General features: G+C 64.8%; 215 protein-coding genes, 2 tRNA genes, 4 pseudogenes and 1 riboswitch (1 of these 222 running past the window's edge). Of the genes and pseudogenes, 111 read left to right on the top strand and 110 right to left on the bottom strand.

Annotated elements, in window-relative coordinates; translation table 11 throughout:
• The first annotated feature begins 166 nt into the window (after positions 1-166).
• Positions 167-1,123 carry an alpha/beta hydrolase gene (locus IVA92_RS24345; RefSeq protein ID WP_247277621.1) on the top strand — a complete coding sequence of 319 codons (957 nt, stop codon included), beginning with the start codon at positions 167-169 and terminating at the stop codon, positions 1,121-1,123.
• An 18-nt stretch (positions 1,124-1,141) separates the two neighbouring features.
• Here the strand turns inward: IVA92_RS24345 and cycA are convergent, their stop codons facing one another.
• Positions 1,142-1,537, bottom strand: coding sequence for a cytochrome c-550 CycA (cycA, locus tag IVA92_RS24340; protein WP_247277620.1), 396 nt, complete (start codon positions 1,535-1,537; stop codon positions 1,142-1,144).
• Positions 1,538-1,813: 276 nt separating this feature from the next.
• Between cycA and IVA92_RS24335 the strand changes: the two genes are divergently transcribed.
• Positions 1,814-3,307, top strand: a complete 1,494-nt coding sequence (locus IVA92_RS24335; protein ID WP_247277619.1) for an FAD-linked oxidase C-terminal domain-containing protein — start codon at positions 1,814-1,816, stop codon at positions 3,305-3,307.
• 211 nt (positions 3,308-3,518) lie between these two features.
• On the opposite strand, the gene IVA92_RS24330 is transcribed toward IVA92_RS24335, so the two are convergent.
• The 3 genes from IVA92_RS24330 to IVA92_RS24320 all read right to left on the bottom strand — a co-directional run bounded on the left by IVA92_RS24330 (position 3,519) and on the right by IVA92_RS24320 (position 5,748).
• Complete coding sequence (locus tag IVA92_RS24330; RefSeq protein ID WP_247277618.1) at positions 3,519-3,857, bottom strand: antibiotic biosynthesis monooxygenase family protein; 339 nt, start codon at positions 3,855-3,857, stop codon at positions 3,519-3,521.
• Between the two features lie 361 nt (positions 3,858-4,218).
• Positions 4,219-4,533, bottom strand: coding sequence for a hypothetical protein (locus tag IVA92_RS24325; RefSeq protein WP_247277617.1), 315 nt, complete (start codon positions 4,531-4,533; stop codon positions 4,219-4,221).
• 309 nt (positions 4,534-4,842) lie between these two features.
• Complete coding sequence (locus IVA92_RS24320) at positions 4,843-5,748, bottom strand: ferritin-like domain-containing protein (RefSeq protein ID WP_256464547.1); 906 nt, start codon at positions 5,746-5,748, stop codon at positions 4,843-4,845.
• 332 nt (positions 5,749-6,080) lie between these two features.
• Here IVA92_RS24320 and IVA92_RS24315 point away from each other — a divergent pair, with 332 nt between their 5' ends.
• From IVA92_RS24315 to IVA92_RS24300, 4 genes are all read left to right on the top strand, one after another.
• Positions 6,081-7,319, top strand: a complete 1,239-nt coding sequence (locus tag IVA92_RS24315) for an FAD-binding protein (RefSeq protein WP_247277616.1) — start codon at positions 6,081-6,083, stop codon at positions 7,317-7,319.
• A complete protein-coding gene (glcF, locus tag IVA92_RS24310; protein WP_247277615.1) occupies positions 7,316-8,638 on the top strand; it encodes a glycolate oxidase subunit GlcF in 1,323 nt (440 codons plus the stop codon). Before IVA92_RS24315 ends, glcF begins: the two co-directional genes overlap by 4 nt.
• Positions 8,639-8,722: 84 nt before the next feature.
• Positions 8,723-9,082 carry a histone gene (locus IVA92_RS24305; RefSeq protein WP_247277614.1) on the top strand — a complete coding sequence of 120 codons (360 nt, stop codon included), beginning with the start codon at positions 8,723-8,725 and terminating at the stop codon, positions 9,080-9,082.
• Between the two features lie 386 nt (positions 9,083-9,468).
• Entirely contained in the window at positions 9,469-10,482 is a 1,014-nt protein-coding gene (locus IVA92_RS24300; protein WP_247277757.1) for a TorF family putative porin, read from the top strand.
• A 249-nt stretch (positions 10,483-10,731) separates the two neighbouring features.
• Here the strand turns inward: IVA92_RS24300 and IVA92_RS24295 are convergent, their stop codons facing one another.
• Complete coding sequence (locus IVA92_RS24295) at positions 10,732-12,486, bottom strand: ABC transporter ATP-binding protein/permease (protein ID WP_247277613.1); 1,755 nt, start codon at positions 12,484-12,486, stop codon at positions 10,732-10,734.
• 313 nt (positions 12,487-12,799) lie between these two features.
• On the opposite strand from IVA92_RS24295, the gene IVA92_RS24290 reads away from it, so the two are divergent.
• A complete protein-coding gene (locus IVA92_RS24290) occupies positions 12,800-14,464 on the top strand; it encodes an L-lactate permease (protein WP_247277612.1) in 1,665 nt (554 codons plus the stop codon).
• Between the two features lie 142 nt (positions 14,465-14,606).
• A complete protein-coding gene (locus tag IVA92_RS24285; protein ID WP_247277611.1) occupies positions 14,607-15,005 on the top strand; it encodes an META domain-containing protein in 399 nt (132 codons plus the stop codon).
• 109 nt (positions 15,006-15,114) lie between these two features.
• Here IVA92_RS24285 and IVA92_RS24280 read toward each other — a convergent pair whose 3' ends face one another.
• From IVA92_RS24280 to IVA92_RS24270, 3 genes are all read right to left on the bottom strand, one after another.
• Positions 15,115-16,326, bottom strand: a complete 1,212-nt coding sequence (locus IVA92_RS24280) for a hypothetical protein (protein WP_247277610.1) — start codon at positions 16,324-16,326, stop codon at positions 15,115-15,117.
• A 144-nt stretch (positions 16,327-16,470) separates the two neighbouring features.
• A complete protein-coding gene (groL, locus tag IVA92_RS24275) occupies positions 16,471-18,102 on the bottom strand; it encodes a chaperonin GroEL (protein ID WP_247277609.1) in 1,632 nt (543 codons plus the stop codon).
• 157 nt (positions 18,103-18,259) lie between these two features.
• Positions 18,260-18,556 (bottom strand): co-chaperone GroES, encoded by a 297-nt coding sequence (locus IVA92_RS24270; protein WP_247277608.1) that lies wholly within the window; start codon positions 18,554-18,556, stop codon positions 18,260-18,262.
• A 315-nt stretch (positions 18,557-18,871) separates the two neighbouring features.
• Here IVA92_RS24270 and IVA92_RS24265 point away from each other — a divergent pair, with 315 nt between their 5' ends.
• Positions 18,872-19,393: a hypothetical protein gene (locus IVA92_RS24265; protein ID WP_247277607.1), complete on the top strand. Its 522-nt coding sequence runs from the start codon at positions 18,872-18,874 to the stop codon at positions 19,391-19,393.
• Between the two features lie 245 nt (positions 19,394-19,638).
• Here the strand turns inward: IVA92_RS24265 and IVA92_RS24260 are convergent, their stop codons facing one another.
• Positions 19,639-20,418, bottom strand: coding sequence for a protein phosphatase CheZ (locus tag IVA92_RS24260; RefSeq protein WP_247277606.1), 780 nt, complete (start codon positions 20,416-20,418; stop codon positions 19,639-19,641).
• Positions 20,419-20,730: 312 nt separating this feature from the next.
• On the opposite strand from IVA92_RS24260, the gene IVA92_RS24255 reads away from it, so the two are divergent.
• Entirely contained in the window at positions 20,731-21,543 is an 813-nt protein-coding gene (locus IVA92_RS24255; RefSeq protein ID WP_247277605.1) for a L,D-transpeptidase, read from the top strand.
• 652 nt (positions 21,544-22,195) lie between these two features.
• Here the strand turns inward: IVA92_RS24255 and IVA92_RS24250 are convergent.
• From IVA92_RS24250 to IVA92_RS24225, 6 genes are all read right to left on the bottom strand, one after another.
• Positions 22,196-23,008, bottom strand: coding sequence for a DUF2076 domain-containing protein (locus IVA92_RS24250; RefSeq protein WP_247277604.1), 813 nt, complete (start codon positions 23,006-23,008; stop codon positions 22,196-22,198).
• Between the two features lie 125 nt (positions 23,009-23,133).
• Positions 23,134-23,979 carry a ChbG/HpnK family deacetylase gene (locus tag IVA92_RS24245; RefSeq protein ID WP_247277603.1) on the bottom strand — a complete coding sequence of 282 codons (846 nt, stop codon included), beginning with the start codon at positions 23,977-23,979 and terminating at the stop codon, positions 23,134-23,136.
• Positions 23,976-25,022 (bottom strand): glycosyltransferase family 2 protein, encoded by a 1,047-nt coding sequence (locus IVA92_RS24240; RefSeq protein WP_247277602.1) that lies wholly within the window; start codon positions 25,020-25,022, stop codon positions 23,976-23,978. The genes IVA92_RS24245 and IVA92_RS24240 overlap by 4 nt, the downstream gene beginning before the upstream one ends.
• Positions 25,023-25,106: 84 nt before the next feature.
• Positions 25,107-26,084 carry an ATP phosphoribosyltransferase gene (gene hisG / locus IVA92_RS24235; protein ID WP_247277601.1) on the bottom strand — a complete coding sequence of 326 codons (978 nt, stop codon included), beginning with the start codon at positions 26,082-26,084 and terminating at the stop codon, positions 25,107-25,109.
• A 3-nt stretch (positions 26,085-26,087) separates the two neighbouring features.
• Positions 26,088-27,239 carry an ATP phosphoribosyltransferase regulatory subunit gene (locus IVA92_RS24230; RefSeq protein WP_247277600.1) on the bottom strand — a complete coding sequence of 384 codons (1,152 nt, stop codon included), beginning with the start codon at positions 27,237-27,239 and terminating at the stop codon, positions 26,088-26,090.
• Between the two features lie 134 nt (positions 27,240-27,373).
• Positions 27,374-28,126 (bottom strand): 16S rRNA (uracil(1498)-N(3))-methyltransferase, encoded by a 753-nt coding sequence (locus tag IVA92_RS24225; protein WP_247277599.1) that lies wholly within the window; start codon positions 28,124-28,126, stop codon positions 27,374-27,376.
• Between the two features lie 209 nt (positions 28,127-28,335).
• On the opposite strand from IVA92_RS24225, the gene IVA92_RS24220 reads away from it, so the two are divergent.
• Positions 28,336-29,001: a hypothetical protein gene (locus IVA92_RS24220; RefSeq protein WP_247277598.1), complete on the top strand. Its 666-nt coding sequence runs from the start codon at positions 28,336-28,338 to the stop codon at positions 28,999-29,001.
• The gene (ubiA, locus tag IVA92_RS24215) at positions 28,998-29,930 is read left to right on the top strand and encodes a 4-hydroxybenzoate octaprenyltransferase (RefSeq protein ID WP_247277597.1); all 933 of its coding nucleotides are present in this window, start codon (positions 28,998-29,000) and stop codon (positions 29,928-29,930) included. Before IVA92_RS24220 ends, ubiA begins: the two co-directional genes overlap by 4 nt.
• A gap of 7 nt (positions 29,931-29,937) precedes the next feature.
• Here ubiA and IVA92_RS24210 read toward each other — a convergent pair whose 3' ends face one another.
• Positions 29,938-30,456, bottom strand: coding sequence for a DUF6101 family protein (locus IVA92_RS24210; protein ID WP_247277596.1), 519 nt, complete (start codon positions 30,454-30,456; stop codon positions 29,938-29,940).
• Positions 30,457-30,761: 305 nt separating this feature from the next.
• Here IVA92_RS24210 and IVA92_RS24205 point away from each other — a divergent pair, with 305 nt between their 5' ends.
• The 7 genes from IVA92_RS24205 (at position 30,762) to IVA92_RS24175 (ending at position 36,865) form a co-directional block, all read left to right on the top strand.
• A complete protein-coding gene (locus tag IVA92_RS24205) occupies positions 30,762-32,129 on the top strand; it encodes a TldD/PmbA family protein (RefSeq protein WP_247277756.1) in 1,368 nt (455 codons plus the stop codon).
• Positions 32,116-32,934, top strand: coding sequence for a 3'(2'),5'-bisphosphate nucleotidase CysQ (locus IVA92_RS24200; protein WP_247277595.1), 819 nt, complete (start codon positions 32,116-32,118; stop codon positions 32,932-32,934). The genes IVA92_RS24205 and IVA92_RS24200 overlap by 14 nt, the downstream gene beginning before the upstream one ends.
• A 59-nt stretch (positions 32,935-32,993) precedes the next feature.
• A complete protein-coding gene (locus IVA92_RS24195) occupies positions 32,994-33,236 on the top strand; it encodes a DUF4170 domain-containing protein (RefSeq protein WP_027575891.1) in 243 nt (80 codons plus the stop codon).
• Complete coding sequence (locus tag IVA92_RS24190) at positions 33,233-33,946, top strand: lysophospholipid acyltransferase family protein (protein ID WP_247277594.1); 714 nt, start codon at positions 33,233-33,235, stop codon at positions 33,944-33,946. Before IVA92_RS24195 ends, IVA92_RS24190 begins: the two co-directional genes overlap by 4 nt.
• Entirely contained in the window at positions 33,939-35,243 is a 1,305-nt protein-coding gene (locus IVA92_RS24185; RefSeq protein WP_247277593.1) for a 3-deoxy-D-manno-octulosonic acid transferase, read from the top strand. The genes IVA92_RS24190 and IVA92_RS24185 overlap by 8 nt, the downstream gene beginning before the upstream one ends.
• Positions 35,236-36,252: a tetraacyldisaccharide 4'-kinase gene (gene lpxK / locus IVA92_RS24180; protein ID WP_247277592.1), complete on the top strand. Its 1,017-nt coding sequence runs from the start codon at positions 35,236-35,238 to the stop codon at positions 36,250-36,252. Before IVA92_RS24185 ends, lpxK begins: the two co-directional genes overlap by 8 nt.
• 277 nt (positions 36,253-36,529) lie before the next feature.
• Positions 36,530-36,865, top strand: coding sequence for a GYD domain-containing protein (locus IVA92_RS24175; protein ID WP_247277591.1), 336 nt, complete (start codon positions 36,530-36,532; stop codon positions 36,863-36,865).
• A 967-nt stretch (positions 36,866-37,832) separates the two neighbouring features.
• Here the strand turns inward: IVA92_RS24175 and IVA92_RS24170 are convergent.
• The 3 genes from IVA92_RS24170 to IVA92_RS24160 are packed head-to-tail and all read right to left on the bottom strand — an operon-like array spanning position 37,833 to position 40,044.
• A complete protein-coding gene (locus IVA92_RS24170; RefSeq protein WP_247277590.1) occupies positions 37,833-38,210 on the bottom strand; it encodes a TadE/TadG family type IV pilus assembly protein in 378 nt (125 codons plus the stop codon).
• Positions 38,207-38,710 (bottom strand): TadE/TadG family type IV pilus assembly protein, encoded by a 504-nt coding sequence (locus IVA92_RS24165; RefSeq protein WP_247277589.1) that lies wholly within the window; start codon positions 38,708-38,710, stop codon positions 38,207-38,209. The genes IVA92_RS24170 and IVA92_RS24165 overlap by 4 nt, the downstream gene beginning before the upstream one ends.
• An 11-nt stretch (positions 38,711-38,721) precedes the next feature.
• The gene (locus tag IVA92_RS24160) at positions 38,722-40,044 is read right to left on the bottom strand and encodes a pilus assembly protein TadG-related protein (RefSeq protein WP_256464546.1); all 1,323 of its coding nucleotides are present in this window, start codon (positions 40,042-40,044) and stop codon (positions 38,722-38,724) included.
• A gap of 156 nt (positions 40,045-40,200) precedes the next feature.
• On the opposite strand from IVA92_RS24160, the gene IVA92_RS24155 reads away from it, so the two are divergent.
• A complete protein-coding gene (locus IVA92_RS24155) occupies positions 40,201-40,524 on the top strand; it encodes a hypothetical protein (RefSeq protein WP_247277755.1) in 324 nt (107 codons plus the stop codon).
• A gap of 16 nt (positions 40,525-40,540) precedes the next feature.
• Here the strand turns inward: IVA92_RS24155 and IVA92_RS24150 are convergent, their stop codons facing one another.
• Complete coding sequence (locus tag IVA92_RS24150) at positions 40,541-40,768, bottom strand: DUF2093 domain-containing protein (protein WP_247277587.1); 228 nt, start codon at positions 40,766-40,768, stop codon at positions 40,541-40,543.
• A gap of 176 nt (positions 40,769-40,944) precedes the next feature.
• Between IVA92_RS24150 and IVA92_RS24145 the strand changes: the two genes are divergently transcribed.
• Both IVA92_RS24145 and IVA92_RS24140 read left to right on the top strand, forming a co-directional pair.
• Positions 40,945-41,769, top strand: coding sequence for a dienelactone hydrolase family protein (locus tag IVA92_RS24145; protein WP_247277586.1), 825 nt, complete (start codon positions 40,945-40,947; stop codon positions 41,767-41,769).
• Between the two features lie 252 nt (positions 41,770-42,021).
• Positions 42,022-42,171: a hypothetical protein gene (locus IVA92_RS24140; RefSeq protein WP_247277585.1), complete on the top strand. Its 150-nt coding sequence runs from the start codon at positions 42,022-42,024 to the stop codon at positions 42,169-42,171.
• 253 nt (positions 42,172-42,424) lie between these two features.
• Here the strand turns inward: IVA92_RS24140 and xseA are convergent, their stop codons facing one another.
• Positions 42,425-44,047, bottom strand: coding sequence for an exodeoxyribonuclease VII large subunit (gene xseA / locus IVA92_RS24135; RefSeq protein WP_247277584.1), 1,623 nt, complete (start codon positions 44,045-44,047; stop codon positions 42,425-42,427).
• A 138-nt stretch (positions 44,048-44,185) separates the two neighbouring features.
• Between xseA and IVA92_RS24130 the strand changes: the two genes are divergently transcribed.
• The 5 genes from IVA92_RS24130 (at position 44,186) to IVA92_RS24110 (ending at position 48,607) form a co-directional block, all read left to right on the top strand.
• The gene (locus IVA92_RS24130) at positions 44,186-45,196 is read left to right on the top strand and encodes an alpha/beta hydrolase (RefSeq protein ID WP_247277583.1); all 1,011 of its coding nucleotides are present in this window, start codon (positions 44,186-44,188) and stop codon (positions 45,194-45,196) included.
• Positions 45,193-45,747 (top strand): hypothetical protein, encoded by a 555-nt coding sequence (locus tag IVA92_RS24125; protein WP_247277582.1) that lies wholly within the window; start codon positions 45,193-45,195, stop codon positions 45,745-45,747. Before IVA92_RS24130 ends, IVA92_RS24125 begins: the two co-directional genes overlap by 4 nt.
• Before the next feature lie 2 nt (positions 45,748-45,749).
• A complete protein-coding gene (locus tag IVA92_RS24120; protein WP_247277581.1) occupies positions 45,750-46,049 on the top strand; it encodes a transcriptional regulator in 300 nt (99 codons plus the stop codon).
• A 174-nt stretch (positions 46,050-46,223) separates the two neighbouring features.
• On the top strand, positions 46,224-47,516 hold the full coding sequence (gene purD / locus IVA92_RS24115) for a phosphoribosylamine--glycine ligase (protein ID WP_247277580.1): 1,293 nt from the start codon (positions 46,224-46,226) through the stop codon (positions 47,514-47,516).
• Positions 47,517-47,701: 185 nt separating this feature from the next.
• The gene (locus tag IVA92_RS24110) at positions 47,702-48,607 is read left to right on the top strand and encodes an alpha/beta hydrolase (protein WP_247277579.1); all 906 of its coding nucleotides are present in this window, start codon (positions 47,702-47,704) and stop codon (positions 48,605-48,607) included.
• On the opposite strand, the gene IVA92_RS24105 is transcribed toward IVA92_RS24110, so the two are convergent.
• A complete protein-coding gene (locus IVA92_RS24105; protein ID WP_247277578.1) occupies positions 48,604-49,062 on the bottom strand; it encodes a nucleoside deaminase in 459 nt (152 codons plus the stop codon). The two genes, IVA92_RS24110 and IVA92_RS24105, sit on opposite strands and share 4 nt — an antisense overlap.
• 118 nt (positions 49,063-49,180) lie before the next feature.
• On the opposite strand from IVA92_RS24105, the gene IVA92_RS24100 reads away from it, so the two are divergent.
• Both IVA92_RS24100 and rsmD read left to right on the top strand, forming a co-directional pair.
• Positions 49,181-51,226: a pseudouridine synthase gene (locus tag IVA92_RS24100; protein WP_247277577.1), complete on the top strand. Its 2,046-nt coding sequence runs from the start codon at positions 49,181-49,183 to the stop codon at positions 51,224-51,226.
• Complete coding sequence (rsmD, locus tag IVA92_RS24095) at positions 51,227-51,781, top strand: 16S rRNA (guanine(966)-N(2))-methyltransferase RsmD (RefSeq protein ID WP_247277576.1); 555 nt, start codon at positions 51,227-51,229, stop codon at positions 51,779-51,781.
• Positions 51,782-51,893: 112 nt separating this feature from the next.
• On the opposite strand, the gene mutL is transcribed toward rsmD, so the two are convergent.
• Complete coding sequence (gene mutL, locus IVA92_RS24090; protein WP_247277575.1) at positions 51,894-53,705, bottom strand: DNA mismatch repair endonuclease MutL; 1,812 nt, start codon at positions 53,703-53,705, stop codon at positions 51,894-51,896.
• A 316-nt stretch (positions 53,706-54,021) separates the two neighbouring features.
• Here mutL and IVA92_RS24085 point away from each other — a divergent pair, with 316 nt between their 5' ends.
• The gene (locus tag IVA92_RS24085) at positions 54,022-54,330 is read left to right on the top strand and encodes a hypothetical protein (protein WP_247277574.1); all 309 of its coding nucleotides are present in this window, start codon (positions 54,022-54,024) and stop codon (positions 54,328-54,330) included.
• 163 nt (positions 54,331-54,493) lie between these two features.
• Here IVA92_RS24085 and arfB read toward each other — a convergent pair whose 3' ends face one another.
• The 7 genes from arfB to IVA92_RS24050 all read right to left on the bottom strand — a co-directional run bounded on the left by arfB (position 54,494) and on the right by IVA92_RS24050 (position 63,518).
• Positions 54,494-54,910, bottom strand: coding sequence for an alternative ribosome rescue aminoacyl-tRNA hydrolase ArfB (arfB, locus tag IVA92_RS24080; protein WP_247277573.1), 417 nt, complete (start codon positions 54,908-54,910; stop codon positions 54,494-54,496).
• Positions 54,911-55,028: 118 nt separating this feature from the next.
• Positions 55,029-56,498 carry a pitrilysin family protein gene (locus IVA92_RS24075; protein WP_247277572.1) on the bottom strand — a complete coding sequence of 490 codons (1,470 nt, stop codon included), beginning with the start codon at positions 56,496-56,498 and terminating at the stop codon, positions 55,029-55,031.
• A complete protein-coding gene (locus tag IVA92_RS24070; RefSeq protein ID WP_247277754.1) occupies positions 56,417-57,808 on the bottom strand; it encodes a pitrilysin family protein in 1,392 nt (463 codons plus the stop codon). Before IVA92_RS24070 ends, IVA92_RS24075 begins: the two co-directional genes overlap by 82 nt.
• Positions 57,809-58,013: 205 nt before the next feature.
• A complete protein-coding gene (locus tag IVA92_RS24065; RefSeq protein WP_247277753.1) occupies positions 58,014-58,736 on the bottom strand; it encodes a hypothetical protein in 723 nt (240 codons plus the stop codon).
• Between the two features lie 94 nt (positions 58,737-58,830).
• Complete coding sequence (lspA, locus tag IVA92_RS24060) at positions 58,831-59,325, bottom strand: signal peptidase II (protein ID WP_247277571.1); 495 nt, start codon at positions 59,323-59,325, stop codon at positions 58,831-58,833.
• 10 nt (positions 59,326-59,335) lie between these two features.
• A complete protein-coding gene (ileS, locus tag IVA92_RS24055) occupies positions 59,336-62,344 on the bottom strand; it encodes an isoleucine--tRNA ligase (protein ID WP_247277570.1) in 3,009 nt (1,002 codons plus the stop codon).
• 202 nt (positions 62,345-62,546) lie between these two features.
• Complete coding sequence (locus tag IVA92_RS24050; RefSeq protein ID WP_247277569.1) at positions 62,547-63,518, bottom strand: bifunctional riboflavin kinase/FAD synthetase; 972 nt, start codon at positions 63,516-63,518, stop codon at positions 62,547-62,549.
• Positions 63,519-63,746: 228 nt separating this feature from the next.
• Here IVA92_RS24050 and IVA92_RS24045 point away from each other — a divergent pair, with 228 nt between their 5' ends.
• A complete protein-coding gene (locus tag IVA92_RS24045; RefSeq protein ID WP_008567674.1) occupies positions 63,747-64,142 on the top strand; it encodes a response regulator in 396 nt (131 codons plus the stop codon).
• 172 nt (positions 64,143-64,314) lie between these two features.
• Here IVA92_RS24045 and IVA92_RS24040 read toward each other — a convergent pair whose 3' ends face one another.
• The 9 genes from IVA92_RS24040 to uvrC all read right to left on the bottom strand — a co-directional run bounded on the left by IVA92_RS24040 (position 64,315) and on the right by uvrC (position 73,239).
• A complete protein-coding gene (locus IVA92_RS24040) occupies positions 64,315-65,169 on the bottom strand; it encodes a TIGR01459 family HAD-type hydrolase (RefSeq protein WP_247277568.1) in 855 nt (284 codons plus the stop codon).
• A 15-nt stretch (positions 65,170-65,184) separates the two neighbouring features.
• Positions 65,185-66,648 carry an EAL domain-containing protein gene (locus tag IVA92_RS24035; RefSeq protein ID WP_247277567.1) on the bottom strand — a complete coding sequence of 488 codons (1,464 nt, stop codon included), beginning with the start codon at positions 66,646-66,648 and terminating at the stop codon, positions 65,185-65,187.
• 206 nt (positions 66,649-66,854) lie between these two features.
• On the bottom strand, positions 66,855-67,985 hold the full coding sequence (locus tag IVA92_RS24030) for a YihY/virulence factor BrkB family protein (RefSeq protein WP_247277566.1): 1,131 nt from the start codon (positions 67,983-67,985) through the stop codon (positions 66,855-66,857).
• Positions 67,986-68,573, bottom strand: coding sequence for a phage holin family protein (locus tag IVA92_RS24025; protein WP_247277565.1), 588 nt, complete (start codon positions 68,571-68,573; stop codon positions 67,986-67,988).
• A gap of 89 nt (positions 68,574-68,662) precedes the next feature.
• Positions 68,663-69,652 carry a 50S ribosomal protein L3 N(5)-glutamine methyltransferase gene (gene prmB, locus IVA92_RS24020; RefSeq protein ID WP_247277564.1) on the bottom strand — a complete coding sequence of 330 codons (990 nt, stop codon included), beginning with the start codon at positions 69,650-69,652 and terminating at the stop codon, positions 68,663-68,665.
• On the bottom strand, positions 69,652-70,119 hold the full coding sequence (locus IVA92_RS24015) for a molybdenum cofactor biosynthesis protein MoaE (RefSeq protein ID WP_247277563.1): 468 nt from the start codon (positions 70,117-70,119) through the stop codon (positions 69,652-69,654). The genes prmB and IVA92_RS24015 overlap by 1 nt, the downstream gene beginning before the upstream one ends.
• Before the next feature lie 87 nt (positions 70,120-70,206).
• Entirely contained in the window at positions 70,207-70,458 is a 252-nt protein-coding gene (gene moaD, locus IVA92_RS24010; protein ID WP_247277562.1) for a molybdopterin converting factor subunit 1, read from the bottom strand.
• The gene (pgsA, locus tag IVA92_RS24005; RefSeq protein ID WP_247277561.1) at positions 70,455-71,072 is read right to left on the bottom strand and encodes a CDP-diacylglycerol--glycerol-3-phosphate 3-phosphatidyltransferase; all 618 of its coding nucleotides are present in this window, start codon (positions 71,070-71,072) and stop codon (positions 70,455-70,457) included. Before pgsA ends, moaD begins: the two co-directional genes overlap by 4 nt.
• Positions 71,073-71,169: 97 nt before the next feature.
• Complete coding sequence (gene uvrC / locus IVA92_RS24000) at positions 71,170-73,239, bottom strand: excinuclease ABC subunit UvrC (RefSeq protein ID WP_247277560.1); 2,070 nt, start codon at positions 73,237-73,239, stop codon at positions 71,170-71,172.
• A gap of 249 nt (positions 73,240-73,488) precedes the next feature.
• Between uvrC and IVA92_RS23995 the strand changes: the two genes are divergently transcribed.
• Positions 73,489-74,112 (top strand): outer membrane protein, encoded by a 624-nt coding sequence (locus IVA92_RS23995; RefSeq protein ID WP_247277559.1) that lies wholly within the window; start codon positions 73,489-73,491, stop codon positions 74,110-74,112.
• A gap of 69 nt (positions 74,113-74,181) precedes the next feature.
• On the opposite strand, the gene IVA92_RS23990 is transcribed toward IVA92_RS23995, so the two are convergent.
• From IVA92_RS23990 to IVA92_RS23975, 4 genes are all read right to left on the bottom strand, one after another.
• On the bottom strand, positions 74,182-74,397 hold the full coding sequence (locus tag IVA92_RS23990) for a cold-shock protein (RefSeq protein ID WP_008544396.1): 216 nt from the start codon (positions 74,395-74,397) through the stop codon (positions 74,182-74,184).
• 251 nt (positions 74,398-74,648) lie between these two features.
• Complete coding sequence (gene rlmJ / locus IVA92_RS23985) at positions 74,649-75,509, bottom strand: 23S rRNA (adenine(2030)-N(6))-methyltransferase RlmJ (RefSeq protein WP_247277558.1); 861 nt, start codon at positions 75,507-75,509, stop codon at positions 74,649-74,651.
• Between the two features lie 189 nt (positions 75,510-75,698).
• Positions 75,699-76,403 carry a ribonuclease T2 gene (locus IVA92_RS23980; RefSeq protein WP_247277557.1) on the bottom strand — a complete coding sequence of 235 codons (705 nt, stop codon included), beginning with the start codon at positions 76,401-76,403 and terminating at the stop codon, positions 75,699-75,701.
• A gap of 119 nt (positions 76,404-76,522) precedes the next feature.
• On the bottom strand, positions 76,523-76,984 hold the full coding sequence (locus tag IVA92_RS23975) for a hypothetical protein (RefSeq protein WP_247277556.1): 462 nt from the start codon (positions 76,982-76,984) through the stop codon (positions 76,523-76,525).
• Positions 76,985-77,167: 183 nt separating this feature from the next.
• Here IVA92_RS23975 and IVA92_RS23970 point away from each other — a divergent pair, with 183 nt between their 5' ends.
• Together IVA92_RS23970 and IVA92_RS23965 are read left to right on the top strand one after the other, a co-directional pair.
• The gene (locus tag IVA92_RS23970; RefSeq protein ID WP_247277555.1) at positions 77,168-77,473 is read left to right on the top strand and encodes a hypothetical protein; all 306 of its coding nucleotides are present in this window, start codon (positions 77,168-77,170) and stop codon (positions 77,471-77,473) included.
• 44 nt (positions 77,474-77,517) lie between these two features.
• Positions 77,518-78,048: a DUF3617 family protein gene (locus IVA92_RS23965; protein ID WP_247277554.1), complete on the top strand. Its 531-nt coding sequence runs from the start codon at positions 77,518-77,520 to the stop codon at positions 78,046-78,048.
• 65 nt (positions 78,049-78,113) lie between these two features.
• Here IVA92_RS23965 and IVA92_RS23960 read toward each other — a convergent pair whose 3' ends face one another.
• The 3 genes from IVA92_RS23960 to IVA92_RS23950 are packed head-to-tail and all read right to left on the bottom strand — an operon-like array spanning position 78,114 to position 80,800.
• Positions 78,114-79,502, bottom strand: coding sequence for an ATP-binding protein (locus IVA92_RS23960; protein ID WP_128946364.1), 1,389 nt, complete (start codon positions 79,500-79,502; stop codon positions 78,114-78,116).
• 27 nt (positions 79,503-79,529) lie between these two features.
• The gene (locus IVA92_RS23955; protein WP_247277553.1) at positions 79,530-80,261 is read right to left on the bottom strand and encodes a response regulator transcription factor; all 732 of its coding nucleotides are present in this window, start codon (positions 80,259-80,261) and stop codon (positions 79,530-79,532) included.
• Positions 80,258-80,800: a MarR family transcriptional regulator gene (locus IVA92_RS23950; protein WP_247277552.1), complete on the bottom strand. Its 543-nt coding sequence runs from the start codon at positions 80,798-80,800 to the stop codon at positions 80,258-80,260. Before IVA92_RS23950 ends, IVA92_RS23955 begins: the two co-directional genes overlap by 4 nt.
• A 340-nt stretch (positions 80,801-81,140) precedes the next feature.
• Between IVA92_RS23950 and IVA92_RS23945 the strand changes: the two genes are divergently transcribed.
• The 4 genes from IVA92_RS23945 to IVA92_RS23930 all read left to right on the top strand — a co-directional run bounded on the left by IVA92_RS23945 (position 81,141) and on the right by IVA92_RS23930 (position 84,747).
• Positions 81,141-82,223: a branched-chain amino acid aminotransferase gene (locus tag IVA92_RS23945; RefSeq protein WP_247277551.1), complete on the top strand. Its 1,083-nt coding sequence runs from the start codon at positions 81,141-81,143 to the stop codon at positions 82,221-82,223.
• Positions 82,224-82,429: 206 nt separating this feature from the next.
• The gene (hisS, locus tag IVA92_RS23940; RefSeq protein WP_247277550.1) at positions 82,430-83,944 is read left to right on the top strand and encodes a histidine--tRNA ligase; all 1,515 of its coding nucleotides are present in this window, start codon (positions 82,430-82,432) and stop codon (positions 83,942-83,944) included.
• Between the two features lie 119 nt (positions 83,945-84,063).
• On the top strand, positions 84,064-84,267 hold the full coding sequence (locus IVA92_RS23935) for a tautomerase family protein (RefSeq protein WP_025033847.1): 204 nt from the start codon (positions 84,064-84,066) through the stop codon (positions 84,265-84,267).
• A gap of 87 nt (positions 84,268-84,354) precedes the next feature.
• Positions 84,355-84,747, top strand: a complete 393-nt coding sequence (locus IVA92_RS23930; protein ID WP_247277549.1) for a hotdog domain-containing protein — start codon at positions 84,355-84,357, stop codon at positions 84,745-84,747.
• Between the two features lie 15 nt (positions 84,748-84,762).
• Here IVA92_RS23930 and proC read toward each other — a convergent pair whose 3' ends face one another.
• Positions 84,763-85,587, bottom strand: a complete 825-nt coding sequence (proC, locus tag IVA92_RS23925) for a pyrroline-5-carboxylate reductase (RefSeq protein WP_247277548.1) — start codon at positions 85,585-85,587, stop codon at positions 84,763-84,765.
• A gap of 217 nt (positions 85,588-85,804) precedes the next feature.
• Positions 85,805-86,305 carry a YbjN domain-containing protein gene (locus tag IVA92_RS23920; protein ID WP_247277547.1) on the bottom strand — a complete coding sequence of 167 codons (501 nt, stop codon included), beginning with the start codon at positions 86,303-86,305 and terminating at the stop codon, positions 85,805-85,807.
• A gap of 431 nt (positions 86,306-86,736) precedes the next feature.
• Positions 86,737-86,911: riboswitch (FMN riboswitch) on the top strand.
• 77 nt (positions 86,912-86,988) lie between these two features.
• Here IVA92_RS23920 and IVA92_RS23915 point away from each other — a divergent pair.
• Entirely contained in the window at positions 86,989-87,561 is a 573-nt protein-coding gene (locus tag IVA92_RS23915; RefSeq protein ID WP_247277546.1) for a 6,7-dimethyl-8-ribityllumazine synthase, read from the top strand.
• Positions 87,562-87,777: 216 nt separating this feature from the next.
• On the opposite strand, the gene IVA92_RS23910 is transcribed toward IVA92_RS23915, so the two are convergent.
• The 5 genes from IVA92_RS23910 to lgt all read right to left on the bottom strand — a co-directional run bounded on the left by IVA92_RS23910 (position 87,778) and on the right by lgt (position 92,390).
• Positions 87,778-88,731: a ribose-phosphate pyrophosphokinase gene (locus IVA92_RS23910; RefSeq protein WP_247277545.1), complete on the bottom strand. Its 954-nt coding sequence runs from the start codon at positions 88,729-88,731 to the stop codon at positions 87,778-87,780.
• Positions 88,732-88,926: 195 nt separating this feature from the next.
• Positions 88,927-89,541, bottom strand: a complete 615-nt coding sequence (locus IVA92_RS23905) for a hypothetical protein (protein ID WP_247277544.1) — start codon at positions 89,539-89,541, stop codon at positions 88,927-88,929.
• A 99-nt stretch (positions 89,542-89,640) separates the two neighbouring features.
• Complete coding sequence (gene pgeF / locus IVA92_RS23900; RefSeq protein WP_247277543.1) at positions 89,641-90,408, bottom strand: peptidoglycan editing factor PgeF; 768 nt, start codon at positions 90,406-90,408, stop codon at positions 89,641-89,643.
• Complete coding sequence (locus IVA92_RS23895; protein ID WP_247277542.1) at positions 90,405-91,523, bottom strand: SAM-dependent methyltransferase; 1,119 nt, start codon at positions 91,521-91,523, stop codon at positions 90,405-90,407. The genes pgeF and IVA92_RS23895 overlap by 4 nt, the downstream gene beginning before the upstream one ends.
• A gap of 21 nt (positions 91,524-91,544) precedes the next feature.
• Positions 91,545-92,390 (bottom strand): prolipoprotein diacylglyceryl transferase, encoded by an 846-nt coding sequence (lgt, locus tag IVA92_RS23890; RefSeq protein WP_247277541.1) that lies wholly within the window; start codon positions 92,388-92,390, stop codon positions 91,545-91,547.
• A gap of 198 nt (positions 92,391-92,588) precedes the next feature.
• Here lgt and IVA92_RS23885 point away from each other — a divergent pair, with 198 nt between their 5' ends.
• From IVA92_RS23885 to ychF, 4 genes are all read left to right on the top strand, one after another.
• A complete protein-coding gene (locus IVA92_RS23885; protein ID WP_247277540.1) occupies positions 92,589-92,849 on the top strand; it encodes an accessory factor UbiK family protein in 261 nt (86 codons plus the stop codon).
• 310 nt (positions 92,850-93,159) lie between these two features.
• Positions 93,160-93,882 carry a 50S ribosomal protein L25/general stress protein Ctc gene (locus tag IVA92_RS23880; protein WP_247277539.1) on the top strand — a complete coding sequence of 241 codons (723 nt, stop codon included), beginning with the start codon at positions 93,160-93,162 and terminating at the stop codon, positions 93,880-93,882.
• A gap of 60 nt (positions 93,883-93,942) precedes the next feature.
• On the top strand, positions 93,943-94,548 hold the full coding sequence (gene pth / locus IVA92_RS23875; RefSeq protein ID WP_247277538.1) for an aminoacyl-tRNA hydrolase: 606 nt from the start codon (positions 93,943-93,945) through the stop codon (positions 94,546-94,548).
• A 5-nt stretch (positions 94,549-94,553) separates the two neighbouring features.
• Positions 94,554-95,651, top strand: coding sequence for a redox-regulated ATPase YchF (gene ychF, locus IVA92_RS23870; RefSeq protein WP_247277537.1), 1,098 nt, complete (start codon positions 94,554-94,556; stop codon positions 95,649-95,651).
• 53 nt (positions 95,652-95,704) lie between these two features.
• On the opposite strand, the gene IVA92_RS23865 is transcribed toward ychF, so the two are convergent.
• Entirely contained in the window at positions 95,705-96,001 is a 297-nt protein-coding gene (locus IVA92_RS23865) for a DUF4282 domain-containing protein (RefSeq protein ID WP_247277536.1), read from the bottom strand.
• A 183-nt stretch (positions 96,002-96,184) separates the two neighbouring features.
• Here IVA92_RS23865 and IVA92_RS23860 point away from each other — a divergent pair, with 183 nt between their 5' ends.
• The 3 genes from IVA92_RS23860 to IVA92_RS23850 all read left to right on the top strand — a co-directional run bounded on the left by IVA92_RS23860 (position 96,185) and on the right by IVA92_RS23850 (position 97,464).
• Positions 96,185-96,637, top strand: coding sequence for a MaoC family dehydratase (locus IVA92_RS23860; protein ID WP_247277535.1), 453 nt, complete (start codon positions 96,185-96,187; stop codon positions 96,635-96,637).
• Positions 96,637-97,119, top strand: coding sequence for a MaoC family dehydratase (locus IVA92_RS23855; protein ID WP_247277534.1), 483 nt, complete (start codon positions 96,637-96,639; stop codon positions 97,117-97,119). Before IVA92_RS23860 ends, IVA92_RS23855 begins: the two co-directional genes overlap by 1 nt.
• Before the next feature lie 198 nt (positions 97,120-97,317).
• On the top strand, positions 97,318-97,464 hold the full coding sequence (locus tag IVA92_RS23850; RefSeq protein WP_027545961.1) for a hypothetical protein: 147 nt from the start codon (positions 97,318-97,320) through the stop codon (positions 97,462-97,464).
• Positions 97,465-97,494: 30 nt separating this feature from the next.
• Here the strand turns inward: IVA92_RS23850 and IVA92_RS23845 are convergent, their stop codons facing one another.
• From IVA92_RS23845 to IVA92_RS23830, 4 genes are all read right to left on the bottom strand, one after another.
• A complete protein-coding gene (locus IVA92_RS23845) occupies positions 97,495-97,632 on the bottom strand; it encodes a hypothetical protein (protein ID WP_247277533.1) in 138 nt (45 codons plus the stop codon).
• 316 nt (positions 97,633-97,948) lie between these two features.
• The gene (locus IVA92_RS23840; protein WP_247277532.1) at positions 97,949-98,371 is read right to left on the bottom strand and encodes a hypothetical protein; all 423 of its coding nucleotides are present in this window, start codon (positions 98,369-98,371) and stop codon (positions 97,949-97,951) included.
• Between the two features lie 319 nt (positions 98,372-98,690).
• Positions 98,691-99,602, bottom strand: a complete 912-nt coding sequence (locus tag IVA92_RS23835; RefSeq protein WP_247277531.1) for a hypothetical protein — start codon at positions 99,600-99,602, stop codon at positions 98,691-98,693.
• A gap of 258 nt (positions 99,603-99,860) precedes the next feature.
• Complete coding sequence (locus tag IVA92_RS23830; protein WP_247277530.1) at positions 99,861-100,280, bottom strand: nuclear transport factor 2 family protein; 420 nt, start codon at positions 100,278-100,280, stop codon at positions 99,861-99,863.
• A 320-nt stretch (positions 100,281-100,600) separates the two neighbouring features.
• Between IVA92_RS23830 and IVA92_RS23825 the strand changes: the two genes are divergently transcribed.
• Positions 100,601-100,987, top strand: a complete 387-nt coding sequence (locus tag IVA92_RS23825; RefSeq protein ID WP_247277529.1) for a hypothetical protein — start codon at positions 100,601-100,603, stop codon at positions 100,985-100,987.
• Between the two features lie 85 nt (positions 100,988-101,072).
• On the opposite strand, the gene uvrB is transcribed toward IVA92_RS23825, so the two are convergent.
• The 4 genes from uvrB to IVA92_RS23805 all read right to left on the bottom strand — a co-directional run bounded on the left by uvrB (position 101,073) and on the right by IVA92_RS23805 (position 105,662).
• The gene (uvrB, locus tag IVA92_RS23820; RefSeq protein WP_247277528.1) at positions 101,073-104,051 is read right to left on the bottom strand and encodes an excinuclease ABC subunit UvrB; all 2,979 of its coding nucleotides are present in this window, start codon (positions 104,049-104,051) and stop codon (positions 101,073-101,075) included.
• Positions 104,052-104,143: 92 nt separating this feature from the next.
• A complete protein-coding gene (locus tag IVA92_RS23815; RefSeq protein ID WP_247277527.1) occupies positions 104,144-104,371 on the bottom strand; it encodes a hypothetical protein in 228 nt (75 codons plus the stop codon).
• Positions 104,372-104,418: 47 nt separating this feature from the next.
• The gene (locus tag IVA92_RS23810) at positions 104,419-104,643 is read right to left on the bottom strand and encodes a hypothetical protein (RefSeq protein ID WP_247277526.1); all 225 of its coding nucleotides are present in this window, start codon (positions 104,641-104,643) and stop codon (positions 104,419-104,421) included.
• A gap of 104 nt (positions 104,644-104,747) precedes the next feature.
• Complete coding sequence (locus tag IVA92_RS23805) at positions 104,748-105,662, bottom strand: LysR substrate-binding domain-containing protein (RefSeq protein ID WP_247277525.1); 915 nt, start codon at positions 105,660-105,662, stop codon at positions 104,748-104,750.
• Positions 105,663-105,856: 194 nt separating this feature from the next.
• Here IVA92_RS23805 and IVA92_RS23800 point away from each other — a divergent pair, with 194 nt between their 5' ends.
• The 3 genes from IVA92_RS23800 to IVA92_RS23790 all read left to right on the top strand — a co-directional run bounded on the left by IVA92_RS23800 (position 105,857) and on the right by IVA92_RS23790 (position 107,718).
• Positions 105,857-106,636 (top strand): sulfite exporter TauE/SafE family protein, encoded by a 780-nt coding sequence (locus IVA92_RS23800; RefSeq protein WP_247277524.1) that lies wholly within the window; start codon positions 105,857-105,859, stop codon positions 106,634-106,636.
• Positions 106,633-106,863, top strand: coding sequence for a hypothetical protein (locus tag IVA92_RS23795; RefSeq protein ID WP_247277523.1), 231 nt, complete (start codon positions 106,633-106,635; stop codon positions 106,861-106,863). The genes IVA92_RS23800 and IVA92_RS23795 overlap by 4 nt, the downstream gene beginning before the upstream one ends.
• 156 nt (positions 106,864-107,019) lie before the next feature.
• Positions 107,020-107,718, top strand: a complete 699-nt coding sequence (locus IVA92_RS23790) for a glutathione S-transferase family protein (protein WP_247277522.1) — start codon at positions 107,020-107,022, stop codon at positions 107,716-107,718.
• A gap of 162 nt (positions 107,719-107,880) precedes the next feature.
• On the opposite strand, the gene IVA92_RS23785 is transcribed toward IVA92_RS23790, so the two are convergent.
• Positions 107,881-108,078 (bottom strand): cysteine-rich CWC family protein, encoded by a 198-nt coding sequence (locus tag IVA92_RS23785; RefSeq protein ID WP_247277521.1) that lies wholly within the window; start codon positions 108,076-108,078, stop codon positions 107,881-107,883.
• Positions 108,079-108,192: 114 nt separating this feature from the next.
• Between IVA92_RS23785 and IVA92_RS23780 the strand changes: the two genes are divergently transcribed.
• From IVA92_RS23780 to IVA92_RS23770, 3 genes are all read left to right on the top strand, one after another.
• Positions 108,193-109,749: a DUF1800 family protein gene (locus IVA92_RS23780; RefSeq protein WP_247534453.1), complete on the top strand. Its 1,557-nt coding sequence runs from the start codon at positions 108,193-108,195 to the stop codon at positions 109,747-109,749.
• Positions 109,746-110,969 (top strand): DUF1501 domain-containing protein, encoded by a 1,224-nt coding sequence (locus IVA92_RS23775; protein ID WP_247277519.1) that lies wholly within the window; start codon positions 109,746-109,748, stop codon positions 110,967-110,969. The genes IVA92_RS23780 and IVA92_RS23775 overlap by 4 nt, the downstream gene beginning before the upstream one ends.
• A gap of 124 nt (positions 110,970-111,093) precedes the next feature.
• Positions 111,094-111,417 (top strand): antibiotic biosynthesis monooxygenase, encoded by a 324-nt coding sequence (locus tag IVA92_RS23770; RefSeq protein WP_247277752.1) that lies wholly within the window; start codon positions 111,094-111,096, stop codon positions 111,415-111,417.
• 164 nt (positions 111,418-111,581) lie between these two features.
• On the opposite strand, the gene IVA92_RS23765 is transcribed toward IVA92_RS23770, so the two are convergent.
• From IVA92_RS23765 to IVA92_RS23745, 5 genes are all read right to left on the bottom strand, one after another.
• Positions 111,582-112,037, bottom strand: a complete 456-nt coding sequence (locus tag IVA92_RS23765) for a GNAT family N-acetyltransferase (protein ID WP_247277518.1) — start codon at positions 112,035-112,037, stop codon at positions 111,582-111,584.
• 89 nt (positions 112,038-112,126) lie between these two features.
• Complete coding sequence (locus IVA92_RS23760) at positions 112,127-112,939, bottom strand: PAS-domain containing protein (protein ID WP_247277517.1); 813 nt, start codon at positions 112,937-112,939, stop codon at positions 112,127-112,129.
• 128 nt (positions 112,940-113,067) lie between these two features.
• Positions 113,068-113,226 carry a hypothetical protein gene (locus tag IVA92_RS23755; RefSeq protein ID WP_247277516.1) on the bottom strand — a complete coding sequence of 53 codons (159 nt, stop codon included), beginning with the start codon at positions 113,224-113,226 and terminating at the stop codon, positions 113,068-113,070.
• A gap of 73 nt (positions 113,227-113,299) precedes the next feature.
• On the bottom strand, positions 113,300-113,476 hold the full coding sequence (locus IVA92_RS23750) for a hypothetical protein (RefSeq protein ID WP_247277515.1): 177 nt from the start codon (positions 113,474-113,476) through the stop codon (positions 113,300-113,302).
• A 156-nt stretch (positions 113,477-113,632) separates the two neighbouring features.
• Positions 113,633-114,283, bottom strand: a complete 651-nt coding sequence (locus IVA92_RS23745) for a glutathione S-transferase family protein (RefSeq protein ID WP_247277514.1) — start codon at positions 114,281-114,283, stop codon at positions 113,633-113,635.
• 632 nt (positions 114,284-114,915) lie between these two features.
• Here IVA92_RS23745 and IVA92_RS23740 point away from each other — a divergent pair.
• The 7 genes from IVA92_RS23740 (at position 114,916) to IVA92_RS23710 (ending at position 122,955) form a co-directional block, all read left to right on the top strand.
• Positions 114,916-116,118 (top strand): pyridoxal phosphate-dependent aminotransferase, encoded by a 1,203-nt coding sequence (locus IVA92_RS23740; protein ID WP_247277513.1) that lies wholly within the window; start codon positions 114,916-114,918, stop codon positions 116,116-116,118.
• A 160-nt stretch (positions 116,119-116,278) separates the two neighbouring features.
• Positions 116,279-116,758, top strand: coding sequence for a DUF992 domain-containing protein (locus IVA92_RS23735; protein ID WP_247277512.1), 480 nt, complete (start codon positions 116,279-116,281; stop codon positions 116,756-116,758).
• Positions 116,759-116,981: 223 nt separating this feature from the next.
• Complete coding sequence (locus tag IVA92_RS23730; protein WP_247277511.1) at positions 116,982-119,030, top strand: elongation factor G; 2,049 nt, start codon at positions 116,982-116,984, stop codon at positions 119,028-119,030.
• Between the two features lie 207 nt (positions 119,031-119,237).
• Positions 119,238-119,510 carry a helix-turn-helix transcriptional regulator gene (locus IVA92_RS23725; RefSeq protein WP_247277510.1) on the top strand — a complete coding sequence of 91 codons (273 nt, stop codon included), beginning with the start codon at positions 119,238-119,240 and terminating at the stop codon, positions 119,508-119,510.
• Positions 119,511-119,603: 93 nt separating this feature from the next.
• Positions 119,604-121,346 carry a SulP family inorganic anion transporter gene (locus tag IVA92_RS23720; RefSeq protein ID WP_247277509.1) on the top strand — a complete coding sequence of 581 codons (1,743 nt, stop codon included), beginning with the start codon at positions 119,604-119,606 and terminating at the stop codon, positions 121,344-121,346.
• Positions 121,347-121,438: 92 nt separating this feature from the next.
• Complete coding sequence (locus IVA92_RS23715; protein ID WP_247277508.1) at positions 121,439-122,272, top strand: shikimate dehydrogenase; 834 nt, start codon at positions 121,439-121,441, stop codon at positions 122,270-122,272.
• Between the two features lie 56 nt (positions 122,273-122,328).
• Positions 122,329-122,955: a hypothetical protein gene (locus IVA92_RS23710; protein WP_247277507.1), complete on the top strand. Its 627-nt coding sequence runs from the start codon at positions 122,329-122,331 to the stop codon at positions 122,953-122,955.
• Positions 122,956-123,134: 179 nt separating this feature from the next.
• Here IVA92_RS23710 and IVA92_RS23705 read toward each other — a convergent pair whose 3' ends face one another.
• Positions 123,135-124,277 (bottom strand): alpha-hydroxy acid oxidase, encoded by a 1,143-nt coding sequence (locus IVA92_RS23705; RefSeq protein WP_247277506.1) that lies wholly within the window; start codon positions 124,275-124,277, stop codon positions 123,135-123,137.
• A 103-nt stretch (positions 124,278-124,380) separates the two neighbouring features.
• Between IVA92_RS23705 and IVA92_RS23700 the strand changes: the two genes are divergently transcribed.
• The 12 genes and pseudogenes from IVA92_RS23700 to IVA92_RS23645 all read left to right on the top strand — a co-directional run.
• Positions 124,381-124,548 (top strand): hypothetical protein, encoded by a 168-nt coding sequence (locus tag IVA92_RS23700; protein ID WP_247277505.1) that lies wholly within the window; start codon positions 124,381-124,383, stop codon positions 124,546-124,548.
• A 221-nt stretch (positions 124,549-124,769) separates the two neighbouring features.
• Complete coding sequence (gene glmM / locus IVA92_RS23695; protein ID WP_247277504.1) at positions 124,770-126,113, top strand: phosphoglucosamine mutase; 1,344 nt, start codon at positions 124,770-124,772, stop codon at positions 126,111-126,113.
• A 259-nt stretch (positions 126,114-126,372) separates the two neighbouring features.
• A complete protein-coding gene (locus IVA92_RS23690) occupies positions 126,373-127,617 on the top strand; it encodes an MFS transporter (RefSeq protein WP_247277503.1) in 1,245 nt (414 codons plus the stop codon).
• 238 nt (positions 127,618-127,855) lie between these two features.
• The gene (locus IVA92_RS23685; protein ID WP_247277502.1) at positions 127,856-128,695 is read left to right on the top strand and encodes an outer membrane beta-barrel protein; all 840 of its coding nucleotides are present in this window, start codon (positions 127,856-127,858) and stop codon (positions 128,693-128,695) included.
• A gap of 167 nt (positions 128,696-128,862) precedes the next feature.
• Positions 128,863-129,672 carry an outer membrane beta-barrel protein gene (locus IVA92_RS23680; protein ID WP_247277501.1) on the top strand — a complete coding sequence of 270 codons (810 nt, stop codon included), beginning with the start codon at positions 128,863-128,865 and terminating at the stop codon, positions 129,670-129,672.
• A 72-nt stretch (positions 129,673-129,744) separates the two neighbouring features.
• Positions 129,745-130,335, top strand: coding sequence for a glutathione S-transferase family protein (locus tag IVA92_RS23675; RefSeq protein ID WP_247277500.1), 591 nt, complete (start codon positions 129,745-129,747; stop codon positions 130,333-130,335).
• A 16-nt stretch (positions 130,336-130,351) separates the two neighbouring features.
• A complete protein-coding gene (locus tag IVA92_RS23670; protein ID WP_247277499.1) occupies positions 130,352-130,816 on the top strand; it encodes a GNAT family N-acetyltransferase in 465 nt (154 codons plus the stop codon).
• A gap of 158 nt (positions 130,817-130,974) precedes the next feature.
• Complete coding sequence (locus tag IVA92_RS23665) at positions 130,975-131,181, top strand: hypothetical protein (RefSeq protein ID WP_247277498.1); 207 nt, start codon at positions 130,975-130,977, stop codon at positions 131,179-131,181.
• A 79-nt stretch (positions 131,182-131,260) separates the two neighbouring features.
• On the top strand, positions 131,261-132,433 hold the full coding sequence (locus IVA92_RS23660) for a phosphoserine transaminase (protein ID WP_247277497.1): 1,173 nt from the start codon (positions 131,261-131,263) through the stop codon (positions 132,431-132,433).
• Positions 132,434-132,573: 140 nt separating this feature from the next.
• Positions 132,574-134,163 (top strand): phosphoglycerate dehydrogenase, encoded by a 1,590-nt coding sequence (gene serA, locus IVA92_RS23655; RefSeq protein ID WP_247277496.1) that lies wholly within the window; start codon positions 132,574-132,576, stop codon positions 134,161-134,163.
• A 347-nt stretch (positions 134,164-134,510) separates the two neighbouring features.
• Positions 134,511-135,683 carry a thiolase family protein gene (locus IVA92_RS23650; RefSeq protein WP_247277495.1) on the top strand — a complete coding sequence of 391 codons (1,173 nt, stop codon included), beginning with the start codon at positions 134,511-134,513 and terminating at the stop codon, positions 135,681-135,683.
• Between the two features lie 397 nt (positions 135,684-136,080).
• Positions 136,081-136,263: pseudogene (locus tag IVA92_RS23645) on the top strand (hypothetical protein); the annotation flags it as partial.
• 55 nt (positions 136,264-136,318) lie between these two features.
• Here IVA92_RS23645 and IVA92_RS23640 read toward each other — a convergent pair.
• The gene (locus IVA92_RS23640) at positions 136,319-139,681 is read right to left on the bottom strand and encodes a PAS domain S-box protein (protein WP_247277494.1); all 3,363 of its coding nucleotides are present in this window, start codon (positions 139,679-139,681) and stop codon (positions 136,319-136,321) included.
• A gap of 686 nt (positions 139,682-140,367) precedes the next feature.
• On the opposite strand from IVA92_RS23640, the gene IVA92_RS23635 reads away from it, so the two are divergent.
• Together IVA92_RS23635 and IVA92_RS23630 are read left to right on the top strand one after the other, a co-directional pair.
• Positions 140,368-140,802 carry a phasin gene (locus IVA92_RS23635; RefSeq protein ID WP_247277493.1) on the top strand — a complete coding sequence of 145 codons (435 nt, stop codon included), beginning with the start codon at positions 140,368-140,370 and terminating at the stop codon, positions 140,800-140,802.
• Positions 140,803-141,227: 425 nt separating this feature from the next.
• A tRNA-His gene (locus tag IVA92_RS23630) sits at positions 141,228-141,304 on the top strand.
• A gap of 173 nt (positions 141,305-141,477) precedes the next feature.
• Here the strand turns inward: IVA92_RS23630 and IVA92_RS23625 are convergent.
• The 4 genes from IVA92_RS23625 to IVA92_RS23610 form a co-directional block, all read right to left on the bottom strand.
• Positions 141,478-142,695, bottom strand: coding sequence for an FAD-binding oxidoreductase (locus IVA92_RS23625; protein WP_247277492.1), 1,218 nt, complete (start codon positions 142,693-142,695; stop codon positions 141,478-141,480).
• 295 nt (positions 142,696-142,990) lie between these two features.
• Complete coding sequence (locus IVA92_RS23620) at positions 142,991-143,254, bottom strand: hypothetical protein (RefSeq protein ID WP_247277491.1); 264 nt, start codon at positions 143,252-143,254, stop codon at positions 142,991-142,993.
• A gap of 187 nt (positions 143,255-143,441) precedes the next feature.
• Positions 143,442-144,365, bottom strand: a complete 924-nt coding sequence (locus IVA92_RS23615; protein ID WP_247277490.1) for a CoA ester lyase — start codon at positions 144,363-144,365, stop codon at positions 143,442-143,444.
• Positions 144,366-144,367: 2 nt separating this feature from the next.
• Entirely contained in the window at positions 144,368-145,534 is a 1,167-nt protein-coding gene (locus IVA92_RS23610; RefSeq protein WP_247277489.1) for a CaiB/BaiF CoA-transferase family protein, read from the bottom strand.
• A gap of 368 nt (positions 145,535-145,902) precedes the next feature.
• Between IVA92_RS23610 and IVA92_RS23605 the strand changes: the two genes are divergently transcribed.
• The gene (locus tag IVA92_RS23605; protein ID WP_247277488.1) at positions 145,903-146,265 is read left to right on the top strand and encodes a hypothetical protein; all 363 of its coding nucleotides are present in this window, start codon (positions 145,903-145,905) and stop codon (positions 146,263-146,265) included.
• Positions 146,266-146,635: 370 nt separating this feature from the next.
• Positions 146,636-147,313, top strand: a complete 678-nt coding sequence (locus tag IVA92_RS23600; RefSeq protein ID WP_247277487.1) for a ParA family protein — start codon at positions 146,636-146,638, stop codon at positions 147,311-147,313.
• Positions 147,314-147,471: 158 nt separating this feature from the next.
• Here IVA92_RS23600 and IVA92_RS35815 read toward each other — a convergent pair whose 3' ends face one another.
• The 5 genes from IVA92_RS35815 to trxB form a co-directional block, all read right to left on the bottom strand.
• Positions 147,472-147,597 carry a hypothetical protein gene (locus IVA92_RS35815; protein ID WP_256464544.1) on the bottom strand — a complete coding sequence of 42 codons (126 nt, stop codon included), beginning with the start codon at positions 147,595-147,597 and terminating at the stop codon, positions 147,472-147,474.
• A 146-nt stretch (positions 147,598-147,743) separates the two neighbouring features.
• Positions 147,744-147,893, bottom strand: coding sequence for a hypothetical protein (locus IVA92_RS23595; RefSeq protein WP_247277486.1), 150 nt, complete (start codon positions 147,891-147,893; stop codon positions 147,744-147,746).
• 151 nt (positions 147,894-148,044) lie between these two features.
• Complete coding sequence (locus tag IVA92_RS23590; RefSeq protein ID WP_247277485.1) at positions 148,045-148,953, bottom strand: 4-hydroxy-tetrahydrodipicolinate synthase; 909 nt, start codon at positions 148,951-148,953, stop codon at positions 148,045-148,047.
• Between the two features lie 447 nt (positions 148,954-149,400).
• Positions 149,401-150,324 carry a LysR family transcriptional regulator gene (locus IVA92_RS23585; RefSeq protein ID WP_247277484.1) on the bottom strand — a complete coding sequence of 308 codons (924 nt, stop codon included), beginning with the start codon at positions 150,322-150,324 and terminating at the stop codon, positions 149,401-149,403.
• A 4-nt stretch (positions 150,325-150,328) separates the two neighbouring features.
• A complete protein-coding gene (gene trxB, locus IVA92_RS23580; protein ID WP_247277483.1) occupies positions 150,329-151,294 on the bottom strand; it encodes a thioredoxin-disulfide reductase in 966 nt (321 codons plus the stop codon).
• A gap of 265 nt (positions 151,295-151,559) precedes the next feature.
• Between trxB and IVA92_RS23575 the strand changes: the two genes are divergently transcribed.
• The gene (locus IVA92_RS23575; protein ID WP_183246374.1) at positions 151,560-152,039 is read left to right on the top strand and encodes an Lrp/AsnC family transcriptional regulator; all 480 of its coding nucleotides are present in this window, start codon (positions 151,560-151,562) and stop codon (positions 152,037-152,039) included.
• 115 nt (positions 152,040-152,154) lie between these two features.
• Here IVA92_RS23575 and greA read toward each other — a convergent pair whose 3' ends face one another.
• The 3 genes and pseudogenes from greA to IVA92_RS23560 all read right to left on the bottom strand — a co-directional run bounded on the left by greA (position 152,155) and on the right by IVA92_RS23560 (position 157,625).
• Positions 152,155-152,628, bottom strand: a complete 474-nt coding sequence (gene greA, locus IVA92_RS23570; protein ID WP_247277482.1) for a transcription elongation factor GreA — start codon at positions 152,626-152,628, stop codon at positions 152,155-152,157.
• A gap of 219 nt (positions 152,629-152,847) precedes the next feature.
• Positions 152,848-156,312, bottom strand: a complete 3,465-nt coding sequence (gene carB, locus IVA92_RS23565; RefSeq protein ID WP_247277481.1) for a carbamoyl-phosphate synthase large subunit — start codon at positions 156,310-156,312, stop codon at positions 152,848-152,850.
• 141 nt (positions 156,313-156,453) lie between these two features.
• A pseudogene (locus IVA92_RS23560) lies at positions 156,454-157,625 on the bottom strand (MFS transporter).
• 109 nt (positions 157,626-157,734) lie between these two features.
• Between IVA92_RS23560 and IVA92_RS23555 the strand changes: the two are divergent.
• A complete protein-coding gene (locus tag IVA92_RS23555; RefSeq protein ID WP_247277479.1) occupies positions 157,735-158,112 on the top strand; it encodes a transcriptional regulator in 378 nt (125 codons plus the stop codon).
• A gap of 243 nt (positions 158,113-158,355) precedes the next feature.
• On the opposite strand, the gene IVA92_RS23550 is transcribed toward IVA92_RS23555, so the two are convergent.
• Positions 158,356-159,057, bottom strand: a complete 702-nt coding sequence (locus IVA92_RS23550; protein ID WP_247277478.1) for a class I SAM-dependent methyltransferase — start codon at positions 159,055-159,057, stop codon at positions 158,356-158,358.
• A gap of 114 nt (positions 159,058-159,171) precedes the next feature.
• Here IVA92_RS23550 and IVA92_RS23545 point away from each other — a divergent pair, with 114 nt between their 5' ends.
• Positions 159,172-159,696, top strand: coding sequence for a DNA starvation/stationary phase protection protein (locus IVA92_RS23545; protein ID WP_247277477.1), 525 nt, complete (start codon positions 159,172-159,174; stop codon positions 159,694-159,696).
• A gap of 189 nt (positions 159,697-159,885) precedes the next feature.
• On the opposite strand, the gene IVA92_RS23540 is transcribed toward IVA92_RS23545, so the two are convergent.
• A complete protein-coding gene (locus tag IVA92_RS23540; protein WP_247277476.1) occupies positions 159,886-160,410 on the bottom strand; it encodes a cupin domain-containing protein in 525 nt (174 codons plus the stop codon).
• Positions 160,411-160,594: 184 nt separating this feature from the next.
• Entirely contained in the window at positions 160,595-161,785 is a 1,191-nt protein-coding gene (gene carA / locus IVA92_RS23535) for a glutamine-hydrolyzing carbamoyl-phosphate synthase small subunit (RefSeq protein WP_247277475.1), read from the bottom strand.
• Between the two features lie 227 nt (positions 161,786-162,012).
• On the opposite strand from carA, the gene IVA92_RS23530 reads away from it, so the two are divergent.
• The 3 genes from IVA92_RS23530 to IVA92_RS23520 all read left to right on the top strand — a co-directional run bounded on the left by IVA92_RS23530 (position 162,013) and on the right by IVA92_RS23520 (position 165,526).
• Complete coding sequence (locus IVA92_RS23530) at positions 162,013-162,468, top strand: GatB/YqeY domain-containing protein (protein ID WP_247277474.1); 456 nt, start codon at positions 162,013-162,015, stop codon at positions 162,466-162,468.
• A 93-nt stretch (positions 162,469-162,561) separates the two neighbouring features.
• Positions 162,562-163,701, top strand: a complete 1,140-nt coding sequence (locus IVA92_RS23525; RefSeq protein ID WP_247277751.1) for an epoxide hydrolase family protein — start codon at positions 162,562-162,564, stop codon at positions 163,699-163,701.
• 214 nt (positions 163,702-163,915) lie between these two features.
• On the top strand, positions 163,916-165,526 hold the full coding sequence (locus tag IVA92_RS23520; RefSeq protein ID WP_247277473.1) for an acyl-CoA synthetase: 1,611 nt from the start codon (positions 163,916-163,918) through the stop codon (positions 165,524-165,526).
• 176 nt (positions 165,527-165,702) lie between these two features.
• Here IVA92_RS23520 and IVA92_RS23515 read toward each other — a convergent pair whose 3' ends face one another.
• From IVA92_RS23515 to IVA92_RS23505, 3 genes are read right to left on the bottom strand one after another with little or no spacing between them, the layout of a single operon-like run.
• Entirely contained in the window at positions 165,703-166,215 is a 513-nt protein-coding gene (locus tag IVA92_RS23515) for an SRPBCC family protein (RefSeq protein ID WP_247277472.1), read from the bottom strand.
• Complete coding sequence (locus IVA92_RS23510) at positions 166,212-166,682, bottom strand: SRPBCC family protein (protein WP_247277471.1); 471 nt, start codon at positions 166,680-166,682, stop codon at positions 166,212-166,214. Before IVA92_RS23510 ends, IVA92_RS23515 begins: the two co-directional genes overlap by 4 nt.
• Positions 166,675-166,989: a helix-turn-helix domain-containing protein gene (locus tag IVA92_RS23505; RefSeq protein WP_247277470.1), complete on the bottom strand. Its 315-nt coding sequence runs from the start codon at positions 166,987-166,989 to the stop codon at positions 166,675-166,677. The genes IVA92_RS23510 and IVA92_RS23505 overlap by 8 nt, the downstream gene beginning before the upstream one ends.
• 191 nt (positions 166,990-167,180) lie before the next feature.
• Between IVA92_RS23505 and IVA92_RS23500 the strand changes: the two genes are divergently transcribed.
• Positions 167,181-167,801, top strand: a complete 621-nt coding sequence (locus IVA92_RS23500; RefSeq protein WP_247277469.1) for a LysE family translocator — start codon at positions 167,181-167,183, stop codon at positions 167,799-167,801.
• Positions 167,802-167,804: 3 nt separating this feature from the next.
• On the opposite strand, the pseudogene IVA92_RS23495 reads toward IVA92_RS23500, so the two are convergent.
• Positions 167,805-168,608 (bottom strand): annotated as a pseudogene (locus IVA92_RS23495) (N-formylglutamate amidohydrolase).
• A 197-nt stretch (positions 168,609-168,805) separates the two neighbouring features.
• Here IVA92_RS23495 and IVA92_RS23490 point away from each other — a divergent pair.
• Positions 168,806-169,204, top strand: coding sequence for a gamma-glutamylcyclotransferase family protein (locus tag IVA92_RS23490; protein ID WP_247277750.1), 399 nt, complete (start codon positions 168,806-168,808; stop codon positions 169,202-169,204).
• Here the strand turns inward: IVA92_RS23490 and IVA92_RS23485 are convergent.
• A complete protein-coding gene (locus IVA92_RS23485; RefSeq protein ID WP_247277468.1) occupies positions 169,201-169,764 on the bottom strand; it encodes a chlorite dismutase family protein in 564 nt (187 codons plus the stop codon). The two genes, IVA92_RS23490 and IVA92_RS23485, sit on opposite strands and share 4 nt — an antisense overlap.
• 263 nt (positions 169,765-170,027) lie before the next feature.
• On the opposite strand from IVA92_RS23485, the gene dnaG reads away from it, so the two are divergent.
• Together dnaG and rpoD are read left to right on the top strand one after the other, a co-directional pair.
• Positions 170,028-172,040: a DNA primase gene (dnaG, locus tag IVA92_RS23480; protein ID WP_247277467.1), complete on the top strand. Its 2,013-nt coding sequence runs from the start codon at positions 170,028-170,030 to the stop codon at positions 172,038-172,040.
• Between the two features lie 376 nt (positions 172,041-172,416).
• Complete coding sequence (gene rpoD / locus IVA92_RS23475; RefSeq protein WP_247277466.1) at positions 172,417-174,549, top strand: RNA polymerase sigma factor RpoD; 2,133 nt, start codon at positions 172,417-172,419, stop codon at positions 174,547-174,549.
• 177 nt (positions 174,550-174,726) lie between these two features.
• On the opposite strand, the gene IVA92_RS23470 is transcribed toward rpoD, so the two are convergent.
• Entirely contained in the window at positions 174,727-174,963 is a 237-nt protein-coding gene (locus IVA92_RS23470; RefSeq protein ID WP_247277465.1) for a hypothetical protein, read from the bottom strand.
• 742 nt (positions 174,964-175,705) lie between these two features.
• On the opposite strand from IVA92_RS23470, the gene IVA92_RS23465 reads away from it, so the two are divergent.
• Entirely contained in the window at positions 175,706-176,512 is an 807-nt protein-coding gene (locus IVA92_RS23465; protein WP_247277464.1) for a lytic murein transglycosylase, read from the top strand.
• Between the two features lie 64 nt (positions 176,513-176,576).
• On the opposite strand, the pseudogene IVA92_RS23460 reads toward IVA92_RS23465, so the two are convergent.
• Positions 176,577-176,702: pseudogene (locus tag IVA92_RS23460) on the bottom strand (acetoin dehydrogenase); the annotation flags it as partial.
• A 154-nt stretch (positions 176,703-176,856) separates the two neighbouring features.
• Between IVA92_RS23460 and IVA92_RS23455 the strand changes: the two are divergent.
• From IVA92_RS23455 to IVA92_RS23440, 4 genes are all read left to right on the top strand, one after another.
• The gene (locus IVA92_RS23455) at positions 176,857-177,231 is read left to right on the top strand and encodes a response regulator (protein WP_247277463.1); all 375 of its coding nucleotides are present in this window, start codon (positions 176,857-176,859) and stop codon (positions 177,229-177,231) included.
• Between the two features lie 55 nt (positions 177,232-177,286).
• Positions 177,287-177,898 carry a LysE family translocator gene (locus IVA92_RS23450; RefSeq protein WP_247277462.1) on the top strand — a complete coding sequence of 204 codons (612 nt, stop codon included), beginning with the start codon at positions 177,287-177,289 and terminating at the stop codon, positions 177,896-177,898.
• A gap of 589 nt (positions 177,899-178,487) precedes the next feature.
• Positions 178,488-179,696 carry a GGDEF domain-containing protein gene (locus IVA92_RS23445; protein ID WP_247277749.1) on the top strand — a complete coding sequence of 403 codons (1,209 nt, stop codon included), beginning with the start codon at positions 178,488-178,490 and terminating at the stop codon, positions 179,694-179,696.
• A gap of 34 nt (positions 179,697-179,730) precedes the next feature.
• On the top strand, positions 179,731-180,357 hold the full coding sequence (locus IVA92_RS23440) for a peptidoglycan recognition family protein (RefSeq protein WP_247277748.1): 627 nt from the start codon (positions 179,731-179,733) through the stop codon (positions 180,355-180,357).
• Between the two features lie 55 nt (positions 180,358-180,412).
• On the opposite strand, the gene IVA92_RS23435 is transcribed toward IVA92_RS23440, so the two are convergent.
• From IVA92_RS23435 to IVA92_RS23420, 4 genes are all read right to left on the bottom strand, one after another.
• On the bottom strand, positions 180,413-180,754 hold the full coding sequence (locus IVA92_RS23435) for a hypothetical protein (protein ID WP_247277461.1): 342 nt from the start codon (positions 180,752-180,754) through the stop codon (positions 180,413-180,415).
• Positions 180,755-180,881: 127 nt separating this feature from the next.
• Positions 180,882-181,232, bottom strand: coding sequence for a hypothetical protein (locus IVA92_RS23430; RefSeq protein ID WP_247277460.1), 351 nt, complete (start codon positions 181,230-181,232; stop codon positions 180,882-180,884).
• A gap of 21 nt (positions 181,233-181,253) precedes the next feature.
• Positions 181,254-182,153 carry an RNA polymerase sigma factor RpoH gene (gene rpoH / locus IVA92_RS23425; protein WP_157328162.1) on the bottom strand — a complete coding sequence of 300 codons (900 nt, stop codon included), beginning with the start codon at positions 182,151-182,153 and terminating at the stop codon, positions 181,254-181,256.
• Positions 182,154-182,371: 218 nt separating this feature from the next.
• Positions 182,372-183,379 carry an RluA family pseudouridine synthase gene (locus IVA92_RS23420; RefSeq protein ID WP_247277459.1) on the bottom strand — a complete coding sequence of 336 codons (1,008 nt, stop codon included), beginning with the start codon at positions 183,377-183,379 and terminating at the stop codon, positions 182,372-182,374.
• Here IVA92_RS23420 and IVA92_RS23415 point away from each other — a divergent pair.
• Positions 183,378-183,719 (top strand): hypothetical protein, encoded by a 342-nt coding sequence (locus IVA92_RS23415; RefSeq protein WP_247277458.1) that lies wholly within the window; start codon positions 183,378-183,380, stop codon positions 183,717-183,719. The genes IVA92_RS23420 and IVA92_RS23415 overlap by 2 nt on opposite strands.
• Before the next feature lie 56 nt (positions 183,720-183,775).
• Positions 183,776-183,850 (top strand) — tRNA-Glu (locus IVA92_RS23410).
• A gap of 100 nt (positions 183,851-183,950) precedes the next feature.
• Here IVA92_RS23410 and IVA92_RS23405 read toward each other — a convergent pair.
• Positions 183,951-184,976: an alpha/beta fold hydrolase gene (locus IVA92_RS23405; protein WP_247277457.1), complete on the bottom strand. Its 1,026-nt coding sequence runs from the start codon at positions 184,974-184,976 to the stop codon at positions 183,951-183,953.
• Between the two features lie 1,024 nt (positions 184,977-186,000).
• Between IVA92_RS23405 and IVA92_RS23400 the strand changes: the two genes are divergently transcribed.
• Together IVA92_RS23400 and IVA92_RS23395 are read left to right on the top strand one after the other, a co-directional pair.
• A complete protein-coding gene (locus tag IVA92_RS23400) occupies positions 186,001-187,491 on the top strand; it encodes an amidohydrolase family protein (RefSeq protein WP_247277456.1) in 1,491 nt (496 codons plus the stop codon).
• Positions 187,492-187,494: 3 nt separating this feature from the next.
• Complete coding sequence (locus IVA92_RS23395) at positions 187,495-188,421, top strand: GTP-binding protein (RefSeq protein WP_247277455.1); 927 nt, start codon at positions 187,495-187,497, stop codon at positions 188,419-188,421.
• 18 nt (positions 188,422-188,439) lie between these two features.
• Here IVA92_RS23395 and IVA92_RS23390 read toward each other — a convergent pair whose 3' ends face one another.
• A complete protein-coding gene (locus IVA92_RS23390) occupies positions 188,440-188,817 on the bottom strand; it encodes a tautomerase family protein (protein ID WP_247277454.1) in 378 nt (125 codons plus the stop codon).
• Positions 188,818-188,983: 166 nt separating this feature from the next.
• Here IVA92_RS23390 and IVA92_RS23385 point away from each other — a divergent pair, with 166 nt between their 5' ends.
• Positions 188,984-189,583, top strand: a complete 600-nt coding sequence (locus IVA92_RS23385; protein WP_247277453.1) for a TetR/AcrR family transcriptional regulator — start codon at positions 188,984-188,986, stop codon at positions 189,581-189,583.
• 154 nt (positions 189,584-189,737) lie between these two features.
• Here the strand turns inward: IVA92_RS23385 and IVA92_RS23380 are convergent, their stop codons facing one another.
• Positions 189,738-190,238: a hypothetical protein gene (locus IVA92_RS23380; RefSeq protein WP_247277452.1), complete on the bottom strand. Its 501-nt coding sequence runs from the start codon at positions 190,236-190,238 to the stop codon at positions 189,738-189,740.
• Between the two features lie 297 nt (positions 190,239-190,535).
• Between IVA92_RS23380 and IVA92_RS23375 the strand changes: the two genes are divergently transcribed.
• From IVA92_RS23375 to IVA92_RS23365, 3 genes are all read left to right on the top strand, one after another.
• On the top strand, positions 190,536-192,218 hold the full coding sequence (locus IVA92_RS23375; RefSeq protein WP_247277451.1) for a cache domain-containing protein: 1,683 nt from the start codon (positions 190,536-190,538) through the stop codon (positions 192,216-192,218).
• 194 nt (positions 192,219-192,412) lie between these two features.
• Positions 192,413-195,718, top strand: a complete 3,306-nt coding sequence (locus IVA92_RS23370) for a carboxyl transferase domain-containing protein (protein ID WP_247277450.1) — start codon at positions 192,413-192,415, stop codon at positions 195,716-195,718.
• A gap of 108 nt (positions 195,719-195,826) precedes the next feature.
• A complete protein-coding gene (locus IVA92_RS23365) occupies positions 195,827-197,683 on the top strand; it encodes a sigma-54-dependent Fis family transcriptional regulator (RefSeq protein ID WP_247277449.1) in 1,857 nt (618 codons plus the stop codon).
• A 60-nt stretch (positions 197,684-197,743) separates the two neighbouring features.
• Here IVA92_RS23365 and IVA92_RS23360 read toward each other — a convergent pair whose 3' ends face one another.
• Together IVA92_RS23360 and IVA92_RS23355 are read right to left on the bottom strand one after the other, a co-directional pair.
• The gene (locus IVA92_RS23360; RefSeq protein ID WP_247277448.1) at positions 197,744-198,298 is read right to left on the bottom strand and encodes a flavin reductase family protein; all 555 of its coding nucleotides are present in this window, start codon (positions 198,296-198,298) and stop codon (positions 197,744-197,746) included.
• A 56-nt stretch (positions 198,299-198,354) separates the two neighbouring features.
• Entirely contained in the window at positions 198,355-199,452 is a 1,098-nt protein-coding gene (locus tag IVA92_RS23355) for an LLM class flavin-dependent oxidoreductase (RefSeq protein ID WP_247277447.1), read from the bottom strand.
• Positions 199,453-199,666: 214 nt separating this feature from the next.
• Here IVA92_RS23355 and IVA92_RS23350 point away from each other — a divergent pair, with 214 nt between their 5' ends.
• The 3 genes from IVA92_RS23350 to poxB all read left to right on the top strand — a co-directional run bounded on the left by IVA92_RS23350 (position 199,667) and on the right by poxB (position 203,044).
• Positions 199,667-200,581, top strand: a complete 915-nt coding sequence (locus IVA92_RS23350; protein ID WP_247277446.1) for a 2-dehydro-3-deoxygalactonokinase — start codon at positions 199,667-199,669, stop codon at positions 200,579-200,581.
• 13 nt (positions 200,582-200,594) lie between these two features.
• Positions 200,595-201,227 (top strand): 2-dehydro-3-deoxy-6-phosphogalactonate aldolase, encoded by a 633-nt coding sequence (locus IVA92_RS23345; RefSeq protein ID WP_247277445.1) that lies wholly within the window; start codon positions 200,595-200,597, stop codon positions 201,225-201,227.
• A gap of 80 nt (positions 201,228-201,307) precedes the next feature.
• A complete protein-coding gene (gene poxB, locus IVA92_RS23340) occupies positions 201,308-203,044 on the top strand; it encodes a ubiquinone-dependent pyruvate dehydrogenase (RefSeq protein WP_247277444.1) in 1,737 nt (578 codons plus the stop codon).
• On the opposite strand, the gene IVA92_RS23335 is transcribed toward poxB, so the two are convergent.
• Both IVA92_RS23335 and IVA92_RS23330 read right to left on the bottom strand, forming a co-directional pair.
• Positions 203,041-203,406: a hypothetical protein gene (locus IVA92_RS23335; protein ID WP_247277443.1), complete on the bottom strand. Its 366-nt coding sequence runs from the start codon at positions 203,404-203,406 to the stop codon at positions 203,041-203,043. The two genes, poxB and IVA92_RS23335, sit on opposite strands and share 4 nt — an antisense overlap.
• A gap of 66 nt (positions 203,407-203,472) precedes the next feature.
• Entirely contained in the window at positions 203,473-204,381 is a 909-nt protein-coding gene (locus tag IVA92_RS23330; RefSeq protein WP_247277442.1) for a PaaI family thioesterase, read from the bottom strand.
• Positions 204,382-204,530: 149 nt separating this feature from the next.
• Here IVA92_RS23330 and IVA92_RS23325 point away from each other — a divergent pair, with 149 nt between their 5' ends.
• Positions 204,531-204,848: a hypothetical protein gene (locus tag IVA92_RS23325; RefSeq protein ID WP_247277441.1), complete on the top strand. Its 318-nt coding sequence runs from the start codon at positions 204,531-204,533 to the stop codon at positions 204,846-204,848.
• A gap of 190 nt (positions 204,849-205,038) precedes the next feature.
• On the opposite strand, the gene IVA92_RS23320 is transcribed toward IVA92_RS23325, so the two are convergent.
• Positions 205,039-206,508 (bottom strand): amidase, encoded by a 1,470-nt coding sequence (locus IVA92_RS23320; protein ID WP_247277440.1) that lies wholly within the window; start codon positions 206,506-206,508, stop codon positions 205,039-205,041.
• Between the two features lie 127 nt (positions 206,509-206,635).
• Complete coding sequence (locus IVA92_RS23315; protein ID WP_247277439.1) at positions 206,636-207,748, bottom strand: ring-opening amidohydrolase; 1,113 nt, start codon at positions 207,746-207,748, stop codon at positions 206,636-206,638.
• A gap of 379 nt (positions 207,749-208,127) precedes the next feature.
• On the opposite strand from IVA92_RS23315, the gene IVA92_RS23310 reads away from it, so the two are divergent.
• From IVA92_RS23310 to IVA92_RS23295, 4 genes are all read left to right on the top strand, one after another.
• The gene (locus IVA92_RS23310; RefSeq protein ID WP_247277438.1) at positions 208,128-210,464 is read left to right on the top strand and encodes a Tex family protein; all 2,337 of its coding nucleotides are present in this window, start codon (positions 208,128-208,130) and stop codon (positions 210,462-210,464) included.
• A 287-nt stretch (positions 210,465-210,751) separates the two neighbouring features.
• Positions 210,752-211,258: a hypothetical protein gene (locus IVA92_RS23305; RefSeq protein ID WP_247277437.1), complete on the top strand. Its 507-nt coding sequence runs from the start codon at positions 210,752-210,754 to the stop codon at positions 211,256-211,258.
• A 97-nt stretch (positions 211,259-211,355) separates the two neighbouring features.
• Positions 211,356-212,048 carry a response regulator transcription factor gene (locus IVA92_RS23300; RefSeq protein ID WP_247277436.1) on the top strand — a complete coding sequence of 231 codons (693 nt, stop codon included), beginning with the start codon at positions 211,356-211,358 and terminating at the stop codon, positions 212,046-212,048.
• Entirely contained in the window at positions 212,035-213,111 is a 1,077-nt protein-coding gene (locus tag IVA92_RS23295) for a HAMP domain-containing sensor histidine kinase (RefSeq protein ID WP_247277435.1), read from the top strand. The genes IVA92_RS23300 and IVA92_RS23295 overlap by 14 nt, the downstream gene beginning before the upstream one ends.
• A 10-nt stretch (positions 213,112-213,121) precedes the next feature.
• On the opposite strand, the gene IVA92_RS23290 is transcribed toward IVA92_RS23295, so the two are convergent.
• Both IVA92_RS23290 and IVA92_RS23285 read right to left on the bottom strand, forming a co-directional pair.
• Positions 213,122-213,493: a helix-turn-helix transcriptional regulator gene (locus IVA92_RS23290; protein ID WP_247277434.1), complete on the bottom strand. Its 372-nt coding sequence runs from the start codon at positions 213,491-213,493 to the stop codon at positions 213,122-213,124.
• Positions 213,490-214,356 (bottom strand): S1C family serine protease, encoded by an 867-nt coding sequence (locus IVA92_RS23285; protein ID WP_247277433.1) that lies wholly within the window; start codon positions 214,354-214,356, stop codon positions 213,490-213,492. Before IVA92_RS23285 ends, IVA92_RS23290 begins: the two co-directional genes overlap by 4 nt.
• 184 nt (positions 214,357-214,540) lie before the next feature.
• Between IVA92_RS23285 and IVA92_RS23280 the strand changes: the two genes are divergently transcribed.
• The 4 genes from IVA92_RS23280 (at position 214,541) to IVA92_RS23265 (ending at position 220,155) form a co-directional block, all read left to right on the top strand.
• Positions 214,541-215,506: a VOC family protein gene (locus tag IVA92_RS23280; protein ID WP_247277432.1), complete on the top strand. Its 966-nt coding sequence runs from the start codon at positions 214,541-214,543 to the stop codon at positions 215,504-215,506.
• A gap of 65 nt (positions 215,507-215,571) precedes the next feature.
• Positions 215,572-216,447: a dihydrodipicolinate synthase family protein gene (locus IVA92_RS23275; protein WP_247277431.1), complete on the top strand. Its 876-nt coding sequence runs from the start codon at positions 215,572-215,574 to the stop codon at positions 216,445-216,447.
• Positions 216,448-216,618: 171 nt separating this feature from the next.
• Positions 216,619-217,704 carry a trypsin-like peptidase domain-containing protein gene (locus IVA92_RS23270; RefSeq protein WP_247277430.1) on the top strand — a complete coding sequence of 362 codons (1,086 nt, stop codon included), beginning with the start codon at positions 216,619-216,621 and terminating at the stop codon, positions 217,702-217,704.
• 126 nt (positions 217,705-217,830) lie between these two features.
• Positions 217,831-220,155, top strand: coding sequence for a xanthine dehydrogenase family protein molybdopterin-binding subunit (locus tag IVA92_RS23265; protein WP_247277429.1), 2,325 nt, complete (start codon positions 217,831-217,833; stop codon positions 220,153-220,155).
• Positions 220,156-220,307: 152 nt separating this feature from the next.
• On the opposite strand, the gene IVA92_RS23260 is transcribed toward IVA92_RS23265, so the two are convergent.
• The 3 genes in view from IVA92_RS23260 to IVA92_RS23250 are tightly spaced (at most 15 nt apart) and all read right to left on the bottom strand, a layout consistent with a single transcriptional unit that may run on beyond the window.
• Positions 220,308-221,504, bottom strand: coding sequence for an acyl-CoA dehydrogenase family protein (locus tag IVA92_RS23260; RefSeq protein WP_247277428.1), 1,197 nt, complete (start codon positions 221,502-221,504; stop codon positions 220,308-220,310).
• Between the two features lie 15 nt (positions 221,505-221,519).
• The gene (locus tag IVA92_RS23255; RefSeq protein WP_247277427.1) at positions 221,520-222,668 is read right to left on the bottom strand and encodes an acyl-CoA dehydrogenase; all 1,149 of its coding nucleotides are present in this window, start codon (positions 222,666-222,668) and stop codon (positions 221,520-221,522) included.
• A 4-nt stretch (positions 222,669-222,672) separates the two neighbouring features.
• A protein-coding gene (locus tag IVA92_RS23250) for an enoyl-CoA hydratase (protein ID WP_247277426.1) crosses the window boundary here: on the bottom strand, positions 222,673-223,048 show its 3' portion. It continues 476 nt past the right edge of the window; 376 of the gene's 852 nt are visible here — the last part of the coding sequence; the start codon falls outside the window, past its right edge; it ends in the stop codon at positions 222,673-222,675.

Below are 223,048 nucleotides of genomic sequence, written 5' to 3'. Positions count from 1 at the left end.
GTGTCGCCAAGGAATATTGTTGATTCCATTGAGTTTTTACGCTCCCCAATTGTGCACATATCCACAGCCCACCATTTCCGGTGGAAGCCTTGATGCCGGCTGAGCGAAACTGCCGTGTGCCAAGACTCGTAACTGCCCTGTGCCCAGGATCGCCCGGATTCTCTCGATGATCGTGATGTCAATCGTGACGGCGCTGGTTCTGCTGGCGCTCGTCACGCAGGCTGGAATCGTCGTCGTGCAGCGCGCCTTTCCGGCGCAGGGCCGGATGATCGAGGTCGACGGCGCTGTGCTTCACGTCCTCGATCTCGGCCCGCGCGACGCTGGCCTGCCGATCGTGATGCTGCACGGCGCGAGCTCCAATCTCGAAGCGATGCGACGGCCGCTCGGCGATCTCCTCGCCAGGGATCATCGCGTCATTCTGATCGATCGCCCCGGCCACGGCTGGAGCACGCGCCTGCGGCGGCAGGATTCGACGCCGCAGATCCAGGCGCGGATGATCGATGAAGCGCTTCATAGGCTCGGGATCGATCGCGCGGTGTTCGTGGTGCATTCCTGGAGCGGCGCCCTCGGCGCGCGGATCGCGCTCGATCACCCCCACCGCGTTGCCGGCCTCGTGATGCTCGCGCCCGTCACTCATCCCTGGCGCGGCGGCGTCGGCCGCTACAACGAGATCATCGCAACGCCCGTGGTCGGTCCGCTGCTCGCCTACACGATCACGCTGCCGCTCGGCTACGTCCTCACCGAATCCGGTGCGCGCAACGTCTTCCTGCCCCAAGTCATGCCGGACGGCTTCGTCAAGGATTCCGCGACGCCGCTGCTGCTGCGTCCGCGCGAGTTCATCGCCAATGCCTTTGACCTGGTGACGCTGAAGGAAGCAGTGGCCGGGCAAGTCGCGCGTTACGGCGAGATATCGGCGCCGGTCACGATCATCGCCGGCGAGCCCGACAAGACCGTCTCGACCGGCATCCACGCGCGCCCGCTCGCTGCCACCGTGCCGAATGCGAAGTTGATCGTGCTGCCCGATCTCGGCCACATGGTGCAGAACGCCGTGCCGGATCTCGTGAAGGCGGAGATCGAGGCGATGATCGGCAAGATCGTGCCGGCGCAGGCGGCCGCCGATTAGCGGCCGCCTTTTCCGCGTTTACTGCTTGATCTTCCCGTCCTTGTCGAATTGGGAAATGAAGGCCCAGAGATTGTTGATCTCGGTCTCGTTCTTGATGCCGGCGAAGGCCATCTTGGTGCCGGGGATCTTGGCCTTGGGATCCTTGATGTATTCCTTGAACGTCGCCTCGTCCCAGGTGATGCCGGAATTCTTGTTCGCATCCGTGTAGTTATAATCGGGAGCGGTGCCCGACTTGCGGCCGTTGAGGCCGTTGAGCTCGGGGCCGACCTTGTTCTTGGCGCCTTCGCCGATCGCGTGGCAGGCCAGGCATTTGTTGAACGACGTCTTGCCGGCCGCGACATCCTGCGCCATCGCGGCGGGTGCGGTGGCAATCACGGTGAGGGTCGTCAGTGCGCCAAAGGTCAGTTTTGTCATCGGGTGCTCTTCGTCTCTTCCCTGGTGGGTCTAGTCAGTCTCTTGCCTGAGCGGCAATGGTCGGACGTGCCGGTTTTGGCAGGCCTGCCCGGCTTGGACAAGCCGCCAGACCATGACAGGTTTCACGATTTCCTACTTGTCCCAGAGCGAAGTCGCGGAAAGATCGTTGTCCGACTTTCGGATGGCCTACCCAAACATCCGCGGACGTGGTTGATTTGCCGCAACAAATTGATCAGGCGGCCTGGGCCGGAAAGGAAATGCCATGAAGGATTTGATATGGCTATCATGATGCCTGCGAGCGACCAGGCCGTGCTCGCGCGCCGCGCGGACATCGTTGCCGCGCTGCGCGCAATCGTGCCTGGCGAGGGTGTGATCGACAGCGCCGCCGAGATGCGAGCCTATGAATCCGACGGATTGACGGCCTATCGGCAGCCGCCGATGGTCGTGGTGCTGCCCGACACCACCGAGCAGGTCTCGCTGGTCCTGAAGTATTGTGCAGGGCAGGGCATCAAGGTCGTGCCGCGGGGGTCCGGTACCTCGCTATCCGGCGGCGCCCTGCCGCTCGAGGATGGCGTGCTGCTCGGGCTCGGCAAGTTCAAGCGCATCCGCGAGATCGATTTCGAGAACCGCGTCGTCGTGACCGAGCCCGGCGTCACCAATCTCGCCATCAGTCAGGCGGTCGCGCATGCCGGATTCTATTACGCGCCCGACCCGTCCTCGCAGATCGCCTGCTCGATCGGCGGCAACGTCGCGGAAAATTCCGGCGGCGTGCATTGCCTGAAATACGGCATGACCACCAACAACGTGCTCGGTTGCGAGATCGTGCTGATGAGCGGCGAGATCCTGCGCATCGGCGGCAAGTCGGCGGAGAACCCCGGCTACGACTTGATGGGAGTCATCACCGGTTCCGAGGGCCTGCTCGGGGTCATCACCGAGATCACCGTGCGCATCCTGCAAAAGCCGGAGACCGCGCGCGCGCTGATGGTCGGCTTCGCAGAAGTCGAAGCCGCCGGCGAATGCGTGGCACGCATCATCGGCGCCGGCATCATCCCTGGGGGCATGGAGATGATGGACAAGCCCGCGATCCACGCGGCCGAAGCCTTCGTCCACGCCGGCTATCCGCTCGACGTCGAGGCGCTGCTCATCATCGAACTCGACGGTCCCAAGATCGAGGTCGACGAGCTGATCACGCGCGTCGAGGCGATCGCGAATGGCTGCGGCTCCACCACCTGCCAGATCTCCAATTCCGAGGCCGAGCGCAATCTGTTCTGGGCGGGCCGGAAAGCCGCGTTCCCCGCGGTCGGGCGCATCTCGCCCGATTATCTCTGCATGGACGGCACCATCCCGCGCGGTGCGCTGCCGAAGGCGCTGGCGCGCATCCGCGAACTCTCGGAAAAATACCAGCTCGGCTGCGCCAATGTGTTCCATGCCGGCGATGGCAATCTGCATCCGCTGATCCTCTACGACGCCAATAAGCCTGGCGAGATCGAGCGTGCGGAGGCGTTCGGTGCGGACATCCTGCGCGCCTGCGTCGAATTCGGCGGCGTGCTCACCGGCGAGCACGGCGTCGGCATCGAGAAGCGCGATCTGATGCCCGACATGTTCAGCGAGATCGACCTCAACCAGCAGCAGCGCCTCAAATGCGCCTTCGACGCCCAGGGCCTGCTCAATCCCGGAAAGATGTTTCCGACCCTGCATCGCTGCGCCGAGCTCGGTCGCATGCATGTCCACGCAGGCAAGCTGGCGTTTCCGGATATCCCGCGGTTCTAGGCTCGCAATGTCGGATATTCCTCATCCTGGGCTGTCTATGTCGACGCTATCGGGAGAAGTCCTCGCCGCAATTCACACCCGAAGATCGGTCACGTTTCAGCTCGATCGCGCGAGTGGCGGCGATTGGCAGGGGACGCATGACGGGGCGTGACGCGGCGCCGAACGGCGCAGCGAGGCTACACCATTCGGCTTTCCTGATGCTGCCGCGGGTCTACATCAGCGCATATTGCGTGCGTTCGCGCCTGGTCAGCAGAGGTAGGGCTTGACCGGCGATATGGGTCTTAAAATGTGCGCTGTCCTGATGCGCCTTGAATGCGGCCTCGTCGCGGAATAGCTCGTAGAACAGGAACTGGGCCGGATTGTCCTTGGCGCGGCTGATCAGGAATAGTTTTACGCCGGGTTCGCTTTGAGCCTGTGGCAGGAAGCTGCGCAGGATCTCGGCAACCCGATCGGCTTCTTCAGCCTTCGCTTCCCATTGCGCCACAACCAGCAAACCGCCGCCGCCGACGGCCTGATGGATGGCCTGTTGGTTCATTGCCTGTTCGTCCATGATGGAGCTCCGTTTTGACGAAGACCATGCGACCAGTAGCCAAGTCTCGGGTGAAGATGGTTCGATCATGATCGAAGTGCGGATGTCGCAGGAGCTGAGGCCCGAGGTACACTCCACATCCTCATGGGAGACCGCGAAGCTGTCGTCTCGCCTATGAAGGCCCGGCGGTTGCAGCGCGGATCTCGTCCTTCGAGACGCTTGCTGCGCAAGCTGCTCAGGACGAGGGAAGGTGCCACGCTCCGGGGTGGCCGCCCACGTTCGCAACCCTCGTCGTCGCCTTGGGATCGCTCACACAAAGAGCCGCCGGGTTGAGACCGCGGCGGCTCCTGTCATTGGCCTATTGGCAATTGCGAGATGGCCGTCAGTAGCTACGTTTCGTGTTCGCGCCCGTGGTTTGGCCAGGAGCGTAGCCAGAAGCGCCGGGATGACCTTTCTTAGAACCCATGGCCTGCTTCTTATGTCCCGGAGCGTAGCCGGATGCTCCCGGATGGCCTGCCTTGGAGCCCTTGGTTTGCATCTCGTGGCCCGGCGTCTTGCTTGATACGCCTTGGGCAAAGACAGCCGGCGCAGTGCCGATGAGGGCGATGGCAGAAAGTGCAATTATCATCCTCTTCATCTTCATTCCTCCTCTCAACGAATAACTTTGATCAACGAGTTGGAAACTGCGCAGTTCCATGAACGCCTGTTCATCAATCTATTATCGCAGGTCAGCAAACGCCCGATGTGCGCCTCGCGCCGATTCGCCGAAAGCAGTGCCGATGATCGCGACGGTTGATGCAGAACGCGGAGTCGAGCTGTGGGCGCCGAGAGATTGCGTCGCTACGGTTCTTGCTTGCTCGACGTACCGACGATGATCTCGTCCGGGTGGGGCGAGCCACCCAAACAAGATTACGACAGCATCAAGAGCGACCTACCCAATGATCGTGCGCAGGCGCGTTTCGGCCGCCGGCACGACGGCCGATCCGGCTCCCATTCGGCCGAGAACTCAGGTGGATTTGAGCACGCCGTTCATTCCGTTCGGATAGAACCCGCCTTTGCTGACACCCTGCTTCTCGGTCAGATAGACGATATGCAGCACCTCCTGCGGCGTGCGGCGGAAGGCAATGGCATCGGGCGTTGACGGAACGACATTGGCTTTGCCGTTCATCCGGATGCCCTGGTCCTTGTCCTGACCACCGTCGACCTGGTCCCGGGCGTCGGAGATGGCGTTGGCCGCATTCCAGGCCTTTTCACCCATCAAATAGAGCTGCGAGCGCGCCATGCCCATGTGGTACGCCTCGACGGCCAGAATGCCCGCCGCAGCCTCGACGAACTCCTTGCTCTTGAGCAACGGCGCTGCCCCGGCATATGCCGTCACGCCGACATCCTCAAACAGCATGCCGCCCAGCAAGACACTCATGTCATCGGCAAACGGATCGAAGTCGGCGGGCAGACCAGCGGCCTGGGCGGCTGCCTTGAAGCCCGCATCGAAATCGATGGCCGGGCGCGATACCGCCATCCTGCCCAGCGTCTTGCGATAGAAGCGCACGTGGGCAAGCTCGTTTTCAGCCAGCTCCTCGACAAACTCGCGGATTTCCTTCCTGTCGAACTTGGCTTCGTGTCCGCCAGCGACCCTCGCGGCGTCGGGTCCAGCGTCAGAATCGTCGATCCCCTTGCCGGTCGTGGCACGCAGATAAAACTCAGCCTCCATGTATTCCAGGTTCAGCGCGAACTGAAAGATGTCCTCATCCTTCACTTCGGCGGCATGTATTCCCACCCCAGTGGTTTCCTGGTGCTTCTGTTGTGCTTTGTGCTGCGCATGGGCTGTGGGGATCAACAGCCCACTCAGGCCAAGGACCGACAAACCGGCAACGGATTGCCGTCGGGAGATACGAACTCGCTCCACGTTCATGGCAAGCCTCCTCTTCGTGGTGATTGTGACGCGCCTGACAAGAGCCGTAGATCGCCCCGCCCATTTCGCTCGCTTCGCGCCGGCGCGCCGAATGCATGTCAAATGCGAGTGCTTGCGTCCGTTCCTATTGGAGTCCTCACTCAGAGAGCAGGCAACCCTAATCGTCCGCAATCGCCCCTGACGACAGTCGTATGGCGTGCGCTGACGTCTGCCCAGCAGGGGGAGCGCGTGGCCGCCGCTCTTTCGCGTTGCACCAGAGATTGCCGGGCTGGGCGATGCTCAAGGCTTGCCAGATTTGATTTCCGGCGCGAATTTCGTTACGGCCTCTTCCCGTGGATACGCTGAAGGTCAGAGACGCCAAAGACGTCGAAGAAGTGGTGCGCGCGGCGATCGCCAACGAGCAGCCGCTCGAGATCATCGGTCATGGCTCCAAGCGCGGCATCGGCCACGCGATGGCGACCAATGCCGTGCTCGACGTCTCGGCGCTCAATGCCGTCACCTCCTACGAGCCCAACGAGCTGATCGTCACGCTCCAGGCCGGTGCGCCGCTGGCCGACGTGCTGTCGCTGATCGATGCCAAGAACCAGCAATTCGCCTTCGAGCCGATGGACACGGCGCCGTTGCTCGGCACGCCGGCGCTCGGAACCATCGGCGGCATGATCGCCGCCGGGCTCGCTGGTCCGCGGCGGATCAGGGCGGGCGGGGCGCGCGATCACCTGCTCGGGGCGCACGCCGTCTCCGGTTTCGGCGACAGCTTCAAGACCGGCGGCAAGGTGGTGAAGAACGTCACAGGCTACGACCTCTGCAAGCTTCTCGCCGGATCCTGGGGCACGCTGTCGGTGATGACGGAGGTCACGCTCAAAGTGATGCCCAAGCCCGAGGCCGAGCGGACGTTGGTGCTGCACGGGCTCGACGACCCCGGGGCCAACAAGGCCATGACGGCGGCACTCGGCTCGCCCTTCGACGTTTCCGGTGCCGCGCATCTGCCGAAATCGGCCTTTCGGGCCAAGTCGGAAGGACTTGGCGACATCGGGGGCCAGGACGAGGCGCTGACCGTGCTGCGGCTCGAGGGCATCACGGCCTCTGCCGCGCACCGCGCAGGCTCCTTGCGCGAATTGCTGGCGCCGTTCGGAACTGCGACGCTGATCGAGGACGTGGCGTCCGCGGCGCTGTGGGCCACGATCCGCGACGTCCTGCCGTTCGCGGCAAGCGGTGCGCTTGGCGCCTGGCCGGTCTGGCGGATCGTCTGTCCGCCGGCATCAGGGGCAGCGCTCGGCACCCAATTGGCCCGTGAGACCGGCGGCGACGTGATCTACGATTGGGGCGGCGGGCTGATCTGGGCGGCGTTGCCGCCGAAGCCGGACGCGCATGCCCCGGCCGTGCGCCAGCGCACCAACGCGTTCGGAGGACATGCCACGCTGATCCGGGCGACCGAGGGCGTCAGGCGTGATGTCGATGTCTTCCATCCGCAAGCGCCTGGCATTGCCGCGCTGAGCGAGCGGGTGCGCGCCAGCTTCGATCCGAAGACCATTCTCAACCGGGGGCGGTTGACGCGGAGCGCTGCGACATGAAGACCGAATTCTCACTGGCGCAGCTCGCCGACCCCGACATCGCGGAGGCCGACAAGATCCTTCGCGCCTGCGTCCATTGCGGCTTCTGCACAGCAACCTGCCCGACCTATGTGCTGCTCGGCGACGAGCTCGATAGCCCGCGCGGCCGCATCTATCTGATCAAGGAGATGCTGGAAAAGGACCAGGCGCCGACCGCCGAGGTGGTCAAGCATGTCGACCGCTGCCTGTCGTGCCTCGCCTGCATGACGACCTGCCCCTCAGGGGTGAACTACATGCATCTCGTCGACCAGGCCCGGGTCCGGATCGAGCAGCGCTATCAGCGGCCGCTGACTGAGCGGTTGTTGCGCCAGGTGCTGGCCTTCGTCCTGCCGGACCCGCGGCGCTTTCGCGCGAGCATGGTGCTGGCGCGGCTGGCCCGCCCGCTTGCCGTCTTCCTGCCGACGCCTCGGCCCTCGGCCACGCCCGGGTTGATCCAGCGCATCAAGGCGATGCTGGCGCTGGCGCCGAACCGGCTGCCATCGCCGGGGCCCCGCGCCGGCAGCGTGTTCGCCGCGCTCGGCAAGAAGCGCGGCCGGGTCGCTCTGCTGCAAGGCTGCGCCCAGCAGGTGCTGGCGCCGCGCATCAACCAGGCTGCCATCAGCCTTCTCACCCGCCACGGCATCGAGGTTGTCCTGGTCCGGGACGAGCAGTGCTGTGGCGCGCTGACCCATCATCTCGGCGACGACCATGACGCCTTGACGCGAGCCCGCGCCAATGTGGCGGCGTGGCGGAAGGAAGCGGCCGGCGAGGGGCTCGACGCCATCCTGGTGACGGCCTCCGGCTGCGGCACCGTGATCAAGGATTACGGCTATCTGCTGCGCGAGGACGCTGCGTTCGCCGCCGACGCGGCCAAGGTCTCCGCGATCGCCAAGGACATCACCGAATACGTCGCCGGCCTCGAACTCGCGACCACAGCGCCGCACGATGAAATCGTCGTCGCCTATCACTCTGCGTGTTCGTTGCAGCATGGGCAGAAAATCACGGGCCTTCCGAAAGAATTGCTTTCCAAGAATGGATTCGTGGTGAAAGATGTGCCGGAGAGCCATTTGTGTTGCGGTTCGGCGGGGACCTACAACATTCTCCAGCCCGAGCTTGCGGGCCGGTTGCGCGATCGCAAGGTCGCCAACATCGCGAGCGTCAAGCCGGACATGATTGCCGCGGGCAATATCGGTTGCATGGTGCAGATTGCCAGTGGCACGTCAGTTCCGGTCGTACACACGATTGAGCTTCTCGATTGGGCTACGGGCGGGTCGCGGCCGGCATTGAACGCGCAAGTTTGAGCTTTCAAAGGCTGAGCTTTCGTCCGGAAGTGACGGCTGAAGACGCCCGATCGACCATTGTTCGGCGGCAACAGGAGGACCACGATGGCGAAAGCGAAGAAGAAAAAAAGCAAGAAGGCCAAAAAGGCCAAGAAGGTCGTAGCGGCGAAGAAGAAGACCGCCAAGAAGGCAGCCAAGTCCGCGACGAAGTCTGCCAAGAAGGCTACGAAGAAATCTGCCAAGAAGGCAGCCCCGAAGAAGGCCGCCAAGAAGGCGGCGACTAGGTCGGCCAAGAAGGCCGCACCCAAGAAGGCCGCGAAGAAAGCGGCACCGAAGAAGGCGAAGGCAGCTCCTGCGCCGAAGCCATCAACGCCGGCAGCTCCGGCTGCCGAGCCTGTCGCTGAGACAAGCTGGGCGATGCCTTCGTCTTCTGCGGAAGCTGCGCCGGCCGAGGGGCAAGGCTAGGTCCAGCGACCACCATCGACGACAAGGAAGGCCGCGGCGGTGACGCTGCGGCCTTTTTGCATCGCCGCAAGCACCTTTAGAGGCCGCCCTTTCCTGCGCCTGTCTGATTCGTATCCGGGGCGCCACGCTGCCTGGCTTTCCCGTACTTGCACGGTCCCTCTCGTGCACCTTGCAACGCAAAGAATGTGTTCGAGAAGACACACAGGCTGACAACGTTTCGTGGAATCGTCAAAACGCCTAAAAAGTCGGCAAATGCCCGCGCTTTTTGCTTCACGGCTCGCACCCCTCAATCCAAATTGCCGCAGTTACGAGATTGCAATCAAGTCGAGCGCCCCGGGGGTTACCGGGATCCGACTGGGGCTCAAGAACTGGCGATGGGGATCGAAATGAAAAAAGTGGCTTTGTTGGCAACGGCGCTGGCAATGGTGACGGGTTCGGCTTTCGCGGCAGACATGCCGGTCAAGGCATTGAAAGCCCCGCCGCCGCCTGCCTTCGATCCCTGGGACATCGCTTTTGGTGGCGCGATCATGAGCGACTACATCTTCCGCGGTATCAGCCAGTCGAACCACAAACCGTCGGTCGCCGCCTATTTCGAGCCGCGCTACAACGTTACCAAGGACCTCCAGCTCTACATCGGCGTCGCCGGTGAGAGCATTTCCTTCCCGAACCGCGCCGCGGCCGAGATCGACGTCTACGGCGGCATCCGCCCGACCTTCGGTGCATTCGCTTTCGACATCGGTGTTTGGGGTTATCTCTATCCGGGTGGCACCTGCTTTTACGGCGCGCCGACTGACACCGCCGGCAACCCGCTTAGCGCGCAGTGCGCCGCCAACGCTCTGCTCAACGGCAACGTCATGAAGAAGGACGTGAGCTTCTTCGAAGTCTACGGCAAGGTGAATTACACCATCAACGACAACTGGACCGTTGGCCTGAACGAGTACTATACGCCGAGCTTCCTGAACTCCGGTGCGTGGGGCGACTACGTGTCGATCACCGCCAAGTACACGGCGCCGAGCACCTTTTTCGGCTCCAGTGGCGTCGGCATGTACGTCTCGGGTGAGTTCGGCCGCCAATTCCTGGGCACCTCCGACTCGTTCTATGGCACCGGCTTCGCTGCGCCGGGATTCGCTGGTCCGTTCCCGAACGGCATCAAGTACGCCGACTACAACACCTGGAATATCGGCATCGGATTCACGTACAAGGTATTCACGCTCGACCTGCGTTACTCCGACACCGACCTTTCGAAGGCGAACTGCAACGCCTTCACCAGCGACTACACGGCAGGCTTCAACGGCAGCTTCAGCAACATCAATCCGACTGGCGTCGGCTCCAATTGGTGCGGCGCCGCCGGCATCGCCAAGCTGTCCTTCGACCTGACAGCGATGACCAACCTGAAGTAAGTTTCTTCCCGAAACGACTTGATGAGGGCGGCGGAGCAATCCGCCGCCTTTTTGCTTTGGGGTCGGGTCTCTTCGCAAACGCCATGCCCGGGCTTGTTCCGGGCATCCACGTTCTTTGGCACTGTCGCGCAATGAGCGCGTGGATGGCCGGGACAAGCCCGGCCATGGCGACGCAGAAACGCGGCGCGTTGTCGCGAGGAAGACTTGGCATCCGTTCTAAGGAGAACGCAGTGCGGATTGCCCTGCGCCTCAACGCGCCGCGCTCGGCTCCGCTGCAGCCCGTTCGCCGCCGAGGACGTGAATCGCACCGTCCTTCACCAGCGCCACCTTGCGGGTGTGGAAAGCGTCGAGCGTCGAGCGGTGGCCGATCGAGACGATGGTGGTCTGCGGCAGCTTCTCAGCGAGCAGCCGGTAGAGCCGGGCCTCGGAGGGTTCGTCCAGCGAGGCGGTGGCCTCGTCCAGGAACAGATAGTCCGGCACATGCAACAGCGCGCGGGCGAGCCCGAGGCGCTGCTGCTCGCCCAGCGAGAGCATCCGATTCCAGTGACCGTTCTCGTCGAGCCGCTTTGCCAGCCGCGGCATGCCGACCGCGTTCAGCGCCTCTGCGATCTTCTCGGGTGCGATCGCGCCACGCCCTGCGGGGTAAATTACGGCGTCGCCGAGCGGGCCGATCGGAAAATACGGCCGCTGCGGCAGCATCATTAGCTTGGCCTTTTCGGGAATCGCGATGGTTCCGGTGCCGAACGGCCAGATTCCGGCGATGGCCCGGAACAGCGTGGATTTCCCGGAGCCCGACGGCCCGGTCACCAGCACCCGCTCCGCCGGCTGGATCGCGAAGGTATCGGCCGCAACAAGCGGCTCGCCGTTCGGCAGCTTTACCAGCAACTGATCGAGACCGATTGCCTTGCCGCTCGATGGTGCAACGCCGATGGTCGGCTCGCGCGTCGCCGTATGGGCCGCCGACCTGACCGACATCTCGAAACCGTCGAGACGGGCAATCACCGAGCGCCATTCCGCGAGCGAGCGATAGGCTGTGACGAAAAACGAGAGCGCATCTTGCACGCTGCTGAACGCCGAGCCAGTTTGCATCATGTCGCCGAGCTGAATTCTCTTGGCGAAGTAAGCCGGAGCAACGACCACATAGGGAAAGATCACTGCAGCCTGGCTGTAGCTTGCCGTGAAGGCGGTCAGGCGCTTGGTCCGGCTCATGATCGCGTACCAGTTGCCGATGACGAAACCAAAGCGCTGCAGCAGATTCCCTCGCTCCGCACTCTCACCTTTCAAAAGCGCGATCTGCTCGGAATTTTCGCGTACGCGGATCAGGTTGAAGCGGAAGTCGGCCTCAAAGCGCTGCTGCTCGAAATTGAGGTTGATCAGCGGAGCACCGATCCAGTGCGTCAGCGCCGTACCCAGGATCGCGTAGACCAGCGCACACCAGACCAGAAAACCCGGGACGATGATGTCTGTGCCGTAAATGTGCAGCGGCGCCTTGTCCGACAGACCCCAGAGGATGACGACGAACGAGGCCAGCGTCACGATCGACGACAGCAGGCCCAGCCCGAGGGTCAACGTCTGCTCGACGAAATTCTTGACGTCCTCGGTGATGCGCTGATCCGGGTTGTCGGCGGGGTCGCCCTTGAGCTGGATGCGGTAATGCGTCGAGCCGCTCAGCCATTCGCCGAGATAATGCTGCGTCAGCCACCGTCGCCAGCGAATCTGGAGCCACTGGTTCAGGTAGAGCTTGTAGACCGCCAGCGCGACGAAGGTGAAAGCAAGGCCGAGAAAGATCCAAATCTCTCTGACGAACCGGTCCAGTTCATATCCCTGGACCGCACTGAAGAATCGGTTCTGCCACTGACTGACGAGAACATTGATCGCCACCAGCGCCAGCTCCATGGCAATGACGGCGGCGAGCAGGCCGTGGCCGGCCCATTTGTCCTCCGATCGGAAATAGGGGCCGGCGATTCGCCAGACGATCGCGAGCGTGGCGCGGATGTTGTTCACAGAGCTGGGTCTCCTAGAGGGGATGTGCATAACGGCCCGGAGCCAAATGGCTGAGGCAATGACGGAAATGGGCGCGCTTAGACTAAAGTCGCAAGTTCTGCAATTTGCGTTGGCTTGTCGCAGCTTGCAACCCTAGCATGGGGCTCGACGGCGCGGGGCGGGGTGACCAGGGTTTCGCGAGCTTGTGAGCGGACGGGAACCGCCGCATTCGTGAGGAATTCGCGTCAAGCTCAGGGGTTATCGCTTCCAACGTCAAGCAGGATCGGCTCTCCACGCGAGTCGCCTGCCGCAACATGCGTGGGGGAGGAAGACCATGTGGAATCAAATCTATGATCCGCTGCACAGCCCGGTGCTGTCGACGATCGCGGCAGCTGTGCCCGTCGTCACGCTGCTGGTCCTGATCGCGAGCGGGCGCGTCCAGGCCCACATCGCCGCAATCATCGCCGTGATCGTGACCAACCTGATCACGATTTTCGTCTTCACCATGCCCGCGAACATGTCGATCCGCGCCTCGGTGCTGGGCATCGTCACCGGGTTCTTCCCCATCGGCTGGATCGTCCTCAACGTCATCTTCCTCTACCAGGTGACCGTGACCACCGGGCGCTTCGAGCTCTTGAAGCGCGCGGTCGGCGGCGTCACCGAAGATCGGCGGCTGCAATTGTTGCTGATCGCGTTCTCGTTCGGCGCATTCTTCGAGGGCGCCTCGGGCTTCGGCACGCCGGTCGCGATCACGGGTGCGGTGCTGATCGGCCTCGGCTTCTCGCCGCTGGCGGCTTCCGGCCTGTCGCTGATCGCCAACACCGCACCGGTCGCCTATGGCGCGCTGGGCACGCCGATCCAGGGCCTTGCCTCCGTCACCGGGCTCGATCCCTACATCCTCGGCGCCATGGTCGGCCGGCAATTGCCGTTCTTCTCCCTGATCGTGCCGTTCTGGGTGGTGTGGGCGTTCGCGGGCTGGAAGGGCATGAAGGACGTCTGGCCGGCGATCCTCGTCACGGGGGTGTCGTTCGCGATCCCGCAATTCGTCATCTCCAACTACATCAATCCCTGGATCGTCGACATCGGTGCGTCGCTGATCTCGATGGGCGCGCTGATCCTGTTCCTGAAGGTGTGGCAGCCGAAGCAGCTCTGGCTGTCGCCGGCGCTCCGCGGCCGCGACGAATCGGCCTCCACGATGGCGGCGGCAAAGCCGCTCGACAAGACGCCACTCACGCAGGGCGAGCTGTTTAACGCGTTGCTGCCGTGGATCATCGTCTGCATCGTGATGCTGGTCTGGGGCAGCGGCGCCTTCAAGGGCTGGGCGAACTCGATCTTCACCTGGAACTATCCCGTGCCCGAGCTGCACCAGATGATCAACAAGATGCCGCCGGTCGCCCCAGGGCCGACCAAGGAAAGCGCGGTGTTCGCCTTCACCTACCTGTCCTTCACCGGCACCGGCATGCTGATCGCGGCGATCATCTCCGGCTTCCTGATGGGCGTCGGTCCCGGCCGGCTCCTGACCGAATACGGCCGCACCATTCGGCTGTGCGCGATCTCGCTGATCACGATCTCAGCGATGCTCGCGATCGGAACGCTGACCCGGCTATCCGGTGTCGACGCGACGCTCGGTCTCGCCTTCGCGGCAACCGGCGTGCTCTATCCCTTCTTCGGCACGCTGCTCGGCTGGCTGGGCGTCGCACTGACGGGATCGGACACCGCCTCCAACGTGCTGTTCGGAAACCTGCAGAAGATCACCTCCGAGCAGCTCGGCCTGTCGCCGGTCCTGATGGCCGCGGCGAACTCCTCCGGCGGCGTGATGGGCAAGATGATCGACGCGCAGTCGATCGTAGTCGCCTCCACTGCGACCAACTGGTACGGCCACGAGGGCACCATCCTGCGCTTCGTGTTCTGGCACTCGATCGTGCTCGCCTGCCTCGTCGGCGTGCTCGTGACGTTGCAGGCCTATGTCTGGCCGTTCACGGCGCTGGTGCTGAAGTAGCGGTCGGCGCCAGGCTGCGATGCAAATCCCCGCGAGGTTCGCCTCGCGGGGATTTTTGCATCTACATCCGCCTGCGCGAACCTTCTCAAGGGCGCCGCCGTCTTATAGAAGGTGCGCCAAGTCAGGTTGGTCGAGAGGTCTCATGGTTTCGCTCAGGCGATTGACGTTTGCGGCAGTGGCAATGTTCGCGATGTCCACGCTTGCGCGTGCCGAGGAGGGGTTCCCGTTCGGCACCGAGATGACGCTGGAGGCGCTGCCGCAGCCCGGCTCGAAGCGGATACCGAACATCGAGATCGGCGACAATGGTGAGGTCGTGCTGGAGCTCTGGTGCAAGAGCGGCAAGGGCCAGTTCTCGGTCGCCGGCAACACCGTGATCTTCGTCCCCGGCCAGATCCAGGACCGGTCCTGTCCGCCTGCGAAGGCGCAGGCCGACGACGAGCTCGTGGCCGCGCTCGGCAGCGTCGAGACTTGGAAGCGCCAGGGCGAGGTGCTCACGCTGGTCGGTCCCAAGCCGCTGCGCTTTCGCGTCAACGGGAATTGAGCGTTGGGCGCGAAACGCGAACCCGGAATCTGGAGATTGTGGCGCGAGATTCAGGGGCGCGATTGCGCACCATGGGTCGACGCTGGCGCGTCGCCCCGGAATGACTTCGTCACTTCCACACCGACTTGTCGGCGTCCCAGCGCTGACCTTTCAGCTCCCTGGCAAGCGCCTCGATCGAGCCGTTGTCGTCGGGCAGCTCGCCTTCTTCGTCGGGGCTCGCGTCGTCGGACAGATTGAGCCTGGCGCCGCTGCTTTCATCGGCCGTGGTCGTCGCGGGGCTTCCGATCCAGAGCATCAGCTTGTCGGTCGTGCCGGGCTTGTCGGGCGAGACGAGCCCTGCGACCTCGATCGTGTCGGTGAGCTCGAGCGCCGGGTGATCCTGGTTCGGCCGCTTGAACACCAGCTTGAGCTTGCCGGTGGCGGGGTTGAAGCTCTGTGAGACCGGCTTTGCCGCGAGCGTCCTGCTCAGCACGCCCGCAACCGCGGTCGCGAGCTTGTCGCGGTTGATCTTGTCGCCGTCGCGCCAGTCGGCGGCGGGGAAGCGGATGGTGCGGTCCATCTCGGTCATGCCCGCGGTCCACCCGGCGGCGGTGACGCCGGGCATCGCCTTGAACTTTGCTAGCAGTGCGCCCGCGCGCTCCGGATCGACGGACATGTTGATGGTCTGCTCACCGGCGCGCAGGGCGTCGCAGCTGACATTGAGGCTGGCCAGCGTCACCTCGACCTCCTGGCCCTTCAGGCTCTTCAGGAAGTCGGTCGCGGCATCGAGCTTGACCTTGACCGCGATCGCCTCCGGTGAGACGTCGGTGAAATCCTTCGGCTGCGGCGTGATGCCGTCGTCGGAGGTCTGGTTGTCCAGAAATTCCTTCTCGCTGAGATCGGAATTGTCGGACGAGGTGACCTCGGTCACGGCCTGGCCGATCGTGATCTGGCCGCGGAATTCGAACATGTCCCCGGCCTGCTTGCGCAGCAGCTTGACACTGACGGGCGCCTTCGCGCCGAGGCTCTGCGTCGTGCCCGTCAGGTTCTGGCCTGCAACCTGAAGATTGACGACGAAGCGGTCCTTGCGGTCGGAATTCTTCGCGATCGGATAGCAGACGTCGAGTACGGCCGCCGTGACCGTCTTGCCCTGACGCGTCTCCTTCAGGATCGCGTCGGCATTACCGTCCATCAGCCCGTCGATCGACGTGAAATAGCGCGTCTCGGCGCCGCCGGCCGTCGTGGCCTTCGGTGATAGCTTCATCTGGGCGGAAGCGACCTCGGGCGCAAAGGCGAGCAAGGCTGCCAAAAGGGCGGTCAAACAAACCAGGAGCGCGCGCATCGATGAAATCCTCGAGCCATCAGAATCGGCGCCACCGTAGTGGGTTTTGGCCGCCGGTTGAATCGGAAAGCGGAGGGGCAGGGTCGGCAAAAAAGAAGGCCGCCCGGAGGCGGCCTTCGGAACACGCTAACGGACGATCGGGCGTTAGAAGCCGCCCATGCCGCCGCCGGCTGGCATGGCGGGCGGCGCCTCCTTCTTCGGCGTCTCGGCGACCATGGCCTCGGTGGTCACGAGCAGGCCGGCCACGGAGGAGGCGTCCTGGAGCGCGGTGCGGACCACCTTGGCGGGATCGATGATGCCCTTCTCAACCATGTCGACATAGGCCTCGGTCTGGGCGTCGAAGCCGAAGGTCTCGGACTTGTTCTCCAGGATCCTGCCGACGACGGTCGAGCCTTCCACGCCCGCGTTCTCGGAGATCTGGCGGATCGGGGCTTCGAGCGCCTTCAGCACAATGTTGATGCCGGCCTGGACGTCCGCATTGGCGTTGGAGAGGCGGCCGACCGCCTTCTTGGCGCGCAGCAGCGCAACGCCACCGCCGGGCACGATGCCTTCCTGCACCGCGGCGCGGGTCGCGTTGAGCGCGTCCTCGACGCGGTCCTTCTTCTCCTTGACCTCGATCTCGGTCGCGCCGCCGACGCGGATCACCGCGACGCCGCCGGCGAGCTTGGCGAGGCGCTCCTGGAGCTTCTCACGGTCGTAGTCCGACGTGGTCTCCTCGATCTGCGCCTTGATCTGGCCGACGCGGGCCTCGATGTCGGGCTTCTTGCCGGCGCCGTTGACGATCGTGGTGTTCTCTTTGTCGATCACCACCTTCTTAGCGCGACCGAGCATCTTCACCGTGACGTTCTCGAGCTTGATGCCGAGCTCCTCGGAGATCAGCTGGCCGCCGGTGAGGATCGCGATGTCCTCGAGCATGGCCTTGCGGCGGTCACCGAAGCCCGGCGCCTTGACGGCTGCGACCTTGAGGCCGCCGCGCAGGCGGTTCACGACCAGGGTGGCCAATGCCTCGCCCTCGACGTCCTCGGCGACGATGACGAGCGGCTTGCCGGACTGCACCACGGCTTCGAGCACCGGCAGCATGGCCTGCAGGCCCGAGAGCTTCTTCTCGTGCAGGAGGATGTAGGCGTCCTCGAGCTCGGCGGTCATCTTCTCGGCATTGGTGACGAAGTAGGGGCTGAGATAGCCGCGGTCGAACTTCATGCCCTCGACGATGTCGACTTCGGTGTCGAGCGACTTGTTCTCCTCGACGGTGATGACGCCCTCGTTGCCGACCTTCTGCATCGCCTGGGCGATCATCTTGCCGATGGCGGCGTCGCCGTTGGCCGAGATGGTGCCGACCTGGGCAACCTCGGAGGAGGCGGCGACCGGCTTGGCGCGCTTCTCGATGTCCTTGACTACCGCGGCAACCGCGATGTCGATGCCGCGCTTGAGGTCCATCGGGTTCATGCCGGCGGCAACTGCCTTGGCGCCTTCGCGCACGATGGCCTGGGCCAGCACCGTTGCGGTGGTGGTGCCGTCACCGGCGAGGTCGTTGGTCTTGGAGGCGACCTCACGCACCATCTGGGCGCCCATGTTCTCGAACTTGTCCTCGAGCTCGATCTCTTTGGCGACGGTGACGCCATCCTTGGTGATGCGGGGTGCGCCAAAACTCTTCTCGATGACGACGTTGCGGCCCTTCGGGCCGAGCGTCACCTTGACGGCGTTAGCGAGAATGTCGACGCCGCGCAGCATGCGATCGCGCGCGTCTCCGGAAAATTTGACGTCTTTGGCAGCCATATCTGCAATCCCTCGTGTTTGGTGTTGTGTTGCCGCGCTTCCCTTCGTCTTTGCCAGGCTCGATCCGGCAATCCATCTTCGTGCGAAGAATGAGGATGCCCGGGTCAGGCCCGGGCATGACAGTAGGGATATTCAGCGGCCGTTCAGGCGGATGGTCTTAGGCCAGCACGCCCATGATGTCCGACTCCTTCATGATCAGGAGCTCTTCGTTGTCGATCTTGACCTCGGTGCCGGACCACTTGCCGAACAGCACACGGTCGCCGACCCTGAGGTCGATCGGGATCAGCTTGCCGGTCTCGTCGCGGCCGCCGGGTCCGACGGCGACGATTTCGCCCTGGGAGGGCTTTTCCTTGGCAGTGTCGGGAATGATGATGCCGCCCTTGGTCTTTTCCTCGGCGTCGATACGTTTGACCACGACACGGTCATGCAGCGGACGAAATTTGGATTTAGCCATGACGTTTCCCTTTGGAGGCTCGCTTCGGAAGTAGTGGAAGTAGGTTGGGGCGGCGCTTCCGCCCACCCTCTTGCCGAGGATCGACGGCGCGCTTAGCAATCGGGCTCTCCGAGTGCTAATAGTGCGCCCGGAAATATGGCTTGGCCGCGATCCTGTCAAGCAAAGGTGGTTAAGCGATTGGTGAGGCGGATATAGGATGGTGGCATTGGAAACTCGTTCGGGGCGCCGGCGTATCAAACGACGGCATTGCTCCGGCAGCGGTTTTGCGCTTGGCTGCTGCAGGGGTGCGGCCATGGTCTTGTTCGGGGGAATGCCATGATCAGTTCAGCTTGCGCGCGCACGGTTGCCAATCTGGCCGCCGCGTCCTGTCTGGCGCTATTGCTGGGCGCCTGCGGCGGCGGCATGAGCCTGCCGTCCTTCTCGTCGTCTTCGCCGCCGCCCGAGGCTGAGCCCGGCACCGGTCCGGAAATGCCTGCGACGATCCGCGCCGACGAGATCGTCGGCCGCTGGGGCCTCGCCTCGTTCCAGAATCCGGCCGACCGGGCGCGCACCGAGGCGGCCGCCCGGGCCCAGTGCAAGAATCCTTATGTGATCACCGCCGGCTCTTCCGGCGGCGTGATCATGCATCTGGCCGACCAAGCGACTCCGCAGGAGCTGCGGCTGAAGGGCTCCCCGAGCGGCAAGAATTACATCGGGCCGGCCGGCCCGACGCCGGGCGACCAGGACCGCGAGATCATCTCCTTCGACGGCCGCGTGCTGATCACCCGTTTCATCGACAAGGACGCTGCCACCCGCTACGGCAACATGGTCTACGTCCGCTGCGCGCCGAGGGCGTGATTGACTTTTCCCCTCTCCCCTTGTGGGCGAGGGTGGCTCGCCGCGACGGCGGCGAGACGGGTGAGGGGTCTCTCTCCCCGAAATCCAACTTCATTTGAGTTCGCGGATACAGACCCCTTATCCGGCGCTTCGCGCCACCTTCTCCCACAAGGGGAGAAGGGAAGAAGGGCGCGCGATCGACGTCTCCAAAAACAAGAACGCCGGCCCCCAAGGCCGGCGTCTCGTTCTCATATCCTCGCGTCCGCTCAGTCGAACAGCGCGTCGATGTCGTCCTGCGAGGCGTGGCCGACGTCGCCGGCGAGCTTCGGGCCGTTGAGGAGCTTCTCGTCCTCGCTGCGGTTGTCGACATGCGCGGGCACATGGGCCTTGATCGCGTCGACGCCGCCCCAGATCTCCATCATCGCATTGATGTGCTGCTCGATGAACTTCATCGTGGTCATGACCTTGCTGATGCGCTGGCCGGTCAGGTCCTGGAAGTTGCAGGCTTCGAAGATCGAGATGACGCGTTCCTGGATGTCGTCGGCGAGCCGCTTCTGCTGATCGGCCGATTGCACCTTGGACATCGCGCTGGCCGCCTGGTCGATCGACTCGGCGGCTTCGAGGATTTGCTGGGTCGCCTGCTCGGTGCCGCCGACGACCGCGCCAAGCTCGCCATTGACCTTGGCCATTTCGCCGCCGTCGAAGCTCTTGCCGTGCAGCGTCGCGATCTCGCGCTTGGTGCGGTCGATGGCGTCGTGGATGAGGTCGAGCTCGACCTTCAGCTTCTCGCACTGTTCGATCTGGGCCCGGTAGGTCTCGAGCATGGTGCGGGCCTCGGAGAGCTCGTGGGTGGTGGAGGCATCGATCGCCGCCATGGCGGCGCTGCCGGACAGCGGAATAGTGCCCTTCGCCATCTGTGCGCGGATCGCTCGCAACTCGGCCATGATCTCGCTGTGCATCGGGATTGCCTCTTCGGTTTCGTCAAGAATCGGCATCTCGCCACCGACGATGTCTTCGACACGGAAACGTTTGCGGTGAACAGCCATCAGGTACTCCCCCACCTCACTCACGCGTCTTTGTAGGCAGAAGCGATTTAACACGAAGTTCACAGCAGGAACCGATGCGCGGCGTCGCGCGCCGCCGCGCAAGGACGCGATTAACCATGGCCTTGCTGCATTCACCGAAAATAAACGCTGATCGCCAAATTGCCCCGCGCTTGACGATGTGGTGAATCCAAAGGCTGCTTCCGTTTACCAAACAAAACGGCTTTTGCTTTTTATTGACCACGCCGAGGGACGCGGATCAGCCACCAGCTCTCCACGGCATGCGGTCTAGACGAAACAGTACAGAGTACGTCGATGTTCAAGAAAATGTCCGTCGCGCTGCTCGGCAGCGCTTGCACCGTCATTGCGGGCGCAAACAGCGCCAGCGCCTTCGACAACAGGGTGCCGAACGATCCGCCCGCGGTGCTCTATGCCCCGCAAGTGCCGCCGGCGCCAGTGCGCGTCGCCTCAAATTCGAACATGGGCGGCGGCTTCATCGAGTTTCTATTCGGTGACGGTCCCGGTCGTGGTCCGGCCTACGCGCCCGAGCGGCCGGTGTATCAGCAGCAGCCGGCCTATTACGACCAGCGCCGTCTGCCGCCGATGGGCGAGCCGCAGATGCAAGGCGCGCTTCTGCAAGGTGCGGTCCAGCAGGACGCGGTCGATCCGCGGCAGCGTCCGTTCGATCCGAAATTCGAGAAGCAACTCGTCGATTATAGCGGCAAGGAAAGTCCCGGCACGATCTTGGTCGATACGCCGAACAAGTTCCTCTATCTGGTCGAGGGCAATGGCAGGGCAATGCGCTACGGTATCGGTGTGGGTCGTCCCGGCTTCACCTGGTCGGGCGTGAAGTCGATCACGGCCAAGCGCGAATGGCCAGACTGGACGCCGCCGGCGGAAATGCTCGCGCGCCGCCCCGATCTGCCCCGGCATATGGAAGGCGGCCCGGAAAATCCGCTCGGCGCCCGCGCGATGTATCTGGGCTCTACGCTCTATCGCATTCACGGCTCCAACGAGCCCTGGACCATCGGCACCAACGTCTCCTCCGGCTGCATCCGCATGCGCAACGAGGACGTCATCGACCTCTATAGCCGCGTCAATGTCGGCACCAAGGTCGTGGTGATGTGAACGTCATGCGCTCGATGTGAGCCGACCTCTGCGTGTCGCGCCAGCTCGCGATGCGCGGCATCGAAGGCGTTGCGTGCCGTCGGCGTACGCCTTCAGCTAGGGTCTATGCTCGCTGGCGGTGACGCGTCGACCCGAAACGATGGGCAAGCGAGCGGCGGCGACGAGTTGACGAATGGGAATGCGGTGCGCGAGCGGAGCGGTTCAACCGTCGCGCCGACCGCTCCGCCTTCCTGACACGCTCGTGCAGTCCCTCCAACTCATACAATTCGGTGATGAGATGCGTTGTCACGTCGGTCAAGGTTGCAATGCGCTGCTGAAGTGGACTCATTTCTAAAAACCCCAACTATAACCAGAGAGGCAGCCACGTCGGTGTGTGTGGCACGAGCAACGTGTTCTTCAAGTTGAACACCCATGTCCAAATTTGGAAATCCGGGAGTCTACGGCCGCGCGTGTCAGAGGGCGATTTCGTGTTTCATGGTGAACTCGGCGCGTCCGGCCACGTTTAGCTCCGTGCAATGCAGCAAGCGTGCGGATTAGTCATATTGTATCGATCGGATTCTCTGTGCGACGTGGCAGCGAGGGCGCTTGAGTTATCCGGTAAAAGAAAACGGCCGCCTAAAGGCGACCGCTGCGCATCTATCGGGCGAATTGCTCACGCGTAATCGCTGCCGCCGTCGTCGCCACCGCCGAAGTCGCTGTCGTCGGCCACATCCATGTTGTCGTCGCGATCGTCGTCATAGGTCTGATCGTTGTTGTTGTCCCGGTCGTTCGACGCCTGGTCGAAGAAGCCCTGGCGGGAGTCGTGATTCGAGCCGATGTCGTTGAGGCCCGCGTCGCGCGCCAGCGAACCGCCTGACTGATCGCTGCCGCCCCAGGGGCTGCGGTCGCCCAAGGCGTTGGTGTCGCCAAAAGCCTGCTGATGCGGTCCGCCCATCATGCCGCGGATGCTGGAGAGCAGCAGCGAGCCGCCGACGACGCCGGCTGCCGCCGCCGCCGCCGTGCCGAGGAACGAGCCGCCGCCACCGCCGATAGGGGGCGCGCCATAGCCCTGACCCGGACCTTGGCCGTAGGCCTGTCCGTAAGGCGGCTGACCATAACCCGGCTGGCCTTGCTGCATCGCCTGGCCGCTGTTCCAGACCGGCCGCGAATCGCGCGGCGGCACGTTCGGCACAGAACTGCGCGACGAGCCACCGCCGAATAGCGTGTCACGCATGGTATCTAGGAAGCCGCCGGACTGCGCCTGCTCGGGCGCCTGCCCCGCTTCCAGCTCCTGGATGCGGCCGTGGGCGCGCTTCAGCGCTTCGTCCTGCAGCAGCACGGTCTGGACCAGCGCGTAGATCGCACCGGGTGCCTTGCGCAAGCCGTCGGAGATCGCGGCGATCGCGTCGGGATCGCGCGGTGCATTTTCGAGTTTGGTAAGCCGGTCGAAAAGCTCGTCGACGAGCTGGCGTTCCTGCGGCGTCATGATCTGTCTCCTTCGCGCAAAACCAAGCGCGAGGCAGATGTAGGGTTCCATTGTGGCCCCAACAGTGCCGGCCGGATTAAATTTCGGTATGCGACAAGCTGCCTCGCACGGCCGTTTCGGCGATTTCACCCCAGCGTGACCCCACTGTCCGCCAGCAGACGTGGGAATGCGTCGCCGGCGAGATAAGCGTGCTCGCGTTCGCGCACATCCGTCATCGGGTCGAGGCCAACAAGGACGTCATCGACGAATCCGGGATGGCACATCACGAGACCACCGTCGGGGAGGCCTTCCAGGAACTGCCGCATCAATGCGCCGAAATCGGCCGCCCGCGTGAAGTCGTAAGCGCCGGCGAAGCCTGGATTGAAGCTGAGGCCGGCGCTGCCGGCGCGGCGGCGGAATTGGGCGCTGAGGATATCGAGCACCATGGCCTTTGGTGACGCCAGCCGCCGCGCCAGCGGCAGGTTGCGGCCGCCCTGGCGTACCCACGCGTTCGGTGCGGTCTCGCTAACGGCATCGACAAAGCCGTCGCGCACCTGCGGATAGAGCTGGACGTGCTGGTGGCCATCGACGAAGTCGGGCGCACGTCCGAATGCTTCCATGAAAGCTGCGAGCTGCGCCTTCACCTCGTTGCGAAAGAATTCGCGGTCGAGCCGTCGCATCAGTGCGGCGCGCAGCAGCTTCGGAAAGGCCAAGAACATGTCGCCGTCGAGTGGACGGAAATGCATGGTGAGCGGCCGGAACGGTGCCGACAGCGTCACGTGGAGGCCGATCGCGCAGTGCGGGCTCGATTTGGCTGCCGCGTCCAGCGCTTCGATCTCGCTGCGCGCGATCGCAGGTCCCACCATCATCACCGACGTGGCGTTGAGGCGGCCGCGTTCGATCAGGTCGCGGATGGCGCGATTGACGCCCGCGCTGATACCGTAATCGTCGGCGCAGAGCCAGATTCGCCGCAGACTCGCGGCCGCGCTCATTCGGCCGCCGTCCGCTTCGAAGCGTCGTCGGCGTTGTCGGTCTCGAAGCGCTTTTCGCTGTGCTCGGCGACGAAGTAGATCGGGCGCGCCTTTAGCTCGGAGAGGATCTTGCCGATATATTCGCCGACGATGCCGATCATGATGAGCTGCACGCCGCCGATGGTCATCAGGCCGACCACGAGCGAGGGATAGCCGGGCACCTGCTTGCCAGTCGTGAACACCTCCCAGAGGATCGAGAGGCCGAACAGGAAGGCGATCCCGGCGAGCACCACGCCGAGCAGGCTGGCGAAGCGCAAGGGAGCGACCGAGAACGAGGTCAGGCCCTCGATCGACAGGCCGAGCAGGCGTGCGGCGTTGAAAGTGGTGGCGCCATGGGCGCGCGGCGCCGGTTCGTAGTCGACGCGGATCTGGCGAAAGCCGATCCAGCTGGCCAGTCCCTTGAAGAAGCGGTTGCGCTCCGGCAGCTGTCTCAGCGCTGCAACCGCCCGCGGCGAGAGCAGGCGGAAATCGCCGGCGTCCTCGGGAATCTTCTGCCGCGCGCCCCAATTGATCAGGGCGTAGAAGCCGTGCACGGCGAGCCGGCGCAGGAAGCTTTCGTTGTCGCGATGCGCCTTGGCGGTATAGACGACGTCGTAGCCGTCATCGATCCAGTGCCGCACCAGCTGCTCGACCAGGGCCGGCGGATGCTGGCCGTCGCCGTCCATGAACATGACGGCGCCGAGCCGGGCATGGTCGAGGCCGGCCATCAGCGCCGCCTCCTTGCCGAAATTGCGCGACAGCGAGACCACCTGGACGCCGATTGCGTCAGCCGGCAGGCTGCGGGCGATCGACAGCGTCGCATCCGCGCTGCCGTCGTCGACATAGACGACCTCGCAGGCCAGGCGATAGCGCTGCCGCAAGGTCTTCGCGAGTTCGCAGATCCGCTGGTGCAGGGCGGCGAGGCCCGCCGCCTCATTGTAGACGGGGACGACAATCGAGAGTCCCTTCGCGGCGGCGCTGGCCGCGGTGGTCGTCATGCCGGAAACGTCAGAGCCCAGCGTCATCGATCAAGGTTCCAAGGCGTTAGGTCTTATCAACAGCATATGTTAGCTGCGGTTTGCTGTCGCTACGCTGAACGAAACAGAGGCTCACCGCCCCAGAAAGGCCTCGAGCTTGGCGAACAGCGGGTTCTCCCGGTCGAACACGTAGTCGAGCGAAACCACCGAGACGGTCTCGGCGCCATGCTCGCGCAGGAAGCTCGCCAGCGCATAGAGTTGGTCCGGGGGGCAGTGCAGCGTCAGCATGCCTGACGAGGTCGGTCCGCCAAACGGGGCCGCGACGCCGAACCGGCTGTGGGCCTCGCCGAGCAGGGCGGCGTCGCATTGCCGAAAGCGGGTGCGGACCTCGCGGTACTTGTTGGCGCGGGCTCGCGCCGCAATGTGATCGAGGATGACGCGCGCAGTCTCGCGTGCCTGCAACGACCAGTCGGCCTCTTTGGAGGCGACCAGATTGGCCTGGCTGCGCAGGATCACGCCGTCGTCGAGCACCCGCAAGCCATTGGCGGCGAGCGTCGCACCGGTCGTAGTGATGTCGACGATCAGCTCGGCGCTGCCCGCCGCGGGCGCGCCTTCGGTGGCGCCGGCGCTTTCGACGATGCGGTAGTCGGTGATGCCGTGGCTCTGGAAGAAGGCGCGGGTCAGATTGACGAACTTGGTCGCGACCCGCATCCGCATGTGATGTTGCTCGCGGAAGCCGGTGGTCACGTCGTCGAGGTCGGCCATGGTGCGGACGTCGATCCAGGCCTGCGGCACCGCGACGACGACGTCGGCATAGCCGAAGCCGAGCCCCTCGATCAGTGACACGCGCTTGTCGGCGTCCGCGATGTTCTCGCGCACCAGGTCTTCCCCGGTGACGCCGAGATGCGCAAAACCGCGGGAGAGTTGCGAGGCGATCTCGCTCGCCGAGAGATAGGCGACCTCGACATTGTCGAGACCCGCGATGGCGCCGCGATAGTCGCGGGCACCGCCGGCCTTCGACAGCTTGAGCCCGGCGCGGGCGAAGAAGGCTTCCGTGTTTTCCTGAAGGCGGCCCTTGGAAGGAACGGCCAGAACGAATGGCGCGCTCATGACTTAAGCCCCCACCTTGCGGCCGATCTTGGTCAGCGCGTCCACCCAGACCGAGAAGCCGACCGCGGGAATTGGCTGCACGGAGCCGAGCTGGGTCATCAGCCCGTCATAGCGGCCACCGGCGACCAGCGGCTCGGCGCCATTACCTCTGTGATGCAATTCGAACTCGAAGCCGGTGTAATAGTCGAGCCCGCGGCCGAACGCGGTCGAGAAACGCGTCAGCTTCACGTCGATGCCGCGCGCCGCCATGAAGCCGACCCGGCTCTCGAACTGGTCGATCGCAGCCGTGAGATCGAGCTTGGCATCGGCGGTCAGTGCACGCAGCTTTGCGACGGCATCGTCGGGATTGCCTGCGATCGACAGGAAGCGTTTGAGCACGGTGATCGCCTCGCGCGGCAACGCGCCACCCTTGAGGGTCGATTGCTCGAGGAAGCGGTCGGCAATCTCGGCTGTGGTACGGCCGCCGACATTGGTGGTGCCGGCGATCGACATCAAATCGGTGACGAAGGCGAGCGCCGCCTTGCGGTCCGAGCCGGCCAGCGCAGCGAGCACGCCCTCATATTCGCTGCGGGTCGCGGTGGCCGCGGCCGCCAGCCGCTCCAGATCCTGCTCCAGGCTGATCTTGCGGTTGAAATCCTTGACCAGGCGGCGGCGCCAGACCGGATAGAGATCGAGCGCGTCGAGCAGGGCATTGAACAGCGCGACGTCACCGGTGCGGATCTCGACGTCGCCGACACCGAAGGCGGCAGTTGCCTCCAGGGCCAGCGCCAGCATCTCGGCATCCGCCGCGGCGCGGTCCTGGCGGCCGAAGGACTCGATGCCGGCCTGGAGAAACTCGCTGGCCTGGCCGCCGCGGTATCGGAACACCGGGCCGAGATAGCTGAACCCGGCCGCTTGGCCGGCACGGCCAGAGGCGAGGTAATCGCGCGCCACCGGAATGGTCAGGTCCGGGCGCAGACAGAGCTCCTCGCCCGAGAGGTCCGTGGTCAGGTACAGGCTCTTGCGGATGTCTTCGCCCGAGAGGTCCAGGAACGGCTCGGCCGGTTGCAGGATGGCGGGCTCGGCCCTGACATAGCCCGCCTGCGCGAACGACAACAGCAGCGTATCCGCCCAGGCGGCGGAGCCGGCAGCATTTGAGGTGGCGGTCGCGGTCATAATAGAGGTCCATCGTCCCGGTGGAACCGGGCAGGCAAGGGAAGGGACGGGAATTGGCGCAGCCCTTAGCATGGCCCGAATGCGGTTTCGACCTCCAAAGGATCAATCGCTTAACGGGTGGGCAATTCCCCGGATTAGGTGGACTTGCCCCAATCGCCCAGCACCGCCTGCACCAGCGCCAGGGCCGCCACCGCGGCGGTGTCGGCCCGCATGATCCGCGGGCCGAGCGCCAGCTGCAGGATTTTCGGCTGCCGCAGCAGCAGCGCCCGTTCCTCCTCGGCAAAGCCCCCTTCTGGGCCGATCAGCACGTCGATACCTTTGCCGGCCTCGCGTGCGTTCTGCAGGCTCTGAACGGGGTTTGCAACCGCGGCCGCCTCATCGCAGAAGATGAGCAGGCGGTCTGCGGCGCGCTGGCTGAGGTACCGCTCCAGCGGCACCGGCTCGGCCACCGAGGCGATGCTGAGGATACCGCATTGCTCGGCGGCCTCGACGACGTTGGCGCGCATTCGCTCGGTGTTGACCCGGGAGGCCTGGGTGAACCGGGTTAGGACCGGCTGGAGCCTGGCGGCGCCCATCTCGATGGCCTTCTGGACCATGTAATCCAGCCGGGCATGCTTGAGCGGGGCGAACACGTAGGCCACGTCAGGCAGCCCGTCCTGAAGCCGGGTCTGCTGAAGGATCACAAGGCCATCCGGCCGTTTGCGGCCTTCGATGGCAGCCTGCCACTCGCCGTCCCGGCCGTTGAACGCCAAAACCTCGGCCCCGGCGGGCAGCCGGAGCACGTTGCCCAGATAATTGCTCTGGTCGCGGTCGAGCTGCACCCTGGCGTCTTGGGCGAGGGGGGCGTCGACGAACAGGCGAGGGGCGCGAAAATCGTGGGAAGGCATGGTTCAAAGGTCCAATTTGCCGCCGTTCTTAACCGAAACCAGTATTTTTGGGGGTAAATATCGACGAATTGGTGCGTCTCCGCGCCGCGCTCTTGCCCTATTCAACGGGTTGTTAAGCCCCGGCGGGAATCGTAAAAACGCGAACACGCTGGTTGCGCTTCGATTGGAAGACGCCGAACCCGTAAGCTCCTGCCGGAGAGACTGCCTTCATGATCCGTCGCCTGATGGTCCCGATCACTGCCGCCGCCATGGTCGCCATGGGTGCTGCGGGCGCTAATGCGCAAAGCGCGTTCCCGGCACCGCTGCCAAACCAGGCCGCCACCAGCTCCGCCTTTCCGCCCGTGAACGGCTCGGCACCCGTTGCCTCCGTCGGCACGGCGCCGCAATCATCCTTTCCCGTCAACGGCGCCGCGCCGATCGGCGGTGCCGGCGCTTTCAGCGCAGCTCCGCCGACGCAAGGCGGTCCCGGCGAGGACTGCATGAAGGCCTTCATTCCGCTCCGCGAGGAAGCCGAGAAGCGCGGCAAGCTGATCAAGGCCGCGAGCGACCGTCATGCGCCGCCGGACGAGGCGTGCAAGCTGATCGGCAACTTCAGCCAGGCTGAGCTGAAAATGATCAAGTACATCGAGTCCCACGCCGCCAAATGCGGAATCCCGCCGCAGATCGGCGAGCAGATGAAGACCGGCCACAAGAACACCGAGGCCATGCAGAAGAAGGTCTGCATGGTCGCGCAGCAGATGCAGCAGCAGCAGGCGCGCCCGGCCGGCCCGTCGCTGAGCGAGGTGCTGGGTTCGGGCTCGGCGCCGGAAGCCAATGCCGGCAAGAAGGGCGGCAGCACCTTCGATACGCTCAACGGCAACGTCCTGACCCGATGAGCGATACATCCGCCCGCGTTGCCGACTCTACAGGCAACTGGGTCGATACGCTCGCGCCGCAATGGGCGCGGCCTTATTTGCGCTTGTCCCGCTTCGACCGTCCGATCGGCTCCTGGCTGCTGTTGATGCCGTGCTGGTGGTCGGCGGCGCTCGCCGCCGGCATGGCGCACGAGATCCGCGGCCTGCCGCTCACCATCGTGCTGTTCTTCATCGGCGCCTTCGTGATGCGCGGAGCCGGCTGCACCTGGAACGACATCACCGACCGCGACCTCGATGACAAGGTCGAGCGCACCCGCTCGCGGCCGCTGCCGTCAGGGCAGGTGACCACGAAGCAGGCGCTGCTCTTCATGGTCGCACAGGCGCTGATCGGTCTCGTGGTGCTGTTGCAGTTCAACCGCTTCGCGGTGCTGACCGGCATCGCCTCGCTCTTGATCGTCGCGATCTACCCCTTCATGAAGCGCATCACCTGGTGGCCGCAGATCGTGCTCGGGCTGGCCTTCTCCTGGGGCGCCCTGATGGGATTTGCCGTCACCTTCGGACGCATCGACGTCACCGCGCTCGTGCTCTATGCCGGCGCGATTTCATGGGTGATCGGCTATGACACGATCTACGCGCATCAGGACGCCGAGGACGACGCGCTGATCGGCATCAAATCCACCGCGCGCCTGTTCGGCGCGCATACGCACCAGGCGCTGATCCTGTTCTATGGCTTTGCGGTGATGCTGATCGGCGTCGCGCTGGCTTCAGGCGATGCGGGCTGGCTGGCCTGGCTCGGCCTTGCGGCCTTCGCCGTGCATCTGGCGTGGCAGATCGTGCGGCTGAGGATCGATGATCCCGAACTGTGCCTGCGCCTGTTCAAGTCGAACCGCGATGCGGGGCTGTTGCTATTTGCAGGATTACTCGCCGACGCGGCAATGCGGGCGGCGTAGTTGCCACTCAATCCCTTGCAATGATCTCGCGTTCGCCCTGATGCACGGTGAGTTCGCGCGCGATGCCGGTGCGCCGGCGCATCAAGAATTTCGGGCGGCGGGCGCGGATCGCGTTGGCGCGACGGCGGCGCGGCGCGGGTTTGCGTGCGCCTTCGTCGAGCTGCGGAAGCGCGAAGATCTCGCTCCAGATCGCCCAGGCTTGCGCGATCTCGTCGGCCTCGGCGCCGACCAGCAGCGGAATGGAGAGCGAGGGATCGCGATGCACGAGGACGAGGGTCTGCACCTCGTCATTGCCGCGCAGCGCGACGCCGGTGAAGTCGCTGACACGGACGTTGATGGCCATCTGCATGCCGCGAACGGCACGGCGCAGCACGACACGCTCGCGATGAAGCTCGATCTGCCTGACATGTCCGTCGGCGCGCGGATCGTGCGCATCGAAGCGGACCGGAAGGGAAAGAGGGTCGAGCCGCAAGGAGCGGCTCGACCCGGCGGGAGCGACCCCGCATGTTGCTGTTTGACGCCTCACGGCTTTAGTTCTCCCCGCCGGGATTATGTTCCCGGTCGATGCGAGGACCTTAGCGCGCGCCTTTCCGAAACCGCTTAAAAAGGCTGGTTAACCCACCGTCACTGCTGCTCATGATTGACAAGACCTTGGCGCGCATGATTGACGAGACGTTGCGCGAGAGCTGCGAATCTGAGCTTTTGGCGGGCTGAAAATGCTTGAAGTCCGCGCTATCAGGGCACATCTGTGGGTTCCGGTCCCGAACCCGCCCCAACAGGATTTCGTTCGTGAACTCTTCACCATCCGCAAGCTCGACGCTTTCGACCCAAATGTCGTCGCAGGCCCATCGCGACCTGTTCGATCAGTCCGCGCTCTCCGATCTCGCGCAGCGGCTGGTCGAGGCCGCCAAGCGCGCCGGCGCTGATGCAGCCGATGCCGTCGCAGTACGCGGCGTCTCGCAGGGCGTCGAGGTGCGCGACGGCCGCGTCGAGGAATCCGAGCGGTCCGAGGGCGACGATGTCGGCCTGCGCGTGCTGGTCGGCCAGCGCCAGGCGGTGGTCTCGACCAACGACGTCAGCGGCGATGCCGTGACCAAGCTCGCCGAACGCGCGGTGGCGATGGCGCGTGTTGCGCCCGACGACAAATATGTCGGCCTAGCCGATCCCGCGCTGCTCGCGCGCGACTTCCCCGATCTCGACCTGCTCGATCCCGACCTGCCTACGACCTCAGAGCTCGAGCGCCGCGCGCTTGCGGCCGAAGCTGCGGCGCTCGGCGTGAAGGGGGTGACCAAATCCGGCGGCGCCTCGGCTTCCGCCGGCATCGGCGGCATGGTGCTCGTCACCTCTACCGGCTTCCACGGCTCTTACCTACGCTCCAGCCAGGGCATTTCCGCCACCGCCATATCGGGCGAAGGCACCAGCATGGAGCGCGACTACGACTTCACCTCGGCGCCACACGGCGCCGATTTGTTGTCGCCGGAAACCGTCGGCCGGTCCGCCGGCGAGCGCACGGTGGCGCGCTACAATCCGCGCAAGGTCGAGACCTGCAAGGTGCCCGTCGTGTTCGATCCGCGCGTTGCGGGCTCCCTGGTCGGCCATCTCGTCGGCGCCATCAACGGCGCCTCGATCGCGCGCAAGACCAGTTTCTTGAAGGACAAGCTCGGCCAGCAGCTGTTCGCGAAGAACATTCGCATCGTCGACGATCCCTTGCGCAAGCGCGGCCTGCGCTCGCAGACGTTTGACGCCGAAGGCGTCGCGGTGAGGAAGATCGCGCTGGTCGACGAGGGCGTGCTGACGACCTGGCTGCTCGACTGCGCCACCGCGCGCGAGCTCGGCCTCACCACCACCGGCCACGCCCATCGCGGCGTCTCCTCCTCGCCGTCGCCCGGGCCGTACAACCTGCATCTCGAGGCCGGCACGCCGACGCCGGCCGAGCTGATCGCGGACATCAAGCAGGGCTTCTACGTCACCGACCTGATCGGCTCCGGCGTCAACGGCGTCACCGGCGATTACAGCCGCGGCGCCTCCGGCTTCTGGATCGAGAACGGCGAGATCACCTATCCCGTCAGCGAGGTGACGATCGCCGGACATCTATTCGAGATCTTCAAGTCAATGCAGCCGGCGAACAATCTCGAATTCCGCTACGGCATCAATGCGCCGACGGTGCGCATCGAGGGTTTGACGCTTGGCGGACGCTGACGCGCAATCCCCAGACGCGACCATCCTGACACGCGATGCGGCGCTGCTGAAGGACGCGGTGCGGGACGCGGGCGCGCTGGCGCAGTCGATGTTCCGCACCGAGCTGAAGAAGTGGATCAAGGGGGCATCCTCGCCGGTGTCGGAAGCCGACATCGCGGTCAACAATCTGCTCGAAACGCGCTTGCGCGCTGCGACGCCTGACTATGGCTGGCTGTCCGAGGAAAGTGCCGACGATGCGGCACGGCTGTCGCGGCGACTGACCTGGATCGTCGATCCCATCGACGGCACGCGCAATTATCTGGGCGGTCATGACGATTGGTGCGTGAGCGTCGCGCTGGTCGAGGATACCTCACCGGTGCTTGCCGCGGTGTTCGCACCGGCGCGCGATGAATTCTTCTTCGCGGTCCGCGGCCAGGGCACGACGCTGAACGGGGCGCCGGTGCGGGCGACGTCCGGGTCCGAGTTCGACTTCGCGCGCGTCGCCGGCCCGAAGCCGCTGGTCGAGCGGCTCAATGCCACGGGCGGTGAGATCAAGCTGCATCCGCGAATCGGCTCGCTCGCGCTGCGTCTGTGCCGGGTCGCCGATGGCGCGCTGGATGCGGCCTTTGCGGGCGGCAACAGCCATGATTGGGACCTTGCGGCGGCCGATTTGATCGTGCAGGAAGCGGGTGGTAAGATGAGTGACCTCTCCGGAGAACCCATCCTCTATAACCGCCGGGAAGTGGCGCACGGGGTGCTGGTGGCAGCGGGACGCGATCGTCATGCGGGCATTGTCGCGCATTTTCGAAACCGCCCCTTGCCCTAAGCGCTTCGTCGTGCTTGTCGAACACTGCTTTGCCGGGCAGCCCGTTAGGAAGAGAACCCATGCCAGATAGTGCCCCGCAACAACTGCTTCATCTCGTCATCGGTGGCGAGCTCGTCGATCTCGAGCACAACACCTTCAAGAACCTCGACGACGTCGACATCGTCGGCCTCTATCCGAACTACGCCACCGCGCACGCGGCCTGGCGAGCCAAGGCGCAGAGCACGGTCGACAACGCGCAGATGCGCTATTTCATCGTCCATCTCCACCGCCTGCTCGACCCCAATCAAGAACCGGCGCGTTGAAAAAACTGCTTCGCAATACGCTGCGAAGCAGCTTTATTCAGCGTGCCGTCGGGGTCCTGGCGGCTGAATATCTGCGTCTGGTCTGGCGGACCAACAAGTTCAGGTTCGATCCGCCTGACGTCTATGACCGCGTCGAGCCGCAGATCCCGGCGATCTTCGCCTTCTGGCACGGCCAGCATTTCCTCACCCCCTTCATCAAGAACAAGGATTGGTACCGCGCCAAGGTGCTGATCTCCCGTCATCGCGACGGCGAGTTCAATGCGATCGCCGCCGAGCGGCTCGGGATCGGCACCATCCGTGGTTCCGGCGATCACGGCGGCGCCTTCCACCGCAAGGGCGGGGTCGGCGCCTTCAAGGAAATGGTGCGGACGCTCCAGGACGGTTGTAATGTCGCGCTGACCGCCGATGTCCCCAAACGCTCGCGCGTGGCCGGGCTCGGCATCATCATGCTGGCACGGGAATCGGGGCGGCCGATCATGCCTTTCGCAATGGCGACCAGCCGCTTCATCCGGCTCAAGAACTGGGACCGCACCACCATCAATTTGCCATTCGGGCGAGGCGCATTGGTCGGCATCAAGGAAATCCACGTTCCACCGGATGCCGACGCCGCAACCATGGAAGCGCTTCGGCTGGAGCTGGAGGAGACGTTGAACGAGGCGACCCGCCGCGCCTATGCGCAACTCGGGCGCCCGGGACCGGAAGATGCCTGACCCGCTGCCGATGACGCTGCGAATGTATCAGCGCCTGGCCTCCGGCCTGGTGCCGCTCGCGCCCGCGCTGATCAAGCGGCGGTTGAAACAGGGCAAGGAGGATCCCGCGCGCGTCAGCGAGCGGCGGGGCTTGTCGCGGGACGTGCGGCCACATGGCCCGCTGGTGTGGATCCACGGCGCCAGCGTCGGCGAGGTTCTGGCTGCGGCAGCGCTGATCGAGCGGCTGCGCGATCTCAATCTGCGCATCCTGCTCACCTCCGGCACCGTCACCTCGGCGGCCGTGGTGGCGAAGCGCTTCCCGCCCGACGTCATCCATCAATACGTGCCGTATGATTCCCCGCGCTACGTCGCGCGCTTCCTCGATCATTGGAAGCCGTCGCTGGCGCTGTTCATCGAATCCGACCTGTGGCCCAACCTGATCCTCGCCGGCGCGGCGCGCCGCGTGCCGATGGTGCTGATCAACGGGCGGATGTCGCCGCGCTCGTTCCCGCGCTGGCGGCGCATGCACGGCACCATCTCGGCGCTGCTTTCCCGGTTCGACATTTGTCTGGCACAATCGAAGACGGATGCCGAGCGCTTTGCCGCGCTCGGCGGCCGCGACGTCCTCACCACCGGCAATCTCAAGCTCGACGTCCCGGCGCCGCCGGCCGATCCCGCCAGGCTTGAGCGGCTGATGGCGATGACGCGCGGGCGGCCGATCATCGTCGCGGCCTCGACCCATCCGGGCGAAGACGAGATGCTGATCGCGGCGCATCGAAGCCTCGCCGGCTTCTTCCCGCAGCTTCTGACCGTGATCGTGCCGCGCCATCCGGACCGCGGCTCCTCGATCGCGGGTCTGATCACCGCCTCGGGCCTCAAGCCGGCATTGCGCTCGCGCGAGGAGCTGCCGGCGGCGACGACCGACCTCTATGTCGCCGACACCATGGGCGAGCTCGGCCTGTTCTATCGCCTTTCGCCGATCGTCTTCATGGGCGGATCGCTGATCCATCATGGCGGCCAGAACCCGATCGAGGCGATCAAGCTCGGTGCCGCCATCATCCATGGTCCGCACGTCTTCAATTTCGCCGATGTCTACGAGACGCTCGACGGGCGCGGCGGGGCGCGCCAGGTCGACACGCAGGAAGCGCTGGTCAAGCAGCTCGGCCAATTGCTGGCCGATCCCACCGCGCGCGACAAGATGCAGCGCGCCGGCGCGGGCGTGGTCGAGCAGCTCGGCGGCGCGCTCGATCGCACCATGGCGGCACTCGAGCCCTACCTGTTGCAACTGCGGATCGAGATGGGAGCCGCCAATGCGTGAGCCGGCCTTCTGGTACCGGCCACGCTCCCCGCAGTCGCATGTCCTCAGTCCTCTGGGTGCGCTCTACGGCGCGATCACTGCGCGTCGCATGGCGCGCCAGGGCTTTGACGCCGGCATTCCCGTGATCTGCGTCGGCAACTACCATGTCGGCGGTGCCGGCAAGACGCCGACCGTGCTGGCGTTGACCAAGCTACTGCGCGAGCTCAGTGAGATCCCGGTGGTGCTCAGCCGCGGCTATGGCGGACGCCTGAAAGGTCCGATTATGGTCGACCGGGCGCGTCACACCGCTTCCGACGTCGGCGACGAGCCGCTGATGCTGGCGCGCGAGGTCCCCGTCGCGGTCGCGCGTGATCGCCTCGAGGGCGTCGCGCTGGCGAAGTCGCAAGGCGCCACCGTGATCCTGATGGACGACGGCTTCCAGAACCCGCGTCTGCACAAGGACGCCTCGCTGATCGTGATCGACAGCGAGCGCGGCCTCGGCAACGGCAAGGTGTTTCCCGCCGGTCCCCTGCGCGCGCCACTGCAGGCGCAGCTCGCGCGCACCGATGCGCTGGTCCTGATCGGCGACGGGCGTGCCGCGAACGATGTCGCGGCCGAGCTTGCCAAGCGCGACAAGCCGGAGCTGCGCGCACGGCTGAAGCCGAATGCGGCCTCGCTCGCGCAGCTCCTTGGCAAGCGGGTTTTCGCCTTCGCCGGCATCGGCGATCCCGAGCGCTTCTTCCGCGGCTTGCGCGCCAGCGGCATCGACGTCGCACGCACGCGCCGGTTTGCCGATCACCACATGTTCTCGGATGACGAGCTCGCCGCACTCGCGGTGCAGGCCCGGCGCGAGCAGCTCACGCTGGTGACCACGGAAAAGGATCTCGCGCGTCTGCGCGGCCGTGAGGGCGTGCCCGAGGGCATCGTGGCGTTCGCCGTGCAACTTGAGTTCGACGATCCGGCAAAGCTGCAGGAAGTGATCAGCGACCACCTGTACAGGGCGCGCGAGCGGCGGTTCAGCACACGTTGATCTCACACGTTAGGCCAGCGTCTCTGCCGTAGCGCCAAAAGCGAAGTGTCGCGGCTGACGAATTCTCTTCCGCACGTTTGGGACCTGATATAGCCTTTCATGAGAGCCGTCACCGGGACGTGCCGAACTCCCGGCAATCATCGGCGGCGTTTATGCCCACGGCGGGCCCTACCTTCATCATTTCAGATACGACGGCCGCAACGACCAGTTCGCGGCAAGGCAAGTTATTGCCAAGAGCACAGAGAGCAGATTCCAAGAGCACAGAGGAGAACATGCCATGCATTTTTGCCTCACCGGACAATACACATCACGCTCCCTCGAGGCCATTCTGGAAAATCCCACGACCGATCGCCAGGAGGCGGCTCGAAAACTCATCGAAGCGGCCGGCGGAAGGCTGATCTCGATGTACAGCGTTGCGGCCGACGGCCCCGGCGTTTTGGTGATTTTCGACGTGCCTGACCCGAGTGCCGCTCCGGCCATTTCCGGCCTGACCGTCGCGGCGGGCACCCTGCAGAACGTGAAACTGACTCGGCTGTTCACGCAGGACGAGATCAAGCAGGTCCGCCAGAACGCGGCAAGGCTGCGTTCTTCGTATGCCCCGCCTGGAAGCTGACATCCGGATCTGAAGCGAAGCCGCCGCGGCACCAAGCGGCGGCAACGTTCACGTCACAGCAACAATCAAGTTTGCAAGCCGAGGGCATCGTGCTGGGTTCGGCGCCATACGCCGACCGAACCTGCTTGCCAGCGGCCTTGGTAACGGCCTGCGACCGCCGTTCAGCATTCAGTCATGCTCACCACACCCCGACGGCCATTAACCCGACAATGGTCAGGCATGAGGCACAGGCTACCATGACAGTATAGCATTCGGGTGTATTCATTGCTTCCTCCCAATCTGTTGCCAAGTGCTTGGTCACTGCACGCGGGAGAGATCGCCGGTCCTCGGCCGCTTCAATTCGGCACGCCGCAACCGATTTTGCGCTGCGCGTCCGTCCTCTCATCCTCACCCTGAGCTGCAGGATGATTGTGCGCTTCGAGAGCTTCAGAGCGTTCGGCTGAGATCAGAAGCTGCTTCCGCATTTCAGCGAGGCGGGCGCGGCAATATTCACGATAGAGCAGGTCCAATATGGTGGGCATGATTCACCCCCATCGTTTGAATTTGATTTACAGATATTCCACCGCGCATTTTTCGAGGTGATCGTAGCCCGCCGGAGACTCTTCGATATGAGCCCGTTCACAGACTGCGCCAGTTCCAAAGCTCGATCGCCGTTTGGCTGACTTGATTGTCTGCGCGATAAAAGGAGCAGGGCTAATTACCTAACACGCAATATAGCAGCCCATTGTTTCACCAAGACTTCGTCAAACAACTTAAGAGCGCCGATTTGCGACAAAGAATCCAACTACAGCGTGAAATGACGAGCCACGGAGTGCAAGTAATCTTTGATGCAACGCGGATCGTACGGCGAAAATCATTTCGGCTGCGGGAATCGCGGTTCAGGTGCGCGCGCACATCGTCTCCATCCCAAGTCGCGCGAGAAGCTGCGCCCCTGTTGCAGGTGGCTGCGCTCTTGTCTCCCACGACCTCAACTCGGAAAGCATGCCCGGGCGGTCAGCGTCACCGGAGAGAGGTTGAGAATCTGCGGGAACGTGAATGCATAACTCGCGCTGACCTCGTTGCCGCATGCTGACGCAGAAAAGGTGAATGTCTCCGCAGGGAGCGTGAGGCCGAACGCCTGCTGCGCAGCGTAACTGGTGATGGCACTGCTGCTTGGGCAGAGCGTGCTGTTGACGGTTGCGCAACGCGCTGCCATTTCGCTCCCATGCTGGATTCCCAGCTGAGTCCAGAACAGCAGCCCGCATTCGATGATCCCAAATATGAACAGGAAGAACGCCGGAGCGGTCAGCGCAAATTCCAGCGCGGATGCGCCTCGATTGTCTTGCCATAGTGCCGCGAGTTTCACTGCAGCCTCGCAGTGGATTGCGCGCTGTAAGTGTATGTGGCCGCCACAATCTGGTAATCGATGATGGTATAGTACGTCGCCCGCGCCGAGACCGTCGTATACGTTCCAGCCTGCGCGCCGCCGGTGCAAACCGTCCCGCAGGTGACAGTGCTGACACCTGCACTCGTTGGGCATCCGCAAAATTGGACCGGCGGAGGTGAGGCGGTGATGTCCGTGGCGCTGGTGGCACTTCTTACGGCGTTCGAAATGCCGCTCGCGTTAAAGCCGCGCGCAATTGCGTATTGCGCTCCCGCTTGTGCGGCATTTTCGACCTGCATCTTGCGATACAGTGCAAGCCCGATGTCCGTTACGGAAACGACCATCAGGGACAGCACCGGGATCAAGATGCCGAATTCGGCGGCCGCAACGCCGCGTTTGTCGCTGACAGCAGCGCGCACGTGCCCTGTTAGAGAATCAAGCAACCGACGACGGCGCCTGGATGAGACGCTCTGAATTTGCATTGACCCAAACCTCATTCGATGAGCTGTGCGGTTTGCGAACCTATGGTCGCGGTGCCGAGCGCGGTGCAATTGACCTGGAGGTTCGACGTGCCGCTGAACGTCAGCGTGTCCGCGATGATCTTGGTGCAGGATGTGCTCGTGCCGTTGCCGCCGCTGAAGCTGAGATTGGCCTTTGGCAGATAGATGGCGCCGCCGAAATTCTGTGTGCTGCCACCGGTGAGATTGAAAGCAGTCCCGGCCGGCATATTGCGGTCGCCGTACATGACGATGCCTTTCGTGGGGCCGCTGGTTGGTGCCGTCAGGTTGATGGTCGCGTTGCTGCCGATCGAAGCGGTGCCCCAGTCGCTTCCCGAGCCTGTAAACACCAGGGTCACGCCGCTGCCCGCGATTGTGGCGTTTCCAGCGACGCTCAAGTTGGCCCCGTCCAGATAATAGATGCCTGGACTCAGATTCAGGACTGCGCCGGCATTGACCGTAATGCTGCCCATGTAGCAGCCGGGGTCGAGCGAGTTCGTTTTTCCGTTGGCGTTGACCGTAATCTTGGCGTTGGTGCAACTCGGCCTCGCGGGGGGAGAAACGTTGGCGTAGGGGTCGGCGACGGGCGATATGTGCGTCTTGATACCGTTGCTCGCCGTGATGCTGCTCGCGCCGGAGACGTCGCCAACCACTCCGACCTGATTTGCAGCGACGGAGGCGCTGCCGGCAACGTTGAGCGAGGGACTTGCACTCGAGTTGCTGTAAAGGTTGCACTTGATCAGGTTGAGCTGGTTGCCGCCGCTGACGTTGACGGCGGGACTTGCGCTCGAGTTGAGCGCAAGTACGCAGCCTGTCCCGGAATTTGGCAGGGCGACAGAGCGTGCGGTTATGAGCACAGGATCCGAGCCGAACAAGGCTGATAGCAGCCGCTGCTGCGGCTGACTCACGATGACTTCGATGGCCTGCGAATTCGAAGCATGATTGCCTGTCTTCGGTGGCTGGTTCACCGTGACCGTGACGTTGTTCGACCCGTTCGCGTAACCGTAGTTTGCCGTCACCGCCTTGGCTTCGGACAAGGGGTCGGTGCCCGCACTCGCCGCTGTCGCAGCGCTGACCGCGCCCGAGTCAGCCGCGCTCTGCATATTCTTGTGTTTGTAGTACCACCAGCCGACTTCCGTGCCGAGGCCCGCGGTGCCGACCAGGACCGGCATCAGCAGCGCCGAAATGAGCACATAGCTGCCCGACTGATCTCGGGCGAATCGTTGAAGCAGGCTAATCGTGCGTCCGCGCCGACGAGCATGATCCGCTGGGCACGATGATGCATCGAACGAACGGCTGCAAAGTCTCCGAGGGTCCATGCGCTTCTGCCCGCCTGCCACTTTTTCCCGCCACAATGTGGTGCAGACCGACTTAAATGAGGCCCAACGGGAGCGAGACAATTTTAGACATCAGCTGACATTCAGCCGACATTCATGGCCGTGCGCTATCGATATAGCTCCGATCAGGAGAATTCGATGAAATTGCGATCCGCGATCTTTGTCGCCAGCCTCGCATGTCTGCCGGTTTTGCCCGCGCTTGCTCAGACCTCCTCGCCGCCGCCTGCCGCCGCTCCGGCGAATCCGACAAGTGCGGTGCCGGTTCCCGCGACCAAGCGCGTCACGTGCCTCGCCACGGCGCAAAATCTGAAGGGACAGGACAAACGCGACCAGATGCAGCTCTGCATGGCGCAGGCGCGGGTCGACTGCCTCAAGCAGGCGGTTGATCAGAAGATCGTCGGCGAGGCCCGCAAGACTTTCATCAAGACGTGTGTGGGCGCGGATGGCCGGGAGCAGCAATAGACGCGCGGGCGGGGCCTTAGGCCTGCGGCTTCGGCACGCCGGGGAAATGCCGCTGGAGCACGGCGGCAGGCGTGGCGTAGGCTTCTTGCAGATCCACACTCCAGTACTTCAGTTCGTCGAGCGGGATGCGCGCGTCGGTGATGGCACAACGCACATAGGTGCCCGGCGAGATCACGCGGAAATCGCCGTCAAGATATTGCACCTGCGCTTCGCCATGGCCCGAGGGGCCGAACTTGTTCAGCACGGTCGAAAGTCTCCGTGGAAGGCCTCTCCGTGGAAAACCTTGGAGGGCATAATGTGTCGGGCTGGATGTAGCATAGATAGGGTGGCTTGTCCGCCCGGTAAACCCACCGGTTTGTGATGTTTTGGCGCCGTTTCCGCGTGATAGTGCTTGGACGAAGGATCTTGACGCAGGGTCCGATGCGCCTTCGACTGACCGCCCTGTTCCTGACGCTCCTGACGTCGGCCGCGCACGCCGCGCCGGTGCCGCAGCAGGTCGACATCCCGCTGTCGTCGGGCGTCCTGCATGCGCAGCTCTACAAGCCCGAGGGCGAGGGGCCTTTTCCGGCCGTGATCGCGCTGCACGGCTGCGGCGGGCTCAGTGGCCATTCCGATTCCGTCCTGCCGCGCTATCGCGACTGGGCGGAGCGGCTGCTGAGGGCCGGCAATGCGGTGCTGCTGCCTGACAGCTACGGCTCGCGCGAGCTCGGGCCGCAATGTCGCGTCAAGGAGATGCACGTTAAGGCGCGCCGTGAACGCGTCACCGACATCGCGGCGTCACGCGCCTGGCTGATGAAGCAGAACTGGGTGGCGCGCGACCGCGTCAGCCTGATCGGCTGGGCCAACGGCGCCAGCGCGCTGCTCTGGGCGGTGCGGCCGCAGAGTGCCGCCCGCGATCTGGACCCGGATTTCCGTGCCGCGGTCGCCTTCTATCCCGATTGCCGGATCTCCGCCGGCCTCGGCTGGAGCACGCGGGTGCCGACCCTGGTGCTGATCGGCGCCAATGACGACGTCTCGTCGCCGCCGGCCTGCCGCCAGATGGTGGATGGCGCGCGCGGCCGCAGCGCGCTTGCGCGCATCGTGGTCTATCCCGGCGCTTATCACGATTTCGACCGCGCCAACACGCCACTGCACGCAGCCGCCGGCGGCACCGACGTAGCCGCGCCCGAGCATGGTCATCTCGGCACCGATATGCAGGCCCGCGCGGAATCGCAGAAGGACGTCGCGGAATGGCTGGCGCGGTGATCGCGGCGCCGTAGCCCGAACGAGCGAAGCGACATTCGGGGAGGTCGGTCCCGCAGATCGCGGCGCTCATGCGGACCACAAATCTGGAAGCGGGGCCGCCCGAGGAACAACATCAGGCGGACAGCGTCGCATCGACCACCGCCCTGTACGGACCATGATGGCCGACCGGCATCTACGGATCGCGCGCGGCGCCGTTTTTCAGCACATGGCCATGCCATCATTCGACCACGATGTCGACTAAACGCGTGTCATATGCGTAGCCGTATCGTCCTGTTCGCCTCCGCCCTGATCGTCTTCACCGTCGCGATCTTCCTGTTTGAAGCCCACGCCGGCGCGCCACAGCTCGTGCCGGAACATTGCGGCTTCTGGACCACGATCGACGCGGGGTTGTCGTGTAGGTAGAGCCGTAATACCTCCACATGCTCCGTCATTGCGAGCGCAGCGAAGCAATCCAGAGTCTCTCCACGGAGGGATTCTGGATTGCTTCGTCGCTTCGCTCCTCGCAATGACGAGCTTGTGGCTACGCTGGTTCCTACACACTCTCTGTCATCGCCCGGCTTGGGCGCCCCAGTACGCCGAGACGTCTGTGATTCACCGACAAGCCGCGGCGTACTGGCTTCCCCGCATCCGCGGGGAATGACACCGAGACCCGCGCCTAAAATAGGCTACCCTGATCCACCGGTTTGGCCACGCGCTTCGGCGCGGGCTTTGTCTCCTGTGCGGCCGGCTTCTGTTGCGCCGGGGCGCGCTTCGCCGCAGGCGCCGGGCGGTCCGCATCCGCAGTCGCGGCCACGCGGCCATCGGCAAATTCGATCTCGAGCCGCGCATTCGGTCCGACGCTGTCGGCCGCATGCAGGGGGTGGCCGGTTTCATCGCGCACCAATGCAAAGCCGCGCGCGAGCACGCTGCGGTAGGATAGCGCGGAGAGCAGCTTGCCGCTGTTCGCGACACGCGCATCGAGCCGTTGCAGCAGGGTGACGAGCGCGCGTTGCGCGCGCTCGGACAGCCGATGCGTGCGCTCGCGCTGGCGGAGAATCGCGTTGCGCTGGGCCTGCGCGTTGGAGAGCTTTGAGGCGCGCAGGCGAAGCTCGAGCCCGGCAAAGTGGTCGCGCCGCCGCCGCAGCAGCGAGCGCGCGGAGAGGCCGAGCCGCTCGCCGCAAACAGTGAGGCGGTGATCGGCCTGCGCGATCTGGCCGTGCAGCACCCGCAGCGTCAGCTTGGCGCTGGCGGCCGTAAACCTGCGGAAATGCGCGTGCGTGTTGGCCTTGAGGCCACGGGGCAGGGACGCGCCCGCCGAGTCCAGCCGCTGCCGCGGGATCGCGAGCAGGTCGCCGGCCGCCGGCAGCGCGCGCGCGGCCGCGCGCAGCTCGTTGCGGCGGTTTTCATGGCCGCGCTGCCAGCAGGCGCGGGTGCGGCGGGCGAGATCGGCGACCTCGACGAACAAGTCGCTGCGCACCGGCACCGCCATCTCGGCCGCCGCCGTCGGCGTCGGCGCGCGCTTGTCGGCGACGAAATCGATCAGCGTGATGTCGGTCTCGTGCCCGACCGCCGAGATCAGCGGGATCATGCTGTCGGCCGCCGCGCGCACCACGATCTCCTCGTTGAACGACCAGAGATCCTCCAGCGAGCCGCCGCCGCGCGCGACGATCAGGACATCGGGTCGCGGAATCCTGCCGCCTTCGGGCAGCGCGTTGAAGCCGCGGATCGCGGCCGCGACCTGCTCGGCCGAGCCTTCGCCCTGCACCTTGACCGGCCACACCAGCACGCGGCGCGGAAAGCGATCCTCCAGCCGATGCAGGATGTCGCGGATGACCGCGCCGGTCGGCGACGTCACGACGCCGATCACCTCCGGCAGCCAGGGCAGCAGCTGCTTGCGGGCCTCGTCGAACAAGCCTTCGGCGGCGAGCTTCTTCTTGCGCTCCTCCATCAGCGCCATCAGCGCGCCGATGCCGGCCGGCTCCAGCGCCTCGATGACGATCTGGTATTTGGAAGAGCCCGGATAGGTGGTGAGCTTGCCGGTGGCGATGACCTCGAGCCCCTCCTGGGGCTTGAACCGCATGCGGCTGTGCACGCCCTTCCAGATCACCGCCTCGATCTTGGCGCTCTCGTCCTTGAGCGCGAAATAGCAATGGCCGGAGGAGTGCGCCCCGCGAAAGCCGGAGATCTCGCCGCGGACCCGGACATGGCCAAAGGCGTCCTCGACCGTCCGCTTCAGGGACAGCGAGAGCTCGGAGACGGTGAATTCGGGCGCGTTGAGCAGTTGTTCCGCAGGCGGCATCTAGCAAACGATTCGGCATTTTGGGGTCAGACCCGACGTTAAGGATTTTCGCGCCCCGGCGCCAATCCGGATATTGATCGGGAGAGTACTCTGTGATATAGAGTTATCTATTGTTTGATGAGTTTCGGGAGATGAGCCATGGCGATCCGGCTGCTGCGCGGCGTTTTGACCGGCCTGAAATGGGCCTTGTGTGCCGTCGGCGGCGTGGCGCTGATCCTGGGCGCCATGATCGCAACGCCGCTGGAGCGGCCGCCCGAGATGCGATCGGTCTCGGATTCAGCCAAAGGCATCGACTGGTCCACGTTGCCACCGCTCGAACGCTTTCAGGCCCGCGATGGCACCTGGATCGGTTATCGCCACTATGCGCCGAAAGGCCCGGAGACGGGCCGCGGCGCGATTTTCATCCATGGCTCCTCCGGCTCCAGCGGCACCGTCAATCACGCGCTGACCCATGCGATCGCCGCGCGCGGGGTGGAGACCTGGGCGCTGGACATCCGCGGCCATGGCGGCTCCGGCACGCGCGGCGACATCGGCTATGTCGGCCAGCTCGAAGACGACCTCGTCGACTTCGTCGCTCATGTCCGCAGGAACGCACCTGATCTGCCGCTGATCCTGATCGGCCATTCCGCCGGCGCCGGCTTCTCGCTGCGCGTTGCCGCGACACCGATCATGCAGGACATGTTCGTCCGCACCGTGCTGCTCGCGCCCTATCTCGGCTATGACGCGCCGACCAACAGGCCGAAGGCCGGCGGCTGGGCCAACATGGACCTCCCACGCTTCCTCGGCCTGACCGCGCTGCGCAGGCTCGGGATCGACTGCTGTTCGCAGCTTCCGGTGCTGGCCTTGGCCGTGCCGGCGAGTTCGGCGAAATACCTCACCTCGACCTATTCCGACCGCCTGATGCGCAATTTCGCGACGCGCGGCTACCGCATCGATCTACCGGCAACGACACGCCCGATCACGATCTTCGGCGGCGCCGAGGACGAAATGATGATCTCGGACAAATATGCGGAAGCCGTGCAGGCGGTGAAGCCATCGGTTGACGTCAAGATCATCGACGGCATCAACCACATGGGCATCGTCACCAATCCAAAGGCCGTCTCCGCGATCGCCGAAGATGTGGCGACGCGCGGGGCAGGGCAGTCATGATCGACAGCAAGGAGGCGTCCGCGGCGCTGGCCGATATCGACGACATCGTCCGGCGCGTGAAGCAATCGCAGCTCTATGACCTGGCGAGCATCGCTGCCGTGTGGTGGGGCGTGTTGGTCTTTGCAGGGAATGTCGTGACCTGGCTCTGGCCGGTCTACGCAGTCTATGCCTGGGTTGCCGTAGACGTCATGGGCGTCGGCGGTCTGGTTGCGCTTCGCTTGTTCAATCCACCACATCACCCGCATGGTGCGGCCTTCGGCATCAGGCTGCTCCTGGTGTTCGTGTTGTTCTTCGCCTTCGGTTATCTCTGTACCAATGTGATCGGCCATTTCGGGCCACGCCAGTTGGGTGCGTTCTGGCCGCTCTACTTCATGCTGTTCTACGCGCTGGCGGGTCTCTGGTTCGGTTACGCCTTCGTTGCGATTGGTCTCGGCATTTCGGCGCTGACGTTGATCGGCTTCTTCTACATCGGTGAGGCGTTTCCGCTCTGGATGGCGTTCGTCAATGGCGGCGGTCTAATCATCGGCGGCCTCTGGATGCGGCGGAGCTAGAATTGGCCGAGCTCGACGACATCATCCACCAGCCGCTGCGGCTGAAGATCATGGCGGCGCTGAACGCGCTGCCGCAGTCGACCGGCCTGGAATTCGCGCGGCTGAAGAAGCTCACCGGCGCCACCGACGGCAATCTCGGCGCACATATCGAGACCTTGGCCAAGGCGGGGTACGTTTCCGTCGACAAGGCCTTCGTCGGCAAGAAGCCGCAGACCACGGTCACCGCAACCGCCGTCGGCCGCGGCGCCTTCGCGCGGCATGTCGCGACGTTGCAGGAGATCATCGCGGGGAAGCAGGTCTGATCGTCCGAAGCTGGCGCGAACTCTTACCCTCCCTGGAGGGGGCCCTCCAGGGGAGGGTAAGAGCGGCTCGACGCGGCGGCCTGGAATGGCGGGAGTACGGGGGCCAGCCCCCTTGAGACCGACCGCGATTCGTGCGACCGACGCCGCAAGCCCACCCCATTTTCTGAGCCATCGATGCACATTCTCCTGCTCGGTTCCGGCGGCCGCGAACATGCCCTGGCATGGAAGATCGCAGCCTCCCCTCTGGTGACCAAATTCTGGTGCGCGCCCGGCAATGCCGGCATTGCGCGGGAGGCGGAGTGCGTGGCGCTCGATGTCGCCGACCACGCCGCGGTGATCGAGTTCTGCAAAAAGAACGCGGTCGAGCTCGTGGTGGTCGGCCCGGAGACGCCGCTGGCGGCCGGCATCGTCGACGACCTCACCGCCGCCGGCATCAAGGCGTTCGGGCCTAGCAAGGCGGCCGCCCAGCTCGAGAGCTCCAAGGGGTTCACCAAGGCGCTCTGCACCGAATTCGGCATCCCGACCGGTGCCTATGAGCGATTCACCAATGCCGAGGACGCGCGCGCTTACGTGCAGAGCCAGGGCGCGCCAATCGTGGTCAAGGCCGATGGGCTGGCCGCCGGCAAGGGCGTCGTGGTCGCCAAGACCGTGCGCGAAGCCGAGGACGCTATCGCCATGATGTTCGAGGGGGCGTTCGGCGAGGCCGGCGCTGAAGTCGTGATCGAGGAATTTCTGGCCGGCCGCGAGATCAGCTTCTTCGCGCTGTGCGACGGCGAGACCGCGATCCCGCTGGCTTCCGCCCAGGACCACAAGCGCGTGTTCGACCATGATGTCGGCCCCAACACCGGCGGCATGGGCGCCTATTCGCCGACGCCGCTGGTCACGCCTGCGATTCACGACGCGATCATGGCAAAGATCATCCTGCCGACGGTATCAGGCATGAAGCAGCGCGGCACGCCGTTTCGCGGCGTGCTCTATGCCGGGATCATGCTGACGACGCAGGGTCCCAAACTGTTCGAGTTCAATGTCCGCTTCGGCGATCCCGAGTGCCAGGTGCTGATGCTGCGCATGATGAGCGACATCGTGCCCGCCTTCCTGGCAGCCTGTGACGGGCAGCTGAAGAATTTCGATCTGCGCTGGCATCCGGAATCCGCGATCACCGTTGTGATAGCGGCGAAGGGCTATCCGGGCGACTACCAGAAGGGCACGCGCATCCGGGGGCTCGATGACGCCGCCAAGGTCGACACCGTCGAGATCTTCCACGCCGGCACCGTGGCGAAAGATGACGCGATCCTCGCCAATGGCGGCCGCGTGCTCAATGTCTGCGCGCTCGGCAAGACCGTGACCGAGGCGCAAGGCCGTGCCTATCAGGCCGTCGACCGTATCGACTGGCCGGAAGGCTTCTGCCGCCGCGACATCGGCTGGCAGGCGGTGGAAGCGGAGAAGGCCAAGAATAGCAAGACATAGCTCGTCTTCCGGACGGCAGCTCGAAGCTTTGGTGCCACCGCGCCGCCACATCGACAATCCAGATATGTGTAATCAGCGGTTGGGGTTAGCTGCCCCGCCGATAATACCGCTACTGTGCATGGGTTGTTTTCGACAATTTACGTTGTCGGCCGCCCCCCGGGACTGACCAATAAGGATGCAAGAAGATGTCCGACCTCGCCGATCTCTATCCGGGCTTTGCTGCCGAATGGATCGATACCTCCTTCGGCCGCATCTTCGCCCGCGTCGGCGGCAGCGGGCCGCCGCTTCTGCTCCTCCATGGCTTCTCCGAGACCCATGTGATGTGGCACCGCGTCGCGCCGCAGTTGGCCGACAGGTTCACGCTGATCATTGCCGACCTGCCGGGCTATGGCTGGTCCGACATGCCCGCCAGCGATGCGCTGCATATCCCCTACAGCAAGCGCGCCATGGCTAAAGCTATGGTCGAGGTGATGGAGCGCCTCGGCCATGTCCATTTCGCGCTCGCCGGCCACGACCGCGGCGGCCGCGTCGCCTACCGCCTCGCGCTCGACCATCCCGGCCGGCTGTCGCGCCTGGCCGTGCTCGATATTCTGCCGACCTACAATTACTGGGAGCGAATGAACCGCGCCTACGCGCTGAAGATCTACCACTGGACCTTCCTGGCGCAGCCCTATCCGCTGCCCGAGACCCTGATCGCGAGCAATGGCGAGTTCTTCCTGCGCTTCAAGATGGCGAGCCAGACCAAGTCGAAGACGTTGGAGGCGATCGACGAGCGCGCGCTCGAGCACTACCTCGCCCCGTTCCGCGATCCCGCCCGGGTGCATGCGATGTGCGAAGACTATCGCGCCGGCGCCTATTTCGACTACGACCTCGACAAGGCTGATTTCGAGGCCGGCAAGAAGATCACCATTCCCATGCTGGCGCTGTGGGGCAATGCCGGCATCGCCCAGGCCGCCGCCACCCCGCTCGACACCTGGACGCAATGGGCCACGAATGTCGCGGGCATGCCGGTGGATTCCGGCCACTTCCTCACCGAGGAGAACCCGGACGCCACCGCGAGGGCGTTGCGCAAGTTCTTCCTCGCGGATTAGCGCCGCTCGCGAAAGAACTCCCGCAGCAGCCGCGCCGCCTCGCTCTCGCCGACGCCGGAATAGACGTCCGGCGCATGATGGCAGGTCGGGGAAGCAAAGAACCGCACGCCGGACTCGACCGCGCCGCCCTTCGGGTCGGTGGCGCCGTAATAGAGCCGTCTCACTCTTGCAAAGGAGATCGCGCCCGCACACATGGTGCAGGGCTCCAGCGTCACGTAAAGGTCGCAGTCGACGAGGCGCTCGCTGCCGATCTTCTTCGCCGCCTCGCGCAGCGCAATGATCTCGGCATGAGCCGTCGGGTCATAATCGGTCAGCGTCCGATTGGCGGCGGTGGCGATGACCTCGTAATTGCGGACCACGACGCATCCGATCGGAACTTCGCCCGATTTTCCGGCATTTTCGGCCGTCTTGAGCGCCAAATCCATGAAAGAAGGGGCTTTCATGCCTCGTATCATCGCCAGAAACCTGCTACTAGCTCCGCCTTCAGCAAGAGTGAATACCGATTTTGCCTGAGCATGCGGCTCGGAACGAGCGCGCACAATGCTTTCTGGCTACCTCTGAGTGAGATTATTCATGCCTCGCGACAGCGACAAAGACAATGATTCCCGCGGCCGGCGTGATCGTGGCCCGTCCACGGGCCGTACCGGCAAGCCCCGGGGACCGGACAAGAAATTCGCCAAGCGCAGCTTCGAGAGCAAGGGCGACCGCGACAGCCGTCCGCCTCGCGAGGGGCGTGAGGGCCGCCCGCTTCGCCGCCGCGAGGAGGGCGATGCGCCGCGCCGCGATTTCAGCGACCGTCCGCGCTTCAAGCGCGACGACCGCGGCGGAGAGGGCCGCGGCGAGCGCAGCTTCAAGCCGCGTGGCGACCGTCCGTTTTCCGATCGCCCTTCGCGCGATGGCGAGAAGCGGTCGTCTGGGCCGCGCGGTGATCGCCCGTCCTATGGGCGTGACGACCGTCCGCCGCGCGGCCGTGATCGCGACGATTCCCGCCCGGCCGGCCGCACCGGCGAGAAGAAATTTGGCGACAAGCGTCCTTACGCTCCGCGCGGCGACCGTCCGGAACGCAAGTTCGAGGGCGAGCGGAAGTTTTCGCGAGGCGGACCCGAGCGCGACCGCGGAGATCGCGCCGATTCAAAGCCGTGGCAGAAGCGCGACGATCGTCCGCGCGGCGATCGCCCGCGCAAGGATTTTGGCAAAAACTTCAGCGGCCGTGATCGCGGCGAAGAGAAGCCCTGGCAGAAGCGTGACGACCGCCGCGAAGGCGGCCGCGGGGATGATCGCCCGCGGTTCTCGCGATCGCGTGACGATCGTGCATCGGGCGGCGATCGTCCATTTCGTGAGCGGCCCAAATTCGACCGGCCACGCGAGGATCGCGCAAAGTTCGACCGGCCCCGCCGTGACAGCGATGGCGAACGTGGCGGGCGCGGTGGTGACCGCCCGAAATTCGCTCGTCCACGCGAGCGCTCCGAGGGCCGCTCCGACTGGCACGAGCACCCGCGCAGTGAAGGTCATTCTCGTGATCGTCCGCGCCGCGCGAACGAGGACGACAGCAGGATCTTCGAGAAGCGCCCCGCCTTTGGCGGCCGCGGTGCCTATCGCGAGCGCGATCGCGACTTCGAGGGGCGGCCGCGCCGTGAAGACGCGCCGAAGCCGAAGAAGGCCGGCGAGCGCATCGCAAAAGTGCTGGCGCGCGCGGGCCTCGCTTCGCGCCGCGACGCCGAGGAGATGGTCACGCAGGGCCGCGTCACCGTCAACGGCCGGGTGATCAACTCGCCCGCGCTCGACGTGACGCAGAACGACGTGGTCGCGGTCGACGGCAAGCCGTTGCCGCCGCGCGAGCGGACGCGGCTGTTCCTCTATCACAAGCCGCGCGGATTGATGACGACGCATGACGACCCCGAGGGGCGTCCGACCGTGTTCGACAATTTGCCCGAAGGTCTGCCGCGCCTGATCAGCGTCGGCCGGCTCGACTTCAATACCGAGGGCCTGTTGCTGCTGACCAATGACGGTGGCCTCGCGCGTACGCTTGAGCTGCCCGACACCGGCTGGCTGCGCCGCTACCGTGTCCGCGCCCATGGCGACGTCACCCAGGCCCAGCTCGACGAGCTCAAGCACGGTATCGAAATCGAGGGCGTCAAATACGGTCCGATCGAAGCGACGTTGGAGCGGGACCAAGGCGCCAATGTCTGGCTGGTGTTCGCGATCCGCGAGGGCAAGAACCGCGAGGTGCGCAACGTCTGCGCCCATCTCGGGCTCGAGGTGAACCGGCTGATTCGCGTCTCCTACGGCCCATTCCAGCTCGGCGAGATTCCCGAGGGCCAAGTCGAGGAGATCAAGTCGCGCGTGCTGCGCGACCAGCTCGGCGACAACGTGATCGAGAAGTCGGGCGCCGAGTTCGACGTGCCCGCAAAATCCGCTACGCGCGACGACGACGCACCGAAGAAGCCGATGAAGCGCGCCGTGATCAACGACCGCAAGGGCCGCCGCGTGCTGGTGCAGCGTACTGGCAGCGAGGAGGCGCGCGAGCGCAACGAGTTGGAAGCAAGCGGCTATGGCCCGCCGCGCCGCCCCAAGCGCGGCTATCACGGCAAGCGCGATTTGAAGCCGCAGGAGGACTAGTTGCGCGTCGTCGGCGGTCGTTTGAAGGGGCGCAATCTCGCCTCACCGTCCTCGCGTGACATCCGCCCCACGGCGGACCGCCTGCGCGAGTCCGTGTTCAACATCCTCGTGCACGCCTATGACGATCCGATTGAGGACGCGCGCGTGCTCGATCTCTTCGCCGGCACCGGCGCGCTCGGCATCGAGGCGTCGTCGCGCGGCGCGAAGTTCACGCTGTTCGTCGATACTGGCGCCGAGGCCCGCGCGGTGCTCCGCAATAACGTCGAAGCGCTTGGCCTAGGTGGCGTCACAAAAGTCTATCGCCGCGATGCGACCGATCTAGGTCCCGCGCATCCCGTCGAGCCCTTCTCGCTGGTGTTCCTCGATCCACCCTATGGCAAGGGTTTTGCCGAGAAGGCGCTGGCGAGCTTGCGCGATGGCGGCTGGCTCACGCCGGGCGCGCTGCTCGTGGTGGAGGAGGCGAAGGCCGCGCATTTCGTGACGCCTGAGGGTTACGAAGAATTGGAGCGGCGGGTTTATGACGACACGGAGTTCGTGTTTCTGAAGAGGCCGTAGTCCCGCTGCCGTAGGGTGGGCAAAGCGAAGCGTGCCCACGGCTTCTAGCGCGATCAAGAAAAGAGGATGGGCACGGCGCTTTGCGTCTTTGCCCACCCTACGAGAGCTCGGATCACCGCCGGCCGAACAGCTTCTCCACATCGCTCAGCTTCAGCTCGACGTAAGTCGGACGGCCGTGATTGCACTGACCGGAGTTCGGGGTGTCCTCCATCTCGCGGAGCAGGGCGTTCATCTCCTCCGGCCGCAGCCGGCGGCCGGCGCGGACCGAGCCGTGGCAGGCCATGGTGGCGGCGACATGCATCAGGCGACGCTCCAGCGGCAATGCTTCGTCCCATTCGGCCATGTGCTCGGCGAGATCGCGGAGCAGCCCGCCTGCATCGGTCTTGCCCAGCAGCGACGGCGTCTCGCGCACCGCGACCGCGCCGGGGCCGAAAGATTCGATGGCGAGACCGAACGACGCCAGCTCCTCGTTCCGATCGAGCAGGCGCTCCACCGTGGCCTCATCCATTTCGACGATCTCGGGGATCAACAGGATCTGCCGCTGCACGCCATTCGCCGAAAGCGAAGCCTTCAGCCGCTCATAGACGATGCGCTCGTGCGCGGCATGCTGGTCGACGATGATGAGGCCATCGCGGGTTTGCGAGACGATGTAGGTCTCGTGGATCTGGGTGCGCGCGGCGCCAAGCGGGCGGTCGACGAAGTCGCTGACGGGCTGCGTCTCGATCCGCACGTCCGCACTGGGTGCACCGACATCGAATGCGGCTTGCGCGCGCTCGGCGAAGGCCGGAGCCGCTGAACCTTCGAAGGACGCGATCGGCGCGGCTGGAGCGGATGGCGAGGCTCGCCAATCCCAGCTTGCCGGGCGCGGCGTGAAAGCGAGCCGGAACGAAGAGAGCGCGCTCTCGCCGCCATTGGCGGCGGTGCGCCGGCCCTCCCGCGCAAGCCCTTCCTTCAACCCATGCACGATCAGTGCGCGCACCAGCCCGGCGTTACGGAAGCGCACCTCGGTCTTGGCCGGATGCACGTTGGCGTCGACCTCTCGCGGATCGAGCGTGACGAACAGCGCCACCACGGGATGGCGGTCGCGGGGCAGGTAGTCGGAATAGGCCGCGCGCACCGCGCCGAGGATCAGCTTGTCGCGAACCGGACGGCCGTTGACGAAGAGATATTGCCCGAGCGCGTTGGCTTTCGTCAGTGCGGGCGCCGCGGCATAGCCGGCAACGACAACGTCCTCGCGCTCGGCATGAACCTCGATGGCGTGGCTGCGAAACTCCGCGCCCAGAATATCGCCGAGCCGCGTCAATCGTCCCGCCGCGCCGGGCAGCGCCGCTGCCCAGGTCACCGGCGCGCGCTCCTCGCCCGCGAGCGTGAAGGCGATATCGGGCCGGGCCATCGCCAGCCGCCGCACCACCTCGCGAATCGCCTCGCCCTCGGTGCGGTCGGTCTTCAGGAATTTCAGCCGTGCCGGCGTCGCATAAAAGAGATCGTCGACCTCGACCCGCGTGCCATGCGCGAGCGCCGCCGGCATGATCTCGGACTTCTCGCCGCCCTCGACCGTGAGCGCCCAGGCGTGCGGCTCGCTGGCGTGCCGGGTGGTGATGGAAAGACGCGCGACGGACCCGATCGAGGGCAGCGCCTCGCCGCGGAACCCCAGCGTGCGGATCTGCAGCAGATCTTCGTCGTCGAGCTTGGAGGTGGCGTGGCGCTCGACTGCGAGTGCGAGATCCTTTGCGGTCATGCCGCCGCCGTCATCGGTGATGCCGATCCGCCGCCGCCCACCGCCGTCAGTGAAAACGTCGATGCGGCTGGCGCCGGCATCGATCGCGTTCTCGACGAGCTCCTTGACCACGCTCGCCGGGCGCTCGACCACCTCGCCGGCGGCGATGCGGTTAACGATCTGTTCGGGAAGTTGGCGGACGGGCATGGGTTCACTCGGCGAATGTCCCAGTCTAGCGCCGCCTCGCAACAAATGCATGGGGAAGGTCGCGCTTCCCACATACCAGATGTGGGAAATCCAGCGCTTCTGGCAGGCCCGATGAATGCGGCGTGCGTGCACGAGCCGCCGTATATGAGGAGCACAATTCCGCGAAACCGCCGCGAAATCCCTAAACGATCAACACACCACGCGGCTTGCATCACGACCGCGCCGTTCGAACTCTCTTCGCGATGAACCGGTTCGGTGCAGGCGAGCGGCGCAGGAAGCAGCCGAACCGTCGTCGCGAAAAATCCAGGAGAAATGGATGAAATTGGTGAAGACCTCTGTGATCGCATGCGCTCTCTCGGCCCTGATTGCGACGCCCGTTCTTGCGCAAGGTACGTCATCTGGCGCCAGGCCGGGCGGCACCGTGCAAAGCAAACCCATGCAGGGCGGCGCGTCAGGAAACGAGGATGAGGACCTCGGCGCACAGCAGGGAGCCGCGGGCGAGAAGGTCGGCATGAAGTCGACCAAAGGCACCAAGGGCGCCGCCGGAACCACGGGCAGCGCGACGCACAAGGGCACGGCCGACGATTCCGTTTCGGGCGGTGCCGCGACCGGCAAGCGCTACTGACGCTAGCGCATGATCAGCAAAAGTGTGCAGCGGGTTTCCGCAAAGATCATGCTCAAACAATGACCTAAAGCGCGATGACGATTCATCCTGATCTCATCGCGATTTGGTCTGCGAAACGGCAAACCTCCGGTCGCTTGGCGGCCGGAGGTTTTTCGACAATCAGTCAATCGTCGAATCCGCGCCCGCGCTTCGCCTTAACGTCGCTGCGGCGCTTCTTGCCCTCGAGCCGGCGCTGCTTGGACGCGAAGGTCGGCCGTGTCGCCCGCCGCGGGATCGGGCGGACCATCGCCTCGCGCAGCATCTCGGTGAGCCGGTCGATGGCATCCTGCCGGTTGCGCTCTTGGGTGCGGAAGCGCTGGGCGTGGATCACGATCACGCCGTCCTTGGTCATGCGCTGTCCGGCGATGCGGGCAAGCCGGATGGCGGCATCCTCCGGCAGGGTCAGTTTGCGCGTGTCGAAGCGCAGTTGCGCCGAGGTCGCGACCTTGTTGACGTTCTGCCCGCCGGGCCCGGAGGCGCGGACAAAGCCGATCTCGATGTCGTCCTCGTCGATGACGAGATCGCGGGATATCCGCAGCATGATGGCACCATTCGTGATGTCCGGACATATCGCGGACGTCCAGGTTCGGCAATGGTGCATCTGGAACGCAAATGGCCGGGACGAGCCCGGCCATTTCAGGAGACTTTTTACCGGACCGTCAGTTTGACTTCGTCGCAGGTACGGCCGCCGGTTGTGCGGCGGCCTGCGGCGCGCGGCCGACGACGACGGTCAGAAGGCCCTGGCCCCACAAGCGCTTGGCGGCCGCCTTGGCGTCGTCCAGCGTCACGGCATCGACGATGGCGTTGCGCTTCTCGATATAGTCGATCGGCAACTTGTCCTGCTGATACTGCAACAGCGCCTGCGCCAGCTTGGAGGACGTGTCGAGTGCCAGCATCTGCGAGCCCTTGAGGTAGGACTTGGCTTCGTCGAGCTCCTTCTGTGTCGGGCCCTCCTCGGCGATGCGCCGGACTTCCTTCTCGAGGGCGTCGATGGTGTCGCCGGCGCGGTCGGCGCGCGTGCCGGTATTACCGATGAAGAGCGCCGAATGCTCCATCCAGAGCAGCGATTCGTACACGGAATAGGCCAGCCCGCGCTTCTCGCGGACCTCGCGATAGAGCCGGGAGGACAATCCACCACCGCCGAGGATGTGGTTGACGACATAGGCTGCCATGAAGTTGGGATCGCTGCGCTTCAGCCCGGGGCCGCCGAAGGTGATCACGGTCTGCGGCACGTCGAGGGTCACGAAGGCGCGCTGCGGCGGCTTTGCGGCCTCGACGTCCGCGACCGGCGTGAGGTTGGCCTTGACGGGGAGGGCGCCAAAGGTGTGGTCGAGCAGCTTGCCGAGCGTGGCCGGATCGATGTCGCCGACGACCGCGATCTTCAACCCATCCTTGGCGAGCACGCGGCCGACATAATCCTTCATGTCGGCGACCGTGATGGTCGGCACGCTGTCGAGGTTGCCGTTGCTCTGCCGGCCGTAGGGATGGCCGCCGAAGGCGACCTCCAGGAACTTGCGGCTCGCCAGCGACGTCGGATTGGTGGTCTCGCGGCGCAGCCCCGAGACGACCTGCGAGCGGATGCGCTCGACGTCGGCCGCATCGAAATGCGGCGAGGTCAGTGCCATCCTGAGCAGGTCGAAAGCCTCATCCTTGTTGTCGCGCAGCATGCGCAGGCTGCCACGGAGGGTATCGCGGGTGGCGTTGAACGAGAGCTCGATGGCGCGGCGGTCGAGCCGTTCATGGAACGTCTTGGAGTCGAGATCGCCGGAGCCTTCGTCCAGGAGGTCGCCAACCATGTTGGCGACGCCCGACTTGTCTGGGGGGTCCTGGGCCGAGCCGCCGGCGAAGGAATATTCCATGGCGATCAGCGGCACGGTTGCGTCCTGCACGAACCAGGCTTCGATGCCGCCCGGAGAGATCAGGTGCTGGATCTTTGCGGCTGCATACGACGGCGACACCGCAGCCAGTGCGAGGGCCGCGCCGGTAACGAAGGACAGCGCGAAATGTCTTGTTCGCAGGAAGCGCCTTGCGCGAAGGAGGGAATAGGTCACGAACGCTTCTCCTCGCGCTTGGCGGTGGCGGTGTCCTTGATCAGATAGCCCGTCACCGAGCGCTTCTTCTCGAGCCATTTCTGCGCAACGGCGCGAACCTGCTCGGCCGTGACCGCGCGGATGCGGTCGGGCCAGCTCCTGATATCCTCGATCGACAGACCCGTGGTCAGCGCGCCGCCATACCAGCGCGCCAGCACCGCCTGGTTGTCCTGGGCGTAGATCGCTTCCGCGATAAGCTGGGTCTTGACCCGCTCCAGGTCCTCGGCGCGGATCGGGTTCTGCGCGACATTGGCGATGACGCCATCGACCGCCTGCTCGACCTCGGCGAAGCTGACACCGGGCTTCGGCGCGGCCGAGATCGCGAACTGGGTCGGGTCGAGCGAGATGCTCGAATAGCTGGCGTTGGCGGAGACCGCGAGCGGCTTGTCGACGACGAGGGCGCGGTAGAGATAGGAATTGCTGCCGCTGCCCATCAGCTGCGCGAGCACGTCGAGGGCCGCGCTCTCGCCGGCCGCAGCGGTCGTCGCCGAGGGCACCAGGTAATAGCGCCGCATGTTCGGCTGCTCGACGCGCGGGTCGGCCAGCGTGACGGTGCGCGGGGCGGCCGGCTCCGGCTCCTGCGGACGAACGCGCCGCGCCGGGATGGCGGGCTGGGCCGGGATGGAGCCGAAATTGCGCTCGACCAGCGGGCGGACATCGGCGGCGTCGACGTCGCCGGCGATCACCAGGATGGCGTTGTTCGGCGCGTAGAAGCGGCGGTAGAAGGCGAGCGCATCCTCGCGATCGAGCTTCTCGATCTCCTGATGCCAGCCGATCACCGGCCGGCCGTAGGGATGATTGAGATAGAGCGCGGCCATGATCTGCTCGTTCAGCCGCGCGTCCGGATTGTTGGCGACGCGCATGTTGTACTCTTCGAGCACGACGTCGCGCTCGGGCAGCACGTTCTCGTCCTTGAGGATGAGGCCGGTCATGCGGTCGGCCTCGAACTCCATCATGGTCGGCAGCTGCTCGCGCGGAACGCGCTGGTAGTAGTTGGTGTAGTCGACCGAGGTCGAGGCGTTCTCGTTGCCGCCGACGCGGAGCACGGTCTGGGAGAATTCGCCGACGGGATGCTTCGAGGTACCCTTGAACATCAGGTGCTCGAGGAAGTGTGCGAGGCCGGATTTGCCCGGCGTCTCGTCGGCCGAGCCGACCTTGTACCAGATCATCTCCGTGACCACAGGCGTGCGGTGATCCGGGATCACCACGACCTGCATGCCGTTGCTGAGCGTGAAGCTGGCAGGCGGGGCCGATGTTACCGTGGTCTGGGCGAGGGACGCGCCGGCCGTCAGGACACTCGTCGAAAGCAGCGCGGCAAGGAGGCAGGCAGCCGATCGGTAAGAGGACATCATGATCCTTATGACAGGCCGAGGTCCGGATCTCCGGCTCGGAGGCACGGCATGGTACACCGTGCGGCTGAGGCTTCGCGTCACGAAGCAGAGAACTCAACGCGTAGGCAAGCTACTGATCGGCAATTCGGGAACCGCGTCCGGCGTGCACGAGTCGCCGGCGCAGGGTTCGGTTCTGGCAGGACGTCGCGGCGCGACGGGAACGCTATTGTTCCTTGTCCTTGCCCGACATGATGTCGAAATAGGTCCGCCGCGACTTGTCCGGTCCGGAGCCATAGGCGTAGTTCGGCGACGGCGTCTGATAACCCGGCGGAGGCTCGACGAGCGATTGGCGCGGCGGCTCGCTGGTGAATGCCTTCTCTTCCGAGCTGTTGCCCTTGAACATGCCCCAGAGACCGCCGGAATAGCCGAGCTCGGCCGGCATCAGCGACGGGTTGCCGTTCGTGCCCGGCTGAATCGGATCGTTGCTGGTGCGGGGGGCCGCGGCGACCTGGCCGGCCTTCATCTCGGCGGGCGACAGCGGCTGAGCGGCTTGCCAGCTCTCCTGCGCCTTGTTGGCCTTCTTCCGCGCGGCAATGGCTTCCTTGCGGCGTTTCTCGTCAGGGTCCTTCGGCCAGTTCGGCGCATTCTTGGCCTGGGTTGCGGCGGGCGGCGGCAGGTCGAGCTTGGGCGGCACGACCAGCGGCGAACGCTCGCGGTACTCGATGCCGGGCTTCTCCATGCTCTTGGCGCCGATGCCGGACATCAGATTGTCGATGAGCTTCTCTTCGAAAGTCATGTCGTCGTCCTCGTCGTCGTCACCGGCGCGGGCGGCGCCGGACGACATGACGAGACCGATGCCGAGCGCGACTGCGGACAATTTCAATGCCCGCCAGAACCCTCGTTGGGGGTCTCGAACCATCGAACCGCTGGTCTTCGAGCTGCGCATCACCATACCTGTTCCATATTGTGGCAGATTGCCGCTCGCACGCGGCTTGACCCTCGCAAAAGCGGGTTCCACCCGCCGGTCGTATCGGCCGGGATCAGGGCGCTTTTGCGGCGGGTACCCCCAAGAAGGAATCATACAATAGCGCCGCCACCCCAGCAACGATGGCCACGTCGGCGAGGTTAAACACGTACCAATCATAGATATTTCCGCCAATCTCGATGTGAAACAGGGCGAAATCCACCACCGCGCCATAGGCCAGGCGGTCAATGCCATTGCCGATGGCGCCGCCGATGATCAGGCCGAGCGCGATCGTGGCAAGGAGGGTGTGGGAGCGGGCCATCCAGATCGCCAGCGCGACCACCGCGATACCTTTCACGGCCATCAGCGCGAGCTGCGCCGCCTGGCTGTCGTTCTGGAGCCAGCCGAAGCTGATGCCGATGTTCCAGGCCAGCACCAAATCGAAGAACGGCGTTACCCGGACCGCGCCGCGATGGGCGAGATCGAACACGTTCAACAGCCAAAGTTTAGAGGCCTGGTCGGCCACCAGCGTGACCATGGCCGTGAGGATGCCGGCGCGCAGCGGGGTCATGGCTGGCCGGTCAGACCGCCACCCCCAGCGCCTTCCATTCGCGCAGCGCCTTGGCGTCGCGCGGGGTGACGTCGGGGTATTCAGCGTCTTCGCCCACTGCCGTTGAGATCTTCCAGGAGCGGGCGCACTTGGTGCCGACCGCCTTCTCGACGACGACTGCGACGCCCGGCACGGCATCGAGACGGAACGCGGAAGCCGGCGCCTCGCCCTCGCGCACCTCGTAGTTCGAGGTGATGCAGACTTCGGCGAGATCGACGTCGAACAACGTCGCCAGCATGGCCCGGTCGGCGACATAGATCACCGGCGAGGCCTCGAGCGAGGAGCCGATGTTCTTGGCGGCGCGTTCGAGCTCGAGTGCGCCGGTGACGACGCGGCGCACGTTGCGGATCGTCTCCCAGTTGGCGGCGAGCTTGTCGTCGCGGAGATTCTCGAGGCCATCAGGAAACAGCGTCAGATGCACCGAGGGCTCAGCGTTCGGCCGGTACATGCGCCAGGCTTCCTCCGCGGTGAAGCTCAGGATCGGCGCCAGCCATTTCAGGATCGAGGCGCACAACAGGTCGATGGTCGTCAGCGCCGCTTTGCGCGTCAGCGAGGACGGCGGGTCGCAATAGAGCGTGTCCTTGCGGATGTCGAAATAGAACGCTGACAGCTCGCTGTTGAGGAAGGCGGACAGGATAGCGACCACCGTCTTGTAGTCGAACTCCCGATAGGCCTTGCCGATCGCGGCGGCGCGCACCGCGAGCTCGTGCAGCATCAAGCGCTCCAGTTCCGGCATCTCGGCGGGCTCGATTGCGTCGGCCGGCTTGTAGTGATGCAGCGTACCCAGCATCCAGCGCACGGTGTTACGGAGCTTGCGATAGGTCTCGACGGTGTTCTTCAGGATCTCGGGGCCGATGCGCTGGTCGTCGGTGTAGTCGCAGGACGCAACCCAGAGTCTCAGGATGTCGGCGCCGGATTCCTTGATGACGGCCTGCGGCTCAATGGTGTTGCCGAGCGACTTCGACATCTTGCGGCCGTCCTCGGCCTGGGTGAAGCCGTGGGTCAGCACGATGTCATAGGGCGCGCGACCGCGCGTGCCGCAGCTCTCCAGCAGCGATGAGTGGAACCAGCCACGATGCTGGTCCGAGCCTTCGAGATACATCACCGTGTCGGTGCCGCCGTCGACCTTGCGCCTGATGCCGGCAAGGCCAGGGAAATGTACGGGGTCTTCGAGCACAAAGGCGTGCGTCGAGCCTGAATCGAACCAGACGTCGAGAATGTCGTCGACCTTCTGCCAGTCTTCGTTGGCGCGGGGCCCGAGGAAGCGCTCGCGCGCTCCCTTCGCATACCAGGCGTCCGCGCCTTCGTTCTCGAATGCTTGCCCAATGCGCGCATTGACGGCCTCGTCCTGGAGGATCTCGGCCGAGCCGTCGCCCTTCTCGCGCACGAACACGGCGATCGGCACGCCCCAGGCGCGTTGGCGCGAGATCACCCAATCCGGGCGGGCCTCGATCATGCCGTTGATGCGATTCTCGCCGGACGGCGGCACCCATTGCGTCACCGAGATCGCGTGCAGCGCGCGGGCGCGCAGCGTGTCGCCGGACTTGGTGTTGCCGTCAGCGGCAACATCCTTGTCCATCGCGATGAACCATTGCGGCGTGTTGCGGAAGATCACCGGCTTCTTGGAGCGCCAGGAGTGCGGGTATTGATGCTTCAGCCGACCGCGCGCGAGCAGCATGCCTCTTTCGACGAGCGCCTTGATCACGGCCTCGTTGGCGTCGCCCTTCTCGCCCTTGTCGTTGATGACGCGCTTGCCGGCAAAGCCCGGCGCATGATCGGTGTAGGCGCCGTTCTCATCGACGGTATAGGGGATCGCGGTGTTGATGCCGCGCGCATCGAGATCGCGCGCCTGCGCCGTCCATGCGTCGAAGTCCTCGCGGCCATGGCCGGGTGCCGTGTGCACGAACCCGGTGCCGGTGTCATCCGTGACGTGGTCGCCGGGCAAGAGCGGCACGATGAAGTCGTAGCCGCCGGCGAGGCCCTTCAGCGGATGGGTACACTCGATCGCATCCATGGTGTCGCCGGGGACGTCGCGGACCTTCTCATAGGCCGTCACGCGCGCCTGCTTAAAGACTTCTGCAGCGAGCGCATCGGCGAGGATGAGGAGATCGCCGGGCTTGGCCCAATTGTCGGCGGGCGCGTCCGTCACCTTGTAGAGGCCATAGCCGATCTTCGGCGAGAACGAGATGGCGCGGTTACCCGGCAGCGTCCATGGCGTCGTGGTCCAGATCACGATGCTTGCGGAGGCGAGCGCACCGTGCGCGGGCGAGGTCACCGGAAACTTCACCCACACCGTGTCCGATGTGTAGTCCTCGTACTCCACTTCGGCTTCGGCCAGCGCGGTCTTCTCGACCACGCTCCACATCACCGGCTTGGAGCCGCGATAGAGCGTGCCGTTGGCGGCAAACTTCATCAGCTCGCGCGCGATCTGGGCTTCGGCGGGATAGCTCATCGTGGCGTAGGGATGGTCCCAGTCGCCGATCACCCCCAAGCGCTTGAATTCCTCGCGCTGCACGCCGAGCCAATGCGTGGCATAGGCGCGACATTCCTTGCGGAAGTCGATCATTGCGGCACTATCGCGGAAGTCGGGCTTCTGCTTGCCCTTCTTGCGATAGTGCTCTTCCTCGACCTTCCACTCGATCGGCAGGCCGTGGCAGTCCCAGCCCGGCACGTAGTTGGAATCGAAGCCGAGCATCTGCTGGCTCTTGGTGACGAGATCCTTCAGGATCTTGTTCAGCGCCGTGCCGATATGGATGTTGCCGTTGGCGTAGGGCGGGCCGTCATGCAGCACGAATTTTGCGCGGCCCTTCGCACTCTCGCGCAGCTTCTCGTAGAGGCCGATCTCATACCAGCGCTTGAGGATCTCCGGCTCCCGCTGCGGCAGGCCGGCGCGCATCGGGAATTCGGTCTGCGGCAGGAACAGGGTTTTCGAATAGTCTTTGATTTCAGACTTTTGCGACTTTTGCGGCTTTTCGGACATGAGGCTGACTGGCTCGGAAGGGCGCGGGAAACGGATGGCGATAGGGAATCGCGGGGTGAGACGACACATCCCGGTCTTGCGCCGAGCCGAAGGCTCAGGCGGAAGCCGGGCCGCTAATCCCTATGATGCGCCGCGCAAACATGGGCTCTCCATAGCAGCCGGACGGGGGAAGCGCAAAGGTTGGGGTGGCCCGGTTTCAGGCTCAATCGATCACGCCAAGCTTCGGAAACGCATCCGGGGCGGCGGCCAACATGGCGCGGGCGCGGGCGGAATCGTCGTCCATCTGGCGGATCAGGGCCTCCAGGCTGTCGAATTTCAGCTCTTCGCGGATGAAGCCGACGAAAGCGCAGTCGAGCACCTGCCCGTAAAGATCGCCCTTGAAGTCGAACAGGAAGATTTCGAGCAGCGGCGCGCCATTGTCGAAGGTCGGGCGGCAGCCGAAACTCGCCACGCCGTCGAGGCGCTCGGCGCCGCGGCCGACCCGCACGGCATAGATGCCGTGCTTGAGTCCGCAATTGGCGTCCAGGCGGATGTTGGCGGTGGGATAGCCAAGGTCGCGGCCGCGCTTCTCGCCGTGGATCACCTCGCCGGTGATGAACCAGGGAGCACCCAGCATGGTGGTGGCTTCATCGAGTTGCCCCTCGGCGAGCGCGATCCGGATCGCGCTGGAGGAGACCGGCCGCTCGTCGATATCGATATGGGGTTGCACGTCGACCTCGATGCCGAGCCGGGGCGCCTCGTTGACCAGCAGGCTCGGCGAGCCGACGCGACCCTTGCCGAAATGGAAGTCGTAGCCGACGGCAATTCCGCTGACGCCGAGCCGGCCGATCAGGTCATGGTGTATGAAATCTTGCGCGCTGGTTCCGGCGCGCGCCTTGTCGAAGGTCATGACCACGGCACCGGCAAGGCCGGTGCCGGCCAAAAGCCGCAGCTTGGCCCGCTCGTCCGTCAGGCGGAATTGTGGGGTGTTGGGGCTGAAAAACCGCCGCGGATGCGGCTCGAAGGTCAATGCCAGCGCAGGGCGGCCATGCGCCCGGCCCATTTCCAGGGCGGCCGTGATCACGGCTCGATGGCCGAGATGAACGCCGTCGAAATTGCCCATGGCGACCACTGCACCCCGCGGAATCGCGGAATCCGGCGTTGTGTCGCGGATGACGGTAAAAGGCGAGGCCATCAGGGGAATTCTCGAACCGGGGCAGGACCGGGCCGGACCGTGGCTCGACCGACCTGACCAAGTCAAGCGGGCGGAGCCGGACATCGAACACGATTTCAGTCCGTTGGCGGCGTCCGCAGTTAACGGGCTGTTTAACGCCTTGATGCTACTCCTTGAGGCGTGGAACTGCCGGGCTTCGCTTGGCAGGTCCGGTCGTAATATTCCTGCGTTTGCGTTGGGGGAGTCGAGATGGCGGTTGATTTGTCGATGCCGGTTCTGGTGGTGGATGACTACAGCACCATGATCCGTATCATCAGGAATCTGCTGAAGCAGCTTGGCTTCGAGAATATCGATGATGCCAGCGACGGTTCGGCAGCGCTGAACAAGATGCGCGGTAAGAAGTACGGGCTCGTGATCTCCGACTGGAACATGGAGCCGATGACGGGTTACGACCTCCTGCGCGAAGTGCGCGCGGATCCGAACCTTGCCACCACGCCCTTCATCATGATCACGGCCGAGTCCAAGACCGAGAACGTGATCGCAGCCAAGAAGGCCGGCGTGAACAACTACATCGTCAAGCCGTTCAACGCGGCGACGCTGAAGACCAAGATCGAGGCGGTCTTCCCGGACATGGCAAGCGCGTAAGGCACTTTGGCGTCCCCGGACAAGGCGCGGCACATCAGTGACGCGACGCTGAGCCGGGACCCAGTCTATCCACGACTTCACTTGCGGCGTCTGGGCCGTCGCTCTGCGCGCTTCGCCATAGCGCGTCGAACACGCGCGTAAACGCGCTTATGGCGTCCCGGGCACGATATTTCTACCACTTCAATTCGCGCATCAGCGCCTTCGGCGGATGGCCGAACAATTCCATCACGGACGCCGGGTCGAGCTGGTCGAGGCCCTCGAACTCTTCGGCATGAATGCCGCGGGTGACGAACAGGCAGTCGATGCCGAACTCGCGCGCGCCGGTGAGATCGGTGCGGACGGAATCACCGATCGCCAGCACCTTCCGCCGGTCGATCGGGTGGCCCTGGCGTTCACAGGCGAGCGCCATCGCGCGCTCATAGATCGGCCGGTGCGGCTTGCCGTAGAAGATCACCTCGCCTCCGAGCTCACGATAGAGCTCGGCGATGGCGCCGGCGCAGTAGATCAGCCGGTCGCCGCGTTCGACCACGATGTCAGGGTTGGCACACACCAGCGTCAGCTTGCGCTCGCGCGCCTTCAGCATCATTGCGCGATAGTCTTCCGCCGTCTCGGTCTCGTCGTCATAGAGACCGGTGCAGACGATGTAATCGGCTTGCTCCAGCGGCGCGGTCGTCGCATCGAGGCCCCGATAAATCGAGTTGTCGCGCTCGGGGCCGAGCCAGAACATCTTGCGGCCGGGATGCTCGGCGACATAGAGCCGCGTCAGGTCGCCTGACGAGACGATCGCGTCATAGGTCTCGTCCGCGACGCCGAGCTTGCGCAATTGCCGTTGCACGGAGTCGGCCGGGCGCGGTGCGTTGGTAATCAGGATCACCGTACCGCCGCGGCTGCGATAGGTATGCAGCGCCTCGCAGGCTTCGGGGAAGGATTCGAGACCGTTATGGACCACGCCCCAGATGTCGCTGAGTACGACGTCGACGCCACCCACGAGCTCGCGCAGGCTTTCGACAAAATGCAGCGTCGTCATGATGCGTGCGGCCGATCAGATGCGGCGCGCGAGCGCCGCGTTGCCGATGATACGCTGTGGCGGAGGCGCGGAAGATGTCCCGCCTGAGCTGGGTGTACCGGAGCCATTGGATCCCTGGATGTCCTGCGCCGGGGTCGGCGAGGCCCCGCCGGTAGCAGATGACCCTTCCGGCCGCAATGGCCGGGGCGGTGCGAACAAAAAGCCCTGGCCGAACCGCACGTCATAATCGAGCAGGTCGACCACCGCGCGCTCGCCCTCGATCCGTTCGGCGATCAGGTCGATGCCGAAGCGGCCGAGCAGGTCGGAGAGGTCGGACGGGTGGATGTCCGAGGCCGAGGCCTGCTTCGGATCGAGCAGCAGCGTGGCCGGCACCTTGATGAAGCGCACGCCGCGGTCGGCGAGCTCGCGCGGCTCGATGCGCAAATCCGTGACATGGTCGATCGAGAAGCGGAAGCCGCGCTGGGCGAGCGCGGCGAGATTCTCGGTCTCGGCCGGACCGAGGTTACGGAAGGTCGACTGCTTGAACTCCAGCACCAGCGAGGGCGCAAGCGCCCGGTTGGCTTCAAGGAAGTCGAGACATTGCGCGAAGGTGGTGGAATTGCCGAGCGTGGAGGCCGCGACGTTGCAGAACACGCCGACATCCTTGTTGCGCACCATCAGGCGCCGCAGCACCTGCACACAGCGCAGCATCACCATGTTGTCGATGCGCCCGATCAGCCCGGAGGCCTCGGCGATGCTGATGAACTCCTCAGCGGCGATCAGCTGATCGCGCTCATCGCGCAGGCGCGTCACGGCCTCGTAGAACCGCACCTTGCGCTGCGGCAGCGTCACCATCGGCTGGAGGAAGATATCGATGCGGTTTTCCTCGATCGCGTTGCGCAGCGTCGCCAACAATTGGGTCTGGTTGCGGCCGTTGGCGAGCTGGGCCGGGACCGTCTGTGCAGGCCGCGGCTGCGCTGCCGGGGGTGGAGGCGCAACGGCCAGCGGTGACGGGTCAGCCGGCCGCTCTTCGATCGTCGCGCTCAGGTCGAGCGGCGCGGGCTCCTGTTTCTCGACCGGGCTTGCGGCTGATACCGGAGCGCCGCCAGCCAGCAGGTCTTCATGGGCCGAGACGGTGGTGGCGAGCTGCCTGACCAGTCCGCCGAGTTCGTTGATCTCGCCGACCACCGACTGGATGCGCTCGGCGTTGGTCGAATTGGACGAGGCGATGCGTCCCTCGATTGCAGCTAACCGGCGGCCGAACTCGGCCACCTGGCGCGCGAGGTCGGCGGTGCCGCGCGAAAGGTCGGCGATCTGGCCGCCGACGTCGCTGCGGTCGCGCAGCCGCATCGATACCGCGTTGTAGAGGATCAGGAAGGTCAGCGCCACGATCGCGGATTCGGTTCCGCTGATGCCGGCGACCGAATAGAGCACAAGCCCGAGCGAGGCCGCGACCAGAACCATGCAGATGGCGATGAAGATCGTCGAAATGCGAATCATGCCGCGCGTTACGCCTCTAGAGCTGACTGTCTCACCGGGAAAACACGGGCCGCCGTCCGACGCGTCACGTCTCATGCTCCCCCGAGCCATGTGAGCTTAACATCATTGTTGATTCGAGGGGATAGCGGCGTCCGGCGCGCGGGCCGAGGTTGGCGCGCAAGCTTTGCAACCGGCGCTCACGATCAGGGGCGGACCGAATTGCAGCGTCAGGACGGCGCGGCCGCGCCGACCGTGTCGGCCGAGACGGCTTCGCGGCTGCCGAGCGGCTTCGGCCGCCCGGTGGTCGTATCGCGCAGGGTCTGCCGTTCGATCTCCGAGTTCAGCTCGGCTCCGAACATGATGACGATCGCCGACATCCACATCCACATCATGAGGCCGATCGCTGCCCCGAGCGAGCCGTAGGTCGCGTTGTAATTGGCGAATTCTGACAGATACCAGGACAGCAGCGCCGAGCCGGCGATCCAGAGGATGGAGGCCGTCACAGCGCCGAGGCTCAGCCATTGCCAGCGCGGCGCATCGCGGCTGGGCGCGAAGCGATAGAGGATGGCGAGCGCCACGAGCAGGATGAGGAACAGGAGCGGCCATCGTGCCAGCGCCACGATCAGCTTGCTTCCGGGCGCCATGCCGAGATGATTGAGCGCGAGCGGGAAGGCGATGACGGCGCCCACCATCAGCAGCAGCGCTACGATGCCGCCGACAGTGAAGGCCAGCGACACCATATTGAGCTTGATGAAAGTACGCTTCTCGCGCTCCTCATAGGCGACGTTGAGAGCGTCGAAGATCGCCTTGACGCCGGCATTGGCGCTCCAGATCGCAAGCAGAAGCCCGAGCAGGAAGGTGGCCCCGAGCGTCGTGTTGCCATGCGACACCACGCGCGCGACCTGGTCCTCGACGATCTGGAACGAGCCCTCGGGCAGCATGGTGGCAAGCGTCTGGAGATTGGCGCTGATGGTCGAGGGATCGGCGAACAGGCCATAAGAGGAGACAAGTGCCGTGACAGCGGGAAAGATCGCGAGCAGGCCGAAAAAGACGACGCCGCCTGCGGTCGCCAGCAGGCGATCCTCATCGATGCGCTGATAGGTCCGCCAGAAGATGTCCTTCCAGCCCGCCCAGGGGATCGTGAACGGGCTCTTGGCATGACGGCCGCGGCGGGGCTCCACGGCCGCGCTCGCCGGATGCGTTTCCGGTGAATTCGCCTCGGCCTTGCGATGGTCTTGCGGAGGCCCCGACTTGGCCAGGCCGGAGTCCTGGAAGTAGCGCTCCGCGGTGAGCACGAACACTGCCGTAGCCGCCACCAGCAGCCAACTGTCCATTTGCTCGGAGCGCCGCATCAGCATTCACGCTTCCAATCCGTGCCTGTGACGCCGCCGGCGTGCAGCCGTCAACCCGACCAGGCCGACGGCCGCGAGCATCAGGCCAAGTTGCACGGGACGGTTGGCGCGGTTCGGCCAGGCTTTGCTGTCGCGACCGCGTTCACCGGGCGCAAGCGGCACGAGGGGGATCGTCGTTGCGACCTCCTTCACTGCCTGCTTGACCGTTCCGCGAGGAATCCGCGGGGTGGCGATCGCAACCCGCATCCGGCTGGCGAGCGGCACGATCGGCTTGTCCCGACGCTTCACTTGAGCCAGAGCCACCCCGGCGCAGGTTGCGGCGAGCACCAGCAGCAAGGCTCCGACGGCGCCAAAGCCCCAGAATTGCCCGTAGGTGATCGCAACCCAACGGTACAGCGCGACCAGACCGACAAAGAAGGCCGCAATGACGAATAGCCCGGCCACCGCGAACAGGCCGGCTGCGACCGCATAGGACGTCGCCCGTCCGGTGGCTTGGTTGGTGCGGTCGCGCAAATACGATTGTGCGGCGCGTTTGAGGTGGTTGAGCTTGAGCGCCATGCCGGCGCGCAGCAATTCACCCGATGGCGCGAGCATGCGGACATCCTCCGAGAGCAAGACAATTCGTCGGGGGTGAACGTGGCGGAATTTGACTTGTTCCGAGGGAGCGTGCCCGTCGTAGCGGATCAGCCGAGATCGGCGGCTGCGATCCAGAACACCTCGCCCTCGGAGTCTTCGGTGTCCAGCCAGAGCAGCGGCAGTTCCGGAAAGGCCTCGTCGACTAGTCCGCGGCCGCGGCCGATCTCGCAGACCAGCCCGCCATCCGGCATCAGGTGATCGGGCGCCTCGCGCAGGATACGGCGCACCACGTCGAGACCGTCGGCGCCGCCGTCGAAGGCGAGCTTCGGCTCGGCCCGGCACTCCGGCGGCAGCGCGGCCATGCCTTCCGCATCGACGTAGGGCGGATTGGTGATGATCAGGTCGTAGCGTGCATCGCCGAGCGGGGCGAACAGGTCGCCGCGATACAGGCTGATCCGGTTCTCGAGCCCGTATTCGCCCACATTTCGCGCAGCGACCTCGATCGCGCCCTTGGAGATGTCAACGGCGTCGACGGTGGCGTTCGGAAAATGATGCGCGGCGAGGATGGCGAGGCAGCCCGATCCGGTGCAGAGATCGAGCACGCGCTCGACCGCCGTGGGATCGTCAATCAGGGATCCGGCAGTGCCGTGGCCGCCAAAATGCGAGTCCAGCAGTTCGCCGATGAAGGAGCGTGGAACGATGACGCGCTCGTCGACATAGAAGGGTAGCCCGCGCATGTAGATCTTGTTGACGAGATAGGCGGCCGGTTTGCGCGTGGTGACGCGCTGATGGATGAGATCGAGAACGGTCTTGCCCTCGGCGAGGGTGACACGCGCGTTGGCGAAAAGCTCGAACTGTTCGGGATTGAGATGCAGCGCCTCGCTGACCAGGAAGGCCGCCTCGGCAACCGGATCGGTGGTGCCGTGGGCAAAGGCGAGCTCGGCTTCGACAAAGCGGCTCACCGCATAGCGGACCAAATCGAGCAGCGTGACAAGCTCACCAGGAGCGACCTTAGCAAGACCGACCGTAGCAAGACCGACCTTAGCAAGTCTTGGCGCGCCGCGGCCACGCGCGGTCTTTTTGGATGCTCTTGCCATCAGGACCGGGTCCAGCGTGCGGCGGCTTCGTCGTCGCGGGCCTCGGCCTCGACCCAGCCGGTGCCGGCTTCGCTCTCTTCCTTCTTCCAGAACGGCGCGCTGGTCTTGAGATAGTCCATCAGGAACTCGGCCGCCTGGAACGCGGCCTGGCGGTGCTGCGAAGCGGTCAGCACCAGCACGATGTTCTGGCCGGGCATGAAGCGGCCGACGCGGTGAATCACCGTGACGCCGTTCAGCGGCCAGCGCGAGGTCGCCTCGTCGACGTGACGCTTGATCTCTTCTTCGGCCATGCCCGGATAATGTTCGAGCGTAAGCGCAGCGACCTTCGCACTATCCTCGTCGGCGCGGCAGATGCCCGAGAAGCTCACGACCGCGCCGATGTCGGTGCGGCTCTTGGTCAGGATTTCGATCTCGCGCGCGAGGTCGAAATCGTCCTCCTGGATGCGGATGGTGACGGGGCAGCTCATGCTCGCCCCGCTCCGACGGTGCCACACCTCTCCCCGATAGGGAGAGGCGTGGTGGCACCGTATGCTGGTGTGTTCGAGAACATTGGCCTAGCCGCCGGTCATCGGCGGGAAGAACGCGATCTCGCGGGCGCCCGCGATCGCGGTGTCCGGCTTGGCGTGGGCGTGATCGATCGCGGCGCGGATCACCTTCGGCTTCTCGAAGGCGTAGGCATAGGCCTCGCTCTGGGCGGACAGCCAGGCGATCAGCTCCTCGACGGTGCGCACCGTTGCGGGCGGTTCGATGGTCTCCTCGGCCTTGCCGACGCGCTCGCGCACCCAGGCGAAATATTTCACCTTCATCCCTCGTCCTCCTTGATGAGGTGATGGATGCCAGCGCGGAAATAGTCGTAGCCGGTGTAGATGGTGAGGATCGCCGAAGCCCACAGCAGCGCCAGCCCGATCATCGAGACCACCGGCACCACCTCATCACCGGCCGGGCCCGCGAGCAGGAAGCCGATGGCGACGAGCTGGACCGTGGTCTTCCATTTGGCGAGCTTCGTTACGGGCACGCTGACGCGCAGCGCGGCGAGATATTCGCGCAGGCCCGAGACCAGGATCTCGCGGCACAGGATTACGATGGCGGCCCACAGCGACCAGCCATGGATGATGCCATCGGCGGCCAGCATCAGCAGGCACGAGGCAACCAGCAGCTTGTCGGCGATCGGGTCGAGCATCCGGCCGAACGCTGATTGCTGATTCCAGATTCGCGCATAATAGCCGTCAAGGTAATCGGTCACCCCGGCGCCGATGAAGATGGCCACCGCCACCCAGCGCAGCCATAGCGGCCCGTCCATGATCGACTGCGCGTAAATGCATCCGACCACGACCGGGATCGCGGCGATCCGGCCGTAGGTCAGGATGTTGGGAAGGGACATCGAGCGCCTGGTTGCCCCTCGTGTCGTCGCGATGTTCATCCGTCCTACCAATACCGCTGGTGCCTGAACGTCAACCGTCCCGCTCTCCAAATGAGGCGCGGACGCAACGATCATATGACCGCGGTCCCCCTTTAGTTCATCCCGGCTGGGGATGGAAATACTCGAAAATCCTGCGGGCGCTTTCGGCGCTCACCCCCGGAACCTTGCCGAGATCGGCGATCGAGGCCCGCTCGATCTCCTTCAGGGTTCCGAAATGGTGCAGCAAGGCACGTTTACGTGACGGACCGATGCCCGGAATCTCCTGCAAACCGGCCTCGCGGATGTCCTTCTTGCGCAGCTTGCGGTGCGAGCCGATGACGAAGCGGTGAGCCTCGTCGCGCAGGCGCTGGATGAAATAGAGCACGGGATCGCGCGGCTCCAGCTTGATCGCCTCGCGCTCCGGCATGAACAGGGTCTCGCGACCGGCATCCCGGTCCGGCCCCTTGGCGACCGACATCAGCGACACCTGGGTCAGGCCGAGACCTGCAAAGATCTCGCGGACGGCGTTGAGCTGGCCGCGGCCGCCGTCGATGATGACGAGGTCGGGCCATTGCGGGAAATCGTCCTCCTTCGCCTTGGCCACGCCTTCCTCGGGCGGATTGATCAGTCGCTTGAAGCGTCGCTCCAGCACCTCGCGCATCATGGCGTAGTCGTCGCCAGGCGTCAGTCCTTCCGACTTGATGTTGAACTTGCGGTACTGGTTCTTCACGAAGCCGTCCGGGCCGGCAACGATCATGGCGCCGACCGCATTGGTGCCCTGGATGTGGCTGTTGTCGTAGACCTCGATGCGCTTGGGCACGTGCGGCAGGCTCAGCGTCGCGGCCATGGCCTCGAGCAGGCGGCTCTGCGTCGCGGTGTCCGCGAGCTTGCGGCCGAGCGCCTCGCGCGCATTGGTCAGCGCATGAGTGACGAGCTCCTTCTTCTCACCGCGCTTGGGCGCGGTGACCTCGACCTTGTGGCCGGCTTTGGTCGACAGCGCATTGGCGAGCAGCTCGCTCTCCTCGATCTCGTGCGAGAGCAGGATGTTCTTCGGCGGCGGCTTGTCGTCGTAGAACTGGGCGAGGAAGGAGCCGAGCACCTCCTCGGGGGTAAATGTCTTTTCCGCGCGCGGGAAATAGGCGCGGTTGCCCCAGTTCTGTCCGGTGCGGAAGAAGAACACCTCGACGCAGGAGAAGCCGCCCTCCTGGTGGATGGCGAACACGTCGGCTTCCTCGACCGTGCGCGGATTGATGCCCTGTTGCGACTGGATCGCCGACAGCGCGGCGAGGCGATCGCGATAGAGCGCAGCGCGCTCGAATTCGAGCTCGCCGGAGGCCTTCTCCATCTCGCCGGCGAGTTCCTGCTTCACCGCATGGCTCTTGCCGGAGAGGAAGTCGGTCGCTTCGCGCACCAGGGTCGTATAGCCGGGGAAGTCGATCTCGCGGGTGCAGGGCCCGGCACAGCGGCGGATCTGGTAGAGCAGGCAGGGCCGGGTGCGGCTCTCGAAGAAGGAATCGGTGCAGGAGCGAATCAGGAATGCGCGCTGAAGGGCCGTGATGGTCCGGTTCACGGCGCCCGCCGAGGCGAACGGGCCGAAATAGCGCCCCGGCCGGGTCTGCGCGCCGCGGTGCTTCAGGATCTGCGGCGCCCAATGGTCGCCGGTGATCAGGATGTAGGGAAACGACTTGTCGTCGCGCAGCTGCACGTTGAAGCGCGGCCGCAGCTGCTTGATGAGGTTGGCTTCCAGCAGCAGTGCTTCCGTCTCGGTGGTGGTTGAGACGATCTCCACGGTCACCGTGGCCGCGATCATGCGCAGGATGCGCGCCGGCTGCGGCGCACTCTGGCGCGCGTAGTTGGACAGGCGCTTTTTGACGTTCTTGGCCTTGCCGACATAGAGCACGTCCGCGTTCGCATTGAGCATGCGATAGACCCCGGGCGAGGTGGGGGCGAGCCGGACCGCGCGCTCGATCGCCTCATGACCGGTCGCCAGCGGGCCCTCGCCGACCGCGCCGCTCTCTTCCAGGATATCCGGCAGCCGCGCATCGTCCTCGTCGTCGCCGCTCGCTGTTGCGGGATCGAGGTCCGGCGGCGCCATGTCCGTTTCCGGAGGCGGGGCGTCCGGTGCGGTGACGCGCACGGGTTTGCGCGTACGTGCATCGTCCGGATTGTCGGGGGAATCGTGAACCATGGTGCGAATTTAGGCGCTGGGGGTGCCGATTTGAAGTTCCGGCCGTGGCGCACGCACAGGATGGCGGGCGCAGTTCCCGGTAACGCTTGGTTAAGCCTGTCAATAGCGCGGTAACCCGGCTTAACAGCCCTTTAACTTAAAGCTCTCGATAAATCTTACGCGAAAAAGTGGTGGTTCCGTAACCATGCGGTCTGGCTTCGCGCGGCGGCGCAGGCATCGCGGGGGGCGGCAGTTGCGTTGGAGTGTGTGATGAAGGGGCTCGTTGTGGGCGCAGCCGCGTTGGTTGCTGCCGGCTGGACAGCTTCGGCAGGGGCCGCCGATCTCAGTTACGGGCAGCGTGCCCCCTATACCGTCAATCAGCCGCTCAATGCGTACAGCTGGGCCGGTCCTTATCTAGGCGGCAACGTCGGCTATGAATGGGGTTCGGTCGACAACAATCCCTCAAAGCCTTCCGGCTTCGTCGGCGGCGTGCAGGCCGGCTATAATTTCCAGAATGGCCCTTGGGTGTTTGGCGTCGAGGGCGACATTCAGGCCGCCGGTGCCGACGATACCTTCGCGCCGTGGAAGTTCTCCAATCCGTGGTTTGGCACCCTGCGCGGCCGCGCCGGCTATGCCTTCAGCAATGTGCTGTTCTACGGCACCGCTGGCCTCGCTTTCGGCGAACTGCGCGCGCAGACCTTCGGCTGGACGGAATCGCACACCACGGCCGGCTGGACCATCGGTGCCGGCGCGGAAGTCGGCCTTGCGCCGAACTGGAGTGCCAAGCTCGAATATCTCTACATCGATCTGTCGACGAGTCAGTTCGCAATTACGGGCGTGTCAAACGGCTATAGCGCCAGCGTTGTCCGCGCAGGCGTGAACTATCACTTCTGATAGCTGAAGAAGAAAATACCGGACCAACCTCCCGGCCGCTCGCGGCCGGGATTTTTTAAGCCAGGCTCGCTAGGAGAGGATGACCAAATTGACCGCCTTCGGTCCCTTCCCCTTCTTGTCCGGTTCGACTTCGAAAGTAATACGCTGTCCTTCGGCAAGGTCCTTCAGTCCCGCCCGCTCTACGGCGGTGATGTGAACGAAGACATCGCGGCCGCCGTCGTCCGGCTTGATGAAGCCGTAGCCGCGCTCGCCGTTGAAGAACTTGACCGTTCCCGTCATGGCCATCGGGAAACTCCCCCTCATTGCTCCTCCGCCGCGACGCAGACTCGCGTCACGACATGACCGGACCTTACGAAGCCCGGGAGCTGGCCATCCTTGGGCGGACCTCATAGGTCCGGCCGGATCTTTCTTGGGCCTTCACTCCGCCGCAACCATTCGCGGAAGCGGAACGTAAAGCCAGTCACGGAAACAGCATAATACGGTTCGTCGCAGATTGACTACCGTTCCTGCATATTTTTCCCAAGAATGCCGGAGTGTTACGGCCTCGGCACCTCCAATCGGAATCTGGCAGCGCCGCCCTGGCCGAGCGGCATTTCGAGCTCGGGCAGGATGGTCTTGAGCTCGCCGTGCAGCGTGTAGGGCGGGTTGACGATCAGAAGACCCGTGGAGGTGAGGGCCGCGCCATCGAGCTGCGGCGCCACACTGAATTCGAGGCGCAGGCATTTTCCTGATGGCTTTGCTGCGGCTGCGAGCCGCGCCACCGTTTGCGCCAGCGTGTCGGTGGCGCGCCGGTTCTTAGCCGGATACCAGACGACGTAGATACCGGTCGGCCATTTCGCGAACGCCGCCGAGAAGGCCTCGCCAAGCCGCTCGAACTCATCCTTGGCCTCGAACGGCGGGTCGATCAGCACGAGGCCGCGCCGCTCCTTCGGCGGCACGAAGGCGGGCAGTGCCATCCAGCCGTCGAGATCGACCACGCGAGCCTGCTCGTCGCGGCGCAGCACGTCGATCAGCGCTTTCCGCGCCTTCGGCTCGAGCTCGCAGGCGATGAGGCGGTCCTGCGGCCTGAGCAGGCCGCGCGCGATCAGTGGCGAGCCCGGATAGGCCTTGAGCTCGCCCTTCGGATTGAAGGCGCGGACGATGTCGAGATACGGCTTGGTCAGCGCCGCGGTCTCGTTCGACAGCCGCGCCTGCATCAGCCGCGCAATGCCGGTCAGCCACTCGCCGCCACGGCGCGCCTCGTTGCTGTCGAGGTCGTAGAGGCCGGCGCCGGCATGGGTGTCGATGACGCGGAACGCCGCCGGCTTGTCCTGCAAATAAGTGAGGATGCGCGCCAGTACGATGTGCTTGATGACGTCGGCGAAGCTGCCGGCATGGAAGGCGTGACGGTAGTTCATGGCGGAGAGTTACGACATCGCGAGGCGAAAGTAACGGCCGTCATTTCGGGACGGTGCGCCAGCACCGAACCCGAAATCCATTTCTTTGAGAATGCGGACAGATGGATTCCAGCCCCGCGCTTCCGCCTTCGCTCTTCGGGCTGCGGCGGACAAGCCGCGCGCTCCGGAATGGCGATCCGAGGGCTCCCTCTACCCACCCCTGATCGGCGGCATCGTCACCTGCTCGCGGCGGCAGGTGCGGCGCTCGAGCTCGTCGCAGGCGCGGAATTGCAGATCCTTGCTGAGGCAGATGCGGACCTCAGACAGCCGTGTCCGGTTACAGGTGACCGAGATGGCGGCATTGCTGAGGCCGGGATTGGCCTTGATAAAGGCGTCCTCGACCTCCGCCGGCGCCACGGTCTTGGCCTGCGACAGATCGAGATATTCGGCCGGGATCTTGATCGCGGCGCGCGCTTTGCGGATCGTTTCGAAATAGCTGCGGCTCTCGAGCCCGGAGCAGGTGCCGTGCTTGTCCCATTCGTTGAAGATCAGGCCCGGCGCCGGCATCAAATCCAGCATCGAGGAGACGATGCCGCGGTTCAGCCGCGGTGCCGGCCGCTGGCAATATTCGGGGAAGCCGTTTTCATATTGCGGCCACAGCCCGTGCACCACGAAGGCGTAGGGCCGTCCGCTGCACTGCATGTGTGAGCGGCCGTTGCGCTCGGCCGCTTCCTCGCAGAAGGAGGGCGACCATGACAGCGACAGCACATAGAAATCGAACTCGCCCGGCGCGTTTTGCCGCTTGTCCTGGGCCTTTGCGCCGCCGGCGAACGAGGCCAGGCCTGCGGCAAGGATCAGGGGAAGGGTCAGCGAGATCACCAGGCGGGAAAACGAATGCAATCTGGAATGAAACATGGCGATGCCCCTCAACTAGACTGTGCAATGAAGCCTAGTAGGCGATAAGAACATTTCAAGAACAAAATGCAGCCACCGCCGCTCAGTCGCCAGATCGGCCCGACTCGGGACTCTTCAAATCAGGGCTTGGCGGCGCGGCAGGCTGGATTGTAGGCCCAGTTGCGGTCGACTCCGACGACGCACCATTCGACGCCATTGCCGTAGCCGGCGAAGCCGCCATCCTCGATAATCGAGAAATGCACCTTGCGCACCTTGCCGTCATTGAGCATGGCGTCGCCGGTGCAATACCGGCGCGGAATGTTGTCGGACTGCCAGGGCCGGAAAGCGGTCTCGCGAACGGCGGAGAAGCCGGTGATCTTCAACGAGGAATTCCAGAACGAGCTTTCCTTCTCCCAGAACTGGGTGGCGATCGTCGGCAGCGCCTTGTCGCAATCGGCGACGGCGCCATCGTAGCGCGGCCCGCTCAGCCAGAAATTCGTCTCGAGCGGATTGGCGGCCCTGGCCTCACCGAGCGATAGCGCCCCGAACATGAGGCCGAGCACGGCGGCAAAGCGGAGCGATTTCAGGGAGGGGGCGCGCATGGGCAATCCGGACTGCTGGGTCTTGCGAAGGTGGGACCGTGCCGCGAAGGCTGGGCGGGGTCAAGTGCAGCGCGGCAACACTTCGCCAGGAGTTGACCACAACGTCGCGCTCGGCATGGCTTCCGTTCTTTCCACTTCCATCCCGGCACCGTAAACTGGCGCCAACCAATTGGAGTGACGGGAATGCGAATCATTGCGGCCGCGGGTCTTCTCGCCAGCCTGGTTGTCTCGGGTATGATGGCGAGCCAGTCGGTGCGGGCCGATATTCTTCCAGTGCCGCCGTTCAAGGGCAACGACACCGGCGGCATCATCGCCTATTCGATGGCGACCCAGGTCGATGCGCGGCAGGTCGCGGTCGATCACTGCGCGCGCTACGGCAAAGTCGCCAAATTTCTCGCGGTGCAGGCCTACGAGGGCGGCTACATCTCGTTCTCCTGCCGCTGGGTGCCCTACGGCGCCGCCGAGCAGCCGATCCGCACGCTGTACTGAACCGCGGTCGTAACGCCGCAATCTCTCAGCCGGGAGCCCCCCCGATGACGCGCAAACTCGCTTTGCTCGGCTCGGCCGCCTGTCTCGTGTTGTTCGCAGGCAGCGCCAGCGCCGACGATCTGCCGCTGCGCAAGGCCGGCCTTTGGGAAATGAAGCTGGTCACGACCGGCTCGCCCGTGCCCGAGATGACCATGCAGCACTGCACTGACGAGACCGTCGACAAGGAGATGAGCAACAACGTCTCCCCGATGGCCAGGCAGATCTGCGCCAAGCAGGAGATCAAGAAGACCGCGACCGGCTATGTCAGCGATTCCGAGTGCAACGTCGCTGGCGTCAGCACGACCTCGCATGCCGAGATATCAGGCGATTTCAACTCGGCCTACACGGTGAGGACCTCCTCGCATGCGCAAGGCGGCGTCGCCGGCACGGCCGGGCGCGATAGCACCATGACGCTTGAAGCGAAATGGCTCGGGGCCTGCAAGCCGGACCAGAAGCCCGGCGACATCGTGATGCCAGGCGGCTTCAAGATGAACGTGCGCGACGTGGATAAGCTGAAGGGACTGCTGCCGAAGTAGCGAGATCGTAGCCGGAAAATCGGTGGGCTCCCTCGCCCCGTTCTAACGGGGAGAGGCAAGAGCAGTTACACGGGTATCCTCACGCTCGCCCTCAATCCTCCCATCGGGCTGTCGCCGAGCGTGATGTCGCCGCCGTGGGAGCGGGCGATGTCGCGGGCGATCGCGAGGCCAAGGCCCGTGCCGCCTTCGTCCTGGTTGCGGGCGTTGTCCAGCCGCAGGAACGGCTTGAACACCTCTTCGCGCAAATGCGCGGGAATGCCCGGCCCGTCGTCGTCGATCGTGACCGTGAGATAGCGGTGATCGCGCTGGCCGGTGATGGCGATGGCCTTGCCGTAGCGTGCGGCGTTGGTGACGAGGTTGGCAAGGCAGCGCTTGAACGAGGCCGGCTTCACCGTCACCACTGGCAGGCCGTGGAACGCCACGGTCGCGGTGTGGCCGTGCCGTTCGGCATCGCTGCGCAGCTCTTCCAGGGCCTGGGCCATATCGGTCGGCTGCGATTGCTCGCCGGAATCGCCGCGGGCAAAGGCGAGGTAATCCTCCAGCATCATCGACATCTCGTCGACGTCCTTGCGCATGCCCTCGAGCTCGGGACTATCGCCGATCAGCGCCAGCTCGAGCTTGAAGCGGGTCAGGATGGTGCGCAGGTCATGGCTGACGCCGGCCAGCATTGCGGTGCGCTGCTCCATCGTGCGCTCGATGCGCGATTTCATCTCGAGGAAGGCGACGGAGGCGCGCCGCACCTCGCGCGCGCCTCTGGGGCGGAAATTCGGCGCCTCGCGGCCTTTGCCGAAGCTCTCGGCGGCATCGGCGAGCCGCAGGATCGGCTTGATCTGGTTGCGCAGGAACAGCACCGCGACGATCAGCAGGATCGAGGACGTGCCGACCATCCAGAAAAGGAAGATTTCCGAGTTGGAGGCGTAGGCGGCGCTGCGCTGGGCGAACACGCGCATCACGGCATCGTCGAGCTGGATGCGGATCTCGACGAGGTTGGAGCGGCCGACCGTGTCGATCCAGAACGAACGCCCGATCTGGCGGCCGAGCTGCACCGACAGGGTCTGGTCGAGCAGCGAGAAGAACGGCTTTGGTCCCGGTGGCGGCATGTCACCGGCAGGCAGGAAATCGACGACGAGGCCGAGCCGCTGCTGGGCGATGCGGCGGATCTGGTCGCGATCCTTGTCCTGCGGATAGCCCTTGTAGACGTCGATCAGCGCGGCGATGTCCTGCACCACCGCGGCGGACAGGCGCCGAGTCACCGTGTTCCAGTGCCTTTCCATGAACACGAAGGCGACGACCGATTGCAGGATCACCATCGGCACGATCATGATCAGCAGCGCGCGCGCATAGAGGCCGGTCGGCATCCAGCCCTTGAATGCGTTGCCCATCCAGCCATTGGCGGCGGAGACGCGGCCAGCGGCGCTCTTCAGAAGCGTCAGGCCCGTATCGATCGTGCTCATCGGTGGCGCTTCACTGCTCTATGGGCTTTAAGGCAAGGCCACCAGCCGGTAGCCGATGCCGCGCACCGCCTGGAGGAATAGCGGATTGGCGGGATCGGTCTCGATCTTGCGCCTGAGGCGGTTGATCTGAACGTCCACGGCGCGCTCGTTGACGCTGCCGTTGCCGGTCAGCGCGCTGCGCGGCACGGTTTCGCCCGGCGTCTCCGAGAGGATGCGCAGCATCTCGCGCTCACGGTCAGTGAGGTGAATGACCTCATCGCCCTGGCGCAGCTCGCCGCGTTCGAGATGGTAGACGTAGGGTCCGAAAGCGATCTTCTCCACGGTCGCCGCCTGCGGCGGCGGCGCGGCGCGCTTGAGGATGTTGTTGATGCGCAGCGCGAGCTCGCGCGGCTCGAACGGTTTTGCGACATAGTCGTCGGCGCCGATCTGCAGGCCCTCGATGCGCGCTTCTGCCTCGTGCCGCGCCGTCAGCATCACGATCGGCACCGAGGACGAGGTGCGGATGAAACGGGCGAGGTCGAAGCCGGTCTCGCCGGGCATCATGACGTCGAGGATCAAGAGATCGAAATGCAAGCCCATGAGCTTGGCGCGCGCATCGCTGGCACTGGCGGCGGTCGAGACCCGATAGCCTTCGCTGGCGAGGAAGCGCGACAGCAGATCGCGAATGCGGCGGTCGTCGTCGACCAGCAGCAGATGCGGGGCATCGTCGGCGGGTTGCACCGGCGGGCGGGCGAGCGTGGCAGCGAGCGGCACGGTCACTCCTTGGCGTCGTGGTTGACGGAAGCGAAGATCGTCTCGAGCACCTTGTCCGGATCGTCGCGATCGATCATCGCGCGCAGGAAGCGCTTGACGGTCTCGGCATCCTGCGGACCTATCTCGGCAAGCGCCTTGGTGATCCGCGTGGTCTGGAGCCCGGCAAGCTTCTGCACCAGCGCTTCGCCTTTCGGCGTCGCATAGAGCAGGCGCTGACGACGGTCATTGTCGCCGGTCTTCTGCACGATATAGCCTTCGTCGAGAAGCTGCTTGAGCACGCGGCCGAGCGATTGTTTTGTGATGCGCAGGACGTCGAGGAGATCGGCGACCTTGAGGCCGGGATAGCGATAGACGAAGTGCATGACCCGGTGATGGGCCCGGCCGAAGCCGAAGGCCTCCAGCTCCTGGTCTGGATCGCCCACGAAATCGCGATAAGCGAAGAACAGCAGCTCGATGATATCCCAGCGCAAATTGCCTCCATCGCCTGCGGCCGGCCGAGGCTCGGCGGCGTCTTGAGACGGACTCGCGAAATTTATGTCAGGCATATTGACGTATCTTGGGTTCAATGTTACAAAACGATTGGCCCGTACGAAATTTTAGATCGTATCGCGACGGGCGGCGTCGAAGCAGGGACGGCGGAAACAGCCGGACAGGCGACGACGGCCGGAGCAGATCTACCGTGCGATTGTCGAGCGGCATTTCGACAAAACATACTGGACTTCCGCCTTCCGCAAAAGCATGTCCTCGGCGACATGCTGGCCACGGGAAACCGGCCGTAACAAGGCTGGCGGCGGTCCAGCCAGACACCTAATGAAGCCAGCCGGCCCCGAACAGGGGCGGGCCGGTGCCAGAACAGCGCCGATACCGGCAGCGGGAGCCAAGGACATGAGCATGACATTCGACATCCAGCCCGCATCCAATCCGACTCCTGAGAAGGACCGCGTCGCCAAGCTGGTGGACCCAGGGTTCGGGCGAGTTTTCACCGATCACATGGCGATCGTCCGCTACAATCAGGCCAAGGGCGGCTGGTACGAGGCCAAAATCGAGGCGCGCGCCAACTTTCAGCTCGATCCGGCCGGCGCGGTTCTCCATTACGCTCAGGAAATTTTCGAGGGCCTCAAGGCCTACAAGCGCGACGACGGCGGCGTGAACCTGTTTCGCCCCGACGCCAATGCGCGGCGATTCAAGGACTCGGCCGACCGCATGGCAATGGCGCAATTGCCCGAGGATGTCTTCATCGAGGCGGTCGAGCAGGTCGTGCGCATCGATCGCGCCTGGATGCCGGGCGGCGAGGGCAGTCTTTACCTACGGCCCTTCATGATCGCGAGCGAGACCTTCCTCGGCGTCAAGCCGTCATCCGAATACATCTTCGCGGTCATCGCCTCGCCGGTGGGCTCTTATTTCAAGGGCGGCCCTGCACCGGTGTCGATCTGGGTGTCCGAGAACTACACGCGCGCCGCGATCGGCGGCACCGGCGCCGTCAAATGCGGCGGCAATTATGCCGCGAGCCTGCGCGCCCAGGCGGAAGCGATCCAGCATGGCTGCGATCAGGTCGTGTTCCTCGATGCGCTCGAGCGCCGTTACATCGAGGAGCTCGGCGGCATGAATGTGTTCTTCGTGTTCGACGACGGCTCGCTGTCAACGCCGCCGCTCGGCACCATCCTGCCGGGCATCACACGCGACTCCATCATCACGCTCGCCCGCGATGCCGGAAAGACGGTGCGCGAGGAGCCCTACTCGCTCGACCAGTGGCGCAAGGACGCCGCCAGCGGCAGGCTGAAAGAAGCCTTCGCCTGCGGCACTGCCGCCGTGATCTCGCCGATCGGCAAGGTGCGCTCGGTGAGCGGCGATTTCGACATCAGTGGCGGCGCGGCCGGCCCGGTCGCCATGGGCCTGCGCAAGCAGCTCGTCGACATCCAGTACGGCCGCACCAACGATCCGCACAACTGGATCCGCAAAGTGTTTTGAGGCTTTTACCTATACCTTCTCCCCTTGTAGGAGAAGGTGGCGCGAAGCGCCGGCTGAGGGGTTGTCTTCGCGAGTTCAAGCGCGAGAGGTTTGTTCGCGGAGAGAAACCCCTCACCCGTCTCGCCGCTACCGCGAGCCACCCTCTCCCACAAGGGGAGAGGGCAAGAACGGTTGCCGCACCGCGCGTCGGCTGGTAAACGCCGCGCATGGCCGAGAAACCCAAAAAACCCCAGAAATTGAAGGCGCGCCTGCCGCGCGGGCTCGAGGATCGCGATCCCGCCGCGATCCGGGCGACGCGCGAGATGGTCGAGAAGATCCGCGCTGTTTACGAGCTCTATGGCTTCGAGCCGGTGGAGACGCCGGCGATGGAATTCACCGATGCGCTCGGCAAATTCCTGCCCGACCAGGACCGTCCGAACGAGGGCGTGTTCTCGTTCCAGGACGACGACGAGCAATGGATCAGCCTGCGTTACGATCTGACCGCGCCGCTCGCCCGCTACGTCGCTGAAAACTTCGACACGCTGCCAAAGCCCTATCGCAGCTACCGCGCCGGTTACGTGTTCCGCAACGAAAAGCCCGGTCCCGGACGCTTCCGCCAGTTCATGCAGTTCGATGCCGACACGGTCGGCTCGGCGACGCCGGCGGCGGATGCGGAGATCTGCATGATGGCGGCTGATACGATGGAGGCGCTCGGGATTGCACGCGGCTCTTACGTCGTGAAGGTGAACAATCGAAAAGTGCTCGACGGTGTTCTGGAAGCCATCGGGCTCGGCGGCGACGACAACGCGGCACGCAGGCTGACCGTGCTCCGCGCGATCGACAAGCTCGACAAGTTTTCCGCCGACGAAGTGCGCAAATTGCTCGGTCCCGGACGATGGGACGGCGGCGAAGAGGGCAAGGGCGACTTCACGAAAGGCGCCAATCTGAGTGCGGCGGAGGCTGACGTTGTTCTCGCCATCACCAAGCAGCGCGATGATTGGAAAGAAGCTATCGCCGCCGCAGAAACGTACCTCGCCAAGAGCGAAGTCGGTCAGGCCGGCGTGAGCGAGCTGGAAGAAATTGCCAAGCTGGTCATGGCTTCGGGTTACGGCGCGGACCGCATTCGCATCGATCCCTCCGTTGTGCGCGGCCTCGAATATTACACCGGCCCTGTCTACGAGCTCGAACTCCTGCTCGACACCAAGGACGAGAAGGGCCGCCCGGTGCGCTTCGGCTCGGTCGGCGGCGGCGGACGTTATGACGGCCTCGTCTCGCGCTTTCGCGGCGAGCCGGTGCCGGCGACTGGCTTCTCCATCGGCGTGTCTCGCTTGCAGGCCGCACTGACGCTGCTCGGCAAGCTCGACACGCGGCCGGAATTCGGGCCCGTCGTCGTCACCGTGTTCGACCGCGACCGCGTCGCCGACTATCAGAAGATGGTCGCTTCCTTGCGCACCGCCGGCATCCGCGCCGAGCTCTATCTCGGCAATCCCAAGAACATGGGCAATCAGCTCAAATATGCCGATCGCCGCAACGCGCCCTGCGTCGTCATCCAGGGCTCCGACGAGAAGGCGCGCGGCGAGGTTCAGATCAAGGATCTGATAGAAGGTGCCAAGGCCGCCGCTGCGATCGCCTCCAACCAGGAATGGCGCGAGAGCCGCCCGGCGCAATTCTCGTGCAGCGAGGCCGATCTCGTCGCCAAGGTGCGCGAGGTCCTGGCGCGCCATGACGTGAGCTGGGGCTAGCCATTCGCTCCATTCGTCATGCGCGGGCTTGACCCGCGCATCCATCTTCCAAATGATGGATTGCCGGATCGAGCCCGGCAATGACGAATAGATGATGAACGACGAGCAGGGAGAAGACGATGCCTGAGATCACAATCAGCATGGCCGAAGGCCGCACCGACGAGCAGAAGGCCGGCATGATGCGCGACATCACCCAGGCGCTCGTGAAGAATCTCGGCGTCGACGCCGATGCCGTCGTTATCCAGATCAACGAGGCCCCGCTGCGCCACAAGATGAAGGGCGGCAAGACCTTTGTTGAGCGCGCGGCGGCTGCGAAGAAGTGACGCGTTAGCATCATTCCGGGGCAGCCCGTCAGGGCTAATCTCTGGCTTCCGCGTTCGCGCTTTGCGCCTGGAATGACGAGAAAGAATATGGACGCACGCGACTTCATCACGATCGGCATGAGCGCAGAGCGCACGCTGGTGGTGCCGGTGGAGCGCACGGTCGGGCATTTCGTGCCCGGCATGCCGTTTGTTTATGCGACGCCGATGATGATCCTCGAGATGGAGATGACCGCAAGCGATGCGATCCGCTCCGCGCTTCAGCCCGGGTGGGTCACCGTCGGCACCGAGGTCGACATCCGCCATCTGGCGGCAGCTCGCGTCGGTGCGACGGTGCGGACCACAGCGAAAGTCGTCACGGTCGAGCGCCGCGTCATCCGGTTCGAGGTCGAGGCGTTCGAGAGCACCCGCAAACTCGGCGAGGGCCGCCACGCGCGCGGTCTCGTCAATGTCGAGATGTTCAACAAGCGACTAGGAGCGTAGCTGCGAGTCCGTTAGCTACTTCGCCAATTCCTTCGACCGCTTCGTCGCGGCCGCAATTGCGCGGATCATCAACTCGCGCAGTCCGGGCTCGCCCATCAGCACGTCGAGGGCGGCAGCGGTGGTGCCACCGGGAGAGGTGACGTTCTGGCGCAGCGTGCTTGAAGCAAGCTCGGACTGGTGCAGCAGCTCGCCGGAGCCGGCGACGGTCTCGCGCGCAAGCCTGGTCGCCAGCGCCTCGGGCAATCCCGCTTCCACACCGGCGCGCGCGAGCTCCTCGGCGAGCAGGAAGACATACGCGGGCCCTGAGCCGGAGACTGCGGTGACCGCGTCCATGAGGCCTTCATCCTCGACCCATTCCACCGAGCCGGTGGCGCGCAGCAGCGCATCGGCCACCGCGCGCTGAGCCGAGCTGACGTGTTGTGCGGCGACGGCGACGGTGATGCCGCGGCCGATCGCGGCCGGTGTGTTCGGCATCGCGCGCATCACGGCGCCGCCGCAGACCTCTTCAAGCGAGGCGATGGTGGTGCCTGCCATGATCGAGACCACCGACGTCTTGTCCGAAACGAATGGTTTCAGCTTGGCGCCGGCCTCGCGGAACATCTGAGGCTTCACCGCGACGACCAGCGTCTCGACCGTGCCCGCCGCTTTCATGTCAGGATTGAGCGCAACGCCCTTGGCGGCAAGCGCGGTGATCTCGGGCGAGAGGTGCGGATCGATCACCGCAACGCGGCGCGGATCGAGCCCGCCCGCCAGCCATCCGCTCAGCATCGCGCCGCCCATCTTGCCGGCGCCAGCGAGGAGGATGGTGCCGGTGATGTTTTGGAGGGTGTTGTTCGCCATCGCTGCTGCCAAATCCGTCGTCCAGGCCAAGCCAGGACCCATGACCCCAAGTGGTTCTAGTGGATGGAGGGCAGAGCAACAAGCATCGCGAGATACGGAGAGTCCCCGCGGTATGGATCCTGGATCTGCGCGACGACAGCGCTTCGCGCCGTCATCGCTTGTCCAGGACGACGAAGGATGGGCGATGCCCTCCTCACGCGCTGGGGAGCGAGGCGCCCTACGCCTCGCCCACCGTGTCGAACATCGCCGCGTCCATGGCTTGCGCGGTGGTCTTGCCGGCCCACACCACGAACTGGAACGCCGGAAAGTAGCGCTCGCAGGCGTGGATGGCGCCTGCGAGCATGGCTTCGCATTGCGCGGTGGAGGCAGTGAGGCCGCCCGGCAGCACCAGCGCTTGGCGGTGCATGATCATGCCGGTGTTGGTCCACAGGTCGAAATGGCCGACCCACAATTGCTCGTTGACCGCGGCGACGAGCCGCTGCACCTCGCCCCGGCGCTGCAGTGGGATCTTCATGTCGAAGGCGCAGGCCAGATGCAGCGCCTCGATTTCGCCCATCCAGGTGAAGGAGAGCTGGTAATCGGTCCATTGTCCCTTCGAGACAATCGTGAGTTCGTCTTCGCCGGAGCGTTCGAACGGCCAGTTGTTGCTGGCAGCGATATCCTCGACCACCGCGAGCGGATGGCTCTTGGAATCGATAGTGCCTTCGAGCAGGGACATGCCGTCTCGACCTCTTGCCTTCTTGTTGTTTTGATACGCACGCGGTTGGCCCGGCGCGCGCTCCCTAAACGTCGCTACGGCGATCCCTAGGGTCGCTCTTGCGATCCCTTCGGATCAGCGCGGGCCTGTCGCGGATCAAGTGATGTGATTTGCGGAATCTGCGCAACCGCGTCCCGAGTCCGTCCACAAGCCAGGACTCGTTCGTCCACAGCTCATCTCCGCCACAATTGTTAACGGGGAGAGGCAAAACCGGACGAGGGAGAACAAACCGGAATCGCATTCGGGCGGCCGGCGCCAATTGCTAATTCCGTCCCGCGAGGGCCGCTCCCACCGCGACGGCATGGGACCATGCGCTTTGCCCATGCGGAACGCGCTTGCCGCAACGGCTCGCCGGCGGCATATTTGCTGGCAGGCCGTTCATCCCGAACGGCCGATGTTCTCAGGGCGGGGTGAAAGTCCCCACCGGCGGTAAGGGCCGAAAGGCCCAAGCCCGCGAGCGCCTTCCCCGAGGTTCTTTCCTGAAAAGGATTTTGCCGAAGGGAAGGGTCAGCAGATTCGGTGCAACTCCGAAGCCGACGGTCAAAGTCCGGATGAAAGAGAACGGTCGGTGGCAGACGCATCGCAAGATGCGGCTGTTTGTCGTTCCGTGTGCCCTGATTCTGGTCCTTAAACCGAGGAAAGCCATGAATCAGATGTTGCAAGATCCCCAAGTCCAAACCTCCACAGTCGAAACTGAAGTCGCCGAACCGCCGGTTCCGCAAGGACCCGCGCCCGAACACCCGCGCTTCGCAAAGCCGCAGCGGGTGGCCTTCGTGCAGGCCTGCTGGCACCGCGACGTGGTCGAGGAGGCCCGCCTCGCCTTCCTGAAGGAGGCAGAAGCGCGGCACCTCACCCATGTCGACGTGTTCGAAGTGCCCGGCTCGTTCGAGATCCCGCTGCATGCGCAGGTCCTCGCCAAGACGCGCCGCTACACCGCGATCGTTGCGGCCGGACTCGTCGTCGATGGCGGCATCTACCGCCATGAATTCGTCGCCGACACCGTGATCAAGGCGCTAATGGACGTGCAGCTCCGCACCGAGGTGCCGGTGTTCTCGGCCGTGCTGACGCCGCAGCAATTCCACGAGACCGAGGTGCACTACGACTTCTTCCGCAAGCATTTTGCGATCAAGGGCACGGAGGTCGCGGCCGCCTGTGCGGAGACATTGCTCGGCCTGGAACGTCTGCGCGGCCAGGTCGCGGCGGGGATCGTGGGGTAGGCAGACTGCCGTAGGGTGGGCGAAGCGCAAGCGTGCCCACCAGCTTCATCGAAAGAGAAAGGTGGGCACGGCGCTTTGCGCCTTTGCCCACCCTACGAGACTGAAGTCATTCCGGGGGCTCGCGTAGCGAGAACTACGGTGCGCAGTTGCGCACCTAAGAATCTCGAGATTCCGGGTTCGGCGCTGACGCGCCGCCTCGGAATGACAATAAAGAAATCAGTCGAACAGGCTCGACACCGACTCTTCGGCGGCCGTGCGCGCGATCGCGTCGGAGATCAGGCTGGCGATCGGCAGCGTGCGGATGTTCGGCGCCTTGGTCACCGCCTCGGTCGGCAGGATCGAGTCGGTGATCACCAGCTCCTTCAGCCTGGAGCCGGAGATGCGGGCCGCCGCGCCGCCGGAGAGCACGCCGTGAGTGATGTAGGCGTAGACGTCCTTGGCGCCCTTGGCGATCAGCGCGTCGGCCGCGTTCACCAGGGTGCCGCCGGAATCGACGATGTCGTCGACCAAGATACAGGTGTAGCCGGCGACGTCGCCGATCACGTTCATGACCTCGGACTCGCCCGGACGCTCGCGGCGCTTGTCGACGATCGCGAGCGGGGTGTTGATGCGCTTGGCGAGGCCGCGCGCGCGGGCCACGCCGCCGACGTCGGGCGAGATCACCATCACCTTGGAGAGATCGAACTTCTCCTTGATGTCGCGCACCATCAGCGGCGCCGCGTAAAGGTTGTCTGTCGGGATGTCGAAGAAGCCCTGAATCTGGCCGGCATGCAGGTCGAGCGTCATGACGCGGTCGACGCCCGCCTGCGTGATCAGATTGGCCACGAGCTTGGCCGAGATCGGCGTGCGCGAACCCGATTTGCGGTCCTGCCGGGCGTAGCCGAAATAGGGCAGCACCGCGGTGATGCGGCGCGCCGAGGAGCGGCGCAGCGCGTCGGTGATGATCAGGAGCTCCATCAGATGGTCGTTCGCTGGGAACGAGGTCGACTGGATGACGAAGGCATCCGAGCCGCGGACGTTCTCCTGGATCTCGACGAAGATCTCCATGTCGGCGAAGCGCCGCACCACCGCCTTGGTCAGCGGCAGGTCGAGGCCCTGCGCAATGGCCTGCGCCAGAGCGGGATTGGAGTTGCCGGCGACGAGCTTGATGGAGCCGTTTTTGGCCGACATGGACGCTTCCTCCCGCGCTTTGCTGGATACGACCTTCAACATCCTACGAATACCCATTGGAAGCACGGTTACGACGGGCGAGGAAATATCAGGCCGGGGGCTCGAATGGCAACCCGGGACGCTACGTTTTCCCTTCGAAAATCCTGAGTCGGGCCAACGGTTTGGCCGTAACTTGGGCCCGTGGTTTAGCGGGGGTTATGGCTCGGCGTAGCCGAGCGCCGTGGCCGGCATGTCCGGCGCGGGCGCGACCGGAATGATGGTCGCCACGGCCGGTCCCCGCAGGCCTGGAGCTACGCCTGAGGCATCCGGCGTTCCGTTGATCATGTTGGAAAGTCCGCTGAATCCGGCCTGGGCGATCTTTCGCAGCACCAGGTCGTCGGCAGCGCCCCAGGGGTCGCGGCCGCCCTTGGCGGACGTGGGTTCCTCGCCGGAGAGGCGCAGCGCCCGCTGCTGGTTGGCGTCGTAGACGTCCCAGACCCATGCAATCATGGTCTTGCCGCGCACGATTTGAGCCGAGAGGTAGCTGCGCACGCGATAGGCCGCCGTGCCCTCGCGGGAGACGACGGACAGACTGCGCAGCTTGGATTCGCTGTCGAGCACACCGACCATGCGGTCGAACACCTGCGGCGGCGGGCCGTCGATCGATTCGAAGGCGACCGTTGCGCCCGAGCCACCGTTCGGCGCCATCGCATAGGAATTGCTCGGCGCGTTGCCGCCGGCGCAGCCGGCAAGCATGGTCGCAGCCGCCAGCAGCATGACCGCCAGCACGCGTGCGCCCGCGCGACGCGGAAAAGATGACGCTTCCCTCATTATGGAGGGCAGCGATATCGTTAAAATCGATTAAGGTCTAGGGCAGGCTAGCCACAAACAGCACCGTCATCCCGGGACAACAGCGTGTTGCTCTTGTGTTCACGCTTCGAGCGCGATGGCATGAATGTGGCGACCGTAGTCCGGCTCCTTGCGATGCACCGAGCGGCGATAGCTGAAGAAGCGCTCATCGGCATAGGTGTCGAGACCGAGATCGTCGACCATCAGGATGCCGGAGGCTTCCAGCCGCGTCCGGATGAAGCCGGCGAGATCGAACATCGCGTGGCTCTCGCGTACCGACGGGATGAAGAACATCGCGTTGTCCGCATCCGCCTCGATGAAACGCGCCACGAACTCGTTGCCGACTTCGTAGCTCTCCTGCCGGATCAAGGGGCCGATCGCCGCGATGATGCCGTCGCGCGTGGCGCCGAGCTTCTCCATCGCCGAGATCGTTGCTTCCAGCACGCCTGATAGCGCGCCCTTCCAGCCGGCATGCGCACCGCCGATCACGCGCGCATTGGGGTCGACGAATAGCACCGGCCCGCAATCGGCGGTGGAGATGCCGAGCGCAATCCCGGATGTCCTGGTGACAAGCGCATCGCCCTTCGGCCGCGGCCCGTTCGGCCACGCGCGATCTACGACGAGCACGTCGGGCGAATGGATCTGGTGCAGGCTGAGAAAACGCTCCGGTGCGACGCCGACATGCTCGGCCATGCGACGGCGGTTTTCGGCGACGTGGGCCTGATCGTCGTTGGAGCCGAGCCCGCCGTTCAGCGCGGAATAGATGCCGCTGGAGACGCCGCCCTCGCGGGTGAAGAAGGCATGACGCAGGCCGGGCACGGCCGACAGCAGCGACGAGGCAAGCGTCATGAGGCTTCTCCGGCGCGTTCGAGATCGCTGAGACCGGCAAGACCGGTCAAACCTGGCTCGGAGATGCCGAGCACCTTGAACATCGAGCCCATGCCGCCGCGCCCCGTATCGGTCAGGCGCTTGAGCGCCACCGAAATGTCGGTTGCGACTTCGGGCGTAGCCTTCTGCATCAGCGCCGCCGCGCGGGTCTCAATGCCGATGCGCTTGAGGAAGTCGCCCTGCGTCACCGGCCCGTGCACGCGGGCCCCGACATCCTCGGCCGCACGCGCCAGCGCCTGGAAGTCGACATGGGCGGTGACGTCGGCTTGGCCCGGGGCCTTCAGGGGATCGGTGAAGCTGTGGCGCGCGATCGCCTGAAACGTATCGCCGGCATCGCTGCGCAAATGGCCGTAGTCGATGATCAGCGCCGCGCCGTCCTGGTCGCGCACGCGCGTGGCGAGCTTCATGATCTCGCTGTCGGGCCGCCATTCGAACACGGCACCGACCGGCGCGGCGCGCACCAAGGGCGGCAGCAGCACGTCGAAGCGTGGCGTCGGCTCGGGCGCGGCGCCGAACTGAAGTTTTCCGTTGGGATCGATCTCGATCACGCGCTCGTGCCAGCCGTTCTCGTAGCGGATCATCTGATGGATCGGCAGCACGTCGAAATATTCGTTGGCGAGGATGATACTGGGACCTTCCGGCACCTCGTCGATGCTGTCGTGCCAGGCGATGTTGCGCACGTTCGCCAGCGTCGCACTCTGCCGCTCGCGCAACACCGGATTGACCTCGACCATGTGGATGTGGAGTGCCTGGTAGAGCGGCGGCAGCACGCGCAATGCGCGCAGCGCGTCCGCCATCATGGTGCCGCGGCCGGGGCCGAGCTCGATCAGCCGCAAAAAGTGCGGCGAGCCCATCTGCTTCCACACCGAGGCGGCCCACAGTCCCAAGAGCTCGCCGAACATCTGGCTGACCTCGGGCGCGGTGGTGAAATCGCCCTCACGCCCGAGCGGATCGCGCGAGACGTAATAGCCGTAGCGCGGGTGCATCAGGCACAATTCCATGTAGCGCCAGACCGGCATCGGGCCTGAGGATTTGATCAGCGCCTTGATCTCGTTGAGTAGCGGCGAGTCGGTCACGATCTATGTTCTCGGAATGAATTAACGAATGGCCTCGATGGGCTTCGGCGCGCCGCGCCTGACTGCCCATACAATAAGTATGGTGCCGACGATAAGCATCGGGATCGACAACAGCATGCCCATGGTTAACCCGCCCCACAGGAAGCCGAGCTGGGCGTCCGGCTCGCGAAAATGTTCGCCGGCGATCCGGGTCAGACCATAGATCAGGATGAAGGCGCCGAGGATCATGCCGGGCCGCTTCAGGGCACCGAAGCGGATCATGATCGCGAGCACCGCGAACAACAGGATGCCTTCCATGCCGGCCTCATAGAGCTGGCTCGGATGGCGCGGCAGCTGTGTGGGATCGTTCGGGAAGATCATCGCCCAAGGCAGGCTCGCATCGGTAGCGCGGCCCCACAATTCGCCATTGATGAAATTGGCGATGCGTCCGAGCAGCAGCCCGACCGGGGCGACCGCGGTGGTGATGTCGCCGAGCGACAGGATCGAGATGCCGTTGCGATGAGCAAACAACATTACCGCGACGACGCAGCCGAGGAAGCCGCCATGGAAGGACATGCCGCCCTCCCACAATTTGAAGATCGCGGCGGGATGGTCGATGAAGAACGGCAGATTGTAGAACAGCACGTAGCCGGTGCGGCCGCCCAGGATGATGCCGAGCGTGACCCAGAGGATGAAATCGTCGATCTGGAGCAGCGAGATCGGTGCGGGTCCGCCCCACAGACGCTGGTTCTTGAGGAGCGATCTCGCATAGAGCCAGCCGAACACGATGCCGCAGATATAGGCCAGCGCATACCAGCGGATCGCGAACGGACCGATCTCGAGGGCGATCGGCTTGAAGGCGGGAAAGTCGATGAGCAGAAAGGGCATCGCGCCTTCTATGGCTGAACGAGATTGCGGCGATCGAGCGCCAGCAGACGCCCAGTGATTCTTGTTGTGCAGGGACGTTGAATACGATTGCAAGGAAACCGGGGCATGACAAGGATGCCCCCGCTCGGCCCTTGAACCGGCCCAGTCGGATTGCCATTGTGTTTCGGAGAATTCGCGCAAAGTTTATCGGAGGCAGCCATGACCCAGACCAGCAACCGGTTTTTCGACGAGATCGGCCGCCTGATGAATGACGCTGCCGGTGCCGCCCAGGGCGTCAAGCGCGAGTTCGACACGGTGATGCGCACCCAGGCGGAAAAATTCCTGCGCGACATGGATCTGGTCAAGCGCGAGGAGTTCGAGGCGGTCAAGGACATGGCCCGCCTCGCCCGCGAGGAGAACGAGGCGCTGAAGGCTAGGATCGCGGCGCTGGAGGCCAAGTTCGGCGGAACGCCGACGTAAGGCACGCGCTCTTACCTCCCTAGAGGGGGAGGGTCGCAGCGCATGCAGCGAAGCGGAATGCGGTGAGGGGTGGGGTGATCCCTCCCCACGGGCATCGCCTCGATGGCGAGACTGTCACCCCACCCCGGCGCTACGCGCCGACCCTCCTCCTCCAGGGGAGGATGGCACCCCATTCTCCTTGTCATTTCCGCATCTTCCGGGTAAAAGCCCGCCACGTCTGCAGCCCCCGCACCCCTGGAGGCTTGCTGCGGATGCTGCCATGGGCCGCGCTGCGGCCCATTAACTTTTGCAAAAACAAGGACTTAACGACATGGCGACGACCGTCAAGGAATTGAAGGCGACCGCACGTCCGAAGAGCGGCAAGGGGGCCGCCCGGGCTGAGCGTCGCGCCGGCAGAGTGCCCGGAGTGATCTACGGCAACAACCAGCCCCCGGTGACGATCTCGATTGAAGATCGCGAATTGCGTCAGCGCATCCTCGCGGGCCGGTTCCTGACCACGCTCGTCGACATCGACCTCGAGGGCAAGAAGCACCGCGTGATTCCGCGCGACTATCACCTCGACCCGGTCAAGGACTTCCCGATCCATGTCGATTTCATGCGGCTGGGCGAAGGCGCCACCATCCGCATCAGCGTTCCGCTGCACGTGGTGAAGGCGGAAGGCTCGCCCGGCGTGAAGCGCGGCGGCACCGTCAACATCGTCGCGCATGCGATCGAGCTGGAATGCGGTGTCGAGAGCATCCCGCAATACATCGAGGCTGACGTCGGTTCGCTTGAAATCGGTCACTCGCTGCATCTGTCCGACGTCAAGCTGCCGGCCGGCGTGAAGGCGCTGACCCGCGAGGACGCGACCCTCGTCACCATCGTGCCGCCGTCGGGCTACGCCGAAGAGCAGAAGGCGGCAGCTGCGGCTGCGGCGGGTGGTGCGGCTCCGGTCGCGGGTGCTGCTGCTCCGGCGGCGGCTGCGCCGGCTGCGGGTGCTGCTGCTCCGGCAGCGGCTGCCAAGGCTCCGGCCGGCGGCGACAAGAAGAAGTAATCTCTCAAAGCTGGCGCGCGGTCCCCAGGATCGCGCGCCGAGCGAGGGGCGCGCCGCGTCATGCGACTCTTTGTTGGGCTCGGCAATCCCGGCGCGAAATACGCACGTAACCGGCACAATATCGGCTTCATGGCCGTGGACGAGATCGCGCGGCGTCATGGCTTTGCGCCATGGCGCCGCCGCTTTCAGGGCGAGACCTCGGAAGGCATGCTCGGACCAGAGCGCGTGATCCTGCTCAAGCCCACGACCTACATGAACGATTCCGGTCGCAGCGTGCAGGAGGCGGCCGGCTTCTTCAAGATCGCGCTGGGCGACGTCAGCGTGTTCCATGACGAGCTCGAACTGCCGCCGGGCAAGGTGCGGGTGAAGATCGGGGGCGGCATTGCCGGGCACAACGGCCTGCGTTCGATCTCGGCCCATATCGGCAACGACTATCGCAGGGTGCGGCTCGGCATCGGACATCCCGGCGTCAAGGAGCTGGTGCACGGCCACGTGCTGTCGGACTTCGCCAAGAGCGACAACGAATGGGTGGCGACGCTCTGCGAAGCGGTCGCCGAGCACGCCCCGCTGCTTGCCAAGGGCACCGACGCGACCTTCGCCAACAGGGTGCACCTTGCTATGCAGGCAAAGGGATTTTTGATCAAGGACGACAACGGCAAGGAATAACGCTCGTGGGATTCAAATGCGGGATCGTCGGATTGCCGAATGTCGGCAAGTCGACCTTGTTCAATGCGCTGACCGAGACGGCCGCGGCGCAGGCTGCGAACTATCCGTTCTGCACCATCGAGCCGAATGTCGGCGAGGTTGCCGTGCCCGATCCGCGGCTTGAGAAGCTCGCCGCCATCGCCAAATCGGGTCAGATCATTCCGACCCGGCTGACCTTCGTCGACATCGCGGGCCTCGTGCGCGGCGCGTCCAAGGGCGAGGGCCTTGGCAACCAGTTCCTCGCCAACATCCGCGAGGTCGACGCCATCGCGCATGTGGTGCGCTGCTTTGAGGATTCCGACATCACCCACGTCGAGGGCAAGATCGCCCCGCTCGCCGACATCGAGACCATCGAGACCGAGCTGATGCTCGCCGACCTCGACAGCCTTGAGAAGCGTGTCGACAACCTCTCGAAGAAAGCCAAGGGCAACGACAAGGACGCCAAGGAGCAGCTCGACCTCGTCAACCGCACCCTGGTGCTGCTGCGCGACGGCAAGCCCGCCCGCCTCGTCGAGCGCAAGGCCGAGGAGGAGCGCGCCTTCTCCATGCTGGGGCTGCTCTCATCAAAGCCTGTGCTCTACGTTTGCAACGTCGAGGAAGGCTCGGCCGCAACGGGCAATTCGTTCTCCAAGGCAGTCGAGGAGCAGGCCGCCAAGGAGGGCGCCGTCGCCGTCGTCATTTCCGCCAAGATCGAGTCGGAGATCGCGACCATCTCGCGGGACGAACGCGCCGACTTCCTGGAGACATTGGGTCTCGAAGAAGCCGGTCTCGACCGTCTGATCCGCGCCGGCTACCGGCTTCTCGACCTCATCACCTATTTCACCGTGGGGCCGAAGGAAGCGCGCGCCTGGACCATCCATCGCGGCACCAAGGCGCCGGCGGCGGCCGGCGTGATCCACACCGATTTCGAAAAGGGTTTCATTCGCGCCGAAACCATCGCGTATGAGGATTACGTCGTCCTCGGCGGCGAAGCCGGCGCGCGCGATGCCGGCAAGCTTCGGCTCGAAGGCAAGGAATACGTCGTCGCCGACGGCGACGTGATGCATTTCAGGTTTAATACGTAATTTGAAGCGATCATTCCGGGCGCGCGTCTTGCGCGAGCCCGGAATGACAAGGCTCACCGCACCCCGCCGCCCTGGTCCCTGATCGCGCCGAGATGCTCGTTGATGCGGAAGACGATCAGGATCAGCTCGGCGAGGATGCGCGAGAACACCACGCCGACGACGACGCTCGCGATCGACGACAGCAGCACCAGGAAGCCGCCGAACGGACTGATCGCCATCGCAGCCAAGCCGGAGAAGACGCCGGAGAGGCCGAACAGGCAGATCAGCGCGATTACCAGCCAGTAGAAGGTCTTGATGATCGTCGGTGTGATGAAGCGGTCCCACTGAAACAGGTCGCTGAATGAAAACATCGTTCTCCCCAGGGCAAAGCGGCTTTTGCCAGATCCGGCTTTGCTAAATGATCCTGACTTTCGGCTGATCCGACTCAAGACCAACCCCGCTGCATCGAATGTAGCACGAGCCATGCGGGCCCGCGGGTTGAGATTGCCACAAAGTGCGGCCACAATCTGTCATTTCCGCGAACCAATCCCAAGATGACCCTGACCTTCGAAGATTTCCCGCCCGGGCGGTTCGGAACGTTCGGCCCGCGCCATGTCACTCGCGACGAGATTTTGGCCTTTGCTGCCGAGTTCGACCCGCAGCCGATGCACCTCGATGAGGAGGCGGCGGCTAGAAGCATGCTGCGCGGCCTGTCCGGTTCGGGGTGGCACCTCTGTTCGCTGATGATGCGGATGATGGCCGATGGTTTTATTACGCGCGCGGCTTCGCTCGGCTCGCCCGGCGTCGACGAGGTGCGCTGGTTGTCTCCGCTCCGGCCCGGCGACGACCTCATGCTCGACGTCGACGTCGTGGAGGCGCGCACTTCGAAAAGTCGCCCGGAGCTCGGCATCGTCAAGTTCAAATGCACCGTGCGCAACGCTGCGGGGCAGGCGCTCGCCGAGATGACCTCGCCGATCCTGATCAAGCGGCGCGAGGGGACGGCCTGATGCGGTTCTTCGAGGATATCGAGATCGGCCAGCGCCGCGAGATCGGCACCTATACGTTCACAGCGGAGTCCATCAAGAGCTTCGCCGCCAAGTTCGACCCGCAGCGCTTCCACCTCGACGAGGAGGAAGGCAAGAACTCGCTGTTCGGCGGGCTCGCCGCCTCCGGTTGGCATGTCGGCTCGGCCTGCATGAGCCTGCTTGTCGCCGACGGCCAGCGCTTGGCGCGGGAAGCCGCCTCGCGCGAGGAGGAAGTTGCGGTGTGGGGTCCGTCGCCGGGCTTTCGCGATCTGCGCTGGATCAGGCCGGTGCTTGCCGGCGACACGGTCGCCTACGTCAACGTCGTCATCGACAAGCGCACCTCCGCCTCGCGTCCCGGCTGGGGCATTCTGACGGCTCGCACCACCGGCACTAACCAGCGCGGCGAGGAGGTCTATTCCATCACCGCCTCAGCCTTTGTGCCGATGCGCACGAACGGTGGTTAGATCTGTTCCAGGATGAACGGTCCAATTGAGTGCGCGAGTGTTGCCCGCGCGCTATGGACGCGATTCGGCGTGGCTGTCATAAGCCTGCGCGATATGGTTACCGCGAAGCAGTTTGGCGGAACCAGTGAGGTGCTAACTAATTATGAACCTGTCGCTGTCTATTTGAAACGAATGGGCAGAGGACAGGGGACGAGGACCATGGCAGATCGCGGCGCACTCAAGTTTGTCGGATTCATCTTCGCGACCGCGACGCTGGCCGTGATGCTGGTTGCCGGCATGGTGGTGAAGGGCTATGCCGATGGCGCCTACACCCTGGAAGCCTCGACCGTGGAAGCCGCTCGGTAAGAGTTCGTTACTTGTCGGGGCCGCCGCGCGTCAGCGGCTGTAGACGAACGCCAGCACCGCGACCGCAACCACCAGCAATCCGACAAAGCGCAGCATGATCGTGCCGAGCTGATTCGGTGCCGGCCGCAGCGATATAGGGTCCGTGTTATCGGGCCGAATGCTTTCCATGACATGTCCCCCCGCCAGGCCGTAAGACGGCCATCGACGCTTGGCATTGGTCGCTGGGGAAGGATGGAGGGTTCAAACACCCTACGCTGTCACGCCCGTGCTGCCACATCCTCCGCTGTCGTGCCCCGCGAAGGCATCCAGTACGCCGCAGCCCCTCCGTATCCTGGCACTGTCTCGGAGTACTGGATCGCCCGCCTGCGCGGGCGACGACACCTATCATGTCGGCGCGTGTGCGCACCTATCACATGCCCCATGAATCAAAACCGCCGCGCTCCCCTTCCGGGAACGCGGCGGCCGATGATGCGGTGCTTCGCGGTCAGCTGTTGCGCAGGCCGTCGGCGGCGCGCTTCCACTGCGCGACGTTGTCGGCGATCATGCGGGTCGACTTCATCGCGGCCTGGCTGAGCTGGGCGTAGCCGGAGATCTCGCGCTGGACGCGCTGGCCTTCGGCATGGAGCAGGTCGCGCAGGCTCTCGAGCTCGGAGATCAAGTTCTCGATCTCGGCCAGCGAGGTGCCGGCGACGCGCTGGATCAGCGAGTTGACGTTGTTGACGGTGGCTTCGGCGCTCGGGTCGAGCGGCGGCGCGTCGGTGGTCGTCGATGCCGGACGGCGCAGATAGGCGATGTCGTTGCGGACGAAATCGCGGATGCCGGCCTCGACCTCGGTCACGGCGGCGAGGTTGGTGTCGACCGTCTCGGTCTCGGTGGTTTCGGTCTTTTCCGGACGCATGGCGTTCATCGTTATTCCCCTGTTCGCGTTGAGCGCGGCGCGAGTGTCCCCCGCACGACGACGTCTATTTTGGCGACTAGGGCGTCCGATTTTGACCGCAAATGGGCCGAGATGCGGCAAGGGCGGACCATTCGGGGGTTTTGCCGTGGCGTATGGTTAGGAGAATGTGAATAGGGAACCGCGACGGCAAGCCATCCCCTCATGGTGAGGAGCGCGCCCTTCGCGCGGGTCTCGAACCATGCAGGCCCCGCTGTAGCAGCGAGCCCTCGATCCTTCGAGACGCGCTCCTTCGGAGCGCCCTCAGGATGAGGGGAAGTGGCGGCTCGCCCTACCAGCTCTTCTTGAAACCGGCCGTCAGGCTCTTGTTGATCGCGCCTTGCGAGGTCTCGCCGACCGAGCCTGAGACGGTGACATTGTCGAACAGCTTTTGCTCGGCACCGAACTTGCGCAGCCATTTGTCGTCGGTGGTCGACAGCGTCTGGCCGGCGGTAATGCTGGTGCCGGTGTCGGTGAGGGTGATCTTGGCGGTCTGATCGGTCTCGTAATTTCGCATGACGTGGCCGCCGATGCCGGGGACGGCGGTCGTGCCCTGCTGGTTGACGCTGTAGCCGTTCTGGAGCGTCAGCGAGGTGTCGCCCGACAGCGGCACCGACTTGGTCAACGAGGCGCCGATCTTGCTGTGTTCGGTGCCGGGATCGACCCGGGCTTCCACCGCGGTCTTGTCCCAGATCGAGCCCGCGCCCGGCGCTGTCGCCGCCGCCCAGGCGCTGCCGGAGGATTGCGGTAGGCTGCCGCCATTGGCGGCCTTCTGCGCCAGCAACTCGGACATCGTCCGCGGCTCGCTCGTCACCGTCATGTCGGCGCCGATCCGCGTGTCCCAGAACGAGAACACCGATTGCTTCACCGTCACCGCCGAGGAGCCGTTTGCATTTGGATTCGACGACCAGGCCAGGCCGTCCTTGGCCGCGGTCTGGGCGCGCTTCTTGGCGGCCATGGGGTCAATGCCGGTGCCGGCATCGACCGCGAGCTGGCTCCAGTCGAGCTTGTCGACGTCGATGCCTTTGAGCACGTCGGGGTCATTGACGTCGGGGGCCTGCGCCGCCTCGGTCTCGGCCTCATCGTCAGGCGCGATCGTCGCGGATGGAATGATCTGTGCCGAGACCGTCAGCACGGAGCCCAGAATGAATGCGGCCGCCAGCAACGGCAGCCTGGTCCGGCCAAACCCTGTCGAGAATTCCATCGTCCTGCCCGCGAACCCCAGCGCACGCTTTCCAACAATATATATCGGCCTTCGGCCGTGCGCCATTCCGCGCGACAGATGCTGATCCATCGTCACGAAATTGTGGCGGCTCGCCTCGCATAACGAACCAACGGGCCGCGCGAAAGGCGCGCGCCCGACGACGAGCTGTGACACGACCGCATCCGGCGGGGCTGGAAGCCAGGGCGTCATGTGAGCGTCGTCATCGGTCCCGAACAGCGGGACCCGTTGGCGTCCCCCTCAGCCGGCGCGGCTCATCTTCGGCAGATGAATGGCGCGGCCGAGTGCCTGCTCGACCAGGTCGAACGTATCGATCAGTACCCGCATGCTGGTGAGCTTTCCCGCCCTGAACTGGGCGAACTGCTTGTTGGAATCGAGCGCCGTCAGCGAATAGCGCAGCATCGAGGCGGCTGAATCAACGCCGAGCATGATGCTCTCGCGGTCGAAGCGGCGAACGTGGAAATTGTCGGCGAGCTGGCGGATGACGTCGAGCACGGCGTCCTTGCCCTGGCGCGCGCCAAGGAACGGAAACATGTCGATCGGGCCGTACAGGGCCCACTCGACGTCCTCGTCGATCAGGGCCTCGATATCCCTGAACTGCCGGTCGTTGATCGCGCCATGCAACGCGCGCGAGAAACGCCAGAGGCTGTGCTCTGTCATTTGGGCTGTCCTGAAGCTGGCTGCAAAAAAAACGGAAAACAACCCATGCACAGTAAGGTGCCGGGGCTCAGCTCGTTCGTGTACAAATAACTACGGGATTTCGGCCAAAACGCAATTCACGTTTTCGCAATGCACCATTGAATGCGATTTGTGAGATTTGCAATAGAGTCCCGCAATTTCCCGGTGCTTGCCGGTTAGATTCCTCGGATCGCGGACGCCCCCTTCAGCGGACAACAGCGGGGAAGGGCCGCGTGACCCGTCTCACATCACCTCTCCACCATCGCGCCTAACGTCATCCCATGTCATCAGGGAGACGTGTCATGGCCGCCATCGCCACCGTCAGAAAGTCCCGCCTGCACAACGCGGTCGAAGGGCTCGCGCTGACCGCGACGCTGCAGAGCTTCCCGACCTTCGCCGCCGCCGCTTTCCTGCTCAAACTCGTCGGCGACCACGACCTCGTCGGCGACCCCGGCGTCGCCATCTTCGTCGCTGTCGCCTCGCTCGCCCACGCGCTGCTCGCGGTGACCTTCGGCCCGAGCTTCCCGGCCTTTTTCAAGACCGTCTACGAGCCAAAATTCTTCGAGGCCCATCTGACGCTCGCCGGCAAGATCACGGCATGGCGCACCCAGCCGGTCGCCTCGCTCCAGCTCGTGACCATCGTGCTGCTGCTGTCGGTAATGGCGGTGGTGACGGCGAGCGTCGGGTGAGGAGCGGGCTATCCCTCTCGTCATTCCGGGGCCCGCAAACCGGCGAGCCCGGAATCCACTGCGATCAGCGGCGCGGATGCGCCGCCTACCTCTTCTTCCACCCGCCCCGTCGCCCCGGCATCCCGCCTGTCGATTTCGGCGCCGGCCCGAACTCCGGTCCCGACTGCCGCGAGTCGGTTGGCTGGATGATCCGGCTGGTGCTGCCGAACGGCTTTGACGGCAGGCTCGGGCTTTCGCGATAGGGCAGCGATTCCGGGCCGTGCATCTCGTCGAGATGCGGCTTGTGCACGCGGGAGCCTTTGCCGCTGCCGGCCTTGAGCGCCGTTACGGCGCTCTTGTTCTTCATGGCACTGACCGGCAAGTTCGCAGCATCGCCGTACTTCTTCGTGCCCGCATAAGCGCCGGCCTTGCCCTGCACGGTGCGCTGCTTCGCGGTAGGGTCGTCGACCACGGCGAGCTCGGTGGCGCGCAGGCGCTTGACTTCGTCGCGCAGACGCGCGGCTTCCTCGAAGTTCAAATCGGCGGCGGCCTCGCGCATCCTTGTTTCGAGATCGGCAAGCACGGCTTCGAAGTTGTGGCCGATCGAGATGACGTCATCGGTCATGTCGTGGCCGCCAACCTCGACCAGCACGTGGTCGCGCTCGTAGACGGAGTTGAGGATGTCGCCGATCTGCTTCTTCACGCTCTCCGGCGTGATGCCGTTGGCAGTATTGTACTCGACCTGTTTTTCGCGGCGGCGGTTGGTCTCGGCGATGGCACGCTCCATCGAACCGGTCATCTGGTCGGCGTAGAGGATCACCTTGCCGTCGACATTGCGCGCGGCGCGGCCGATGGTCTGGATCAGCGAGGTCTCGCTGCGCAGAAAACCTTCCTTGTCGGCGTCGAGAATCGCGACCAGCGCGCATTCGGGGATGTCGAGGCCTTCGCGCAAGAGGTTGATGCCGACCAGCGCGTCGAACGCACCGAGGCGGAGATCCCGGATGATCTCGATGCGCTCGATGGTGTCGATGTCGGAATGCATGTAGCGGACTCGGATGCCCTGCTCGTGCAGATATTCGGTGAGGTCCTCCGCCATGCGCTTGGTCAGCACGGTGATCAGCGAGCGATAGCCGGCCTGCGCGGTGGCGCGGACCTCGCCGACGAGATCGTCCACTTGCGTGCGGGCGGGGCGGATGTCGACGGGAGGATCGATCAGACCTGTGGGGCGGATCACCTGCTCGACGAACACGCCGCCGCTCTCGTTCAGCTCCCAGCCGCCCGGCGTCGCCGACACCGCGATGGTCTGCGGCCGCATCATGTCCCACTCCTCGAAGCGCAAGGGGCGGTTGTCCATGCAGGAGGGCAGGCGGAAGCCGTATTCGGCCAGCGTCGCCTTGCGACGGAAGTCGCCGCGGAACATGGCGCCGATCTGCGGGATGGTGACGTGGCTCTCGTCGGCGAAGATCAGCGCGTTGTCGGGCACGTATTCGAACAGCGTCGGCGGCGGCTCGCCGGGGCGGCGCCCAGTGAGATAGCGCGAATAGTTCTCGATGCCGGCGCAGCTTCCGGTCGCCTCCATCATCTCGAGGTCGAAGGTGGTGCGCTGCTCCAGCCGCTGCGCTTCGAGCAGGCGGCCCTGATCGTGGAGCTGGTCGAGCCGTTGCTTCAATTCTGATTTGATCGACTTGATCGCCTGCACCAGCGTCGGCCGCGGCGTCACATAGTGCGAGTTGGCATACATCTTGATGAACTCGAGCTCGTCCTGCTTGTGGCCGGTGAGCGGATCGAACTCCTCGATGCTCTCGATGGTGTCGCCGAACAGGTTCACGCGCCAGGCGCGGTCCTCATAGTGCGCGGGGAAGATGTCGATGACGTCGCCGCGGACACGGAAGGTGCCGCGGGTGAAATCGGCCTGGGTGCGCTTGTACTGGAGCGCGACGAGATCGGCGATGAGCTGGCGCTGGTCGATGCGCTCGCCCTTCTTCAGCGCGAAGGTCATCGCGGTGTAGGTCTCGACCGACCCGATACCGTAGATGCAGGACACCGAGGCGACGATGATGACGTCGTCGCGTTCGAGCAGCGCGCGCGTCGCTGAGTGGCGCATGCGGTCGATCTGCTCGTTGATCGAGGAATCCTTCTCGATATAGGTGTCGGTGCGTGGGACGTAGGCTTCCGGCTGGTAATAGTCGTAGTAGCTGACGAAGTACTCGACCGCGTTGTCAGGGAAGAAATTCTTGAACTCGCCATAGAGCTGGGCGGCGAGGGTCTTGTTCGGGGCCAGGATCAGGGCGGGGCGCTGCGTCGCCTCGATCACTTTGGCCATGGTGTAGGTCTTGCCCGAGCCGGTGACGCCCAGCAGCACCTGCGAACGGTCGTTGCGATTGATGCCCTCGACCAGCTCGGCGATCGCAGTCGGCTGGTCGCCCTTGGGCTCATAGGCCGACTTGATCTCGAAGCGCACGCCGCCCTCGGACTTTTCCGGGCGCGGTGGCCGGTGCGGCGTCCAAATCCGCATCGAGCCGTCGTCCTTGCGGAATTCCGGGCGGCCCTCGCGGATCAGCGATTCCAACGCATCCGCGGTGGCCTTGACGCCCAGCGCCTCCATTTTTGAGCGCGGCGGCCGCGCCAGCGCCTCGGCATCGTCTTCTTCTGTTGGCAGCCCGAGCTGCCGCGCCAGTTCCGGATCGAGTGTCGGGATCGTGGCCGAGGTTCCGTAATTGGCCTGCGGCGCCTCGTCGAAGCCTTCGGTGGGTGCGCGCGCTCCAGCCGGCTGCGGATTGGTACGCAGCGGCATCGGCTTTGTAATGTTCTTGGCCGTATCCTGCGGAAACTCCTTCGGCGTCGAGGCGCGCGCGCGATGCGCGGCGGCCTCGCCCCCGGCACGGCGATCGCGCGAATTGTCCGGCGGCGGCTGGAGCCCGGTGCCCGATCCCAGGCCCGCATCGCCGCGATTGATCGCAGGATTGAGCAGTTCGGCCAGCGCCGGCCCGATCGGCTGCACATCGGGGCGATGCGCCTTCGAGTTCGGAGCCTTGGTCTTCGGGGATTTGCCAGATTTTTCGGAGGATGCAGGTTTCTTCGCCATAGGGCGAATATGGGACGAGTCCGCCTCTCAGGAAAGAGCGAATGCCCGCCGCTATGCAGCCTGCTGACAGCAGGTTGGCAGCAGGCTTGGCGTCACCCCGCCGGCAGCGGCCCCTCGTCATCCTCAGCCGCGATATTCGGCTCAAGGATGTCTAGATGGATGCCGCCGCAATCGGTGCAGCGCATGGTCCAGTACTCGCATCCAGCGCGACCGCCGATCACACGGAGCACCATGAGATCGCCGTCGCATTCCGGGTAGTTGGACAGCACGGCGCGCGCATAGATCCGCGGCCGCACTGAGCCGATTTCGGTGATAGACATGACCGGTTCCCCCTTGCGGCGCCCCGCCGCTGGTCCGCCCGCGGACGCTATTCGTCGTCGCTGTCGGCCCGGCGGCGGAAGCGATCGATGTGTTGCTTGGCATCGGCAATCGCGGCGTCGCGGTCGGGCCAGGCGAGGCCGACTTCCATGGCGGGAAACAGCACGCCGTCGATTGCAAGCGGGCTGAAATCGGAGCGCCGGATGCGGGCGTGCCACAGTCCTTTTCCAGCTTCGAAGGATTCGATGTCAAAGCCGTCGTAGAGGGTCGTCATTCTTGTCGGTCCCACGTTTTTTTGTCAGAGGGTCAGGGGACCACATTTGCGAATCCCGGGATGTGAAGCCGTTCACAAGCCGCGAGGCTTTTTTGCCGAGCGCGTCAGTTCCGCGCCGCAGCACGACCGAGTCGCCGCGCCGGACGCGCCGGTTCCGACGCCGCGCGCATGATCCAGCGGCGAAACGCGGCGAAGTCGCGTTGCTCGGTCTGGAAGCTGCGATAGAGCAGGTACCAGCGCATGCCTTTGGGCACCGAGAGATCGAACGGCGCCACCAGCCGTCCGGCGGCGAGATCGTCGTCAATATAGGGTCGAATGCCCATGGCAACGCCGAGTCCGTCCGCGGCGGCCTGCAGCGCCTGACCGTAGAACTGGAACTCGGGCCCGCGCGCGTTGATGCGCGCCAGGTTCGCGGCCTTGAGCCAGAGCGGCCAGTCCTCCGGCGAATGCGCGACGCGGATCAGGCTCGGTCCCCTGAGATCCGCCGGCCGCTTCAGGCCGCTCGCAAGGCGCGGCACGCAGACCGGCGTGAGGTCGCCCGCGAACAGCGGCTCGGCGACGAGGCCGGGCCAGTCGCCGGTGCCGAGCTTGATGCCGCAGCTCCAGTCCTCGCCGAACGGCACCGAGGCGCCGCCGGTGGTGAAGCGCACCTCGATGTCGGGCTCCTCGCTGCGAAACTCCGACAGGCGCGGGATCAGCCAGCGCATCGCAAAGGTGTGGCCGACGCCGATGGTGAGCACGCGCACGCTGGAGGGCGCCGTCACCTGCGCGGTGAGGCGCGCCAGCGCATCGAAGATCGGCGTCAGCCCGCTTTGATAGGCGCGGCCGGCCTGCGTCAGCACGAGCTTGTTGGCCTTGCGCTCGAACAGCGCGAGGCCGAGGCGCTCCTCCAGCAGATGCACCATGCGGCTGACGGCAGCGGCCGACACGTTCAGCTCGAGCCCGGCCGCGGCAAAGCTGCCGGTCCGCGCCGCCGCCTCGAATGCCTTGATGCCGTTGAGAAACAGCAGCCGCCGCAAATGCCCGACCCTCAGGAAAGCTGATGCCAGGCCAAGATAACTCAGTTTGCACGTGGGGGGCAAGCGAGGCACAAGAACGAGTGTAATTCTAAGTTGATTTCGGGCAGCCGCAGCGCTCTTCGCTTCTCGCCGCAAGCGAGGCGAGGCAGCGCCAGCAGCCTGCGTCCCTTACCTATGTTGAGGAGAATCCTTTCGTGGCGCCCATCGTGATCGCTGCCCTTGGCATGCTGATGGTCGCCACCGCGTTCCTGTCCGGGCTGTTCGGCATGGCGGGCGGGCTGATCCTGATCGGCGTGTTGCTGGCATTGATGCCGCTGCCGGCGGCCATGGTGCTGCATGCGATCACGCAGATGGCCTCGAACGGCTGGCGTGCGTTTTTGTGGCGCGCGCATATCCGCTGGCGCCCGGTCGCGAACTATCTCGCCGGCTGCGCGATCGCGCTCGCGGCCTGGTCGCTCACGCGCTACGTTCCGGACAAGCCGGTCGCGCTGCTGCTGCTCGGTATCACGCCGTTCATGGCGCGGCTGCTGCCGTCAAACATCAAGCCCAACCCCGACAGCGTCTGGCAGGGCTCGGTCTACGGCTCGATCTGCATGGGCTTGATGCTGATGACCGGCGTCTCCGGCCCGCTGCTCGACACCTTCTTCCTCGGCGGCGATTTCGGCCGGCGCGAGAAGGTGGCGACCAAGGCGATGTGCCAGCTGGTCAGCCATTTCACCAAGCTGGTCTATTTCGGCGGCATCATCGACCAGGCGGCGAGCCTCGATCCCGTCCTCGCCGGCGTCGCGATCGCAGCATCGATGCTCGGCACCACACTGGCGCGCCGCATCCTTGAAGCCATGACCGACCAGCAATTCGTAGCCTGGTCGAACAAGCTGATCACCACCATCGCCTGCTACTACATCGCCTATGGCGGCTGGCTCCTGCTGCGTACGGAGGTCGCGGTCGCCTTCGACAAGGGAGGTTTGCGATGAGCGAGACCGCCGATCCGCTGGTGCTGGATTTCGTCGAATGGGTCGCACGCGAGCCGCGCGCCTATGCCGAGGTGATCGCGACCTGGAAGACCTCGTGCCCGCGCCTTACCATCTGGGAAGACGCCACTGAGCGCGGCTATGTCGCGCGGAAGATGGTGCCGGGAATCGGGCTGATCATCGCAGTGACGGAAGGCGGCGAGAAGCTGCTGCGGACGAACCGGCGGTGATGCGCACTTCCGTCTCGACATCGCCATTGCGAGCGTAAGCGAAGCAATTCAGAATGTCTCTGCCGCGCAGCCTGGATTGCTTCGCGGAGCCTGTCATCGGGTCGCGCTTCGCGCGGCACCGTTGGCTCGCCATGACGGAGCAAGCGGAGGCCTCTCATGTCACTCAAACTCTACGAACTCGTCGGCACCGACGCAGCGCGCCCGTTCAGCCCGTATTGCTGGCGCACGCGGATGGCGCTCGCGCATAAGGAGCTGACGGCGGAATCGCTGCCCTGGCGCTTCACCGAGAAGAGCGCGCTTGCGCCGCATGGCTCCGAGAAAGTCCCGGTGCTGCTGCATCACGGCAAGCCCGTGGTCGATTCGTGGACCATCGCGAATTATCTCGAAGACAGTTTTCCGGATCGTGCATCGTTGTTCGGCGGCGAGGGCGGTCGCGCGATGGCGCGCATGATCAATACCTTCGGCGACATCGCCATCGTCGGCGGCATCTTTCCGTTGATCGTCGCCGACATCCCGAAGAACCTCGCCGAGGTCGACGCCGCCTATTTCCGCCAGTCGCGCGAGGCACGCTTCGGCGGCAAGTCGCTGGAACAGGTCATGGCCAGCCGCGACACCGGCGTGATCGCGTTCCGCAAGTCGCTGGAGGTGATGCGGCAGACATTGAAGAAGCAGCCCTATCTGGGCGGCGCCGCTCCCAACTACGCCGACTATATCGTGTTCGGCGGTTTTCAATGGGCGCGGGTGGTGAGCCCGTTCAAGCTTCTGGAAGCCGATGATCCGGTTTATGCGTGGCGGGAAAAATTGCTCGACGCGTTCGACGGCATGGCGCGCAGGTCGCCGGGATTCGCGGTGTAGGGTAGGCTCCCTCCATCGTCGTCCTGGCGACGCCAGGGCCCATCTCGCGTGATCTATCGATCGTTTGCGGTACGGTACCGAACGGGGAATTTTCGTGGCGTGCTCGCCGGGGTAATGGGTCCTCCCGGCTCACGACACGGAAAACGTGGTCGGCTCTCGTGCCTAACGAGCAGCACTCGCCGCCGCCTGCCGCAAACATGCCCGGCACAAACAATCCTCGCCCTCGACTGGCATTGGCAGTCTTGCCGTCTCCTCCGCGCACCAGCAGCTGCCCGAGAGGTCGCAGCCAAACTCGGCGCCGCAGCGGGAGCAGGCGAGGCGCCGGGATTCTGGCAACGCAGATTCTTGCTGATTTGTCATGATTTACGTCGAAGCTAGGCCGTCATTTTCATGTCGGGTTCATTGGCCGCTGCGGTATATTATGCCTTGCGCACGGACTCGGAAAGCGGCTCCCGGCGCGCGAAGGACAGACCGATGGCCCGTGATTCGCAAGCCGCCCTCGTTGCGCTCAACCGCTTCGGCTTCGGCGGCGGCGGCGGCGCGTCCGGCGATCTCATCGATGCCGCCTCCGACCCGCGCGGTTTCGTCAAGGCAGAGCTCGCGCGTCCCAATGGCGTGCTGCTGGAAGCGCCGGGTCTGCAATCGACGCCGCAGCTCGGGCAGGCGGTGTTCGCCTATCAGGACGAGGTCAAGCAGGCGCGCGAGGCCGCCAAGGCCACGGCGGCCGCTGAAACGCCGACACAAGCGTCTGCCGATCAGAAGCCCGCCCTGCGCCGCAATCTCTCGCTGAACGCAGCCGCAAGCGAGGTCGCCGGCCAGATGGCGGATGCGAGACCAGCGGACAACGCGGCGAAGCCGGAGGCCATGCAGCCCAGCCCCGGCGCGCCGCCCGCCGCAAAGCCCGCGCCGCAGCCGCTCAACGTCATCCAGAAGACATTTCGCGCCGAGGCGCTGGCGCGGTTGCAGCGGGCCACCCTCGTCGAGTGCGGCTTCACCGAGCGACTCGTCGTGTTCTGGTCCAACCATTTCTGCATCTCCGCGAGCAAGGGCGAGCTGGCGCGGATCTGGGCCGGCGCGTTCGAGCGCGAGGCGATCAGGCCGCACGTACTCGGGCGTTTCGCCGACATGCTCAAGGCGGTCGAGCAGCATCCGGCGATGCTGTTCTTTCTCGATAACCAGCAATCGCTCGGACCGGATTCGCGTGCGGGGCAAAACCGCAAGCGCGGGCTGAACGAGAATCTGGCGCGCGAGATCATGGAGCTGCATACGCTCAGCGTCGGCGGCGGCTACACGCAGGACGATGTCACCTCGCTCGCGCGCATCATCACGGGCTGGACCTTCGCCGGCCGCCAGGGGCAGCTGGGGGCGCCCGGCTCCTTCGTGTTCAACGTCAATGCGCATCAGCCGGGGCCGCAGATCCTGCTCGGCAAGACCTACGGCCAGGCGGGCCTCGCGCAAGGCGAGGCCGCGCTCGCCGACCTCGCGCGCCATCCCTCGACCGCGAATTTCATCGCCACCAAGTTCGTCCGCCACTTCGTTGCCGATGATCCGCCGCCGTCTCTCGTTGCGCGGTTGCGCGACATCTTCGTCAAGACCGATGGCGACCTCAAGGCGCTTGCCATGGCGCTGGTCGATTCCGACGAAGCGTGGAAAGCGCCGCTGACCAAGATGCGCTCGCCTTACGATTTCCTGGTCGCGAGCGGCCGGCTGCTCGCGCGCGTGCCGGAAGATCCGAGCCGTTATCTCAATGGCCTCAACCTGCTCGGGCAACCGCTATGGTCGCCGGCCGGGCCCAACGGCTTTCCCGACACCAATGCAGCCTGGGCCGCACCCGAGGGCATGAAGCTCAGGCTCGATATCGCGGCGCAAATCGGCTCGCGGCTCGGCAACACCATCGATCCGCTCGACCTGCTGGAATTCGCCGCAGCCGATGCGGCCTCCATCGAGACGCGACGAACCATCGAGCGCGCGGAGTCGCGGCAGCAGGCGCTGGCGCTGCTGCTGATGTCGCCGGAAATGCAGCGGAGATGACGATGATCGACTGCGTCGAGAACCGGCTCCTCGCCTCGCGCCGCGGGCTCCTGCTCGGCGGCGCCTCTTTCGCGGCCTGGGCCTACCTGCCGAAATTCGCACGCGGCGCCGACGGGCACGATCCGCGCCTGGTCGTGGTGATCCTGCGCGGCGCGCTCGACGGGCTTTCGACCGTTGCCCCGATCGGCGACCCCGATTACGCCGGCCTGCACGGCTCGATCGCGCTCACGGCTGACGGCGCACACCCCGCGACCATGCTCGATAGCTTCTTTGCGCTGCATCCCGCCATGCCGGAGTTCGCACGCATGTACCGCGACAAGCACGCCGCGGTGATCCACGCCGTTGCAACACCGTATCGCGATCGCTCGCATTTCGACGGCCAGGACGTGCTCGAAAGCGGCTATGCCGGCCCGGGCCGGGTGCAGTCCGGTTGGCTCAATCGCGCGCTGGAAGTGCTACCGCGCGGCGAGCGGGTATCGAGCGGCCTCGCTGTCGGCCCGACCACGCCGCTGGTGCTGCGCGGCAATGCGCCGACCGTCGGCTGGGCGCCGGTCGCGCTGCCGCAGGCCGACGACGACACTGCAATGCGCCTCGTCGAGCTCTACCGCCATCGCGATCCCGTGCTGGCGACGGCCTTGGCGCAAGGCCTTCAGCTCGACAAGGCCGCAAGCGGCGACGACATGAAGCCGAAGGGCGGCAACGCAGCCGCGCAGATGCGCCAGGTGGCGCACGGCGCGGCAAGATTGATGGCGGCCGACGATGGTCCGCGCATCGCGGCGCTCGCCTTCGACGGCTGGGACACACACGCCAATGAAGGCGGGCCTGTGGGGCGTCTCGCCTTCCTGCTCGGCGGCCTCGACGGCGCGCTCGCCGAATTCGAAAGCGGGCTCGGCGAACGCTGGCGCGACGCGGTGGTCGTCGTCGCCACCGAGTTCGGCCGCACCGCGCGCATCAACGGCACTGACGGCACCGATCACGGCACGGGAACGATGGCGCTGCTCGCCGGCGGCGCGGTGAAGGCCGGCCGCGTCATCGCCGATTGGCCCGGCCTCAAGCTTGCCAACCTCCACGAAGGGCGCGACCTCAAGCCGACTACCGATCTGCGCTCCGTGATCAAGGGCGTGCTGCAAGGACAATTTGGCCTGTCCGATCGCGTGCTGGCGGAGACGGTGTTTCCAGACAGCGCCGCCGCAAAGCCGATGAAGGGGCTGGTGGCGTAATAACAGCCCGTCATTTCCGGGGCGCGTAGCGCGAACCCGGAATCGCAAAATGGATACCGGGCCCGCGCCTTGCCGCGCGCCCCGCAATGACGCGATAATGATGCGACATCAGGAGATCACCGCAATGTACATCGCCATGAACCGGTTCCGCGTCGCCAAGGGCTCCGAGGCCGCTTTCGAGCAGGTCTGGCTCACGCGCGACACTCATCTGGACACGGTGCCGGGCTTCGTCGAATTCCATCTGTTGAAGGGCCCCGAGCTCGAAGACCATACGCTCTACGCCTCGCACACGGTGTGGGCGAATTACGCGGCGTTCGAGGCGTGGACCAAGTCGGAGGCATTTCGCGCGGCGCATCACCGGGCTGGCGACAACAAGCCGCTCTATCTCGGCCATCCCCAGTTCGAAGGTTTTGAGGTGATGCAGACGGTCGGGCGCGGCGCGAAGTGACTGCCATAAAAAATGCGGCCCCTGTCAGACGCGGCGACTGACGGGGACCGCTTGGGGCGCTTGATCGGTGACGGGGGGCCTGACCAGACGCAGGTGCAGCGTAGTTCCGCTGTGTTACGCGCGGGTGACAGGCAGGAATTATCCACAGGCGCTGCCTGCGAAGATTAGAATATCTTGCGATAGACGATGAAGCCGGACCGCTCCGCGACCTTGTCGTACAGTCGCTGCGCGGTGACATTGGTCTCGTGCGTTTGCCAATAGACGCGCGGCGACCTCGCCAGTTTCGCCCGCTCATACACACCATAGATCAGCGCCGAGGCAACCCCCTTGCCGCGCGCGGCCTCGCGCGTGAACAAATCCTGCAAATAGCAGGACGGCTCGATCGCGGTGGTGCTGCGATGGAAGAGATAATGCGTCAGTCCGAGCAATTGGCCGTCGCTCTCGGCGACCAGCGCATGCACCGGCTCATAGGCGTCGAAGAAACGTTGCCACGTCATGCGCGTGATCTCTGGCGCGAGCGCGGTCGGGCCCGAACGGCCGTAGAAGGTGTTGTAGCCGTCCCACAGCGGCAGCCATTGTTCGTAATCCTGCTTCGTGACGGAGCGAATGGTGAGGGACATCTGAAATTCCTGGGCTCGGAGGATGCCAACGGCCGGTGAGGCATCCTTGATACGAGATTATCGCGCTGCCGATCAATCCTGCTGTCGCATCACTCTGCAAGGCGCAAAGAGCGGATCAGCCTTCGGTTCGCCGGATCGCGCAGCGAGCGGTAGTAGTCGGCACGCGCGGGCGCGTCGGTGTGGCGCACGAGATCGGTCACCGGCGTGTAGCTCAGCATGCGGCCGCCGTCGGGCAGCGCGGTGCAGACGAAACGCAGCACCTCGCCATTGCGCAAGGCGATGTTGATCGGCCTGGCATCGCCGATCCGCACCATCTCCATGCGCTGCGCGATGAAGGCGCCGAGCTCGTCCTCGGGCAGCTCGAACGCGCCGGTATCGCGGCCGTGATACATCAGCGCGATGAAGGGCGGCTTGCGGTCGGCGATCTGGTCGGGCACCGCAAAATAATCGCGGAACGCGCGGTTGATGAATTCGGCTCGGGTCTCGGCATCGAGCAGCACGACGCCGATATCGATCTGGTCGAGCGCGGCCGACAAGCGCGCGGCGGTAGCGTGGCTCTGGCGCTCGCCCGCGAACGTGCCGAGCAGCCGCTCGCGCATCAGGCCGGTGACGGCTGCGGTGCCGGCGGCCATGATTGCCAGCAGGCCGAGCCGGACCAGGTCTGCGATGCCGTATCCGGAGACGCCATGCTGGTTAAGGAAGAGCAGCGCAGCGCCGGCGACCGCGATGGCTGCGCTGGTCATGGCGGAGGCGAGACCCGACAGCGCACCGGCCAGCGCCACGATGCAGACCAACAGCGGCGCAGGGGAGGGAGTGGGGATGAAGTGATCGAACAGCATCGCCAGCAGCAGCGTCGCTGCCGTCAGCACCGGACCGGAGATCGCACGCCACCCGAGCCGCATGGGCCAGTCTCGCTCCTCCTGAACGAGGCAACGCAGCAACACTGGCTCATCGTTGCGCTGATGCGATGCGATTTCGCGCGGCGCGCTTAAGAGACCCTTGCCGCGGAGCGCAAATCTTTCGGATGATTTTAGACCAAGTGCGAGTGCCTGAGGCGCTGTTGCAGCGACGGTGCATTCAGCGTCGAGGTGCCCGAGCTCTTGCGCATGCCGGTGAAAATCAACAGCGACGCCGCGACCAGGATGGCCGCAGTCAGCGTGATTGCAACGACTACCACAGGTGACTTCATCGAGGTCCTGTCGCAATGCCGGTCGGCAAGGGCCACACGGCGGCTTGAAGGCTGGTCCAGGATGAAACGGGAATCAGATCGGCAGGCCCATTGCCATGGTCGCCTTGGTCGACATGACCGTCAGCGTGACGATCAGGCACAGCGAAAGCGCGGCGACGGCGAGCGAGGCCGCGACCGCATTGGTCAGCCGGGAAGACGCGACGGTGGCGGATCGGCCCTGGAAGCCTGCCGTGCCGGACGCCCGAGTCATGGGTCTAAATCCTTCAACACGCGAGCGAATCACCCGCGACGCGGGACAATTTCACCGTTTCAACGGGCAACATTGCGGCGGCCGTCGCGCCGAAAACGGCGAGATTGCGGCAAAGACGACCCTTGTGCCCGCTATTCGCCAGCGGGGACTAGCCTGTCAGGCGCCCACGGCGATGCTGGCGGGGTCGTCGACGTCGGCCGGGCGCCAGTCCATCGTGACGAAGCCGGGCGCAGATTCGACGCGCTTCAGCCAGTCCCGGATCGCCGGGAAGGTCGAAAGGTCGAAATCGCAGCGGTCGGCGAGGTGGGTGTAGCCGTAGAGCGCGATGTCGGCGACCGTCAGCTGGCGCGCGGCGAAATAGGCGTTGGTCTTGAGATGGTTCTCCATGACCTGGAGCGCGCCATAGCCGCGCTCCATCCAGTCCTCGAGCGAATGGGTCTGGAGATCGCGGCCGCCCTTGACCAGCGACAGCCAGAAATAGGCCGCGCCGATGTTGGGCTCGAGCGCGTGCTGCTCGAAGAACATCCATTGCAGCGCCTCGGCGCGGTCGATGCGGTTCTCTGGCGCGAGCGGCGTGCCGACGGCGACGTACCAGAGGATGGCGTTGGACTCGGCGAGATAGCGGTCGCCGCCGACCTCGAGCAGCGGCACCTGGCCCGACGGGTTCTTCGCCAGAAAGTCCGGCGTGCGGCTCTCGCCGCGCAGAATGTCGACCTCGATGGCTTCGTAAGGCACGTTGAGCAGCGCCAGCGCAAGGCGGACCTTGTAGCTGTTGCCGGAGCGCTGCATCGAATAGAGTTTGTACATTCTGGGAGTTCGTTTCCGAGGACGGGAAGGCGCGGCGCTGGCTGCCCTGCAGCGCGGCTAAACAATGATGCCGATGCGAATCCGCTGCAAGAGCCAGCCAATAGAAAAACTCGAAATCCCTACCGCACTGCAACGCCACGAAAGATCATTTCCGCGCGACCGCGCAAACGAGATCACGCTTGCGTTAGAGCACGGGCGCGTTGCGTCGGGCATTCGTGAGGTCGGCGACGATCGCATGCGATTTGGATGCAGCGCGCCGTCATGCCCGGGCTTGTCCGAGGCATCCACGTTCTTCGTGCGCGCGGCCAGGTGTAGATGGCTGGGACGCGGCTACGCCAAGGCTTCGCCATTTGGGCCGGCGAAACTTCAGACGACGGCAAGCGCGCCATGAGAAAACTTCGGCCGGAAGCGACAAATTGCTCCGAGGACAAGCCTTGCCGGATATGAGGGATTTGGCTGGCAAAGTTGCGGAACATTGCGGTAATCGCGCCTCGAAGCGCGGGAAATCCGTAAACTTCTTCGAGATCGGGCCGAAGTTTCTTGCGGTGCAGCGGCTCCCGTTTTAGGGTGGCTCATTCCCACAATCGGAGTCGTGAGGCGAAGGGCTTCACGACGCTTGTCAGGAGATGACGATGTCCTTCCTTGCCGCTGCGCTCGACCGTGTGAAGCCGTCCGCGACCATCGCGGTCACGGATAAAGCACGCGCGCTGAAAGCGGCGGGCCGCAACGTCATCGGCCTCGGCGCCGGCGAGCCCGATTTCGACACGCCCGCCAACATCAAACTGGCGGCGATCCGCGCTATCGAAGCCGGCAAGACCAAGTACACTGCGGTCGACGGCATTCCCGAGTTGAAGGAAGCCATCATCGCCAAGTTTCAGCGCGAGAACGGCGTCGTCTACAAGCCGAACCAGATCATCGTCGGCACAGGCGGCAAGCAGGTGCTCTACAACGCGCTGATGGCGACCATCAATCCGGGCGACGAGGTGATCATTCCCGCGCCCTATTGGGTCAGCTATCCCGAGATGGTGGCGCTCGCCGGTGGCGAGCCGGTACCGGTGGTCTGCACCGCTGCGACAGGCTTCAAGCTTCAGGCGGAGGCGCTGGAGCGCGCGATCACGCCGAAGACCAAATGGGTGATCCTGTGCTCGCCGTCGAACCCGACGGGAGCTGCCTACACCAAGTCCGAGCTGAAGGCGCTCACCGACGTGCTGCTCAGGCATCCCCACGTCTGGGTGATGACCGACGACATGTACGAGCATCTCGTCTATGACGACTTCCAGTTCACCACGGTCGCGCAGGTCGAGCCGAAACTCTACGACCGCACACTCACCGTGAACGGCGTGTCGAAGGCCTATTGCATGACCGGCTGGCGCATCGGCTATGCCGGCGGCCCGGCGCAGCTGATCAAGGCGATGTCGACGATCCAGTCGCAGTCGACCTCGAACCCGTCGTCCATTGCGCAATGGGCTGCGGTCGAAGCGCTGAACGGTCCGCAGGACTTCATCCCAGCCAACAACAAGGTGTTCAAGGAGCGCCGCGATCTCGTCGTCTCCATGCTCAATCAGGCCAAAGGCATCGAGTGCCCGCGGCCGGAAGGGGCGTTCTACGTCTATCCGTCCTGCGCCGGCACGATCGGCAAGACCGCGCCGTCGGGCAAGGTGATCGACAATGACGAGACGTTCGTCACCGAGCTGCTGGAAACCGAAGGCGTCGCCGTGGTGCAGGGGTCGGCTTTCGGCCTGGGACCGGCGTTCCGCATCTCCTATGCGACCAAGACTTCGGACCTCGAAGACGCCTGCAAGCGCATCCAGCGCTTCTGCGGCAATCTGCGGTAAGCGCGCAGCAACGACGTGAAATCAAAGGGCCCGCGGTTAGTGGGCCCTTTTTCTGTCGCGTCCGCGCGAGCTGGCCCCACCACAACTATTGTGGCATAGACCATCATGCGGCGTGTGCCGCGCCTTCCTGCTCGCACCCCATCATCGCCGGAGACGTTTCATGCGCCGTTCGTTCCTCCTCTCCGGGCTCGCAGCGGCAAGCCTCGTTGTCTCCGTCGCTGCCGCCGGCGCGCAGCAGCGGATGGCACGGGTCGGCGTGCTCGAGTGCCGCGGCGGCGCCAGCGTCGGCTTCATCGTGGGATCGGTGACCCATCTCGGCTGCGTGCTGCGCGCCGATGGTCTACCCGACGACCGCTACGTCGCGACCATCCGCAAAGTTGGTCTCGACATCGGCATCACCCAGGAGACGGCGCTCGCCTGGGGCGTGTTCGCGCCGGTCGACCGGCTCGGCCCCGGCGATCTCTCCGGCAATTACGCCGGCGCGCAGGGCAGCGCCTCGGTCGGCGTCGGCCTTGGGGGCAACGTGCTGGTCGGCGGCTCCAACAATTCGATCGCCCTTCAGCCGCTCAGCGTGCAGGGCCAGGTCGGCCTCAACGTCGCCGCCGGTCTGGAGAGTCTGGAACTCCGTCCGGGCCGCTGATTGCCGTCAATTCTAACTGCACCGGCGGCGGCTCGCCTCCCCCGTCGCGGAGAGGTGGAACGCTCGGGCCGATAGTCGTACCAATCGTCAAGAGTTGAAGTCTTGATCGAGCCGACGACGCACCGCAGCGACGTTTGATGCTTGCCAAATCTCGGGGACGGGCAGAGCATCTGCGCTTGCCGACCCAATCATGGGCCGAGCTCCACAAAAAAGGAGGCGGCGAATGGGACAGGACGTCAGAAGTCCCCGAGGTCCACGGTGCATTGCGCTAGTGGGCCCATTCCAAAGCGGTAAAACCACGCTTCTCGAAGCAATCCTAGCGCGAACGGGCGCAATCCCCCGCGCCGGCAGCGTCGATGCCGGAACTTCTGTCGGTGACGCCACGCCCGAGGCCCGTCATCACAAGATGACCGTCGGCCTGACTGCCGCCACCACGACCTTCATGGGCGACAGCTACACCTTCCTCGACTGTCCCGGTTCCGTTGAATTCGCCTATGACATGCGCGCCGTGCTGCCTGCGGTCGACGCCGCGGTCGTGGTTTGCGAGGCCGACGAGAAGAAGCTGCCGCAGCTTCAGATCATCCTGCGCGAACTGGAAGAGCTGAAGATCCCGCGTTTCCTGTTCCTCAACAAGATCGATCGCGCCACCGAGCGCGTCCGCGAGAGCCTCGCAACGCTACAGCCCGCCTCACGCGTGCCGCTGGTACTGCGCCAGATCCCGATCTGGAAAAGCGAGCTGATCGAGGGCTTCGTCGATCTCGCGCTCGAGCGCGCCTTCATCTATCGCGAACACAAGGCCTCCGAGGTGATCGCGCTCGAAGGCGGCAATCTCGACCGCGAGAAAGAGGCCCGCTTCTCGATGCTGGAGAAGCTCGCCGATCACGACGATGCGCTGATGGAGCAGCTTCTCGAGGACATCCAGCCGCCGCGCGATGCCGTGTTCGACGATCTCGCCCGTGAATTGCGCGAAGGGCTGATCTGTCCGGTACTGCTGGGCGCCGCCGCGCGCGAAAACGGCGTGCTGCGCCTGATGAAGGCGCTGCGCCATGAGGCGCCGGGCGTCGCGGAGACCGCAAAACGTCTCGGCGTTCCCGAGACCAAGGATGCGCTCGGCTACGTCTTCAAGACGTTGCATTCGCAGCATGGCGGAAAATTGTCGCTGACGCGGCTGCTCGCCGGCCATCTCGACGACGGCGCCACGCTGCAATCCTCTTCCGGCGGCGCGGGGCGCATCTCCGGCATCCTCGCCGTCAATGGCGCCTACGACACCAAGCGTGCCTCGGCCGAAGCCGGCGACACCGTCGCGCTCGCCAAGCTCGATCCCGTGAAGACCGGCGACACTGTCTCGAGCGGCAAGACCCCGCCGGCTGCGCTCGTCACCGTGGAGCCGACGCCGCCGGTGCTCGCGATCTCGATCGCGGCGACCGATCGCAAGGACGACGTGAAGCTCGGCCAGGCGATGGCCCGCCTGCACGAGGAGGATCCATCGCTGGTGGTCGTGCAGAACGCCCGGACCCACGACACCGTGCTGTGGGGCCAGGGCGAAATGCATCTGCGGGTCGCCGGCGAGCGGCTGCGCGACCGCTTCGGCGTCAAGGTCACCTCGCACCCGCCCGCGATCGGTTATCAGGAGACCATCCGCAAGCCGATCGTCCAGCGTGGCCGCCACAAGAAGCAGTCCGGCGGTCACGGCCAGTTCGGCGACGTCGTGCTCGAAATCAGGCCGCTGCCGCGCGGCGATGGCTTCAAGTTCGCCGAAAAAGTGGTGGGCGGCGCGGTGCCGCGCAATTACATCCCCGCGGTGGAGGAAGGCGTCGTCGACGGATTGGCGCGCGGCCCGCTCGGCTTCCCTGTCACCGACGTGCAGGTGACGCTGACCGACGGCTCCTATCACAGCGTCGATTCCTCCGACCTCGCCTTCCGCACGGCGGCACGGATCGGGCTCAACGAGGGCCTGCCGCAATGCCAGCCGGTCTTGCTCGAGCCGATCCACATGGTCGAGATCGTCTGCCCGACCGATGCCACCGCCAAGATCAACGCGATCCTGTCGGCGCGGCGTGGCCAGATCCTCGGCTTCGACACCCGAGACGGCTGGAGCGGCTGGGACTGCGTCCGCGCCATGATGCCGGAAGCCGAGATCGGTGAGCTGATCGTCGAGCTGCGCTCGGCCACCGCCGGCGCCGGCAGCTTCACCCGCCAGTTCGACCACATGGCCGAAGTGACCGGCCGCGCCGCCGACCAGATCATCGCCGCTCATCAGCACGCGGCGTGATCTATTGGGGAAGCACAGTCCCCTTACCCTCTCCCCGCCCTTGCGCGGAGAGGGCGAGGGGAGACGCTGGCTTGTCAACCTTTATTGATTGCAGAGAGACAGACATGGGCAGCCCATGAAACCCTTGCGGTTGGCCCCGAATGATGTATTTTGCATTATTGTATATGCTCCAGATATCATTTATAGATTCTGATACGTGAGGCCACGGTGATCACGTCGTTCCAGATGCGGGCAGCGCGCGCGCTGCTCGGCATTGACCAGAAAACCCTGGCCGAACTCGCCGGCGTTTCGCTGCCGACCATCCAGCGGATGGAAGCCAGCACCGGCAATGTTCGCGGCGTGGTCGAGACCCTGATCAAGGTGGTCGAGGCGTTCGATCGGGCGGGCGTCGAGCTGATCGGCGAGCAGGCCCGCAGCGACAGCGGCGGGCGCGGCGTTCGCCTCAAGCAGCCGGGGCCGCCGCGGCGGGTGGGGGCATGATCGGGCGTTGATCATGCTCGGGATCAGGATGGGCTAGCGCATCGTCGCACCTCGGCAACACGGGACGCACGATGCTTCGGAGCATCGTGGGGCATGAGCATCACAAGCGATCACGCGGGCAGACTGCATCAGCTTCGCCGGCCGACTTTTGCCGAATTATACTTGCCAAAGCTCGTCACCGTCTGGCGTGAGGGATACGGCGCCGCGGACTTTCGCGCCGACGTCTTCGCCGGCCTCACGGTCGCGATCGTGGCGTTGCCGCTGTCGATGGCGATCGCGATCGCATCGGGCGTGACACCGGATCGCGGCCTCTACACCGCCGTTATCGGCGGCTTCATCGTGTCGCTGCTCGGCGGCAGCCGTTTCCAGATCGGCGGACCCGCGGGCGCTTTCATCGTCCTGGTTGCGGTGACGGCCGAGCGGCACGGCGTCGAGGGCGTCATCCTCGCCACCCTGATGGCGGGGCTGTTCCTGGTCACGGCGGGCCTGTTGCGGGTCGGCACCTACATCAAGTTCATTCCCTATCCCGTAACCGTCGGCTTCACTGCCGGCATCGCCGTCATCATCTTTGCGAGCCAGCTCCGCGATCTCGGCGGCATCACGCTTGCGGGAAAAGAGCCCAGCGAATTCGTCCCGAAACTCGTTGCGCTCGCCGGCGGCCTCAACACCGTCAATCCAGCCGCCGTCGCGGTCGCGATCGTCAGCATCGTCATCATTGGCGTGTTGCGTCGCTGGCGGCCGTCCTGGCCCGGCATCCTGATCGCGGTCGTGTTTGCGGCGGTCGCAACTGCCGTATTGTCGCTGCCGGTCGAGACCATCGGCTCGCGCTTCGGCGGCATTCCGCGCGAGCTGCCGTCGCCAGCGCTGCCCGCCTTCTCGCTTGAGAAGGCAAGGGCCGTGCTGCCGGATGCGATTGCGTTCGCGCTGCTGGCGGCGATCGAATCGCTGCTATCGGCAGTGGTGGCCGACGGCATGACCGGACGCCGCCACCGTTCCAATTGCGAGCTGGTGGCGCAAGGCGCCGCCAATATCGGCTCGGCGCTGTTCGGCGGCATCTGCGTCACCGGCCTGATCGCGCGCACCGCGACCAATATCCGCGCTGGCGCGCGCGGGCCGCTCGCGGGGATGCTGCACGCGTTCTTCCTGCTGTTGTTCATGCTGATCGCGGCGCCGCTCGCAAGCTACATTCCGCTGGCTGCGCTCGCCTCCGTGCTCGTGGTCGTGGCCTGGACCATGGCGGAGAAGCACGAATTCGCGACGCTGCTGCGCTCGTCATGGGGCGATGCCGTCGTGCTGCTCGCGACCTTCCTGCTCACGATCTTTCGCGATCTCACCGAAGGCATTCTGGTCGGCTTCGCGCTCGGCGCGGTGCTGTTCATCCACCGCATGGCGGAGACGACGGGCATCGAGGAGCGCACGCCGCTCGTGGCCGCCGATCGTCCCGACGACGGCAACGGTTCGCGCATTCCCTACGACCCCGCGCTTGCGGTGGACCGCGACGTGCTGGTCTATCGCATCACCGGCGCGTTCTTCTTCGGCGCCGCCTCTGCGATCGGAAGCGTGCTCGACGGCATCGCCGACCGGCGCAAGGCCTTCGTGGTCGATTTCGCCGCGGTGCCGTTCCTGGACTCCACCGCGGCGAACGTGCTCGGGCGCGTCGCCGCGAGGGCTCATCGCCAGGGCATCAGGCTGTTCATCACGGGCGCCTCGCCAGCGGTTCGCCGCGCGCTGCTCACCCATGGCGTGACGCCGCCCCGCGCGCGCTATCGCCAGAGCCTCGAGCGCGCCATTGCTGACATCAAGAGCTCTGCAGCCGATGAGGCTGCTGCGAGCTGACGGCGCCGTGGCGATGCGGCGCTCGTGCGCTTGACAGAGCCGTCGGGACGCGAAATGGATCGCCTTCCATATCGCTTGAGGGAAGGACGACCGTGACCAGGGCTCCCGCCGCTTGTCTGATCGGATGGCCGGCGGCGCATTCGCGATCGCCGCTGATTCATCATTACTGGCTGCGCACGCTCGGGATCGAGGGCGGCTACGTCATCGAGGCTGTCCCGCCCGAGGATTTGCGTGACTTCGTGCTGCGGCTGTCGCTGCGCGGCTTCGTTGGCGCCAACGTCACCATCCCGCACAAGGAGGACGTGCTGGCGCTGTCGAAACCCGATGCGCGCGCAACGGCTGTGGGTGCCGCCAATACGCTGTGGTTCGAAGACGGCGAGCTGCACGCGACCAATACCGACGTCGAAGGCTTCATCGGCAATCTCGACGCCAGCGCGCCCGGCTGGAATGCGGCTGAGGAGGCGCTGGTCCTCGGGGCTGGCGGCTCCTCGCGCGCGGTCGTGTTCGGCCTGCGTGAGCAAGGCATCAAGCGCATCCATCTCGCCAATCGCACCATCGCGCGGGCGGAGACGCTGGCAAGTCTCTTTGGGCCAAAGGTGCATCCTGTGACATGGGACAGCATCAACGACGTGCTGCCGCGTGCAAAACTTCTCGTGAACACGACCTCGCTCGGCATGCACGGCCAGCCTCCGCTCGATATCGATGTGGCGCGCCTGCCGGAGGCGGCGGTGGTCGCCGATCTCGTTTATGTCCCGCTGGTGACGCCGCTGCTTGCGGCAGCCAAAGCGCACGGGCTGAAGACCGCCGACGGGCTCGGCATGTTGCTGCACCAGGCGGTGCGCGGCTTCGAGCTGTGGTTCGGCCGGCGTCCTGAAGTCACCACCGAGCTGCGCGCGCTGGTCGAGGCCGATCTCACAAAGACTTGAGAGAATGGCGCGGCTGTTCCGGAGTTCTATCTCCGTGGGGACAACCGGAGACCGCCATGTCTGTTCAACGCGCAACTTTCACACGTCCACTTCTCGCCATCGCGATGGTGACCCTCTCGACCTACTGCGCCACCGCCCAAAAAGCGCCGGTGCCGACGCGTGTGCGCGGCACGATCGAGAACGTCAATGGCGACACCATGCAGGTCAAGTCGCGCAGCGGCGAAGATTTCAAGCTTCACATCGCCGCTGATGTGAACGTCTCGGGCATCACCAAGATCTCACTCGCCGACATCAAGCCCGGTTCGTTCATCGGCGCCACCACCGTGCCGGGGCCGGATGGCGGCCAGAACGCGGTCGAGGTCCACGTGTTTCCGGAGAGCATGCGCGGCACCGGCGAGGGCTCGCGGCCCTGGGACCTCAAGCCCAACTCCAGCATGACCAATGCGACGGTCGCCGAGAGCGTGGTCGGCAATGACGGCCACACGCTGCTGGTCAAGTACAAGGACGGCGAGAAGAAGGTGTTCGTTCCCGACAACACCCCGGTGGTGACCTTGGTGCCCGGCGACAAATCCGATCTGAAGACCGGTGCCAAGGTCATCGCCTTCATGAAGCAATTGCCGGACGGCTCTTTCGAGACCAACCGCGTCAGCGTCGGCCGCGACGGCCTCACGCCGCCAATGTGAGGGGAGAGCGGTCGCCTCCGCCGGGACGAGGCTGTTAGTGTTGCTGCATCTCGCCGAGCAAGGGGCAAAGGCGCGCTCGCGCCGTGCCCACGTCTTCTCTCAACTTGGAACGAAGGTCGCCACGCTTCCGCCTTCGCTCGTCGAGCTACGGTGGACAAGCGCCCTGCCCACCCAAGACGCTACGGTGCTGCCGCAATGATATGATCGTCGATCTCGTCGATCCGGTTGACGCCGCACAGGCCCATGGTGGTGAGCAGCTCCTTCTGGATGATGTCGATCGCCTTGGCGACGCCGGCCTGGCCGCCAGCCCCCAGGCCATAGGCATAGGCGCGGCCGATCATGCAGGACTTGGCGCCGAGCGCGAGCGCGCGCATCACGTCCTGGCCGGAGCGGATGCCGCCGTCGAACATGATCTCCATCTTCTCGCCGACCGCGTCCGCAATCTCGGGCAGCACCTCGATCGATGACGGCGCGCCGTCGAGCTGCCGGCCGCCATGGTTGGAGACGACCAGGGCCTGCGCGCCGGTCTTGGCGGCTTCCTCGGCATCCTCGACGTCCAAAATGCCCTTAAGGATGAGCTTGCCAGGCCAGATGCTGCGGACCCACTCGACGTCCTTCCAGTTCAGCGAGGTGTCGAACTGCGACGCGGTCCATTCGGCGAGGCGGTTGAGATCCTCGGTGTTCTTCACGTGGCCGGCGATGTTGCCGAACGTGCGGCGCTTGCCTTGCAGCACGCCGGAAACCCAGGCCGGCTTGCTGGCGAAATCCAGCAATTTCGATAGCGACCATTCCGGCGGTACCGTCATGCCGTTCTTGATGTCGGCGTGGCGCTGGCCGATCACCTGAAGATCGACGGTCAGCACCAGCGCGCTGCACTTCGCTGCGATGGCGCGCTGGATCAAGTCCTTGATGAAGCCGCGGTCCTTCATGACATAGAGCTGGAACCAGAACGGCTTCTCGACATTGGCGGCGATGTCCTCGATCGAGCAGATCGACATCGTCGATTGCGTGAACGGGATACCGGCGGCCTGCGCGGCGCGGCAGGCATGGATCTCGCCGTCGCCATGCTGCATGCCGAGCAGGCCGACGGGCGCGAGGATCAGCGGCATGGTCGAGGGCTCGCCGAGGATTGTGGTCGAGGTGTCGCGTTTGGAGACGTCGACCAGGATGCGCTGGCGGAACTTGATCGCCTGCATGTCCTCGCGGTTGGCGCGCAGCGTCTCCTCGGCATAGGAGCCGCGGTCGCAATAATCGAAGAACGCCTTCGGCACGCGGCGCTTATGCAGCGCACGGAGATCGTCGATACAGGTGATGTGCTTCATGATCGTTTCCCCGGCCCGTCTTGCATCGGATGATTTCGGGGTCATCTAGCATGGTTGGATGCACAGCCAAATCGTTTGCCAGACCGTTTTGCAGGAGGGCGCCATGACGAGGCCGCACGCCGGACCTTCGCCGGAAGAGACCAAGGAGAAGCGCGCCCTCGAGGAAGCGCTGGAAGAAGGTCTGGAAGAGACCTTTCCCGCCTCCGATCCCGTCAATGTCACCCAGCCGCCGCCGAGCCGCGGGGACGGGCATGTGAAGCGCACCGGCTAGGGACAGGTTCCGTTCCCGTTCCGGCTTCCCAGTTCGGAAATATAATGTTAACAATACGTTATCAGGGCAGCGGCGTGCCCGGTTCCGTAATGATTTATCATATTTTTTGAAGCCAACTTAGCCGCGATGGCTTTATAAGTGCTCGGCAAATCAGGGATGCGGGGCCCTTTCGGGCAGCCCGTGGTTGTAGAGGGGTCCCTGGTTGTTGCCTGGGGGACGATATGAGCCGCAAATATTTCGGGACGGACGGGATTCGGGGCCGCGCCAACGGACTGATCACGCCGGAGCTCGCGCTCAAGGTCGGCCAAGCCGCAGGGCTTGCGTTTCAGCGCGGTGACCATCGCCATCGAGTCGTGATCGGCAAGGACACCCGCCTGTCCGGCTACATGATCGAATACGCGATGGTCGCGGGCTTCACTTCGGTCGGCATGGACGTGCTGCTAGTCGGCCCGATGCCGACACCGGCGGTCGCGATGCTGACCAAATCCATGCGGGCCGATCTCGGCGTCATGATTTCGGCTTCGCACAATCTGTTCGAGGACAACGGCATCAAGCTGTTCGGCCCGCAGGGCTTCAAGCTCTCCGACGACGTCGAGAGGCAGATCGAGCAGCTGCTCGATGAATCCCTCGACAAGCGTCTCGCACAGAGCGCGAGCCTGGGGCGCGCCCGCCGCATCGACGGCGTGCATGACCGCTACATCGAATTCGCCAAGCGCACGCTGCCGCGCGATCTGTCGCTCGACGGCCTGCGCGTTGTGATCGATTGCGCCAATGGCGCCGCCTACAAGGTGGTGCCGGAAGCGCTATGGGAATTGGGTGCGGATGTGGTGCCGATCGGCGTCGAGCCCGACGGCTTCAACATCAACAAGGAATGCGGCTCCACCTCGCCGGAAGCCTTGTCGAAGAAAGTGCGCGAGATGCGCGCCGACATCGGCATTGCGCTCGACGGTGACGCCGATCGCGTCATCCTGGTCGACGAGCGCGGCCATCTGGTCGACGGCGACCAGCTGCTCGCGGTGATCGCGCAAAGCTGGAAGGAGGACGGCCGGCTGTCGCGGCCGGGCATCGTCGCCACCGTGATGTCCAATCTCGGCCTCGAGCGCTTCCTCAACGGGCAGGGGCTCGATCTCGTCCGCACGCCGGTCGGCGACCGCTACGTGCTCGAGCAGATGCTGAACGGCGGCTACAATCTCGGCGGGGAGCAGTCCGGCCACATCATCCTGTCCGACTACGCGACCACCGGCGACGGCTTCGTTGCGGCCCTGCAGGTGCTGGCGGTGGTGCAGAAGCTGCGCCGCCCCGTCTCCGAAGTCTGCCACCGCTTCGATCCGCTGCCGCAGATCCTGAAGAACGTCCGCCACAAGGGCGGCAAGCCGCTCGACGATTCCGACGTCAAGTCGGCGATCTCCGACGGCGAGAAGCGCCTCAACGGCCACGGCCGCCTCCTGATCCGCTCCTCCGGCACCGAGCCCGTGATCCGCGTCATGGGCGAGGGCGAGGACCGCATCCTGGTCGAGGACGTCGTCGACACTATCGTCTCCGCGCTGGGCCAGGCGGCGGCGTAAGGGCTCTTCCTTCTCCCCTTGTGGGAGAAGGTGGCGCGAAGCGCCGGATGATGGGTTCTATCCTCGCCCCCAACTGCTAGAGAGACTCGCGGAGGCAGACCCCTCACCCGTCTCGCCGCTGACGCGGCGATCCACCCTCTCCCACAAGGGGAGAGGGTAAGACCCGCGCATCCCAGCTATTTGCCGTTGACGCTGGTTCTACTGCCGCTTGCATCGTACCTAAGAGGTCGCGGCAATCTGCCGCGCCGGGATTGCTGCATTGAACAAGCCTGTCGTCGTCTCAGAGGAAACACTGACCGAGCCCGTCGTCGTCAACGACGTGGCGCCCGCCAAAGCGCCAGGGCCGGTCTACGTGGTGCTCGCCGGCATCAGCGTCTCGCACTTCCTCAACGACACCATGCAGTCGCTGATCGCCTCGGTGTATCCGATCCTGAAGGACACCTATGCGCTCGATTTCGCGCAGATCGGCATGATCACGCTGGCCTTCCAGTTCACGGCCTCGCTGCTCCAGCCGGTGGTCGGGCACTACACCGACAAGAAGGCGCAGCCCTATTCGCTGGCGATCGGCATGGCCTCGACCTTCTTCGGCCTCTTGCTGCTCAGCGCCGCGCATCAATACCTCGTCATTCTCGTCGCCGCCGCGCTGGTCGGTCTCGGCTCGGCGGTGTTTCACCCGGAGTCGGCGCGCATCGCGCGGCTCGCCTCCGGCGGCCGCTACGGCTTTGCGCAATCCGTGTTCCAGCTCGGCGGCAGTTTCGGCACCTCGATGGGACCGGTGCTGGCCGCGCTCATCGTCGTGCCGTTCGGGCAGGGCAGCATCGCCTGGTTCTCTTCGATCGCCTTCCTCGCGATCCTCATCCTGTGGCGCATCGGCCGCTGGTACGCGCCGCAGATCACGGCGAAGAAGGCAGCCCCCGTTCACAGCCAGCCGGGTGGTCCGAGCTCGCGCCGCGTCGCGGTCGCGCTGCTCGTGCTGGTCGCGCTCTTGTTCTCCAAGCAGCTCTACGTATCGAGCCTGTCGAGCTATTACATCTTCTACCTGATCGACCGCTTCGGCGTGTCGACGCAGGCTGCGCAGATCTATCTCTTCATCTTCCTGGCGGCGAACGCCGTGGGTGCGTTTCTCGGCGGTCCCTTGGGCGACCGCTTCGGCCGCAAGATCGTGATCTGGATCTCGATCCTCGGCGCGCTGCCGTTCACGCTGGCGCTGCCCTATGCCGGCCTCTATGCGAGCGCGGTGCTCAGCGTCGTCATCGGCCTGATCATCTCCTCGACGACGTCATCGATCATCGTGTTCGCGCAGGAACTGGTGCCGCATCGCTTCGGCATGATCTCCGGCGTGTTCTTCGGTGTCGCCTTCGGCATCGGTGGGCTGGGCGCGGCCGTGCTCGGCAAGCTCGCCGACCACACCTCGATCGCTTTCGTCTATCAGGTCTGCGCTTTTCTGCCGGCGATCGGCCTGCTTGCAGTGTTCCTACCCAGGCTGCCGCGGCACGCGCGTTAACACATCCTCTCTTGCCGCCTTGCGGTTTCACACATCGTTAGGGAATGCGGCGAAGGAAGTCGCATTTGGCGCTGCTTTTTTGCAACGCTGGCGCGGCGCGCGCGTGTACTGTCAGAAAAAATCAACCTTAAAAATTAGGGTTAAGCGGCGCTTAAACATTTGGTGCCATCGTCCTCCCGTGAGTTTCCAGAACGTGGGGCGGCTGCATTTTGCCTCACCGGCCATAAGGACGAAGCCAATGCGTAGCGTTAAGTCTCTCCTCGCCGCGGGTGCGGCAACCCTGATCTCGTCGATGGCATTCGCCGCCGATATGCCGATCGCGGCGCCCCCTCCGATGTACGCGCCGCCGGCCCCGCCCGCCGATTTCGGCGGCTGGTATCTGCGCGGTGATATTGGCATGACCAACCAGAGTGCCAAGCGCATCGATAGCGCGCTGCCGGCTGGGTATCAGAAGTCGACTGAGGGACTCGGCTTCGACTCTTCGCCACTGTTCGATCTCGGCGTCGGCTATCGCTTCAACAATTGGTTCCGTGCGGACGTGATCGGCCAGTACCGGGGCAAGGCTAACCTGCACGGTGCGGACAACGTCATTGGACCCGGCTTCGTCGGCACAAACAATTACAGCGGGAGCAAGTCCGAGTGGGTCGTCATGGCGAATGCCTATGTCGATCTCGGCACCTGGTGGTGCATCACCCCGTTCATTGGCGCCGGTGTTGGCGGCTCCTACAACAAGATCAGTGGCTTCCGTGACGACGGCGTTTCTTATAGCGCCGCGCTGACCCCGACTCCGAGCAACAGCGTCGCCTACTTCGCAGACAGCGGAAAGTGGAACTTCGCCTGGGCCGCTCACGCCGGTCTCGCCTACAAGGTCAATCCCGGGTTCACCGTCGAACTGGCCTACAGCTACATGAACCTCGGCGACGCGGCGCCTGGCAACTACCGCTTGTTCGACAACAGTGCCTCCGGTCCGACCTCTATCAAGATCAGGGAGCTCACCTCGCACGACGTCAAGCTCGGCGTGCGCTGGGATCTCAACAGCCCGCCGGTCTACGCGCCGCCGCTGGTCACCAAGGGCTGATCGGCAGCCTCATCGGTTAAAGTCTCTTAACGGCGCGGGGTCAGCCCGCGCCGTTTTGCTTTGCGGATTTTTCATGGCGCAGCAGCGACGAACGTGGCGGACGCAACCATTGGTTAAGGTTAACAGGGGATGATCATCGCAACTGTTCGAGTCCATGGAGCGTTGCGATGCGTAGGCTGATGGTGGCGGCGGCGATGTTGGGGACGGTGTCCGCCGCAAATGCGGCCGACATGCCGGACCTGCCGATCCTGCGCGGCAGCTTCACCGACGGCCTGACGAGATCCGGCGTCAACTGGCAGGGCTTCTATGTCGGAGGCCAGGGCGGCTATGGCTCGTCCGACGAAAATTTCAACGGGTCGACCAGCAATATGATGGCCGCGCTGCTCGCGGACACCCTGATCGAACAGGAGATGCAGGTCTCGCAATGGAATCTCGGCCTCGGAAAGGCCTCTCAGCGCAGCAGTGGATACGGTGCTTTCGCGGGCTACAATGGGCAGTGGGACGATGTCGTGATCGGCCTGGAAGCCAGTTACCTGCACGGTAAGTTCGGAGGATCGACCACCGCCAGCGAAGCACGTAGCCTCCAGCTGTCCGACGGCAACGTGCACAGCGTGACTGCGAGTTCGACGGCCTCGATCGCGATCAAGGACATGGCAACGTTTCGCGGCAGGGCCGGTTACGCGTGGGGCTGCTTCCTGCCCTACGTGTTCGGCGGGCTCGCGCTCGGCAACGCGGATATCGTTCGCACGGTGAGTGCTCAGGATTACGTGACGCCCGCCGGCGTTCTGCTGGGGCCGGTCTCCGCGAGCGAAGCGCAGCACAATCATCTGATCTACGGCTACAGCGGCGGCCTCGGTGTAGACGTCAACCTCGTCGGCGGTCTCTTCATGCGCGCCGAGTGGGAATACATTCGCTTCACGTCCCAGGTCGACACCAGCATCAACACCGTCCGCGCCGGCCTCGGCTACAAGTTCTGACGCGGCGACACGCCGCGGTTGACAGCCTCCTTCCGTCCTGATGCTCTGTCGCCCAAAAGCGGGACGGCGGCGATGCAGATCTACGGCGATAGCAATTCCGGCAATTGTCTGAAGGTGAAGTGGGTCTGCGACAAGCTCGCATTGCCCTATCAGTGGGTTGAGATCGACACGAGCAAGGGCGAGACGCGCACGCCGCAATTCCTGAAGATGAACGGCGCCGGCCAAGTGCCGACCGTCGCGTTCGACGACGGCCGCACGCTGGCGCAATCCAATGCCATCATCCGCTATCTCGCACGCGACAGCGCCCTCGTTCCGCGCGACGCCTTCATCGCTGCCAAGATGGACGAATGGCTGTTCTGGGAGCAGTACAGCCACGAGCCCTATATCGCGGTGTGCCGCTTCCTCCTGGTCTATCTCGGCAAGCAGGCCTCCGAGCTCGATCCTGAGAAGGTCAAGCGCGGTTATGCGGCGCTCGAGCGCATGGAGCAGCATCTTGCGGCCAGCCGCTTCCTCGCCGGTGAGGCGGTTTCGCTCGCGGATGTCTCGCTGCTCGCCTATACCCGCGTTGCGCATGAGGGCGGCTTCGATCTCGGCCGCTTTGCGGCCATCCGCCGCTGGATCGACCAGACCGAGGCCTTTCTCGGCCTTGCGCCGGCGCGCTGAGTCTGGAGCATCGCGCATGAACGCCGAAGCCGTCTCCATTCGCCGCGCGCGCCGCGACGACATCGCCGCGATCGTTGCAATGCTCGCCGATGATCATCTCGGACGCGCACGCGAGCGCGTGGAGGATCCGCTGCCCGCCGCCTATTACGAGGCATTTGCGCGGGTCGAGCGCGATCCGAATCTGACGCTTGTGGTCGCCGAGAGCGAGGGCAGGGTGGTCGGCTGCCTGCAACTCGCGATCCTGCCCGGCATCAGCTCGCAAGGCGGCGTGCGCGGTTTGCTCGAAGACGTCCGCGTTGCTTCCGATTGTCGCAGCCGCGGCATCGGCGAGCGGTTGGTGCAATGGGCGGTTGCGGAAGCGAAAGCACGCGGCTGCAATCTCGTCGAACTGCTGACGCATCAGACGCGTGTCGATGCGCAGCGCTTCTACAAGCGGCTCGGCTTCACGGCGAGTCATGTCGGTATGACTGTCCGCTTTTGACGCAGCGTGACGCAGGCGTTGCGCGATCAGCGGAATCGGATCGCGCATTCGTTCGTGTTAAGAGCCGGTAAACTACCCGTCCGTCGTTCACATTGATGAAGGAACGAACGGTGCTACGGCAGCGTCAGACACCGAGCTCGGTCGGTTCGGGGATTTCGATGACAAGCTATTCGATGATCAAGGTCGGCAACGACTACGTCGTGCAGGCCAATGACAAATGCATTTTGAAGGTCGGCAGCCGCCGCAGAGCCGCGCAATTGATCAGCGAAGCCACGGACTTGCTGAATGCGCTCGCTGCCGTCGACTCGCCTGATCTCGCGCCGGAGGCGCCTTCACTCCGCCGTGAGACGCCGGAACTTCCTTGACTGGTCTGCCCGATTCCCGTATCAGCCGCGGCGGGACACCTCCCCCCAACGGGAGGCTTACTATCTGGAAGGGTAGATCATGACTGTAGCGAAGCCCGCTTCGCGGCCGAACGTGCCGCATTTCTCCTCCGGCCCCTGCGCCAAGCGCCCCGGATGGAACGCCCAAAATCTCAAGGACGCAGCCCTCGGCCGCTCGCATCGCGCGAAGGTGGGCAAGGCCAAGCTCAAGCTCGCGATCGATCTGACGCGCGAAGTGCTCGAGGTCCCCGCCGATTACCGCATCGGCATCGTGCCGGCCTCGGATACCGGCGCGGTCGAGATGGCGCTGTGGTCGCTGCTTGGTGCGCGGCCCGTCACCACGCTTGCCTGGGAATCCTTCGGCGAAGGCTGGGTCAGCGATATCGTCAAGGAATTGAAGCTCAAGGACGTCACCAAGCTGAACGCAGCCTATGGTGAGATCCCCGATCTCTCCAAGGTGGATCCCAAGAGCGACGTCGTCTTCACCTGGAATGGGACCACGTCTGGCGTGCGCGTGCCGAACGCGAACTGGATCAGCGCGACCCGCGAAGGACTCACGATCTGCGACGCGACCTCGGCCGCATTCGCGCAGCCGCTCGATTTCGCAAAACTCGACGTCGTCACCTTCTCCTGGCAGAAGGCGCTCGGCGGCGAAGCCGCCCACGGCATGCTGATCCTGTCGCCGCGTGCGGTGGAGCGGCTCGAAACCTACAAGCCGGCCTGGCCGCTGCCGAAGATCTTTCGCATGACCAAGGGCGGCAAGATCAACGAAGGTATTTTCGTCGGCGAGACCATCAACACGCCCTCGATGCTCTGCGTCGAGGATTATCTCGACGCGCTGAACTGGGCCAAGTCGATCGGCGGCCTCAAGGCGCTGATCGCGCGTGCCGACGCCAATACCAAGGTGCTCGCCGACTGGAAGGCGAAGACGCCCTGGATCGACTTCCTGGCGAAGGATCCTTCGATCCGCTCCAACACTTCGGTGTGCATGAAGTTCACCGATCCCGCGATCACCTCGCTCTCCGAGGATGCGCAGGCCGAGTTCTCCAAGAAGCTGGTCGCGCTGGTCGAGAAGGAAGGCGCAGGCTACGACTTCGCCTATTACCGCGATGCGCCGGCCGGCCTGCGCATCTGGTGCGGCGCCACCGTCGAGGCTAGGGACGTCGAGCTGCTGACGCAGTGGATCGACTGGGCCTTTGCCGAGACCAAGGCCGCTCTGCCCAAGGCGGCGTGAGCAGGTTTCACTCGTCGCGTTATCTCAACTCGTCATGGCCGGGCTTGACCCGGCCATCCATCAATCAAGAGAGATGGTTCCGCGGGTCAAGCCCGCGGATGACGTTCCGTAAATGCAGCCCGCACCCACGGATCACACCCATGACCAAACCCAAAGTTCTCATTTCCGACGCGCTCTCGCCCGCCGCCGTGCAGATCTTCAAGGACCGCGGCGTCGAAGTCGACTTCCAGCCCAATCTCGGCAAGGACAAGGACAAGCTCGCCGAGATCATCGGCAATTACGACGGCCTTGCGATCCGCTCCGCGACCAAGGCGACCGCCAAGATCATCGAGAAGGCGACGAGGCTGAAAGTGATCGGCCGCGCCGGCATCGGCGTCGACAATGTCGAGATTCCCGCCGCCACGGCCAAGGGCATCATCGTGATGAACACGCCGTTCGGCAATTCGATCACGACCGCCGAGCACGCCATCACCCTGATGCTGGCGCTCGCTCGCGAGATCCCGCAGGCCGACGCCTCGACCCAGGCCGGCAAGTGGGAGAAGAACCGCTTCATGGGCGTCGAGATCACCGGCAAGGTGTTAGGCGTCGTCGGCTGTGGCAATATCGGCTCGATCGTGGCCGATCGCGCGCTCGGCCTGCGCATGAAGGTGATCGCCTTCGATCCGTTCCTGTCGCCGGAGCGCGCCAAGGACATCGGCGTCGAGAAGGTCGAGCTCGACGATCTCCTCAAGCGCGCCGACTTCATCACCTTGCACACCCCCCTCACCGAGAAGACCAGGAACATCATCGACGCGGCCGCGATCGCCAAGATGAAGAAGGGCGTGCGCCTGATCAACTGCGCCCGCGGCGGCCTCGTCGACGAGCAGGCGGTGGTCGATGCGCTCAATTCCAAGCACATCGCCGGCGCCGCCTTCGATGTCTTCGTCGAGGAGCCCGCAACCAAGAACGTGCTGTTCGGCCATCCTAACGTGATCTGCACGCCGCATCTCGGCGCCTCCACCACGGAAGCGCAGGAGAACGTCGCGCTCCAGGTCGCCGAGCAGATGTCGGACTATCTGCTCACCGGTGCGATCTCGAACGCGGTCAACTTCCCCTCGATCACCGCGGAAGAGGCGCCGAAGCTGAAGCCGTTCATCGCGCTCGCCGAGAAGCTCGGCTCGTTCGCGGGCCAGCTCACCGAGAGTGGCATCCTCAAGGTCGAGATCACCTATGAAGGCCACGTCGCCGAGATGAAGATCAAGGCGATCACCTCCGCGGTGCTGTCGGGTCTGCTGCGCCCGATGCTGGGCGAGGTCAACGTGGTGTCCGCGCCGGTCGTCGCCAAGGAGCGCGGCATGGTGGTGGACGAGATCGTGCGCGCGGCGCAGAGCGACTATGAGAGCCTGATCACCGTCACCGTCATCACCGAGCGGCAGGAGCGGTCGGTTTCGGGCACCGTCTATGCCGACGGCAAGCCGCGCCTCGTCGACATCAAGGGCATCCGCGTCGATGCCGAGTTCGGCAAGTCGATGATCTACGTCACCAACGAGGACAAGCCGGGCTTCATCGGCAAATTCGCGAGCCTGCTCGGCGACGCCAAGATCAACATCGCCACCTTCCATCTCGGCCGCGTCGCGCCCGGCAGCGATGCCATTGCCCTGGTCGAGGTCGACGGCGCCGTGCCGGCCGATTTGCTCGCCAAGGTGCAGGCGCTGCCGCAGGTAAAGCAGGCCAAGGCGCTGACGTTCTGATCCTTCACCTCTCCCGTAGGGAGAGGTCGGATCGCATCGCAAGATGCGATCCGGGTGAGGGGTTAGGCTCTCACCGAATGCTGCGGCCCCTCACCCGGATGGCTCAGGCGCGCAATTGCGCGCCATGGCAATCCGACCTCTCCCCGCTGGGGAGAGGTGACTCGCACCAGCCATTTGAGTCTGATGAGTCTGATCCTTCGTCCCGGCGCAGATATATTCCGACCCGCGGAACAACGCCGCCTCCGTCACCGGAGGCGGCGTTTTTATTTCTCCCGCCTCGGCCAAACTTTGTGTACCAATGGCGGTAAGGACGCTCCGTTCAAAATCGTTCGACAAGGGAGAAACACATGCGTGAAGCCGTCATCGTTTCCTATGCGCGCACGGGCCTGGCCAAGTCCGGCCGCGGCGGGTTCAACATCACGCCGCCGATGTCGCTCGCCGCCCACGCCATCCAGCACGCGGTGAAGCGCGCCGGCGTCGACAAGGACTATGTCGAGGACTGTTATCTCGGCAACTGCGCTCATGGCGCGCCGAACATCGGCCGTCAGGCCGCGCTGCTCGCAGGCCTGCCGAAGTCCACCGCCGGCGTTTCTGTGAACCGCTTCTGCTCCTCGGGGCTTCAGACCATCGCGATGGCTGCCAACTCGATCCGCTCCGACGGCGCCGACTGCATCGTCGCCGGCGGCGTCGAGAGCATCTCGATTCCCGGCGGCGGCTCGCCGAAGGAATCGATCGATCCGGAACTGCTCAAGGTCGCCCCTGACATCTTCATGGCGATGATCGACACCGCCGATATCGTCGCCGAACGCTACAAGCTCAGCCGCGAATACCAGGACGAGTTCTCGCTGGAATCGCAGCGCCGCATGGCCGCGGCGCAGCAGGCCGGCAAGTTCAAGGACGAGATCGTCCCGATGAAGACCAAGATGAAGGTCGTCGACAAGCAGACCAAGGCGGAGTCGATCGTCGATTACGTCGTCGATCGCGACGAGTGCAACCGGCCCGATACCACGATGGAGGGCCTTGCCAAGCTCGAGCCGGTGAAGGGCCCCGGCAAATACGTCACCGCCGGCAATGCCAGCCAGCTCTCCGACGGCGCCGCCGCCGTGGTGCTGATGGAAGCCAGGGACGCCGAGAAGCGCGGCCTCAAGCCGCTCGGGCGCTTCGTCGCCTGGGCGACCGCGGGCTGCGAGCCCGACGAGATGGGCATCGGCCCCGTGTTCGCGATTCCGAAGCTCTTGAAGCGCACCGGGCTCAAGATCGACGACATCGATCTATGGGAGCTCAACGAGGCCTTCGCCAGCCAGTGCCTGTATTGCCGCGACAAGCTCGGCATCGATCCCGCCAAGTACAACGTCAACGGCGGCTCGATCGCGATCGGGCATCCCTTTGGCATGACCGGCGCGCGGCTCACCGGCCATCTGCTCCAGGAAGGCGCACGCCGCAAGGCCAAGTGGGGCGTGGTGACGATGTGCATCGGCGGCGGCCAGGGCGGCGCCGGCCTGTTCGAGATCTATCACTGAGACCACCGCAAGGATTGTGTAGGGCACGGCGCGACAAGCGCCGTGCCCTTTCGTTTGAGCGACAGCACGGCAGACCTGGTTCCTGCAACCGAAGGCTTTATTCCGGCTGGTTTGGAAATCTTCGCGGTGTCGGGCGTTTACGCGCGAAGGGGCAAGCGGAGGAGAAACGCTCATGCGAACGACAATGGCAGCCATCCTTATCGCGGCCCCGCTGATGGCGGGGCCCGCAATCGCGCAGCAGGCAACACCTAACCAGAACGTGCAGAGCGAAGCGGACAAAGGCCTCAAGACGCAGAATTCCGGCGCCTCGGGCTACGTTGGAGCGCAGGACAAGCCGGGCTCGGCCGCGACCGCGCCGGGAGATCACACGCGCACGGACAGCAGCAGCGGTGTCGCCAACGTCCCCAGCGCGCAGAACTCGGGGACGGGTATCGCTGGGGCTCCCGGCAACAAGAACGGTCCTCCCGCTCGCACCGGAACGGTTGGCTCGAACTCGCAAAACCCGACCGTCCAGCAGCAGGATACCTCGAACATTAAGGGCTTGCCGGGCAACAAGAGCGGCCCGCCGGCCAAGCGTTGAGAGCGGCGTGAAGGAGGGCCGGTCCGTTGGGACCGACCCTCCGCAAAATGCTCACTCACGCCTTCGCCAGCGCCGGTGCGAACACCACCTCGATCAGCGTGCCGGAATTGCCCGCGTTCTTGATGTTGAACTGGGCGCGGTTGGCTTCGACCAGCGCCTTGGTCAGCGATAGGCTGAGCGCGGAGCTGTCCGCGGCGTCGCCTGGCGGCGGGGTGCGGAACGGCTCCATCGCGGCGGCGACTTCGCGTTCGCTGAGGCCATGGCCGGTGTCGCGGATGCGCAGCGCGATCTCGCCGCGATCGGTCAGCGCGGTCGAGACGATGACCTGGCCGCCGGCGCTCGCAAGCCGGATCGAGTTCGAGATCAGGTTTACGGTGATCTGCCGCATCGCGCGCGCATCCACCGTGACCTGCGGCAGCGCATGCGCCAGCGAGGTGCGGATGATGATGCGCTCGCGATTGGCCTGCGGCTGCATCACCACGACGCAGGCCTCGACGAGGTCGTTGAGATTGAGGTTGGCGAAGTTGAGGTCGAGCTTGCCGGTCTCGATCCGCGACAGCTCCAAGAGATCGTCGATGATCGCGATGACGCGCTCGCCGGAGGCGCGGATGTCCTTCATGTATTCGCCGTAGCGCTCGTTGCCGAGTGCGCCGAAACGCTCGGAGATCATCACCTCGGCGAAGCCGATGATGGCGTTGAGCGGGGTGCGGATCTCGTGGCTGATCCGCGCCAGCATGTCGGCTTTGGCCGTCGCTGCGCCGTCGGCGAGACGGCGGGCCCGCGTCAGCTCGCTCTCGCCCTTCTTGCTCTGGGAGAGATCGCGGAACACGGCGAAGAAGTTCGGGCCGTCCGGCCGTGTGCGGCCCATGATCATCGCGAGCGGAATGACGCCGCCCTTCTTCTCGCGGCCCAGCACCTCGCGGCCGTGGTCGAGCAGGCTCGCAATGTTCTGGCTCTTCAGGCTTTCGAGATAGTCGGCGACGATCTGCTGGCTCTCAGGGGCGAACAGCGTCGCCAGATTCTGCTCGAGCAGGGCTTCGCCGTCATAGCCGAACAGCGCCTCGGCGCTGCGGTTGCAGGCGTGGATGTTGCCCTCGGCATCGAACATCACGATGCCCTCGGCCGTGGTGTCCAGGATCGCGGCGAGATCCTCGGCGTCGGCATCGCCGGCCGCGGGCTCGAGCTCGGGCGCAAAGGGCAAGGATTCGGAGACAATCGTCTCGGCGATATCGGGCGCGGCGACCATTGGCGCGGCCTGCGGCAGCGCGCAGATCAGCGCATGCGCGCTCTCGCCGTCCCAGTCGATCGTGTGCAGATGCGCTTCCGTGGTCGCAAGCGGCTCTTCGCCGTTCGCGATGGCCGCGCTGATCGTCACCGGCGTGCCTGCTTGCGACGTGCTGCTGGCCGTGGAGACGCCCGGCTCGACATAGAGCGCGTCCAGCCCGCCGGCATCCTCCAGCGCGCTCAGGTTTGCGTAGCCCATGCGCGCGAGGAAGGCGGGGTTGGCGTAGAGCAGGCGGTCGAGGCGATAGATCAGGATGCCGGTCGGCAATAGGTCGAGCAGCGCGCGGTCGCGCACGGGCTCGCCGCGTGCCGGCGGCGCCGGCTCGGTCAGCCATTCGGCCGCAGCCTGCGGCGCCTCGGGCTCCGGCGCGGGTGGTTCGGGCGCGAATTCGGCGGCCGGCGGCTCAGACGTGTCGGCGGCAATCGTCTCGCGGTCGCGCTCGAGCCGCTCGGACAATTGCCGGGCGAGCTCGTTGAACGCGCTGTTCTCGACCGGCGTCAGCGTCGGCGAGCGTGCATCGCCATGCGGGCGGAACGGCACGACGTTTGGAGGCGGCGTTTCCACTGGCGTTTCCGGATCGGTTGGATGTGAATTCGCGTCGGGTGTGGGGTCCGGCAGTTCGGCTTCAGGCTCGGGCGCAGGCGGCGCGATCGGCGGAGGCGGCGTCGCTGCCTCGGCCTCCGGCTCGACGCTTTCGGCGGACAGGCCGTGCTGCGCCGGCGCTTCGGCCAGCAGCTCGAAGCGGCGGAGCGCCTCGAGCCGGTTGAGGCCATCGAGATCGCGGCAGACGCCAAAGCCCTTGAAGCCGGCGAAGTTGCGCTCCCGATCGTAGATCGGCAGGCCCGCGAGCTCGACCGGAAGATGCTCGCCGCCATCGGCGGGCCAGTTCACGGTGATGCCGGCCCAGGTGTCGTGGCTCTCGAGCGCCTCTGCGATGCGCCCGTCGGGATCGAGCGCAAATTCCGCGGCGATCTCGCGCCAGCGGCGGCCGAAGCGGGCGGCGGTGTGCGGACCGATGAGACGGATGAATTCGTCGGAGCGAAGCACAAAGCGTCCCTCGGCATCCATCTGCCAGAGGAAGCGCAGCGGATGCTGACGCGGTGCGGGCGTCTTCTCGTGGCCCGGCGGCGGCTCGACCATGCCGATAGTGATCGGCGCCGGCCGCGGCGACACAATGGCCTGGGCGCAGTTTTCAACCGGAGTTTTGGCCGCGGCCTCCGCGGTCTGCTCGGGCGCCGGTTCTTGCACGGCGTCCACGGCCGCTTCGCTCACGGCCGGTTCGGGCGCGGGCGTCGTCGTCGCGGCTATGTCGGATGTTTCGATCGGCTCAGCGAAGGCGTCGAACAATGCGATCCCGGCCTCCGCATCCAGCGATGACGGCTCGTTCGTCATCTCGGCGTCCTGCTGCGCCGCTTCGACCGGGGCTTCGGCTGTGGCTTCCGTCGTATTCTCCGGCGCCCATGCTGCGGGCGCCTGTTGCGCGGCGGTGGGCTCGATCAGCGCGATAAGGCCGATATCGGCGCCCGTGCCGACCCGTTGCAGCACCATCTGGCCGATTCCGATCGGCGTCGCGGCGCGGCCGCAGGTCAGCGCTTCGCTGCGGGCCCGGTCGAGGCCCGCTTCGCCGAGATCGCGAAAGCCGAGCAGAGAACGGGCGGCCTCGCTGGCGCCGACGAACAGGCCGTCAGGCGCGAACGCGGCCATCGGCACCTTGGCGCCGTCGACGAGACGAAGCAGCCGCTCGAGCAGCGGCATGCTGCTCAGCGACGGGTCCATCGCGGCGACAAGCACGCCATGGCTGCCATCGGCGAAGTGGAGGCGGGCGCAGGCGCAGGTCATCAGCATGCCGAGCCGGGCGCCGAAGCCGCGCAGCCGTTCGAGCCGCACAGTGCCGGTCGGCGGTAGGCTGCGGGCGAGCCGGGCGACCTGGCGGCGGTGGCTGTCCGCCGGGCCGAACGTCCTGTCCGCGAGGGCTGTGGCATGGGCCGCGCCGAACAGTTTTGCGCCGACCGGATTGGCCCAGAGCACGCGCGTGCCGTCGATCGACCAGAGCCAGGCGGGCAGCGGAGAGGTCGCGTGCACGGCCAGCCGGGGATCGCCCACGCCTCGCAACTGGAAATCCGAACTCTTCATCCGACCGGCTTTAAGTCTCGCTTGTCAGCATCGCGTTAAGGCGGCTGCCGCGAATGACAGCCTTAAGAAGGGGTTAGTATCGCCTGCGCCCGCGGGCAGGTCCACGGCTGCGGCCCTTCGCACACGGCCCAAAGCCGCGATAACCTTAATCCAGCCGACCCCGCAAGCCGCAACGCCGTTGCATCCAAGGGATTCGCGGCACGACCCTCATCATCCCGGTTGGCGGAAGAGACTCCTCGTTGCTACGACGAAGTCCCGTTCCCTCCCCCCTTGTGGGGAGGGCTAGGGAGGGGGGTAGCCCAGGAAAAGGTGCCAACTGTTGATGCTGCACCCAAGCCGATGCCCTCCGGAAAAGTCCCCGAATGGGACTCCTCCTGCCCCTCCAGGGCGAGGGAACGAGAGAGTGGATCTCTCTGGCTAACCAACAACGCACCCAGCTACTCAACCACCGGTTTCCCAATCGGGAACTTCATCCTGCGGGATTAAATTCTCGCAACGCACCCTCCTGGCACAGTGCAATGCACAATGTTGACACGATGGGCTGCCATAGTCCTAGGCGCTGGGCGAGCCATCTCATTTGTTTCGCGTTTCCAGTCTTCGTACCCGCTGAATGCGAGGGCCCAAATTGGGGCCGGCGGGCGCGCCAGAAGGCTCACTCCATTTTTTCATTTAGCGTGAGGGACAACATGACAGGTGCGACTGATCCGTTTTCTGCCTCGATCATTCCGTTCGAGGTTCCCGAGCAGATGCGTGCGTTCGCCGAAAAGGGCGTGTCGCAGGTCCGCGAGAACTACGCCAAGTTCAAGGACGCCGCCGAAACCCACAACGGCACCGTGGAAGCCGTGTTCACCTCCGCCAGCAAGGGCGCGAGCGAGTACACCGCCAAGCTGGTGGAGTTCATGAAGGCCAACACCAGCGCCCAGCTGGACTTTGCCCAGCAGCTGTTCGGCCTCAAGTCGCCGGCCGAAGTGCTGGAGCTGTGGACCGGCCATACCCGCAAGCAGTTCGAGACCTTGCAGTCGCAGGCCAAGGAGTTGATCGAGCTCAGCCAGCGCGTCGCCGCCGAGACCGCCGAGCCGATCAAGGCCAGCGCCGAGAAGTTCTACAAGCCCGCCGCCTGAGGCGGACCGGACTTGAAGTGATTGAGAAACCCGGGCCGAAAGTCCCGGGTTTTTCTTTGGAAACGACGCTGCGGGTGATGCGGCCTGGGTTTAATCGACCTGCGCCAAGAATTCGGACCACCTCTCCCAAAGGGAGAGGTCGGATCGCATCGAAGTTGCGATCCGGGCGAGGGGATCAGGTCTCACTGCGGGACGCGGCCCCTCACCCGGATTGCTCAGGGCGCGCACTTGCGCGCCAAAGCAATCCGACCTCTCCCCGCTGGGGAGCGGTGAGGGACGCCCAGCCGATCTCGCCTCGGAGAGGGCCAAATATCGGGTTTTGCGGCCTTGCCAAAAACGCCGGTTGCACCTAGTTTCCGCCCCGTCCAGCCCCCCTCGGCACCGGCCCTTACCTGAGGGCGTCCCAAGGCGCGGCTCGCCAGGATGCAGTTGTAGCTCAGTTGGTTAGAGCGCCTGTCTGTGGAACAGGAGGTCGGTGGTTCGAGCCCACCCAACTGTACCAATGATCTCAAAGAGTCGAGCCCCTGCGCCCACGGTCTATTCGCTTGGTCTATTAAAGGCGCTGAGCGGAACGTGCGCACGACCAGCATGCTGCCGGCCTTTGGACCCGAAGCCGTCATTCCAAAAGTGGTTCGATGACTCTCTTTACTCGCCTCTCTCACGATCCAGGAGAAGTCAGACCGCGCCGTAGAAGTGCCTGTATTGCCATGCGGCTTGCTCCTCCAATTGAGCTTCAGACCACAATTGGTCTTTGAAGCGCATGACAGACATAGGCGATAGATCGATGGGAGGCCTGCCATCGACAATCCAAGTTGCAAGTGCCTCTCCGACGGCTGGCGAGATTGAAAGCCCGGCGACATTGCATCCGCTTGCAAAATAGAAGCCCGCCGCTCCAGGAGCCGGGCCAAGGATATGATGGCCGTCAGCGGTCATGGTCGGAATGCCACCGCGAAATTCCCGCACCTTGGCAGTATGCAGGATCGGGAGTTGATCCTTCACTTCAATAGCGGCTGAACAAAGCACCTCAATGTCGAGGGGCATGTCCTTGATGTCGAAATTGGCCCCGAGCGATTGCATATCGAAAAAACGCGGCGTTTCCTCGTAGACACCCCAAAGGAAGCCGCCCTGGTAGGGACGCGTATACACGGCGGCATCCATGATCCGAACCATCGGCAGGTCGGCGCGCGCGCCATCCAGAGGTTCCGTGACGATCAGTTGCTGCCGGGTGGGTTTCAACGGTACACGAATTCCGCTTGCCTCCGCTACCTGTCGCGTCCATGCACCGGCTGCATCGACGACGACCAGGCCTTCAATGATGCCTTTCGCGGTCGTTACGCCCGTCACCTTGCCAGCGCTGATGTTTACGGTGAGCACGTCCGTCTTCGGCAGCACGGTTGCACCCACAGCCGCTGCTGCTCTGGCGAAGCCGACTGCAACCTGCGCTGGGTCGAAATACCTGTCGTCAGCGATCCTCATCGCCGCTACGACGCCTGTTGGCTTCAAAAATGGATTGAGGCCGCTTGCCTGCTCCGGAGAGATCAGCTCGACATCAAGGCCCATACGGCGCCCGCGTTCAAAATCGGTCTTGAGAACCTCCGCGTCTTGCGGCCGACGCGCGATCTTCAGGCTGCCCGAATGCACCCAATCGAGAGGCTGCCCGGTTTCTTCCGTGAACGCTTCAATCTTGCGGCAAGCGTCCTTGATGAGGCTAATCATCAATTCGCTTTTGCGAACGCAGCTCACCATGCCTGCAGCGCGCGGCGAGGTCTGCGATCCAATGTCATGCTTGTCGACAAGCGCGACCCTGAGACCTTTTTGCTTGCTTAGGTAATATGCTGTGGCAGCGCCGAGGCCGCCGGAACCAATGACGATAACATCGGCCTTGCTTATCATGACAATGCCTCCTGAAATCCATCAGCAGCGGAACCTACCACGCGGTGGAGGTCGGTGACCATTCCCCGCTCTCGACAATAGCGCAGCAAGGGCTGCTTATAGCCCGCGACTGACATGCATTGACGGTGCCGGCACGCCTGCTTGCGAAGCCGGAGCGGACTCGATGCAAGCGCCAAGGAAGGGCGAGCCGCCACCGCCGATGCGGACGAAGCAGCGGTGGCTCGCTGGCGCGGAGCGTGTCGGTGCGCTCCGAGCAATACCCTCCCGAGACCACCGCAACCGGGAGGGCCGCGCGCTAAGCCGCTCTGATCCGCTCCGGCTTCTTGACGCGCGCTATGACGATGCCGAGTACGGCGCGCCGGTCCGCGTCCAGCCTGCGAAAGGCTGCGCCTCGCTCTTCGCTGAGTTCGATCAGCGCTTCCTCGTCGCGCTCGCGAGCCAGTAGCTCCGCTTCCAGCTCCAGCAGCTTGGCCGCGCGCTCATCTGACGACATCATGAGCGCCAGGTGCGCTATCCTGTCGATCTCTTCGTGCGGCCGCTTCTCGAAAGAGATGGTCAAGCCAAACGAGCGCGGCGCCGATGTCCAGCTTTGCCGCCGAAGCGCCCTCTACGGACCTGTCGAATTGGGCTTGGAAAGGCCGTCCATGATCGAAGGTGAGCTTCGGCCGTCCGCGCTCGCGCTGAGCGCAACATAAGCTGATGCCTGCTTCTTGAGATCGACGACGATCAATGCGGTGGCCATGCGCCTATGACCCGAGCTCGATGATCCTGCGTGCCATGCGCACATTGGCATAGTCGATCATCTTGCCATCCAGCGTCACCGCGCCCTGGCCTTGCGCCTCGGCGCTCTCCATGGCCTCGACGATCCGCCGCGCCTGGGCCAGCTCCTCGTCCGATGGCATGAACGCACGCAACGTCGGTTCGATTTGGTCGGGATGGATGATTTGCTTGCCGTCAAAGCCCATGGCGGCAGCCTTTTGCGCGCTGCTCTCGGTGAGCTTGGCATCGCGAAAGGCGCCGCACGGGCCGTCAATGGCGCGCAGGCCGAAGGCACGTGCCGCCACCAACAGGCGCATCATCGGGTAGGCGAACAGATCGAGCGGCGCGGACGCGTAGCCGCTTTGCGCCGATCCTACATGCCGGTAGCCGTCCGGCGAAATTCCGATGTCGGAGGTGCGGGCCCCGAGCGAGGCCGCGAAGTCGCCGACGCCGAGATGAAGCGCGGCGACGCTGTCGTGGCACGCGGCGAGCGCGTCGACATTGACGAGACCCAGCGCCGTCTCGATCAGCAATTCGAGCGCCACCGGCGCGGGGCGATCCGGCGCAGCCCCGCGCAACTGGTCGGCAATGGCAACGATGTCGCTGGCGCGCTCCGCCTTCGGCACGATCACCGCATCCAGCCGGGGATGCGCCGCCAGCGCGCGGATTTCCTCTCCGATGAACGGGCTGTCGACAGCGTTGAGCCTGATCGCAACGCGTTTGTTGCCCCAGTCGAGCGATGACAGCGACCGGACAGCTTCCTCCAGCGCAACACCCTTCTCGGACGGCGGCACCGCGTCCTCGAGGTCCATGAACACCGCATCGGCAGCCGAGGCGGCGGCCTTGGCGACAAGGCGGGAGCGATGCGCGGGAACGGCGAGATACGCCCGCGTCGGCCGCAGAGAGACCATCGTCACGTCTCTCTGGCGAGGCCGAGTTCGCCGAGGATGGAATCGTTGTGCTCGCCGATATCAGGCACCGGATCCATCCGCGGCGACAGGCCGGGGATGGTGAGCGCCGGCAGGAAGCTCATCACCGGCCCGCTGGGGGAGCCGACCGTCTGCACCCGCGAGCGCGCGTGGAGTTGCTCATGCTGCAGGAAGGCGTCGACCGAGTTCAGATGGGCGTTGGCGATCGAGGCTTCGTCGAGCAGCCGCAGCACCTCTTCGCTGGTCATGGATGCAAAGCGCTGCTCGATATGCGCTTGCAGATCGTCGCGGTTCTGCATGCGCAGCGGATTGGTGCGGAAGCTCGGATGGTCGGCGAAGCCGGCATCGCCCAGGACGATGCGGCACAGCGACCGCCATTCGCGATCGTTCTGGATGCCGAAGAAGATGGTGTTGCCGTCTCCGACCCGGAACGGGCCGTACGGCGCAATCGTCGCGTGCCTCGCGCCGGTTCGCGGCAGCGGCCGGCCCGTACTGTGCGTGTAGAAGGCGGGATAGCTCATCCAGTCCGTGATGGAATCGAATAACGAGGCCTGGAAGGCGGTGCCCTTGCCGGTCCGCTCGCGGCGATACAGCGCCATCAGCACGCCATTGAGGATGTACATGCCGGTGGCGATATCGACCACGGAAAGCCCGACCTTTGCCGGCTCCGCCTCGGTGCCGTTGACGGCGAGCACGCCGGCCTCGCACTGGACCAGCAGATCGTAGGCCTTCTTGTTGCTGAAGGGGCCGCCGGCCCCATAGCCTGAAACGTCGCAGGCGATGATCCGCGGGAATTTCCGCAAGAGAGATGCGGCATCGAGGCCGAGCCGCTCCGCCGCGCCGGGCGCGAGATTTTGGATGAAGACGTCGGCCCGCGGCAGCAGGGCGTCGAGCACCTTGCGGCCATCGGGACTCTTGATGTCGATCGCGAGGCTTTCCTTCGAACGATTGGTCCAGACGAACTGGCTCGACATGCCGTTCATCACGTGATCGTAGTCCCGGCAGAAATCGCCGTCGCCCGGCCGCTCGATCTTGATGATCCGCGCGCCCCAGTCCGCCAGGTGCCGGCTCGCAAGCGGCGCCGCAATCGCCTGCTCGAGCGAGACCACCGTCACGCCCGACAGCGGCAGCTCCGTCTCATTCCCATCCATGCGATCGCTCCACTCCCGTGCGCTTTTGATCAGCGCAGGAGACTGGCCGATCCATCCCACGCGCATCCTTTTGATGATGACATGATGCCCCTGTTTTGCCCGACGAGTCAAATTCGAATTCGTGAAATCCTAATACTGGAAATGCTGAGGGATTGCCGTGGCTTGGCTACTGTGCATGGGGTTGTTTTCGCGGTTTTTGTTTGAGGCCTGCCGAAGCGGGACGCTGTACGCCGCTTCGGCTTGGGGAACTGCAGGCCTTCACCGCCTGTTGCCGAGACCGCACACGTTGCGCCTTTCGCATCCCCCTCCGGTTGCCAATCAACCGCCGTTCACCCACTATCTCACCTGTTCGACATGTGGGGGGATCGATGCCGGCGTTTCGCTCGAAGAAGTCCTTTGCAAAACCGTTGGCCGTTGCCGGCCTCGGGATTGCCCTGGCCGTCCTGGCCCTGCCGCGTGCCGGCTTCGCCTATACCCAGGAAGAGCAGCAGGCCTGCTCGCCCGACGCGATGCGGCTGTGCGGCGAGTTCGTTCCGAACGTCGATGCCATCACCGCCTGCATGATCGCGAAGAAGTCGCAGCTCTCGCCGCAATGCCGGGTGTTCTTCCGGCCAGGACCCGAGCCGGGCGAGGTCCGTGCCGGCAAGCCGACCAACATCGCGCCCAAGGCCGCGAGGAAGAGCACCAAGCCGGCGCCGAAAGCCAAGAAGAAGAAATCCGAGCAGGGCTGAGCGCGACAGCGCGCTTTCTTCCTCGAAGTTCGGCAGCCGCGTTTCCTCCGTTGGACTCGTTTTGTTCGCGCGACCGGCGCGCCGGCTTGCGGCAATTGCAAGCGCGCACGACAAAAAAGAGTCGCAAAGCGGTTTGCGCGGCAAGGTTGCATTTCGCTTTGTCCGGCTTCGCTGCTCAAAAAGCGCATGATCGCTCGCGCAGGCCGCATTTCATTGCGATTGTATCGGGCGTCGCACCAGGCAGTGTGACTCAAAAGCCAACACGCCTTGTTATTTCGTGGCGGCAACGCAACTCCCGATAAATTTTTCTTTCACGAATCAGCGCGCTGATTCATTTTCGAGCCACGGGGTCAATCTGGAGGCCGAAGGTATGAACGTTATTGTTTTTGCATCACGTAAAGGCGGTTCGGGCAAGAGTACCCTCGCTGCCCATCTCGCCGCGCAGATCAAGGCGAGCAAGCAGGTCATGCTGGTGGACGCCGATCCGCAAGGCTCGCTCACGCTCTGGCACAAGCTGCGCGGCACCAACGAGCCGTCGATCAAGGCGGCCGTGAACTCCGTCAGCGGCATCGTCTCCGCGGCCAGGCGCGACGGTTATGAATGGGTGTTGATCGATACGCCGCCCAACCTGTCGGCGGTCGTCGACGACGCGATCAGGAACGCGACGATGGTGATCATTCCGGCGCGTCCCGGCGTGTTCGACGTCAACGCGGTGCAGGAAACCATTCAGATGTGCCGCGCCGCGCGCAAGCCCTACGCGGTCGTGCTCAACGGTGCGCCGGCGCGCCGCGACGAGACCGAAAGCCCGATCGTCACCATCGCCCGCGAGGCGCTGGCGAAATTCCGCGCTCCGGTGTGGGGCGGCCAGATCACCAACCGTTCGGATCTCCTGATGGCGCTCAGCCACGGCGAAGGCGCGCGCGAGTATCAGGCCGAGAGCCGCGCGGCTCAGGAAATTGCACGGCTGTGGGCGGCGATCGAGCGTTCAGTGAAGGCTATTCGCGGCACGGCTTCGGCTTCCGGCGCAATGCACAAGCAGGCGGCATAATTTCATTATTCATTTTCCCCGACGAAAAACGCGCGGACGAGCCGCGCGTTTTGCGTTTCTGCTTCACCTGTCTTTCCGGGATGGCGCGCAAGCGCGCCAGGCCCGGAATCTCGAGATTCCGGATTCGCCCTTCGGTCGATCCGGAATGACGAGCTGAGCTACGCGACCATCAGCATGTAGAACACGATGACCGGCGACAGGGTGAGGATCACCGACCAGATGCCGACGGCCCAGAGAATGTCCTCGGTGGTAAAGCTCTGCCCGGCGTCGTAATGCGACGCCATTTCATGCTGACTATTCACAAACGCCCCCGCGATTTCTTCGCTTATGGGCGCCAGTGATACGCGGGATGTTTTAAAATTCCGGGTCGCAGCTGGCCGTGCATTTTGAACACAGGTGCTACCACGGGTTAACCATCCGCGTGGCGCTGTCAGCCTGCCAGCCAGACGCGAAACAGCAGCACCGGCATCAGGCCGAGCATCACCGCCCAGAACCCGAATGACGACACCACCAGAATTCCCTGCACGAGATCGGCCGGCGCGAATTGGCTCGCGGCCATCGGCCGGGTGCGATGTCCCATGGTCATTCCCCCGTTTGAAAGTCTTGGCGGAAACGATAGGCGCGATTGCGTAAACGAGGCGTGGATGCACCATGCGGCAGACGCGAAGGCGGTTGGCGCGCGGTTAACTATGGAGGCGTTCTTACCCTCCCCCTCCAGGGGAGGGTAAGCGCTAGGCCGCGGCTTTCATCCGTCGCTCGATCTCGCGATCGATCGTGGCGGCGAACTCGCTGCTCACTTCCACCATCGGCAGGCGCACTTCTGGGCTGTCGATGAGGCCGCTGCGCCACAGCCAGTACTTCGCCGGCGCAGGGCTCGGCTCGGCGAACAGCAGCCGTGTCAGCTCGGCGACCTCCTGCCAGCGCGCCCTCGCGGCATCGTGATTGCCGCGCTTGAGTTCCGCATACACCGCCGCAAATGTCGCGGTCTCGACATGGGCTGACAGCACGATGCCGCCGTCGGCGCCGTCGGTGAGCGCCTCGAAATAATTCGCGTCCTCGCCGGTGAGCACGCGAAAATCCTTCGGCCTGTCGCGCAGCAGCGCGATCGATTGTTCGCGGCTCGCACCGCAATCCTTCAGGCCGACGATGTTCCTGTGTTCGGCGAGCCGCAGCATGGTCTGGTTGGTGACATTGACCGCGCAGCGGTAGGGAATGTTGTAGAGCGCAATCGGCCAGGCGGCGTGATCGGCGAGCGCCTCGAAATGCGCCAGCAGCCCGCGCTGCGACGGCCGCACATAGTATGGGCTTGCGATCAGATAACCGTCGATCGGCCAGTCCGCGGTCTCGTCGAGGCGATCCTTCAGCCGCGAGGTGTCCGCGCCCGACAGCCCGAGGCAGATCGGCAAGGTGCGGCGGCCCGCCGCCATCTCGTCGCGGACGACGGCGACGAGGCGCTCGAGTTCAGTGTCGCGCAGCGTCATGCCTTCACCCGAAGTCGCCCCCAGGATGAAGCCGTCGATGGCCTGTGCGCCGTAGTGCCGCGCCAGCCGCCGCAATGACGTCTCGTCGAGACGGCCGTCGCGAAACGGCGTCACCAGCGGCAGCCACAGCCCGTGCAATTGGTCTCGTAGTCCGGTCATGTTTCCATCTCCTTCTCGGGAAAAAGGCCTGAGACGGAGGGCACATGAAAAAACCCCGTCCAGGCGGCGGGGTTTTCGGGATTTGCTGCGATGACGAAGCCGGTATTAGCGCACGCAAAAATCCGAGGTCCCCGGATGGGGACCTTTTTTCGAGATGACTGCGCACGACTTCGTGATCATCGACAAATGATGCGGGGTATACCCAAGCCTGTCAATACACGCGGAAGGCGAAAGGCAATTTTGACGAAAAAAAGCCGGACCCGAAGGCCCGGCTTAGGTATTGGCCACGTGAGGCCGACACAATCACCTTCCAAGAGGGATTACTGAACTCCCGCGCCACTGGAGGAGGGGGACAAATGCGCAACGCGAAGGCTCAGCGTGCAAACAGTATGGGCTTGACGAGCGCCGTCCAGCAACAGCCGAGGCCGCATGTCAGTCATGCGGAAATCAGGACGGCCAGCGCTGCGCCTTGCTGACCACGAAGTCGCGGAACACCTGCACGCGTGCGACCGTCTTCAACTCCTCGGGATAGACGAAATAGGTGTCGAGCTGGATCGAATCCGATTCACCGAACAGCTGCACGAGTTTGTTCTGTTCCTCGACGAGGTAGTCGGGCAGGGCGGCGATTCCGAGGCCCTGCTGACAGGCGCGCACGAGGCCGAGGATGTTGTTGACCTTGAAATAGGCTTCGCGCGGACCCGAGCCGTTGCGACCAGCCTCGATCAGCCAGTTGCGGTTCTGAAGATGCGGGGCGAAGTTGCCGTCCGACAGCGTGATGATGCGGTGAGAGTCGAGCTCCTCCAGCGTGCGTGGCGTGCCGAAGCGCTTGATGTATTCCGGCGAGCAATATGCGTGGAAGCCCATCGCGAACAGCTTGCGCTGGATGAGATCCGGCTGGGTCGGCTTGCGGGTCCGGATCGCGACGTCCGCCTCGCGCATGGACAGGTCGAGCTCCTCGTCGGTGACGATCAAGGAGATCCGGATCTCCGGATAGAGCGCGGTGAACTCGCCGAGCCGCGGGATCAGCCAGTTGATGCCGACGCCAGGCGTGGTGGTGATCTTGAGGTCGCCGCTCGGCCGCTCGCGGCTGTCGGTCAGCTTGGCACGCGCGGCCTGGAGCTGCATGAACACGTCATGCGCGGTGCGGAACAGCAGGTCGCCCTGCTCGGTCAGGATCAGGCCGCGGGCGTGGCGGTGGAACAGCGAGACCGAGAGCTCCTGCTCCAGCGCCGAGACCTGGCGCGACACCGCCGATTGCGACAGGCCGAGCTGCTCGCCCGCATGCGTGAAGCTGCCCGCTTCCGCCGCCGCGTGAAACACCTTCAGCTTGTCCCAGTCCATATCCGTAAATCCGTCGCGTGTTCGGGGCATGATTCTATTCCGCTGCCGCGCGCTCGCTGGCGCGAAGGGCCAAGAAACGTTCGGCCTCGAGTGCGGCCATGCAGCCGAGGCCGGCGGCCGTCACGGCCTGGCGATAAGTCTCGTCGGCCACGTCGCCGGCGGCGAACAGGCCGGGCACCGAGGTGGCGGTCGAGTTCGGGGCGACCTCGACGTAGCCCGACGGCTTGAGCTTGACCTGGCCTTTGACGAGCTCGGTCGCCGGGGCGTGGCCGATGGCGATGAAGATGCCGTCGGTCTTCACGTTCGTGAGCGCGCCGGTCTTGACGTTCTTGAGGCGCACATGGGTGACCTTGTTCGGGTTCTCGGTGCCGCAGATCTCGTCGACGGCTGAGTCCCAGATCACCTTGATTTTGGGGTGCTTGAACAGACGCTCCTGCAGGATGCGCTCGGCACGGAAGTGATCGCGACGATGCACGATGGTGACCTGAGAGGCATGGTTGGTGAGGTACAGGGCTTCCTCGACCGCGGTATTGCCGCCGCCGACCACCACGACCTCCTTGTTGCGGTAGAAGAAGCCGTCGCACGTGGCACAGGCCGACACGCCGCCGCCCTGGAATTTTGTTTCCGACGGCAGCCCGAGCCAGCGCGCCTGCGCGCCTGTGGCGAGGATGACGCTGTCGGCAAGATAGACGTCACCGCTGTCGCAGGTGAGGCGGAACGGCCGCTGCGCAGTTTCCAGCTTGGTGACCAGGTCAGAGACGATCTTGGTGCCGACGTGGACCGCCTGCTTCTCCATCTGCTCCATCAGCCAGGGGCCCTGGATCACGTCGGCGAAGCCCGGATAGTTCTCGACGTCGGTGGTGATGGTGAGCTGACCGCCCGGCTGGATGCCCTGAATCAGGATCGGCTCGAGCATCGCACGCGCGGCGTAGATCGCCGCCGTGTAACCGGCGGGGCCGGAGCCGATGATGACGACCTTTGCATGAACAGGAGCGGACATTTCGGTGGACGCCTTTCACGGGGGATTTGCAGCGCGCGCGCGGAACGTGCCGGGAGGCCTCGCGGAGGCGCTGAAATATCAGAGCTAATCTAAGCCTTCTGGTGAGCTATGCAAGAATTGCATTCCCTATCGGCGGATTTTTCCAACAAGGAACAAAAGTCAATTGCGCTGCACGCGCAATAAAATTGCGCTGGGCGTATGGACTGGGTATGAGGATTGCGACAAGCCACCCAATACCGCCGCCGAGGCCAGGAGTTCCAATCACGTGTCGCGGAGCCTAGACGAGATCGACCTGAAAATTCTCACCGAGATTCAGGCCGACGGTCGAATCACGAATGTCGAGCTGGCCAAGCGCGTCGGCATCTCGCCGCCGCCCTGCCTGCGCCGCGTCCGGGCGCTGGAGGAGGAGGGCTATATCCATGGCTATCGCGGCCTGCTGGACGCCCGCAAGCTCGGCTTCGACGTCACCGTATTCGCCGCCGTGCACCTGTCCAGCCAGGCCGAAGCGGATTTGCGCGCCTTCGAGGAATTCGTCCGCGCCGAGCCCTTGGTGCGGGAATGCTGGATGCTGTCGGGCGAGGTCGATTTCATCCTGAAATGCGTCGCCCCCGACATGGCGACCTTCCAGGATTTCGTCACGCACCTGACCGCCGCGCCCCATGTGCGCAACGTGCGGACCTCGCTGGTGCTGCACAATTCGAAATATGAGGCGGCGGTGCCGCTCGACGTGAAGGGACGAAGGTAGCTCGGGTGATCGCCTGCCCCGGCCGGAGCGCAGCGCATCTTCAGCGATGCGCTGCAGAGCCGCGCCGCGCATTGCGCCGCCTTTTCGGAACGGCGTCACGGGCAGCGGCAAATCTCTACCGCCACTCCACCTTGGTGATCTCATACGCCTTGGCGCCGCCCGGCGTGTTGACCTCGACGGAGGCGCCCTTCTTCTTGCCGATCAGGGCGCGGGCGAGCGGCGAGGTGATGGAGATGCGGCCCTTCTTGGCGTCGGCCTCGACCTCGCCGACGATCTGCCACACCGTCTTCTTGTCGGTGTCCTCGTCGACCAGCGTCACGGTGGCGCCGAACTTGATGGTGTCGCCGGAGAGCTTCGAGATGTCGATGATGTCGGCGCGCGCGAGCTTGTCCTCGAGTTCGGCGATGCGGCCCTCATTGTGGGACTGCTCTTCCTTCGCGGCATGATATTCCGCGTTCTCCGACAGGTCTCCGTGCGAGCGCGCCTCCGCGATATGCTCGATGATCCGCGGACGGTCTACAGACTGGCGCTGCTTCAATTCTTCCCCGAGCGCGACAAAGCCGGCCTGGGTCATCGGAACCTTTTCCATCTCTTCTCTCGTCCTTCAGCTGCGCGCCCATATAAAGGGTGGCGCGGCAACCTTGATGCGTCGGTGTTCCCGGGGCTCAAAATGCGCCCACCGGGATTATTATTCGGGTCTGGCGCCGGAACAGAACACTCACATGGCCGGACAGTTCCTCCCGCCATTGTGGCTTCCTTGCCAATCACTTAGCGAAAGGCTGAGCCCAAGGCCCAGCCCCGCTAGCAATCAGGTTTCCGAAAAGTAGCTCTGCAGGGTCCGAACCTCAAGGTCCCCGCCCAGATAGGCGCGGATGCCCTGCGCGGCCGCCACGGCCCCGGAAAGAGTGGTGTAATACGGCACTTTATGCAAGAGGGCCGCGCGCCGCAGCGAACGGCTGTCGGCGAGCGCCTGCGGGCCTTCGGTGGTGTTGAAGACGAGCTGGACGTCGCCATTGGTGATGGCGTCGACGATGTGCGGCCGGCCCTCCAGCACCTTGTTCACCTTCTCGGTCGGGATGCCCTGATCGGTCAGGAAGCGCTGGGTGCCCGAGGTCGCCAGCACCTTGAAGCCGAGCGAATGCAGTTCGCGCACAGCCTCGGCGATGCGCGTCTTGTCGCTCTCGCGCACCGAGACGAACACCGTGCCCTTGCGCGGCACCCGCGTGCCGCCGCCGAGCTGGCTCTTGGCGAACGCCACCGCAAACGAGCGGTCGATGCCCATGACCTCGCCCGTCGAGCGCATCTCCGGGCCGAGCACCGTGTCGACGCCGGGGAAGCGCGCGAACGGGAATACCGATTCCTTGACGCCAACGTGCTTGAGCTCCGCCTTCTTTAGCTTGAAATCGGCGAGCTTCTCGCCGGCCATGATGCGCGCGGCGATCTTCGCGACCGGCGTGCCGATCACCTTGGCGACGAACGGCACTGTGCGCGAAGCGCGCGGATTGACTTCGAGCACGTAGATCTCGCTGTCCTTGATGGCGTATTGCACGTTCATCAGGCCGACCACGTCGAGGCCGAGCGCGAGCTCGCGGGTCTGCCGCTCCAGCTCCTCGATCATCCCGGCATCGAGCGAATGCGGCGGCAGCGAGCAGGCGCTATCGCCGGAATGGATGCCGGCTTCCTCGATGTGCTCCATGATGCCGACGATGAAAGTGTCCTTGCCGTCGCAGAGGCAGTCGACGTCGATTTCGGTCGCGTCCGAGAGATAGCGGTCGAACAGCAGCGGGTTCTTGCCGAGCACGGTGTTGATCTGCCCGGTCTTGTCGTTGGGATAGCGCGCCTTGACGTCGGCCGGCACCAGCTCCGGCAGCGTGCCGAGCAGATAGTCGTTGAGCTGGTTCTCCTCGCGGATGATCTGCATGGCGCGGCCGCCGAGCACATAGGACGGACGCACCACCAGCGGCAGGCCGAGATCGGCGGAGACGAGCCTCGCCTGCTCGACCGAATAAGCGATACCGTTCTTCGGCTGCTTGAGCCGCAGCTTGTCGAGCACGCGCTTGAAGCGGTCGCGATCCTCGGCAAGATCGATGGCATCGGGCGAGGTGCCGAGGATCGGCACTTCGGCTGCTTCCAGCGCGCGCGCCAGCTTCAGCGGGGTCTGGCCGCCGAACTGCACGATCACGCCGTGCAGCGTGCCTTTGCTGCGCTCCTTGGCGATGATCTCCAGCACGTCCTCGGCGGTGAGCGGCTCGAAATAGAGCCGGTCGGCAGTGTCGTAATCGGTCGACACGGTCTCCGGATTGCAGTTGACCATGATGGATTCGTAGCCGGCATCGTGCAGCGCGAAGCAGGCGTGACAGCAGCAATAGTCGAACTCGATGCCCTGGCCGATGCGGTTCGGTCCGCCGCCGAGGATGATGACCTTCTTCTTGTCGGACGGAGTGCTCTCGTCCGCAGGCGCACCCGCAAACGGCGCCTCATAGGTCGAATACATATAGGCGGTGGGAGAGGCGAACTCGGCCGCACAGGTGTCGATGCGCTTGTAGACGGGACGGACGCCGAGCGCGTGGCGCTTCGCCGTGACGTCGGCTTCCGTCGTCCCGGCGAGCACTGCGAGGCGCGCATCGGAGAAGCCCATGGACTTGAGCGTGCGCATGCCGAAGGCATTGCCCGGCAGGCCGTTCTTGCGAACCTTCTCCTCCATGTCCACGATGCCGCGCATCTCGCCGAGGAACCACGGATCGATCTTGCAGGAGTTGAAGATGTCCTCGTTGGACCAGCCGAGCCGCATCGCCTGGGCGACCTGGAGCAGCCGGTTCGGCGTCGGCGTGCCGAGCGCGGCGCGGATCGCATTCTTGTCGTCGTCGCGGCCGAGTCCCTCGATCTCGATCTCGTCGAGGCCGGTCAATCCGGTCTCGAGCCCGCGCAAGGCCTTCTGAAGACTTTCCTGGAAGGTGCGGCCGATCGCCATGACTTCGCCGACCGACTTCATCGAGGTCGTCAGCGTGGTCGAGGCACCCGGAAATTTCTCGAAGGCGAAGCGCGGCACCTTGGTGACGACGTAATCGATCGTCGGCTCGAACGAGGCCGGCGTGGCGCCGCCGGTGATGTCGTTGGCGATCTCGTCGAGGGTGTAGCCGACCGCGAGCTTGGCAGCGACCTTGGCGATCGGAAAGCCGGTGGCCTTGGAGGCCAGTGCGGACGAGCGCGACACGCGCGGATTCATCTCGATGACGACCATGCGGCCGTCTTCGGGATTGACGCCGAACTGCACGTTGGAGCCGCCGGTCTCGACCCCGATCTCGCGCAGCACCGCCAGCGAGGCGTCGCGCATGATCTGGTATTCCTTGTCGGTCAACGTCAGGGCGGGCGCCACGGTGATGGAATCGCCGGTATGCACGCCCATCGGATCGAGGTTCTCGATCGAGCAGACGATGATGCAATTGTCCTTCTTGTCGCGCACGACCTCCATCTCGTACTCTTTCCAGCCGAGCACGGATTCTTCGATCAGCACTTCGTTGGTGGGCGATGCATCAAGGCCGCGCTCGATGATGTCGAGGAACTCTTCCTTGTTGTAGGCGATGCCGCCGCCGGTGCCGCCCATCGTGAAGGAGGGCCGGATGATTGCGGGCAGGCCGATCTCGGAGAGCGCCATCATCGCCTGGCCCAGCGCATATTCCTGATAGCGCTTGCGGCGGTCGCCTTCGCCGAGCGTCCATTGCCGGTCGAGCTCTTCGAGGGCCGCGCCCGACAGCTTCTCGCGTTCGGCATGGTATTTGTCGCGGAACGACTTCTTCAGCTCGGACGCGTTGGCGAGCCGCGACTTCGGCGTCTGCAGACCGATCTTCTCCATGGCGTTGCGGAACAACTGGCGGTCCTCGGCCTTGTCGATCGCATCCGCGGTCGCGCCGATCATCTCGACGTCGAACTTTTCCAGCGTGCCCTGCCGGCGCAGCGACAGCGCGCAGTTCAGGGCTGTTTGACCGCCCATGGTCGGCAGCAGCGCGAAGCCGCCGGGAATGACGTGGCGCTCCTTCTCGATGATCTTGGCGACGATCTCGGGCGTGATCGGCTCGATATAGGTCGCATCGGCCAATTCCGGATCGGTCATGATGGTGGCCGGGTTGGAATTGACGAGGACGATGCGATAGCCCTCTTCCTTCAGCGTCTTCACCGCCTGCGTGCCCGAATAGTCGAACTCGCAGGCCTGGCCGATCACGATGGGACCGGCGCCGATGATCAGGATGGTGGTGATGTCTGTACGTTTGGGCATCAACTCTCGCCGGACTGGGATTTGGGCAAAAAAAAGGGCGCGCTACCGCGCGTCCCTGTGGCCGAGAGCGCGGTGGTCTCCCTCGCGCGCGGGTGGGTCTTAGACCAGTTTTCAGGGCGGCGAAACCCCGAAAAACGCCCATCAACCGGCAATTTTGACCGGTTTTGGCCGCGCCTGCCAGCCGCGGGCGAGATGCACCAGAAGCGAGGCGGCAACGCTCGTTCCGCCGATCCAGCCGAGGTCATTGGGCGAGAGTGTGGCCAGCACCGCGCCGCCCAGGGCGCCGCCGATGGCGAAGCCGAGATACATCGCCGAGGCGTTGAGCGAGAGCGCGATCATCGAGGCCTGCGGCTCGATCCGGATGATGCTGGCGATCTGGGCCGGATAAAACGCCCAGCCCGAGACGCCCCAGAGGAAGATCGCGCCCAGCACCGTATAATGCGCCTGTCCGGGCATCAGCTTCAGCACCAGCGAATGCAGGATCAGCGCACTCGCCATGCCGGCGAGCCCGAGCGCGGCGGTGGCGAGCGTGCCGAGCCGGTCGGCCAGGACGCCGCCGAGCATGTTGCCGATCGCGGCGGCGCCGCCGAACACCAGCAGTGCCAGACTGATCTGCGAGGCGTCAAAGCCGAGGCTGCGCAGAGGAACGGCGAAATAGGTGAACACGGTGAAGCCGCCGAGCGCCCATAAAATTGTGATCACAAGCGCGATCAAGACATTGCTGTGACGCGCCACCGCCAGCCGCTCGCTCAGCGAGGCGGTGTTGCGCGGCAGGCCTTTGGGTAGCCCAAGCAGAAGGCCGGCGAGTGCCACCGTGCCGATCAGGGCGACCATGGCAAACGTGGCGCGCCAGCCGAGCAGGCTGCCGACGAGATTGCCAAGGGGGACGCCGATGACGGTTGCGACCGTAAGGCCCGAGGTGACGAGGGCCACCGCACGTCCGCGCCGTTCGGGCGAGGCGACCGCCACGGACACTGCCAGTGCCGTCGGCATGCACAGTCCCGAGCCCAGCGCCATCAGCATACGCGAGGCCAGCAGCAGGGCGTAGCTTGAGGCCGCCATTGCGGCGAGGTTGCCGGCGACGAAGGTCGTCAACGCCAGAGCCAACACGGTGCGGCGGTCGATGTTGTTGAGCGTGACCGCCAGGATCGGCGAGCCCACGGCATAGGTGAGGGCGTAAAAGCGGTGACCAGCTGGCCGGCGGCCGAGACCGAAATCGAGAGGTCAGTGGCGATCGCCGGTAAAAGTCCTGCAATGACAAATCCTTCAGTGCCGATCGCGAAGGCCGCCAGGGCCAGCCAGAACACGCTCATGGGAGAAATCCTTATGTTCAACGTTTATTGAACTATTGGTTGAACCGGCCTAGAAGTCAATTGGTTCAAGAACTGTTGAACATTTCGGTCTCGTCGCTATGATGGACCCATGAGCCGAATGCCATTTCACCCGACCCGCGAGCAGATCGAGCTGCCGATGGTCCTGGATTGCCTGAGCGATCCGATCCGGTTGGCGATCGTCTACCAGCTCGCGCAGCAAGAACGTGTCAGCAGCGAGCTCTGCTGTGGCGATTTCAGCGGCCTCGGCGGCAAGTCCAACCTCGCCTATCACTTTGCCAAACTGCGCGAATGCGGCCTGATGCAGACCCGCGTGGCCGGCACCAACCGCTTCATGCGGCTGCGCCGCGAGGATCTGGATGCGCGCTTCCCGGGCGTGCTCGATGCCGTGATCAAGTCAGCGGCCAAGGACGCCGACCGGCTTCAGCTGCTGTCCGAGTGCGAGATGGTCGACGCCGACCGAAAATGAGACGATTGCGCGCGAGCAGTCCGTCTTCGCTTTCGCTTCGCTGAAGCTACGCCGGACACGCTTCGCCCCTGCCGGTCTAGCATGGCTGCGCCACGCGTAGCCCCGCAGGGGCGAAGCGTGGAGACCCGGCCTGGATTCGGATGAAGAGCGTTGCACCGCCCTCGCGTAGACGCTTCCGCCACCGGGCCGCATCGATCATTACCGATCGGAGGCGCGGCAGGCCACCTCGGCTGGTTGTTATACTTAACGGATCAGAGGTGGCCGCGCGATGAAGGTCATGCGCCAGTGATTGTGGCCGATATTGGTGTGCGCGCGCTGGACGACGAACCCGGCCGCCGTCAGCTTCGCGGTGATCTCCGCCTCGCTGTAGCGCTGGAGCCCGATGCGTGAGCGCAGCTGGCGATAGTCCGAGAGCGCGGTGCTGATCAGCCCGACCAGCGCGTCCTTCAGGAAGCCGTGCCGCACGCCGAAGCTGAGCAGCGCCATCACGTCCCTGACCATGCCGACATTGGGCTGGAGGATATCCCCGAGCACCAGCTTGCCGGAGGGTTTTAGGATCCGGCGGATGTTGAGGAGAGCGCCATCCAGCTCCTCCGGCGTCATGTATTGCGCGACCGAGTTCATCACGACGAGATCGATCGACCGGTCCTGCATCTTGCGGACGTCATCGAGCGAACGGACGCGGATCTTGGTGTTCGGAGCGAACCGCGCGATCAGCCGGCCGCGCACTCCCGGCGCGGGCTCGGCCAGGATCAGCTTGCCACACGCGGCGGCCACCTGGTTCGCCGACAGCGCCTCGCCGCAGGCATAGTCCAGCACCACGGCGTCGGACGAGGGGATATAGCCGATGATGTCCCGCGCAATGATCTGGAAGTGCAAGTCGCGATGCAGCTTGCTGACATAGATCGTATGCGTGGAGTCGTAATAATCGATCCAATCGTCCATGGTATTTGAACATCCCGGCCAAACGGTTCCGCCAACGGAACCGGCGCTGCCCGCCTTGCGTTAGGGGTGCGACGGCGCGCCGTCAATGTCCGCGTCCTAACAGGAAGGTCTCCCGTGAGCAAAACCAACAACAAGGTCTCGCCCGATCTCGACACCCCCACCGATCTGCCGCCCGATGGGGTCAAGAAGGTCTCGGAGGCGCTCAACGTGCTTCTGGCCGACGCATTCGCGCTGTATCTGAAAACCAAGAATTTCCACTGGCACATCAGCGGCCGGCATTTCCGCGATTATCATTTGCTGCTCGACGAGCAGTCCGACCAGATCTTCGCCACCACCGACCAGCTCGCCGAGCGCGTCCGCAAGATCGGCGGCACCACGCTGAGGTCGATCGGCCAGGTTGCAAAACTCCAGACCATCAAGGACAACAACGAGGACTACGTTCCGCCGCGCGAGATGCTGCGCGAGCTGATGCAGGACAACAAGCACGTCGCGGCTGCGATGCGTAAGGCGCATGAGGTCTGCGACGAAGCCGGCGATGTCGCCAGCGCCAGCATCCTCGAAAACTTCATCGATGAGACCGAGCGCCGCACCTGGTTCCTGTTCGAAGCCACAAGGCAGGAGGGCAGCAACGCGGGGTAGGGCGCTAATTCTTCCGCAACGTCGTCCCGGACAAGCGCGCCCCAAGCGCGCGCAGATCCGGGACCCGTCGCCACAGGCTTGAGTTTGGCGAAGACTCGCGGCCGCCATTTCCCGCCAAAACGTCTTCCTGAGGGTATGGGTGCGGCCGGCGCCGGGACGACGACCGCGTGTTTGGCCGGCGTTCTCGACTCACGACCGCCACAACCTCATCAGCGCGCCTTCCTTGCCCGTCACCGGATCGGCCGGCGGCATCGCGACTTGCGGAATCGTCTTCAGCGCCTTGGCGTGATTTTCAGCCGTCGCCCGCGTGATCTCCATCTGGGCGCCTGGCGGATAAGCGCCGATCACGCAGAAATCGTCGCTCGCCTTGATGCATTGGTGGCCGGTACCGGCCGGCAGGATCGCAACGTCGCCCGCCTTGATCTGAAGCTCCTGGCCATGGTCGCCGCCGAAGCGGACGCGAGCGCTGCCGCGCGCAACGCCGAGCACCTCATGCACGGTCGAATGATAGTGCAGATAATCGTAGACGCCGTTGCGCCACGTGCCGCCCCAGCCGTTCGCTTCGAACAGCTCTTCGATAGTCTCTTCCGGCTGCTCCGGATCGAGCTTCACCGCGCCCTGGTAAACCAGGAACGGGAGGATGTTGTTTGGCACGAGCCCGTCATCTTCGAACACGATGGCGAGCGGCTCGGCCTTGTCGCGGACGACGGACATGGCGGGGCTCCTGCTACACGAGAGTGCCCGGACAACATTTCATCCTGTGCAGGCGTTCCTGGACAGGTGTCGTGTCCCGGACGCGAAGCCGCGCGAAGCGATGCGTCGCTGAGCCCGGACCCGGAACGCCGTGTCTATGGCCCCCGGTTCAGCAGTGCATCACGCCGCAAAGGCGATAGCGCCCTTACGCGCTCTTCTTCTGCCGCATCAGATCGGCAAAGCGCTGGAACAGATAGTGCGAGTCGCGCGGGCCGGGCGAAGCCTCGGGGTGGTACTGCACCGAGAACACCGGCTTGCCGTCGAGCTGGATGCCGCAATTGGAGCCGTCGAACAGCGAGATGTGGGTCTGCGTCGCACCCTTCGGCAAAGTCGTCTCGTCCACGGCAAAGCCGTGGTTCATCGAGGTGATCTCGACCTTGCCGGTGGTCTCGTCCTTGACGGGATGGTTGGCGCCGTGATGGCCCTGGTGCATCTTCTTGGTCTTGGCGCCGACGGCGAGACCGAGCATCTGGTGACCGAGGCAAATGCCGAAGGTCGGCGTGCCCGACTTGATCACGTCCCGGATCACAGGTACGGCATATTTGCCGGTCGCCGCCGGATCGCCCGGGCCGTTCGACAGAAACACGCCGTCCGGCTTCATCGCAAGGATATCCTCAGATGAAGTCGTTGCCGGCACCACCGTCACCTTGCAGCCGACGCCGGCGAGCAGGCGCAAGATGTTGCGCTTGATGCCGTAATCGATCGCCACCACGTTGAACTCGGGCTTGTCCTGGCGGCCGAAACCCTTGTCCCACAGCCAGGGAGTCTCGTCCCAGGTGAAGCGCTGGCCGGACGTGACCATCGGCACGAGGTCCATGCCTTCGAGGCCCGGCCACTCGCGCGCCTCTTCCTTGAGACCGTGCAGATCGAACTCACCCTTCTTGGAATGCGCGATCACGGCGTTGGGCATGCCGTTGGAGCGGATCAGCGCGGTCAGCGCGCGGGTGTCGATGCCGGAGAGGCCGATGATGCCGCGAGCCCTCAGCCACTGGTCGAGGTGCTTGGTGGCGCGGTAGTTCGAGGGATCGGTGATCGCGGTGCGCAGGATCACGCCGCGCGCCCCGGGCGTTGCCGCCATGTTCACCGTCTCGATATCTTCCTCGTTGGTTCCGACATTGCCGATATGCGGGAACGTGAAGGTGATGAGCTGGCCGGCATAGGAGGGATCGGTCAGGATCTCCTCATAGCCGGTCATCGCGGTGTTGAAGCAGACCTCGCCGACGGCGTGGCCTTCGGCGCCGAGACCGAAGCCTTCGAGCACCGTGCCGTCGGCAAGCACGAGGAGCGCGGTCGGTTTGTGGTCCGGCCAAGCGGGATCGTTGTCATGTTGTGTCATGAGCGCGTTTCATAGTCTGCGCTGGCCCCGCCGTCAAAGCGGGACAGGCCGGATTCACATGCGTTTTTGCATATTTGACGGGCGGCTTCGGGCACTTAAGCCGGAACTGGCAACTTTGAGCCATTTCGAGCCCCGGCAAGGAAACAATGCACCGGCGGGCCGGTCCGGTATGGCCTCTTGCCCGCGAACGGCTTAGATCAGGCGCGACAGATTGAGAGGACCCGACCATGCTGCGCGACAACATCAACAATGCGGTCAAGGAGGCCATGAAGGCCAAGGACGAGCGCAAGCTGTCCACGCTACGCATGGTCAATTCGACCATCAAGAATGCCGACATCGACGCTCGCGGCAGTGGCAAGCCGCCGCTGTCGGACGCCGACATCCTCGCGGTGCTGCAGAAAATGATCAAGCAGCGCCAGGAGGCGGTTGAGCTCTACGACAAGGGCGGTCGCGCCGAGCTCGCCACCCAGGAGCGCGAGGAGATCGTGGTGATCTCGGCGTATTTGCCGAAGCAGATGTCGGACGACGAGGTGAAGAAAGCGATCTCGGATGCGGTCACTGAAACCGGCGCGGCCGGCATGAAAGACATGGGCAAGGTGATCGCAGCGTTGCGGGCGAAGTACGCGGGACAGATGGACTTCGGTAAAGCCAGCGGCTTGGTGAAGGCCGCACTGTCGGGCTAGGCTTTTCCTCTCTCCCCTTGCGGGTGAGGGTGGCTCGCTTTGATGCCGCGTCAGTTCGGTCTATTCTCTCTTTAAGGAAAATGGGGAGGCATGATGACCGGCGCCATCAAACCGTTCCGCATCGCCATCAGCGACGACGTCCTCGCCGACCTCAAGTCGCGCCTCGCCCGCACCCGCTGGCCGGAGGCGGAGCTGGTCGATGATTGGAGCCAGGGCGCGCCGCTGCAATGGATCCGGGAGATCTGCACCTATTGGGCTGATGGCTATGACTGGCGCGCCCGCGAAGCAGAGCTGAACCGCTTCGAGCAGTTCACCACCGAGATCGACGGGCTCGACCTCCATTTCCTGCATGTGCGGTCGACGCAGCCGTCCGCGCTGCCGCTGATCATCACCCATGGCTGGCCCGGCTCGATCGTCGAATTCCAGAAAGTGATCGCGCCGCTGGTCGATCCTGCCGCGCATGGCGGCAATCCGGCTGATGCGTTTCATGTCGTCTGTCCCTCGCTGCCGGGCTTCGGCTTCTCGGCCAAGCCGAAGACCACGGGCTGGGGCGTCGACCGCATCGCGGCGACCTGGGCGAAGCTGATGGACCGGCTGGGCTACGCGCGATACGGCGCGCAGGGCGGCGACTGGGGCTCGGCGGTGACGAGCTCGCTCGGCGCGCAGGACGCCGAGCATTGCGCTGGCATCCACATCACGTTGTCCTTCAATTCGCCGCCACGGATCGAGGGCGAGCCGACGGCGGAAGAGAAGCGCGCGCTCGCCGGGCTCAAGCATTATGTCGATCTCGATTCCGGCTATTCCAAGCAGCAATCGACGCGGCCGCAGACGCTCGGCTATGGCCTGACGGATTCGCCGAGCGGGCAGGCGGCCTGGATCTTGGAAAAATTCTGGGCCTGGACCGATTGCAACGGCCATCCCGAGAACATCTTCACCAAGGACGAGCTGCTTGACAACGTCATGCTGTACTGGGCGACGGAGACCGCGACCTCCTCTGCGCGGCTCTATTGGGAAAGTTTCGGCAAGCGCCGCACCACGCCTGTCGTGAAGGTGCCGACGGGCGTCGCGGTGTTTCCCAAGGAGATCATCACGCCGGTGCGACGCTGGATGGAGCCCAACTTCCCCAACATCACGCATTGGAGCGAGATGGAGAAGGGCGGCCATTTCGCCGCTTTCGAGCAGCCGGAGCTGTTCGTGCGCGATGTCCGGACGTTTTTTGCGACGGTGCGCTAACTCTCACCGTCATGCCGGGGCGCCCCGGCTTGTTCGCCGAAGCTTGATGAGCGAAGGCAGAAGGGCGAGCCCGGAATCTATCGCGCCACGGGAAATGCCGCATGATGGATTCCGGGTTCGAAGCTGGTGCGTCGGCCGCAATGACCGCGGCGGGGCTTGTCCCGAGCATCCACGGCTCTAAACTGGGCGACAACTACTCTGGAAACGTGCTGCCATGCTGACCGAAGCCGCAACTTACGACGAGCTCTATCGCAATTTCCGCTGGGACATTCCGGCGCGATTCAACATCGCGGAGGCGTGCTGCGATCGCCATGCCGACGGCAGCGGCCGGCTCGCGCTGATCTATGTCGACGAGAACCGCGTGACCACGCGCACGTCCTTTGACGAGGTCGCCGAGATGTCGCGCCGCTTCGCCAACGTGCTGAAGGCGGATGGGCTGTCGCGCGGTGACCGCGTCGCGGTGTTCCTGTCGCAGTCATTGGAGCTGCCGATCGTACACATGGCTGCGTTCCGGACAGGCCTGATCTCGATTCCGCTATTCGCGCTGTTCGGCGAGGACGCGCTGGAATTCCGCCTGTCGAATTCCGAGGCCAAGGCGATCGTGACTGACGAAGGAGGCTGGGAGAAGCTGTCGAGGATCCGCGATCGCCTGCCGGAGCTGACGAACGTCTATGTTGTCGGCGAGCGCGTTCCGGCAGGCGCGAAATCGTTCTGGGATTCGGTGAAAGCGGCCTCACCCGATTTCGTGCGGGTCGACACCTCCGCCGATGATCCCGCACTGATCATCTATACCTCTGGCACGACCGGCAATCCCAAAGGCGCCCTGCATGCGCACCGCGTCGTGCTCGGCCATCTGCCGAATGTGGAGATGTGCCACAACTTCCTGCCGCGCGCCGGCGATCTTATGTGGACGCCGGCGGACTGGGCCTGGATCGGCGGCCTCGTCAACGGCCTCTTGGCGTTCTGGTATCACGGCATTCCCCTGGTCGGTCATCGCGCGCGCAAATTCGAGCCGCAGGCAGCGATGCAGATGATGGCCGATCTCGGCGTGCGCAATGTCTTTCTGCCGCCGACGGCACTGAAGCTGATGCGACAGGCCGGTGTGAAGCACCCCGGCGTCAAGCTGCGCAGCATTTTTACCGGGGGTGAATCTCTGGGTGGCGAATTGCTCGGCTGGGTGCGCGAGACCTTCGGCATCGATGCGCACGAAGTGTTCGGCCAGACCGAATGCAACCTGGTGATTGGCAGCAATTCCAACCTGTTTCCGATCCGCCCCGGCGCGATGGGCAAGGCGACGCCAGGCTTCGACGTTCGCATCGTCAACGACAAGGGCGAGGAATTGGCGCGCGGTCAGCGCGGCATCATCGGCGTGCGCCAGCCATGTCCCGTCACCATGCTCGAATATTGGCGCAATCCGGAGGCGACGGCGAAGAAATATGCCGGCGAATTCCTGCTCACCGGCGATCTCGGCGTGCAGGATGAGGACGGCTATTTCTGGTATGTCAGCCGCGAGGACGACGTCATCACCACCGCCGGCTATCGCGTCGGCCCGTCCGAGATCGAGCACACGCTGATGAAGCATCCGTCCGTGGCGATGGCCGCGGTGGTCGGCATTCCCGATCCGATCCGGACCGAATCGATCAAGGCTTGGATCGTGCTGCGCCCCGGCTTCACCGGCAGCGACGCACTCGCGCACGAGATCCAGGAGTTCGTCAAGGTGCAGCTCGCCGCGCACGAATATCCGCGCTTCGTCGCCTTCGCGGAGACGCTGCCGATGACCGCCACCGGCAAGGTGCTGCGGCGCGAGCTGCGGGCGAAAGGTTAGCCTCTGACAATGGCAAAGACGCCTCAAGCCGCGGGCCCATAGCCGTATGGGATGTTGTTGGCGCGAAGCCGTAACCACGAGTCTTCGCCAAAAACTTCACCCTTTCGCTATGGCGCCCGGATCGGCGCGCGCTTGAGGCGCGCTTTGTCCGGGACGACGACACGGAGGCCGTCGCCCTACGGCGTCTTGATCCCCATCGCCTTCAGCGCATCGAGCATCCGCTGCGGCGGGCCCGGCTTGACGACCAGCGGCTTGCCGGTCTCGAGCAGGCTCTTGAGGCTCGACAGGATCGCCGGCCAGCCGGAGCGCCCGCCTGCAAGAATGTCATCGCTGAGCGGGCGGTCGTGGCCTTCGCTCATGGTGAGCCGGACGGCATCGCCGGCCTGTGCGATCTCGTAGGTGACGAGGGTCGGGCCGAGCTTCTCGATCAGATCGGGCCAGTTCACGTTGAACGTGACCGCGAGCTTTCGCGGCGGATCGTAGGCGAGGACCTCGCCGCTGATGTGCACGGCGCCGTCGGGCGTGCGCACGATGAAGGCGCCGCCGAGCCGTGGCTCGACCTCGACGGCATTGCCGAAGAAATACTGTCGGCTGAACTCTGCCGAAGTCAGCGCCTCCCACACCTTCTCGGGCGTGGAGGCGATGTAGATGGTGTAGACAGTCAGCGGCGTGAACTGCTCGAGCTTCATTTTGCGTCGAATCCCTTGTTGAGCGCCGTGCGCGGGATGGCGAGTACTTTGCCTCTCTCCAGCAGGCTCTTGAGCCCGGACAGGATCGCCGGCCAGCCATTGGAGACGGCGCCGAGATACTTGCCGCCCTCGACAAAACCGTCATGCAGCACGGTCAAACGCACCAGCGAGCCGAACGGTTCGATGGTGAAGACGACACGCGATATCGGCTCGCCGCGCAGCTCCTCGTATTTCTGGTGCTTGAAACTGTAGGACAATCGCCGCGGCGGATCGGCCTCGAGGATTTCGCCGGAATCGGTGATCTCGCCGTCGAGCGTGAGGGCGAAGGAAGAGCCTACCTTCCAGTCGGATCTGACCTCGGCGCCGAACCAGTACTGCCGCGTAAACGCGCTGTTGGTTAGCGCCTCCCAAGCCTTTTCCGGTGTGGTCTCGATGTAGGTGACGTAGACGAATTCCGGCTTACTCATCGCGTTTCTCCAGCTGACGTTTCAACTCGCTAAGTGCGGCGAGCTTGCCGCGCTCGAATTTCCTGATCCAGCGTTCGCCGATCTGATGGATCGGCACGGGGTTGAGATAGTGCAGCTTCTCGCGGCCATGCCTGATGGTGGTGACGAGATTGGCCTCCTCCAGAATGCCAAGGTGCTTGGTCACCGCCTGACGCGTCATGGCAAGGCCTTCGCAGAGCTCGTTCAGGGTCTGGCCGTTCCGGGTGTGAAGCCTGTCCAGCAGCGACCGTCGTGACGCATCGGCGAGCGCTTTGAAGACCTCATCCATGGTTATGATGATAGGCAACCAAATGGTTGCATGTCAAGCGGCGCTTGAGAAATCATGTTTTTGGTCGCGTGCAATCTCTCCGCTGCGGGACGAGGCGAAGAGCTCCCCGCAAGCGGGAACACGAGATCTGCGAGCTTCCGTTCCGGCCTCCGCCATGCATTAATGCGTACAAACCGCAGCGAGTCCTCCCCATGATGTCCATGCAAGCCTATCTCGCCTTCGTCGCTGCCTGCATCGCGCTGGCGTTGCTGCCGGGGCCGATCGTCACGCTCGTCATTGCCAACGGCCTGCGGCACGGCACCCGCGCGGCGCTCACCAACGTTGCCGGCGCGCAAGCGGGTCTTGCCATCGTGATTGGCATCGTCGCGGTCGGTCTGACCTCGCTGATGGCGACCATGGGGTACTGGTTTGACTGGGTACGCTTTGCTGGCGCCGCCTATCTGGTGTGGCTCGGCATCAAGTTGATCTGGACGCCGGTCGACGGCGTTGACGTCGACGCGCCGCCTCCGCCGCCGCGCGGCGGCTTCTTCCTGCAAGGATTCCTGGTGCTGCTGTCGAACCCTAAAGTGCTGGTGTTCTTCGGCGCCTTCATTCCGCAGTTCATGGACATGAACCACCCGCACTTTCCGCAAGTCGCGCTGCTTGGTGCCACCTTCATGGTCACGGCGGTCATGACCGACGCGCTCTACGCCATCGCCGCCGGCCGCGCCCGAAAATTCTTCTCGGCCCGCCGCACGCGGATGATGTCGCGCATTTCCGGCGGCTTCATGATCGGCGGCGGCATCTGGCTGGCGCTGACCAGGGCGAAGTGAGGCTTACACCAACAGCTCCGCCTTCAGCTCAACCTCGATCTCGGCAAGGATCCGCGCCAGCCGTTCCGCCCATTGCTGCTGGCCGGACTGGTCGGCGATCAGATCCTGGCGGATCTCGATGCCGGTGTTGACGAGGCCCCGCGCCTAGCCGTGCACGGGGATGGTGTAGTCGGTGAGGTCGTTCACCGCATAGGGCTCGTTGTCGCCGACGACGAGATCGCTTTCAGCGCGGAGATGTTTCAAGAGAAGCTGCGGCAGCACGGTGTCGCGGTTATACAGGGCGCCGACGTGCCAGGGCCGCGCGACGCCGGCATAGACCGGCGTAAAGCTGTGCAGCGACACCAGTGCTGTCGGCCGCTTGTCGCGCAGGCGGCGGTTGAGGGCGGCGTCGATGCGATGATGATAGGGCGCGAAAATCTCGCGCCGCCGCGCCTCGCGCTCCCACTCCGAAATACCCTCGTTGCGCGGAATCGCGGTGGCTTCAGAGATCACGGGGATCGAGCTCACAGCGGCGGGCGGGCGGTTGCAGTCGATCACGAGCCGCGAATAGCGCTGCGCGATCAGATGCGCGTCGAGCATTTTTGCGAGCCGCTCGGCGACGCCGGCGATGCCGATGTCCCAGGCGATGTGCCTCACAAGCTCGCTTTCCGCGACACCGAGATTGCCGAGCGCGCGCGGCAGCACCCGCCCGTAATGATCCGCGGTGAGCAGGAAGGGCGATTGGCCTGCCGTATTCACCTCATGCACTGGCGCAATGTCGCCCTCGCCGAGGAGTTGATCGGTCGCGTCGGCCGTATCTAGAGTCATCCTGATTGCCTATGGAAAAACTGCCGCCCTGAAGTTCGAAGAAAATCGGTATAGATCGGTTCGCTTCAAATCACCATGCTCGACCGAGGATGCCGCTGAGAGCGTCATTGCCTGTACATCGTGGTCCTGGCTTTCGCCAGGACGACAGCGAATATGCGGCGTTGTCGTTCCGCGCCATTGCCAGCTATACACACCGGATGACCTGCGATCGTCTCTTCGTCTACGGCACCCTGATGCGCGGCTTCGATCATCCGATGGCGCGGCTGCTCGCGGCTCATGCGGATTTCCTTGCCGATGCGACCTGCCGCGGTCGGCTCGTCCTGGTGAAGCATTATCCGGGGCTATTGCTGTCGGACGCGCCGTCCGACATCGTCCATGGTGAGCTCTTTCACTTGCGCGCGGGCGACGAGCTGCTGCGCGAGCTCGACATGTACGAGGCCTGCGGCGAAGGCTTTCCGGAGCCGACCGAATATCTGCGCCAGCTGATCGACGTGTCGCTGCCGGACGGCACCAGCAGCAAGGCCTGGACCTATGTCTACAACTGGCCCGTCACCGATCTTCCGCGCATCGTGTCCGGCCGCTTCCTGAAGCATTAGGCCGACAGCACCTCCTTCACCATGCGCACGTCGACCTCGCGCTCGACATAGGTCCACTCCTCGGTCTGCCGCAGCATCGCCACCAGCTCTTCGAACAGCGCAGCATCAACCGGTGCGAATTCGAACCAGGTCAGAAAGTCGAAGGGGCTGCCGAGGTCGCGGCAATGATAGAGCTGGCGCGCGATGGCGGGCAGGTAGCGCAGGCTGCTCGCGATGTGGTGCGATCTGTCCTCGAAGATCTTGCGGCGCTCTTCCTGCGTCAGCTCCCACCAGGCCTGCGACTTGCGGATCGGGATCAGCGCTGCGCTGGTCGCCTCTAACCGGCCGAGGCCGGCCTGCACGGCGACGAGCTGCTGCTTCTCAGGCCGCTCGGTGTAACGCAAGCTGCTCGCGACGCCGACCAGCCGCCAGGCGTTGCGCGAGGGCACCAGCGGCAACGAGACGGCCTCGCTGTCGGTCACCGACAGCGCCGGCACGAAGGGCAGGGGCTCGCCCCTCACGGGCGAGATTGACGTCACGCGCCAGCCCCCGCTCTGGCCGCCTCGAAAGGTCCTGAACATGGGGGTATGGAAGCGTGGAACCGGGCGCGGTTCAAGGCCTCTCTCCACCGTCATTTGCGGGGCGCCCGAAGCGCGAGCCCGGAAATCCATTTCTGCCAGCGGTCCGGTGGCGCCATTGATTCCAGGCTCGTGCTCTGCGCGCCCCGGAATAACGCGGGGCTGTGAACAGCGCGTATAATCCCGACAAACCTGACTTTTGCGCAGGCGGCACCTATATGCCTGATCTTGGCCCGGCTCATCTCGCTCGGGCAAGACTGGATCTCATGCGCTTCACGCCCCAATTCCTCGACGAGCTTCGTGCCCGGCTTTCGGTCTCCGAAGTCGTCGGCAAGCGCGTCAAGCTGAAGAAGGCGGGGCGGGAGTGGAAGGGGTTATCGCCGTTCCAGCAGGAGAAGACGCCGTCCTTCTACGTCAACGACCAGAAGGGCTTTTACCACGATTTCTCCTCCGGCAAGCACGGCGACATCATCAACTTCGTGATGGAGACCGACGGCGTGCCGTTCGCCGAGGCCGTCGAGCGGCTCGCCAATATGGCGGGACTGCCGCTGCCGGCGGTGACGCCGGATGCGGCCCGGCATGAGCAGCGGCGCAAATCGCTGCATGACGTCATGGATCTTGCAGCAAAATTCTTCGCCGAGACGCTGGCGTCGCGCTTAGGTGCCAAAGCGCGCGGCTATCTGGCCGATCGCGCCATCTCGCCGGCGACGCAATTGCAGTTCCGCCTCGGCTATGCGCCGCCCGACCGCTTCGCGCTGAAGGAGCATCTTGGCAAGCTTGGCGTGTCCGTTGACGACATGGTCGAGACCGGCCTGCTCGTCGCCGGCGACGACATTCCGGTGCCGTACGACCGCTTCCGCGACCGCGTGATGTTTCCGATCACGGATTTGCGCGGCCGCGTCATCGCCTTCGGCGGGCGCGCGCTGGAGAAGGACGTTCCGGCCAAATATCTGAACTCGCCGGAGACGCCGCTCTTCCACAAGGGCGACAATCTCTACAACCACCAGACCGCGCGCAAAGCCACCCATGACGGCGGCGCCCTGATCGTGGTCGAAGGCTATGTCGACGTCATCGCCATGGTCACCGCGGGCTTCGCAGGCACCGTCGCGCCGCTCGGCACTGCGCTCACCGAAAGCCAGCTCGCGCTGCTGTGGAAGATGGCGGACGAGCCGATCCTCTGCTTCGACGGCGACCGCGCCGGCCAGAAGGCGGCTTACCGCGCCGCGGACCTTGCCTTGCCGTTCCTCGCGCCGGGCAAGAGCCTGCGCTTTGCGCTGCTGCCGGAGGGGCAGGACCCCGACGATCTCGTTCGCTCGGGTGGCCGCGGCGCGATCGAGGACGTGATCGCGGCGGCGCGACCGCTCGCGGAGATGATCTGGTCGCGCGAGCTCGAAGGCGGCAATTTTGCCACGCCCGAGCGCCGCGCCGCTCTGGAGGCGCGCATCAAGGAGCTCTCCAACGGCATCCGCGACGAGGTGGTGCGGCGCTATTACCGCGACGACTTTGCCAATCGGCTCCAGCGCGCCTTTGCCCCCGAAGGCGGGCGCGGCGGCTTTGGCGGCCGGGGCAGTTTCCGCCAAGGTGGCGGCGGCCGGCCGTTCCAGCCCAGGGGTGGGGGAGGCGCGAATCGATTCGGTGGCCAGGGATTTGGTGGCGCCCGCCGCGGCCCGCCCGGTCCCGTCCCGCTGCCGTCCGGTCCATACCAGGCGGCGAGCCCTCAGCTGGCGGCAAGCCCGATCATGCGCGGCCAGCGCAGTGCCATCTCCCGCCGGGAGGCCCTGATCCTGCAATGCCTGATCAACCACCCCTGGCTGCTGCATGAGCACTTGGAGGAGGTGGCCGCCCTGGAGCTGGCCCATCCCGAAGCCCATAAACTCAGGGCCGGCATCATCGCCGCCTTCGCCAACGATCATCACCACTCACCGGACCCGGGCGAGCAGGCCGAGAAGATGCGGGGCGACCTCGAGAAGGGCGGATTTTCGCAAGTTCTTCAAAGGGTTGAGAACGGCATCACGACCGCGGCGGTGTGGGGCGCCCGGGAGGGCGCGGCGCGGGATGACGTTCTTGCCACCTGGCATCAGCTGGTTGCCTTGCATCGGCAATGGCATTCACTACTTAGAGAGCTGAAGGACGCTGAGCTGGCCCTGGGGGAGGACCCCAGCGAGGCCAATTTGGCGTGGCTGCGTGACGTCAAGGCTCGGATGGGCGAAGTCGACGGTACCGAGGCCCTGATCGAGGGTTTTGGCGAACTGTCGGGTCGGCTCCAGAAGAGCATGTAATGAAAGAATCATGCGGACGGCCGGGGTCGGAACCGCTAAAAGACTCGCCAAATCCTTGGTTTGGCGGCAGAAACAGGGTTAATCGAGGCTTAACGGTCTTGTAGCACTTTGGCCCGAAGGCGGCCGCAGGCAGAACAGACGCGTCAGGAATGAATCCGCGCAACCGCTGTTGGCACTACACCTGCATCCGCTGCGACAAAGAGGCTCACGAAGCGTTAGGCAAATCCGGCGAGAGAAAGTTGGGGGTGGCGAGAAGTTTGTGCGCCGCCCTTTCCGTGTCGAGAGCTGCCGAAGCGAGAGCGTCGAGCAACAGGTTCATGTGAATTCAGGCAGGCGGGGCGCGCCGTCTGCATTGAAGCGCGTTGAGGAGCAATGGATGGCCACCAAGGCAAAGACGCTGCAGGCGAAGGACAAGGAAAAGGACGACAAGGCAGCGGATGCGCCGGAGAAGGACTCCCAGGACGCGCCCTCGCCCTTGCTCGACCTGTCCGACGCCGCCGTGAAGAAGATGATCAAGCAGGCCAAGAAGCGCGGCTTCGTGACCTTTGATCAGCTCAACGAAGTCTTGCCGTCCGACCAGACCTCGCCCGAACAGATCGAGGACATCATGTCGATGCTCTCGGACATGGGCATCAACGTCACCGAAGCCGACGACACCGAAGGCGAGGAAGACAAGGACGAGGGCGAGGACGAGACCGACAACGAGCTCGTCGAGGTCACCCAGAAGGCCGTCACCGAGGTCAAGAAGAGCGAGCCGGGCGAGCGCACCGACGATCCGGTGCGCATGTATCTGCGCGAGATGGGCACGGTCGAGCTGCTGTCCCGCGAGGGCGAAATCGCCATTGCAAAGCGCATCGAGGCCGGCCGCGAGGCGATGATCGCGGGTCTGTGCGAAAGCCCGCTGACGTTCCAGGCCATCATCATCTGGCGGGACGAGCTCAACGAAGGCAAGATCTTCCTCCGCGACATCATCGATCTCGAAGCGACCTATGCCGGCCCTGACGCCAAGGGCGGCATGAACACCGCGATGATCGCCGGCCCGAACGGCGAAGCGCCGGCCGAGGGTGGCGAAGCCACCGCGTCCGCCGCTGCCCCCGCGCATGTCGCGCCGCCCGCCGCGCCGCCGTCGCCCACCCCGTTCCGCGCCGCGCCTGCGCCCGGTGGCACTGAAGCCGGCGAAGACAAGGATCCAGCCGAGTCCGCCGCCGAGTCCGACATGGACGACGACGAGTTCGAGAACCAGATGTCGCTCGCGGCAATCGAGGCCGAGCTCAAGCCGAAGGTGGTCGAGATCTTCGACAAGATCGCCGACAGCTATAAGAAGCTGCGCAAGCTTCAGGAGCAGGACATCCAGAACCAGCTCCAGAACGAGTCGCTCTCGCCGCACCAGGAGCGCAAGTACAAGAAGCTGAAGGACGAGATCATCGTCGAGGTGAAGTCGCTCCGCCTCAACCAAGCCCGTATCGACTCGCTGGTCGAGCAGCTCTACGACATCAACAAGCGCCTCGTCTCCTACGAGGGCCGCTTGATGCGTCTTGCCGACAGCCACGGCGTCGCGCGCGAGGACTTTTTGCGCAACTACACCGGCTCGGAGCTCGATCCGCGTTGGCTCAACCGCGTCTCGAAACTCTCGGCCAAGGGCTGGAAGAATTTCGTTCATCACGAGAAGGACCGCATCAAGGACCTTCGTCACGAAGTGCATCAGCTCGCCGCCCTGACCGGCCTCGAGATCGTCGAGTTCCGCAAGATCGTGCACTCCGTACAGAAGGGCGAGCGCGAGGCACGCCAGGCCAAGAAGGAGATGGTGGAAGCCAACCTCCGTCTGGTGATCTCGATCGCCAAAAAGTACACCAACCGCGGCCTGCAATTCCTCGACCTGATCCAGGAAGGCAACATCGGCCTGATGAAGGCGGTCGACAAGTTCGAGTATCGCCGCGGCTACAAGTTCTCGACCTACGCCACGTGGTGGATTCGGCAGGCGATCACCCGCTCGATCGCCGACCAGGCGCGCACCATCCGCATCCCCGTGCACATGATCGAGACGATCAACAAGATCGTGCGCACCTCGCGCCAGATGCTCAATGAGATCGGCCGCGAGCCGACTCCGGAAGAGCTCGCCGAGAAGCTCGGCATGCCGCTCGAAAAGGTCCGCAAGGTCCTCAAGATCGCCAAGGAGCCGCTGTCGCTGGAGACGCCGGTCGGTGACGAAGAGGATTCGCACCTCGGCGATTTCATCGAGGACAAGAACGCGATCCTCCCCATCGACGCCGCGATCCAGTCCAACCTGCGCGAGACCACGACGCGCGTGCTGGCATCTCTGACGCCGCGCGAAGAGCGTGTCCTGCGCATGCGCTTCGGCATCGGCATGAATACCGACCACACGTTGGAAGAAGTCGGCCAGCAGTTCAGCGTGACGCGCGAACGCATTCGCCAGATCGAAGCCAAGGCGCTGCGCAAGCTGAAGCATCCGTCAAGGTCGCGGAAGCTGCGCAGCTTCTTGGATAATTAATTCCGATCGTCAGGCCCCGGCCTGACCCGGGCATCCATCCGGACGAAACGGCAGGCGCAAGCCCGCCGTTTTTGTTCGTGCCTGTCTACCAGTAGCGTTCAGCCAAGAAGCTTCATCTGCTTTCTATCGGCTGCTTGTCTGCAATATGCGGCGCTGGTGAGCGCTGCCGATGTCTGCCTACTTCTTCTTCACCCCGACCCGCTCAATCCGCTTGATCTCGAGCGGCGGCCGACCGCTCTTTTCGGCGATCTCGCGGTCCTGCTCCATGATGAAGCCGCGGGCGGGCTCGTCGCCGTCGAGGCCGCCGAGCAGCTCGGTGGGCACGCGGCGGTTGGAGCGCTGGGTATCGTCCTCATAGACGACGTTGAAGAAGGCGAACTCGCCTTTGGGATTGGTTCCGGGTTTCTTGGCCATGGCGGCTTGTCGTCGATCAGGGCGCCGCAGTCAAATGACTTCGGCGGTTATCGACGTCGGCAATGCATTGAAGGCAAGGATGCCCGGCGCGGCTGCCGGATCAGATGTCGTTGCCTCGGAGTGACAGGCGTCGATGTGAACCCCAGTAGGCGGCGGGCCGCGAAGCCCGCCGTTTATCTTTGGCCGTCAGTTATCTTTGGTCTTCAGTGTCGCCCGGGGCTGGCGGGGGTGACAACCTAAAATAGAAGACTATCGAAGGCGCCGTGCGATGGCAAGGCAAATCGTGGCGGCGTTGATGTCGCAGCGGGCGGATCAGATATGCGTTGGCCGCGGCATGCCGACTTGATGCGCGTCGCAACAATAGTTTGGATCACCAAATCACTTTGTTCATTGTTCGGGCCGTCGCAATGCAGCGCAACTGAATCGAGGTCCACTATCGCGGTGCATGTCCCAAGGGCTGCGCCCTGCGCATCTGAGAATCCATGGAGCTGCGACGTTGTTGCGTCATGCATGATTCGGGCTTGCGGCCACCGGGCCGCTGCGCGCGACTCGTTAAACGCCGCCCGGAACGACGAGAGGAGAGTGTCGGACAATCGTCCATCTCGCGTCGCTTGGATACGATGTCGACGCGGATCAAGCTCGCGCGCCTTCACGGCGAGGCTTTGCTGCTTTGACGCCAATTCGGTTCCCGGGCATGATCGCGCGCTACTTTGCGCGCTCATTCTTCAGAGGATTTTCCGGCATGTTGAGACACGCTTTGGCCATCGCCTCCATCGTCTGTCTGGCCGGTGGGTCGGCGCAGGCCGCGCGCTGCGGCGGCGACTTCAACGCTTTCGTCGCCAGCATGGCCGCGGAGGCGCAAGCCGCCGGCGTTTCGGCGAGCGTGACCAATGCGGCGCTCAGTGGTGTGACCCAGGATGGCGCCGTGCTCGCCTTCGATCGGCGCCAGCGCCACACCTTCAATAAGAGCTTCGAACAGTACGTCTCGACCCGCGTCGGCCCCGGCCGCATCAATGGCGGGCGGGCGCTGCTCCAGCGCCATGCCGCGCTGCTCTCGCGGATCGAGCAGAAGTTCGGCGTGCCCCGCTACATCCTGGTCGCGATCTGGGGGCTGGAGAGCGATTTCGGCAAGGGCGATACCGGCAAGCTGCCGGTGATCCGCACGCTGGCAACCCTGGCGCATGACTGCCGCCGTACCGATCTGTTCCAGGGCGAACTGCTCGCCGCGCTCAAGATCGTGCAGCGCGGCGACCTGCCGCTGCGCGATCTCATCGGCGCCTATGCCGGCGAGATCGGCCAGACCCAGTTCCTGCCGTCGTCCTACATCAAATACGGCGTCGATTTCGACGGCGACGGCCATGTCGACCTCCGCCACAGCGTTCCCGACGTGCTCGCCTCGACTGCGAACCTGCTCCACACCAGCGGCTTCAAGATGGGCCAGCCTTACGGCGAAGGCACGCCGAATTTCGAAGCAATGCGCGAGTGGAACAGGGCGGTGGTCTATCGCAAGACGATCGGGTATTTCGCGGATCGGCTGATGGAGCAGTGAGGGGGCCATGGCTAACTAGGCTCGCAAATGACGGGGCGTCGCGCTGCTGTCGCGCCGCGCCCAGGCGCAAGCGCTGGAGCAGATCCATGAAACGGGCGTCGTTGCCGATCAGGATGCGAGGCTCGTTCCTCTCGATGCCTCTGATGATGCGCAGGGCGGCATCCTTCGGCGTGGTCTTCGCCGCGTTCTCCGGTCATGGCGGCGGCGCCGCGAATCGCAGTCATGGATCTCCTCGCCAAGTCCGGAAAGCGGGAACTATGATTTACATTTTTTCAGAATGGAACTGAACCACGACCGATTTGGGCCTTTAACATACGATACGAAGCAAGCATTGGGAGCCGCTCATGGGACAGGCACAGCCTTTTCGTGCAACAGCGCTGATCGTCGAAGACGACCACATGCAGCGGGAGATGCTTTGCGTTCTCCTCGAGGAAAGTGGGTACGACGTGATCCAGTGCGAGAGCGCGGAGGCGGCCGAACGCGTGCTGGAGAAGAATGCGGGCGCACTCTGCCTGATGCTGACTGACGTTCAGCTCGCTGGCCGCATGAACGGGGTCGAACTCGCTCATCTCGCCAAGGACCGTAATCCGAAGCTCGACGTCGTCGTCACCTCCGGGCGGCCTCTGATGCAGGCGCTGCCTGACGGTGCCAAGTTCTGGGCCAAGCCGTGGGCGCCGCTCGATGTGTTGCGCGAGGCCGAGATCGCGCAGCTGTCCTGAGGGCCGTTGCCGACCATCGCTTTTCCGACGCAAGGCGCGGTGATAACGTCCAATCATGACCTGGTCGTTCCTGCTCACCTCGCTCATCGTGGTCGCCTCGCCCGGCACCGGCGTGCTCTACACGCTGGCGGCGGCGCTCACCCGAGGCTCGCGCGCCAGCATCGCGGCGGCCTTGGGCTGCACGCTGGGGATTGTGCCGCACATGATGGCGGCGATGCTCGGCCTTGCCGCGGTGCTCCACACCAGCGCGCTCGCCTTCGCCGCGCTGAAATGGTGCGGCGTCGCCTATCTGCTCTACATGTCCTGGCAGGCGCTGCGCGAGCGAGGTGCGCTCGCGGTCGAGGGCAAGATCAAGGAGCGGTCGAGCGGCCGCGTCATCGTCACCGGCTTCCTGATCAACATCCTCAATCCCAAACTGTCGATCTTCTTCCTCGCCTTCCTGCCGCAGTTCATCGCGCTCGACGAGGCCCATGTGCTGGCGCGGATGCTGGAATTGAGCGGCGCCTTCATGGCGATGACCTTTGCGGTGTTCGTCGTCTATGGCCTCTGCGCTGCCTCGGTGCGCGAGCGCGTCATCTCCCGGCCCCGCGTCATGGCCTGGCTGCGCCGCAGCTTCGCCGCCGGCTTTGCCGCACTCGGCGCCAAGCTGGCGTTCGCGGAGCGGTAGTCTTTCTTTCTCCCAATAAAAAAGCGGGCCTTGCGCCCGCCACCCTTCAAACTCTCGATCTTGCCCGACGCCCGGGCGGAGCGAGGCTCCACCCGGGCAAAGAAAAAGAAGCCGCGTTACTTCTTCTTCGCCTTCTTGGCCTTCTTCGCCTTCTTCTTCGCCGCCTTCTTCGCTTTCTTAGCCATAGTATCCTCTTAGGGTTTAATGGTGGGAACGCGACACGAGGGATGCTCGGCGGAGGGCCAGCCTCGCAACATCCTCGACGACAAACTCAGCAGATTCGCGCTCCTCTGCCCCGCGTCGTCATATCTGTGTCATCGTGTTATCCACAGCTCAGATGCATTTTCAGGTGATTTTGCTGCGCGAATCCGCATCGCCGCGTCGGCGCACCGTCGCTTGCGACAGGCTTAACGATCGACAACAGCCAGGCGCCGTTCATGAATCCAAAACCAAAGGCGCGTTTTCAAGAGTCGCAGTGAGACTCCATTAAGCGCAACTCGCGCATTGTCGCCGGAAGAAAACGGGGATGGGTGATGGACGGACGGCTGCCAGGGACGGGGGGCGCGACGCTGCGCGTGCTGCACGCGCCATGCTGAACGTACCGACATTGTGGACGGTCTTCGTCGTCAACTTCCTGGCGCTCGGTGTGATCTGGGCCTACGTGACGCGCTCCTATCCGAAATTCGCAGCCGCGCGATTGTGGATGGCCTCGTCCTTCGTCGGCGCGGCCGGCGCCATGACGGCCCTGATCCGTCTGTTCGTCGCCTCGCCCCTGCCGCTTCTGCTCGGCGCAGCCGGCGTCATTGCCGCGAGCTGCCTCGCCGCCATGGGCATTCAGCGCTTCTATGACCGGCCGGTCTCGTGGCGTCTCATGACCGCAACGGGAGGCTTGAGCCTCACCGGCGTCGTGGTCTTTACGGTCGGCTTCGAGCACATGCAGCTGCGCATGCTCAGCTACACGCTCGGCCAAGCCTTGCCGTTGGCGCTGGCGCTGCGCCTCCTGCTGTCGCCGGAGGGGCGTGTCAGCCCCGGCGCGCGGCTGTCCGGCATCGTCATCCTCAGCATCATCGCGATCCTGTCCGCCCGTATGGTGGGCAATCTGCTTGGCCACGATCTCTCGGCGCGGGCCGGCGGCCAGACCCATGCCATCATGGTGCTGGGGCTGCTGTTCCTGTCGATGACGCTGAATTTCGGTTTCCTGCTGCTGGCAATGGACAGCTTGCGCAACGAGGTTGCCGACCTCGCGCTGCTCGACGATCTCACCGGCGTCGCCAACAGGCGGCATCTGCTGCAGCGCCTGACCGAGGAATGCGCGCGCTCGGAGCGCGGCGGCGCGCCGTTCTCGCTGCTGGTGATCGATCTCGACGGCTTCAAGACCATCAACGATACCCATGGCCATGCCGCGGGCGACGCCTGCCTGAAGCACTTCACGCTGATGGCGCAGACGCGCCTAAGGCCCGGCGACATGCTGGCTCGTACCGGCGGCGACGAGTTCTGCATCGTGCTGCCGTCGTCGTCGCTGCGCGAGGCTGCCGCGATCGCCCGCCGCGTGCTCGAGGTCTGCCGTCAGGACGCCGCGGCCTGCACCGGCCGCGACATTCCGATCGCGATCTCGATTGGGGTTGCGCAGTGGGACCGCGGCATCGGTCAATTCCCGGACCGCCTGATCGCGCGTGCCGACCACGCCCTCTACGCTGCCAAGAAGAACGGCAAGAACGATCTTGCCGTCTACGATCCGGCCCCGCCGCTCTCGCCCGAGCCGATCGGTCGAGGTGAGGCCGCGCACAACTTCGCGTAAGGGCGTGCTACATCAGGGGTCGCATTGGACCCGCATCACGATGTCCCGCCTGCTCGCGGCCGTTCTCGCCGCTCTGTATCTGACCATCCCCGCCGCCGCTGAGGATGCCGAGCTCGAAAAACTCGCGCGCGCCTCCGGCACGCCCGAGATTCCCGGCCTGAAGATCGTGTGGCTGGCACCATGGCGCGACGTCGACAGCGCAAACCGTTGGCGCAACATCATCGTGCACCAGACCGAGGGGCCGGCCGGTTCGGCGCGGGGCGGCGCGCTGGCGCAGGCGAAGAACCCGACCCGGCGCGGGGTCACGGTGTGGGTCGAGACCGACGGCACGGTCTATTGGGCGGCGGCGGAGAATTTGGTGCCGACCCATGGCGACGGCGCCAACCGCAACGACAACAAATACATCGACAACAGGTCGACCTATCGCCAGGTCGTGCGCGACAATTCGATCGGCGTCGAGTTCGCCGGAAATTATCCTGACGTCGCGGCCGGGCCGACCGAGGCGCAGGTCGCGGCCTGGAAGATCCTCGTTAAGGTGCTGCGCATGCGCTACGGCATCCCGGCCGATCGCGTCTACGCGCACAATTGGATCGACTACAAGGATGCCCGCTATTGCGAAGGCTGCTGGCTCGCGACGCTGGCGAGGGTTTGGGGGGAGTAGCAAGTGCGCTCCTCGCCCCGCTTGCGGAAGGTGAATGACCAGCGGCCGGGACGAGCTAAACCGCCGGCGACATCCAGCCGAAAAGCCGCTGGATCAATCCCGGCCGCCGCGGCACCACCGGCGGGCCGTCTGCGGCCAGCACGCGTTTGAAGAAATAATCCAGGAACACCACGTCGTTCGGTTCGGTGACGGTGAATTGCTCCTCGCCGAAGAACACGCTGTAGCTGTAGAAGAACGGGCCCATCAGCGGGATCGTCGCCGTGCCGGCATAATCCTTCGAGATCACGAATTCCGACGGCTCGAGCCCGTGCTCGCGCATCGCCTGCTCGACCAGCGGCAGCTTGCGCAGGAACTGGGCTTCGAAGCCGCCGACGGTGGATTGCAGGATGATCGACACGGTGCGTCCATTGGCTTGATTGTTGTCGCCCGGTCATTTTGGGTCGGTTGACCGGACGCGCGGGTTCAAGGCAAGCTCGGTTTCGACCCACGTTGGGTGAGGTTGATCACTCAATCCAGCATAGGCATCAGGCATGGGAATACTGACGTTCGAAGAACGCGCTGTGGAATATCAGTGGGCCAGCGACATTTCTTTCGACGGTGTCCGACTGGAAGTCCTTTCGAGCGGAGGGAATGTGATCTTCGAGGTCAGCGAGCCGGACGAAGGTCCGATCACGGGTCAACACTTTCGGCAAAGACGTCGCCGCAAACCTGTTAATGGCAGCGATAGAGGTTGCACAGCGTCCGCGATAGTCAACCCGCCGCTCAAAAGGGCAGGCCACTAACACCACATCCGGCGATCCCGCAGTACTGCGCTTCACCACCCAAACAAAAAAGCCGGCGTTGCCGCCGGCTTTTCGTCTCTTTCGATCCGCCAATCCTTTAGCGCGCAAGCCCGCTTAATGCGCAGCTTCCAGCGCAGCCTGTTCCTGTCTTGCGATCGTGCCCTTGACCGCGGACTGCACCTTCTCGAAGGCGCGGACCTCGATCTGGCGGACGCGCTCGCGCGACACGCCGAACTCGGCAGCAAGGTCTTCCAGCGTCATCGGCTCATCGGCGAGGCGGCGGGCCTCGAAGATGCGGCGTTCGCGCGGGTTGAGCACGCCCATGGCGCCGTTCAGCGCGTCACGGCGGTGATCATACTCCTCGTGCTCCGCCATCATGGCTTCCTGGTTGGGCGTATTGTCGACCAGCCAGTCCTGCCATTCGCCGGCTTCGCCGTCGTCGCGGATCGGCGCGTTGAGCGAGGCGTCGCCGCCGAGACGGCGGTTCATGTCGATCACGTCCTGATCCGTCACGCCCAGCCGCTTGGCAATGGTCGCGACCTGGTCGGGGCGGAGATCGCCTTCGTCCAGCGCGTTGATCTTGCTCTTCGCCTTGCGCAGGTTGAAGAACAGCTTCTTCTGGTTCGCGGTGGTGCCCATCTTCACGAGCGACCAGGAACGCAGGATGTACTCTTGAATCGACGCCTTGATCCACCACATCGCGTAGGTGGCGAGACGGAACCCCTTCTCGGGTTCGAATCGCTTCACCGCCTGCATCAGGCCGACATTGCCTTCCGAGACGACCTCGGAGATCGGCAGGCCGTAGCCGCGATAGCCCATGGCAATCTTGGCCACGAGGCGGAGATGGCTGGTGACGAGTTGGTGCGCCGCGTCGCGATCGTCATGCTCGCGCCAACGCTTGGCGAGCATGTATTCCTGCTGGGGTTCGAGCATCGGAAACTTGCGGATCTCGGCGAGGTAGCGAGAAAGGCCGGATTCTCCATTGAGGACCGGCAAAGCAGCGGTACGGGCCATAGTGCGCCCTCCAAAAGGTTCAGGCCCCCGATAGCGGCGGGCCAGGCAGACGACCGCTGTGTCAAAGCCGGTCGGGCTGCGATGTTCCGCGTTGGTCAATTTCAACGCAGGCGCAATATATCCTATCGGGGGTCGAAAAGGGAAGGATTGCTGACGTCACGTCCCCGTGTGGCAGCTATAACTTTTTGTAATGTAAAGGCTTTCTGAAAGGGGCTGCGTCATAGCGCCGCTTTGAGGCAGCTTCGAAGGAGAAGCAAATCCTCCGGCAGCGGCACCTCCCAGTGCAGTAATTCTCCGGTTCTTGGGTGCTCAAATACGAGCAGGTAAGCATGTAAGGCCTGTCGCCCCAGCGCCGTCAGGGCTGCCTGCGACCCAGGCCCGAGCTGGTTCGCCTTGGTCTTGAAATGCGGGCCATAGACCGCGTCGCCCAGCAGGGGGTGGCCGATATGGGCGAGGTGGACACGGATCTGGTGGGTGCGCCCGGTCTCGAGCTCGCAGGCGAGCAGGGCAGCGACGGGTTTGCCATCGCGGCCAGCAAAGCTCTCCAGAATTTGCCAATGTGTCACCGCCTCGCGGCCGCCTTGGCGAACCGCCATCTTCTCGCGCGCATGCGGATGGCGGTCGATCGGCGCGTCCACCGTGCCGCGATGCCGGTTCGGCACACCCCAAGCGAAGGCCATGTAGCCGCGCCGCATCTCGCCCGTGCGGCCGTGGTCGGCGAATTGCGTGGACAGCGAGGCATGGGCGAGGTCGTTCTTGGCGACCACCATCAGCCCTGTCGTGTCCTTGTCGAGCCGGTGCACGATGCCGGGCCTGCGCACCCCGCCGATGCCGGAGAGGGAGGCGCCGCAATGGGCGATCAGCGCGTTCACCAGCGTGCCGGTCTCGTGCCCGGCCGCGGGGTGCACGACGAGGCCCTTCGGCTTGTTGATGACGACGATGTCGTTGTCCTCGAACACGATGTCGAGGGCGATATCCTCGCCCTTCGGCTCCGCCGGCGCCGCCTCCGGCACGTCGATTGTGATCGTATCGCCGGGACTGACGTGATAAGCGGGGTCGCGGACCGCGGAGGCCTTCAGGTGTACTGCGCCCGCCAGGATCAGGGCTTTCAGCCTCGATCGCGACAGTTCGGTAAGGTGCGCCGCCAGCACGCGGTCGAGCCGGGCCGAGCCCTCGTCGCCGGCGACGACAACCTCCAACCTTTGCGCAGAGCCCGAGCTTTCCATGACGACCGAAACCGCTGTTCCCGAACCGACCCCCGAGCAGGCCGCGCTGTTCGCGCGGGTGCGGCGGATGATGCTGATCGCGGGGTTGACCACGGCGCTGGCGATCTGCGCCGTCCTGATCGCGGTGGGCTACCGTCTTTTCAAGTCGGAGGGAAGGGCGGTCGAGGTGGCCGGCGACGTCATCGCCACCCTGCCGAAGGGCGCCAGGATCGTCTCCACCGGCGTCGCGGGCGATCGCCTCGTGGTCACACTGGACATCGGCGGCGCCACCGAGCTCCGCACCTTCGATGCCCGCACCTTGAAACCGGCCGGAATGTTGAAATTCGCCAATGAGCCCTAAAACGGCTGCTGGGTCCTTGCGGCGGACAAATTTCGAGGTTATTGGCTAACCCTCACGCTCCCTTCGTCTAGCGGTTAGGACGCGGCCCTCTCAAGGCTGAAACAGGGGTTCGATTCCCCTAGGGAGCGCCATTTGCCTGCGAGCTGGGCACTCCAAAATTGGCCGTTTTACTGCTCGAAGCCGCAACGAGCGCTTGAGCAAGCTCTTGGCGTGGCTTGGCACCGCGCTCCCTTACGCCGTCGTGCCGTCGATCGAGCGGCGGATCACCCGCTGCACTTCCGCATTCGACAGAAACAGATCGTGGTTGACGATGCCCCAGCCTTCCTGGGACGCATCGATCACCCGCACACCGAGCCGCGAGATCGCAGCCTTCTCGGCGGCGCCGACCCTCGTCATTCCACCTGCGATTTGTCCCGACAGCGCCAATGCGCGATCGTTCGTCGCGGCAATCACGGTGATCTTGCCGGCGAGCGGGCCGATGCGCTGGATCGCCGACGAGAATACGTCCATGTCGATATCGGGCGCGGCAAACACGACCGAGCCGATCTTGCTCGCAACGGTGTCGCCGTAGCGGGCATAGAGCTGACGCAGGCTTTCGAGCGTCAGCATGGTTCCCATGCTGTGCGCAACGATGTGCACGCGACCGGCGCTTGGGGCCGACACCAGCGCAGAGAGCACGCGTTCGAAATCGTCGCGAGACCACATCGCGCTGTCGCGGTCATAGGCATAGTCGAACAATCCCGCCTTGGAGGGCCAGGAGAACACCATGGTCCGGCCGCGGAACTTGATCCCATCGGAGAGATGGGCACCGTCCAGCACCGCCGTCTCGAATGTCTGCTTGAAGCCGTGCACATAGATCAGCACGTCTCCTCCGCCAGCCTGCGCAACGAGATCGGCAACGTCGGCCGACACCGGCTCGACCCGATCCAGGCGCCAATCGCCAAGTCCAACAGAGGCGAGAGAAAGACGGCTTTCGTCCGGCGCCACCAGCTTCGCCCGCGCGACCGTCATGCTGGTCGCGCGCTCCGGCCCGAACCAGGGTTTGGTGCGACCGCCGCTCACGGGCTTGCGCGTGGTGGTGACAAGCAATGTGGGGTCGATCGAGAGGGACGAGGCGTCGAAGCGCGCGCCGGTCGCACCCAAGCCGGCGCATCCGCCGAGCGCGAGGGCACTCCCTGCCGACACAAATCCGCCGAGCAGAGCGCGGCGGGAAACGGCATGACGGGAGTCGCGTTGCAGGAGACGTCGGATGATCACAGGAACCTTTGGGAACTTTGCCCACCGTAACGCCGCCCCGGCTAGCTCCCTGAATGACAATGGAGGCGAGAAGACGGCGGAGCCGCTTCGCGATTGGTTGCATGATCATGGCGTCCGCGTCCGCTGCCGCAGGACGTGCGAGCGTCCGGTGAAGTTCTGGAACCGGCTGGCGTCGTTTCAATGATGACCCTCCGACACCCTTGCGGCATAGCAACCTAGCCCCGGTCGTAAAAATTGCCGCGCCGTCGCGCGGTATCGGCGGCGGCTCGGATGGGACCCACCGACGTCGGGCAAAACAGCTAAATTGGCGTCAAGCCTTCCTTGCAAAAATATTCCACTTTACCGAAATTCGGATTTGTCGTATGTGTCGCCCATTCCAGCCCTCCAAAGGGGCGGTCGTACGTCGTCACGAACGCGGGCTGGAGTTGCGGTGGACGCGGGCGGCGTTAAAGGCGGGCTTGTTGCGTGCAGGGCGAGATGAACCTCGTGAGCATGGCACGTCCCGCGAAGGCGGACGGCGCCCATGTCCGGCGAGGCCTTTTGGCGGAGCCGGATGGCTCGCGTGCGGCGAAACCGTGTGGTCCTGGCCGTCGTTGCTACGGTCAAGCTCTTGCGGATGCGGCATTGGCGTCAACCGGCGCGGTGTCCGTGACTTCTGCGAGGGCGAGGGAGGCCAGAACGAATTCGGCTCCCGGGAGAGCGCGGCATAGGCCGTCAAACCATCGCGCAGGGAAGGCCTGGTTTCGGCTGCCCTGTGTCTCCCCTGTGCATTGCGTGTGCATTCGTTCAGCGCAGGGGTCCTATGGGTGCCAGCCGGCGCCCGGTCTTCCCGGCGCCCTTTCTTTCGAGAGGGTGTTAAGAGGAGAGCACAGCTCGGGCACAACATGCCGCGGGGCTGCAAGCGCGCCTCCGTGATCTGCTGCCAAACGACCTTCCGGGGAAGCATGATGCGTCGGCCTCGGTGGAGGTGGTCGTTGCCCGCGGAATCTGCCTTGATGCGATATCAGCGCGGAGGAGTTTCGACATGAGCGGCTTGGTGATCTCTGGCGGTCGGGTAGTGGATCCCGCCAGCGGAATGGACGCCATCGGCGACGTTGCGGTGGTGGACGGCAAGATCGCCGCGGTCGGCGCCTCGCTCGGCAGCGCCGAGCGGGTGATCGACGCGACCGGCCTCGTGGTCGCGCCCGGCTTCATCGATCTGCACGCGCATGGCCAGTCGGTCCCGGCCGACCGCATGCAGGCCTTCGACGGCGTGACGACGACGCTCGATCTCGAGGCCGGCGTGCTGCCGGTCGCATCCTGGTATGAACGCCAGGCCAGGAAGGGGCGCGTGCTGAATTACGGCGCCGCCGCCAACTGGGCATTTGCGCGCATCGGCGCGATGACGGGCTCTAATGCGGAGAGTTCGCTGGAGGCTTTCGGCAATGCCATGCGCGACCGCCGCTGGATCGAGAACGTCGCGACCGATGCGGAGGTCGCCGGCATCCTCGATCGCCTTTCGCGCGGCCTCAACGAGGGCGGCATCGGCATCGGCATTTTGAACGCCTACGCGCCCGGCGCCGGGGTGCAGGAGTTGACCGCGGTCTGCCAGCTCGCGGCCGCCAAGGACGTGCCGACCTTCACCCACGTCGCCTTCATGTCGCGCATCGACCCTGAGAGCGCGGCGGAAGCCTATATCCGCCTGATCGGCTATGCCGGCGCCACCGGCGCGCACATGCACATCTGCCATTTCAATTCATCGAGCAAGACCGACATCGAGCGCTGCCGCGTGCTGGTCGAGAAGGCGCAGGCGCAGGGCCTGCCGATCACGGTCGAGGCCTATCCTTACGGCACGGGCTCGACCGTGCTCGCCGCCGCCTTCTTCAGCGATCCCGAGTTCGTCGAGCGCAACGGCACCGGCTATGATTCGGTGCAGCGGGTGACTGACGGCCATCGCTTTCGCGACCGCGAGGAGCTGCTCAAGGCGCAAACCGAAGAGCCGTCCTCGCTGGTGCTCTGGCACATTCTCGACACCGAGAACAATGCGCATCACCGCGACCTGCTCGACCTGTCGGTGCTGTATCCCGGCGGCGCGATCGCTTCCGACGCGATGCCGTGGACGCTGCCTGACGGCTCGACCTACACCGGCGATGCCTGGCCGCTGCCGGATGATGCCACCTCGCATCCACGCTCGGCCGGCTGCTTCACGAAATTCATCCGCGAATGGGTGCGTGAGCGCAAGACGGTGTCGCTGCTCGAAGGCGTGCGCAAATGCGCGCTGATCCCCGCGGAGATATTGTCGCAGAGCACGCCGGCGATGCGCGCCAAGGGCCGGCTCGACAGGGGCGCGGATGCCGACATCGTCGTGTTCGACTACGAGAAGCTCTCGGACCGCGCGACATTCACGGCGATGAACCGTCCCTCTGAAGGCGTGCGGCATCTGATCGTCAGCGGCGAGCCGCTGATTAGTGACGGCGTGCTGGACGTGGCGGCGCGGCCCGGCCGCCCCGTGCGCCGGCCCGTCATCGGGAGCTGATTCATGCCGGTCCCCATCCTCCTGGTGACGGGCTTTCTGGGGGCGGGCAAGACCACGGTCGTGAACCATCTGCTGGCGCATGCGGACGGGCGACGTATTGCCGCCGTGGTCAACGATTTCGGCGCGATCAACATCGATGCCGAGTTGATCGCCGGTGCGAGCGACGGCGTGGTTAGCCTCGCCAACGGCTGCATCTGCTGCTCGCTCGAAGGAGATCTCTTGCGCACGCTGTCGACGTTGCTGCGGCGTGATCCTAAGCCCGAATATATCGTCATCGAGACCAGCGGCGTCGCGGATCCCGTCGACATCGTGCGCAATCTGATGGATCCGGTGATCCTGCGCGAGGCGCCGCTAGAGACAGTGCTCTGCGTGATGGATGCGACGGCACCGACGGCCTCCCTGGAGGATGCGCTCCAGCGGTCGCAATTGCGCGTTGCTGATATCGTGGCGTTGACCAAGCTGGATCTGGCGGATGCCAGCGCAGGGCTGCGCATGCGCGAGGCCATCCGGGCACAGCGCGTCCCTGCCGCGGTCGTCGATGCGAACCATGGCGAGATTCCTGCCGCGCTGCTGTTTCCTGCGAATGTCGACCGCGCGCCCGCGCTGCGCGAGCCCGGGCCGAAACGTCCCGCCGAGGAGCGCTTCGAGACGCTGAGCTGGACCTCGGAGCAGCCCATCTCGCTGCCGCGTTTGCAGCAGGCCATCAGCCGCCTTGCGCCAAAGCTGGCGCGCGCCAAAGGTCTGTTCGAGACTATCGAGCAGCCCGGCCGCCTGATGGTGTTTCAATTCGCCTCCGGCCGCGCCACGCTGGTGCCGGGTGAAGCGCCGGCACCAGGCGTGCCGCGAGCACGCATCGTTTTCATCGCCGAGCTCGGGGTGCTCTCGAAGGCGGAGCTGGATGGAATCATGGAGGCGTGCGTTGCAGGCTGAAGCTGCAACTCGTACCAATCAGGCGAATTGCGCGATGCCGTTTCCGACGGACCAGTTCTCCTTGGGCGCATCGAGCACGTTCACGAACACGTCCGCGGGCCGGATGCCCGGGCTTTCGCCGAGCAGGTCCGCGATCCGGCGATACAGCGCCATCTTCTGCTCTGCGGTGCGCGAGGCGAACACCGTGATCTGGATCAGCACGGCGTCATCGCTGCGCTGGACGCCGTAGGCGTTGCCGCAGCGGAAATTCGCGGGCGCGAGCTCGCTGATAGTCATGAATTGGTCGCCCTCGGGCACGTTCAGCGTCTCGCGCATGGCGCCGTAGAGACCGTCGAGGATCGCCTGCCGATAGGCTTCCGGCTTGCCGGCGCGCATCGAGATGTGGAGCAGAGGCATCGGGATTGCCCTTTTGGTTTTCGGCGCGACCGCCTGCTAGCGGGCCGGCGCATAGACGATGCTGGCGATCAATTTGTTTTTGACGTAGTTGTCAAGAAATCACGTTCTTGACACCTTGTCAAATACCATCGGCCAAGTCAGGACCGGCAGTTAAAGAGGATCGCCATTGAGACCGCGCGAGTTCGACCACGACGACGTCCTGCGCATCGCGTTCGAGCAGTTCTGGCGCAAGGGTGTGCGCGGCACGTCGCTGTCGGACATCGCGCGTGATGCCGGCGTCCAGCGCGGCAGCCTCTACAATGCGTTCGGCAGCAAGGAGGCGCTGTTCTTGCAAGCCTATGAACGCTACGCAGGCGATTATCTCCTCGTCCTGCAAAAGGCGCTCGGCGCGGGCTCATTGCGCAAACGCCTCACCGCGTTCTTCGACTTGACCATCAGCAACTTCCGCTCCGGCTCTCCCCCGCGGGGATGTCCGACCACGCGTGGCTTGATGGAGCTCGGCGCGGCCAAAGGCGAAGGGCTGGATGAAGAGGCACGGCAGGCTTTTGCAAGCCTCGTCTCGCGCATCACTGCTCTGGTCCAGGATACGTTGTCAGCGGGCGCCGAACGTGGCGAGTTCAGCGGCAACCCCGCCGCCGCAGCCCTGCACATCGTTGCGGTGACGCGCGGTCTCGCCGTGCTCGAACGTGCATTCGGCGACGAGCCGCAATTGCGCAAGATCGCCGCCCACACAATCGACCTCGTGCTGGGTAAGAAGGGTGGCTAGGTGGATATGCGAGAAACGACGATCCCAGCGGTGGTCGCGCCGGGATCGTCTGGAGGTTTTATGGAAGGCGTCGAGCTCCGCCTCTCCATGGCGACGTTGATAGCGCAAGGCCGCGCCGGATGCGACTAGAAGCCGTCAAAATGTCAGCACAACGTCAGTGCAGCGTGGGACTGCCCACAAACCAACTTTTCACGGCCATCGTCCGATCATGTGCGAGTGAGCGGACGTGCCGGTCGGGCAGGATGAGACCTGCCACGCGGAAGATCGTTGCAAGCCCGCGCACCGGCGCCAGCGCCCAATCGGCTCCCTCCGGCAGCAGCCAGCACTCGAACTGCTCGCGCGCGACGCCGATGCGCTCCTGCTGGGCCGCGGCAATCGCCCGCAGGACTCCGTGCTCACTATCGGACATGCGCGGGCAGGTGGGGCAGTGCACTTCGATCGCCGTATGCGCCGTGCACGCAAAGATCTCGATGATGGATTCCAGCGAGGGCACGGCATCGCCGACGCGAAAATGGTCGTACACCTGCTTGATCTCGGCGGCCGTCGGGACGGCGCTTCCGCTGCGTGCTTTCGCCCGAAATCCCCAGATGAAGAGCCGCTCCGCCGCGCTCAGCGCGGGAAGGTTGAGAGACCCGGTATATGTCGATTGATGCATTGAGGCTCCGGCCTTCGGCTGTGCTCACGCCACGGCTGGCGTTGATCATCTGCGCCGATGCTTCTGCCAGAGCCCTCTGCAAGTCAACGTTCGCAGGGGCGATATCGAAGTCTTCTAGATTTGAGAAGCTTCAATCTCGGATGCAAGCCAGCTTTGCAGGCCCGCGAAGCCGGGCGGTGCACCTGCACTCGTCCCCACGCAATTTTGCGGAGACTTGGGAAAGCCAATGCTTAAAGCTTTGCTAAGGAGCGCAGGATAAAACTGACATATCTGCCCTTCCAATTCCTGCGAGCACCGATGATTTTCTCCCGCATCAGTTTCAAGCTGGTCCTGATTGTCGGCATCAGCCTCCTCGGCATGGTCGCGCTGGTGCCGCTCGCGCTATCCACCCTGCGCGCGCAGATGATCGCCGACCGTCAGGCCAAGACGCAGCACATGGTGGATGTCGGCTACGGCATCCTGGCGCATTACCAGAAGCTCGAGAGCGAAGGAAAACTCTCGCGCGAGCAGGCCCAGGCCGGGGCAATGGCCGAAATCAAGAGCCTGCGCTATGACAAGGTCGAGTATTTCTGGATCAATGACATGGCCCCCAAGATGGTCATGCACCCGATCAAGCCCGAGCTCGACGGCAAGGACCTCTCCGGGATGAAGGATCCCGCGGGCAACGCGCTGTTCATGGGCTTCGTAGACGTCGTCAACAAGCAGGGCGCGGGCTTCTACGGCTATCTCTGGCCGAAGCCCGGGTTCGACCAGCCGGTCGGGAAAATCTCCTATGTGAAGGGCTTTGCGCCCTGGGGCTGGATCATCGGTACCGGCATCTATCTCGATGATGTCGACGCCGTCTTCCGCCAGAATGCGATGACGTTCGGCTATTTATGCCTCGCCGTGCTGGTCCTGGTCCTCGGCGCCTCCTTCCTGATTGGGCGAAGCGTCACCCGGCCGCTGGCCAGGATCACCGGGCTGACCGAGCGGCTCGCCGCCGGCGATAGCGCGTTCGATGTGCCCTACACCGACCGCCGCGACGAGGTTGGCGGGCTCGCCAAGGCGCTCGCCATATTCAAGGACAATGCGTCGGCGGTCAGCCGGATGCATGACGAGCAGCAGGAGTTGAAGCAGAAGGCCGACGACGAGAAGCGCAGGGCGATGGCCGATCTTGCCGGCAAGTTCGAGGCAAGCGTTCAGGCTGTCGTGCGCGATGTCTTCAACGAGGCGCGCGCGATGCAGCAGGCCGCGCAGGGCATGGCGGAGACCGCGAACAAGGCGACCGACCGCGCGAGCTTCGTCGCCACCGCCTGCCAGCAGGCCTCGAGCAACGTGCAGACGGTGGCCTCGGCCGCCGGCGAGCTGTCGTCCTCGATCGCCGAAATCAGCCAGCGCGTCGCGCAGGCCGCCAGCGTGGCCGACAAGGCCGCCGCCGATGGTCAGCGCACCAACGACACCGTGCAGGGACTGGCCGCCGCCGCGCACAAGATCGGCGAGGTCATCGACCTCATCAATCAGATCGCCTCGCAGACCAATCTGCTCGCGCTCAACGCCACCATCGAGGCAGCGCGCGCCGGCGAAGCCGGCAAGGGCTTTGCGGTGGTCGCGAGCGAAGTGAAATCGCTGGCGAGCCAGACCGCCAAGGCGACCGACGAGATCGGGGCGCAGATCACCGCGATCCAGGCCGAGACCAACCAGGTGGTTGGCAACATCGAGAGCATTCGCAAAACCATCATGGAGGTCAACGAGATCTCCTCGTCGATCGCAGCGGCGGTCGAGGAGCAGGGCGCTGCGACCCAGGCGATCGCCCACAGCGTGCAGGAGGCGGCCGCCGGTACCGACCAGGTCTCGCAAAATATCTCCGGCGTCACCGATGCCACGGCGGCGACAGGCCAGGCCGCCGGTCTCGTGCTGCAATCGAGCGGCCGGCTGACGCAGAAGCTGCAATCGCTGGAGAACGAGGTCAGCGTCTTCGTTGCGGGCGTGCGGGCGGCCTGATCGTCGCCGATCCGTCTGCCGTGACGTGGACTATTGGCCTCGTCACGGCGCATGCGACTGGATCGAAATTCCGGCCTGCGGGAGCGGTCATTGCGACCGTCCTTCTCGCTCTTGACCGCTGCGGTTAAAGTGAAGAAGCAGGATCATCGAACCTGCCGACCCGCGCCGGGCCTCGCGGGCAAGGAGACCGTTGCATGTCGTTCAAGAAGCTCCTGATCGCCAACCGCGGCGAGATCGCCATCCGCATCGCGCGCGCCGCGGCCGAGGCCGGCATCATGACCGTTGCGATCCACCCCGCCGACGATGCGCTGTCGCTGCATGTGCGTGTTGCCGACGATGCGATCGAGATCGCCGGCCGTGGTGCGCGGGCCTATCTCGACATCGATGCGGTGGTGACGGCAGCGAAAGCGGCCGGTTGCGATGCCGTGCATCCCGGCTACGGCTTTCTCAGCGAGAACGCGGCATTCGCAAGAGCCTGCGCTGACGCGGGCGTCGCTTTCGTCGGGCCGAAGCCGGCAGCGCTCGAGCTGTTCGGCGACAAGGTTGCGGCACGGCAATTGGCGAAGCGCTGCGGTGTGCCGATCATCGCGGGCACCAGCGGGCCGTCCTCACTGGAGGAGATCACAGCCTTCTTCGCCTCGCTCGGCAGCAGCGCCGCGATTGTGATCAAGGCGATGGCCGGCGGTGGCGGTCGCGGCATGCGCGTCGTGGACAATGCCACCGATCTCGCGGAAGCCTATGCGCGCTGCCAGTCCGAAGCCAAGGCGGCGTTCGGCTTCGACGGTGTCTATGCCGAGCGGCTGATCCGGCAGGCCCGCCATATCGAGGTGCAGATCATCGGCGACCGCTTTGGCGCGATCTCTCACCTCTGGGAGCGCGAATGCACCATCCAGCGCCGGCACCAGAAGCTGATCGAGGTCGCGCCGAGTCCCTCGCTGAGCGATGGCTTGCGCGGCCGCATCATCGAGGCGGCAAAGCACCTCGCCGCGGCGGCCTCTTACGACAACCTCGGCACGTTCGAGTTCCTGGTCGATGGCAGCGCCGACGACAGCTTTGCCTTCATCGAGGCCAATCCGCGGCTCCAGGTCGAGCACACCGTGACGGAAGAGGTGCTCGGCCTCGACCTCGTCCGCGCTCAGCTCGCGGTCACCGCAGGTGCGACGCTCGCCTCGATCGGCTTTGCGCAAGTGGATATTCCGAAGCCGCGCGGCTATGCCATGCAGCTTCGCGTCAACATGGAGACGCTGGACGAAACGGGGGCGACGCACCCGACCGGCGGCGTGCTTGCCGTGTTCGAGCCGCCGTCAGGGCCCGGCGTTCGCGTCGATAGCTTTGGCTATGCCGGCTATAAGACCAGCGCGGCATTCGACTCGCTGCTGGCGAAGGTCATCGTGCATACGCCAGTCGATGCCTGGCACGACGTTGTCGCGAAGGCCTCGCGCGCCTTGCGCGAGTTCCGGATCGACGGCGTCGTCACCAACATCGCCTTCCTTCAGGCCGTGCTTGCGCATCCCGATTTCAGGATCAACCGCATCGCGACCGATTTCATCGACCGCAATATCGGCAAGCTCGTGGACGCATCCGACGGTGCTGCAAAGCCGCTGTACTTTGCCGCGAGCGAGCGAAGCAGCGCTCACGGCACCGAGGCGAACGTCGCGCAAGTCGTGCCCGAAGGGGCGGTGATGGTCGCGGCCCCCTTGCAGGGAACCATCGTCACCGTCCAAGTGAAGGAAGGCGAGATCGTCCGCCCCGGCCAGCAGCTCGCCGTGATCGAATCCATGAAGATGGAGCACCTCGTCATGGCCGAGCAGGGTGGCCGGGTCATGAAGCTCGCTGCCGCCGACGGCGTCACGCTGATGCATGGCGAGCCGATTCTTTTTCTGGAACCGCTCGACGTCGCGGCGGATAGCACGGCGGCGGAAGCCGACATCGATCTCGATCACATCCGTCCCGACCTCGCGGAGCTGATCGCCCGTCAGGCCAATACGCTCGACGAGAACCGCCCCGCCGCGGTCGAACGCCGCCGCAACACCAACCAGCGCACCGCGCGCGAGAACGTTGCCCAGCTCGTCGACGCCGGCTCGTTCATGGAGTATGGCAGCCTCGCGATTGCGGCCCAGCGCCGCCGGCGCAAGCTCGACGATCTCATCAAGAACACGCCGGCCGACGGCCTCGTCATGGGCATTGCCACCGTCAACGCCGAGAAGTTCGGCCCGCAAGGCGGGCGCTGCATCGTCGTGGCTTATGACTACACCGTGCTCGCGGGTACGCAGGGCCACATGAACCACAAGAAGATCGACCGCATGCTGACGCTGGCGGAGGATTGGCGCGTGCCGCTGGTGTTCTACGCCGAAGGCGGCGGGGGCCGGCCCGGCGACACCGACCGGCTCGGCATGACCGGCCTGGACGGGCCGTCCTTCGTGCAGTTCGCAAGGTTGTCCGGCCTCGTGCCCGTAGTCGGTGTCGTCTCCGGCTATTGCTTCGCCGGCAATGCTGCGATGCTCGGCTGCTGCGACGTCATCATCGCGACCAAGAGCGCCTCGATCGGCATGGGCGGCCCGGCAATGATCGAGGGCGGCGGGCTCGGCGTCTATCATCCGGCCGAGGTCGGGCCGGTCTCGTTCCAGGCGCCGAACGGAGTCATCGACATCCTCGTCGAAGACGAAGAGGAGGCAACGCGCGTTGCGCAGAAATACCTGTCCTATTTCCAGGGCGCGGTGTCGAATTGGGAGGCCGCCGACCAGCGCCTGCTCCGCCGCGCCATCCCCGAAAACCGTCTTCGCGTCTACGACATCCGCCGCGTGATCGAGCTCGTCGCGGACAAGGGCTCCGTGCTGGAGCTGCGCCGCGACTACGGCGTCGGCATGATCACCGCGCTGATCCGCATCGAGGGCAAGCCGTTCGGCCTGATTGCCAACAATCCGCGCCATCTCGGCGGCGCGATCGATGCCGATGCCGGCGACAAGGCCGCGCGTTTCCTCCAGCTCTGCGACGCTTTCGATCTGCCCATCGTCTCGCTCTGCGACACACCCGGCTTCATGGTCGGCCCGGAAGCGGAGAAGACCGCGATCGTGCGCCACGTCTCGCGCATGTTCGTGACCGGCGCCAGCCTCACCGTGCCTTTATTCGGCGTCGTGCTGCGCAAGGGCTACGGGCTCGGCGCGCAGTCGATGATCGGCGGCGGCTTCCACGCCTCGTTCTTCACCGCGGCTTGGCCGACCGGCGAGTTTGGCGGCATGGGGCTGGAGGGCTATGTCCGTCTCGGCTTCCGCAAGGAGATGGAGGCGATCGCCGATCCCGCAGAGCGCGAGACCTACTACCGCAACAAGGTCGCCGAGCTCTATGCCAACGGCAAGGCAGTTTCGATTGCCTCCGTGTTCGAGATCGACAACGTCATCGACCCCGCCGAGACGCGGCGCTGGATCATGGCGGGCCTGCGCTCAGTGCCGAAGCCGCCCGCGCGGACGGGCAAGAAGCGGCCGTGCATCGATACGTGGTGAGCGCGGTGCAGCAATTTTGACCGCGCCGCGTACGTTCCCGGTTCCCGATTGACATCCCCGCCCGCAGTGCCAGACTTTGCACAATAATACAGGGTGGAGACGTCCGCGATGGCCAGCCTTTCGGCCTCGAACCATGTCGCCCGTGTCTTGTCCGTCGCCAATCAGGTGGCCGACGTCGATGCCTCTTCGCGGATTGCCAATTCCTGGCGGCGCTGCCTGGTCAATCACAAGCTCGATCCCGCCCGCCGCGGGCCGCCGCAGACGCTGACCGAAGCCGAGATCCGTCACGTTGCCGAGCCGATGGAGGAGACGATCAGGCTCGCAACGCCCGAGCTCGACGATCTCGCCACGGTGCTGCGCGAGGCCGGCTATTGCGTCAATCTCGCGGACGCGAGCGCGACCATGCTGTTAAGCCGGTTGCCGGGCGAGGCCGACGCCGACATCTTCCTGCGCTGGAAGGTCTACACCGGCTCCAATTTTTCGGAGGCCTTCGAAGGCACCAACGGACTCGGCACCTGCCTTGCGGAGCAGAAACCGATCCTGGTGCATCGGGACGAGCATTTTCGCGAGCAGTGGAGCATCTTCTCCTGCGCGGTGACGCCCTTGTTCGACCAAGCGGGTCGCATTGCTGGCGCCGTCAACATCACGTCGTGTCGTGATGACCTCAGCCGCGCCGCGCATCAGCTTGCGCTCGCGGTGACGATGGCTGCGGCGCGGCGAATGGAGGACGCGATCTTCCGCGGTCATTTCCGCGACGCCTGGGTTGCGACCGTGCCTGGAGACGGCGGCCGCGGCCTGCTCGCCTATGACGATGATCGGCGCATCGTCGGCGCCTGCCGTTCGGCGCGTGCGCTGCTGGGCCTGACCGACGGCATGATCGCGTCCGGCATCGATCTATCACGCTATGTCAGGTTCGTTCGTCACGCAGCGCGCGGCGCGGACGAGATCGTCGAGCTGCGCCGGGCCGACGGCAGTCCGTTAGGCCGGGGCCGTGTCGCGCCGCCGTTGCGTGCGAGGGCGCGTCGGCCGGCCCCGCGCGGCGACGGCTCCGTCGATCGCTTCGTCGCGCTGCACCGGCTCGCCGGTGGCGACCCCGGACTGATCAGAAGCGTGAAACGGCTCAAGCGCGTCAGTGACCACAATCTGCCGGTGCTGCTGCATGGCGAGACCGGCGTCGGCAAGGACGTGTTCGCGCGCGCCATTCATGCGGCCAGCAACCGCGCGCGCAACAATTATGTCGCGCTGAACTGCGCGGCGATGCCGGAGAGCCTGATCGACGCCGAGCTGTTCGGCTACGAGGCCGGCGCCTTCACCGGCGCGCGGCGCGACGGCTCGAAAGGCCTGATCGTGCAGGCCGATGGCGGCACGCTGTTCCTGGACGAGATCGGCGACATGCCGATCGCGCTCCAGACCCGCTTGCTGCGCGTGCTGGAAAACCGCGAGGTCTGGCCGCTCGGCGCGCTCAAGCCTGTCGCCGTCGACATCCGCCTGATCAGCGCCACCCACCGCGATCTCGGCCGCATGGCCGAGGAGGGCGCCTTCCGCGCCGACCTCTATTTCCGCCTGCGCGGCATGGAGGTGCGATTGCCGGCGTTGCGTGAGCGCGCCGACCGCGACGACGTCATTCGGCAGATCGCACGCGAGGAGGCGCCGAACTGCCGAGTCTCGGATGAAGCCTGGTCGCAGCTCGTGGCCTATCCGTTCCCCGGCAACATGCGCCAACTCCGCCACGTGCTGCGGCTTGCCGGCTGCACCGCGGAGGACGGTGTCATCACCGATGCCGATCTCGATTTGCCGCGGTTCGGAAAGGCGGAGCCGGATCTCGAAGCGGCCGAGCGCGCCACGATCGTCGAGGCGCTGCGCAGGCAGGGTGGTCGCGTCACCGAGGCAGCACGCGCGCTGAAGCTCAGCCGCGCGACGCTCTATCGCAAGATCAAGCTGCTGAAGATCGAGACGACGCAGTAGTGTCGAGAAAACGAGCCGCTCCCGCGAGCGGGGCGAGAGAGCACACCGCCACTGCCGCCGTCACGAAAAATCCGTCCAGCTCAGATGCCGTGCATCGATGTCGCCAATCGTCACGCCCTCGCGGATCTCCTGCGGCCTGTGAAAATTACCGCGCAGATAGACCAGCGGCTTGGCGGCATCCGCATGCGACACGCCGCGCACCTCGCCGATGAAGATCGAATGCGTCTTCGTCTCGAACTCCTGCGCCAGCACGCAGTCGAAAGCCGCGACCGCGTCCGTCAGCACCGGCGTGCCGGTCTTGCCTCGCGTCCATTGTCCGAAAGCGAAGCGGTCGTCGCCGTTGACGCCTTTCTGGCCGCTGAAAGTCAGCGCCAGCAGGGCGTGATCCTCGTGCAGGAAGTTGATTGCAAATGCGCCTTCCTCGCGGATGCGCCCGTGTGCGCTGGCGCTACGGTTGACGCAGACGATCAGCGACGGCGGATTGTCAGAGAGCGAGCAGGCCGACGTCACGGTCAGTCCGGTGCGTTTGCCGTGCTGGGCGCCGACCGTCACCAGCGCAACCGCGCCGGCGCATTGGCGCATCGCCTGCTTGAAATCCTTGGCGTCGACCGTCACGCGGAAATCTCCGAGATTGGGTGGGTGCGGCACGATCGCGCCGCACCCATACCGGGTCAAGCCGCCTTGCGCGCCGAGCCGAGATGCGTCAGGCGCGGCATCACCTCGTTTTTCAGCAGCGACAGCGAATGATGCCAGGCTTCGGCCTTGTGCTTGTAGTCGAAGCCGAACACCAGGAGGACGCCGAAGCCGCCGACCTCGTCGTAGATCTTCTCGATCTTCTCGGCGACGGTCGCCGGCGAGCCGACGATCCAGTTCCGCTTGGCGCAATATTCGACGGTGACGTCGCTGTCGGGCACGTCAGGCGCGTGCTTGAGGTAGTCCTTGAAGCCGAAATGGCCGAGCAGCGGCAGGAAGTATTCGCTCATCATCCGGCCCATCATGTCGCCGGTCGAGAGCTTCCAGGCTTCCTCGTCGGTATCGGCAACGAACACTTCTCGCACCAGCCGCCAGTCCTGTCGGTTCGGTTTGCGTCCGGTCTTGGCGGCGCCGATCTCGACCGAATCCCAATGGCTCGAGACATAGGCCGGGTTGAGGTTGAGGCTCATCGGAATGAATCCGCGCTCGCCCGCCAGTTTTAGCGTGTCCGAATTCTTGGAAAGCCCGGCGACGCCGATCGGCGGATGCGGCGCCTGGAACGGCTTGATGTGAGGCTTGAGGAAGTCGAACATCGTGTCAGGCTTGGTCACCGTCCAGAACTTGCCCTTGTGGGTGAAGGGCGCCGGCTCGGTCCACAGCTTCAGGATGATCTCCAGCGCCTCGCGGGTCATGTCGCGGTTCTGCCCGCTCATGCCGTCGACGTTGAACATCGCCCAGTCGCTCGGCAGGCCGCTCGCCGCGACGCCGAAATTGAGACGGCCCTCGGAGAGATGATCGAGCATCGCGACGCGATTGGCGAGCTCGGCCGGGTGATGGTAGGGCAGCAGGAAGCCGCCCGGTCCGATGCGAAGATTCTTGGTCTGCATCAGCGCCTGTGCGATTAGAAGATCCGGCGTCGGGTTGGGTTCCCAGGGCGCGGTGTGGTGCTCGCCGACCCAGGCCTCCTGATAACCGAGCTCGTCGAGCCAGCGCAGGACCTGCAGGTCCCAGTCGTTCCCTTCCTTCAGGCCGCACTCCGGCGGATGCGAGGGCATCGTGAAATAGCCGATCTCCATGGGTTTCCTCATCTGATGTTGACGCGTCTTGTTGCGCGTTGACGGAGTTGAGTGGCGAAGCTTCAGCAAGCGGTGTGCCAGCGCGGCGGGGCTTCAAATCGATGAGAAAGGGCTGGTTTGCCCTCGCAATCGCCGGTATCTCGGCACAGACTTGCAACATGTCGTCTCATTGTCGCGAGACGACGTCTTAGCTGCAAGACGAGGACAGTTTCGAATGACCGAACCCGCCTACGCCGCGGTGGACTGGGGCACCAGCAGCTTTCGGCTCTGGCTGATCGATCGTGCCGGTCAGGTGCTGGCGGAACGCCGCAGCGGCGAGGGCATGCTGGCTGCGGCCAAGACCGGCTTCCCTGCCGTGCTGCAATCGCATCTTGCAGCCGTCGAAGCGCCGGATCATCTGCCGGTTCTCGTCTGCGGCATGGCCGGCGCCAAGACGGGCTGGGTCGAGACCGGCTATGTCGACACGCCGGCGCCACTTGCCGCCATCCTGAAGCAGGCTGCGCTCGTACCGGGCGAGCTGCGCGACATCCGCATCCTGCCGGGCATCGCGCAGCGCGATGCAAACACGCCGGACGTGATGCGCGGCGAGGAGACGCAATTGCTCGGCGCGCTCGGACTCGATGCCGCCGGCGAGGCGCTGGTCTGCATGCCCGGCACGCATTCGAAATGGGTCCGCGTGAAGGGTGGCATTGTCGAGCACTTCTCGACCTTCATGACCGGCGAGCTCTTCAGTGTCGTCTCGCGCGAGACGATCCTGTCGCTCGCGGTCGTCGGAGCCGATGACGCCGAGGACGTCGCAAGCTTCAAGGCGGCGGTGGTTGCTGCATTCAAGGCGCCGGCCTTCGCCGCCAATCTTCTGTTCACCGCGCGCTCGCGGCAGCTCCTGTTCGGCGGCACGCCGGCCGCGGCGCGCGAAACGGTATCGGGTACCCTCATTGGCGTTGAGCTCGCAGCGGGCCTTTCGGGCGCCGTCCCGAAAGCCGGCGTCACGCTGATTGCCTCCGGCCGGCTCGCGACGCTGTATCGGCTCGCCTTCGAGGCGTTAGCAGTCACCGTGCAGCCGATTGACGCCGATGAAGCCGTTCGCCGCGGTCTTTCGATGGCGGCCGCCGCGATCTGGATGAAATGAGAGGAATCTTGAAATGAGCGTTGCCTTTCCGCCGATGAAGCGTCCGCTGGTCGCGATCCTGCGCGGCGTCAAACCGGAGGAAACCGAGGCGATCGTCGGCGTGCTGATCGAGGCTGGCATGACCGCGATCGAGATCCCGCTGAACTCGCCAGATCCGTTCCGCTCGATCGGGACCGCCGCGAAGCTCGCGCCCGCCGGCGTGTTGATCGGCGCCGGCACTGTGCTGACGGCCGCAGACGTCGATCGTCTCAACGACGTCGGCGGCAAGCTGATGGTCTCGCCGAATGTCGATACCGGAGTGCTGGCGCGCGCGCATCAGCACGGCATGGTGACGATGCCCGGCGTGTTCTCGCCGACCGAAGCGCTTCTGGCGGCGCGCGCCGACGCATCGAGCCTGAAGTTCTTTCCGGCGAGCGTGCTCGGCGCGTCCGGCATCGCCGCGATCCGCGCCGTGCTGCCGGCCGGCGTGATGATCGCCGCTGTCGGCGGTGTCTCCGACCAGAATTTTGCCGAATACATCAAGGGCGGCGTGACGGCGTTCGGGCTCGGCTCAAGCCTCTACAAGCCCGGCATGACGGCGACGGACGTTGCCGCTCGCGCAAAGTTGACGATCGCGGCGTACGATCGGGCGATTGCGCAAGCCTGAGCCGCCAATAAACAAGCCGTGATGCCGTCACGGTCCTGCGTTATCCTATCTTGCTGCACCAGCGAGTTCAGGAGACCGACATGGCGATCAACAACATAGCCGATCTGTTCGTGGCGACGCTCGAACAGGCCGGCGTCAAGCGCATCTATGGCATCGTCGGCGATAGCCTGAACGGCCTCACCGAGGCGCTGCGCCGCCGCGGCACCATCGACTGGATCCATGTCCGGCACGAAGAGGTCGCGGCGTTTGCCGCCGCCGGCGAAGCCGAGATGACGGGAAGCCTTGCGGTGTGCGCCGGCTCCTGCGGCCCCGGCAATCTGCATCTGATCAACGGCCTGTTCGACGCGCATCGCAGTCGCGTTCCGGTGCTGGCAATCGCGGCGCAGATCCCCTCGGCCGAGATCGGCGGCGGCTATTTCCAGGAAACGCATCCGCAAAGCCTGTTCCGCGAATGCAGCCATTATTGCGAGCTGGTCTCCGACCCTAGCCAGCTTCCTTACGTGCTGGAGAATGCGATCCGTGCGGCGGTCGGCCTGCGCGGTGTCGCCGTCGTCGCCATGCCCGGCGATGTCGCTTTTCGCAGCCCGCCGAAGCGCGCGCAGTCGACGACGCGCGGGCTTACGCCGGCAGCGCCGAAGGTCGTGCCACAGACGGGTGAGTTGCAAGCGCTCGCGGATCTCTTGAACGGTGCCGAACGCATCACCTTGTTCTGCGGTCGTGGCTGCGCCGGCGCGCATGCGCCGCTGATGCAGTTTGCCGAAACGCTCAAGAGCCCGATCGTGCACGCGCTCGGTGGTAAGGAGCATGTCGAATACGACAATCCCTACGACGTCGGAATGACCGGCTTCATCGGCTTTTCCTCGGGCTACGCGGCCATGCACGCCTGCGACGCGCTGGTGATGCTCGGCACCGATTTCCCCTACAAGCAGTTCTTCCCGACCGACTGCCAGGTCGCGCAGATCGACATCCGCCCCGAAAATCTCGGCCGGCGCTGCAAGATCGATCTCGGCCTCGTCGGCGATGTCCGGCTGACCATCGAGGCGCTGCTGCCGCTCTTGAAGACCAAGACGCAGCGCAGGCATCTCGACGATGCCCTCGCGCACTACAAGAAGGCGCGCGAGGGTCTCGACCAGCTCGCCAGGGGGACGCCGGGAGCCAAGCCGATCCATCCGCAATATCTGGCAAAAGTCATCAGCGACCATGCGTCCGACGATGCCGTGTTCACCGCCGACGTCGGCACGCCCACGGTGTGGGCCGCGCGCTATCTCGACATGAACGGCCGCCGTCGGCTGATCGGCTCCTTCGTGCACGGCTCGATGGCCAATGCCATGCCGCAGGCGATCGGCGCGCAGGCTTCCCAACCCGGCCGCCAGGTGATCTCACTGTCGGGCGACGGCGGCTTCACCATGCTGATGGGCGATCTGATCACCCTGACGCAGATGAAGCTGCCGGTGAAGGTAGTCGTCTTCAACAACGGCGTGCTCGGCTTCGTCGCGCTGGAGATGAAGGCCGCGGGGTTCGTCGATACCAATGTCGATCTGGAGAACCCGGATTTCGCGGCGATGGCGCGCGCGATGGGTATCTTTGCCCAACGCGTCGAAGACCCCGGCGAGCTGCCCGGCGCGATGAAGGAGATGCTGGCTCATAACGGGCCGGCACTGCTCGACGTAGTCACCGCCAAGCAGGAGCTGTCGATGCCGCCGACCATCACGCCCGAGCAGCTCAAGGGCTTCAGCCTCTGGGTGCTGCGCGCCGTGATGAACGGTCGTGGCGACGAGGTGCTGGACCTTGCGAAGACGAATCTGCTGCCGCGTTAACTGCGCTTGGCTGACGGCACCGGTAGCCGCTCGTGGCGGTGCTGGAAGCGCTGCCAGTGCAGCACGGTGCCGATCAGCAGCGCCGGCACGAAGCCGAGCACGATCAGCAAATGCGGCAGCGCCTTCGGCGAGATGAAGGCAATGGCAACGTCCGAAATCAGCCAGAGCGCCGCGAACATCACCGCGAAATCCGTCCGTGGGCAGCGCAGATAATAGAACACGGCAGTGATGACGATGGCAGGCCCGATCGCAATGGCGATCATCACCGCCGTCAGCTCCTTCGGCGTCAGCGCGTCGAGCACCATCGATGCCAGCAGCCAGAGTGCGGCGAACATGGCGACGATGTCGAGCGGATGCCGCAACCCAATACCTCTCGCGGGAACGCGCTATCGTTGTGTCCTGCGCCCCGCCCGTCAAGTGAAATACGCCTATTCCTCGTCACTTCCGGGCGTTGGCCGCAACATGAAATGACCGAAGGCCGTGGCGATCGGCTTGTCCGGATCGTCCTGCCAGGCCCGCGCCTCGAAGGCGACGATGCGCCGCCCCTGCTTCACAATTGATACGTCGGCGAAGGTGTCGAGCGCCCGGCCGGAGCGCAGATAGTTGACGGTGAGGCCGATCGGTTTGGGTGGCGCCGCAGTGCCGAGCTCGCGCGCCACGCCGACGATCGCGGTGGTTTCGAGAAAAGCGCCGGTCATGCCGCCATGGATCGCGGGCAGGATCGGATTGCCGATGATCTTCGGCGAGAACGGCATCGTCAGCGTGGCGTCTCCGTTGACGCGAATGCCGAGGCAGCGCGCGAACGGGCTATTCGCGAACGGGCCATCCGGATCCTCGGGCGCCTCCAGCGTCGGAATGCTGCGCGAATCCATTCTCCGGTCCGCGAGCATGTTGGTGCGGTTGGCGCCGATCATGAAGCAGGCGGTCGCGGTCGCGACCGGATCGTCTTCGGACTCCTGATAGGCGGTGGAGCGGACGAAGGCGATCGAGCGTGTGGTGCGGTAGCAGACGGAATGCGCCTTGATATCGAGGCCCGGCGTTGCCGGCTTCTGATAGTCGATCCGCAGGTCGAGCGTTGCGATCGCGCGCGTGCCGTCGAGCGCGAGCTGCACCGCCATGCCGCAGCTCTCGTCCAGCATCGCGGTGACGACACCGCCATGCAGAACGCCGGTCTCGGTGTCGCCGACGAAGACGGGACGGTAAGGCAGGCTGGACCAGGCCTCACCGGGCGCGAAGCGGTCGAGCTGGAGCCCGCTGATATGGCCGTAATCGGAGCGCCGGCCCTTGATGGCCTCGGCGAGTTCCTCGAAGGGAAGCGTGGTCGATGAGCAAGACATAGCGACGTTCTAGACCAGTGCCGCGCATTGCGCAAAACCCCGCATGTAACCTTCGCACGGTCCTGCAAGGCCGGTTTGGTCTCGACAGAGGCGGCCGAAGCGACGATGGTGGGTGCTTCGTTCGTTCGACCTATCCGCAAGGAGCGCCCATGACCGACCCCGAAACACCCTCGACCGCCCAGGGGCCCGTCACCATTTCGACCTCCAGCTCGGAGCGGGCGCCGATCATCTATTTCGACGGCGCCTCATGCTTCGGCCATCATAACGGCGCGATCCAGATCGAGCTTGCCGCGAATCTCCTGATGCCGGTCGGCGCCGCAGTCAGGGTCGACGTGGTCCAGACCGCGCACCTGCGTTGCAGCGTGGCCGCGGCGCTTGCCCTGCGCGAGGCGCTCGACAAGGCGCTGACGATGTACAAGCAGGGCCAGCAGCAGCCGACGGAGGAGATTCCGGCAGTGAAGAATTGATGGCAGTCGCGCCATTGCAGGGCCTTCATGGTTCGAGACGCGCCGTAAGGCGGCGCTCCTCACCATGAGGGTCAAAATGAGGGTCAAAGATCGCGCTGCGAGGATGACCTCATCTTGAGGGCCCGCCAACGGCAGGCGTCTCGAAGGATGGGCCGCGAGGAATCCGTCGCCAGCTTCCTTGCGGCGGCACTCAGCCCACATGCACCTTCGGCTTCTTGCCGCCGTTCCACTTGCCGTCGAGCGCGCGCTCGATCTGGGCGGCGAGTTGCAGCAAGAGCCCGTCATTGGCCTGCTTGGCGATCGCCTGGATGCCGAGCGGCAGGCCGTGCTCGTGGGTCGCCATTGGCAGCGAGATCGCCGGGATGCCGCAGAGATTGGCGAGCGGCGTGAAGGCGAAATTGCGCCAGAGATTGCCGAACCAGTCGAGCACGTCGGGATTGTCGGAGATCGTGAGATATTCCTTTGTGCCGACCTTCGGCGTCGGCAGCGCGGTGACCGGCGTCAGGATCACGTCCCACTGCTCGAAGAAAGCGCCGAAGCCGCGGGAGGCCGTGTTGAATACGCCTTGCATCTTCGCGCGCTCGGCGAAGCTCGTGTGTCGGCCGGCTTCCCAGATGCGGATGTTCATGGGTTCGATCAGATCTTCCGGCGGCTTCTCCAGCCCGCGCGCGGCGAGCATGTTGGAGATCACCACCGCAAAGTTCGAGATGTAGCAGGTGGTCTGCGCCGCGAACGCAGCGCGGAAATCGAGCTCGGGCAGCGCATAGTCGACGTGATGGCCGAGCCCTTCGAGGAAGCGGCCGGTCTTCTCCAGCTCGGTGGCGATGTGCGACGTTGCGGTGTAATCGCCCCAGGTGTGCGATAGCGCGATCCGGAGCTTGCCGGGATCGCGCTTGATCATCTCGGAATAAGGCTGCGCCGTGGTCCAGAACGGCATGAACTCGCCGGGGGCAGGTCCCCTTGCATGATCGACAAAGGTGGCAGTGTCGCGCACACTGCGCGACTGGCAGCCCTGGATCGAGACGAGGCCGGTGAGATCGGACATGTGCGGTGCGAGCGAGAACACGCCACGCGATACTTTGAGCCCGATATTGCCGTTGACGCCCGCGGGAATGCGGATCGAGCCGCCGCCGTCGGTTGCATGCGCGATCGGCACCACGCCGGCCGCGACCATCGCGGCGCTGCCGGCCGACGAGCCGCAAGTGGTGTAGTCGGTATTCCAGGGATTGCGCGTGACATAGACGGCGGGATTGTCGGCCGAGCTGCAGACGCCGAATTCCGGCGTCGTGGTACGTCCGATCAGGTTGAGGCCAGCCTGGCGGAATTTGCCGGTCAGGAAGGTATCGGCGTCCGCGCGATTGCCGCGCATCAGGAGCGAACCCATCTCCTGGAGGCGGCCCTTCATGGTCGGTCCCAGATCCTTCATCAGGAAAGGCAGGCCGGCGAACGGGCCGGAGAGGTTGGCGCCGTCCTTGGCGGGATCGGCGATCACGTCCTCGAACAGCTCGACCACGCCCGACAGCGCCGGATTGACCTTGGCGACGCCCGCCGCGGCCTGCCGCGCCAGTTCCTTCGCCGTCAGCTCGCCGTTGCGGACGCGCGCGGCCAGCGCCACGCCGTCGTGCTGCGCCCATTCATTCCAGCTCATCGGCAAAGTCATGTCGGCAAAATCCTCTTGATGCGGCGCTACCTTTCCTTTCGCAAGGATCTTCGTGAATCAACTGAGCCGGCGCGGGGGGCAGGGTTGCATGGGGCGGAGAGGTGGAGGCGCAGAGCTGCCGATCGTCTCAATCCGACAGTCGCGCGATCACTGCAACCGGCCCGCCGCCCGGCGGTCCCTGATGCTCGGCCCCGCCGGAGATGTAGATGGCGCCGGTGCCGGCAAGTCCCGCAATCAGGCCGCCGACCGCAGCGCGGGCGTGGCGGGTGGCGCTGATGTCGGTGTCTTCCAGCATGGTGTGGCGAAAGCCGCGCACGCTGCCGCTCGGTGAAGCCTCCGCCTTGGCGAAGATATTGACCAGTTCGCGACCCGTCTTTGCCTGCGGCGCCACGCCGAGCCCGACGCTGTTCAGCGCCGATACCACCGCCGGGGCATCGATCGCGTCGGTCATCACGGCATGCCCGATCTCGAACGCGCTTGCTGAAGACAAGGAGTTGCCGAGCACGATGACGACGTTGTGCATCAACTCGATTCCGGCCGAAGTGGAGGCAACGGACGAGAACAGATCATCGCGCCGCAGCACGTCCTCGTCGCCGACGTCAGGCGCTATCTCGCCGAGCGCGACTGCGACGCCGAGCGCGGAGGCGCCGCGCGAATAGGCCATCGAGCCATAGGCGCTGGTCGTCGCCGTCTTGCTGCCGCGAGCGTTGGCCGCTTCGACGCGATCGCTGGTGAGCAGTGGACACTTGATCTGCACGAAATGAACGTCGGCAGAGTCAGTGATGCCGGCATCCGCCATTGCCGCCTTCACGGCTTTCGCCGTCTCGGTGATCTGTGCCGAGTGGCCGAACTCCTCGGGGAGGAAATCACGGGTGTGTGCCATGCCGATGCTCAGGCGCTTGCCGGACATGCCCGCCGGCCGCCCCTCGACGTCGCGCCGCGTAAACACCGTGATATGCGGGCTGAGCACGCCTTCGGTGCCGCCCGACATCACGAAGGCGATGCGCTGCTCGACCTCCTCTGGAGACAGGCCGAGCCGCGGCGCAAGCGCCGCGCACAACGCGGCCACAGCATATTCCCGCGTGAAATCGTTGACTCCGCCATTGCCCTCGGTCTTGCCGAGGATTGCGAGGATTTCGCTTGGATCGATCGCGCCTGAGCTGATCATACTGATGAGGCCGGACACGTCGCCGGGGCCCTTGGTGGCGATCCTGATGGCGTCGACCGATGTCGTCTGCATTGCACTTCTCTTTGGGGGTTCGGTGGTCCGGCAGACAAAACAGTCGTCCAAGCTTGGCGCCTGTCAATCCCCGTCGTCGTCCTGGCGAAAGCCAGGACCCATTACCCCAGGGAGCAATTTGGCGAAGATTCGTCGTTCGGTATTGCTTCCGGCCGTGATCGACAGACTAGCGGTGAGTCCTGGTCTCTGCCAGGACGACAGCGGAATTTGTGCGCCGTCTTCGCCATCTCCACGAATGTGGCGAGATCGCATCGGTTCAATAAAAAATCCTCTGTCGACGGCCGTCCGCTGCACCTTGATGAATCAACCCCGGTTGGTTCATAAGCGGCGTCCCGTGGCCGGTGGTTCGCCGCCGTTGCTAGGATAGAGGAATTCTCGCGTGGCAAATATCAACCAGAAAATTGCGCAGGAGCTTGGGGTTCGTGCCGAGCAGGTCGAGTCAGCGGTGACGCTGCTCGACGGCGGCGCCACGGTTCCCTTCATCGCCCGCTACCGCAAGGAAGCGACCGGTGCGCTCGACGACGCGCAATTGCGCACCCTGGAGGAGCGCCTGGTTTACCTGCGTGAACTTGAAGACCGCCGCAAGGCCATCCTCGAATCGGTCCGCGAGCAGGGCAAGCTCGACGCGGCTCTCGAAGCCAGCATTCTTGCCGCCGACAGCAAGGCGCGCCTCGAAGACATCTATCTGCCGTTCAAGCCGAAGCGCCGCACCAAGGCCGAGATCGCCAAGGAAGCCGGCCTCGAGCCGCTCGCCAATCAGCTGATGGCAGAGCCTGGCAATGATCCCAAGGCCGTGGCCGAAGCCTTTGTCGACGCCGAGAAGGGCGTTGCCGATGCCGCTGCCGCGCTCGACGGCGCCCGCGCCATCCTGGTCGAACGTTTCGACGAGGACGCCGATCTGATCGGCGCTCTGCGCGAGGAGATGTGGACCAATGCGCGCATGGTCTCCAAGGTGCGCAACGGCAAGAAGACCGAGGGCGAGAAGTTCGCCGATTATTTCGATTTCTCCGAGCCGCTGACGAAGCTGCCGTCGCACCGCATCCTGGCGATGTTCCGCGGCGAGAAGGAAGAGATCCTCGACCTCCAGATCCAGGCCGAGGCCGAGGCGCCGCCGCCGGGCGTGCCGAGCGCCTATGAGCTGAAGATCATGAAGCGGTTCGGCATCGCCGACCTGAAGCGCCCCGGCGACCGCTGGCTGATCGACACCGTGCGCTGGGCTTGGCGCACCAAGATCCAGGTGCATCTCAACATCGATCTGCGCATGCGGTTGTGGAATTCGGCCGAGACCGAGGCCGTCCGGGTGTTCGCCTCGAACCTGCGCGACCTCCTGCTCGCCGCGCCCGCCGGCACCCGCGTCACCATGGGGCTCGATCCCGGCTACCGCACCGGCGTCAAGGTCGCGGTGGTCGATGCGACCGGCAAGGTGGTCGACACCACCGCAATCTACCCGCACGAGCCGCAGCGGCAATGGAACGAGTCGCTGGCGACCCTCGGCAGGCTCGCGCTGAAGCATCGCGTCGAGCTGATCGCGATCGGCAACGGCACCGCCTCGCGCGAGACCGACAAGCTCGCGGCAGACCTCGTCAAAGGCCTGCCCGAACTGAAGATGACCAAGATCGTCGTGTCCGAAGCGGGCGCGTCGGTCTATTCGGCCTCGGCTTTCGCCTCGGAGGAATTGCCTGATCTCGACGTCACCTTACGCGGTGCGGTCTCGATCGCGCGGCGGCTCCAGGACCCGCTCGCCGAGCTTGTCAAGATCGAGCCCAAGGCGATCGGCGTTGGCCAGTACCAGCACGACCTCGGCCAGGCCAAGCTCGCCAAATCGCTCGATGCCGTGGTCGAAGATTGCGTGAACGCCGTCGGCGTCGATGTCAACACTGCGTCCGCACCGCTACTGGCCCGCGTGTCGGGCGTCGGCACAGGTCTTGCGCAGAGCATCGTGGCGCACCGTGACGTCAACGGCCCGTTCAAATCGCGCAAGGCGCTCAAGGACGTGCCGCGGCTCGGGCCGAAGGCATTCGAGCAGTGTGCGGGCTTCCTGCGCATCGTCGGCGGCGAGGATCCGCTCGACGCCTCTGGCGTGCATCCGGAAGCCTATCCGGTGGTGCGCCGGATTCTCGCGGCGACCAAGAGCGACATCAAGGCGCTGATCGGCAGCAGCGAGATCGTGCGCACGCTGAAGCCGAAGGATTTCGTCGACGAGACCTTCGGTCTGCCGACCGTCACCGACATTCTGCGCGAGCTCGAAAAGCCCGGTCGCGACCCGCGCCCGGCGTTCAAGGCCGCGGTGTTCAAGGAAGGCGTCGAGGAGATCAAGGATCTCAAGAAGGGCATGATCCTCGAGGGCACAGTGACCAACGTCGCCGCCTTCGGGGCCTTCGTCGACATCGGCGTGCACCAGGATGGCCTCGTGCACATCTCGGCGATGTCCAAGACCTACATCAAGGATCCGCGCGAGGTGGTGAAGCCCGGCGACATCGTCAAGGTGAAGGTGCTGGACTTCGAGGTCGCCCGCAAGCGCATCTCGCTGACGCTGCGGCTGGATGACGAGATCGGCGCCAAGAAGGACGCGCCCGGCATGCAGCGCGACAACAATTCGCGCAACAGCGCGCGCATGACCTCGTCGGCGCCGCGCAAGCAGGAATCCTCCGGCGGCGGCGCGCTTGCGGAGGCGTTGCGACGTGCAGCCGAGAAGAACGGCGGCAAGCGGGTGTGAGTCTCTCCTCGCCCATCGGGGAGAGGCGATCTGCTCCGCGGATAGCGAGTTCTATCGCGTCGTCATTGCGAGCGTAGCGAAGCAATCCAGACTGCCTCCACTGGACAGTCTGGATTTGCTTCGTCGCAAGAGCTGCTTGCAACTGACGAGGAGAGAGCGGTGGCCCGCCTCCCTAACACGCGCGTCAGAATCTGGCGCATTTGTAAGTTGAAGGAGACGGCGCGTTCTCCTCTTCTGAACCTTCGAGTGCGGCTGTGTGACCACCGCACTGTAGGGAGGATTTTCCGATGAAACACAGGCTTCTCACAGGCCTCGCCGCAGCGGCAGTTGCCGCGACGCTGGCGGTCGCGTCGCCCGTTCTTGCCCGCGCCGGCGGTGGCGGACATGGCGGGTTTGGCGGCGGTGGCCACTTCGGGGGTGGCGGCATGCATGTCGGTGGTGGCGGCATGGGTGGCGGGGGCATGCGAGTGGGCGGCATGGGCGGCGCTCATTTCGGTGGCGCGCGCTTCGCCGGTTCGCCAATGGCCGCCCGCGCCGCCATCGGGCCGCGCTTTGCCGCTGCTCCGCTCGCGACCCGTGCCGCCTTTGGACCGCGGTTTGCCGGCACGGGCTGGCACGGCAGGCCTTTCATCGGCCGGCATGCGTTCTTCCATCATCATCATCGCTTCCACCGGTTCGCCTTCTTTGGCGCGCCCTTCATCTACGCCAGCTATTACGACGACGGCTGCTGGCGCAGGAGCTGGACGCCCTATGGCTGGCGATGGGTCAATGTGTGCGGAGACTATTGGTACTAGCATCGCCGGACCGCACCATTGTCGCGGTCGCCACCGGGCAGTTCCGCTCAGCCCCGGAACGGGATAGTCTGGTGGCGATCGTCGCGCGGAGTTCGTCATGACCGGAGGTCACCGCCGCATCCTGGTCGTCGAGGACGATCCGGAGACTGCAGGCCAGCTCGTCGAGGAACTGACGACCTCCGGTTACGAGGTCGATCTTGCCGGCACGGGCCGCGAAGCGCTTCACCAGGGCGGCGCGCGCGACTATGCCGTGATCACTATCGACCGCATGCTGCCCGATATCGACGGCATCACCGTGATGCGCCAATTGCGCGACGACGGCATCGCTGCGCCGTTCCTGATCATTTCCGCGCTTGGCGAGGTGGATGATCGCGTGCGCGGCCTGCGCGCCGGCGGCGACGATTATCTCGTCAAGCCGTTCTCGTTCGTCGAGCTACTCGCACGGCTGGAGGCGCTTGGCCGCCGCAGCGAGACCATCGCCAAGGAGACGCTGCTGCGGGTCGGCGATCTCGCCGTCGACCTGATCGCACGCAGCGCCAGTCGCCGCGGCCGCAAGATCCCGCTGCTGCCGCGCGAATTCCAGCTGCTTGAATATCTCGTTCGTAACGAGGGCCGCGTCGTCTCCCGCGCAATGCTGCTCCAGCACGTCTGGGACCTGCATTTCGATCCCTCCACCAACATCATCGACGTCTATGTCGGGCGCGTTCGCCGCAAGGTCGACGATGCCCAAGCCTATCCGCTGATCCACACCATCCGCGGCATCGGATATTGCCTCCGTGCTCCTGGCTAAGACGCTCCGCTCCTCGACCTTCCGCCTCGCGCTGATCGCGATCGCGGCGTTCGGGCTGATCGTCGCGGCGATCATGGCTTACGTCTATTTCGGCACGCTCGCCTATGTGCAGAGCCGGCTCGGCGAGGCCGGCGATCACGATGCCTTCGCGCGCATGATCGAGCTCGCGATCGCTGCGGTCGCCGTGCTGCTTCTGGTGCTCGCCGGGCTCGCGGCCGTGCTGGTGACGCGGCGCACGGTCGGGCGGATCGAGCAAATCAACGCCACCAGCCGCGCCATCATGCTCGCCGGCCTCGACCAGCGCATTCCCCTGCGCGGCAGCAACGACGAATGGGACCGCGTCGCGGAAAACCTCAACCAAATGCTCGACCGCATCGAGACGCTGATGGGGGAGGTCAAACAGGTCAGCGACAACGTCGCCCACGATCTGCGCACCCCGCTGACGCGCATGCGCGGACGGCTGGAAAAGGCCTATCACACCCCGCGCAACAGCGAGGCGGATGCGGCGCTGATCGGCGACACCATCGCCGATCTCGACGCCGTGCTCGGCATGTTCGCTTCCATCACCCGGATATCGGAGATCGAGACCCGGGCCCGCACCGGCGCCTTCCGCGGGCTCGACCTCGCCGAGATCGCCGGCGAGGTCGTCGAGCTCTACGATGCCGCCGCCGAGCAGGTCGCCACAAAGCTCAGTCTCGCCAGCGACCGCGAGGTGCCGGTGACCGGCGACCGCGACCTCTTGTTCGATGCCATCGCCAATCTCGTCGACAACGCGATCAAGCACGGCCGCAAAGGCGGGCAGGTGACCGTCACCTGCCGCAGCGCCGATGGCGGCGCGGTGATCGCGATCGCCGACGACGGCCCGGGCATTCCCGCGGAGGAACGCGATTACGTGTTCAAGCGCTTCTACCGGCTCGAGCAGAGCCGCTATACGCCGGGCAATGGCCTCGGTCTCAGTCTCGTTGCCGCAGTCGCGCGCCTCCATGGCGCCGAGATCGCGCTGCATGACAATGCGCCGGGCCTCACCGTCCAGCTCAGCTTCAAGGCGGCACTAGCGACGTGAATTGGTGGTGTCACAGCTCGATCACGCCGCGGCGCGCCGCATGCGCGACCGCGTCGGTGCGGCCGGTGGCATCCAGCTTGTCGAGCAGCGAGCCGACATGGAATTTCACGGTGTGCACGGAGATGCCGAGCTGGCGCGCGATCATCTTGTTGGAGGCGCCCTCGGCCATCAGCGCCAGCACGTCGAGCTCGCGCTGGGTCAGCGCGATGTCGCCGGGCATGATGCGCGGATCGCGGGCAACAATCGTCGCCGCGGCGGCTTCGCCAGGCGCGACGAGGCGAAGTCCGGCGACGTTGCCGAGCAGCTTGGCCAGCCGATCGGCGAGGGCTGGGTCGTCGATCTCCAGCGCGAGCACGATCTCCGGCGCGTTGTCCTCGCTCACGCCTCCGGCCTCTCGCCGACCGTGACCTTGAAGCTGACCGGCTCGCCGCCGCGGCGAACTGCGACATCGACCACCGCGCCGACGCTGGAAGGTCCCAGCGTCCGCGACAGCGCGCGCACGCCGGACAGTTTCTGGTCGTTGACCGCCACGATCACGTCGCCCTGGCGGATGCCGGCCGCGGCCGAAGGCCCGGTCTTATCGACATTCATCACCATCGCACCGATACCGTCGTCGAGCCGCACCGGCTGCAGCCCGACGCCGAGATAACCGCGCGCGATGCGGCCGCGCGCCTCGAGCTGCGGCGCGACGCGCTCGATCGTCGCCGTCGGGATCACCAGCACCCGCCGCGGTCCGAGCACGGCCATGCCGAAGGCTTCACCCGATGCATCGAGCGCAAGGCCGCCCTGCTGGCTACCGCGCAGGCGGACGTCGAGCTCGATCCGTGCATCGATGTCGCCGCCGCGTAAGGAGCGCCAGCTCTTGCCGGACGCCGATACCATCCCGAGCGCCGCACTCGGCGCATCGCGATTGGTGGCGACAACGATCGACAGCGTGCCTAGCGCAGGGACCGATGTGGTCAGCTTGACCGGGGCAATCGCGGCCTCAGTGCGCAGCAGCGCGATATCGGTCGTATGGTCGCGACCGGCGATAGCGGCGGCCACTCGGCTGCCGTCGGGAAGGCCGATCTCGACCGCACCCTCGTCGGCGAGGGCCTCGTCGGCCGTGACGATCAGGCCTGGCTTCCACACGAAGCCGCTCGCGCGGGAGCGATGCGAGTAGACGGAGACGACGGACGGTGCGGTGCGCGCCACCATGTCCGCGAGCGCGGACGACAGTGAAGACAGAGGAGTTGGGTCGGTCATGGCAGGCTCCTGTAGCTGTGCTCAATCTGGGATGTCGCAGGCAATCCGGAAACTGGCCGGGTGGCCAGGGCAGCGTCAGTGCCGGCCGACGAACATGTGATTGGGACCCACTCACGGAAACGTGTAGCAACCGGCCCGACATTGCGCTGTACGGCGTCAAACCATTTCCGCGAGCCCTGACTGAATGAGCATCGATCTCACCCGCCGCACCCTGCTTCAGCTCGCCGGCGCGGCCTCTCTCGCAATGGCGGCGGCTGCCGCGGCGCGCGCCGAAGGCAATGCGCAGGGCGGTGGCCCGACCTATGCCAGCCGAACGCCGATGCGGGTCGGCATGGTGACGCTCCGGGTGAAGAACCTCGACAAGCTCGCCGATTACTACCGCGACGTGATCGGGCTCACCGTGATGGAGCGCTCGGCGACTGGCGCGAAGCTCGGCACGGCCGGCCTCGCGCTGCTGGTGCTGGAAGCCCGTCCCAATGCCGCAATCGAGCCGCGCAACGCCGCCGGCCTCTATCACACCGCCTTCCTGATGCCGACGCGCAAGGATCTCGCGCGTTGGCTGGTGCATGCCGCCGCACATCGCGTGCCGCTGTCGGGATTTGCCGATCACCTTGTCAGCGAATCCATCTATCTCGACGATCCCGAAGGTAACGGCATCGAGGTCTATGCCGACCGCGATCCATCGCAATGGCAGTGGAGCGAGGGCGGCGTGAAGATGGCAACCGACGAGCTCAACATCCCCGACTTGCTGTCGCTGACCAATACACGCGTGGCCGACTATGCCGGTGCGCCGGAAGGGTTGCGCATCGGCCACATGCATCTGCGCGTCGGCGATCTCGCGCAGGCCGAGAGCTTCTATCACGCCAGCATCGGCCTCGACCCGACCCGCCGCCGCAGCGGTGTCGCGTTCCTGTCTTCGGGCCGCTATCATCATCACCTCGGCATGAATGTCTGGCAGAGCCAGGGTGCCGGCCAACGCGACGATCAAATGACCGGTCTTGCCTGGTTCTCGCTGGTGACCGAGAAGCACGACATCCTCGCAGCCCAGGAGGAGCGCCTACGCAAGGTTGGCGCACGGGTCAGGGCGCTTGCGGACGGCCTGGAGGCTGTCGATCCCTGGGGCACGCGGGTGCGCCTTCTCAGGGTTTGATCGCCGGCGCAGGCGTTGGTAATACGCCTCAGGCGCAAACCAATTGACCGGGGTCCACGCCCGACATGTCCGAATTCCACGGTGTCTTTCCCTATCTCGTCTCGCCCGTCGATGCCGGTGGCACGGTGCGCACCGAAGTCCTCGGCAAGCTCTGCGACGATCTAATCGCCGCCGGCGTGCACGGGCTGACGCCGCTGGGCTCGACCGGCGAGTTCGCCTATCTCAATGCCGCGCAGCGCATGGCGATCGTGCAGACCACGATCGAGGCGGCCAAGGGCCGCGTGCCGGTGGTCGCGGGCGTCGCTTCAACCTCGATCGCGGACGCGGTGGCGCAGGCGAAAGCGTACCAGAAGCTCGGTGCCGACGGCATCCTGGCGATTTTGGAGGCGTATTTCCCGCTCGCCGATGCCCAGGTCGAATCCTACTTCCGCGCCATCGCCGATGCCGTGGACATCCCCATCGTGATCTACACCAATCCGCAATTCCAACGCTCCGACCTTACCCTCGATGTCATCGCGCGCCTCGCCGAGCATCCGCGCATCGGCTACATCAAGGACGCCTCGACCAACACCGGCCGGCTGCTCTCCATCATCAACCGCTGCGGCGATGGCTTGCGGGTGTTCTCGGCCTCCGCCCATATCCCGGTCGCGGTGATGCTGATCGGCGGTCTCGGCTGGATGGCAGGCCCGGCCTGCATCATCCCGCGCCAGAGCGTTGCGCTGTACGAACTGTGCAGGGCTGGTCGCTGGGAGGAGGCCATGAAGCTTCAGCGCAGGCTGTGGCGCATCAACGAGGCCTTTGCCCGCTTTAATCTCGCCGCCTGCATCAAGGCGGGGCTTTCGATCCAGGGCTACGACGTCGCCGACCCTGTGCCGCCGCAGGCCGCGCTGACGGCCGAGCAGCGCAGGATCGTGGAAGCGGCGTTGCGGGAGCTGGCATAGCCCGATTGTCACGCGGCAATATGCCCCCAGATGCTGCCGCAAGCCGACCTATTCCTATCTGCTTCGATCAGGAAACTTCCAGGCGCTTGCGACGTTGCTGCGTGAGCGAGATCCGCCACCTCAGGCATGAGCATTCTGAGCATTGTCTTCAGTACACCGCGGTGATCACCCATGAATCGTCGCTACGGAATTGCCGCGGCAGCCCTGGCCGCTCTGCTGCTCGTGGTCACTGCCGCGAAAATCCAGCATGCGCCGTGGACCACTCCCGCCGCGCGAGCCGTCGAGCAGCGCGGGCCGCTGTCGGAGGCCGAAAAGGCCACGATCGACATCTTGGAGCGCGTGTCGCCTTCGGTTGTCCAGGTAGCGGTGAGATCGGCGGCTAGTCCTCTCATGGGTGAGGAGGGCCAGGGCGGCGCTTCCGGCACGGGATTCGTTTGGGACGCCGAGGGGCACCTTGTGACGAACAATCATGTCGTGGCCAATGGCGGCGAGATGGCGGTGCGCTTTGCGTCGGGAGAGGTGGCCCAGGTTGACCTGGTCGGTACGGCTCCCAATTACGATCTTGCGGTCCTGCGAATCCGGAGTGTGCGCGAACTCCCTCCGCCGGTCGCTCTCGGCAGTTCGAACGATCTGAAGGTCGGGCAATCCGCCTTTGCGATCGGCAATCCCTTCGGGCTGGATCAATCCATGACCAGCGGCATCATCAGTGCTCTCAAGCGCAGGCTTCCGACCCATGGCGGCCGGGAGATTGCCAACGTCATCCAGACTGACGCCGCGATCAACCCGGGCAATTCAGGCGGGCCGCTGCTGGATTCCGCAGGCCGCCTGATTGGCGTCACGACGGCGATCATATCGCCGTCCGGCTCGAACGCCGGCATCGGCTTCGCGGTGCCGGTCGATGTCGTGAACCGGATTGTCCCCGAACTCATCCGCAACGGTCGCGTGCCGACCCCCGGCATCGGCATCGTGGCCGCCAGCGAGGATGTTTCGACGCGGCTTGGCGTCCAAGGCGTGATCGTGGTGCGGACGGCCCCCGGCAGCCCTGCGGAGCGGGCGGGGATTCGCGGGGTCAACTTGTCGACTGGCGCGGTCGGAGACATCATCACTGCGGTCGAAGGCAAGCCGGTGAGGCGCCTCTCCGACTTGACCGATGCGCTGGAGCAGGCCGGCGCCGGGAAGACCATTCGCCTCACTGTCAAGCGGGGCTCGGACAGCCGCGACGTGAATGTAGGCATCATCGACATCGAGCGTTCCTGACGTGGCAATCTGCGCGGCCAATGGGGGCGTGGCACGCAATGCTGATGTGCTGCGGCTCGGTTGTATCGACTGCAAAATCGGCTAAAACCGCCGCGGTCGTTTTCCGGATTTCAAGGACATAACGGAATGAACATTCTTCCCGGCAATTTGCGTTTCGGAGCGGGACAGCCCGTCAAGCGTTTGGAAGACCTTAGGCTGCTCACCGGGAAGGGGCAATTCATCGACGACAAACCGGCAGACGGCGCGTTGTGGTTGCACGTGCTGCGCTCGCCGCATGCGCACGCGAAGATCGTCTCGATTGACACCAGCGCCGCGGCGTCGATGCCTGGCGTCACCGCGATCTATACCGGCGCCGAGCTCGTCAAGGACGACATCGGCAGCATTCCGACGCTGAACATTTTCAAACGTCCCGACGGCAAGCCGATGACGGTGCCCCCGCGCCGGCTGCTGGCCCATGAAGTCGTGCGCTACGCCGGCGAAGCGGTTGCCGCCGTCGTGGCCGCCTCGCGCGTGGAGGCGCAGAGCGCGGCCGAAGCGATCGTGGTCGAATACGACGTGCTGCCTGCGGTGGTCGACCCGGTGGAGGCCGTAAAGCCCGGTGCGCCCGTGGTGTGGCCGGAAGCGCCCGATAACATCGTCGGCGCGATGAGCTATGGCGATGCCGCCAAGGTGGACGAGGCTTTTGCCAAAGCGGCGCACACGGTCGAGCTCGATCTCGTCAGCCAACGCCTCGTTCCATCCGCAATGGAGCCGCGCTCGACCATCGCCGAAGTCGACAAGAAGACGGGACGGCTCCTGCTGCACGTGCAGTCGCAGACACCGGCCTCGACTCGCGACGTGCTGGCGGAGGCCGTGCTCAAGCGTCCCAAGGACAGCGTGCGGGTGCTGGTCGGCGACATCGGCGGCGGCTTCGGCCAGAAGACCAACCTCTATCCCGAGGACGGCATCGTCGCCTATGCCGCGACCAAGCTGAACAAGAAGATCCGCTGGCGCGGCGACCGCACCGACGAGTTCGTCGGCGGCACCCATGGCCGCGATCTCACCTCGACCGCTTCCTTCGCGCTGGATGAGAAGGGCAAGGTGCTGGCCTATCGCGTCAAGTCGATCGGCTGCACCGGCGCCTATTCCTCGGGTGCGGCCAACATCATCCCGCTGGTGCTCGGGCCGTTCGTGCAGACCGGCGTCTACGATCTGCCGCTGGTGCATTTCGAGGTGAAGTCGGTGATGACCCACACCGCACCCGTCGGCGCCTATCGCGGTGCGGGCCGTCCCGAAGCCGTCTTCATCGTCGAGCGCCTGTTCGACGCGGCTGCGCGAAAGATCGGCATGGATCCGCGCGCGATCCGCAAGGCCAACTACATCAAGCCGGCGCAGCTGCCTTATACGAACGCCGCGGGCCAGATTTATGACTCCGGCGCCTTTGCGCACATGCTCGACCGCGCCGTGAAGCTCGCCGACTGGGACGGCTTTGCCGCGCGCAAGAAGGCGGCCAGGAAGAAGGGCCTGCTCTACGGTCGCGGTCTCACCTCCTATATCGAATGGACTGGCGGGCGCGCGCATACCGAGAAGGTCAGCCTGCACGCGACCTCGCAAGGCCGCGTCGTGCTGCATTCCGGCACCATGGCGATGGGGCAGGGCTTGCAGACCACCTACACCCAGATGATCTCCGACACCCTCGGCATTCCCATGGACAAGATCGACGTCGTCCAAGGCGACACTGATCTCGCCATGGGCTTTGGCAGCGTCGGCTCCCGTTCGCTGTTCGTCGGCGGCACGGCCGTGGCCGTCTCCTCCAATGACCTCATCCAGAAGGCGCGCGAGAAGGCCGCGAACGTGCTGGAGACCTCGGTCGAGGACATCGAGTATCAGGGCGGCATGCTCACCGTGGTCGGCACCGACCGCCGCATCAGCCTGTTCGATCTCGCCGAGAAGGAGAGCGGCGCCAAGCTCAGCGTCGATTCCGAAGGCGAGGTGGACGGACCGAGCTGGCCGAACGGCACGCATATCTGCGAGGTCGAGATCGATCCCGAGACCGGCGTCTCCCGCGTCGTGCGCTACACCACCGTCGACGACGTCGGCGTTGCCGTGAACCCGATGCTGGTCACCGGGCAGATCCATGGCGGCGTTGTGCAAGGCATTGGTCAGGCGTTGTATGAGGGCGTGTCCTACGATGCCGACGGTCAGCTCCTCACCGCGAGCTACCAGGACTACTGCATCCCGCGCGCCGACGACGTGCCGCCGATTGTGGTGACGCTCGACGATTCCGCGCCCTGCCGCACCAATCCGCTCGGGGCCAAGGGCTGCGGCGAATCCGGCGCCATCGGCGGCCCGCCCTGCGTCGCCAATGGCGTGATGGATGCGCTCGCCGAGCTTGGCATCACCCAGCTCAACACGCCGCTGACGCCGCAGAAGATCTGGCAGGCGATCCGGGACGCGAAGGCGGGTGGTTAATATTTCAGGTGCACCGTCTTTGCGAGCGCAGCGAAGTAATCCAGATTCTCTCCGCGGAAAATTCTGGATTGCTTCGTCGCAAGCGCTCCTCGCAATGACGGATGAGCGAGCCGTAACTCCTATTGCGCTTCGCTCCGTCCGGGCTACAGGCCTCAAATCCCCAGCATCATCTTCGCGATGATATCGCGCTGGATCTCCGACGTGCCGCCGAAGATCGTATACGCTCGCCCGTTGAGATATTCCGGGATCACCGTCAGCATCTCCTCCGGGATCGGCGGCTCGTGGTTGAGCCTGTAGAGCGGCCGCATCGGCTCCACCGCGAGGGCGTCGTGACCGATCACGTCGGCCCCTAACCGCGTCACGGCTTGCCGGATTTCGCTGTTGCGCAGCTTCAGGATCGACGACACCGCGCCGGGATTTTGTCCGGTCTGCAGCGCCGAGAGCACGCGCAGCTCGGTCATTTCAAGCGCATCAATGTCGACCTCGACCTCGGAGATGCGCGTTGCGATGTCAGGGCTGTCGATCGCGCGGCCCGTGAGATCGGACTCGGCAAGGTCCGCGATCGCCTTCAATCCCTCGCGCAGCTTCGCCGAGGCGATGCCGGAGCCGCGCTCGAACTCGAGCAGATATTTGCCATAGGTCCAGCCCTTGCCTTCCTCGCCGACGCGGTTGGCGACGGGCACGCGCACGTCGTCGAAGAACACCTGGTTGACCTCGTGGTCGCCGCCGATGGTGAGGATCGGGCGCGTGGTGATGCCCGGCGTGTTCATGTCGATCAGGATGAAGCTGATGCCGTCCTGCTGCCGCGGCCCGTCGCTGGTGCGCACCAGCGCGAACATGCGGTTGGCGTGGTGGGCATGCGTGGTCCAGATTTTCGTGCCGTTGATGATGTAGTCGTCGCCGTCGCGCACCGCGCGCGTCTTCAGTGACGACAGATCGGAGCCCGAGCCTGGCTCGGAATAGCCCTGGCACCAATAATCGTCACCTGAGAGAATACGCGGCAGATAAAAATTCTTCTGCTCGGGGCTGCCGAAGCCGATGATGACGGGGCCGACCATCTTCACGCCCATCACGTTGACGTTCGGCACGCCGGCGCGTGCGCATTCGGTCTCGAAGATCCAGCGCTGCGCCGGGGTCCAGTCCGGCCCGCCATATTCGACCGGCCAGCCCGGCGCGCCCCAGCCCTGCCGGTGCAGCGCGCGCTGCCAGGCCTTGCCGATGTCAGGATCGGAGAACACCGAGGGCGTCAGCGCGGTTGCGCGCTTCATCTCCTCTGTGAGGTTTTTCGCAATGAAGCCGCGCACCTCGTCCTGGAAGGCGCGCTCCTCGGCATTGAACGACAGGTCCATGATGCGCTCCTCGTATCAGGCCGGCACTTTGGTACGGCCAAGCTGGGCGTGGCGGGCATAGTGGTACGAGCTGCCGCCGAACAGCGTGTCGAAGGCGACCAGCCGCTTGAAATAGGCGCCGACCTCGAGCTCCTCGGTGACGCCCATGCCGCCATGGAGCTGGATCGACTGCTCGCCGACGAAGCGCGCACACTTGCCGATCTTGGCCTTCGCGCCCGACGCAGCCCGCGCGCGCTCAACGGGTTCGGCGTCGGCTTTCAGTGCGGCGCGCAGCGCCATCGAGCGCGCCTCGTCGACCTGCATCGCCATGTCGGCGAGGCGGTGGCGGATCACCTGGTTGGCGGAGAGTGGACGGCCGAACTGCTTTCGGATCTTGGTGTATTCCAGCGTGGTGTCGAGCAGCGTCTGCATGATGCCGATGGCTTCCGCACCTAGCGCGGCCATGGCGCGGTCGACGGCCCATTCGATTGCGGGCAGAGCATCGCTGCCGTCGCCGAGCAGGGCGTCCGCAGGCAGCTGCACGTCCGACAGCTCGATGTTGCAGGCGCGTCCGCCGCCGAGGCGAGCGTAGTCGGAGATTGTGAGGCCCGGTGCCGCCGCCGGCACCACGAACAGGCCGATCCGTTCCGAAGGTCCGTGATGGTCATGCATGAGTGCGGAGACGATGATCTCGTCGGCAGCATGCCCGTCGAGCACCGCGATCTTTTTGCCGGCCAGATGCCAGCCCTGCGACGTCTTGTTGGCGCTGGTTGCGACCTTAGCGAGATCGAACCGCGCCGTGCGCTCGGAATGCGCCAAGGTGAGCTTCAGTGATCCGTCCCCGACCTTGGGCAGGCTCGCCTGCTTTTGCGCCGTGGTGCCGCATCTAGCGATCAGCGCGGCCCCTAGCACCACGGTTGCGACATAGGGCTCCGACACCAGCCCGCGGCCAAAAGCTTCCATCAGGATGCCGACATCGATCGCGCCGCCGCCAAGCCCACCGAACTCTTCAGGAAGCGGCAACGCCAGCCAGCCGAGCTCGGCGAACTGCCTCCAGACGGCCAGGCTGAAGCCGAGCGGATCGCTTGCCATCGTGCGGCGGTGAGCGGCATCGTAGCTTTCGGCTACGAAGCGTTCCGCGCTCTCGCGCAGCAGGCGCTGCTCGTCGCTGAGATTGAGGTCCATGTGTCTACTCCGACGCCGGCGGCTTGCGTACCGAGGGATGCAGGCCGGAGGGATCGACGATCATGCCGTACTCCTGGAGATTGTGGGCATGGCAGAGCTGATGCAGCGCAAAGGCCTGGTCGATCGCGGCGGGCTGGCCCATCACGTCCACCGAGCGGTTGACGGCCTCCTTGGTCAGCTTCAGCGCGAAGGACGGTTTCGTCGCGATCCGGCGCGCCAGCGCCAGCACGCTTGATGACAGCTCCGCGCGCGACACGACCTGATTGACCATACCGAGCTGATGCGCCTCCTGGGCGCTCCAGCTATCGGCGGTGAACAGGAACTCCTTGGCCTTGCGTGGGCCGAGCTCCCAGGGATGGACGAACCATTCGACGCCGCAG

The sequence above is a fragment of the Bradyrhizobium sp. 154 genome, assembly GCF_023073875.1.
Taxonomy (GTDB): Bacteria; Pseudomonadota; Alphaproteobacteria; order Rhizobiales; family Xanthobacteraceae; genus Bradyrhizobium.
This window is presented reverse-complemented; position numbering and strand designations above follow the sequence as displayed.

Coding starts and splice junctions, on each gene's coding strand:
- IVA92_RS23370 (WP_247277450.1), top strand. CDS start 192,413: ATGTCGTTCAAGAAGCTCCTGATCGCCAACCGCGGCGAGATCGCCATC.
- arfB (WP_247277573.1), bottom strand. CDS start 54,910: ATGCTGCGGATATCCCGCGATCTCGTCATCGACGAGGACGACATCGAG.
- IVA92_RS23285 (WP_247277433.1), bottom strand. CDS start 214,356: ATGACCGACCCAACTCCTCTGTCTTCACTGTCGTCCGCGCTCGCGGAC.
- IVA92_RS24075 (WP_247277572.1), bottom strand. CDS start 56,498: ATGGCTCGAGAAGAAGCGCTCGGTGACGGGCTATCTGATCAAGGACAC.
- pgeF (WP_247277543.1), bottom strand. CDS start 90,408: ATGACGCTTGCCTCGTCGCTGCTGTCGGCCGTGCCCGGCCTGCGTCAT.
- IVA92_RS23945 (WP_247277551.1), top strand. CDS start 81,141: ATGAGCATGACATTCGACATCCAGCCCGCATCCAATCCGACTCCTGAG.
- IVA92_RS24030 (WP_247277566.1), bottom strand. CDS start 67,985: ATGCTGATGCGGCGCTCCGAGCAAATGGACAGTTGGCTGCTGGTGGCG.
- IVA92_RS24065 (WP_247277753.1), bottom strand. CDS start 58,736: ATGCGCAGCTCGAAGACCAGCGGTTCGATGGTTCGAGACCCCCAACGA.
- IVA92_RS23780 (WP_247534453.1), top strand. CDS start 108,193: ATGGCCCGTGATTCGCAAGCCGCCCTCGTTGCGCTCAACCGCTTCGGC.
- IVA92_RS23345 (WP_247277445.1), top strand. CDS start 200,595: ATGAGCGTTGCCTTTCCGCCGATGAAGCGTCCGCTGGTCGCGATCCTG.
- IVA92_RS23910 (WP_247277545.1), bottom strand. CDS start 88,731: ATGTCGGCCAAAAACGGCTCCATCAAGCTCGTCGCCGGCAACTCCAAT.
- IVA92_RS23255 (WP_247277427.1), bottom strand. CDS start 222,668: ATGGACCTCAATCTCAGCGACGAGCAGCGCCTGCTGCGCGAGAGCGCG.
- IVA92_RS24105 (WP_247277578.1), bottom strand. CDS start 49,062: ATGATACGAGGCATGAAAGCCCCTTCTTTCATGGATTTGGCGCTCAAG.
- IVA92_RS23650 (WP_247277495.1), top strand. CDS start 134,511: ATGCGTGAAGCCGTCATCGTTTCCTATGCGCGCACGGGCCTGGCCAAG.
- IVA92_RS23515 (WP_247277472.1), bottom strand. CDS start 166,215: ATGAAGCTCGAGCAGTTCACGCCGCTGACTGTCTACACCATCTACATC.
- IVA92_RS24240 (WP_247277602.1), bottom strand. CDS start 25,022: ATGACGCTGGGCTCTGACGTTTCCGGCATGACGACCACCGCGGCCAGC.
- cycA (WP_247277620.1), bottom strand. CDS start 1,537: ATGACAAAACTGACCTTTGGCGCACTGACGACCCTCACCGTGATTGCC.
- IVA92_RS23675 (WP_247277500.1), top strand. CDS start 129,745: ATGCAGATCTACGGCGATAGCAATTCCGGCAATTGTCTGAAGGTGAAG.
- IVA92_RS24155 (WP_247277755.1), top strand. CDS start 40,201: ATGAAATTGCGATCCGCGATCTTTGTCGCCAGCCTCGCATGTCTGCCG.
- IVA92_RS23260 (WP_247277428.1), bottom strand. CDS start 221,504: ATGGACCTGTCGTTCAATGCCGAGGAGCGCGCCTTCCAGGACGAGGTG.
- IVA92_RS23275 (WP_247277431.1), top strand. CDS start 215,572: ATGTCCGAATTCCACGGTGTCTTTCCCTATCTCGTCTCGCCCGTCGAT.
- prmB (WP_247277564.1), bottom strand. CDS start 69,652: ATGGCAAGAGCATCCAAAAAGACCGCGCGTGGCCGCGGCGCGCCAAGA.
- IVA92_RS24035 (WP_247277567.1), bottom strand. CDS start 66,648: ATGATTCGCATTTCGACGATCTTCATCGCCATCTGCATGGTTCTGGTC.
- IVA92_RS23660 (WP_247277497.1), top strand. CDS start 131,261: ATGACTGTAGCGAAGCCCGCTTCGCGGCCGAACGTGCCGCATTTCTCC.
- lspA (WP_247277571.1), bottom strand. CDS start 59,325: ATGACCCCGCTGCGCGCCGGCATCCTCACGGCCATGGTCACGCTGGTG.
- IVA92_RS23720 (WP_247277509.1), top strand. CDS start 119,604: ATGAGCATCACAAGCGATCACGCGGGCAGACTGCATCAGCTTCGCCGG.
- IVA92_RS23415 (WP_247277458.1), top strand. CDS start 183,378: ATGACGACCGAAACCGCTGTTCCCGAACCGACCCCCGAGCAGGCCGCG.
- IVA92_RS24015 (WP_247277563.1), bottom strand. CDS start 70,119: ATGAGCTGCCCCGTCACCATCCGCATCCAGGAGGACGATTTCGACCTC.
- purD (WP_247277580.1), top strand. CDS start 46,224: ATGCACATTCTCCTGCTCGGTTCCGGCGGCCGCGAACATGCCCTGGCA.
- IVA92_RS23680 (WP_247277501.1), top strand. CDS start 128,863: ATGCGTAGGCTGATGGTGGCGGCGGCGATGTTGGGGACGGTGTCCGCC.
- rpoD (WP_247277466.1), top strand. CDS start 172,417: ATGGCCACCAAGGCAAAGACGCTGCAGGCGAAGGACAAGGAAAAGGAC.
- IVA92_RS24025 (WP_247277565.1), bottom strand. CDS start 68,573: ATGCTCGCGCCATCGGGTGAATTGCTGCGCGCCGGCATGGCGCTCAAG.
- uvrB (WP_247277528.1), bottom strand. CDS start 104,051: ATGGCGAAGAAACCTGCATCCTCCGAAAAATCTGGCAAATCCCCGAAG.
- IVA92_RS24140 (WP_247277585.1), top strand. CDS start 42,022: ATGCGTAGCCGTATCGTCCTGTTCGCCTCCGCCCTGATCGTCTTCACC.
- IVA92_RS23635 (WP_247277493.1), top strand. CDS start 140,368: ATGACAGGTGCGACTGATCCGTTTTCTGCCTCGATCATTCCGTTCGAG.
- IVA92_RS23915 (WP_247277546.1), top strand. CDS start 86,989: ATGAATCAGATGTTGCAAGATCCCCAAGTCCAAACCTCCACAGTCGAA.
- IVA92_RS23705 (WP_247277506.1), bottom strand. CDS start 124,277: ATGAAGCACATCACCTGTATCGACGATCTCCGTGCGCTGCATAAGCGC.
- IVA92_RS23520 (WP_247277473.1), top strand. CDS start 163,916: ATGCTGACCGAAGCCGCAACTTACGACGAGCTCTATCGCAATTTCCGC.
- IVA92_RS23865 (WP_247277536.1), bottom strand. CDS start 96,001: ATGTTTTCATTCAGCGACCTGTTTCAGTGGGACCGCTTCATCACACCG.
- mutL (WP_247277575.1), bottom strand. CDS start 53,705: ATGCCCGTCCGCCAACTTCCCGAACAGATCGTTAACCGCATCGCCGCC.
- IVA92_RS24325 (WP_247277617.1), bottom strand. CDS start 4,533: ATGGAACTGCGCAGTTTCCAACTCGTTGATCAAAGTTATTCGTTGAGA.
- IVA92_RS24050 (WP_247277569.1), bottom strand. CDS start 63,518: ATGGCCTCGCCTTTTACCGTCATCCGCGACACAACGCCGGATTCCGCG.
- lpxK (WP_247277592.1), top strand. CDS start 35,236: ATGCGTGAGCCGGCCTTCTGGTACCGGCCACGCTCCCCGCAGTCGCAT.
- IVA92_RS24085 (WP_247277574.1), top strand. CDS start 54,022: ATGAAATTGGTGAAGACCTCTGTGATCGCATGCGCTCTCTCGGCCCTG.
- IVA92_RS23795 (WP_247277523.1), top strand. CDS start 106,633: ATGAGCGAGACCGCCGATCCGCTGGTGCTGGATTTCGTCGAATGGGTC.
- IVA92_RS23760 (WP_247277517.1), bottom strand. CDS start 112,939: ATGCGGCTCGGGTGGCGTGCGATCTCCGGTCCGGTGCTGACGGCAGCG.
- IVA92_RS24250 (WP_247277604.1), bottom strand. CDS start 23,008: ATGACGCCGCAGGAACGCCAGCTCGTCGACGAGCTTTTCGACCGGCTT.
- IVA92_RS23775 (WP_247277519.1), top strand. CDS start 109,746: ATGACGATGATCGACTGCGTCGAGAACCGGCTCCTCGCCTCGCGCCGC.
- lgt (WP_247277541.1), bottom strand. CDS start 92,390: ATGCCCTTTCTGCTCATCGACTTTCCCGCCTTCAAGCCGATCGCCCTC.
- rlmJ (WP_247277558.1), bottom strand. CDS start 75,509: ATGAACTACCGTCACGCCTTCCATGCCGGCAGCTTCGCCGACGTCATC.
- IVA92_RS24305 (WP_247277614.1), top strand. CDS start 8,723: ATGGCGAAAGCGAAGAAGAAAAAAAGCAAGAAGGCCAAAAAGGCCAAG.
- IVA92_RS24270 (WP_247277608.1), bottom strand. CDS start 18,556: ATGGCTAAATCCAAATTTCGTCCGCTGCATGACCGTGTCGTGGTCAAA.
- IVA92_RS23305 (WP_247277437.1), top strand. CDS start 210,752: ATGAAACACAGGCTTCTCACAGGCCTCGCCGCAGCGGCAGTTGCCGCG.
- IVA92_RS23965 (WP_247277554.1), top strand. CDS start 77,518: ATGACGCGCAAACTCGCTTTGCTCGGCTCGGCCGCCTGTCTCGTGTTG.
- IVA92_RS23930 (WP_247277549.1), top strand. CDS start 84,355: ATGGACGCACGCGACTTCATCACGATCGGCATGAGCGCAGAGCGCACG.
- IVA92_RS23320 (WP_247277440.1), bottom strand. CDS start 206,508: ATGACTTTGCCGATGAGCTGGAATGAATGGGCGCAGCACGACGGCGTG.
- IVA92_RS23280 (WP_247277432.1), top strand. CDS start 214,541: ATGAGCATCGATCTCACCCGCCGCACCCTGCTTCAGCTCGCCGGCGCG.
- IVA92_RS23610 (WP_247277489.1), bottom strand. CDS start 145,534: ATGGATGGGAATGAGACGGAGCTGCCGCTGTCGGGCGTGACGGTGGTC.
- IVA92_RS23905 (WP_247277544.1), bottom strand. CDS start 89,541: ATGAGGGAAGCGTCATCTTTTCCGCGTCGCGCGGGCGCACGCGTGCTG.
- IVA92_RS23835 (WP_247277531.1), bottom strand. CDS start 99,602: ATGGAATTCTCGACAGGGTTTGGCCGGACCAGGCTGCCGTTGCTGGCG.
- IVA92_RS23505 (WP_247277470.1), bottom strand. CDS start 166,989: ATGGATGAGGTCTTCAAAGCGCTCGCCGATGCGTCACGACGGTCGCTG.
- IVA92_RS23485 (WP_247277468.1), bottom strand. CDS start 169,764: ATGTTCAGGACCTTTCGAGGCGGCCAGAGCGGGGGCTGGCGCGTGACG.
- IVA92_RS24125 (WP_247277582.1), top strand. CDS start 45,193: ATGATCGACAGCAAGGAGGCGTCCGCGGCGCTGGCCGATATCGACGAC.
- IVA92_RS23960 (WP_128946364.1), bottom strand. CDS start 79,502: ATGAGCACGATCGATACGGGCCTGACGCTTCTGAAGAGCGCCGCTGGC.
- glmM (WP_247277504.1), top strand. CDS start 124,770: ATGAGCCGCAAATATTTCGGGACGGACGGGATTCGGGGCCGCGCCAAC.
- IVA92_RS24045 (WP_008567674.1), top strand. CDS start 63,747: ATGGCGGTTGATTTGTCGATGCCGGTTCTGGTGGTGGATGACTACAGC.
- xseA (WP_247277584.1), bottom strand. CDS start 44,047: ATGCCGCCTGCGGAACAACTGCTCAACGCGCCCGAATTCACCGTCTCC.
- IVA92_RS24195 (WP_027575891.1), top strand. CDS start 32,994: ATGCCAGATAGTGCCCCGCAACAACTGCTTCATCTCGTCATCGGTGGC.
- IVA92_RS24320 (WP_256464547.1), bottom strand. CDS start 5,748: ATGAACGTGGAGCGAGTTCGTATCTCCCGACGGCAATCCGTTGCCGGT.
- dnaG (WP_247277467.1), top strand. CDS start 170,028: ATGCGCTTCACGCCCCAATTCCTCGACGAGCTTCGTGCCCGGCTTTCG.
- IVA92_RS23980 (WP_247277557.1), bottom strand. CDS start 76,403: ATGTTTCATTCCAGATTGCATTCGTTTTCCCGCCTGGTGATCTCGCTG.
- IVA92_RS23355 (WP_247277447.1), bottom strand. CDS start 199,452: ATGGAGATCGGCTATTTCACGATGCCCTCGCATCCGCCGGAGTGCGGC.
- IVA92_RS23745 (WP_247277514.1), bottom strand. CDS start 114,283: ATGTACAAACTCTATTCGATGCAGCGCTCCGGCAACAGCTACAAGGTC.
- IVA92_RS24100 (WP_247277577.1), top strand. CDS start 49,181: ATGCCTCGCGACAGCGACAAAGACAATGATTCCCGCGGCCGGCGTGAT.
- IVA92_RS23445 (WP_247277749.1), top strand. CDS start 178,488: ATGCTGAACGTACCGACATTGTGGACGGTCTTCGTCGTCAACTTCCTG.
- IVA92_RS23935 (WP_025033847.1), top strand. CDS start 84,064: ATGCCTGAGATCACAATCAGCATGGCCGAAGGCCGCACCGACGAGCAG.
- IVA92_RS23840 (WP_247277532.1), bottom strand. CDS start 98,371: ATGAACGCCATGCGTCCGGAAAAGACCGAAACCACCGAGACCGAGACG.
- IVA92_RS23815 (WP_247277527.1), bottom strand. CDS start 104,371: ATGTCTATCACCGAAATCGGCTCAGTGCGGCCGCGGATCTATGCGCGC.
- groL (WP_247277609.1), bottom strand. CDS start 18,102: ATGGCTGCCAAAGACGTCAAATTTTCCGGAGACGCGCGCGATCGCATG.
- IVA92_RS23605 (WP_247277488.1), top strand. CDS start 145,903: ATGCCGGCGTTTCGCTCGAAGAAGTCCTTTGCAAAACCGTTGGCCGTT.
- IVA92_RS24260 (WP_247277606.1), bottom strand. CDS start 20,418: ATGGCTGTTCACCGCAAACGTTTCCGTGTCGAAGACATCGTCGGTGGC.
- IVA92_RS23990 (WP_008544396.1), bottom strand. CDS start 74,397: ATGGCCATGACGGGAACGGTCAAGTTCTTCAACGGCGAGCGCGGCTAC.
- IVA92_RS24265 (WP_247277607.1), top strand. CDS start 18,872: ATGATCAGTTCAGCTTGCGCGCGCACGGTTGCCAATCTGGCCGCCGCG.
- IVA92_RS23920 (WP_247277547.1), bottom strand. CDS start 86,305: ATGTCCCTGCTCGAAGGCACTATCGATTCCAAGAGCCATCCGCTCGCG.
- rpoH (WP_157328162.1), bottom strand. CDS start 182,153: ATGGCCCGTACCGCTGCTTTGCCGGTCCTCAATGGAGAATCCGGCCTT.
- IVA92_RS23490 (WP_247277750.1), top strand. CDS start 168,806: ATGACCTGCGATCGTCTCTTCGTCTACGGCACCCTGATGCGCGGCTTC.
- IVA92_RS23510 (WP_247277471.1), bottom strand. CDS start 166,682: ATGAGTAAGCCGGAATTCGTCTACGTCACCTACATCGAGACCACACCG.
- IVA92_RS24330 (WP_247277618.1), bottom strand. CDS start 3,857: ATGGACGAACAGGCAATGAACCAACAGGCCATCCATCAGGCCGTCGGC.
- IVA92_RS24160 (WP_256464546.1), bottom strand. CDS start 40,044: ATGGACCCTCGGAGACTTTGCAGCCGTTCGTTCGATGCATCATCGTGC.
- IVA92_RS24070 (WP_247277754.1), bottom strand. CDS start 57,808: ATGTCCTCTTACCGATCGGCTGCCTGCCTCCTTGCCGCGCTGCTTTCG.
- IVA92_RS23830 (WP_247277530.1), bottom strand. CDS start 100,280: ATGACAGAGCACAGCCTCTGGCGTTTCTCGCGCGCGTTGCATGGCGCG.
- IVA92_RS23455 (WP_247277463.1), top strand. CDS start 176,857: ATGGGACAGGCACAGCCTTTTCGTGCAACAGCGCTGATCGTCGAAGAC.
- IVA92_RS23755 (WP_247277516.1), bottom strand. CDS start 113,226: ATGAAGTCACCTGTGGTAGTCGTTGCAATCACGCTGACTGCGGCCATC.
- IVA92_RS23685 (WP_247277502.1), top strand. CDS start 127,856: ATGCGTAGCGTTAAGTCTCTCCTCGCCGCGGGTGCGGCAACCCTGATC.
- IVA92_RS24290 (WP_247277612.1), top strand. CDS start 12,800: ATGTGGAATCAAATCTATGATCCGCTGCACAGCCCGGTGCTGTCGACG.
- IVA92_RS23950 (WP_247277552.1), bottom strand. CDS start 80,800: ATGCCTGACATAAATTTCGCGAGTCCGTCTCAAGACGCCGCCGAGCCT.
- IVA92_RS23855 (WP_247277534.1), top strand. CDS start 96,637: ATGCGGTTCTTCGAGGATATCGAGATCGGCCAGCGCCGCGAGATCGGC.
- IVA92_RS23710 (WP_247277507.1), top strand. CDS start 122,329: ATGTCTGTTCAACGCGCAACTTTCACACGTCCACTTCTCGCCATCGCG.
- IVA92_RS23525 (WP_247277751.1), top strand. CDS start 162,562: ATGACCGGCGCCATCAAACCGTTCCGCATCGCCATCAGCGACGACGTC.
- IVA92_RS23730 (WP_247277511.1), top strand. CDS start 116,982: ATGGGACAGGACGTCAGAAGTCCCCGAGGTCCACGGTGCATTGCGCTA.
- IVA92_RS23600 (WP_247277487.1), top strand. CDS start 146,636: ATGAACGTTATTGTTTTTGCATCACGTAAAGGCGGTTCGGGCAAGAGT.
- IVA92_RS24185 (WP_247277593.1), top strand. CDS start 33,939: ATGCCTGACCCGCTGCCGATGACGCTGCGAATGTATCAGCGCCTGGCC.
- IVA92_RS23970 (WP_247277555.1), top strand. CDS start 77,168: ATGCGAATCATTGCGGCCGCGGGTCTTCTCGCCAGCCTGGTTGTCTCG.
- IVA92_RS23880 (WP_247277539.1), top strand. CDS start 93,160: ATGGCGACGACCGTCAAGGAATTGAAGGCGACCGCACGTCCGAAGAGC.
- IVA92_RS23315 (WP_247277439.1), bottom strand. CDS start 207,748: ATGCAGACGACATCGGTCGACGCCATCAGGATCGCCACCAAGGGCCCC.
- pgsA (WP_247277561.1), bottom strand. CDS start 71,072: ATGAACATCGCGACGACACGAGGGGCAACCAGGCGCTCGATGTCCCTT.
- IVA92_RS24220 (WP_247277598.1), top strand. CDS start 28,336: ATGATCCGTCGCCTGATGGTCCCGATCACTGCCGCCGCCATGGTCGCC.
- pth (WP_247277538.1), top strand. CDS start 93,943: ATGCGACTCTTTGTTGGGCTCGGCAATCCCGGCGCGAAATACGCACGT.
- IVA92_RS23400 (WP_247277456.1), top strand. CDS start 186,001: ATGAGCGGCTTGGTGATCTCTGGCGGTCGGGTAGTGGATCCCGCCAGC.
- IVA92_RS23390 (WP_247277454.1), bottom strand. CDS start 188,817: ATGCCTCTGCTCCACATCTCGATGCGCGCCGGCAAGCCGGAAGCCTAT.
- IVA92_RS24175 (WP_247277591.1), top strand. CDS start 36,530: ATGCATTTTTGCCTCACCGGACAATACACATCACGCTCCCTCGAGGCC.
- IVA92_RS35815 (WP_256464544.1), bottom strand. CDS start 147,597: ATGGCGTCGCATTACGACGCCGGGCAGAGCTTTACCACCGAGGACATT.
- poxB (WP_247277444.1), top strand. CDS start 201,308: ATGGCGATCAACAACATAGCCGATCTGTTCGTGGCGACGCTCGAACAG.
- IVA92_RS23380 (WP_247277452.1), bottom strand. CDS start 190,238: ATGCATCAATCGACATATACCGGGTCTCTCAACCTTCCCGCGCTGAGC.
- IVA92_RS24040 (WP_247277568.1), bottom strand. CDS start 65,169: ATGACGACGCTGCATTTTGTCGAAAGCCTGCGCGAGCTCGTGGGTGGC.
- IVA92_RS23860 (WP_247277535.1), top strand. CDS start 96,185: ATGACCCTGACCTTCGAAGATTTCCCGCCCGGGCGGTTCGGAACGTTC.
- IVA92_RS23700 (WP_247277505.1), top strand. CDS start 124,381: ATGACGAGGCCGCACGCCGGACCTTCGCCGGAAGAGACCAAGGAGAAG.
- IVA92_RS24285 (WP_247277611.1), top strand. CDS start 14,607: ATGGTTTCGCTCAGGCGATTGACGTTTGCGGCAGTGGCAATGTTCGCG.
- carA (WP_247277475.1), bottom strand. CDS start 161,785: ATGACACAACATGACAACGATCCCGCTTGGCCGGACCACAAACCGACC.
- IVA92_RS23330 (WP_247277442.1), bottom strand. CDS start 204,381: ATGTCTTGCTCATCGACCACGCTTCCCTTCGAGGAACTCGCCGAGGCC.
- IVA92_RS23395 (WP_247277455.1), top strand. CDS start 187,495: ATGCCGGTCCCCATCCTCCTGGTGACGGGCTTTCTGGGGGCGGGCAAG.
- ileS (WP_247277570.1), bottom strand. CDS start 62,344: ATGTCCGAAAAGCCGCAAAAGTCGCAAAAGTCTGAAATCAAAGACTAT.
- IVA92_RS23825 (WP_247277529.1), top strand. CDS start 100,601: ATGGCCGCCATCGCCACCGTCAGAAAGTCCCGCCTGCACAACGCGGTC.
- IVA92_RS23555 (WP_247277479.1), top strand. CDS start 157,735: ATGAGCCGAATGCCATTTCACCCGACCCGCGAGCAGATCGAGCTGCCG.
- IVA92_RS23640 (WP_247277494.1), bottom strand. CDS start 139,681: ATGAAGAGTTCGGATTTCCAGTTGCGAGGCGTGGGCGATCCCCGGCTG.
- IVA92_RS23530 (WP_247277474.1), top strand. CDS start 162,013: ATGCTGCGCGACAACATCAACAATGCGGTCAAGGAGGCCATGAAGGCC.
- glcF (WP_247277615.1), top strand. CDS start 7,316: ATGAAGACCGAATTCTCACTGGCGCAGCTCGCCGACCCCGACATCGCG.
- IVA92_RS23350 (WP_247277446.1), top strand. CDS start 199,667: ATGACCGAACCCGCCTACGCCGCGGTGGACTGGGGCACCAGCAGCTTT.
- uvrC (WP_247277560.1), bottom strand. CDS start 73,239: ATGGTTCACGATTCCCCCGACAATCCGGACGATGCACGTACGCGCAAA.
- IVA92_RS24130 (WP_247277583.1), top strand. CDS start 44,186: ATGGCGATCCGGCTGCTGCGCGGCGTTTTGACCGGCCTGAAATGGGCC.
- IVA92_RS23450 (WP_247277462.1), top strand. CDS start 177,287: ATGACCTGGTCGTTCCTGCTCACCTCGCTCATCGTGGTCGCCTCGCCC.
- IVA92_RS23845 (WP_247277533.1), bottom strand. CDS start 97,632: ATGGAAAGCATTCGGCCCGATAACACGGACCCTATATCGCTGCGGCCG.
- IVA92_RS23975 (WP_247277556.1), bottom strand. CDS start 76,984: ATGCGCGCCCCCTCCCTGAAATCGCTCCGCTTTGCCGCCGTGCTCGGC.
- IVA92_RS23470 (WP_247277465.1), bottom strand. CDS start 174,963: ATGGCCAAGAAACCCGGAACCAATCCCAAAGGCGAGTTCGCCTTCTTC.
- IVA92_RS23420 (WP_247277459.1), bottom strand. CDS start 183,379: ATGGAAAGCTCGGGCTCTGCGCAAAGGTTGGAGGTTGTCGTCGCCGGC.
- trxB (WP_247277483.1), bottom strand. CDS start 151,294: ATGTCCGCTCCTGTTCATGCAAAGGTCGTCATCATCGGCTCCGGCCCC.
- IVA92_RS23735 (WP_247277512.1), top strand. CDS start 116,279: ATGCGCCGTTCGTTCCTCCTCTCCGGGCTCGCAGCGGCAAGCCTCGTT.
- IVA92_RS23785 (WP_247277521.1), bottom strand. CDS start 108,078: ATGACAAATCAGCAAGAATCTGCGTTGCCAGAATCCCGGCGCCTCGCC.
- IVA92_RS23500 (WP_247277469.1), top strand. CDS start 167,181: ATGATGTCCATGCAAGCCTATCTCGCCTTCGTCGCTGCCTGCATCGCG.
- carB (WP_247277481.1), bottom strand. CDS start 156,312: ATGCCCAAACGTACAGACATCACCACCATCCTGATCATCGGCGCCGGT.
- IVA92_RS24345 (WP_247277621.1), top strand. CDS start 167: ATGATCGTGATGTCAATCGTGACGGCGCTGGTTCTGCTGGCGCTCGTC.
- IVA92_RS23585 (WP_247277484.1), bottom strand. CDS start 150,324: ATGCCCCGAACACGCGACGGATTTACGGATATGGACTGGGACAAGCTG.
- IVA92_RS23625 (WP_247277492.1), bottom strand. CDS start 142,695: ATGATAAGCAAGGCCGATGTTATCGTCATTGGTTCCGGCGGCCTCGGC.
- IVA92_RS24225 (WP_247277599.1), bottom strand. CDS start 28,126: ATGCCTTCCCACGATTTTCGCGCCCCTCGCCTGTTCGTCGACGCCCCC.
- IVA92_RS23765 (WP_247277518.1), bottom strand. CDS start 112,037: ATGTCCCTCACCATTCGCTCCGTCACGAAGCAGGATTACGAACAATGG.
- IVA92_RS23595 (WP_247277486.1), bottom strand. CDS start 147,893: ATGGGACATCGCACCCGGCCGATGGCCGCGAGCCAATTCGCGCCGGCC.
- IVA92_RS23810 (WP_247277526.1), bottom strand. CDS start 104,643: ATGACGACCCTCTACGACGGCTTTGACATCGAATCCTTCGAAGCTGGA.
- IVA92_RS24255 (WP_247277605.1), top strand. CDS start 20,731: ATGTTCAAGAAAATGTCCGTCGCGCTGCTCGGCAGCGCTTGCACCGTC.
- IVA92_RS23540 (WP_247277476.1), bottom strand. CDS start 160,410: ATGTCCGTCGTCCGCGACAAGGCCGAGCCGCTCGCCATCGTGTTCGAA.
- IVA92_RS24165 (WP_247277589.1), bottom strand. CDS start 38,710: ATGCAAATTCAGAGCGTCTCATCCAGGCGCCGTCGTCGGTTGCTTGAT.
- ubiA (WP_247277597.1), top strand. CDS start 28,998: ATGAGCGATACATCCGCCCGCGTTGCCGACTCTACAGGCAACTGGGTC.
- IVA92_RS24335 (WP_247277619.1), top strand. CDS start 1,814: ATGGCTATCATGATGCCTGCGAGCGACCAGGCCGTGCTCGCGCGCCGC.
- greA (WP_247277482.1), bottom strand. CDS start 152,628: ATGGAAAAGGTTCCGATGACCCAGGCCGGCTTTGTCGCGCTCGGGGAA.
- IVA92_RS23770 (WP_247277752.1), top strand. CDS start 111,094: ATGTACATCGCCATGAACCGGTTCCGCGTCGCCAAGGGCTCCGAGGCC.
- IVA92_RS23465 (WP_247277464.1), top strand. CDS start 175,706: ATGTTGAGACACGCTTTGGCCATCGCCTCCATCGTCTGTCTGGCCGGT.
- IVA92_RS24145 (WP_247277586.1), top strand. CDS start 40,945: ATGCGCCTTCGACTGACCGCCCTGTTCCTGACGCTCCTGACGTCGGCC.
- IVA92_RS24205 (WP_247277756.1), top strand. CDS start 30,762: ATGTCGTCGCAGGCCCATCGCGACCTGTTCGATCAGTCCGCGCTCTCC.
- IVA92_RS23750 (WP_247277515.1), bottom strand. CDS start 113,476: ATGACTCGGGCGTCCGGCACGGCAGGCTTCCAGGGCCGATCCGCCACC.
- serA (WP_247277496.1), top strand. CDS start 132,574: ATGACCAAACCCAAAGTTCTCATTTCCGACGCGCTCTCGCCCGCCGCC.
- IVA92_RS23270 (WP_247277430.1), top strand. CDS start 216,619: ATGAATCGTCGCTACGGAATTGCCGCGGCAGCCCTGGCCGCTCTGCTG.
- IVA92_RS23850 (WP_027545961.1), top strand. CDS start 97,318: ATGGCAGATCGCGGCGCACTCAAGTTTGTCGGATTCATCTTCGCGACC.
- IVA92_RS24110 (WP_247277579.1), top strand. CDS start 47,702: ATGTCCGACCTCGCCGATCTCTATCCGGGCTTTGCTGCCGAATGGATC.
- IVA92_RS23740 (WP_247277513.1), top strand. CDS start 114,916: ATGTCCTTCCTTGCCGCTGCGCTCGACCGTGTGAAGCCGTCCGCGACC.
- IVA92_RS23375 (WP_247277451.1), top strand. CDS start 190,536: ATGATTTTCTCCCGCATCAGTTTCAAGCTGGTCCTGATTGTCGGCATC.
- IVA92_RS23325 (WP_247277441.1), top strand. CDS start 204,531: ATGACCGACCCCGAAACACCCTCGACCGCCCAGGGGCCCGTCACCATT.
- IVA92_RS23615 (WP_247277490.1), bottom strand. CDS start 144,365: ATGGTCTCTCTGCGGCCGACGCGGGCGTATCTCGCCGTTCCCGCGCAT.
- IVA92_RS23885 (WP_247277540.1), top strand. CDS start 92,589: ATGACCCAGACCAGCAACCGGTTTTTCGACGAGATCGGCCGCCTGATG.
- moaD (WP_247277562.1), bottom strand. CDS start 70,458: ATGAAGGTGAAATATTTCGCCTGGGTGCGCGAGCGCGTCGGCAAGGCC.
- IVA92_RS24245 (WP_247277603.1), bottom strand. CDS start 23,979: ATGAGCGCGGCCGCGAGTCTGCGGCGAATCTGGCTCTGCGCCGACGAT.
- IVA92_RS23590 (WP_247277485.1), bottom strand. CDS start 148,953: ATGACCGGACTACGAGACCAATTGCACGGGCTGTGGCTGCCGCTGGTG.
- proC (WP_247277548.1), bottom strand. CDS start 85,587: ATGGCGAACAACACCCTCCAAAACATCACCGGCACCATCCTCCTCGCT.
- IVA92_RS23265 (WP_247277429.1), top strand. CDS start 217,831: ATGAACATTCTTCCCGGCAATTTGCGTTTCGGAGCGGGACAGCCCGTC.
- IVA92_RS23790 (WP_247277522.1), top strand. CDS start 107,020: ATGTCACTCAAACTCTACGAACTCGTCGGCACCGACGCAGCGCGCCCG.
- IVA92_RS24280 (WP_247277610.1), bottom strand. CDS start 16,326: ATGCGCGCGCTCCTGGTTTGTTTGACCGCCCTTTTGGCAGCCTTGCTC.
- IVA92_RS23300 (WP_247277436.1), top strand. CDS start 211,356: ATGACCGGAGGTCACCGCCGCATCCTGGTCGTCGAGGACGATCCGGAG.
- hisG (WP_247277601.1), bottom strand. CDS start 26,084: ATGAGCGCGCCATTCGTTCTGGCCGTTCCTTCCAAGGGCCGCCTTCAG.
- IVA92_RS24300 (WP_247277757.1), top strand. CDS start 9,469: ATGAAAAAAGTGGCTTTGTTGGCAACGGCGCTGGCAATGGTGACGGGT.
- IVA92_RS24230 (WP_247277600.1), bottom strand. CDS start 27,239: ATGACCGCGACCGCCACCTCAAATGCTGCCGGCTCCGCCGCCTGGGCG.
- IVA92_RS23365 (WP_247277449.1), top strand. CDS start 195,827: ATGGCCAGCCTTTCGGCCTCGAACCATGTCGCCCGTGTCTTGTCCGTC.
- IVA92_RS23550 (WP_247277478.1), bottom strand. CDS start 159,057: ATGGACGATTGGATCGATTATTACGACTCCACGCATACGATCTATGTC.
- IVA92_RS23665 (WP_247277498.1), top strand. CDS start 130,975: ATGACAAGCTATTCGATGATCAAGGTCGGCAACGACTACGTCGTGCAG.
- IVA92_RS23670 (WP_247277499.1), top strand. CDS start 130,352: ATGAACGCCGAAGCCGTCTCCATTCGCCGCGCGCGCCGCGACGACATC.
- hisS (WP_247277550.1), top strand. CDS start 82,430: ATGGCCGAGAAACCCAAAAAACCCCAGAAATTGAAGGCGCGCCTGCCG.
- IVA92_RS23995 (WP_247277559.1), top strand. CDS start 73,489: ATGAAGGGGCTCGTTGTGGGCGCAGCCGCGTTGGTTGCTGCCGGCTGG.